Consider the following 228,432-nt stretch of genomic DNA (forward strand, 5'->3'; position numbering starts at 1 on the left):
TACCTCGTTTTTTTAATAAAGGAAGGTTATGAGCGTTTGGCGTACCAGCGGCGCTTTTATTGTTAAATGAGAGTGCTGTTCAATGAGCCGCCTTGAATTAAAACTAAGCTATTGATTAGGTATGCCACCAGTGCAATGTTTAGAATTTATCATTGCCGTTTTGGCAATCCTTATGGTGGAGGGGGATACGATGAACCCACGGGTGCTGCAAGAAACGGCGCTGCGCTATTTTTTAGAAGTGGTGCGCTGTGGCTCCATAAGCGAAGCCTCGGGGAAGCTTAATGTGGCCCCCTCGGCGATCAGTCGACAAATTGCACGGCTGGAGAGTGAACTAGATACGCTACTGTTTGAGCGACGCGCGAGAGGCATGGTGCCCAGTGCCGCGGGGGAGCTGTTGGCGGTGCATGCGCGGCATATGCAGCTTGAAGCCGACCGGATTGGCAGTGAAATGCTGGCACTGCGTGGCTTACAGCGGGGAAAGGTGCGTCTCGCCAGTTCAGAAGGCTTCGCAGTGGATTTTTTACCTGCGGCAATCGCAGCCTTTCGCGAGCGCTATAGCGGTATTCATTTTCACTTGACGGTGGGGCCGCCTGCGGAAGCGACGCGTCATGTGCGAGAGGGGGAAGCGGATATAGGCATAACCTTCAGCCTCAAACCAGAAGCCGATATCAATGTTGCGCTTAGACAGCCCGCACCGATCATGGCGCTTGTCGCTACTCACCATGAGTTAGCCACTAAGCAGTCTATTTCGCTAGCGCAATTACAGCGTTACCCATTGGCGTTACCTTCACCAGAGACAACGCTGCGTCAGCTGTTTGATATCTGCTGTAGCCGCCAAAATTTAGCGTTTGAATCCATTTTTAGCAGCGATTACACCGAGGCACTGATTAACTTTGCCATGCTGGGGGGAGGAGTGGCGCTTGCTGGTGAGATTTCCGTTCGTTATCGAATTCAGCAACAGCGTGTGGTCGCTATTCCTATCCGCGACCAGGGCATGGACTCGCGTTTTATCGAAGTCCAAACCCTGGCTAAACGCACTTTGCCGCGAGCCACCCAGGCGTTCTTGGCGTTTATCAAGGAGCATATCCCCACTGGGCAATTGCCGCTTTCTCCTGCTCCGCCCGCGTTACCTGCTGACCAAATGCCTTCTTAGCAAACGCTGGGGGTGAATAGCGTATTGTGCGGATGACATCTCACGGCCAAGCCGCGACAATAGCGCCCTGTTTAGATTGTTAGCTTTTACCCGGGAGCGTTATGACGCCACTCAATATCCTCTATCAGGATGAGCATCTGGTTGCGGTACACAAGCCAGCTGGGCTACTAGTACACCGCTCGCCGCTGGCCCGTGGCGAAACTGAGTTTCTGCTTCAGCGTTTGCGCGACCAGCTTGGTAAACGGATATACCCAGTTCATCGGCTGGATCGACCTACTTCTGGAGTGATCGTGTTTGCGCTCTCTTCAACGGTTGCCGGGTTGCTCAGCGAAGCCTTTAGCGAGCGTCACGTAGAAAAGCGTTATCTGGCGGTGGTGCGCGGTAAAGCGCCGGAGAGTGAACGATTGGATTACCCGCTGCGGGAAGAGGATGGCACGCGGCCTAAGGCGGAAATGCCCGCCATGCCAGCGATGACCGATATTCGCCGCCTGGATAGTGTGGAGCTGCCGGTGCAGGTCGACCGCTACCCGGTGGCGCGTTACTCATTGGTGGAGGCGCGGCCGCTAACCGGGCGGCGCCACCAGATTCGCCGCCACCTGTCCCGGCGTGGTTACCCGATTATTGGCGATGCAAAGCATGGTAAAAGTGTTCATAACCGCTTCTTTGCAGAGCAGATGGGGGCGCCGCGCTTACTGCTGGCCGCGACCTATTTGGCCTTTGACCATCCGCTGTTAGACAAGCGCGTGCAGTTGAGCTGCGCTTTGGATGAGACCATGATTGCGCTGTTTAATCAGCTTGGTTGGGCAGGACATTTGCCGATGGACAGCGTGCGTACCCCGCCCCAGAAAACGCCTTCAGCCCTCCAAGCGCTATAAGTGAGTCTGCTATGTCCTCAACTGTGTCATTGACCTCGTCATCTGCTGCCACTGCCGACACATCAAGTGACTATGAGTTTCGTTTTGGCGGTATTCGCCGCCTTTACGGCCAGCGTGCTGCCGATGCATTTCGTCATGCCCATGTGGTGGTGGTCGGTGTGGGCGGAGTGGGGAGCTGGACAGTGGAAGCGCTGGCGCGCTCGGGCATTGGTAAACTGACGCTAATCGATTTAGACGATGTCTGCGTTTCTAACGTCAATCGCCAGCTCCACGCTCTGGATGGCACTATTGGTCAGCCCAAGGTAGAAGTGCTTGCTGCGCGCTGCCGTTTGATTGCCCCAGAGATGGAGATCATCGCCGACAGCGCTTTCGTCACGCCCACCAACTTGGGCGAGCGGATTCCTGATGACGCCGACCATGTGGTGGATGCTATCGACAGCGTCATTGCCAAGGCCGCGCTAATCGCCTGGTGCAAGCGGCGCAAAATACCCATTACCGTCACCGGCGCGGCGGGTGGGCAGACCGACCCGACGCGTATTCAGGTTGCCGATCTCACCCGCACCGAGCACGACCCGCTGTTATCCAAGGTGCGCTCGCGGCTGCGCCGGGACTACGGCTTCTCCCGTAACCCCAAGCGGCGCTTCTCGGTAGAGTGCGTCTACTCCGATGAACAACTGATCTATCCCAGCGGTGATGGCGAAGTGTGCCTGCAAAAGCCCGGCAGCGGTGACGCCACGCGACTGGACTGCGCCTCTGGCTTTGGCGCCGCCACTTTTCTGACCGGCACCTTTGGCTTTGTGGCTGCCTCAAAAGTGCTGGAACGCCTGGCCAAGAGAGCCAACCAGCCTGCCGCCGCAAACGCCACTCAAGAGGAAACCGAATGACCGCGCCCGTTCCCGGTATTTACCGCCACTACAAAGGCAGCCTCTACGAAGTACTCGGCACTGCTCAGCACAGCGAAAGCGAAGAGCATGTAGTGGTCTATCGCGCCCTCTACGGCGAATATGGCCTATGGGTGCGCCCGCTCGACATGTTCGTTGAGACGGTCACTAAAGAGGGGCTCACTCAGCCGCGCTTTGCGCTTGAGAAGGCGTTTTAACCTGAGTTTCGTTAACACGGAGAGCTTATGACCCCTACATCAGCCCAGCAAACGCTGAAAGACGTATTCGGTTTTGACGACTTTCGTGGCGGCCAGCAGGCGGTGGTGACCAGGGTGTTGGATGGCCACTCCACGGCGGCAATTTTTGCCACTGGTGCGGGGAAGTCGCTTTGCTACCAGCTCCCGGCGCTGCATCTGCCGCATCTCACCCTGGTGGTGTCGCCGCTGCTGGCGCTGATGCAGGATCAGCTCTCTTTTCTAATCCGCCATGGCGTGGCTGCCGCCAGCATTGATTCCACTCAAGACCGCGAAACGACACGCGATGTCATGGAGCGCGCCAAAAGCGGTGAGCTGAAAATCCTGATGATCTCGGTGGAGCGGCTTAAGAACGAACGTTTTCGCCACTTTCTACGCCAGGTTCAGATATCGCTACTGGTAGTCGATGAAGCCCACTGCCTCTCCGAGTGGGGGCATAATTTCCGCCCCGATTACCTCAAGTTGCCGGACTACCAGCGCGACTTCGCTATTCCCCAGGTGCTGCTGCTTACCGCCACGGCAACGCCGACGGTGATTGCCGATATGGGTGAGAAGTTTGCTATCGCGCCCGAGAACGTTATCACTACCGGCTTTTACCGCCCCAATCTTGAGCTGCTGGTGGCGCCCGCCATGGAGGATCGCCAACAGCAGTTGATTGAGTGGCTGAAGCCGCAGATGCAGCCGGGGCGCGCAGCACCAACGATTATCTATGTCACCTTGCAGCAAACCGCCGAGCGAGTGGCGAAAGGGTTGGTGGCCCAGGGCATTGCGGCCCAGGCCTACCACGCCGGGTTAGATTCACAACGGCGGGATGAGATCCAGCGCCAGTTTATGGGCGGTGAGTCGCCCTGCATTGTGGCGACTATCGCCTTTGGGATGGGCATCGATAAGGGCGATATTCGCAACGTGGTGCACTATGACCTGCCCAAATCCATCGAGAACTACAGCCAGGAGATCGGACGGGCGGGTCGCGACGGCCTGCCTTCCACCTGCCTGACCATGGCCGGGCGGGATGGCCTGCGGGTGTTGGAAAACTTCGTTTACGGTGATACCCCCGAGTACGCAGGCATCTATCGCTTGCTGGGAGAGATCGCTGCGGCGGGCAATGCACCGGATCGCCAGTGGGAGGTGCTGCTCAACACGCTTTCCCGAGATACCAATATCCGCCCGCTGCCGCTGAAAACGCTGCTGGTGCGGCTGGAGATGCAGGGCATTATCGCCCCGCGCTTTGCGTTTCTCGCCGAGTATCGGCTGCGCTATCACATCGAACCAGAGGCCCTGGTGGATCGCTTTCAAGGCGAGCGGGCGGCCTTTGTGCGTTTGTTGGTCGATAACATTCCCATCGCCCGTACCTGGGGAACGGTGGACTTTGAGCGTTTGCACAGTGCGGGGCAGGCCCAGCAGATCGACGCTTCCCGTGCCCGAGTGATCACTGCCCTAGAGTACTTTCAGGACAAAGGCTGGCTGACCCTGGAAGGCAAGCGGATGACCGATGTTTACGAGGTGTGTTATGCCAGTTTTGCTATTGAAACGCTGGCGAGCCAGCTGTATGAAGACTGCCTAAAGCGTGAACGTGTTGAGATCGAGCGGCTTCAGGCCATGCTGGCGCTGTTTGAGTCGGAGAGCTGCCTAACACGGCGGCTGGCCGAGCACTTTGGCGATAGCACGTTTAATGCCCCCCTTCAGAGTGAGGAGGGCCGCTGTGGCCACTGCTCGGTATGTTACGGCCACCCGGTAAAACTACCGGATGCACCTCCACAACCCGAATTAACGGCGGCTGATTTTCAACGCTACGCAACGCCGCTGATTGAGCGCCACACCGAACAGTTTGGCCAGCCACCTAATGCACAGCGGCTGGCGCACTTCCTGTGCGGTTTAACCATGCCGATCTTCACCCCACTCAAAGCCCGCAGTCTTAATGGCTTCGCGGTCTTTGAGCAGCGCGCCTATCCTGAAGTGCGCCAGTGGGCGGAGGCAATGCTGTAGCGAGTAGCCCTAGGGCAATACTGCTGAACTGAGCTTCAAATGAAGCAGCTCAGCGGCACTTCTGCCCGCTACAGCCCCCAGCACCACAGCGCTCAGCAGCCCATTGCCCGAAAGGTAGCCGCTGTCGTTGGAGCCTGAAACACCGCGAGCAGCACCGCCTGCGGCGAATATGTTGGGCAGCGCCTGGCCTTGGGTATTGAGTACTCGTGCGGTGCGATTTACCTCTAAACCACCCTGGGTATGAAACAGCGCGCCGGTCACACGAATAGCGTAGTAGGGTGGCTTGAGTAGGTTCACCGCCTCAAAACGGCGGCCAAACGCATCCGCCGTTTGCTGTTCGGCATGCTGCTGCATCGTTGTGAAAGTAGCCTGCAGTGTGGCGAGTGGCAGGCTCAAGCCAGTCGCCATCTCTTCAAGGCTGGCAAAGCTTCGCACCGCGCCGCTCTCCTGGGCATTACGGTAATCCTCAAACGCCTGGGCTGACTCATGAATGCGGGCGTCATAAAGGTTCCAGGCAATTTGTTCTGGCTGGGCCAAGACCTTGGCCGCCTGTTCCGAGTAACCGCCATGCTCGTTGGAGAAGCGCTCGCCGTTTAGATTGACCTGAATGCCGCCCTGCATCATCAGCGCCCAGCTAATCAAAATCTGATGGGGCGTCGCCAGCGAGCCGTGGCCCTGGCAGGCGCCCAAGTCTTTGGTACTGGCGCCCATGGCTTGACCCCACAGCAGCGCATCACCTTGATTGCCTTCATGGCCGTAGTAGAGCGCGTGCTTGAGTGTGGGCAGGTAGCGCTCCACCAGGTCAACGTTACCGCCGTAGCCGTTGCAGGCCAGAATCAACGCATCGCAGCCGATGCTTTCGCGGCTGCCATCTGGGCGCTCCAGAGTGACACCTCTTACGCGCTGGGTGTTATCCACGTGCAAATCCACTACCCGTGCCTGGGTCAGAATATCAATGCCTGCCGCTTCGGCAGCATTGAGCAGCGCACCCATCAGCTCTTCGCCGGTGCGCCGTGGCGTGGCGTGCATGCGCAGATGGCGGTGGCCTGGGTAGAGAAAGCCTTCTACCAGCTCAAAGGGCACGCCGTGTTGATCCGCTAGCCACTCAATGGTTTGGCCAGATTGACTGGCGAGTAGCTCAACGATCGCCGGGTCTGCCTCATGCCCATTTTTCTTCTGGATATCTTCCGCCATAGCCTCAGCAGAGTCAGTGACACCTAGCGCATGCTGAAAACGTGTATTGGCAGCGGGAATAAAGCTTGAAGACATCGCGGTGCTGCCACGTGGGAGCGCGTCGCGCTCCAAAACGGCAAGTTCAACACCGGCTTCCTGGGCAGCCAGTGCGGCGACTAAGCCACAGGCGCCCGCGCCAATAATCAGCAGCGGTAGGTGGGCATCAAAGCTGTCGTTGTTATAGGGAAGTATCGCCATTACGCCTGCTCCGCTGCATGATGAAATGCATCAAGAATCTCGCCTGCCGGGGCCTGCCATACCTCAGAGTGGCCACTGATATGGGCCAGCACTTCTTCCAAACAGGCAATGCGGTGGGGCTGGCCCACCAGCCAGGGGTGCAGGTTTAGGGCAAACAGGCGGCCACCCTGTTCGCGGGACTCTTTGAGCAGAAAATCGAAGGCGTCTTTTACCTGGGTTACCCAGGAGTCTTCCGAGTGCAGGTTCTGGCCAATCACAAACTGGTCTTCGATCTCAGTGGCCAATGGCATCATGGATAGGCTGCCCTCCGTAGTGCTGCAAACATAGGGCATATCGTCGTTGACCCAGTCGGCGCAGTACTCAATGCCGTTTTCTGCTAGCAGGTCAGGGGTGTTGAAGCTCTGGTGTTTGGCCGGGCTTAGCCAGCCGCGAACAGGCTGGCCGGTAACGCGCCGCAGGGTCTCAACGGAGCGCTTGACCAGCTCGGCCTCCTCTTCAATCGGCTGGCCGCCGTAGTGTAGATGATCCATATTCCAGCCGTGGGCGATAAATTCACCGCCATGCTCTTTCAAGCGCTGCACCAAATAGGGCGTCTGCTCCGCCAACTGCGCGTTGATCGCGAAGGTGGGCGTGATGTTGTGCACCGCCAGCGCTTTGAGCACGCGATAGATTCCCACTCGGTTGCCGTAATCCCGCAGCGAGAAGTGGCGCAGGTCCGGGTAGGGCATGGTCATGCCGTTAGGCACTTTAAACGGCTTGCCGCGCTGGTTAAGCGGGTAGAACTGCAGCGAGATATTGATCCATACCGCCAGGGTTTTGCCCTCGGGCCAGGTGACCGGTGGGCGTTCGCTCAGCATCGACCACGCATAGCGCTCATGGTCGTAGCCGTGGCGGCGTAAAGGGTAGTCGAGATAGTCATCATTAAGCGCCATAGCGTTACCCCTGTTTGCCTGGAGTGGCGGCCTGGGCCGCGATACTGTCGAGTGCGGCGTCGTAATAGTTGGCCAGATAGTAGTCGGCAATCTCGCGGCCGGTGGCGACCCACACATCCGGATGGCCGGTAATGTACTCAAGCGCCTCTTCAAACGCCTTGATCCGGTGCGGACAGCTCACCTGATAGTTGTGAGTAGGGATGCACATGACGGTGCCGGACTCGGCGCCTTCGGCATATAGACGGTCAAAGTGGCGCTTGAGCATGGTGGCGTACTGGCGCGGCTCTACCTTGTTCACGGCGTAGACGATGGTGTCGTTCATCTCCAGCGAGTAGGGCATGGAGATAAACCGCTTGCCGGAGCGCACGCTGATTGGCGTAGGCTGGTCATCGTGGAATAGATCACAGGTGTAAATCCCGCCTTTGTCGCCGAATAACTCTTCACCTACCTCGGCAAACAGATCCAGGGTGCGCTCCGAGTGGGAGAGCGCAGGGGCCAGATAGCCCGCGCAGGTCTGGCCGGTGTGGCGGTGAATGGTTTCCATACTGTCACGGATCATCGCCCGCTCTTGGGCTTCGCTGAGGCCGTAGGTGTAGCGGGTGTTGTAGATGCCGTGGCTGAAGAACTCCCAGTCGCGCTCTTTGCACATCTGGATAATCTCGGGGTGGTGCTCGCAGAGCGCCACGGAAAGCGACACCGAGCCGCGAATGCCGTACTTCTCCAGCAGGGCCATTTGACGCTGGTGGCCAACCCGGTTGCCGTAATCGCGAATGCTGTAGCCGGGCACCGATGGGTGCGGATGCGGCCAGGGACTACGCTGTGGATTCTGCGGGGGATCAAGCTCGTAGTATTCGATATTGGGTGCGACCCAAAAGGCCACCTTGGCGCCCCCGGGCCACTCGATTTTGGGCCGCTGGTCGTAGGCCCAGTAGTCGTAAACGCCTAATGACTCTTTCATAACCGGCTCCTCTTAAGCTTAGCGGTGGTTTGTGATGTCTCAGGCGTTGCCATTCAGCCACGCGAGTACATCGGCAACCGGCAGCACGTCAGCATATTTAAGGTGCAGGTCGGTGAGGTTGGCGTAGTGGTAGCTCTCATGTTTATCCGCTACACACTCCATGGGCACGATAGTGCGGTAGCCCCGGGAGAGGCTCTCCACGGCGGTGGCGCGGATACAGCCAGAGGTGGAACCACCGGTAATAATCACCGTGTCGACCTGGTGCCACACCAGCAGCGACTGCAGCGGCGTTTCAAAAAATGCCGAGGGCATGCGCTTGGTGTAGATCACATCGCGGCCGTGGTCGATGTCGCAGCGCTCATCGAACTCGGCGCGCTCAGAGCCGTACTTGATGTTCTGCAGTGAATCCGGCGTATCGGTACGCGTACCCCACACTCCTGCGTCTTCGGCAGAGTCCAAAAAAGCCACATGAGTCCAGACCACCGGCCAGCCTTTTTCTCGAAAACCGCGGGCCAGTTGGTTGGTGTACTCCAACTGTTTGGGATCGGTTTCGTAGGCAGTTTTAAAGAGATCGGTACGGGTATAGGCCTTTTGCGGGTCAACGTTCACCAGCACCGCTTTATTGCCGAAGCCAAACGGCACCCGCTGGGGGTTGGCCATAACGTCGTTAAAAATCTCTTTCGCCGTTTTGTCGGTGGTCTGCATCGTCGTCTCCTGAAATTGCTTATTTATAAATCATCGGCACACGTTGAGAAGCGAGCGTTAGCGATTGTCGTACTGCTCGCCAAGCTCCAGCATCGCTTGAGTGCCTAAGTAGTCGTTAAGCTGTTTGAAATCGAGCATCTGGTCGCGAAAGGCGTCGGTGGTGCCGTCCTGCTTCAGGGTGGCAAAGAAGCGACTGGCCATATGAGTAATCGCCCGTACCAGCGCGCCGGGGAAAATCACCAGCGAGAAGCCAAGGTCTTCCAGGGCCTGGGCGTTCTGCAGCGGGGTATCGCCGCCTTCGACCATATTAGCCATGATGGGCACCTTGCCTTTGAACTGGGTCATGATTTTGCTGATATCTTCGTCGCTACGGATACCTTCGATAAACAGCATATCCACGCCCGCTTCATAATAGGCCTGGGCGCGCTCAATGGCGCTGTCGGTGCCTTCCACGCCAAGTGCATCAGTACGGCCAATAATCAGCGTGCTGTCGCTTTCACGGGCGTCCAGGGCGGCATGTAGCTTGCCCACCATTTCGCTTTTGGAGACCAGGGTTTTACCGCGCAGGTGACCGCAGCGCTTGGGATAGGTTTGATCTTCCAACTGAATGGCGTTGGCGCCCGAACGCTCCAGCAAGCGCACGCTGCGCATCACGTTCATGGCGTTGCCAAAGCCAGTATCACAATCCACCACCACGGATAAGTGGGTGCGTTCGCGAATATGTGACATCGCAGTGCAAATTTCGGTAATGCTGAGTAGGCCAATATCTGGCCGCCCCAGCTGGGTATAGGCCAGGCTGGCACCGGAAAGGTAGACCGTATCGAAGCCTGCCTGCTCGGCAAGTGAAGCGCCAAGGGCGTCAAACACGCCGGGGGCGACGACAATAGAGCTTTCCTGCAACTGCTGTTTAAGCTGGCTGCGCCGGTGTGAAACTTGCTGTGATGTCTGGCTGGAAACGCTGTGTTGGCGTGTCATAAAGATCTCGTCACTTTAGGAAAAAGGGGAGTAGGAAAACATGAGCAGTGGCTTCAGATGTTAGCGGTGACTGGCTGTTCTAACGCCAAGTCGTTCCACACATCCTGGCGGGTAATCAGGCCATCGGTGAGTTCAAAGCGGTCAATAAAGCGCACGCAGGTTGAGGTAGTGCCATCCAGCCACTCCACGGTGAGTTCGCCGTGGCAAAACACGACTATTACAGAACCAGCGCATTGGCTTGGGTAGTTGCACAGGTCTACTGCGTGAAGCGTTTTATTTACCCTGCGGTAGCGGTTTTGGGCCCACTCCACGACCTCACTTAACCGTTGCATGGGCGGCGAGCCGGGGAACTGCATCACGATACCTGCGGCGAGGTATTGCTCAGCGTTAGTCAGGTCGCGAGCTTCCATAGCGCTTAAAAAAGCGCGTACTAGCTCGACGCTGTGGTCTCTCTCATGGTGGTTTTCCGACATAGATAACGCTCTACTCTCTGGCTAATCGCTGCTCATCTGAAACCCCACCGCTAGCGATACTTCTGGGTGCTGGTTCTGTAATAATGGCTTTCAAAGGGCAGTAATTGTGTTATTAGTTGGCTGTCGATATGTATTATATGTAATACATTTTTATGTCTATTATTATCCCTGCGTCAAGCATGATATGAATTTTTCGAACAACATCCTGAGGAGAGGCGTGGATGAGTGAGGCACAATCCTCCGCGGTGGGGGGCACTAAATCACACCGCATCTACCTGCTGCTGAAAGACGCTATTTTGAGTGGACGGCTGCCTGCGGGCAGTAAATTACCCGGCGAAAACAGGCTGGCAGAGCAGCATGGCGTGTCGCGGGTAACCGTTCGTCGTGCCATGGAGGCGCTGCAGTCGTCAGGCATGGTGGAGCGTAAGGCCGGGGTGGGTACGGTGGTGTTGGAGCAACCGCTGGACGCCACGGTGATGACCGCCAGCGTGTCTAATCTGATGCCCAATATGGTCAAGATGAGCCAGGCCTCCCAGGTGCGTTTGCTGGAGTTTGCCTATGTGCTGCCGCCTGAAATGATCCGGGAGCGGCTGGGTATGGCACAGAGCGTAAAAGTTCAGCGCTCGGTGCGGGTGCGCATGGTCGACGATAAGCCATTTTCGCATCTGGTCACTCACGTGCCTGAATCGATTGCTCTGCACTACAACGAGATGGATTTAGCCAATACACCGCTGTTTGTGCTGCTAGAGCGCAGTGGGGTAAAGGTCGACCACGCTTCTCAATCGATTTCCGCGACTTTGGCTAGCCATGAAGTGGCGGAGGCGCTGGATGTGGCCGTGGGGTCGCCGCTGATCTCACTCACCCGTGTGGTGTTTGATGAGCAGGGCCGGGGGGTAGAACATCTGGATGCACTTTACCGTCCGGATCGTTATCGCTTCCAGATAGACCTGGAGCGTAACGGCGACGATAACTCCCGCTACTGGGAGCCCAAAGTGGGCGGAATGCCCACTAGCGGTAAGGATGGATAGAGATTTTGCTTATATTTTTAATGTATTAAATTTAATACAGATTTAAAATTATAAAAAATACATTTGACCTGTGTTGTGAAACTGCGCTAGTTGTATTGGGTGAGAATGATAAGTCCAACGAAGGCCGAGGCAACGAGCGACGACAATGAGTACCCCAACAACGCTGTTTGACAAAGTTTGGCGCACCCATGAGGTTCACCGCAGTGAAAGCGGACAGAGCCTTCTGTGGATTGATCGCCATTTTGTCCACGAGGGCTCCTTTCACGCCTTCAATAAACTGGCTGAGCGCGCGTTGCCCGTTGCACGACCCGATTTAACGTTTGGCATTGCTGATCACTACGTACCGACGCTAGCCCGTGATTTGGCTGGCGTTGCCGACCCCAAAGTGCGTTCGATGATTGAGCAGCTCTCCCGCAATACTCAGCTGCACGGGGTGACGCTGTTCGGCCTTGATGACCCGCGCCAGGGCATTGTGCATGTGTTAGGGCCCGAGCAGGGGCTTACCCAGCCCGGCATGATCATGGTGTGCGGCGATAGTCATACTGCTACCCACGGTGCCTTTGGCAGCATTGCCTTTGGCATTGGCGCCTCAGAAGTGGCCCATGTGCTGGCCACGCAAACCCTGTGGCAGAGCAAACCCAAGGTGATGCGGATTACCGTGGATGGCCAATTGGCCGAAGGCATCACTGCCAAGGATATCGCGCTGACCTGGATTTCACGTTTAGGCGCCGACGGCGCAAGGGGTTATGCCATTGAGTACGCTGGCGAGGCGATCCGCTCGCTCTCCATGGAAGCGCGGCTTACGCTGTGTAATCTCTCCATTGAGGGCGGCGGTCGCTGCGGCATGATTGCCCCAGACCAAACCACCTTCGACTATCTGCGTGACCGTCCCTGGATTCCGCAAGGGGAAGCTTTCAAACAAGCCTGCGCCTACTGGGCCACGCTTTACAGCGACCCAGGCGCCCGTTTTGATCTTGAAGTGACGCTGCATGCGGACGAAATCGCTCCCACGGTGACCTGGGGCGTCTCGCCCGAAGAGGCGCTGCCGATTGATCGCGCTGTGCCAGACCCAGAGCAACTGAGCGATCCCGCGAAAGCGCGCCAGGCTCGGGATAGCTTGGAGTATATGGGCTTAACGCCAGGCCAAAGACTCACCGACATAACAATTGACCGGGTTTTTATTGGCTCCTGCACTAACGCCCGGATTGAAGACTTGCGCGCCGCTGCCGCCGTGCTGGCAGGCCACAAAAGCCGCGTACCCGGCATGGTCTCACCCGGCTCGACCCTGGTAAAAAACCAAGCCGAAGCCGAGGGGTTAGATCGTATCTTTATCGATGCGGGGCTTGAGTGGCGCCACTCAGGCTGCTCCATGTGCGTAGGCATGAACGGTGATTTGCTCGCCAACGGTGAACGCTGCGCCTCCACCACCAACCGCAACTTTAAGGGCCGCCAAGGGCCTGGTGCGCGTACTCACTTGATGTCACCTGCCATGGTGGCGGCGGCGGCGGTCAATGGACGGCTGGTGGATGTACGGACGCTTCCAGTGGCCGCTGCTTCACCCGGTCAGCCTTCAGGAGCGCGCTAATGCAACCGATTACCGTATTGAACACCCTTGGGGTGGCGCTTGCCGCAGCGAACGTGGATACCGATCAGCTAATTCCTGCACGCTTTATGAAAGAGCCGCGCAGCGTAGGGTACGGCCAGTTTCTGCTTTACGACGTTCGCCACGACGAGCAGGGCATACCCAACCCAGAGTTTACACTGCATCGCCCCAACGCGGATAAGGCCGAGGTGATGGTCAGTCGGCGTAATTTTGGTGCGGGATCCTCTCGTGAGGCGGCGGTGTATGCGCTGGTCGATTACGGCTTTCGCTGCGTGGTGGCGCCGAGCTTTGGCGATATTTTTGCCTCAAACGCCGTCAATAACGGCTTGCTGCCTGCGGTCGTGGAAGAAGAGGAGGCCGAGCGTTTGCTGGCAGCCCTTGGTGATGCGCCAGCCGCAATTTATGTGGATTTGGAGAAGCAACTCATTCGAGTCGCTGAGGTAGAGGTGAATTTTTCCATCAGCCCTGTATGGCGCACCAAATTGCTTAATGGCTGGGACGATATCGATATGACCCGCCAACATACCGAAACCATTACCGAGTTCGCAGCCCGCTACGAAGCGCAGTCCCCCTGGACAGCGGCGCAGCCACCAAAGAGCGCCATTATCGGTAAAGGGTAGCGGCAGTGACGCTATATCAGGAGTGAATTTCCATAAAAACAGTACGCACGCTTACAGCAGACGTTTAGAAAAACAGCTTATAAGAAAGAAGCAGAAACAATAAACGCTATAACGCAGACTACCTTGTGCAGGAGACTAACGAATGAAAAAAGTAACGCTTACCCTGGGCGTGTTAACAGCCCTGGCGTCCACTCAGACCCTAGCATTGGATCAAATTAACGCGGTGCATGCGTTCCCTCCCTCGCTAATCTATACCCAGAGCTTTTTAGAGTTCGTCGATAAGGTCAACGAGCGCGGTGAAGGCGTGGTGCAAATTAACGTGCGCGGCGGCCCTGAAGTGATTGGTCTTTCCGAGCAGCCCGACGCAGTGCGCAACGGCGTGGTGGATATGGCCTACACCGCCGCGAGCTTCTACGCCGGTACCGTGCCTGAGCGCGATGCCATGGTGGCCTCCAATACCAATGCTATTTTCGCCCGTGAAAATGGCGGCATCGATCTGCTGAATGAAATTCATCAGGAGAAAATGGGCACCTACTACTTGGGCTGGTTCGACAGTGGGGTCAGCTACAACTTCTACACCATTGATGAGCCCACCATTGATGACGAAGGTAATCTAAACGTTTCGGGCCTACGCTTACGCAGTAACCCGGTGTATGACGCCTTCTTCCAGGACTACCTGGGCGCGCAGCCAATCAGCCTGCCGACCACCGATGTTTATGCGGCCCTGGAGCGAGGCGTAGTGAACGCGACCGGCTGGACGCAGATTGGCCTGAAAGACCTCAACTGGGATCGTTTCCTTAACTACCGGGTTGACCCTGCCTTCTTCTCTACCGATATGGGGGTGATCGTTAACCTGGATAAGTGGAACCAGCTCAGCGAAGAGTCGCAGCAAATTCTTCAGGAAGTCGCCATTGAGCATGAGCGCGACAGCGCCGAACAACTGGCTGAATTAGCCAAAGAGCAGCAAGCCGAGCTTGAGGCTGATGGCATGCAGGTCATCACCCTGGAAGGCGAAGCAGCACAGCGCTTCTCAGACGCTGCCCGGGATGCCACCTGGGAGCGTATGCGCGGCCAGATGGAGCGCCACCCCATGGGGCTTGAGCATTACGATACGCTGATCGAAAAATTCAACGATCTATAGAAACGTAGGGGCGCCGAGCGATTGAGCGCCCTATTTGTGTGGCTTATTTTCTAGGGTTTTTTATGCGCTACGCACAACGCGGCTATCTGCTGCTGCTTAACGGCATGGCACTGCTGGCCGCCATCATGCTGGTCTGGCTGATGGTGGCCGTGGTGCTTTCGGTGGTGATTCGTAACTTAGGCCTTCAGCCTTCTGCGTGGTTTTTCCTCTCCACCGAATACGCCATGTTCTACCTCACCTTACTCGGAGCTCCCTGGCTGGTGCGCCAAAAAGGGCATGTGCATATCGAGCTGCTGACCTCGGTGTTGCCACCTGCAGCGCTGAATATCCTCAGCCGTGGGGTGTCGCTGCTCTGTGTCGTGGTGTGCGGTGTGCTGGCGTGGAAGGGGCTTGATCTGGTGCTGCTCAATATGGAGCGCACTGACTATGACGTACGGGCTTTCTTTGTGCCGAAATGGATACTAACCATCGTCTTCCCCATCAGCTTTTCCCTGATGGCGATCGAATTTGGCCGCTTTGTGGTGGGCCATGAAATTCTTCACAGCGGCGAAGCGGGGATTAAAGAATAATGGAATGGTACTTTGCGCTCGCTTTCCTACTCTCGCTGATTCTCCTGTTCATGGCCATTGGCACCCCCATTGCTTTGGCGTTTTTGGCCGCCAACGTGATTGGCGCTTGGCACTTTATGGGTGGCCAAACCGGCATCTTACAGATGCTCAACAACGGTTTCGGTGCACTCTCCAGCTTTAACTTGGTGCCCATTCCGCTGTTTTTATTGATGGGTGAACTGTTTTTCCGCACCGGGCTGGGCATGAAAATGTTCAACGCTGTGGATCAGCTAATGGGCAAGGTGCCGGGGCGTTTATCTTACGTCACAGTGGTGGGGGGGACGGCGTTCTCAACGCTGAGCGGCTCCTCCATGGGTTCTACGGCATTAATGGGTTCGCTACTGGTGCCGGAAATGGAGCGACGGGGCTATAAAAAGAAAATGGCGATTGGCCCGATTCTGGGCACTGGCGGTCTGGCGATTATTATTCCGCCCTCCGCGCTGGCAGTGCTGTTAGCAACCTTGGCGAAAGTGGATATTGGCGCACTGCTTATCGCCGGTATTCTGCCAGGGCTAACGCTGGCGGGGTTCTATATCGCGACCATCTTTATTCAAACCAAGCTGGATCCTTTGGCCGCCCCGAATTATGAGCTTGAGCCGGTGCCGCTGAGCGCGAAGCTCAAACTGATCGTGACCGATATTCTACCCATGCTCAGCGTGATGGTGATTATCGTCACGCTGATGCTGATTGGGTTTGCCACGCCGTCAGAAGCCGCAGCCTTTGGTGCGCTAGGCGTGATTATCCTGGCGTTTATTTTCCGCTGCATGACCTGGGAGGCGTTTAAGCTTTCGGTCACCGGGGCACTTAAAGTCACGCTGATGGCCTACCTGATCGTGTTTGGCTCGGCTACCTTCAGTCAGCTGCTCGGCTTCTCTGGCGCTTCGGGTGGCTTGATCGGCTGGGCGACCAGTTTTGATCTGTCGCCGATTCTGATGCTCCTGGCGATGTTTGCGGTGCTACTGGTGCTGGGCACCTTTATGGAGCAGATCTCTATTATGATGCTGACCGTGCCGATCTTCTTTCCGCTGGCCCAGGCGCTGGGGTTTGATCTAGTGTGGTTCGGGATCGTTGTTTTATTGGCTCTCGAAATCAGTTTCTCAACGCCACCGTTAGGGCTGCTGCTTTTTGTGATGAAAGGTGTCGCGCCTGCGGGTACTACCATGAGTGAAATATACTCGGCGGCGATTCCCTACATCCTCTGTTCGATGCTGCTGGTCGCGGTACTTATTGTGTTCCCGGGTCTGGCGACTTGGTTGCCCAGCATGTTGCAGTAATTAACCCGTCAACGTCGTGAATAACCTCCCAGGCTAACATTAGCCTGGGAGGTTTTTTTTATTTTCAGATCCTTGACTACGCTTAAGCTCTTTCAAGAGCATCAAAGCAGGGAGCAGCAATGTTAAGTGGAACTGGGGCGGCCATTGTTATTACGGCGATAGCGGTACTGGCCAGTGTGGTGGTGCATTTTGAAGTGGCCATTCGGGTGAGCCGCAAACTTGAGTACTGGCCGTTAACGCTAAGACGGCGTTTTCTAGTCCTAATGTTCTCGTTGTTTGGAGCGCATGTGGCCGAAATTTGTCTGTTTGCTCTTGCGTTGGTAGGTCTGCAATACCTACCGGAAACGGGGCAGCTTTCCGGCAGTGAAACGGTAGCACTGTGGGATTATCTCTATGTATCGGCAACGAGCTATACCACCCTCGGTTTTGGTGATCTAACCCCCGAGGGTAGTATCCGCCTGCTTCTCAGCACCGAAGGCCTGATCGGGTTCATGCTGATTACCTGGTCGGCGTCGCTTACCTTCCTACAAATGCAGCAGCACTGGGCAGTGGGGGCTGAGTAGCCAGCCAGGTTACTCCCAGGCAGGGAAGGGGTCGGGTAGCTTCTTCCACGCTTGCATGCCTTCCAGCAGCTCGGCTTCGCTCAATAGACAGGCGTCCAGTGCTTCGCGCATTTTGGCTTGATCCAGGTTCTGGCCGATAAACACCAGCTCCTGGCGCATATCGCCGAACGGCTCCTGCCACTTCTCCATAATAAACTGACGCGTTTCGGGGTCGGTTGGCCAGCGCTCTTCAGGGATTGCCTTCCAGAATACCCCGGCTGGGCCGTGGTGGGCGATGCCGCCTGCCTGGCTCCACTGACCGGCGGCTTGAGGACGAGTGGCCAGCCAGAAAAAGCCTTTCGAGCGCAGCAGGCCCTTACCAAACCACTCCTGGTTCAACAGATCGTGGAATTTCTGCGGATGAAAGGGGCGACGGGCATGATAAGCAAAGCTGCCAATCCCGTACTCTTCGGTCTCTGGTACATGCTCGCCGCGCATCTCTTTTAGCCAGCCTGGTGCCAACTGGGCACGCTCGAAATTGAACTTGCCGGTATCCAGTACTTTATCGAGCGGCACGCCGCCTTGAGTGATGGGTACCATCTCCGCGTCGGGGTTCAGCGAGTGCAGGATAGCCTTCAGCGCTGCTATCTCTTTCTCACTGATCAGGTCAGTCTTGCTGATCAACAGCACATCGCAAAACTCGATTTGATCGACCAGCAGGTCGGCGACATTGCGCTCGTCGTCTTCGCCTAAGCTTTCCCCCGCTTCAGCGAGGCTTTGTGCTTCGCGGTACTGTTCAAGAAAGTTAGCGCCATCCACTACGGTCACTAGCGTATCCAGCCGGGCGACGTGGGAGAGGCTCTGGCCGCTTTCATCTTCAAAGGTGAAGGTTTCCGCCACGGGCAGCGGCTCGGAAATCCCAGTGGACTCAATGACCAGGTAATCGAACTTGCCTTCCCGGGCCAACTGGCTGACTTCCTCTAGCAGGTCTTCGCGCAGGGTACAGCAGATGCAGCCGTTGCTCATTTCTACCAGCCGTTCCTCACTGCGATTAAGTGCCACGTCGCCGTCCAACGTCGACTCGCCAGATCCGCCGCGCACCAGTGCGCCATCGATATTTACCTCGCTCATATCGTTAACGATCACGGCGACACGGCGACCTTCGCGGTTGGCCAGAATATGATTGAGCACGGTGGTTTTACCGGCACCCAAAAAACCCGAGAGCACTGTCACGGGCAAGGGAGTAAATGCGGTCATTGCTAAGTCGCCTCTAAACGGGTTTTATGTTATGTGATAATATAACAATTAAGCCGCTTAGAGGAAGGCTTCTTTTGTAGCAGACGCGGTCATTTTTATAGGTGCTAGTTGATTATTGTTTGTACTGTGTCGGGCAATAGCCCCTTACAACACCCGGCGAGCGCAGGGCTTGGTGCTTGGTCGTACGGCCAGTGACACGTTTGCGCCATAGGCGAAACGAAGCGGGTTTGAGTTGGTGGCGCATCACCTCGATGACATCCGGCTCGGCAAGGCCAAACAGTGTTTCGATGGCTTCAAATGGCGTGCGGTCTTCCCAGGCCATTTCAATGATGCGCGACTGCTTGTCATCGGGTAAGCGGCGAAAGCGCTTAACGGGGGCTTTGGGCATCGTTCACCTCATGGTATTCGAATGGCGTGCATTTAGCGTGCGGGCAGGATACCGCTTTTTAATACTCCAGCGCAGCGCATCGATCACCACAAAAATCGCTAGGCTGGCGCCCAAGACAGGCAGCGCCAGGCCCACTGCAATAGCGCCTGCCAGCAGGCCTATTTTGGCCGAGAGCGGCAATTGCCAAAACGGCTCAGCCACCGTCGGAAAGCGCTGACCGCTTGCTGAGCGTAACCGCCGCCAGGCCATCAAATAACCCCATACGATCAATGTCACAAGCCCGGCGGCGATAAACGCCAGTACGACTTGATTCGCAATACCAAACAGTACCCCCATATGCAGATCAATCCCCCAGCGGGTGAGTTTGGCGGCCCATGGAAAAGTGGCAAAGTCGGTTTGATCGGTCACTGCCATTGAGTGTGGATGCAGCGCCACTTGATCTACCTGAGTGGGCCATTGGCGGTCAATTTCCGCTATCCGCCATGCCTGCTGGGGAGTGCTTGGGGGCGTTAATTGAATGCGCGCTGCGCTGAGTCCCGCCTGACGAGCAGCATTCAGTGCCCGATCGAAATCTTCTGGCGTAATAGACGTGGCCACCATGGACATATGGCCGTGATGCTCGGCATGTTCGTCAACGACTTGGCTATCGGTATCGTTCAACGCCGTCGAAGCACTTGGCGTGCCCCAGCCCCAGGCATGACGAAGCTCCGCAATATTACCCCCCGCCCACTGTGACCACGTAAGACCGGTGGCTGAAAAGAACAGTAACCCCAGCGAGAGTATCAGCCCAAGCATCGCGTGGCGTCGGCGAGCCCTGTGAGGAGCCACGAGCGCTTTAAGCGAGTGGCGCTGACGAATCCACAGCAGCACGCCGCCTAGCGCAGCCACCCATAGCCATGAGGCGGCCAGTTCACTATAAAGACGACCTGCGTTACCCATTAACAACTGACGGTGAAAGTGATCAATCGCGGTGCGTAGTGGCAAGATGCCACTGGTACCGTAAACCGTTGTGTCACCAGTCACTTTCAGCGAAATGGGGTCAACGAATACAGCACGGTGTTCAGATGGGCCCAGGCTTGGCTCGCTATACATCAGTCGGGTCGTGCTGCCGAGTTCTGGGGCCGGGCGGACTGCGCTTGGCAAAGTGGCGTTGCCCAGATAGCGTTGTGCCGCAGCAATTTGCTCGGCAAGTGGTTGACCCTCTCCCTGGTTAACCCCATACAGAGTGTCGTGGTAAAACCACTCTTCAAGCGGAGGGCTGAGTAAGTAAGCGATGCCGGAGAGGGCCGCAATCAGTATAAAAGGGCCGACGAAGAGGCCGATATAGAGGTGCAGGCGACTAATCAGGGCAAAAAGCAGTTTGCCAGTGCGAGTAGAAGAGCGGGGCGGGGCTGTCATTCGCTGGATCCGAGTGGCATCGGTAAAAGAGAGAGACAGCTTAGATAGTTTACATAGCAACCGCTAGCCTACACACAGCGGTAAAAAGTCACACGCTTAACGGTTAGGTGGCGTGGGCTTCGCGGCTAAGAGTGCACGAAATAGGCCATTCATTAGCACCGGTTCGTCGTGGCGTATCTGGAATCCAGCGTCGGTGAGCAGAGGCTGCGCTTGTCGGGTAATGTCGGTTGCAAGGGCTGATGTTAGTAGGTTCAAGAGGCGCCGCCCTGGCCCTGCAGGTTGTGAATCCGGCTGAAACTTATCCATTACGCACAGTTGTCCGTCGGTTTTAAGCACTCGGTGCGCTTCGGCAAGACCTTGTCGTGGGTTCGGCATCACCGCCAGAATCAAGTGCATAACGACTACATCAAAGTGCTCCTCGGGATAACTGAGTGCTTCGGCATCCATCACACCGCACTCCACATCTCTATTAAGTGCTGCGGCCCGTTTAGCCGTTCGCTTGACCATGGCAGGAGCTATATCAGTGGCGTGTAATTCGATGTCCTGGGGCAGGAAAGGCAGATCCAACCCTGTCCCTGCGCCTACCAGCAGAACGCGCATACCGGGCTCCCAGTCCACCTGGCCAAGCGCAATGCGCCGCGGCCTGCGAAACACGCGTGCCGCGGCCTGATCGTAAAAAGGTGCGTAAACCGTATAGCGCAGTCGGTTCCAGGCAGTGGTGTTGAGCATAGCGCCTCTTTGCAGCGCAGCGCTGCGATGGCTGAACGGTGGTGACGGGTTACCTATAGCATAAACGCCGTTATTCAACCAATAGTGCACTGACAGTGTGGTGCTCGTTTATAAGGTTGGTATTACACAGTGGGGTTTTTGGTTATATTGAACCCGAGTTGTTGAGTTTGAAAAAAAGTTGATTTTTATAATAATAGTTAATCGTTATTAGCCGCTTTATAGCTAATGGTTGAGTACTTGCTATTATATATTTTACCCCTTTTGAAGGCGTGTCGTTAAGTTTTCAACAATATCGATCACTAGCTTTCGATCATTTTGGTTTAAAGGGGCTAAAAGTTGCATCATTCTGCTTGACTGGTCATCAATATGAAAGCTTGCTTGACCAAGCAACTCCGCGGCTTCGCAGTTGAAAATTTCAGCTAACTCGATTAAGCGCACGATATTGGGAATCACCCGCCCGCGCTCAATCCGCGAAACGGCTTCATTGCCAACACCTAAGCGCTCGGCAACCTCTTCTTGGGTCAATTGACTGCGAACCCGCTGTTTTGCAATGGCTCGGCCAATACTGCCCGCTAGCCGTTTCTGTTCTGTTTTATTCACGATGCCCTCCATTAGACCTAGATGGTTGAGGAACGACCTATTGACATGAAGGACTGTTTAGGTTGAATATCATCTTCTAAGGTTGATTTGGATGCTGATTGTTACTTTTTGTTTCATTTTCTTACTCGCTGAAATGTATGATTTGGCTGATGGGAATTTAATCGAATATCCAAAAAACATAGATGGGTAAATGAAAAACCACAGCTATGGAGTGCACGGCTGAAGGTGTTTCGAGAGGTAACAGATGAATAGGTTGAGTATTTTTATTTGAGTTGAGTTTGTTTTTAAAATTGGCACTAATGTTTTAAAAGAAATGTAGTTAGGGTTGAATGGGAATTTTTTTATAAGTTGTAGCGTTTGAAAAGGCTTTCGAAAAACGTTTGTGCGGCACGCAGATGTGTTTTTCAAATAGAGTGTTCAAGAAAAACGGGATAGAAGCTTGATGTTTAAATCTGAAGGCGCTTAATAGCATGCCCCCTACTTCTGCACCAGAGATTTTTCGACAGTTGGTGGATAAATTGTCCTACGCCAGTGAAGAGGGTTTTTTTCATCACCTCGTGAGATCCTTGGCGGATATTCTCGGGGTTGATCATGCTGCTGTTGAGCATGTTGATAGCCACCAGCGTACTTCGACAACGCTGGCGGCCTGGTCTCAAGGTGAATTCATTGAGATGGCCCCCTATTCGCTCCAAGACACACCATGTCAGCAAGTCGCCCTCCACTCACGTCTGTTTGTCGCTTCTCAGATTTGCGAGCAGTTTCCGAAGGATCAACGCCTGGCGGCTCTGAAAGCAGAAGGGTATCTGGGCATCTCTATTGCGGCGCCTGGCGGTGGCTTCTTGGGCGCTATTGTGCTGATGCACTCCTCTACTCTGGGGCTCCCTCCCTATGCCGAAGAAGTTTTACGTATCGCTGCGGCGTTGGCAGGCGCCGAATTGGCGCGCCAGTTAGCGGAGAGCCAAACACGCGAACGTCTGTTGCATAAAAAGCTAGCGCTGCAGCGCATTGGTCAATACAACGAAGATTTGATTAACACCCTTCATGAGCAGCAACGTTTCCAACACGCTGTTGTTAGCGTGGCCACTGCCGTATCAGCGGAAAATGGCGAAGCGTTTCTGCATCAACTAACCGCCCATATGGCTGAGGCGTTATCTGCCGAAGTGGGGTTTATAGCGTTGCTGGATGAGCAGGATTCCGATATTGCTCATACTTTAACGCTATATATCAATGGCCAGTGCCAGGATAATTTTGCTTATTATCTTCCCGGCGTGCCTTGCCACAAGGTCATGATAGAGCAGGAGTGTATCGTGCACGAGGGCGCCGCCATTATGCTGCCTGCCGAGACTAATGGAGCGCTTTCATGGGTAAACGGCTACGTTGGGCGGCGGTTGGATGATAGCCATGGCCAGCCCATGGGGCTTGTTGGCGTTATGTTTAAAAAGCCGCTGGACGATGTGGAAGTCGTACGCAATGTACTGCAGATATTCGCCGCGCGGGCAGCTTCAGAGCTAGAGCGCCAGCAAGACGAAGTACGCATTCGCCAATTGGCTTTTTGTGATTCTGGCACCCAATTGCCCAATCGGGCGGCCTTTATGCGCCACTTAGAAAGCGTGGTTGCTGATCCAAAAACTACTGAACTGGCGCTATTGCTGCTGGATCTTAATCATTTCAAAGAGATTAATGATACCGCTGGCCACGACCTGGGCGATTTAGTGCTCAAGGCCGTGGCTGAACGCTTTGCGGCGTCGCTAACGGAGGGGCAGTACCTGGCCCGTTTAGGTGGCGATGAGTTTGTGGTGGTATGCCCAGGTGTCCAGGCAAACAGCGCGTTAGCGACGGCTCAGCGTCTGTGTGACAGCATCGCATTGCCCTTTATGGTTGAGCAACACTCTTTCGAACTTTCCGTGGGCATTGGCCTCGCGCTTTATCCCCAGGATGCGTCAACACCATTAGAGTTGCTGAAACACGCCGACATTGCCATGTACCAAGCGAAACGGCAAAAGCTTCCCGTATGCGTGTTTGAGCCCTGGATGGAGCGCATTGTGGCGGAACAGCTGCATATCGCTAAACGCTTAGCGTTAGCCATTGCAGAAAAACAGCTGAGTCTGCATTTTCAGCCTCAGGTAGATTTACACAGCGGCCGGTTAATTGGCGCCGAGGCGCTGTGCCGGTGGCACGATGAGGAGCTGGGCCAGGTTTCACCGGGCAAATTTATCCCCATTGCCGAAGAGCGCGGCATGATCGTTGCGCTTGGCAACTGGGTCATTGAAGAAGCCTGCAGGCAGCTTGCCGCATGGCGAGAGCAGGGGCGCTCTATGCCTGGGCAGTTGGCGATTAATATTACTGCCCAGCAGTTTGAAGAGGATGACTTGGTCGCCAGTGTGCTCAATCGCTGTTCCCAGTTCGCCGTTGGAGCGTCACAGCTGAGTCTGGAAATTACCGAAAGCGGCATCATGGAGAACCCTGAAAAGGCAATTGCAATTACTGAAGTGTTAAAGAGCAAGGGGTTAGGGCTTTCCATTGATGATTTTGGCACCGGGTACTCGTCGCTTGCTTACCTGAAGCGCTTTGCCGCCGATAAAATCAAAATCGATATCTCCTTCGTCCGCGATATGCTCACCAGCGACAATGACCGTGTCATTGTGGCTACGATTATTGCCATGGCGAATACGCTGGGTCTAGAGACCATTGCGGAAGGGATTGAAAACCAAAACCAGATTAACGCATTGCTCGCAATGGGCTGTGCCCAGGGGCAAGGCTACTACTTTGATCGGCCATTGGCAGCTGCACAGTTTGCCCAGCGTTGGCTCAGTTAGCCTAGGCAGCTAGGTCATGAAAGATTATGCATGCCAGTATGGCTACTGCGGCTTACAATAGTTTTCAGAAAAAAGGCTTAAGTCTGTAGACGACCACCTTACTATAGCGCCTAATCACACTTGCTCAACATATTGAGCAAGTTCTAATTTTTTCTTCAGTCCTTTCAAAAAGCCCGGCCAGTCAGGGTGCCAAGTAGTCTAGACTCATGCTATACCTAAGCTGTAATCTCAACTTCATATGCGCTCACGGTGTGTGCTTTAGCGATGGTGAGCAATAGCAAAAGGACGCATTTAGCTGATCGAAAGGACTCTATCGTATGTCGGTTCGGCAAATAAGCGAATTTGAATTCAGTCAAAGGATTGTACAGGAGCATTACGCTAAATGAGTGGATCGACCCTGCGAAATATACTTTCACGCCGAAAAGGCTTTTTTTCAGTAGCCGTACTAGGCGGGTTACTGGTTGGAAGCCTCCCTGCTGAGGCTTTGGCGTTTGGCTTCGATGATGTCGCCAGAAGAGCAGAGGAGCTCGCCCAGCAGGGCTACCGTGCCCCAGAAACGTCCTTGCCGGATCAGTTGCGTGAACTCAGCTATACCGAGTATTCGCAAATACAGTTCAAACGTGATCGCGACGTATGGAGCGGTAAAGGCGCACCTTTCACGCTGAGCTTTATCCCTGAAGGAATGCATTATGACAGTGCTATCCAATTAAACAGTATTGATCAGGCGGGCGAGGTTCACGCCTTTGCTTACAACCCCGACGATTTTACCTACGGTGATTTAGACATCTCCGACGATGTTAAGCAGAGCGATGGCGTGGGTATCGCTGGCGTCAGAATCAATCACTCACCCAACGGTGTTGATAGTAATGAGGTGATGGTATTTCTGGGCGCAAGCTATTTTCGCGCGGTGGGAAGTGGTCAGGTTTACGGTCTTTCAGGACGAGGGTTGGCCGTTGACACAGGATTATCTTCGGGCGAAGAGTTCCCCCGCTTTAGCGAAATTTGGATTGTCGAACCAAGCCCAGAAAGTCAGTACTTGACGATTTTCGCCCTGCTGGACTCGCCTAGCGTTACCGGTGCCTACCGCTTCGTCCTACGTCCCGGAGAAGATACTTTAGTCGACGTACAGTCGCGGCTATATCTGCGTCGGGCAGTTGAGAAGCTGGGGATTGCACCGCTAACCAGTATGTATCTCTACGGCCCGGAGCAGCCTTCCTCGACACAACACTATATCCCGGCCATGCATGACTCGAATGGGCTCTTAATCAGTGATGCGCAGAATGGCTGGCTCTGGCGCCCGCTAGCCAATCCGGCCAGATTGATGATGAATAGGCATGCAGCACCTCAGTTACGCGGTTATGGCTTGATGCAGCGCGGCCATAATTTTAGCGATTATCAGGATATTGATGCACGTTATGATTTGCGCCCAAGCGCCTGGATTGAGCCACGCAACGCGTGGGGAGCCGGTAGCGTTGAGCTGATTCAGATTCCGACAGACAACGAGACCAACGACAACATCGTCTCGATGTGGCTGTCTGATGAACCCCATGAGCCAGGCGCACCGCTGGCATTCGATTACCGTATTACGTTCACTGCAAGTGAAAGCCGCCACCTTGATCCTGAGCTTGCCTGGGTTGCAGAGACGCGTCGCTCACGGGGGGAGGTGATTCGCGATGACCTGGTGCGTGAGCCCGACGGGACACTCGCCTTCGTTCTCGACTTTGTCGGGCCCTCGCTTGAAGGTATCGGCAACGGTGCCAATCTAAGCGTTGAAGCCAGCGTCGGCGAGAGTGGCGAATTGGCTAATAGCCGCGTTGTGCATAATCCGGCCACTAACGGTTGGCGCGTGTTTGTCAACGTGAAGCGCAATAACGGTAATCAGCCTTTGGATATCAGGGCCAAGCTAATGCTTGATGGCAAGCCACTATCTGAGACTTGGTACTATAGGTTGCCCGCCAATGGCTGAAACAATGTCTTCTTTGCAGGCAACGCCAACGGATATCTATTTAGAGCGGTTGGCGTTGGAGACCCAGGATCGTGAGGAGCGCTACAAGTTACTGGTCGGTGATCTTGATAAACACGAAATGGCTTCGCTGCATGCGGCGTTGGGTGGAGAGAGAGATTGGCAGAGTAAAGAGAGTGATGACCCGGCAGCACTGTCAGTGGGTAGGCGCTTGGCGCTTGCCTATGCAGAGCCGCCACTAGCGCCACCGGAAGTGCTGTCAACGGACACGTCGGGCATTACACGACTCCGCACTGCGCCAGCGATGAAGCGAACGCCGCTGGCCCCCCAGCAGTGGTCGACTAATCCTTTTGTGAATATCGGCCGACGTTTCAAGCGCTGGGCTAACGGAGATTTCCGTCGGCGCAGAAGAGCGTCACCCTCCGCGTCTTGGAAGTGGGTCGCCTCAAGGCGTCGCTGGATTTTGCTGGTGCTGATTTTTGGTCAAAGTATCATCGCCGCCAATCAGATGCGTACCGTACTCCCCGGCCAAGGCCTACAGTGGCTTGAGATCACTATCCTATCGTTGTTTGTGCTGCTATTCGCCTGGGTATCCGCAGGGTTTTGGACGGCCTTGATGGGGTTTTTCCAGCTATTACGACGCCATGACCGCTACGCCATTGATAGCGAGGTGGGTGACGAGCCGATTGATGATGAGGCACGTACAGCGTTGCTGGTGCCCATCTGCAACGAGGACGTTGCCAGGGTATTTGCCGGGGTGCGCGCCACCCTGGAGTCTTTGCGCAGCACGGGTAATGATCGGCATTTTGATATCTTCATCCTCAGCGATACGTCCGATCCCGATACTGCCATTCAAGAAACCTATGCCTGGTTGGTGTTGTGCCGCGATCTAGAGGCCTTCGGACAGGTCTTCTATCGCCGTCGACAGCGTCGTGTGAAACGTAAGAGCGGTAACCTTGACGATTTTTGCCGACGCTGGGGAGCACTCTATCGCTATATGCTGGTATTGGATGCCGATAGCGTCATGAGTGGCCAATGCCTTACCCGGCTGGTGCAAATGATGGAGGTGCACGCCAATGTGGGTATTATCCAAACGGCGCCACGTGCTTCCGGACGTCTCAATTTATACGCTCGCATGCAGCAGTTTGCGACGCGGGTTTACGGGCCGCTGTTTACCGCCGGGCTGCATTTTTGGCAGTTAGGTGAGTCGCACTATTGGGGCCATAACGCGATCATTCGCCTAGCCCCGTTTATGCAGCACTGCATCCTGGCGCCACTGCCCGGTAAAGGCTCCATGTCGGGCGAGATTTTATCCCATGATTTTGTCGAGGCAGCGCTGATGCGCCGCGCCGGTTGGGGGGTATGGATTGCCTACCAACTGGAGGGCAGCTATGAGGAAATGCCACCTAATCTGCTCGATGAGCTCAATCGCGACCGACGCTGGTGCCACGGCAATTTGATGAACTTCCGGCTGTTTTTTTCGCAAGGCATTCACCCCGTGCATCGTGCCGTTTTCCTGACCGGTTTAATGTCTTATCTTTCAGCGCCGCTATGGTGTCTTTTCTTAGTTCTCTCTACCGCACTTTTAGCCGTGCATACGTTTAGTACCCCCGACTACTTTCCTGAGCCGGGGATGCTGTTTCCTGTTTGGCCGCAGTGGAACCCCACCTTAGCGGTGGGGTTGTTTGGTGTGACGGCAATACTGCTGTTCTTGCCTAAACTGCTCAGCGTATTGCTGGTGTGGATACAGGGTAGCCGTCAATTTGGCGGGCCACTCAAGGTGTTGGCAAGCATGGTGCTTGAGTCGCTATTCTCGATGCTATTGGCGCCAGTCAGGATGCTGTTTCACACTCGCTTTGTGCTCACGTCATTAATGGGGTGGGCGGTTCAGTGGCGCTCACCATCACGGGAAAATAGCGACACGACCTGGGGGGATGCCTTCCGCGCTCATTGGAGTCAAACCCTAATAGGAGCTGTGTGGGCCGCGGGTGTTTACGTTATGGAGCCGACATTTCTTTGGTGGCTCTCGCCCATCGTCGTCGCATTGATGCTTTCGATCCCGGTATCGGCGCTGTCGAGCCGTGTCTCGTTAGGGCGGTTCTGCTTCCAAAGGCGGCTGTTCCGGATTCCCGACGAAACGCAACCGCCACGGGTACTGCGGCGCATGGTGAGCTTGCTCTCTCGCATGAACACAGGAATGGCGGCGCCCTCCTTTGCCCAAGTGGTGGTAGACCCCGTACCCAATGCATTGGCCACTGCCTTAGCTACATCACGGCATACCGATGTCGAACCCATACGTCGACGTCGAGCCGAGCGGGTGGCACGCGGAGTAAGGATGGGGCCAGCGGCGATGAGTCGGTTGGAGCGTTTGGATTTTCTAGATGACCCGGTGATGCTGTCGCAGCTGCACTATCATATTTGGGACGACAGCAAGGCGCACCACAGTTGGTTTGATTGTGGTCTGCCAGGGCGTGAATCCAAGCACCTGCCAACCTTTAATTAAACAAAATGGCGCGCGTTTAATAACTACCGCCCTCAATCAGGCCAGCTGAGAGGCTGGCTTGTCTTGCCTAGCCGCTATTGGCTCAAAATGCTCTCCCATTAAGCGTTTGCGAAGGCGACTCGCCAAACTGCTGCTTGTAGTCATGGGCAAATTGCCCCAGATGCCAGAAGCCCCAATAGGTGGCTATGTCGGTTACCGACTGCTCCGACGATGCTGCCCGCAGTGCCCTGCGTACGCGATTCAGTCGTGTCAGGCGTAAAAACTGTAGTGGGCTAATGCCTAAAATGGTCGTAAAGCTGTATTGCAGCGTGCGGCGACTAACATGGGTTAGCTGGCAAAGCTCCTCCATGGTCACTGGGCCATCCAAGTGCTCGTCAACATAGCGCTTAACGCGGTCAACCACTTCCTTGCGGTGAGCATAGCTGGGTGGCAGCTCAGCGCTAGGCTGCTCGGCTTGCAGCAGTTCCAGCAGCGCCATAAGCAGAATATCTTGATGAATATGGCTGGCGATCGTCAGCGTCTGGCTGGTGAGTAAACGTTCGATAAGAAACGATACGGCATTCAGTGTTTCCTTGGGCGCAGGCCGACGCGGTCTCTCCTGCCAGTGCTTATCCAAGCTCACGCCCTGCCGTTGGGCGGCCTCTGCTAGTGCTGGCAGTTGAATCACTAGTCCATAGATATCGAAGGTTTCGGGGGTTACCAGTTCAAAGTCCCTCCCGCCAGGGCGGCACATCACCTCGCCCGCGCTAAGCGGTTGACCATTGATACGCGTACCTTGGCGAGTGGTAGGAATCCCGATCCACAGCGAGTTTGGCCACACCCGGCAATCCTGACGTAGCGCCTGCCCGGTGTACTCCTTAAACACCTGCATGGTTTCAAGTGCCACTTCATCCAGGCGACCATAGAAGCTGCCAGGACTAAGCTGGTCGTACTCCTGCTGCCAGCGCGTCAGGTTTTGCGCGTGCTCATCGGCATCAAACGCTTCCTGAATGCATCTTTTTGGTGCAAATGCGCTGCAGAGTGTGGTCATGGGGAGCTCCTCAGGGCGTTATACGTACTCAAAACTGTCTGGTGAACGCCTTAACTTTCTGTATTTGTTTACATTTATAAAATAATACCGGGTTTGCCAAAACTCGATACTCGCTATCTATTGATAACGCTATGGTAGAAACAAGCAAGTTTTCTACCTCAACGCGCTGTCAGCGCGATGACAAAGCAGACGTCATATAAAAAAGGAAAACTCCATGGCGCAGACCTATCACACCACGGTGGGGAGCCGCAGCTACCGCTTCGCAAGCCTAACCGAGCTGATGGCCAAAGCTACGCCGCCTCGTTCCGGTGACCGTTTGGCCGGTGTCATGGCGGAGAGTGCCGAAGAGCGTGTGGTCGCCCAAATGGTATTGGCCGAACTGCCGCTCACTACTTTTTTAAACGAAGCGTTGATTCCTTATGAAGAGGATGAGATCACCCGGCTGATTATGGATGATCATGATGCCGCCGCCTTCGCTTCCATCAGCCACCTCACCGTGGGCGACTTTCGTAACTGGCTGCTCTCCGACTACGCCACCAGTGAGGTACTAACGCAAGTCCGTGCGGGTATTACTCCTGAAATGGCCGCCGCCGTCAGTAAGCTGATGCGCAATCAGGATCTGATTCTGGTGGCCAAAAAGTGCCGGGTCACCACGGCGTTTCGTAACACCATTGGCCTGGCGGGCAGGCTCTCGACCCGGCTCCAGCCGAATCACCCCACCGATGATGTCACCGGCATTGCCGCCAGTATTCTCGATGGGCTTCTCTATGGCAGCGGTGACGCGGTAATCGGCATCAATCCCGCCACCGATAACGTCGCCCAGAGCGTCAAGCTGATGCGCCTGATGGATGAGGTGATTCAGAAGTATCAAATCCCCACCCAATCCTGCGTGCTTACCCATGTGACGAACACGCTGGAAGCGATCGAGCAAGGCGCCCCGGTCGATCTGGTGTTTCAATCCATTGGCGGCACCGAGGCCACTAACCGCAGCTTTGGTTTTGACTTGAGCACCCTGGCGGAAGCCGAAGCGGCGGCGCAGTCGCTGAACCGCGGCACGGTGGGGCGCAACGTGATGTATTTCGAAACCGGTCAGGGCAGTTCGCTCTCCGCCGATGCCCATCACGGGCTCGACCAGCAAACCTGTGAAGCCCGCGCCTACGCGGTGGCGCGCAAGTTTAATCCACTGCTGGTGAATACCGTGGTGGGCTTTATCGGCCCTGAGTACCTGTTCGATGGCAAAGAGATCACCCGCGCAGGGCTTGAAGACCACTTCTGCGGCAAGCTGCTGGGCGTACCTATGGGCTGCGACGTTTGCTATACCAACCACGCCGAGGCTGATCAGAATGATATGGATAACCTGCTCACGCTGCTTGGCGTGGCGGGCTGCAACTTCATTATGGGCATCCCCGGCTCTGACGACATTATGCTCAATTACCAGACCACCTCCTTTCACGACGCACTCTACGCCCGGCGAGTACTGGGGTTGAAGGCAGCACCGGAATTTGAGCGCTGGCTCGAAGAGATGCAGATCTTCCAGGATATCAGCACCCATCGGCTCAACGACCAGTTGCCCGCCGCCTTTGCCAACAGCTTGCGCCACCTGCCCAAGGAGCCAAGCCATGGCAGTTAAACCTTCATCCCCCATCGTGGTGGAAAACCCCTGGGAGCGGCTGAACGCCTTTACCGATGCGCGGATTGGCTTGGGGCGTGCGGGGGTTAGCCTGCCCACCAACAAGCTGTTGGCGTTTCAACTCGCCCACGCCCAGGCCCAGGACGCCGTTCATACCCCACTGGATGTTGACGCGCTGGCCAGCGAGTTAACAGAGGCGCTTGAGGTATCAGAGGCCCCCATACGCTTACATAGCCATGCCCAGGATCGCGCCATGTATCTGCAGCGGCCCGACTATGGCCGACGCCTCAATAACGAAACACGTGAACAGTTGCAGCAAGCCGCTGCCTCTCAGCAGCGCTATGACCTTGCGGTGGTGATTGTCGATGGGCTCTCTGCGCTGGCCGTTCAGCAGAACAGTGCGCCGTTTCTTAGCGCGCTTTATCAACTGCTTGATAAAGATGGCGCTGATTGGCAGCTAGCGCCGTTAACCATTGTGGAGCAGGGGCGGGTGGCCATAGGTGATGAGGTTGGTGCACTGCTTAATGCCGATGCCGTGCTGGTGATGATCGGCGAACGGCCAGGGCTAAGCTCACCGGATAGTCTGGGGCTGTATATGACCTGGGCACCGGAGCCGGGGCTAAAAGATGATCGGCGCAACTGTATCTCCAACGTACGCCCGGCAGGTCTACAAGTGGAGGAGGCTGCTCGACGCTTCTTTCTACTGTTAAAAGAGGCCCGTCAGCTCAAAGTATCCGGGGTTAAGTTAAAAGACCGCAGTGAGGACGATGTGCTGGAAGGTGATGCCTCATCCGGTTCAACACGCAATTTCTTGGTCGCTGATTAACGACCTTGGCCTACGGCAAAATCCGTATAACAGCAGGCGTATAACAACGAACGTTTAACAATCAGGACGTAACAATTCTCCAATAACAATATGGAACGCAGTAAGCAGCCTATAGCAAAGCACGCCGCTGACGACACTTTCGTTCCACACCATGAGGGTAAAAAGATGACACAACCATCTGTTGATGAAGCGTATCTGGCCAAGCGCCAACTGCGCAAAGGTACCGCTGGCTGGATGCTGCTGGCGGGGCTAGGGGTTTCCTATGTGATTTCCGGTGACTTCGCTGGCTGGAACTTTGGCATCGCCGAAGCGGGTTGGGGCGGCTTTGCTATTGCTGCTTGCTTGATGGCACTGATGTATTTGGCGCTGGTGCTTTCACTGGCGGAAATGTCCGCAGCAATTCCCGCCGCGGGGGGCGGCTACAGCTTTGCCCGCCAGGCGATGGGACCTGCCGGTGGCTACCTGACCGGCCTGGCGGTACTCATTGAGTACGCTTTAGCCCCGGCGGCCATTGTGATTTTTATCGGAGCCGCCGTTGAAGCCCTGCTGGGGATTAATGGCCCGCTGGTGTATCTGCTGTTTTACGCCATTTTTATCGGCATCCACTTGGCGGGCGTGGGGGAAGCGCTAAAGGTCATGATGGTGATTAGTGGCTTGGCAGTGTTCGCCATTCTGGCCACCGCCGTCGCACTGATCGGTGATTTTGATGCCGCCAACCTGTTCGATATCGCGCCCACTGATGCCGCGGGGTCGAGCACCTTTATGCCGTTTGGCTGGTACGGAGTTTGGGCGGCGCTGCCGTTCGGTATGTGGCTGTTTCTGGCGGTGGAAGGCGTACCGCTTGCCGCGGAAGAGGCCAAAGACCCCGCCCGGGATATGCCCAAAGGGATTATCGGTGCGATGCTGTTCTTGCTGTTTACCGCCTTGTTAGTGGTGGTGTTGCTGGCCGGTGCTGCGGGTGCTGAAATGATCGGTCAAAGCGGCGTGCCGCTGGTGGATGCGCTGAATGCCGCGGGGAATCCTACCCTGGCTACGCTGGTCAATGTGCTGGGCTTAGCCGGGCTCATTGCCTCCTTCTTCTCGATCATTTATGGCTACAGCCGGTTGGTGTTTGCGCTCTCACGGGCGGGCTACCTGCCTAAGCAACTATCACTAACCAGCGGGCGCAAAGTGCCCTATTTGGCACTGATCGTGCCGGGCATATTTGGCTTTTTGGTGTCACTCAGCGGCGAAGGTGATCTGATGTTAGGGATGGCCGTGGTCGGTGCTACCATCTCCTATGCGCTGATGGCGCTGAGCCATATTATGCTGCGGGTAAAACAACCCGACCTTCCGCGCCCCTATAAAACCCCTGGCGGCGTGGTGACGTCCGGCATTGCGCTGGTGCTGTCACTGGTGGCGCTAACCGGTGTCTATGCTTTTGATCCCCGCGCCTTTAACTACACCATCGTACTGTTTATTGCTGGTGCGGCTTACTACTTCCTATATAGCAAACACCATCTGGTGGCGAAAACCGCTGAAGAAGAGTTTGCCCTGGTGGTGGCATCTCCCGAAGACCTGGATGATGCAGATGCTGCCCCGGTGGCCGCGACGACCAAGCTTTAATGTGTCGTGCTAATCACCTAGTCTGACGATGTCACGTCTATGGAGCCTCTGTGCCTCACGGTGCAGAGGCTTTTTTTTAAACTGAAATTAAGGAGCCAACATGGCGCTGATATTTGATGATCCTAACGAACAGCAGCGCTGGTATGCTGTGGATGATGGCGTCATGGGCGGTGTTTCCCAGAGCACCTTCAGTGTTGTCGATGGTGAAGGGCGTTTTCACGGTGAGGTCTCGTTTGAAAACGGCGGTGGCTTTGCCTCCGTTCGCCGCGAGCCCAACGGCTTCGAACCCACGCTAGCGGGTGCCCCGGGCATCGCGCTGACCGTGCGGGGCGACGGACGTACCTATCAACTACGTCTGAAAAGCACCGCCCTGGGCAGTGCTTCTGCCTATCGGGTGAAATTTACGCCTGCTCAAGATGCCTGGGAGACGCTGCACTTTTCATGGGATGCTTTTGAAGCAGTGCGGCGGGGAACGGTATTGAGTGACGCCCCAGCAGTAACGCCAAGTGATATTCACCAACTCGGCTTTTTGATTGCTGACCGCACGTCTGGCGCCTTCTGCTTACAGGTCAAACATATAGAACTCTTGCCCTAAATGAGCACGGGGGGCCCACCAAGGTCTTCCCGCATGTAGTTTTCCGCTAGGCAACGCTGGTGCAAATCAACAGGAGTTCAACCCGTGAAGCACTCACCTGCATACCGACTCGCGACGACGATCTTGCATGGTTTTGACGAGTACCGCGCGCGCTTTAAGGAGATCACCTGTGACGCCAGCCGACGCTTTCGAGATGCCGCATGGCGTGAAGCCCAGCAGGCGTCGGCAGAACGCATCAATCTCTATAAGGAAAAAATCGACGTCACCCTGGGGCGCTTAAAGCGTACTTTTGACCCGGAGGTGGTGGCTCACTGTGAGTGCTGGCGGGAAGCGCGTAACCACTACGCCGAACTGATCAGCCATCGGCTCGACTATGAGTTAGCGGAGACGTTCTTTAACTCGCTGTTCTGCGCGATCTTCCACCACCGCCATATTCGCAACGACTGGATGTTTGTGTATAGCTCACGGGAGGATGCTGCTCACCACTCAGGGATAGAGTTATGCCGTCGACAAAGGGTTAACGGCGACTGGCAGGCGGCGCTTAAATGGGCCCTGGAAGGCGCGATGTTGGAGAATCGCTTTGCAGATATCGACCGTGATACCCAGCTAGGCGCAACGTTTTTACAGCAGCACTTGCCAGCGGCGATTTTGAGCGCTGATAACACTGAAATCGAACTGCTCAATAGCGTCTTCTATCGCAATAAAGGCGCCTACCTGGTCGGGCGAATCCTGGGCGGCGGCGAGCAGGTGCCGCTGGTGCTGCCGGTACTCCACGGGGAAGGATTTGGTGAGCAGCAGGGGGGCGACTCCAGTCTGCACCTGGATACGGTATTGATCGAAACCGATGAGGTGTCGATCATCTTCTCCTTCACCCGCGCCTATTTTCAGGTTGAGGTGGCGGTACCCAGAGAGTTTGTCGACTACCTGCAGCAGTTAATGCCGCACAAGCCTGAAGGCGAGCTCTACGCTGCCATCGGTTTCTTCAAGCATGGTAAAACCGAGTTTTTCCGGGCCTTGAACCGTCAGGTCGCCAAGCGCGAAGATCAGTTTATTATTGCGCCGGGGGTACGCGGCATGGTCATGGCGGTGTTTGTGCTGCCCAGCTTTCGCACCGTGTTTAAGATCATCAAAGATAAATTCGACCCGGCCAAAGAGGTGACCCATGCCGTGGTGCGCGAGAAGTATCGGCTGGTAAAGCGCCATGACCGGGTAGGGCGCATGGCCGATACCCAGGAGTTTTCAAACTTTATTGTTCGTCAGGATCACTTTGCCCCCGAGTGTTTGGAGCATCTGCTGGAAGTGGCGCCTTCAACGGTGGTGCTACGAGATGACAAAGTCATCATCAAGCACTGCTATACCGAGCGGATGATGACACCGCTCAATATCTACCTGGAGCAGTGCAACGACAAAGAGAAGGAGATGGTGCTCAAGGATTACGGCAACGCCATTAAGCAGATGGCGGCAGCAAATATTTTCCCAGGCGATATGCTGCTGAAAAATTTTGGTGTGACGCGCCATGGCCGGGTGATCTTCTACGACTACGATGAGGTCTGCTACCTCACCGAATGCCGTTTCCGACATATCCCTAAATCCCACGGCAATGACTTTCAGGGAGGCGAAACGCTCTCCATCGGCCCCAACGATATCTTTCCAGAGGAGTTTGGGCCTTTTATGTTTGCCAATAAAGCGCTGCGCGATATGTTCATGCACCAGCATCCTGAACTCTTTGACCCGGATTACTGGCTGGAACTGCAACAGGCCATTATCGATGGTCGCGTCATTGATGTTTACCCTTATCGCAATAAGCAGCGCTTTGCAGGCAGTATTGGCCAGCTAGTATATTAGATGGCTATTGAAGGCGCAGTGAATCATAAACGACGAGGTAGTCATGGCAGCAAGCCCGCATTTGGTGGTGTTTACCGGCTCGGGGATTAGCGCCGAGAGCGGGATTAAAACCTTTCGTGCCAGCGATGGCCTGTGGGAGAACCATCCGGTTGAGGATGTGGCTACCCCCGAAGCGTGGCAGCGTAATCCACAGCAGGTGTTGGATTTCTATAATCAGCGCCGTGAGCAGATTCGTCGCGCTAAGCCCAACGCCGCCCATAGAGCGTTGGCTGGTCTTGAGCAAGACGGTTTTAGCGTCAGTATCATTACCCAGAATATTGATGACTTGCACGAGCGGGCAGGCTCCCGTCAGGTGCTTCACTTACATGGTGAAATCTTAAAAGCGCGCTCCTCCATCGACGAACGCATGCGCTACCCTCTGCTTAAGGGGGGAATTGAGCTGGGTCAAGTCTGCGATAAAGGCAGCCAGCTACGTCCCGATGTGGTTTGGTTTGGCGAGTCAGTGCCGCTGTTTGCCGATGCCTGTGAGCTTGTTAGTCAGGCTGACTTTTTGCTGGTCGTCGGTACGTCGCTGGCGGTTATGCCCGCCGCTTCGCTTCTTTCGTACATTGACTACGACACCCCCTGCGCACTGGTCGACCCAGCAGCGGATAGCCTTAGCCCGCCGGGCGTGCTGGCGATTAACACCACCGCCGGTGAGGGCGTTCCAGCGCTAGTCAATCGCTGGAAGCAGCAGGGTAATCTACTGCTTTCCTGAGCTGTTTATTGATCCAGAAACCACGCCTTCATCACGTCGGTAATCTTCGTCATTTCTGCTTCAGAGGTGATGTACGCGGGCATGGTATAGAGCCAGCGGCCAATGGGGCGCAGCCAGACACCCCGCTCCCGGGCGAAGTCGCCTACGCCGTTTAGTGCCTCGGCGGAGTGCGCTTCAATCACCGCGGTGGCGCCCAAAACCCGCACGTCGGCAACGGCGGTATGAGCGTTGAGCGCACGCTCTTCCAGCAGTTCGCGGCGCAGTAAGCGGTTAAGCGTCGCAATCTTGCCCAGATAGTTCTCATCCTCGAAGACGCGCAGGCTTTCCAGCGCCACGCGGCAGGCCAGCGGGTTGCCCATAAAGGTCGGGCCGTGCATAAAGGCGTGGCGGGGAGTGTCGCCGATAAAGGCGTTATGGACGCGATCCGTCGCCAAGGTGGCGGCGTGGCCTAAATAACCGCCGGTCAAGCCTTTGGAGAGCACCATGATATCTGGCGTAACGCCCGCGTGGTCAGCGGCAAACAGCTTGCCGGTGCGACCAAATCCGGTGGCGACTTCGTCAAAGATCAGCAGCACATTAAACTCATCGCACAGTGCCCTGGCGCCAGCAACATAGGCGGGGGAGGTCATATTGAGGCCGCCCGCCGCTTGTAAAAGCGGTTCCATCAGCAGCGCGGCAATCTCATGATGGTGGCGCTCCAATACGCTACGCAGGGCGCTAAGATCGTGTTCGATCTGCACATCGGTGGCATCAAAAGGGGCTGTGGGCGCCGGGGCGAAGTGGTGCTGGGGCAGCAGACTGGCAAACAGGCTGTGCATGCCTTCTTCAGGATCGCACACCGCCATGCAGCCGGTGGTGTCGCCGTGGTACGCCTTCATCAACGAGAGCATCTTTTGCTTGCCTGGGTGGCCGGTAAGCACCTGGTACTGTAGCGCCATTTTCATCGCCACTTCCATGCCCACCGAGCCGCTGTCTGAATAGAAGACGTGATTTAACCCGGTGGGGGTAATGCGCACCAGCTCGCGGGCCAACTGGTCGGCGGGGTCATGGGTTAAGCCGCCGAGCATCACATGGCACAGCTGGCCTGCCTGCTCGCGAATGGCCGTCACCAAGCGTGGGTGACCGTAGCCATGAATCATGCACCACCAGGAGCAGGTGGCATCCAGCAGACGTTCGCCGCTTTCAAGCACAAAGTGAGCGCCGTCACCGCTCACTACCTTGGGGGCAGGCTTCTGGGTTTTTAGGTGTGCATAAGGATGCCAAACCGGCGTGTTCATAACGGCTCCAGGGAGAGGTAGGAGTGGGCAGTAGCGGCACTGGGGGTATCAAGATGCGGAATAATGCCTAAGCAGGGGGCCGCGAGTTTGGCGTTTAGGTGCGCGATGTTGGCCTCAAAGCGTGCCGTGTTGGCCGCAAAGGCGGGATCCACCACGCTGCCCGCCCAACCGGCGAGTGCCAAACCGTCGGCACGAATGGCTTCCGCCGTTAAGCGAGCATGATTTAAGCAGCCTAGCTTTAAGCCGACGACCAGGATCACCGGCAACTCAAGGGCTATCGCCAAGTCGGCAAAATCTTCCTGGTCGTTTAACGGCACGCGCCAGCCACCGGCGCCTTCAATCAAGGTGAAGTCTCTGGGTGTTTGATTAATCGTTTCGCGTAGTGAGCTCACGATAGCGCTAACCTCAAGCGGCTGGCCCGCCTCCTTCGCGGCGAGATGAGGTGCAATGGCGGGGGCAAAGGCGATGGGGTTCACCGTGGCATAGTCGACCGGCGGCACACTCTGTTGCTGTAACGCCACTGCATCATCGTTACGCAGACCTTCGCTAGTCTGCTCGCTGCCTGAAGCCACCGGCTTAAGGCCCAGCGTGCTCAACTGCTGTTGGCGGGCGGCGTGCAGTAAGCCGCTCGTCACTAATGTTTTTCCCGCATCGGTATCGGTGCCCGTTACAAACCAGACGTTCATGGCGATTTTTCCAATTGCAGTGTTAAGCAGCGGTAGCTCACCGGCAGGCCCTCCGGCTGGCGCAGTTGCTCATAGCGTGCTTTTGCAGCGGCGATGTCCGCCCGGGTAAGGCAGGTGTTTGATCGGGGAAGCTGGGCGCCAACGCCTTTAATGGAGGCCATAACGGCTTGCAGGTCAGCATAGTAGAAGCGCTCAACGGTGGCCGCTTGCCAGGCAATGGCTAGGTCACTTTTACCAATAGCCCGTACGATGCTGGCGAGGTTAGGGGGTTGCAGCAGCGCCTCGGGGCGCTGCCAGGCAAAGGCGATCTCTTCCAGGGTGCCTGGCAGCAGCGTGGTGATATGTGCCTGCCCACCGGGGCGAAGCACGCGACAAAGTTCCGCCATCACCGCGTCGATATCGCGACACCACTGGAGTGCCAAGTTGGAAAATGCCAGATCAAAGGCATGGGCACCAAACGGCAGCGCCGCCGCGTCGCCTTGCTGCCAGTTGATACCGCCACCATAGCGCTGGCGAGCCTGGGCGAGCATGCCGGGGGCTAAATCTAACCCGGTTATCTGAGTGTGGGGGTAACGTTCAGCCAGTTGCTGTGTCCAGTAACCGGTGCCGCAGCCCACATCGAGGACTTTATAGGCGTTGCGGGGTAGCGAACCCCACAGCCGTTGACCTATTTGCCGCTGTGCGCTGGCAAGCGCATCGTAGCGGGGCGCGGCCCGGGAGAAAGCGTGGGCGACCTGCGCCTGCCAGCGGCCATCGCTGCTCACCGTTAAAACGCTCATAAAACCGCCATATTGGCGTTAGCCATCTGGGTGGCATGGTGGGTAATCGCAGCAGCCAGCGTCTGGGGCTGGGAGAGCATGGGACAGTGGCCAACACCGCTTAAACGCTCGCTGGTACTGCGCTGAACAGGGCTGATTAATGGATCGTGTTCGCCAGTGAGCCGTACCACCGGGCAAGGGGGCGTCGCTAGGCGCTGGCGATTATCAATCGACGCCAGCCAGTCCAGTCCGGTAGCGAGCGTGGCGTTGTCGGCGGGTAGTGTGTCGCCCAGCAATTCATGTAACTGCCGATAAGCCTGCCGAGGGCTGGGCTCGCCTTGCGCCTGCCAGCGCAAAAAGTGTTGCCAGGTCGCGGTGGGGTCGCGCTGAAAGGCACGTCGAAAGGCGCTTAGCTCGACAGAAGTGACACCGTCGGTAGCGCAGAAGGTGTTACCGGCACCGAGTAGAATTACCCCGCGTGGCGGGGGCAGCTCCTCAAGGAGTGCCGCAGCCAGTAACCCACCCAATGACCAACCGATCCATACCGCATCGCTGGCTAGTGGCCCGGCCATCTCCTTCGCGAGCTCTGCCAGCGTGGCGTTAGTCCCTAGCGCAGGGGTATCGCCATAGCCAGGCCAGTCGACTGCTTGTATCGTCAGGTGAGCAGCCAAGTGGTTGGGCCAGTGCGCCTCCAGTGGCTGCCAGATACGCTGGTCGACTCCCCAGCCGGAGAGCAGTATTAAACGCAGGGGTTGCATAACGCCTCTTGGTGCTGGCACTGGTCGAGCGCCGCTAACAGCTGGTCAATATCGCCCTCCTGGTGGCGAGCGCTCAGGGTGATGCGCAGCCGGGCCTCCCCCTTTGGCACCGTTGGCGGGCGAATGGCGCCCACGTGAATGCCTGACGTTTGCAACTGCCCCGCCCAGCGTAAAATGCGAGTTTCATCTGCCAAGATCAGCGGCTGAATAGGGGTGGCAGAGCTGCTTAGTGGTAGCCCTAGATTCAGCGCCTCGCGGCGGAAGTAAGCGATATTGGCGTTGAGCTGGGCACGGTGTTCGGGTTCATCCTGAACGATCTCCAGCGCTTTGAGGGTGGCGGCGGCAATCGCCGGGGGTTGAGCGGTGGTGTAGATATAGCTGCGTGAAAATTGAACCAGGTGGTCGATTAACGCGGCATCCCCGGCCACAAAAGCGCCAGCGGTGCCCAATGCTTTACCCAAGGTGCCAACCAAAATCGGCACCTCGGTGCTATCCCAGGCACTACCCACGCAGCCGCTGCCATTTTCACCCAGCACGCCCACGCCGTGTGCGTCGTCCACCATTAGCCATGCACTGTGGCGTTGGCTGACGGTGACCAAACTGGCGATGTCAGCCACATCGCCATCCATGCTAAACACGCCATCGCTAACCACGAGTGTATGTGCGCACTCACTGCGCCCCAGAAGGTTTTCCAGATCGCTTGTGTCACGGTGATGGTAGCGCCGTGAGCGGGCTCCGCTTAAGGCGGCACCATCGATGAGCGATGCGTGATTGAGGCGGTCTTGGAAGATGGCGGTGTTACGGTCGGCCAGCGCTTGCAGCACGCCCAGGTTGGCCATATAGCCGGTAGAGAACAGCAGCGCACGTTCGCGTCCTGTCCAGCGTGCCAGAGCCTCTTCCAGGGCGTCGTGAACTGCCATGTGGCCGCTGACCAGATGCGATGCACCGGCGCCCGCGCCGTAAAGGCGTGCGCCTTCCGTTTGGGCCTCGCTGACTCGTGGGTCTTGAGCCAAACCCAGGTAGTCGTTACCGGCAAAGTCGAGCGCACCCACTGCCATGACCCGGCGGGTTCGCCAGCGATTAGTCTGCTGGCGGCCTAAGCGGGCATCGGCTAGTCGCTGTTGCCACGCTTTAGACACTGGCATCGACGGCTAGCTCGGCAACGCGTTCGGCGTGTACCTGCTGTAGCGCCTGTTGGGCGAGGCGTGCCGCTTGAGTATCTTCGCTCTCGCAGGTTTCGCGCTTTTCCGGGTGCAGGCCCAGCTTGGCAAATAGGGTGCGGTCGCGATCTACCTGGGGGTTGCCGGTGGTCAGCAGCTTATCACCGTAGAAGATCGAGTTAGCGCCCGCTAAAAACGCCAGCGCTTGGGTCGATTCGCTCATCTGTTCACGGCCAGCGGAGAGGCGCACATGGCTCTGGGGCATCATAATGCGGGCGACGGCAATGGCGCGGATAAATTCGATGGGGTCTAGATCTTCGACATTTTCCAGCGGTGTTCCAGGGACTTTCACTAGCATATTGATGGGTACGGATTCCGGATGCGGGCTAAGCTTGGCCAGCTGTTGCAGCAGGGCGCTACGATCCTGGGCATCTTCTCCCATGCCGAGAATGCCGCCGGAGCAGACCTTCATGCCCGCATCGCGCACGTTGGAGAGTGTTTCCAGTCGGTCGCTGTAGGTGCGGGTGGTGATGATTTCGCCGTAGAACTCCGGCGAGGTATCCAGGTTATGGTTGTAGTAATCGAGCCCGGCGGTGGCCAGTCGGCTGGCCTGCTCGCCGTCCACCATGCCCAGCGTCATGCAGGTCTCCAGGCCCACGGCTTTCACCTGACGCACCATCTCTTCGACCAGCAGTAAGTCTTTGTCCCGGGGGCTACGCCACGCCGCGCCCATACAAAAACGGCTGGCACCGGCTTCTTTGGCCGCCTTGGCTTGTTCGACGACTTTTTCGATTTCCAGCAGTTTCTCTTTCTCCAGCTGAGTATTGTAGTGGCCGGATTGCGGGCAGTATTTGCAGTCCTCTGGGCAGGCGCCGGTTTTAATCGAGAGAAGAGTTGAGACCTGCACCGCGTTAGCATCGAAGTGGGCACGGTGCACCTGCTGGGCTTGAAACAGCAGGTCTTTGAACGGTAGCGCAAACAGCGCGTTGATCTCGTCGAGCGTCCAGTCGTGGCGCTGCGGATAGCTTTGCTCTTGGGGCTGCTGGTGAGATAGCTCATGGGGCACGGTCATGGGTGTAAACCTTTTTACCTTTAATAGTTGACGAGACTTTAGCGGCGTTGCGCTTTGGGTGTCAACGTTAAGAGGTTTTTAGGTTTACGGTGATGTGGTGGAAACATTCGTCAAAATATGGCGCGTTCATTTATACTCCACGCCCTTTTAACTGTTAGTTGTTTCCCTCTTCTGGAGCGCGGATGTCTGCTTTTGAAAGCGCTGTGAATGATCGCTCTGTCGTTGGTTCTGAAGATGTTCCCATCAGTGAATATCCGCGTCCGCCCAGGCGTGAGTTTAAAGCGCGCGGCAGTTTTGTTACTCGCTGCGAAGGCTGCAATTTGCCGGTACTCAATTGCTTGTGTCCGTATAAAGTGAAGGCGGAGAGCGTGGCTCAGGTGTGGCTGTTAACGCACCCCTTGGAGCACTTTAAACCGACCAATACCGGGCGTTTGATCGGCGATGTGATTACCACGACCCAGGTATTTACCTGGTACCGTACGGCGCCGGATGCCCAGCTAGCCGCGCTGCTAAAAGACCCCCGCTACGCGCCCTTTGTGATTTTCCCCGATGACCAGCCTGACTATGCCGACCGTGTTGTGGGGATAGAAACTGTGCATGGGGCGAAAACACAGGCGCGCATCCCGGTATTTATTATTCTGGATGGCACCTGGCGTCAGGCGCGGCGTATGTTCCGCAAAAGCCCTTACCTGGATGGTTTGCCTGTGCTGCCGTTGAAAACCGAACGCGAGACGCGCTATCGGCTGCGCAAACCGGCGTCAAAAACGCATTTATGTACTGCGGAAGTGGCAATTGAGCTGCTGCGCCAGGGGGGCGATACAGCGGCAGCGGACGTGCTGGATGACTACTTTGAGGTGTTTAACGATAGCTACGCGGCGAGCCGATTGCATCACAAAATCGACCCGCCGACTGCTGCGATGCGGCGCCTAGCCGCCAAATAGGGCGCCGGCGATTCTGAACCCGGCTACCCAAGTGCCCACTGCGGAGCCTAGCGTAGCGAGAATAAACACCAGCAGGGTGCGCGATACGCGGTTTTGCCACCAGCCTTTCAACTGGGTGACATCGTGGCGCAGCGATGAAAAATCACGCACTTTGGGTTTGCGCATATAGAGCTCAACCCCCGCTGCCACAAAGCCTGCACCTATAGTGGGATTCAGCGAAGTTAGCGGGGCGGCAAAGAACGTCGCAGTCACGGTCACTGGGTGTGCCAGGGCGATAATTGTCGCACCGCCGGAGAGAATGCCGTTAATCAGGAACCACTCAACCACCAACTGCCAGCCCAGATCGGTATTGCGGGAAAAACCAATCGCAAAACCGGTCAGCACCAACGCGGTAATCAGCCACGGTAGCGCTTTCCAAATCTTGGATGGCGGCGGGGTGGCTTCCAGGCTTTCGCGCTCGATTTTTGGCTCGGCGGGCAGTGGGGCTTCAAGGTGCTCGCCGGTGCCTTTGAGGTGACCTGCGCCGAGCACTACTAACACATGCTGATAGCGCCCTGGCGGCGCGTCCTCGGCTAACCGCAGCGCCATATAGCGGTCGCGTTCACGAATCAGCGGGGTATAGAGCGCTTCGGATTCGGCGGCAAACTCGCTGAAGGTGGCCTCCAGCATATCGCCCTCTTTGAGCTTTTCGATATCCTCTTTGGAGATATCCTGACGGGATAACACGCTGCCCAGCAGGCCTGAGAAGAGCGAGAAGCGTTGCCACCAAGGCACATTGCTGTAAATGCGCTTCAGCGTTATACCAACATCACGATCGACCAGCAGCAGTGGTAGCTGGCGGCGGCTGGCTTCCTCAACGGCGGCGCGCATTTCGGCACCCGGCTGAATGCCGGATTGATCGGCAATCCGCTGTTGAAAGGCGCCCAGCGCCAGGCTCGCGGCCACCATGCCCGCTTTACCTTGTTTAAAGACTTGAAATAGATCCTGCTCACCCATGGCATCCGGGTTGGCCATGCTGTGGTGGCGGGCGTCGCAGAGTTCAATGGCGACGGCGTCAAACACGTCGCTATCCAGCAGGGCGCGAACATCGTCGGCGCTTTCCGCCGACACGTGAGCGGTGCCCAGCAGCGTGTAGCGGGTTTCGCCAATGGTGAACGTTTTTAGCGGTCCACTGGTGGCAGGAAGCGAGGTTGATGTTGCAGGCATTGGCCTCGTTTCTGTGTTGGGGGTTTCTTGGTGAGATGTATCATCGTGGTTCATTAACAGCTCTCAATTCGATCAAATAAGTGGGTCTGGCTGGAGGGTTAACGCCGCCAGAAAGCGGGCGTAAACAGCACCAGTACCGTAAAAATTTCCAGGCGGCCGAGCAGCATGGCCATGACCAGTATCCATTTGGCCAAGCTGGGCATGTCGCCGTAGTGAGTGTGGGACTCTCCCAGCGCCGGGCCGAGGTTGTTGAGGGCCGAGCCCACTGTCGACCAGGCGGTTACTTGGTCAACCCCGGTCGCCATCACTCCCACCAGCATCAAAAAGAACAGCAGAACGTATACCGAAAAGAACCCCCAAACCGCTTGGGCAATGCTGTCGGGAACGCTGACCTTGCCCACTTTGACCGCAATCACCGCGTTGGGGTGGATCAGGCGCATAATCTCGCGCATGCCCTGTTTGATGATCAAAATAATCCGGATCACTTTCATGCCACCGCCGGTAGAGCCTGAGCAGCCACCTACGAAGGCTGCCACAAACAGCAGAAAGGGCAGGGCACCGGGCCACATGGAGAAGTCGGCAACGCTAAAGCCCGCGGTCGTAGCAACAGAAACAACCTGGAAAACGCCGTGGCGAAGCCCGCGTACGGTGTCGTAGGTGTCGGTTAACCACAGGGAGAGCACCGTGACTATGGCCAGGGCGAGCAGGAAAAGCATCAAAAAGCGCGCTTCGGGGTCGTGAAAATAGTGCATCAGGCTTTTTTCACGCCAAGCGATAAAGTGCAGGCTAAAGCTGAATGCCGAAATCAACATAAAGCCCACGCATATCATTTCTATGGCGGCGCTATCGAAGTAGCCGATGCTGGCGTCGTAGGTGGAAAAACCACCGATAGCAACCGTCGAAAAGCTATGGCTCAAGGCATCGAACCAGCTCATTCCCGCTAGCATATAGGCAATCATGCAAGCTAACGTCAGCGTGGCATAGATGTACCACAGCGCCTTGGCGGTTTCGGTAATCCGGGGGGTGAGCTTGGAGTCTTTTAGCGGTCCCGGAATCTCGGTGCGGTACAGGGCCATACCACCGACCCCCAGGGTCGGCAAAATGGCAACGGCCAGAACGACGATACCCATGCCGCCCAGCCACTGAAGCTGCTGGCGGTAGTAGAGAATTGATTCGGGTAAAAAATCAATACCGGTGATCACCGTAGCGCCAGTGGTGGTTAAGCCGGAAAAGGATTCGAACACCGCATCAGTAATACTGAGCGAGCCTTCGCCAAATAGCATCAGCGGCAGCGAGCCGAACAGTGCCAACACCGTCCAGAACATCGCGGCGATAATAAACCCATCGCGGATGCGCAGCTCTTTTTGCGAGCGCCGGTTGGGCAGATAGAGCAGTAGCCCGGTGGAGACTGAGATCGCAATACCGCTAATAAAGGCACTCCATACGCCGTCACGAAACCAGAGTGACATCAGCGTAGGGGGGAGCATGGTCAGGCTGAACAGCATGAGTAGCAGCCCCAAAATGCGCAAAATAACCCGCAGACTCATGGTTGTCGCATGCTCCTGTTATTAGCCGCCAGTGGCAGTGATTCGAGGGTTATCAAAAGAACGTTAAACCGACTTGGAACAGGCGCTCCACATCGCGAATACGGCGCTTGTCGATCACGAATAGGATCACGTGGTCGCCACTCTCTACTCTCACATCGCCATGGGCGATGATGACCTCTTTGCCGCGCACAATCGCGCCGATAGTGGTGCCGTCGGGCAGGTCGATCTCGCGAATGGTGCGGCCCACCACTTTCGATGACTGCTGGTCGCCGTGGGCGATGGCCTCGATGGCCTCGGCGGCGCCGCGACGCAGCGAGTGAACGTTGACGATGTCGCCCCGGCGCACGTGAGTGAGCAGGCTGCCGATGGTCGCCTGCTGGGGGGAGATGGCGATATCGATCTCGCCGCCCTGTACCAAATCCACATAGGCAGCGTTATTGATCAGCGTGAGTACTTTCTTGGCACCTAAACGCTTGGCGAGCAGCGACGACATGATATTGACCTCGTCGTCGTTGGTTAGCGCGCAGAAGATATCGCACTCTTCGATGTTCTCTTCTTCCAACAAACGCTTGCTGGTGGCGCTGCCGTGGAGCACCACGGTGCGATCCAGCCGCTCAGAGAGGATGGTGCAGCGCTCCAGGCTGTGTTCGATGATTTTGACCTGGTGGCTATGCTCCAGATGCTCCGCCAGTCGCTCGCCGATATTGCCGCCCCCGGCAATCACGACGCGGCGGAAGTCCCGCTCGACCCGGCGCAGCTCGCTCATCACCGCGCGAATATCCCGGCGGGCGGCGAGGAAGAACACCTCGTCGTCGGCTTCGATGACCGTATCGCCACGCGGGATAATCGGCCGGTTACGGCGGTAGACCGCCGCCACCCGGGTATCCACGTTGGGCATATGGTGGCGCAGAAAGGCCAAATCCTGGCCTACCAACGGGCCGCCGTAGAACGCTTTTACCGCCACCAACTGCACCAGGCCGCCGGCAAACTCCAAGACCTGCAAGGCGCCTGGGTGTTCGATCAGACGGCGTACATGGTCGGTCACCACCTGCTCTGGGCTGATGAGTACATCAATGGGAATCGCTTCGTGGGCGAAGAGCCCTTTACGGGTCAAGTAGGCGGTGGCGCGTACACGGGCAATCTTGGTCGGGGTGCGAAATAGCGTATGGGCGACCTGGCAGGCGATCATATTGATCTCATCGCTGTTGGTCACAGCGATCAACATATCAGCGTCTTCGCAGCCTGCCTGACGCAGCACAATGGGGTAGGAGCCCGCCCCGGTAACGGTGCGGATATCGAGTTTGGTATGCAGCTCACGAAGTTTTTTGGCGTCAGTGTCAACGACAGTGATGTCGTTCTCCTCGCGGGCGAGGTGTTCTGCCAGTGTGCCGCCGACCTGGCCGGCGCCGAGAATGATGATTTTCATTGCTGAGCATCGGTTCCATTAAAAGCGCCAGCGCAATATCGTTAAGACCAGGAGACGGTCTTAGGACTCAGTCCTGACGTTGAAGACGTAAATGGTCGTTCAGGTACGTCTATCATGCGCTGCAATAAAGACGGCGGCCAGTGTAAACCAGCCGCCGCCGAAAAGCAGGTGGGGATTACTCTAGCGTAAAGCCGACTTTAACCGTTACCTGCCAGTGGGCCACCTGGCCATCTTCAATATGACCACGGGTGTCAGTCACTTCCAGCCAACGCATGTGCTTAATCGTCTCTGATGCCTTGGCTAACGCATTCTGTACCGCTTCCTCAATGCCCTTCTCGGAAGAGCCGGTCAGTTCAACGTGCTTGTAGGTGTGATGACTCATAGTGTCTCCTTCCTTGTCAAAATTCACTGCCCGTTATCAGCGAATGCTTAGGCAGTGCGCTTCTCTAGTCTGGCATAAAAAAAGCCATCGTGACTGCTCTGGGCCGGAAACAGTTGGCGACCCGCACCACTGACACTGCCCCAGGCAACGTCGCTAGGCGTTGTGACATGGGCATCTGGGGTGCGGGCGAGAAACGCCTCAATCTGCTCACTGTTCTCTTCCGGCAAAACCGAGCAGGTGGCGTAGAGCAGGGTGCCGCCTTCGCGTAGCATCGGCCAGAGGTTATCTAATAGCTGGCGCTGAAGCTTGGCCAACGGGCGGATATCGTCTTTGCGCCGCAGCTTTTTGATATCGGGGTGGCGGCGGATGACACCGGTACCCGAACAGGGGGCGTCGAGCAGAATGGCATCAAACGGCGTGCCGCTCCACCAGTCGCGCTCGGTGGCATCGGCGTGTTCAAGTGCCGCCTCAACGCCTAAACGGTTGAGTGTGTCTTCCACCCGCGCCAAGCGCTGGTTATCGCTATCGATCGCCGTCAAGGCAATATCAAACTGCTCTAGCAAATGGGCCGTTTTACCGCCGGGCGCGCAGCAGGCATCCAGTACCCGAGCACCCGGTCGGGGCGCCAGCGCGGGGCCCAGCAGTGCCGCTGAGAGCTGGGCGGCCTCATCCTGAACGCTAACATGGCCCTCTTCAAAGCCGGGTAGCGCGGTGACATCGCAGGGTGTTTCCAGGGTGATGCCGTCCGGGGCGTGCAGGCATAAGTGGCCATTTAACCCCTGTTCAATAAGCATGCCCAAATAGGCTTCACGGTCGTTGTAGCGTTGGTTCACCCTCAGTGTCATCGGGCCAGGATGATTATTGGCGTCAATAATCTCGCGCCACTGCTCTGGCCACGCCTGGCGCAGCGCGTTGAGTAGCCAGGGGGGATGCTCCAGGGCAACATGCTCATCCCGGTCTACCTGGGCTTGAAGCGCCTCGGATTCGCGTTGCAGGCGGCGCAGGCAGCCATTTAAAACGCGGGTGGCCCACTCCTTCTTTAATAAGCGCGCAGCGCCAGCTGTTTCGCCTACCGCTGCGTGGGCAGGAATGCGCATATACAGCAGCTGGTAAATACCCAGCAGCAGCAGCGCTTGAACATCGCTGTCGCGTTTTTTAAACGGCTGCTTCAGCAGCACACCGGCAAGGGCTTCCAAGCGTGGTAAGCGGCGGCAGGTGCCGAAGCAGAGCTCTTTGAGCAACCCACGGTCGCGGGCTACCACGCTGTGTTCATCCAGACCCGCCAGTGAGCCTTGGTCGCTGAGTACCGGGGCCAGCGCGCGGGCGGCAGCGGCGCGCACTTCCTGGCCGCTGCCGCCTTGGGGGGAGCGCTTCTGGCTCATGGTGCTTCTCCTTCGCTGGCCTGAGCTGCTGGTTTACGAGTGTCAAGATGAGCGCCAAGGCGTGTGCCGGTAGCCAGGCGCGCGTGGCGCGCATTCAGTAAGTCACGCACGGCCATGGCTTTACCGCCCGGCAGTTGCGCGCTGGTCACGCATAATACCTCGCGGCCCTCTTGCCCGCAGGCAATGCGCAGATGGTCATCGCCGTGATCCAGTAGCGTGCCGGGTGCGCTGGGCGGGTATTCACCTTCCTCTACGCTGGCCATTAACAGGCGTAGGCGATCATCGCCAAGCCCGCACCAGGCAACCGGCCAGGGGTTGAAGGCGCGAATCTTGCTGGCGAGCAGATGAGCGGGTTGGTTAAAGTCGAGCTCGGCTTCCGCTTTGCTCAGCTTGGCGGCATAGGTAACGCCCTCTTCTGGCTGAGGCGTGGCGTGAGCGGTGCCGTTCGCCAGATCATCCAGTGTGTTGATCAGCGCATTGGCGCCTTGAATGGCGAGGCGGTCATGCAAATCGCCGCCGGTGGTGCGCTCCGTAATAGGCGTACGCACTTCCGTGAGCATCGCGCCGGTATCCAGGCCAGCATCCATCTGCATAATGGTTACGCCGGATACCTTGTCGCCTGCTTCAATCGCCCGCTGAATCGGCGCCGCGCCGCGCCATCGGGGCAGCAGTGAAGCGTGAACGTTAACGCAGCCGAGTCGCGGTATGTCCAGCACGGCCTGGGGTAGCAGCAGCCCATAGGCAACGACGACCATAATGTCTGCCTCAAGCGCAGCAAGCTCGGCTTGAGCCTCGGGCGCTTTTAACGTTTGGGGTTGATAGACAGGCAGGCTGTGTTCCAGAGCCAGCTGTTTGACCGGGCTGGGCGTTAGCTTGCGGCCGCGACCAGCGGGACGGTCGGGTTGGGTATACACCGCCACCACCTCGTGCTGGCTTTCCAGCAGCGCGGCAAGGCTAGAAGCAGCGAATTCAGGCGTGCCGGCAAAAACAACGCGCAATCTTGACATAGAGAGAGGGCTACCTGGCTTAGCTGAAATGTAAGTAGGAAAAAGGCTTAGGCGTCCTGCATCTGCTTGTGGCGTTTCTGCATTTTTTTGCGGATACGGTCACGCTTAAGCGGCGACAGGTAGTCCACAAACAGCACGCCCTCAAGATGGTCGTACTCGTGCTGAATACAGTGCGCCAGCAGGCCTTCCGCTTCGAGTTCGTAGGCGTCGCCATTGCGATCCAGCGCGTTGAGTTGCACTTTCAGGTAGCGCGGCACTTCGGCGTAATGCTCGGGAATCGACAGGCAGCCTTCCGATAGCAGCTCTTTCTCGTCGCCAATGGGGGTATAGCGCGGGTTGATAAGCACCAGCGGCTGGGAGTTATCGTCGCTGACATCCATGACGACGATACGGCGATGGACATCGATCTGGGTCGCGGCTAGACCGATACCCCGGGCGTCATACATGGTCTCCAGCATATCGTCGACGAGCTGGCGTACCTCATCATCGACGCTTTCCACCGCAGCGGCCTTGGTGCGCAGGCGCTCATCGGGGAATTCAAGAATAGGAAGTTTGGCCATGGCGTTACAATCACCGTTATGCTGAGTCTAAATTAAGTCAAGCTAGGCCGTGACGAGAGTCGCTTAGCCCAGTTACTTTATGATGGGTCACTATATCATGCTGTCAACGTTTCTGGGCATAGGCGCATAGCGGCTTGTCACTCACATAATAATCAGACTATTCACCTTTTAAGGGGGCGCAGGATGGCGGCAAAACAGCACGCCTACTGGGGTGGGATCAGTGGTTTGCTACTGAGTGCGGTGATACTGGTGAGTAGCGAAGCCGCTGCATGGGAGCGTGATCAGCCGGTGATTAAACTCTCGCCGCAGGTGCGCACCTTGCCACATCGTGAGGCGGTCGCGCCGATGGCTTTGGAGGAGGTGCAGGCCTTTCTGCGCCAACATCGCGTTGTGGAGGATGCCGCGGTGCTGCAGGAACTGGCCTACGTAGTGGCGGGAGTTGATCGCCGCTTGATCAGCGGTGCGGGAGATAGGTTATACGTGCGTGGCGATGTACCGCGCCATGGCCAGGTGGGCATTTATCGGCAGTCGGAACCCTACCTCGCCATGGACGGCACGCCACTTGGCTTGGAGCTGATTAACGTAGGCGTCGCCCGCCATGTCAGCAGTGAAGACGATATTACCCTGCTTGAAGTGATTAGTTCCCATCAGGAAGTGCGTGTTAACGACATCGTCCTGCCGTTGGAAGGGCGCGAGTTGAGCAGCGAACTTGTGCCCCGCGCGCCGCTCACTCCTATCGAAGGGCATATTATTGCCGTTCCCGGCGGGGTGCGCTTTATTGGCCGCTTGCAGGTCGTTACGCTGGATCGCGGCACCCTGGATGGCTTGCAGGCAGGGCATGTGCTGCGGGTTAATCAGCAGGGGGAGTTAATTAACGACTCGCGTAGCCAGGAGTCGGTTCAACTACCGAGCACCGAGGCAGGCAGTGTGATGGTATTTAAGCCCTATGACCGTGTCAGCTACGCCTTGGTGATGCAGGCATCTCGTGTGCTAGAGGTGGGCGATCAAGTTGAATCGCCGGCCGATTAGCAGGCGGCATAAAACGTATTGATAAGGAGGGAGTATGGACGCCCAGGCGTGGCTGGTGGTCAATGCGTTGCCGGGTATGGGGGCGCTGCGGATAGCGCAATTATTAGCTCGTCAGCCCCAGTGGCCAGAAGGCTGGCTGGCAGCGCTGCCCAGTCGAGCTGCCAGCGAGTTGCGCCTGTGGCTGGATCACCCATCCCGCAGCCCGCTACAAAAGGTGATTTATGAAACCCTGGCGTGGCAGCGAAGCGGCCACAGTCGCCACGTGCTGCATCGCGACCACCCCGCTTGGCCTGCACTGTTGAATGAGTTGCCCGACCCGCCGGTGGTGCTCTGGGCCCAGGGGGATCTTAGCGCCCTGGAGGGGCCCAAACTTGCCATGGTAGGCACCCGACGCCCCACCAGCGAAGGCACCCATAATGCCCAAACCTTCGCTCGCGATCTAGCTCGCCGCGGCTGGTGTGTGGTCAGCGGTATGGCGTTAGGAGTGGATGGCGTTGCCCAGCGCGCAGCCCTGAATGCGGGAGGCCGCACGATCGGAGTCCTTGGCTGCGGCGTGGATGTGATCTATCCCGCCTCGAACCGTGATCTTCATGAGCAGCTTGGTCGTCAGCCCGGCGGGCTGCTATTGTCCGAGCACCCCCCAGGCACGTTGGCGCGCCCGGCATTTTTCCCACGCCGTAATAGAGTTGTGACCGGCCTCTCGCTCGGCACGCTAGTGGTCGAAGCGACCGAAAAAAGTGGTTCGCTGGTCAGTGCACGGCTCACCATTGAGCAAAATCGGGAACTGTTTGTGCTGCCCGGTTCACTGCACAACGTTCAGGCCCGCGGCTGCTTGACACTGCTACGCCAGGGGAGTGCCCACTTGGCCTGCAGCGTCGACGATATTATCGCCGATCTTGGCCACTGGGCAGAGACGTTTATCCCGCCCGATAACGCTACTCAGCCAGCTTCACCCGAGCAAGCAGAAAAACCACCCGAGCAAACGCCGCTGCCCGAAGCCCTGCCTGACCCTTTGTTATTGTCACTCTCGGCAACGCCCACGCCGATTGATCTGCTAGTGCACGCCACCGGTATGGCGGTCAGCGACTGCCAGCAGCGCTTGCTAATGCTGGAGCTAGAGGGTTGGGTAACCCAGCAGGCGGGAGGCTGGGTGCGGCTGCCAAGGCCATGATAGGATAAAACCCTTAAAGGCATGTTAGCCGTGAGGAGAGAGCATGAGTTTGGCGACCGATCTAGCCCCTGCGATTAGCGCGTTACGTGCCGGTGAGGTGATTGCCTGCCCCACTGAAGCGGTTTGGGGGCTGAGCTGCGACCCCGAAAACGATGCAGCCTTAGCCCATCTAATGCGCATGAAAGAGCGCGACCCCGCCAAGGGCGTCATTCTTGTTGCTGCCAATATGGGCCAGTTCCAACCCTGGTTGAGCCAGCTGCCGCTCGCGTTGCATGCGCCTCTTGCGGCAAGCTGGCCGGGGCCCAATACCTGGTTAGTGCCTGATTATGGACGCAGCCATGGGCTGGTGCGCGGTGCCCACGACCGCGTAGCGCTGCGGGTGACCGACCACCCGGTAATGAAAGCTCTGTGCGAAGCCTTTGGGGGGCCGCTGGTGTCCACCTCGGCCAATCGTTCGGGGGAGCCGCCAGCCATGAGCGCCGCTGAGATCACAGAGATATTTGGGGACGAAGTGGCCCATGTGGTGCAAGGCGAGCTAGGCGGCAATGCCAAACCTAGCACCATCAGAGATTTAGCCACCGGTAAAATCATGCGCTCTTAACCGGCTCTCCAACGACTTACTATTCTCCATTCACGATTCATCCATTACCACTCACCAATGCCCCAGGAGTTACCGTGGCCCACGAGCACCTTGATGACGTTAAACGCTACCTTCTTGATCTGCAGGATCGGCTCTGCGCCGGTTTGGCGAAAGCCGATGGTGCTGCACAGTTCCAGGAAGATAGTTGGGAGCGTGCAGAGGGGGGCGGCGGTCGATCAAGGGTGATGACTCATGGCGGCGTGTTTGAAAAGGGTGGCGTCAACTTCTCCCATGTTTATGGCACCCAGTTGCCGCCTTCGGCCACCGCCGCGCGCCCTGAACTGACCGGACGCAGCTTTCATGCGGTAGGCGTGTCCTGGGTGCTGCACCCGGAAAACCCCCATGTGCCCACCAGTCATGGCAACGTGCGCTTCTTTATTGCCGAAAAAGTTGGCGAGCCGCCGGTATGGTGGTTTGGCGGCGGCTTTGACTTAACGCCGTTTTATCCCGTGATGGAAGACGTGGTGCACTGGCATCGGGTGGCCAAAGCCGCCTGCGACCCCTTTGGGGACGATGTATATGCGCGCTATAAGGCCTGGTGTGACGAGTACTTCTATCTTAAGCACCGCGACGAAACCCGCGGCGTAGGCGGACTGTTTTTCGATGACCTGAACGAAGGTGAATTTGCCGACTGTTTTGCCCTTCAACGTGCTGTGGGCGACAGCTTTTTAGCCGCTTATCTACCCATTGTCGAGCGGCGTAAAAATGACGCCTGGGGCGAGCGGGAGCGCGACTTCCAGCTTTACCGCCGTGGCCGCTATGTGGAGTTCAACCTGGTGTGGGATCGCGGCACGCTGTTTGGCTTACAGAGCGGCGGGCGCACTGAGTCGATTTTAATGTCGATGCCACCATTGGCGCGCTGGGAGTACGCTTTTGAACCAGAGCCGGGTAGTGCCGAAGCGCGTTTGCAGGCGTTCTTGCAACCCCGTGACTGGCTCGGTGAGTTTGCTGGGGATGTCGTCCCAACCCATAGCGGAGAGCCATCATGACCGATCGCTACTGTGTGTTTGGCAACCCGGTCAAGCACTCGAAATCCCCGCAGATCCACGCGGAGTTTGCCTATCAAACCCAGCAGGCGCTTGAGTACAGCGCTGAAGAGGCGCCGGTGGATGGCTTTGCCAGTGCCTGGCGCGCCTTTATCGATGCGGGTGGGCGTGGTGCCAACGTGACCGTGCCGTTCAAAGAGGATGCCTTCGCGCTGTGCGACACCTTGAGTCACCGCGCCCGTCGTGCGGGGGCAGTGAATACGCTGATTCTGGGCGGCAATGGCCGTACCTACGGCGATACCACTGATGGCATTGGCTTAGTACGCGACTTGGCCTATCACCGCGTGGCGTTAGCGGGAAAGCGTATATTGGTGATTGGGGCCGGTGGCGCTGTGCGGGGCATTCTGGAGCCACTGCTTGCCGAGCAGCCCAGCGAAATCGTTGTGGTTAATCGCACCGCCGCCAAAGCCGAGCAATTGGCCAGCGATTTTGCCGATCTAGGGTCTATCCACGGTGGTGGTTTTGAGACCGTGAACGGTACGTTTGATGTAGTGATTAACGGCACCAGTGCCAGCCTCACCGGTGATTTACCGCCGCTGCCGGATACGTTGTTTAATGCTAACGCCTGGGCCTACGACATGATGTACGGATCCGAGCCGACGGTATTTTTACAGTGGGCGGGGCCGCGGGGGGCGAAACTGCTCGACGGATTGGGCATGTTGGTCGAACAGGCCGCCGAGTCGTTTTTCCTGTGGCGCAATGTGCGTCCAGAGACGGCATCGGTACGCGAAATGCTGCGTCAGTCGCTGGAGTTTGACGCCTTTTAATGATGAAAGACGTTAGAGAGGCACTCAAAGGGACGCAATATATGCCTCCACATCTGCATGTAGATTGCCAACTAAAGCAACTTCCCTCATGAACAACTGAGTGGCTGGCGATAAGCTAGCCCCTTTTCGGGTGACTAATTCGTAGGGTTCGCTACGCGAGTGCAGTTGGATAGGTAGCCGATACATCATGCCCGCATCAACAAAAGGTTTTGAGGCATCGACGGACATGAGTGCGACTGATTCGCGGTCATGACCAAGCATTGAGATGCTCGTGAAAGCGGATGCCGTTTCGATAGGGTAGAGCGGAAACGGGATCTTGGCCTCGTGAAACTCGCGTTCCAGCAGTAGCCGCATCGGCATATTGGCAGGATACACAATCCACGAGGTATCCGATAAATCGGCGAGTGTCAGCGCTGAATGGCGAGTGAGCGGATTGTCAGGATGGCAAATGACCGCCAGCTCCTCCTCGTGGATGTCCAGACTGGTGTACAGATGCGGCCGTTGGTTCACTCGCGACCGGCAAATAGCGGCATCGAGGCGACCACGGTCAAGTAAGTTGAGCAGGCGCGCGCTGGTGTCTTCGACTACCTCTATGGAGATCGCCGGCTGCAGGCTGCGAACCCGCGACAACGCCGCCGAAATCAGTGGCACAGCCCCCATAATCAATCCCACCGCAAGTCGGCCACCGCGGCCTTGCTGCATGCTTTCCAGCTCTTCATGGAAGTGGGCCAGATCCGTGTTGATCAGGCGTGCATAGCGCACCGCACAGAGCCCCATGTCCGTCGTTTCCAACCCCTTATGGGTACGCTGAAATAGCTGTACGCCCAGCATGGCTTCGATTTCATTGAGTGCCTTGGTGGCCCCTGGCTGGGTCAGCGCCACGGACTCGGCCGCTTTTTGCACCGTGCCATGCTCATGCAAGGCAATCAGCAGGCGTAGGTGCCGCATGCGCAGGCGGGAAATGATGGAGGTCAGTGTAGACATGAATTTTTGTTATGCCGCTATCAGAGGTTGTCATTATCCAGCGTTGGTTCACGTGAATATAGTCAATGCAGCAAGTCACTCTATTTCCGAATAATTAACAAAGACGAAAACACGCTATGGCACTCATCAACTACGTGACCCAAGTACAGTTTGGCGACGGCAGCGTCGACCTGCTGCAAGACGAATGTATCCGCCTGGGTATCCATCGCCCACTGATTGTAACAGATGAAGGTATTCAACAGGCGGGACTACTGGAGCGGATACAGCGTGTCCTGGATCACCCCGCTGCTGTCTTTACGCGTACGCCGCCCAACCCGAATGAGGGCGCGGTACGGGAGGCGGTGGCGTTTTATCAGTCGCAGCAGTGCGATGGCGTAATCGCGCTGGGCGGTGGCTCGCCCATTGACCTCGCCAAGGGCGTGGCGGTGTGTGTGGCGCACCCCGGGCCGCTGCGCCAGTTTGCCGTGATCGAAGGCGGCATGTCGCGCATTACGGCAGCGACGGCCCCGGTGATTGCTATTCCGACAACGGCAGGTACTGGCAGCGAAGTCGGCCGTGGGGCCATTTTGATCCTCGACGATGGCCGCAAGGTGGGGGTGCTGTCGCCTCATGTCGTCCCCAAACTGGCAATCTGCGATCCTGAGCTGACACTTGGCTTGCCCGCCCGCATGACCGCAGCAACGGGCATCGATGCCATCGCACACTGCTTGGAAACATTCATGGCACCCTCTTTCAATCCCCCAGCGGATGGCATTGCCCTGGATGGTTTGCGGCGCGCCTGGGCGCATATCGAAACCGCGGTCAACGAGCCGAGCAACCGTGAGGCACGCACGAACATGATGAGTGCCTCTATGCAGGGGGCGCTGGCTTTTCAGAAAGGGCTTGGCTGCGTGCACAGCCTGAGCCACTCGCTGGGCGGGCTCAACCCCTCGCTGCACCACGGCACCCTGAACGCCATTCTGCTGCCCGCGGTGATCCGCTTCAACGCCCAGGCCGAGACGATGATCAAGGACGACAAGCTGGCCCGGATGGCCCAAGCGATGAATTTGCCGGCGGGCCAGGACGTGGCGGACGCCATGCAGGCACTGACGAAGCGTCTGAACCTCCCCACGGGCTTGGGCGAGCTAGGCATCACATCGGCCATGTTCGACGACATCATCAAAGGGGCGCTGGCGGATCACAGCCACAAGACTAACCCCGTCGATGCCAGCGCCGACGACTACCGCCACCTTCTCGAATGTTCGCTGTAAAACCCCTGCGAGCGATTCCTCTGAACCATCGGGAGAGCCAAGTATGAGTACCACGTTGACCGGCCAGCAGTTCATCGGGGGCCAGCGCAGCGGCCAGGGCCAGGCCTCGCTCGCCAGCGTCGCTGCCGCGGATGGCAGTCGCCATGACCTGGCCTACTTTCAGGCGACCGCAGAAGAGGTCGAGCAGGCGGTAGCGGCCGCCGCTGCCGCTTATCCGGCCTTTCGTCAGCACTCACCAGATGCGCGTGCGCTGTTTCTGGAGGCGATTGCCGACGAGCTCGATGCGCTGGGTGATGACTTTATCAATGACGTCGTGCGTGAGACGGCGCTACCTGCCGCCCGCATCAACGGTGAGCGGGGGCGTACCAGCGGGCAGTTACGACTGTTTGCCGAGGTGTTGCGCCGAGGCGATTTTTTAGGGGCGCGCATCGATCTGGCTCTGCCTGAGCGCTCTCCTCTGCCGCGTGCTGATTTACGCCAGGTCAAGATGGGCCTTGGCCCCGTGGCAGTCTTCGGGGCCAGTAACTTTCCGCTGGCGTTTTCCGTGGCGGGGGGCGATACCGCCTCAGCGTTGGCTGCCGGTTGCCCTGTGGTGGTTAAAGCCCACTCCAGCCATATGATTACCGCCGAGTGGGTTGGGCAGGCCATCGAGCGGGCGGCACTTAACACCGCGATGCCCCCGGGCGTGTTCAATATGATCTATGGCAGTGGGGTCGGTAAAGACCTGGTACAGGCACCGGGTATCAAAGCGGTGGGCTTTACAGGCTCGCTTTCGGGCGGGCGCTTTGCGATCTGGCAGCTAAACGGCCGGAGCCTATTCCGGTGTTTGCCGAGATGTCGAGCATCAATCCGGTTTGGTTGATGCCTGCGGCGCTGCGGGAAAGAGGCGAGCGCATCGCCACCGATCTAGCGGCGTCGGTCACCCTGGGGTGCGGCCAGTTTTGCACCAACCCGGGGCTGGTGTTGGCGGTGGACTCCCCGGAAACGGAGCAGTTCATTGCCGCGTTGGGCGACGCCCTGGCGAGTGCCGATGAGCAGGTGATGCTCAACCGTCAGACCCTGGAGCACTATCAACAAGGCGTTGCGCGGCTCGCCGAGTTGCCCGAGGTCACCCAACTGACCGGGGGTAGCGCTGAGCCGGGCAAAGCGCGAGCACACCTGTTCCGTGCGACGCCCGACTGTCTATTCAGGTCGGATCGCCCGCTGGAGGACGAGGTCTTTGGGCCGACCACCATCGTCGTGACGGTGCCGGATACCCAGACGCTGGCGCGCTATTTCAACGTTATGCAGGGGCAGTTGACCGTCACCCTGCACGCCGAGCCGGAAGACCTCTCGGCCCACGCGGAGATGATGACGCAGTTGGAGCATCGCGCCGGGCGGCTGCTGCTCAATGGCTACCCCACGGGCGTGGAAGTGTGCGATGCGATGGTTCACGGCGGGCCTTATCCAGCGACCTCCGATGCACGGGGAACTTCGGTCGGCACGCTGGCGATCGAGCGCTATCTTCGCCCTGTATGCTTTCAGAACTACCCCGATGCCTTCCTACCGAGCGCCCTCCAAAACGCCAATCCGTTAGGGCTGATGCGCTTGGTCAACGGGCAACTCACCCGGGACGCGTTCGGCTAGCGCGACGGTTCATTCGCACTCCATCACCACAATAAAACAACATAGGTGTTATAAAATGATGTTCAAAACGCCAACGCTAAAAACCTTCGTTATTCCAGCGGTAGCATGCATCAATTCTAATAATAATTTAGGAGCTAATCATATGACTTACTTTCGATACGACAAGATCGCCGCGATAGTGGGAGCGCTAGCACTCTCGATGAGCTGGGGGGTATCAACGGCATTGGGTCAGACCGTTTTGACCGTTACTCACTCTTCACCCGCCGACAGCCACTTCGGTGAGGCGGCCATCGCGTTCGAGCAGAGTCTCGAAGCGCAAACCGATGGCGCCATCGACGTCGTCATTCAGCGTTTGGACAATGAGCGCGAGGCGCTGGAGAGCGTCCAGTTCGGAACGCAGGAGTGCACCATCGTATCGGCGGGCCCGCTAGGCAACTTTGTCCCCGAAACGCGCGTTTTGGACGTACCCTTCCTGTTCGATGGCTACGACCATGCGCGTGGAGTGCTGGATGGCGAGACCGGACAGGAACTGTTGGCGCTGTTTCCCCGCTATGGCCTCGAAGGCGTGGCGTGGATGGAAAATGGTTTTCGCAACCTGACCACGGGAACTAAGAGCATAGCCTCGCCGGACGACCTAGTGGGCATGAAGATCCGCACCATGGAGAACCCTATCCATATTGAGGCTTGGAAGGCGGCTGGCGTGTTACCAACACCGATGGCGTTCTCTGAGCTTCCGCCCGCCCTGCAGCAGGGCACGGTGGATGGCCAGGAGAACCCGATTCCGGTCATTCTGGCGAATAACCTCGACATGATGCAGCAGCATCTCTATCTAACGCGCCACGTCTACTCCCCCGGTATTTTTGCCTGTAACCCTGATTTCGTTGCGGGGCTTGACGAGCAGCAACAAGCGGCCCTCAAAGCGGCCGGGGCGTTCGCTGCTGCCGCGAACCGAGCACGGGTCGAAAAGGATGAGTTAGTCGGCATCGAGACGCTACGCGACCGCGGTATCGATATCGTGGAGATCGATGATATCGAGGCGTATCGCGATGCCATGGCCAGTGCCTATGCCGGTTTTGAAGCCGAGTTCGGCGCTGAGAGGCTGCAAGCCATCCGGGACTGGAGTGCCGAATGAGAGCGGCTGTAACGATGATTCAACGTATTGATCGAGGGATCGCAATGGGGGTGGCACTAGCCGCCTCCTGCGCCTTGGCGATCGCCGTAGGGGCCAGCTTCTGGCAGGTGCTGGGCCGCTTCGTCTTCCAAGCTCCGTCTGTCTGGTCCGAAGCACTGACCCGTCTGGCGCTGGTCTGGATGGTGCTGTTGGGCTGTTCGGTGGCGATGCGGCGCGGTGCGTTTGTGGCCATCGATTTAGCCAAAGTGCTCACCTCGGGCCGAGTGCGTCGGTCGATCGAGCTGGTCACGCTACTGTCCTGCCTGACGCTGTTTGCCACGCTGTTTTGGTTTGGCTGGGAGGTGGCGTCCCGCGTTCGCTTTCAGCAGATGGCGGGGTTGGATATTTCGATGAGCTGGGGATACGCCGCCCTCCCTGTGGGGGCGGTGTTCGCCATGTTGGGCTGCATTGTGCACTTTCTCGAGGCAGGTAGAGGAGAGGCACCATGACCAGTGCGCTGATCACCTCCATGCTGATCCTGTTCGCGATATCGGTGCCTATCGCGATTGCCATCGGTTTGGCCTCGATGGTCGGCTTGGTGGGCTTTACCAGCCTGCCACTGCTCGTGGTGCCGCAGCAGATATTTATCGCGCTGGATAAATTCCCGCTGGCGGCCATTCCGTTCTTTATTCTTGCAGGCAATTTGATGGAAGTAGGCGGGCTGTCGCGCAGGCTAGTCGAGTTTGCACGCGCCTTTACCGGCCAGCTGCAGGGCGGCCTGGCCATCACCTGTGTACTGACCTGCATGATGTTTTCGGCCATTTCGGGGTCGAGTGTCGCCACCACCTTTGCCGTGGGGGCGATACTCATCCCTGCCATGCGCGATTACGGCTATCCCATTGGTTTCGCGGCGGCCCTCATGGCCGTATCGGCGGAGCTTGGCGTGATTCTGCCCCCTTCGATCCCCATGATTCTGTACGGTGTCGCCACGCAGACCTCCATTCCGGATCTGTTCCTCGCCGGGGTGCTACCCGGCGTGTTGATTGCCGGTAGCCTGATGGCCACCATCTTTATCTGGTGCCGGATCAAGGGGTGGGGCAAGCGCGATGGCGACGGCAGGCTCTCTCGCCTCGACGCGACACGGCGAGCGGTCTGGTCGCTGGTGATGCCCATGCTGATCATGGGCGGCATTTATGGCGGTGTGACCACGCCCACCGAGGCCAGCGTCATTGCCGTGGTCTATGCGCTGGTGGTTGGGCTTTTCCTGCACCGTGAAATGAGCCTCAAAGACCTTGCTCTGGCATTTCGCAAATCGGTGGTCACCTCCGCGGTGATCATGTTCATCATCGGTGCGGCCAGTTTGATGGGCTACTTGCTGAATCGGCAGGGGGTGCCCGATGCAGCGGCACTCTGGTTGACCAGCACCTTCGATGGCCCAACCTCGCTGATGCTGGCCATCAACTTCATGCTGTTCGTGGTGGGCATGTTCATTGAGACAGGCGCCAGTATTGTGGTGCTCGCGCCGATCCTTCAGGACGCCGCACTGCGCGTGGGCATCGAGCCGGTGCACTTTGGCACCGTCATGGTGGTGAACCTTGCGCTGGGGATGATTACCCCTCCGCTGGGCGTCAACCTGTTTGCTGCGGCGCAAATTGCAGGCTGCTCGATAACAGCCATGTTAAGGCCTTTGCTGGTGTTTCTAGCCGTCATCATCGTCTGTCTGATGATCATTACCTTTGTTCCTCAGCTCTCGCTGTTCTTGCCGGGCACGATGGCACGTTAACACAGCAGTCAAAGCGTGCGGAGGGCGCTTTCCCGACATAGGGGCAGCGCCTTCTGCTCACCATGAACATTGATGGGTATTTATAGATGGCCAGTTCGCTGATTGCTCAGCTCCAAAGCGTCACGGGCAAGCGCTATGTACATGTCGGCACCCGCGCCACCCACCGCTTCCGTAAAGGCTACCGTTATGGCGACGGTGAGGTGATGGCTGCCGTCGAGCCGGGCACGCTTTGGGAGCAGTGGCAGGTCTTGCAAGCCTGTGTGGATGCCGATGTCGCCATTATCATGCAGGCCGCCAATACCGGACTGACCGGCGGCTCTACCCCTTTCGGGATGGGCTATGACCGGCCCATCATCATCGTCAATACCTTGCGGATCGACCGGGTCGACTTGATCGACGAGGGGCGTCAGGCCATTTGCCTTCCCGGGGCCACGCTGGATCAGTTGGAGCGTGCGCTGCGTCCTATGGGTCGTGAGCCTCACTCCGTGATTGGTTCGAGTTGCATTGGCGCCTCGGTGACCGGCGGTATTTGCAACAACTCGGGCGGCTCGCTGGTACAGCGTGGGCCAGCGTATACGCAGCTCTCTCTCTTCGCTCAGGTGACCCCGGAGCGCAAGCTGGTGCTGGTAAATCACCTGGGCATCGAGCTGGGGAACTCGCCAGAAGAGGTGCTGACCCGGTTGGACAGTGGCCACTACTCTACAAGCGATATCCAGATGAGCGAGACCGCCTGGGCATCCGATCGAGAGTACAAAACGCATGTTCGCGATATCTCGGCCTCGACGCCAGCGCGCTTCAACGCCGATCCGCGCCGCCATTATGAAGTATCCGGCTCTGCGGGGAAGCTGGCCGTGTTTGCGGTACGAATGGACACGTTTCCCGCTGCGTCCAACGAGCGCGTCTTCTATATAGGCAGCAACGATCCCGCCCAGTTACAACAGATCAGAAGAGACCTGCTCGGCCAGTTCCAGCATCTGCCCATCGCGGGCGAATATATGCATAAAGATGCCTTTGATATGGCGCACGTCTATGGCAAGGATCTTTTTCTCTTCATCCGCCGGTTCGGCACCCTGAATGTGCCGAAAGCCTTTGCCGCGAAAAGCTGGTTCGATGGTGTCACCGAGTCGCTGCGCCTGGGCCGCCATCTGTCTGATCGGTTACTTCAGGCCGCGTCCCGGCTGTTCCCCGAACATTTGCCACAACGCTTGCTCGATTACCGTAATCGCTACACACACCATCTGATGCTTCGCACAGGGGGAGAGTGCATCGGTGAAATGCGCGCCTATCTGGCGGAGCGTTTCCCGGCCGAGCACGGTGATTTTTTCGAGTGCACCGATGAGGAGGGCAGTGCCGCGTTTCTCAATCGCTTTGCCTCAGGGGGGGCCGTGGTGCGCTACCGAGCCGTTCATCCGCGCACGGTCGAAGATATCGTGGCACTTGACGTGGCGCTGCCGAGGGATGCCCTCGATTGGTTCGAGATCCTGCCGCCTGAGATCGAGGCACGGATCGAGCGCAAGTTCTATGTAGGGCACTTTCTGTGCCATGTTCTGCATCAGGAGTATCTGGTGAAAAAAGGCGAGGATTGTCACGCCTTGGAGCGGGAGATTTGTGCGCTGCTCGATGCCCGGGGAGCCGAGTACCCTGCCGAGCACAATGTGGGGCATCTCTATCACGCCAAGCCAGCGCTACGCGACTTTTATCGGAAGCTCGACCCCACCAACCATTTCAATCCTGGGATCGGTAAAACATCAAAACAGCGTGATTGGCAGTAAAACGAGCCTGCAAAAAGAGCATCGTGTCGATGGTTCTCGGCCTTAGGGGATGTCGCTAAAATGAGGCGTTAGCTATTTATATAGCTGACGCTTATGATCATGGAAACATAAAAATAATACTTAGGAGTTGTCATGAAACATCTTCCACAAATAGCAGTAATGACATTAGCGGTGGCTGGAGGGATGGGGTTAGCACCTGATACTCAAGCCAGAGTCACTGGGTTTGAAATTGGCAACACGGTCGATGATTATGAAGGTGAACGCTTTGGAGAGGCTGGTGCTTACGAGAGAATTGAGGCCGTGGCCAGCTTTGCTATTGACCCTACGAGTTCTAGAGCCAGTAACATTGCAGATTTAGAGAAAGCGCCTGTTAATGATCAAGGTGAAGTGGTCTTTAGTACGGAAGTGGTTATTCTACGACCTACTGAGCAAGCCTCAGGAGTGCTGTTCTACGAAGTCCCTAACCGTGGCCGCAACTTGAGTTTTCCGTTACTTAATCTAACGAGTATCTCGGGAGACTTTACAGTAGATGAGTCAGGTGATGGTTTTTTAATGCGCCAGGGTCACACCGTGGTATGGAGTGGCTGGCAGACCGGTTTGAGCGATAGTTTGATCGAGATTGATTTGCCGGTTATTGAGGGGGGAACGGGGGAATCTCGTGAGGAGTTCGTTTTCGATAACCATGACTCGGTAAGCGTTGCTTCCCTTACATACCCTGCTGCAGACCTAAACCCCGAACATGCCTCTCTGACCGTTAGGCCTACGCCGGATGCACCTCGTCAAATGGTGGAGGGTTTGTCGTTTCGTTATTTGGATGAAAATCGTATAGAGATTCAGCGGCCCGATAGTATGGATGGCGGCGCTATATACGAGTTTATTTATACCGCCAAGAATGCAGTGCCCGCCGGGTTAGGGATGCTCGCGACGAGCGACCTGGTCGCCTTTCTTAGAGGTGCGCAGGGACATGATGTTGAAACACCACTGAACAATATTGAGCATACCGTGGCAATGGGGATTTCTCAGTCAGGGCGCTTCCTGCGCGATTTAATATATCAAGGATACAATGCTGATAGTCAGGGCAACCGAGTATTTGATGGCGCTATGGCTCATATTGCCGGATCACGAAAGACGTTCACCAACTACCCTTTTGCTCAGCCTGGTCGCTTCTCCCGGCAGCATGAAGATCACGATGCGGTAGGTGACCAGTTCCCCTTCAGTTATGTAGAAACGTTAGATCCGCTGACGGATAACCGAGACAGTATTTTGGCCGCCTGCCGTGAAAACGATACGTGCCCGAAACTTATGCACACCGATACCTCATCAGAATTTTGGCAGGCGCGTGCGTCGTTGGTTGCTACATCCCCCCTAGGGGATCCCCTCACTATGCCTGATGATGTGCGGTTATACTTTTTCGCTGGGGCGCCGCATTTTAATGCGTGGGGAGGATCCTCTTCTGACAGTGACGTGTGTAAATATCCCAGCAATCCCATTAGTGTGGCGCCTAGCATGCGCGCGCTTGTGAGCGCGATGGCGTCCTGGGTCGTCGATGATATAGCGCCGCCAGCAAGCCGTTATCCCGGCTTGAATGGTGACGGGCTGGTTGCGAATGGGGAGTTGAATTTGCCGCCCTTACAGGGAGAAGTGCCTAAGCCTCCTATCAACGAGCTGTATGCCAGAAACCATACTGTGGCGCCACCTGAAGAGGGTGAACAATATTCGGTGAAGGTGCCAGAAGTGGATGAAGATGGCATTGCCTTGGGAGGCATTCGCCAACCCTATGTGGCTGCGCCACTAGGTACTTATTTAGGCTGGAATTTGCGCGATCAAGGGTATGCAGAAGGCCAGTTGTGTAACTTGTCCGGTAGTTTTATCCCTTTTGAAAGTAGTAATGATGATGGTAGGCAGTCAGTATCAAGCCGATACCCAAACCCAGAGTCATACCAAGCGTCTCTGGATGAAGCTATAGATGAACTGGTAGAGACTGGTTTTATGCTTGAGCAAGACCGCCAATGGGTAATGGAGGGTGCTCCAGAACTATAAAGCACATGCTGAAATAGTCGTAAATGCGGCCTCTTTGTTCTCGCGAGCATGTACGCTCATTGAGCAACAACACTCTAAGAAAGCGGGGGCGGATACAGTATCCGCCCCCGTTGTTTAGTGACACTGCTAAATACGCTTCACTTAGCGCGCTTAACGTACAACCCCACCGTGCACATCGCCAGCCCCACTACTGAAAGCAGCATGCCGCCATTGACTAACAGCGGCGAGCGCTGAAGCCAGGAGACAAACGGCTGTGGCGTGTCGCGACAGACCCCCTCAAGATAGTCCCAATGGCCGCCATCAAGCTGGCACGCACGGACGTCGTTGAGCTCCCAAAAGTAGACGCCCATCAGCACAAACAGCGGCAGCACCAGCAGCAGTAAACCTAACTTGATCATTTAAACCTCAAGCGCCGTTAAGGACGCGGGCAGTTGGGGGTGCGACCACTGCTGCGCGCCTGTTCATAGCGGGCCAGGGCACGATCCATATTGGCTTGCAGGCCTTCAATACGCTGGCCCTGTCCTGGGTGGGTCGACATCCAGGGAGGCGGTGACGCGCCGCCCGAAACCGACTGCATATTTTCCCACAGGGTAACGCTTTCACGTGGATCAAAACCTGCCTGCGCCATTAGATCCAGGCCGATGACATCCGCCTCGCTCTCATGGGTTCGGGAGAACGGCAGTACGATGCCGTACTGCGCGCCCATGCCCAACACGCCCATTAGCTGCTGGCCACCGGCGGACTGCATACCCGAGGTGCTGGAAATAACCGACAGGCCTAACGACGTAGCGCTTTCGGTAGAGGCGCGTTCATTGGCATGATTGGCCAGTACGTGACCAATTTCGTGGCCGACGACCGAGGCCAACTGGTCTTGGTTAGTGGCAATATCCAGCATGCCGGTATTCACGCCCATATAGCCGCCGGGTAGCGCGAAGGCGTTGGGCTGCTCCGATTCAAACACGCGGATTTGCCAATCTAGCTGTTGCTGCTGGGCGGGGAGTTCCGCCACGATGGCATCGGCAATACACTGGACATAGCGATGACTGGCTTGGCCAGCGGTAGGAAGTTCCTGCTGATATTGAGTGAACGCTTGGCGGCCCATCTCGTTTAGTTCGCTATCGGAGAGCAACAGCAGTTGAGAACGGCCGGTAGGCGAGGTAGAGCAAGCGGCGATAGACGCGCATAGCGCGGTAATAGCAAGGGGGCGAAGCCAGCGCATAAGACGGTTTCCTTCTAGATGGATAGGTTTCTTGGACACAAGATAACCGCTGATAGCAGTAAATCAATCCCCCATCATAACCCACCTAGAGGGTGAGGATGGATGCTGAATTGGGTTGTCTCCGAACCAAGTCTAGTCTGCAGATGATTGGTTAAAAGCTCCAAGGCATAACCACTCATCGCTGGGGGACTAATTGCCCATCGGCGCCTACGTTCAGGCGAATGGTGGGCGTCAGCAAACCAGCAGGAAGCCGCATGCCTAAACCACGTAGATCCCCAGGTGTGATGGCCAACTGACTGCCCGCCGGGAGCTCGCCTTGGGAGGCCAGCTGGCTGGCAAGTTCCAGCATGGGGGCCATGCTTTGGGTGTCGGTAGCGAGGACATCAAAGGCGACCGGTAGGCGCAAATTAGCATCGTCGCCAGATGTCAGCGTGACGTCCTGTTCATAGTTACCCTCCACGGGATCAACGCCAGGCATGTCGAGCATCCAGCGAAAGCCCGACATCTCCACTGGGGGCATGCCCGCGGGTAAGCCCAGACCCATGGCAATGGTGGCCTGAACGGGCAGGCTACCGGCGCCAAGGCTAGACGCAATCAGGCTGGTTAGATCACTTGTATCTAGCCCCGCATTGATACTGTAAGGGCCGATACGCACATCCTCGACCCCCAAAGAGGTCACCGCCAAACGGAACGCAAACAGACCGGTTTGGGGCAGGGCGAGACAGCCCGTGAGCAGACTGGCAACGCCAAACAGGGTTAGCCAACGCCAGTAGCGAGCAATATAAAGCATAAGACTCCCCTTCAGTAGGGCGTAAGGTAGTGGGATATTACGATGCCAAGAGTAAGGTATTGATACGAACTGACTAGGTTTGGGCTAAATAAGCGCGGCTATTTGAGGGCTGCAGTCATTTTCTGTCAAGAGAATTTGCGCGCTCAGGCGCTTATTTAAGGCTAGAACCAAAACGCCCGCTTGACGATACAAGCGGGCGAATTCAAATAGCAATAAGCTAGACGTTTAACGACGGCTTTTGCGCGCCTCTTTGGTGCGGTTAAGCTCGCGCTTTTTGGCTTTCTCTTTGTCGCTGGCGCCCGCCATATCATCGAACGGGTTGCTGCCCGAGCGAAACTCGAAGCGAATTGGCGTGCCGCGCACCTTGAGCACCTTTCGGAAGGTGTTGGTCAGGTAGCGGCGGTAGGCTTCGGGTAGCGACTCGGTTTGATTGCCGTGGACGACGATAATCGGCGGGTTGCTGCCGCCCTGGTGAGCCATGCGCAGTTTAATGCGCCGCCCGTGCACCATCGGCGGTGGGTTTTGGCTGACCGCGTCCTGGAGCAGGGTGGTAAGGCGGTTGGTCGACCAGTGGGCATTAGCGGCGTCAAAGGCGCGATCAATGGAGGGGTAGAGATCCCCCACCGCCGTGCCGTGCAGGGCAGAGATAAAGTGCAGCTCGGCGTAGTCGGCAAAGCCCAGGCGGCGCTTCACCTCGGTGCGCATTTTATCCTTGGCTTCGGTTTCCAGGCCGTCCCACTTATTCACCGCCAGTACCAGCGCACGACCGGTGGTCAATACGTAGTCGAGCAGGTGCAGGTCTTGTTCCACCAGACCGCTGGAACCATCCAGTACCATGATCACCACATGGGACTCTTTGATCGCATCCAGTGTCTTGATGATGGAAAATTTCTCGGCGATTTCGCGCACGTTCTTGCGCCGCCGAATACCCGCGGTATCGATCAGTACATAGGGCTTGCCGCGGCGCTCAAAAGGAATCTCGATGGCATCGCGGGTAGTGCCCGCCTCATCAAATACGACGACCCGATCTTCGCCCAGCAGGCGATTGACCAGGGTCGATTTGCCCACGTTGGGGCGACCAATGACGCCAATGCGAATGCCTTTGCTTCCAGTGTCCGCAGGAATGCTGGCATCACGCTCGGGAAACGGTTCGAGTACCACATCAATCAGGGTGGAAACGTTGCGCCCATGGGCGGCCGCAATGGGCCAGGGGTCGCCAAGGCCGAGCGACCAGAAGTCGCCCATGGCCGAATGCTCTTCCAGCCCGTCGGTTTTATTCACCACCAGCCAGGTTTTTTTCTGGTTAACCCGCAGGTGGTTGGCAATCGCCTGATCCGCGGCGATAAGGCCGGCGCGGGCGTCGACCATAAATAGCACAATATCGGCTTCATCAATGGCGGCGAGGGACTGCTCGGCCATGGCGGCGTCGATACCCTCTTCGTCACCGCTGATACCGCCAGTGTCGATAACCGTATAGACCTTATCGCCCAGCATGCCATTGCCGTACTTGCGGTCGCGGGTGAGGCCGGGAAAGTCGGCCACCAGTGCATCACGCGAGCGCGTTAGGCGGTTAAACAGCGTCGATTTACCCACATTGGGGCGACCGACTAAAGCAATGACGGGTGTCATGGAGTTACTTCCAGGGTTTCCAGGCGACCGTTGTTGGCCTGGACATGAATGGTGCTGCCTTCCGTGACCGGACGAACGCTAATGCCCGAGCTGTGCACCCGAGTGCGGCCAACGATGTTGCCTTCACGTGCATCGATCAGGTGGAGATAGCCTTCAAAATCACCAAAGACCAAGCGTCCATCGGCGAAGGCCGGGGCAGTCAGCCAACGATCTTCTAAATCGTCGTTGCGCCAGATTTCGCGGCCGCTGTTAGCATCGAGGGCGACTACTTGGCTGTCGTCGGTGACCACAAACAGGAAGTCGCCGACCAGAATGGGGGTATGGCGGCTGGAGAGATCTGCTTCCCAAAGCACGTCGCCTTGGGTTGCTTCCAGCGCCACCACACGGCCGTTATAGCTGGTTACAAACAGGCGGCCATCGGGGCTGATGATCGGCTGGCCGGAAAGATCGACTAGGCGTTCCACTTCGCTCCGTCCGCGTGGAGTCGCAATCTGCATCTCCCATAGCGGCTGGCCGCTGCGGTTATCCAGCGTGGCCAGGCGGCCATTGGCCAGGCCAACGAAACTGACCGGATCAATGACCATCGGCGTACCGGTGCCGCGCAGGGTGAGTGACGGCTGTGAACTGGTGTATACCCAGCGCTCTGAACCCGTGGCGCGATCCAAAGCAGTCACTTGACCATCGACACTTTGTACGACTAGCAACTGCTGGTTGGCTTGGGGCGCGGCCAGGACTTCGCTGGAGACCCGTGAGCGCCACTCTTCGCTGCCGTCACGTTGATCCAACGCAATTACTTCGCCGTTACCGCTGGCCAGGTAAACCTGACCGGCAATCGCCGTTAACGCGCTGGAAATAGGCGTGTCCAGGTCGATGCTCCACTCGACGTCGCCGCTATCGGCGTTCATCGCCATCACCACACCCTCGGCATCTGCCGCAAACACGGTGTCGCCTTCACGGGAAGGGGCGATGGGATAACGGGCATGGCCCAGGCCATCGCCCACATTGCGCCGCCACTGCGTCTCTAACGAGGAAGTTTCGTCGAAACTGCGCAACTCTTTAGGCGTATAAGCAGGCTCGCCTTTGCTCGCGCAACCGACCAGCAGGGCTAGCGACAGCGCGCCCAAGCTTGCGCGTACTAGCTGTTTCGTTGGGTTACCAAACGTCATTGTGTCGCCTCCTCAGCGCCGAGATCATCAAGCTTGAACTGCACGCCGTAAAGCGGCTGGTCTTGAGTTTGTGCCAGTTGCAGAGCGGTCTCCCATGCCTCGCGGGCCGCCTCGGTATCGCCCTGGGCGAAAAAGGCATCGCCGCGCACGTTGGCGCGTTGGGCCGCTAGCGCGTCGCTAATCGGCTCGTCTAGCAGCGCCAGCGCCTGGGTCGGATTGCCGTCAGCGAGCTCGACTCGGGCCAGCCGCAGCCATGCAAGGCTCTGCACATAGCGGCGTGAGGAGTTGGCGGCGCTTTCCAGCGCGGTTCGCGCGCCTTCCAAATTGCCTTGTTGAACCGCCAAGCGTGCATCAAGCAGCAGAGCGAGTTCGGCGTAGAGCGTCTTGCCATGTTCGTCGGTCAGTTCGCTGACCATTTCCCGGGCGCTTGCCAACTGCTCTTCGTCAAGCTCGTTGCCAGCGGTCATATTGACCAGCTGTTGGTAGCGCATGGAGGCTGCTTCGGCTTGGCCCTGTTGATAGTTTTGCCAGGCGTTCCAGCCGAATACCCCCGCCGCCGCCAGGACAGCGCCTGCAATCAACGACATGCCGTTCTCTTTCCACCAGCGCTTGACGGCGTCTAGCTGCTCTTCTTCGCTTCTCAGCTCCACCACGGGCGGGCTCCTATTTCTAGATGTTCACATGCAAAATGTTCATATGTGCAAACAGTCGTGTTCGAGCAGGCTAGCCGCCTGCCAGGCTTATACGCGCGGCCTGGGCTTACGCGTCAGTGGTTAGTAGTTCGCGCAGCGTGTGGCCCAATGCTGCTTGGGAGACGCTTTGCTGTTCGCGGTCGTCACGCAGAAACTTAACGGTGGCCGACTGCTGGGTGATTTCATCTTCGCCGAGCAGGATAGCTATTGAGGCACTACTCTTATCGGCTTTTTTAATTCGGCTTTTAAAACTGCCGCCACCACAGTGAAGCTGCAGGCGCAGTTCAGGCAGTTCACCACGCAGTTGCTCTGCCAGGGTGATGGCTGACGTGGTGGCGCTATCATCCATGGGAAGCAAGTAGACATCGCAGCCGCCCAGGGCGTCCGCAGGAATCAGCTCAAGGGTGTCGAGTAGCAGGATCAGCCGCTCAATGCCCATGGCAAAGCCCACTGCCGGGGTCGGCTTGCCGCCCAGCTGTTCGACCAGGCCATCGTAACGCCCGCCAGCGCAGACGGTACCCTGGCTGCCCAGTGCCGTCGTCGTCCACTCGAAGACGGTGCGGCAGTAGTAGTCGAGCCCACGCACCAGGCGTGGATTAATCACATAATGTATTCCCGCCGCTTCGAGCATCTTGGTGAGCTGCTCAAAGTGTTCCCGGGAGTCGTCATCCAGGTGATCCATCAGCTGTGGCGCGGCGTCGAGCATTTCCGCCATGGCCGGGTTCTTGGAGTCAAGAATACGCAGTGGATTACTGGTTAAACGGCGCTTGGAGTCTTCATCGAGGATGTCTAGGTGCTGCTCGAAGTAGGTGACCAGCGTATCCCGATAAGCCGCCCGCGCCTCAGATGAACCCAACGAGTTAAGCTCCAGGGTGACATGTTCCATCAGCCCCAGTTCTTGCCACAGGCGCGCCGAAAGCAGAATCACCTCGGCATCGATATCCGGGCCATCAAAACCGAAGGTTTCGACGCCAATCTGGTGGAACTGGCGGTAGCGGCCTTTTTGCGGGCGCTCATAGCGGAACATCGGCCCCTGGTACCACAACCGCTGGGTCTGGTTGTATAGCAGGCCGTGCTCCATGGCCGCGCGAACGCAGCTGGCGGTGCCTTCGGGGCGCAGGGTCAAACTCTCACTATTGCGATCGTCGAAGGTGTACATCTCTTTCTCGACGATATCGGTGACTTCACCGATCGAGCGCGCAAACAGCGCAGTCTGCTCAACAATAGGCGTGCGAATTTCATTAAAGCCATAACGCAGCATCAACTGACGTACTTTGGCTTCAAAAAATTGCCAGCGTGGGCTATCGCTGGGCAGTAGGTCGTTCATACCACGAATGGCTTGAATCTTTTTAACGGCGGACTTGCTCAATGAAAACTCCTCAGTACTGCCAAGATAGCTCTGCCATCAGGCGTGGTTCACCCAGGCTGACAGCCAGCCCCAGCGGTTAAACGCTGCGGGCAATCATCGCGTCTTGCTGCTGCTGTTTTTCGCGCACTTTTTCGCGAATCAACTTTTCAAGATCATCTACCAAGTGGTCGTTGCGCAGTTTGCTGGCGGGCTTGCCGTCGATATACACCAGGTTGGCGGGGCTGCCGCCGGTCAGGCCGATATCGGTCTCTTTGGCTTCGCCGGGGCCATTGACCACGCAGCCGATCACCGAGACGTTGAGCGGCGTCATTACGTCTTCCAACCGCTCTTCGAGCTGGTTCATGGTGCTGATAACGTCAAAATTCTGCCGCGAGCAGCTGGGGCAGGCGATAAAGTTGATGCCTTTAGAGCGCAGCTTGAGGCTGCGCAGCATATCAAAGCCGACCTTGATCTCTTCCACCGGGTCTGCCGCCAGCGAGACACGGATCGTGTCGCCGATGCCATCCATCAGCAGCATGCCCAGGCCAATCGATGACTTAACTGTTCCCGAGCGCAGGCCCCCGGCTTCGGTAATACCTAAGTGCAGCGGTTGTTCGATGCGTGAGGCAAGGTCACGATAGGCGGCCACCGCCATAAACACATCCGAGGCCTTAACGCTGACTTTGAAGTCAGGGAAATCCAGGCGATCCAGGTAATCAATATGGCGCATGGCGGACTCCACCAGCGCCGCTGGGGTAGGCTCGCCATACTTCTTCTGCAGGTCTTTTTCCAACGACCCTGCGTTGACGCCGATCCGGATCGGAATGCCATGGTCGCGGGCGGCGCTAACTACTGCGCGTACCCGGTCTTCACGGCCAATATTGCCGGGGTTGATGCGCAGGCAGTCGACGCCGAGTTCTGCGACCCGTAGGGCAATTTTGTAATCAAAATGGATATCGGCAACGAGCGGTACATTGACCAGCTTTTTGATCTGACCAAAGGTTTCGGCGGCATCCATATCGGGCACTGAGACGCGCACGATATCCGCACCGGCGTTTTCCAACTGCTGGATCTGGGCCACGGTCGCGGCGACATCCAGTGTGTTGGTATTGGTCATGCTTTGGACGGCAATGGGGGCATCACCGCCCACCGCAACGTTTCCAACCTGAATTTGGCGGGAATGGCGGCGTTTTATCGGAGAAGGGGCGTGCATAAGACGGGTCACTCTCCCAAGGTGAATCGGGCAACATTGTTGGCGCCTGCGCGGGCGGGAAGGTCAACTTCCTCGCCCTGGTAGCGCAGCTCAACGCCGGTGGCATTACCTACGGTTAAGCGAAACGGGGGCTCACCTTCGACGGTTGTCGAGGTGCCAGGCGTTTGTAGGCCAACGAAAACGCGCTGGTTGGTGGCATCAAAAATTTCCGTCCACGACTGCTCGTTAAACGTTAGCTCAAGAACGTTGGCATTGGCGGTTTGCTCGGCGGCAGCGGTTTGCTCATCCTCGGCGCTGTCCTGCTCGGTAGCGCTCTGCTCACCTTCACTCTGGCCAGTGCTGCTCAGTTCATCGCTTTCGGCGCCAGCGCCGCTGTCGCTATCCAGAATGGACTCGTCGAGCCCTGCAATGGCATCAGCGTCATCCTGCGCACTGGGAGCTTGATCTTGCTCAGCCGTCGGTGACGGCGTGACGCTGGTGGCATTACTGGGCAGCGTCGTCGCGCTTTCGTCGCCACTGGTGAAGCTTGAACCGGCGCTCTCTTCTGTTTCAGCTGCTTCACTGGCAGGTTCTGCCGGTGCAGTAGCGGTCTCTTCCGGGGTAGTGGAGCCAAAGCCCGGCGGCTCGTTACCCCCCCGGCTCTGCCACCACATAACGGTGACAGCGATAAGCCCCACAATGACCAGCAGGGTCACCAGCTTAAACAGCCAGGCGCCAATGCGGGAGGGTGGCCTCGCCGTAGAGACGGGGGTTACTTTGCGTTCGGTGTCGGTGCCGCCGCTACGGGCTTGATAAGCCTCAAGCACCAGTCGGTCATCCATGCCCAGGTATTTGGCGTAAGAGCGCAGGTAGCCGCGGCGATAAGTAGCGACAGGAATCTCTTGGTAGTCGTCCTGCTCAAGCCCTGCCACCACGGCGGGGCGCAAGTTGAGCGCCCGTGCCGCGTCGGTCAGCGGAATGCCAAGTTGCTCGCGCTGACGTGCAAGTAGTTCACCAGGAGAGGCGCTATTGGGTGTGCCGTGAGTGCTTGGGCTATCAATGACGTTTTCTTGTGACTGTGTATCGCTCATGGCTGAGCATCCTTCATTAAATAAGCGGTGATCAGGGCGTCTATCAGTCAGTCGTTGCCAAGCAGGCGCTGGTATTCGGCGGCGACGCTATGCTCGCCGCGTGAATGAGCGATATCAACCGCCATTCTTAGCGCTGCTTGGTCGGGCTCGGCAAGCTGTAAATAGGTTTGCAGCGGTGCCCAGGCCTGAGAGTAATTGCCCTGCGAATATTCGAGTTCAGCTAACATTAAATAGCCGCGTGAGTTACGCGGATCAATACTTTGCGCGCGCTCCAGTCGAGCACGCGCTTTGTCATATTCTTCCAGCGCCAGGTAGCACTGCCCGAGGTTAGTAAATAGTTGGGCACGGTTGGCGTACTGGGCATCCTGTGATGCGGTTTCTAACTGCTCACAGGCGGCATTGAACTGGCCCTGACCGTACAAGAACGCCGCATAGTTGTTACGGGCGCGAGTGAAGTCAGGTTCGGCGTTCACCGCCTGTTGAAAATAGTCGTTGGCAAGTGCGCTTTCACCCTGGCGCTGGTAAACCAGGGCCAGTGCCTGCAGTGCTTCGGCATGGCGTGGGGCAATTTCAAGCGCTCGATCCAGTGCGTTGAGAGCGCGGGGAAGATTATCGCGCTCTAAATAGGCAACGCCAAGCTGGGTATAGGCCTCTGCCGCCGCGGGGTTGGCTTGCGGTGTAAGGTTGTTGGACGAGGCACAGCCGGCTAGCCACAAGCTACCGATAAGCACGGTAAGCATGGGCACCCGTGATGGGTATTGGCGCCTGCGGTGAGCGATCATGTAAATCCTCGTGTGGTGAACGTCCAACGGCTCGTAAGGCAATACAAACAAACAGCAGTGCTCATCTAAATAAAAACCGTGACCATCAAAGCGCCGTGCCAAGCGGAAGTCAAGACAAGCCCGGTTTTCTACCCTTTACCCTAGTCCGCATCAAGCTGCACTGACTGGATATAGCGTGCGCTGCGTTTGGTGCGATCTTTCACGCGACCAACCAACTGACCGCAAGCGGCATCAATATCTTCACCTCGGGTCGTTCTTACCGTCGCGTTGTAGCCTAAATCATATAACCACTGCTGGAAGCGCATCACCTGATTGCGCGACGGTTTTTCGTATCCAGAGTTGGGAAACGGGTTAAATGGAATCAGATTGACCTTACACGGTAGCTCTTTCAGCAGCGCGGCAAGCTGCTCGGCGTGCTCCTGCTGATCATTGACGTCTTTAATCAGCGTGTACTCAATGGTGATCTGACGGTTATCCGGGCATTTGGAAAGATAGCGGTGGCAAGCATCCAGCAATGCGCGAATATTGTACTTGCGGTTAATGGGCACCAGCTCGTTGCGTAATTCGTCAGTCGACGCATGCAGCGAAATCGCCAAGCTAACGTCCATTTCGTCACCGAGTTTATCGATCATCGGCACCACGCCAGAGGTCGACAGCGTGACGCGGCGCTTGGACAGGCCGTAGCCGTTGTCATCGAGCATCAGCTTCATGGCGGGCACAACGTTATCGAAGTTGAGCAGCGGTTCACCCATGCCCATCATTACCACGTTGGTCACCGGACGGTTTGCCGTATCCCGACGCGGGCCAACGCTGCGCTGAGCCACCCAGACCTGACCGATAATTTCAGCAGCGGTTAAGTTGCGCTGAAAGCCCTGTTTGCCGGTAGAGCAGAAGCTGCAGTCCAGCGAGCAACCGACCTGGGATGAGACGCATAGCGTGCGACGTTTACCGTTCTCCGCTGGGATCAGCACCGTTTCTACATAGCTGCCGTCCTCCACTTCCAACACCCACTTACGGGTGCCGTCGCTGGAGGTGCCTTCATAGACAACCCCAGGGCCACGTATCTCTGCCAACCTGGCCAGTTTTTCACGCAGCGCTTTGGAGAGATTCGTCATGGCAGCAAAGTCATCGCTGCCTTCCTGGTGAATCCACTTCATTAGCTGCGCAGCACGGAACTTCTTTTCGCCAATCGAGAGAAAGAAGGCTTCCATCTGCTCGCGAGACATCCCAAGCAGGTTTTGGCGCTCCGGGGTCGCGTTTGCAGCAGGCGTGCTGGCGGCATCTGAGCTATTGGCGTCAGTCGGTGGGGCGGGCGTATGTTGGGCTACAGTGGTGGTCATGGCGGTCAGCGTTATAGAAAGGGGCGGGGGACTAGCCCCCGCAAAATGGCCGGCAACGAAAGTTGATTCGGCGGCGCTACCTTAAAGGCTTAGCGCGGGCAGATTTCGTCGTTGCCAAAGAAGTAGCTAATTTCGCGCTCAGCGCTTTCTGGAGAATCAGAACCATGGACAGCGTTGGCGTCGATTGTTTCCGCAAAGTCAGCACGAATAGTGCCTGGTGCTGCTTCTTTCGGGTTGGTGGCTCCCATCAGATCGCGGTTTTTAGCGATAGCGCTTTCACCTTCAAGCACTTGAACAACCACCGGGCCAGAGGTCATGAAGCCAACCAGATCTTTAAAGAACGGACGCTCTTTGTGCTCGGCGTAGAAACCGCCAGCCTTCTCTTCGGAGAGATGAACCATTTTGGCTGCGACGACGTTTAGACCAGCTTTTTCAAAGCGGGCAATGATCTCACCGATGGCATTTTTGGCAACGGCGTCAGGCTTGATAATAGAAAGAGTACGTTCAGTAGCCATGTAAATGGTCTCCTTGAAAAAGGCTTAAGCAAAAAGTGCCGCCCTAGAAGGCCAGGGCGGCCCAGAAATGAGTCAGTTAATAGCGCTTCGGCAGCTAGCGTTTTTAAGCAGTAATGCATTGAAAAAGCATGCGGGTGTAACCCGCCTACCGGAGCCTGTGTATCCAGGGCCGCGATTATAGCGCTTAAGCCGCGTGATGAATACCGGCGATGAAGCTGGCGGGGCAAAGCTCAGACGGTAAAGCTTTCACCGCAGCCGCACTCATCTTTGACGTTGGGGTTGTTGAAGCGGAAAAAGCGGTTTAGCCCTTCGCTAACATAGTCCACTTCGCTGCCGTTGAGCATCTCCACCGCATCGGGGGCGACATAAACGCTGGCACCATGGGCTTCAAAATGGACTTCGTCATCGTTGACGGCGTCGGCAAAATCAAGCACATAGCTATAGCCAGAGCAGCCGCTTGGCTTGACCGAGACACGTAGGCCAAGGCCTTGGCCGCGCTCGTCGAGCACATGGCGAATCTGTTGTGCGGCAGCCGGGGTAATATTGAGTGTTGCCATGAGGCGTCCTCCTTAAAATAGTCAGCTAGTCAGCCGCTTGACGGGGCGGTGTACGTAAACCGCTCACCGCATGGCGTATGAGTGTTAGCGCATGGTCAATGTCGGCTTCAGTGGTAAAGCGCCCGAAGCTAAAGCGCAGCGATGAGAGTGCCAGCGCGCGCGGCGTGCCGATGCCGAGCAGCACGTAGGATGGGTCGACGCTGGCCGAGTTGCACGCCGAACCGGTCGAAACCGCAACATCGCGCAGCGCCATTAGCAGCGACTCGCCATCAACGCCTTCAAACGCCAGGTTGAGAATGTTGGGAATAGCGCGGTCGAGTGGGGTATTGGCAAAAATGCCCTCGACGCCTTCCAAGCCGTCCAGAAAGCGCTGTTGCAAGTGCGTAATATGGGCGTTGTCATCGTCGTACTGCTGCTGCATCAGCGCAAAGGCTTCACCCATGCCGGCAATTTGGTGTGTCGGCAGGGTGCCGGAACGCATACCGCGTTCATGGCCACCGCCATGTATCAGCGCCTCAACGCGAATATCCGGGTGGCGTTTCACATACAGCGCCCCAACGCCTTTGGGGCCGTAGGTCTTATGCCCAGACAGCGACATCAGGTCAATCTGCTGGGCGACCACGTCCAGAGGGATTCGGCCAACCGCCTGGGCGGCATCGGTATGAAACGCTGCGCCAAACTCGTGGGCAACTGCCGACAGAGCGGCAATATCGTTAATGCTGCCCAGCTCGTTGTTTACCGCCATCAGCGAGACCAGCGCGGTGTCATCGCGCATCGCGGCGCGCAACTGTTCGGGTTGAATACAGCCATCCCGGCCCGGCGTTAGCCAAGTGACCTCAAAGCCCTCTTTTTCCAGCGCATGGGCAGTATCCATCACCGCTTTGTGCTCAATGGTCGAGGTGACTAAGTGCAGGCCGCGCTCGCGGTTAGCTCGCATAAAGCCAATCAGCGCCAGGTTGTCTGCTTCGGTTGCGCCGCTGGTCCAGACGATCTCTCTCGGGTCGGCGCCAATGGCGTCGGCCACCTGGCGGCGCGCCTGCTCAATCACCTGCTCTGCCTGCCAGCCTAACATATGGCTGCGCGAAGCCGGGTTGGCAAATAGCTGGTCAACCGTTAGGTAGCGTTGCATAACCTCAACCACGCGGGCATCCGCCGGCGCGGTGGCGGCGTAATCCAGGTAAATGGGCAGCGTGGGTGTGGTCATCGTTACGTTCCAGCGGTTGATCGTTTTGGGTAATCGGGTCTGTACTGTAGTGTCAGGGTGAAGAGGCGAGAATACCTGCCTCAGCACGCTGTTTTTGTCGCGACGCAATACGTATGACATCAGGGCGTAGCATCAGTTGTGCAAAGGTCATATCGTCAAGGAAATGGCGTATCTGCACGGAGAGCTCACACCACAAATGGTGGGTCAAGCAGGTGTCTCCCTGCTGGCAGTCGGAAAGCCCCTGGCAACGGGTGGCATCGACGCTTTCGTTTACCGCATCAATCACCTTTGAAACACTAATCGCTTCCGCCGGCTGTGAAAGCAGGTAGCCGCCACCTGGGCCGCGCACGCTATTGACCAAGCCTGCTCGACGCAGGCGAGCAAAAAGCTGCTCTAAATAGGAGAGCGATATCTCCTGGCGCTGGGAGATATCGCTTAAGCTGGTCGGGCCGTTGTGGGCATGCAAGGCTAAATCGAGCATGGCAGTAACGGCGTAACGGCCTTTGGTGGTCAAGCGCATGGCAAGCCCCTCGACGCTGAATGCTCAGCGCACTAACGGCAAATGTGCTGCCATTATGGGAAAACCTGAGTGCTTTGGTCAACCATTACGCGGCGGCAGCGTTTCTTGCTCACTGGCCGACGTTTCTGCCGATTGCTTGCCAAGACCAGAGCAGCCGGTATCGCTTTCGTCCAGGATGTCGGCAAAATCTTCATCACGTAGCGCCGGTAGCTGGCCGTCGCGGTAGTTGTCATCCAGCTTGCGCAGAGTCGAGCACATGCGCTCGATACGCTCATCCACGGCGTGCATATGGTCGAGCATCGCCTGCATGGAGCGGGCCACCGGGTCGGGCATGTCCTGGCTGACGCCGTAGGCATCAAAGCCAAACTTCTGGCAGATCGCTTCGCGGCGTGCCGGATCCACATCCAGCGCCTCTTCTACATCGGGGTCGGCGCGTTTAACGATTTTGCCGGGTATGCCCACCACCGTGGCGCCCGGCGGTACTTCCTTGGTGACCACGGCATTAGAGCCAATTTTTGCCCCGGCACCGACCGTAAAGGGTCCCAGTATTTTGGCCCCCGCCCCTACAATCACACCATCTCCCAGAGTGGGGTGGCGCTTGCCTTTGTTCCAGCTGGTGCCGCCCAGGGTGACCCCTTGATAGAGCGTAACGTTATCGCCCACTAATGCTGTTTCGCCAATCACCACGCCCATGCCGTGATCAATAAAAAACCGCCGACCAATCGTGGCGCCTGGGTGAATTTCAATACCGGTGAGCCAGCGTGAAAATGTCGATAGCGTCCGTGCCAGCCACTTGAGGTTCTTTTTCCACAGCCAGTGGCCGCAGCGATGCAGCAATAGGGCGTGCAGGCCCGGGTAATTGGTCAGCACCTCAAGAAAGTTACGTGCGGCCGGGTCGCGGTCAAATACGCTGTTGATGTCTTCACGTAGACGTTGAAACATGAGGTGTTCCTTGGCGTTAAAGGGCGGCGTCTGGCTATTGAAATATCACCATGGGTGCTTGGAGTATCAATAGTGGAATCACGTTAAGAGTAGCGAAGTTGGGGCACGCAGCGTCAACTTCAAGTTTAACGCTGCGGCTCTCACTGTTTACGGCTTGGGTGGCTTGATGTTCGCCGCCTTCTCGGTGGCCGACAGAATCCCACGCAGAATATTCATCTCCATACGCTCCGGGCGTGCACGCAGGTAGAGGCGGCGCAGTCTCGCCATTAGCTGCCGTGGCTGATCCGGGTCGTGAAAATCGATGCCAATCAGCGTGCGCTCCAAGTGTTCAAAGTAGCGCTCAAGCTCTGCGTGGGTGGCCAAGTCATCGCTATCGCTGGGCACTGTTGCAGGCGCATCCGCTTGGTCATCTGCTTGATTTAACCAGGCCATGCGACACTCATAGGCGAGTACTTGCACCGCGGCAGCCAGATTGAGCGAGCTAAAGTCGGCATTGGTGGGTATATGCACATGGGCGTGACAGCGCTGTAGCTCGGCGTTGGTCAGGCCGCTGTCTTCGCGGCCAAACACCAGTGCCACACGAGCATCAGTAGCCTGGCACTCGGTAGGCAGGCGGTCAGCTAACTCTCTGGGCGACAGCATTGGCCAGGGCAGGGTGCGCGAGCGAGCGCTGGCACCCACGGCCAGGGTGCAATCAGCAACCGCTTCTTCCAGCGTGGCGTGAACCCTGGCTTGGTGCAGCAGGTGATCCGCACCGGAAGCACGAGAAATACTGTCCTGGGTGATCACTTCACAGCGAGGAGCGACCAGGGCCAAATCGGCCAACCCCATATTGTGCATGGCGCGGGCGACGCCGCCGATGTTGCCGGGATGGCTGGTGCCGATAAGAACAATGCGAATGCGCTCAAGCATGATAAGGCTCGGTGAATAAATAAGGTGATTATTATCGCGTAAAGCTCGCAGTCTAGCATGAGTCGATGGCATGCCCGAGAGCGGTCTGCTAGAATTGCGCGCCAAAGGCGGCCCCTGCGCCTACTTATGCTCTATGCTTAGCATCACGTTCTTTAACATCACTGTCACAAGGCCCGATCATGAATCCGATGGTCCAATTTACGTTGCGTGCTGCACGCGGCGCCGTTGAACACTTCCTACGCGTACGCGAACGTATTGAAAACGCGCACGATGAATTTAACCTTGACCGCCTACTCGACGAGACGGCGCGCAAGGCCGAAGCGACGATTGTTCAGCAGTTGGAGCGCGGTTATCCCCAGCACGGTGTTACCGGCCGCTTCACCCCGCATCGCGCGGGCGAAGGCGAAGGCGCAGATATCGTCTGGAAAATTGAACCAATGCACGGCTACTCCAATTTAGCCGTTGCCGGTAAGGGCTTTGCACTCTCAGTGGTGTGTCTTATCAAAGGTCGTCCCGAGCACGCAGTGATTATCTGCCCGTTCGCCGACGATGAGTATATCGCCAGCCGCGGTCGCGGCGCCCAGCACAACGACAAGCGCATGCGCGTTAGCAAGCCGACCGCCATCAGCGGTACGCGCATGGCCATGAGCCTGCCGGAAGTTTGGCTGCGCCCGCGTAATTTACCTGCCTATTTAACCGTTTCACAGCAGCTTGCCCCGCAGATAGAAAATCTGCTGGCCACGGGCTGTGGGCTGCTGGATTTGTGTGAGCTGGCCACCGGACGGGTGGATAGTGCTTTTGTGCTTGGCTTGGAAGAGCAGGATATGTTGGTCGGCACGCTGTTCCTGAAAGAGGCAGGCGCCTTAATGGGAACGCCGGACGGCCAGCCCACGGTGAAAGTGGAAGGGCAGCTAATGGCCGCTGGACCGCGCCTCTACAAGGCGCTGATCAAGCAGCTAACGCCGCACTTCTAGTCAGCGCGGCTAAGTTTTAAAAACGTAAGCCTTTAAAAGAGTAAGCCTTTAGGGGCGGCAGTTTTAAATCAAAAGCGTCAAAGATGAAAAAAACGCCCCTGCTGGGTTTCCCAGCAGGGGCGTTTTTATAGGCTAGATTAGAGCAGTCGGGAGAGGTGCCGTTAAGGCAGCTCTTCCTCTTCCTCGTCGAGCTCTTTCTTGGTGGGAATCAAATCTTCCCGCGACAGTTTGAGCGGTAGCAGTAGCGCCGCAGCAATATAGATCGATGAGAACGTACCCACCACGATACCGACCAGTAGCGCAATGGCGAAGTTCTCGATCATATCCCCGCCCAACAGTAGCAGCGCGAGCAGCACCAGTACGGTGGTGCCCGAGGTTGCCAGTGTGCGCGAGAGCGTGGCGTTAATCGCCTCATTGAAGATCTGCGGCATGTCGTCGATCCGCGAGGTGCGGATGGCTTCGCGGACGCGATCGTAAACCACGATGGTATCGTTCAACGAGTAGCCGATAACCGCCAGGATCGCCGCCAACACGGTAAGGTCGAAATCGAGCTGAAACAGCGCAAAAACGCCGACCACAATCACTACATCGTGCAGTAGCGCCAGCAGGGCGCCGATCGCAAACTTGTACTGAAAGCGGAAGGCGACGTAGAGCATTACCACGCCGAGGGCGACCAGCATACCCAGCCCACTCTGGTCGCGCAGTTGGTCACCCACCTGGGAGCCAACAAATTCAGAGCGCACAAGATCCACGCTATCGCCACTGGAGCGCAGCAGATTAACGACCTCACCGCCTACGTCGGCATCAAACGCCTGCTGGAGGCGAATCAGTACTTCAGTTGAGGCTCCAAAGGTTTGCACTGAGACATCTTGGAAGCCGCTATCTTCAAGCAGTACCCGGATGGCGTCTAATGAAGGGGCTGCGCCGTAGCGCACCTCAATTAGCGTGCCGCCGGTAAAGTCCAGCCCGAAGTTGAGCTGTAGAATAATGATGGCAGCAATCGACGCGATTAACATGGCAGCCGAGACGATGTACGCAAACTTGCGCCGCCCCATAAAGTCGATTTGCAGATGTGATAGGGGTTTCATTACCACCTCTTAAGTTCTGGGCTAAGCACGTGGACTAAATCCACAGCTTTTTGACGGGTTTGCTGCCATAAACCAAGTTGACCATGGCGCGGGTCACCATTAGAGCGGTGAACAGCGACGTCAAAATGCCGATAGAGAGCGTAACCGCAAACCCTTTGACGGGGCCGGTACCAATTGAAAACAGGATAACGGCTACCAGCAGCGTAGTGATGTTAGCGTCGACGATTGATGAAAAGGCACGTTCGTAGCCAGCTTGGATGGCCTGCTGAACGGACATACCGTTACGCAGCTCTTCGCGTATTCGCTCAAAAATCAGTACGTTAGCATCTACTGCCATGCCCAGTGTCAGCACGATACCGGCAATGCCCGGCAGCGTTAGCGTGGCGCCCAGCATCGACATCACCGCGACCAGCAGCGTTAAGTTCAGTGCCAGGGCGATGTTGGCAAACACACCAAAAACCTTGTAGCGCACCAGCATAAACAGCACGACCAGGAGCAGACCAATCTGCACTGAAAGCAGTCCACGCTCGATATTTTCAGCGCCCAGGCTTGGCCCGATCGTACGCTCTTGCACAAAGTAGATGGGGGCTGCCAGGGAGCCAGAGCGCAGCAGCAAGGCCAGTTCCGCAGCTTCCGTTGGCGAGTCTAACCCGGTGATCCGGAAGCTGTTGCCCAGGGCACTCTGAATCGTCGCCAGGCTAATCAGGCCACGCTCAACATAGGGCTCGCGCTCAATGCTCTCTTCGCCCGTTTCCGGGTCGACCACGACGGTGTCTTCACTCTTATGCTCAATGAACAGCACCGCCATATTGCGACCGATATTGGTGCGCGTGGCGCGATTCATCAGCGTGCCACCGGTGCCATCCAGGTTGATGTTGACCTGGGGGCGGCCATTTTCATCGAAGCTGTTGCTGGCGCTGGAAACGCTATCGCCGGTAATAATCACATCGCGCATTAGCTCTGCTGAGCGCGCAGGGTCGTTACGGAAGTTAAACGTTTCGGTTTCGTTATCCGGTGTATTGTTGCGCGCTTCCAAGCGGAATTCCAGGTTGGCCGTCGCACCGACAATGCGCTTGGCCGCCACCGTGTCTTGAACACCGGGCAGTTCTACAACGATTTGGTTGGGGCCTTGGCGCTGCACCATGGGCTCCGCAACCCCCAGCTCGTTGACCCGGTTGCGCAGGGTGGTCAAGTTCTGGTTGATCGCGTAATCCTGAATTTCGCTGACCGATTGATCGCTAAGCGTCATGACGAGCGTCGAGGAACGACCATCGCCTTCGCTGCTGTATTCAAAGTCAGGGAAATCACGGCTGATCAGGCGCCTCGCTGTATCGCGGTCTTCGCTGCTGGCAAAATCGATCGACAGCGTGCGCTCTTCGACATCGGTATTGCGATAGCGAATACGCTCACTGCGTAGCAGCTCACGCATGGCGCTGGCGTTAACCTCCAGGCGCTGGGTAAGCGCGGCATCCATATCCACTTCGAGCAGGAAGTGCACACCGCCGCGTAAATCAAGGCCCAGTGTCATGGGCGAGGCGGAGAATGCCTGAAGCCATTCGGGGGTGGCTTCGGCGAGGTTCAGCGCTACCGTTGCATCATCGCCTAACAGGTCAGAGACAATGTCGCGCGCGTTGAGTTGATCATCGTCATGGCGCAAACGAATGAGCCACTGCCCGTTCTCTTCTTCCAGGCCTTTGATCTCAATGTCGTTTTCGCTAAGCGCGGTTTCAACGCGGTCTATCTGGCGCGCATCCAGCGAGTCGCCTTGGGCGCTGCTGATTTGGATGGCGGGGTCTTCGGGGAATAGATTGGGAAGCGAGTAGATAAGGCCAACCACCAGGACGACCAGTATCAGTAGATACTTCCACAGGGGGTAACGGTTGAGCATGCAAGCCCTGCCTTCAATTACAAACGGAATGCTGTGCACGGACAAGCCGTGCACAGCAAAGTTCACCATCATTCATACCATGTCACCCCTGCCGGGGTGGCTGGCACTTAATCGGCAGGGGGCGTTACACGGCTTAGATGGACTTGATGGTGCCTTTAGGCAGTACGGCGGCAACGGCGTTCTTCTGCACGTTAACTTCGGTGCCTTCAGAGATCTCGATGGTGAGGAATTCGTCGCTCACCTTAGTGATACGACCCACCAAACCGCCGCCAATGACGATTTCGTCGCCTTTATCCAAGTTCGACACCAGCTGTTTGTGCTGCTTCGCACGCTTGGCCTGGGGGCGCCACAACAGGAAATAGAAAATCAGCACGAAGCCGACCAGCATGACGATTTGCGCAATACCACCGCCAGCAGCGGCTTCTTGGGCATGAGCTGGTGAGATGAAGAAATCCAGCATTGCAGAGAACTCCTGAGTTAGAAAAGCTTAGGTTTTTAGTTGCTTGGTTTTTTTAAACATGGCCAAACAGTTTAAACCACCCGCCAAGGCGCGTGGCGATTAATTCGTCAGGGCTGGCTTAGCGGAGGCACTGGTAAGCCGCGCCGTGCATAGAAGCCTTCCACAAAGGTCGTCAATGTACCCGCTTCAATTGCCGCGCGCAAATCAGCCATTACACGCTGGTAGTAGCGTAAGTTGTGGATGGTATTGAGCATCGAACCGAGCATTTCATTACAGCGATCCAAATGGTGCAAATAGCCCCGCGAGAAATTCTGGCAGGTATGGCAATCGCACTCTTCATCAAGCGGACGGGTGTCAAAACGGTGCTTGGCGTTACGAATTTTGACCGTGCCTTCCGAGGTGAACAGGTGGCCGTTGCGGGCGTTGCGCGTGGGCATTACGCAATCGAACATATCCACACCCCGGCGCACGCCTTCCACCAGGTCTTCAGGTTTGCCGACGCCCATTAAGTAGCGCGGCTTCTCATCAGGCATCCAGGTGGGCAGGTAGTCGAGCACCTTGATCATCTCTTCTTTAGGCTCGCCCACCGAGAGGCCGCCAATCGCCAAACCATCAAAGCCGATCTCCAGCAGCCCTTTAAGCGAGCGCTCGCGCAGCTCTGGGTGCATGCCGCCCTGAATGATACCGAACAGCGCAGAAGGCGAATCGCCGTGGGCGTCCCGCGAACGTTTGGCCCAGCGCAGCGATAGCTCCATGGATTTCTCGGCTTCCTCAAAGGTGGCCGGGTAGGGCGTGCACTCGTCAAAGATCATTACCACATCGGAGCCCAGCGAGCGCTGAACCGCCATGGACTCTTCCGGCCCCATAAAGACTTTGCTGCCATCCACCGGCGAGCGGAAATGCACGCCCTGCTCGGTAATCTTGCGCGTCTCGCCTAGCGAAAAGACCTGGAAGCCGCCGGAGTCGGTGAGAATGGGTTTATCCCACTGGGCAAAGTCATGGAGATCACCGTGGGCTTCGATGACCTCTGTGCCGGGGCGTAACCATAGGTGAAAAGTGTTGCCCAGGATGATTTCAGCGCCGATCTCTTTGACGGAATCTGGCGTCATGCCTTTGACCGTGCCGTAGGTGCCCACCGGCATAAACGCTGGGGTCTCTACTGTGCCGCGGGGGAAGTGGAGGCGGCCACGGCGGGCGCGGCCATCGTCGGCCAGGCGCTCAAAGCGCATAAAGCATTCGTTTCGCATATAAATTAACTCGTTAATCTCGTTCGTTTGGCGCGACGGGGCAGGGTTGGGTCGGCCGCTAGCGGGTCAGCAGCATGGCATCGCCATAGCTAAAAAATGCATAGCGCTCGGCCACTGCCCGTTGGTAGGCGTGCATGGTGGTGTCATAGCCCACAAAGGCGGAGACCAGCATCAGCAGCGTCGATTCAGGCAAATGGAAATTGGTAATTAAAGCATCCACACAGCGCCACTGGTAACCGGGGTAGATAAAAATGTCGGTGTCACCACTATAGGGCGCGATCTGCCCATCGCTGCTTTTCATGCAGGCGCTTTCCAGGCAGCGCACGCTGGTGGTGCCGACCGCCACTACGCGCTTACCTGCTGCCAGGGTCTCGCGCACTTGCTGGCAGGTCTCTTCGCTAACCTCGATCCACTCGCTGTGCATATGGTGTTCAAGAATATTGTCCACCCGCACCGGCTGAAAGGTGCCCGCGCCCACATGCAGGGTAACAAAGGCGCGGTTAATACCTTTATCCGCCAGGGCATCCAGCAGCGGCTGATCAAAATGCAATCCTGCGGTCGGCGCAGCGACGGCACCATCACGCCGAGCGTACACGGTCTGGTAGCGCTCACGGTCACTGAGCTCATCTTCCCGGGTAATATAGGGCGGCAGCGGCATATGGCCGTGCTTTTCCAGCAGCGCAATCAGCGGCGTATCGCCTAGAAAACGCAGCTCGAACAGCGCGTCGCGGCGGCCTTCCACAATGGCATGAACATCGCCTTCGAAAATCAGCTCGGTACCGGGTTTCGGCGATTTACTTGAGCGAATATGCGCCAAGCCACGGTGGGCATCCAGCGGGCGCTCCAGCAGCATCTCCACCTTACCGCCGCTGGCCTTATGGCCATGCAGGCGCGCCGGAATCACTCGGGTGTCGTTAAACACCAGCAGGTCGCCGGGCTCCAGAAGCTCAAGCAAATCAGGAAAACGGCGGTGTTCCAGCGCACCGCTCTGGCCATCCACGCACAGCAAACGGCAGTCGCTACGCTGCTCAGAAGGGTAGCGAGCAATTAATTCGTCGGGTAGCTCGTAATGAAAATCCGCGCGCTGCATGGCGTATAACTCTTAGCGTTGATCAAACAGGCGGCATAGGATAGCGCTTTGGCTGGATAAAGTCAGTCAATGTGATTGACCTAACTAGAAAATTACGTATACTACGCACGCATTGCCGGTATGGCGGAATTGGTAGACGCAGCGGATTCAAAATCCGCCGCCTTTACGGGTGTGCCAGTTCGAGTCTGGCTACCGGCACCAAATTTAAAATCAGGCGCTTAGGCGCCTTTTTTTGTGTCTGTCATTTGTGCTTTTCACTCCGAAATGTCTGAATGTGTCCACAAAGTGTCAACGGCGATTCCGGCACTTACTTCCTCGCATCAGCCAAACGCTCAGCCGCAAGCCTTCGATAAAGCCTCACGAGTTCCGCGCTTTTGACGTCTTCGTGCCAGCTAGCAGCGTAGGTTTGGGCGCGTTCGGCGAGCTGTTGACGCAGGGTCTCATCGCTGAGTAGACGACTGACCTTAGCGGCGAAGTCGTCATGATTCTCCTCGGCGATCAGGCAGCCTGCTCCTTCTTTCAATACATCCAACGTACCCATCATGGCGGTGGAGACCACCGGCGTGCCGAGTGCCATTGCTTCCAGCAGTACCAGTCCCTGAGTTTCCGTGCGCGATGCAAACACAAAAACGTCGGCGGCGCGGTAGGCGGCTTGCAGTGGGCCGTGGCGGTCGAGATAACCGAGAAACAGCACTGCGTCTGCCACACCCACTTCCTGGGCGCGCTGAACAAGCGAGCCATGGGCCGGGCCTTCGCCGGTAATAATCAGCCGGGTGGTGGGGTGTTCGGCTAATACCTTAGGCAGCATGTCGATCAGAAAGTCTATGTTCTTCTCAAATGCGGCGCGGCCTACATAAAGCAGCAGTCGCGCTTCCTGGGGCAGGCCGTAGTGGCATCGAAAGTCGTTGTCATGCTGAGCTCCCTGTGTTTGGCAGAACGACTCCAGCGAAAGGCCGGTGGGAATCACCTTGGTTGGCGTGGTTACACCGTAAAGAGTGAGCGCTTGCTGCATTGCTTGGGAGGGCGCTACTAAGGCGTCGAGCTGCTGGCACTGGTGTACCGAAAGCCGACGTGCGGCAAGGCGCAGCCAGCGTCGTGGAAGCCAGTGGATATAGTGGTGAATATACTCCTCAAACAGGGTGTGGTAGGTCGCAACCACCGGAAGCCCGAGCCGACGACCCAGGGCAATACCGGCATAGTGGGCGGTAAAGGGCGTGTGGACATGAATAAGGTCAAACGTCACATCTGCAAGCTGCGGTGTCAGGGCGAGCAGATCACGATAGCGCATCATACGATCTTCCGGATCGCCGGGTATCCGGCGCGAACGGATGCGCATCACGCCTGGTTCGTCCACTTTGCCCAACGGGTAGTCGGGGCAGATCAGCGTGACCGAGTGGCCCAGGCGTTCAAGGGCGCCACGAAAGCTGGCGATAGACGTAGACACGCCGTTGACGCGTGGGAAGTAGACATCCGAGATCATCAATATTTTCATGCTTCCCGGCTGCGCTTCAGCCGGTGACGCCGTTGCGTGAAGCAGCGCCAACGCAGATGCCTGCCGCGTCTGGCGGTCAGCTTCACGCTGCCGGTGCAGCGCATTGCCGTTGGCTAACTGGGTGAGAGCCGCGACTTCCTGGTCACTGAGAGAAGCGCTTAGAGGAGTGCGTCGACGCTGTGGCATGTTGTTTGAACTCTAATGGCCGCTTATTTCCACCCTAACCCGAGCCCATGACTGGCAGATGACAGCTTTTCATCCGCATGACGCCACTCCGGGAGAGCGTTTGCCCACAGTTGGCTACCCCCTCGCTTTTTGCTGCTTAGCCGTTTTATAGTGAATAACTCGCATTCGATGAAAGATGGTATTTCACCATGGCCCTTTTTGAGCTGCATAGCCGTAACTTAGCCCAAGAGCAGGTGGCCCATACTCACGACTTTCACCAGCTGATTTTGGCCACCTGTGGCGTCACAGAGCTCTCCATGGAAGGGCACGGAGAAAGGGTGACCGCCCGCCGTGGCTGTCTGATTCCCTCGTCGCGTCATCACGAGTTTCAAGGTGATGGCAGCAACCGTACCTTGGTGCTGGATATCCCGGTTGCGCACTTGGCCACGCTTGAAAAAGGCAGCGAGATTGAGCGCCTGTTCGATAAGCCGCGCTTTTTTAGCGTGCCTCCGGCGTTAAATCAGCTTACTCACGCCCTGGCCAATCAGCTTGAACAGTGCCCGGCGCTACAGAATGAAATTGCGATTCTGCTGCTGCGCGCGCTTTATATGTATTTGCAGGATGCGACGCCCACCGCCGCTGGACAGCTGGGGCAGCACTGTATTAGTGAACGCCTAGACCTAGCCCGTTTGGATGCCTGGCTGGATCAACACCTGGCCGACGAGATCCGTGTAGAGCAGCTCGCCGCGCTGTGTGCCTTGAGCCCAGGTCATTTTCATAGCTGTTTTCGTGAGCTGACCGGCGTCACGCCGCTGGCCTATGTGCAGCGCAGGCGCTTAGAGCATGCCCGCACCTTGGTTCGCCACAGCACACTCAGCTTGGGGCATATCGCTATGCTGGTCGGCTTTCGCGACCAGGGCAGTTTCTCCCGCGCTTATCGGCGCTACTTTGAGATCTCCCCTTCCACAGACCGTTAGTGCCCTCCCTCCCGTTCGGTTCTCCCTGAAAGCTGCCTGCATGACTTACGGGCAAATCTACCTCAGTGTCGGGCAAGTAATTTGTTGCCGTGCGCTTTAATCTTTGAAGAAGCCTTATATCAGAAAAGCTTTTTTCAAGGAGAAGCACCATGGGCGTTACCTATCAAGACAGCAATGCACGCATGAGCCAAGTGGCAGTTCACAACGGCACCGTTTACCTCGCAGGCCAAGTGCCTGCAGATGCCACGGCGGATATGCGTGGTCAAACCGAGCAAGTGCTGGCGCGTATTGATCAACTGCTAGCCCAAGCGGGCACCTCGAAAGAGCATCTGATTTCAGCGCAAATCTGGGTCACCAGCATGGCGGAGTTCGACCAGATGAACGCTGCTTGGGACGCTTGGGTCGTACCTGGTCGCCCGCCCGTACGTGCAGCGCTGGAAGCCCAGCTCGCCAAGCCCGAATGGAAAGTGGAAATCATGGTGGTAGCCGCGCTGCTGGAGGCCTGATATGCGGGTTGTTTCTGCCCAAGAGGTCGCTCGCCATCTGACGTGGGAGGGCTTGATCAAGCGGCTACACACCACCTTCGTGAATGGCGTGGAGTCGCCGCCGCGTCATCATCACGCCATGCACCGGCCGGATGGCGAAGCCACCATGCTATTAATGCCCGCCTGGGAAGCGGCGGGCTATATCGGCGTGAAAATGGTCAACGTATTCCCGCAAAACGCCGACCACGGTATTCCAGCAATCTCCGGGCTATACCTACTCAGCGAGGGCAAGCACGGCCAGCCGCTAGCCTGTATCGATGGCAGCGAGTTAACCCGGCGTCGTACGGCGGCAGCCTCCGCGCTGGCCGCCCAAGCCTTGGCGAATGAGAACGCAGAAACGCTGCTGGTCGTGGGCACGGGCAAGCTGGCGCCCATGGTGATCGAAGCCCACGCCAGCGTGCGACCTATCAAACGGGTGCTAATTTGGGGGCGTAACCCCAGCAAAGCGGCGGCGATTGCCGATGAGTACGCCGAGCGCTTTGAGACCCAGGTGGTGGAAGAGCTCGCAGATGCGGTAGCCGAGGCGGACATCATCAGCTGCGTCACGCTCTCCACCCAGCCGCTAATAAAGGGTGAGTGGCTGACACCCGGCACTCACCTGGATTTGATCGGTGCTTTTCGTCCGCAGATGCGCGAAACCGATGCCTTATGCCTACGCCGCGCGGAGGTGTTTGTGGACACCTACGCCGGTGCCAAAGGCGAAGCGGGCGATATTCTGCAAGCCATCGATGAAGGTGAGTTCCAGTTCGAGCAGATCCAGTCAGAGCTTGCCGAGGTGCTCACCAGGGCCAAGCCGGGCCGCTCTAAACCGGAAGCGATCACGCTTTTCAAATCAGTAGGCGCTTCACTTGAAGACTTAGCGGCGGCGATAGAAGTATGGGAGTCACTGCCCGCACAACCATAACAAGACCGACATCGCTACCGAGTAGCACCGCCAGTCATAACGAAGACCGACCAATAATCAAAACGAGGTGTGTTATGAACGCTAAAAAAACCGTATTTATCGCCGCGCTGGCGGCACTGCCGCTGGCCATCGCCAGCACCAATGCCCAGGCACAATCCTATGAAATGGTGATCGCCACGCAGCTGCCGGAAGACATGAGCAATAACGAGATCTATCCGGCGCTGGTGCACTTCAAAAACCTGGTGGAAGCACGCACCGACGGCGACTTGGAAGTCACTATCTTCGGCGGTGGCCAGTTAGGTTCCGAGGTGGAGAACGGCTCGGAAGTGCAGGGCGGTCGAACGCTGCAGTCGACGATTATGTCCGCCGGGGCGATGTCCTCCTTCTACGAAGATTATCAGGCCGTCACAGCACCGTTCCTGTTTACCAACTGGCGCCAGGCGTGGAGCTTCTTTGATAGCGAATGGTTTGCTGACTTTATGTCTGGCACCGTCGACGCCGCCGATATGCGCTATTTGGGCACCTTCGACGATGGCGGCGGTTTTGTCGCCTTTACCAATAACGTGCGCTTGATTGAGACCGTCGAAGACTTGGAAGGGCTCAATATTCGTACCGAAGAGAACCCTGCCCACGTGGCGATTATGCGCTCGCTGGGCGCCTCCGCTACACCGCTACCTTGGGGCGAGCTGATCACCGCGCTGGAAACCGGTCTTGCCGATGGTCAGTTCAATGCGCCTGTGCTTAACACCACCTTTAACTTCGATGCAGTCACTGACTACACCACCCTCACCGGACATGTGTACAACAGTGCGCCCTGGGTGGTCAGCGAGTCGTGGTACCAGTCGCTGCCGGAAGAGCATCAGCAGGCGGTGATCAGCTCCGCTCGGGAAGCGATTCAACTGAGCCACGGCATGTCTGGCGCACTGGCGACCGCGAGTTGGGTGGAGTCCTGCGAGCGTTTTGAAGAGTGCTACCTGATGCCTGACGCCGAGCGTGAGCGGATGGCGGAAATTGCCCGCCCTGCCTGGCAAGAGTGGATCGTCGATGACTTCGGCATGGACGAAACCCGCGTACAGGGATTGCTGGACGAAGTCGAGCGCGTTGGTCAGCAACTGGCAGAAGACGACTACCGCACTTATGGTCAATAAATGCAGGGCCAATAAAACCAGGGCCAATAAAGCTGGTGTCAAAAAACAGGGTCGATAACGGTAAGTGATAGATAAATGCTGGGGCTATACCAATGCCCCAGCGTGAGGAAAAGCCATGGATGTTTTAACTCCTTTGCGCCGCTTGAGCGACTTGGTCAATCAGGTGGCCATCGTGGTGTGTGTGGGCTGTATCCTGGCGATGCTGGGAATTTCTTTTACCGCCTTTCTCTACAAACTGATAACAGGCAGTACGCTGAGCTGGACTTACTCGCTGGCGCGGCTGTTTCTGCCCTGGATCGGTTTTCTCTCCATGACCATTTCGCTGCGCTATGGCGAGCACGTCGCTATGACGCTGCTGGTTCGCAGTTTGCCCCGCGTGATGGTGCAAGTGGCTGCTGGGCTCTGTTTGGCGGTCATCGGACTGTTTGCACTAATGCTCACCTGGTACGGCTGGGGCTATTTCACCAGCGCCACCCAGGTCTACATGGTTTCCGACCAAATCCGCATCCCTAGTAAGTTCACCGCAATTGTGGTGCCCATCAGCGGCGTCATGATGCTGCTACACCTTGTGCAAGGTTTTGCTCTGCTGGAACACTTTATTGATGAGCAGGACGTGATTGGCGAACTCATCGACACCAATGACCGGGAGCATCAAGCATGACGCCTGCGATTATTGCTTTTGTGCTGCTGTTGTTTATCGGCGCGCCGGTAGCCGTGGTAATGGCCATGTCAGGGCTGGCAGGTGGGTTTGCCATGGGGGGAGAGCGTATGCTCGGCATCATTGCCGATCGCATGTTCTCCGGTGTATCGGGGTTTCTGCTGATCGCCGTGCCCTACTTTATTTTCACCGCTGAGCTGATGAACCAGGGTGGATTGACCCAAAAGTTAATCGCGTTTAACAATGCGCTGTTCGGCCGGGTACGCGGCTCCCTCTCCCATGTGAATATCTCGGTCTCGGTGTTCTTTGCCGGCCTCACCGGCGCGGCGGTCACTGACACCGTGGCGATTGGCAAAATCATGATCCCTGAAATGAAAAGGCAGGGCTACGACGCCGAGTACGCCGCCGCGGTCACCGCCTGCTCTTCAATCATTGGGCCGATTATTCCGCCCAGCGTGGTGATGGTGGTCTACGCTACTCTGCTGCGGGATATCTCGGTAATTGACCTGTTCGCGGGCGGTATTATCCCCGGCTTGTTAATGGCGCTGGCGCTGCTGGGCGTTAGCTTTTTTCTGGCCTGGAAACGCAACTATCCCAAGCAAGCACCCACACCCTTCAAAGCGGCGATCGTCGCCTTTCTAGTCGCGCTGCCCGCCATGGTAGTGCCGCTGATTATTCTTGGTGGGATACTCTCGGGGCTCACCACGATTACCGAAGCCTCGGGGTTTGCGGCGGTTTACGCCATCGTCATTGGCGTGGTGTTCTACCGTAATCTTACCTGGCGCAAAATCTGGGATGCGCTGGTGACCACGGTACGTTTTTCCGGCGTGGTATTTTTTCTCCTGGCAACCTCGGCGGTATTGGGCTGGTTCGTTACCCGCTCAGGGATAGCCCGGGATGCGGCCAGCATGATCACCACCTTTAGCGATGCAGCCTTTGTGCAGCTGATGCTGGTGTGTCTGCTACTCTTGTTGATTGGCACGGTGATGGATGTGCTGCCCGCGTTGGTGGTCATTGCGCCGGTGCTGGTGCCAGCGATGATCCAGCTGGGCTTTGACCCGCTCCACTTCGCGATCCTTATGATCGTGGTGCTCAATATCTCCAACGTGACACCGCCAGTGGGGATGACACTGATGACCGCCGCGCGAATAGCCGAGGTGCCTTATGAACGGGCAATCGTGGCATCGCTGCCGTTCTACGTGTCGTTTCTGGTGGTGATTGTGTTGCTGGCGGCGTTTCCAGCGCTCTCTACCTGGATTCCGTCACTGCTGTAATTTAGCTAAGGACTGCGACCCATGAAGTGTTTTTATCACCCTGACCAGGCGTTGCATGCGCCGCCGACGTTTCTGCTGCGCGGCCAGCCTGCGCCCTCTCCGGAAGGGCCGCTGCGCGCCGAGCTGCTGAGCCAAGGGTTGGCGGGCGCGGGGCTAACGCTAACCACGCCCAGCGAGGCGGATTCACCCAAGCTACGTAAGCGCTTAGAGCAAATCCATACGCCGCGTTACCTGAGGTTTCTGGATACGATTTACGCTCGTTGGCAGGCGCTCCCCAACGCGGCGGAGGTGGTGGCGCCCAATATCCACCCCTGCGGCGGCGGACACCACTACCCGCGCCACCCGATTGGGCAGGCGGGGTGGCACCTTCACGATATGGCCTGCCCGCTAAGCGCGACCAGCTTTCAAGGCGCGCTGGCCTCGGCCGCTAGCGCCGAAGCGGCGGCAGAAGAGGTGCTTAATGGCGCACCAACGGCCTACGCACTGTGCCGACCGCCGGGTCATCATGCCGGGCCTGAGCGCGCCGGGGGGTTTTGCCTATTGAACAATTCAGCGCTGGCCGCCACGGTGCTGCGCGAGCGCTTTGCTAAAGTGGCGATCATTGACGTGGACTTGCACCATGGCAACGGCACCCAGGATATTTTTTATAAACGCAGCGATGTGTGGACAGGTTCGCTGCACGCTGACCCTAGCGATTTTTATCCCTTCTTTTGGGGCGGCGCTGATGAAGAGGGCTGCGAGGAGGGCGTAGGCGCTAACGTTAATCTGCCCTTGCCGGTAGGCGGCGATGGAGACGTTTATCTTGATGCCCTGGCGATTCTGATTGATCACCTACAGCGCTACGAGCCAGAGGCCGTGGTCGTCGCATTAGGCTTAGACGCCCACAAGGATGACCCGCTGGCAGGGCTCAGCGTGGAAACAGAAGCCTTTGTCGAGCTTGGTAAACGTTTGGCTGCGCTGGCGCTGCCCACCGTTGTGGTGCAAGAAGGCGGCTACCCCACCGAACACCTAAGCGCCAACCTGGCTGCTTTTATGCAGGGTTTTACAGCATGAGCAGCACCGGTTTTTACTGGCACGAACGCTGCTTTTGGCATGACTTGGGCGCCATTGGCGTGTTCTCCGCACCCGGCGAGTTCCTGCAGCCCCAGGCCGCTTCGGAAAGCCCCGAGAGCAAACGACGGCTGAAAAATATTCTTGAAGTTAGCGGGTTAATTGACGAACTCCACGTGGGGAAACCGACGGCCGCGACGCTGGACGATCTGCTGCGCTTTCATACCCCGCGTTATTTAGATCAGCTACAGGCGGGGGATAAAGCCCGAGGCGGCAACGGCGGCGACTGTGCACCTTATATGCCGGGCAGTTGGGCAGCAGCAACACACTCCGCAGGGCTAGCTGTCGCTGCTGTTGAAGCCGTGGCGCTGGGGGAGGTGGGTAATGCCTACGCCCTTTGTCGCCCGCCGGGCCACCATGCAGAAGCCGATCAAGGCCGTGGATTCTGCCTACTGGGTAATATCCCCGTGGCGGTAATGCGCGCCCGCGCCTTGGGGCAGGTTAACCGCGTGGCGATACTCGATTGGGATGTTCACCACGGTAACGGCCAACAGGCGGCGTTTTATAGCGAGCCCGACGTGCTGACCCTCTCAATCCATCAAGCCGCAAACTACCCGCTGGAAACCGGCAGCTTTGACGAACAGGGCGAAGGCGCAAGCCTGGGTGCCAATCTCAATCTGCCGCTGCCCCCTGGCTGTGGACTAGGTGCCTATGCTTACGCCATGGAAAAGCTGGTGCTGCCCGCACTGGAAGCCTTTAAGCCCGAACTCATCGTGGTGGCCTGCGGTTACGATGCTTGCGCCAAAGATCCCTTAGGCAAGATGCTGCTCAACAGCCAAGCGTTCGCCACCATGACCGGTCAGCTAAAGGCGTTAGCCGAGCGCTGCTGTGAAGGCAAGCTGGTGTTTATTCACGAAGGTGGCTACTCCGAAGGCTATGTGCCGCTGTGCGGCCACGCGGTGATCCAAACCCTGGCGGGTAGTGCGATTAGCGTGCCCGACCCGCAAAACGATGAAATTGCCGCTTGGGGCTATCAGGCCCTACAACCGCACCAGCAAACCTTAATTGATAGCTGGCGCCAACAGTGGGAGCAAGCAAACCAATGACACCGCTTTATGACCGCGATGGCTGGATTTGGCAGGATGGCGAATGGCGCGCGTGGCGCGACGCCAAGGTGCATGTGTTGTCTCATACACTGCACTACGGCATGGGCTGTTTCGAGGGCGTACGCGCTTATGCTGGCCCCAACGGAACGCATCTTTTCAGAGCCGCTGAACATACCCGCCGTTTGGCAGAGAGCGCTCATTCGCTGGATATGCCGCTGCCGTTTAGCGAAACGGAACTGATAGAAGCCCAGCGCCAGTGCCTGGCGAAAAACAACCTGCGCAGCGCCTACCTTAAGCCCACGGTGTTTTTCGGCGCGGAAGGTATGGGATTGCGTGCTAAAGGATTAACCACCCACGTCATGGTGGCCGCCTGGGATTTAGGCCCCTACATTTCGCCTCAGGCCGCGACCCACGGCTTGCGCGCACTGACCTCCTCCTGGGCGCGTCACCACGTCAATATCAGCCTCTGCCGAGCGAAAACCAACGGTCACTACGTTAACTCGATACTGGCACTCAATACCGCGATCAAAGCCGGGTTTGATGAAACCATTATGCTTGACCCGGAGGGCTATGTGGCTGAGGCCTCGTCGTCTAACGTCTTCTTGCTTCGCGATGGCGTGCTGCACACCCCAGAAGTGACTTCCTGCCTGCAAGGCATCACTCGGGATAGCGTGATTCAACTGGCGCAAAAAGTGCTGGGCATTGAAGTGCGCGAGCGTCGGATCACCCGTGATGAGCTCTACACCGCCGACGAGGCATTCCTAACCGGCACCGCCGCTGAGATACTGCCGCTTCGCGAGCTGGATGGTCGCCGCATTGGTGGACGTGCTGGCGCACCACCCGTTAACGAACCCATCAGCCAAGACAGCGTGACGGCACAACTGCAGGGCTTATATCGCCAAGCGGTGCGCGGAGAGCTGGATGAGTTCAGGCATTGGTTAACGCTGGCTTAAGCCTTAATCGCCTGTTCGAGAGCCGCCAATCTTCCCGGCTCCAACGCTGCTTGTACCGCGGTAATACGAATCACATTGGCAAGCTCTGGATGCGCCAAGCGAGCAACGAGCACGCCTTCGGCGAGTAGCTGCTGGTGCACCTCTGCGGCGAGCTCAGCGCTGGGCAGGCGAATGCCGATAAAGTTGGTGGCGCTGGGCAGCACGTCGGCACCGAGGGCGTGAAAGTGCTCCGCCAACTGCTCACGACGCGCCTTCACATCGGCGACGTGTTGATGCACTTCGTCAGGATGATCAAGCACCACTTCGGCGGCGGCCAGGGTCAGTGACGATACCGCGTAGTGAATACGCACCTTCATCATCATCGCCAACACGTTAGGGTCGGCGATAGCGTAGCCGATGCGCAGCCCCGCCAGGCCGTGGGCCTTGGAAAGCGTGCGTAGACGAATCACTCCTGGGATTGCTTTGCCAGCGAACTCGCTGTTGGCATCGTCGCGGAAGTCCCCGTAGGCTTCGTCCAGCAGCAGCCAGCAGGTATCGGGCAGCGCCTCGCGCAGCTCGAGGATGGCGCTGTCGCTGTGTAAGTGGCCGCTGGGGTTATCCGGATTGGCCAGATAAACCAAGCGGGCGTTTTCCTGATGGGCAGCGGCGGCCAGGGCTTCCAGATCGGGCGCCAGGACGCCGGGCGCTTCATAATAGCTGGGCTCAACCAAGTGGCACCCCTGGCCTTTGGCGAAATAGCCAAAGGTGGGGTAGGTACCTGCGGTGCCCACCACGCTTTCACCCGGTTCGCAGGTAGTGCGCAGCGCCAGGGCGATCAGACTGTCAGCACCCGCATCCACCAGTAGCGTTTCCAGCGGGATACCTTGCTGAGCGCTCAAACGTTGGCGTACGCCCAGGGCTTCTGAATCGCCGTAGCAGTAAACGTGTTCGACCAGGGCATCGCCAAAGTGCTTGCGCAGGGCGCGGTGGGGCATATCCAGACCTTCGTTAGAGCCCAGCCGATGGGGGATTTCCTTGCCAAGTCGGCGTTCTAACACCTTAATGCCCGGAAACGGATTAACAGGGCCTTCACTGTATAAGTGGTTGGGGTAGCGGGGCATGTTGATATCCTAAAAAAACAATAATTAGCTCAATACTTTACCGCGATTGAGAAGGCAGAGTGGGTCTAGCGACTGCTTGAGCGTATGCATCAACTCAATCTCGGCACTGGAGCGGCAGGTGCCTAGCCAGGGCCGCTTCTCCAGGCCGATGCCGTGTTCGGCGGAGACCGAACCGCCTAGCGTTGCCAGCGGCTGGTAAACCATGGCTTCAACTTCTCGCCGCACTTCGATCTCAGCGCTCCCCACGCTAACGGAAATATGCAGGTTGCCATCGCCGAGATGGCCAAATACCACCAGCTTCGCCTCTGCCCAGCGCTGGGTTAGCTGCGCTTCCAAAGCACCGGTATAGCGCTGCATATCGGCAATGGGCAGGCTAACGTCAAAGGTGAGCACTGGCGCCAAGCCCTTGACCAGCCCTTCGATATCCTCGCGTATCGCCCATAGGCCATCGCGCTGGGTGCTGGATTGGGCAATCACCGCATCGACAATCAGCTCGCGCTCTAACGCGCTTTCCAATGCTTCGCTGAACTGAGTGGCATTGCGCTCGGCGTCGCTGCCCAGGGAATCAATGATCACATAAAAGGGGTGTTCAGTGGCAATCGGCGGGGTGTGGCGGCCCAGGGTTTCAGTGAGCAGCCGGTAGTGGTTTTGCCACATCACCTCAAAAGCACCCAGGCCTCCGCCAAGCGCTCTGCCCATATGGCTGAGCAGCCCGGTGAGCGCCTCAAACGAGGGGCAGGCCACCATCGCCGTTTGCTCGCTTGGGGTAGGTGGCTGCAGGCGTAGCACCGCACGGGTCACAATGCCCAGAGTGCCTTCGCTACCGATAAACAGCTGCTTTAAATCGAAACCGGCATTGTTTTTCAGCATGCGATTCATCGAGCTGACCACCCGGCCATCGGCCATCACCGCTTCCAGGCCGAGCACCTGCTGGCGCATCATGCCGTAGCGGATGACCCGAACACCGCCAGCGTTGGTGGCGATATTGCCGCCAATGGTGCAACTGCCTCGGGCGCCCAGATCCAGTGGGAACTGCAGGCCGACCTCTTTAGCCGCTTCCTGAACCCGTTGCAGCGGTGCGCCCGCCTGTACGGTGAGGGTGCCCCCCACCTGATCAATCTCTTCAATGGAGCTCATGCGTTCAAGAGAGATCACCAGTTCATCGGGGCTGGCTTCCGCGCCGTGTACCAAGCCCGTTAAGCCGCCGTGGGTGACAACCGGCTGCTGTGCGGTGTGGCAAGCCCGCATCAACGCGGCGACCTGTTCGGTATCCGCCGGGCGAGCAATGGCGCCTGCCTGGCAGGGCGCGCCGGTCATCCAATCGACGCTACGGCTACTGACATCATCTCCGGTTAACACGTGGGTCGGGCCGACAATGGCGCGCAGCGTCTCCAGGGTTATTTGCATGGGTGTTCCTTAGCTTATTTTGTCTATCCGGTAACTTACGCTGTTGCGGCCACGGGCGCTTCGCGGCCGGGAATCGCCTTGAGCAGGTCTTGGGTATACGTCTCACGCGGGGCGAGGAAAATCTGCTCGGCGCTGCCTTGCTCCACAATCCGGCCGTGCTGCATCACCACAATGCGGTCGCAAATCTGCGCGGCGACCCGGAGGTCGTGAGTAATAAACAGCAGCGAGAGTGAGAGGCGCTGTTTTAGCTCCTCCAGCAGCTCCAGCACCTGGGCCTGAATCGACACATCCAATGCTGATACGGCTTCATCCGCCACAATCAGCTCGGGGTTGAGCGCCAGCGCCCTGGCAATGCCGATACGCTGGCGCTGGCCCCCGGAAAACTCGTGAGGAAAGCGTTCCACGGCGCTGGCGCCCAAGCCCACCATATCGAGCAGCTCACCCGCCTGTTTAAGTGCTGCGGCTTTGGATGTGCCGTTGGCAATCGGCCCCTGGGCTATCGCCATGCCCACCTTGGTGCGTGGGTTGAGCGAGGCGTAGGGGTCTTGGAAGATCATCTGCACCCGGTGGCGCTCTCGGCGCAGCGCGTCGCCTTTAAGCTGGGAAAGGTTCACGCCATCCAGCAGCAGTTCGCCGCTGTCAGGGTGCTCCAAACGCACCACGCAGCGCCCAAGGGTGGATTTCCCTGAACCGGATTCTCCCACAATTCCCACCGTTTCGCCGCGGGCGAGGGTAAGCGAGACATCTTCCAGGGCGCGCACTTCCCGGGCAGGTTTAAGCCAACCGCCTCGTGAGCGGAACACCTTATTGAGCTGTTTGATCTCCAGTAGCGGAGCAACCTGGCTGGTCTCCCGGTGGGGTGGCACCGCATTGCTGGGAATCGCCGCGATCAGTGCTTGAGTGTAGGGATCTTGCGGGTTTTGCAGCACCGGTTTCGCGTCCCCAAGTTCAACAATCTTGCCGTGGCGCATCACGCAGACGCGATTGGCGATTTCGGCCACCACGCCAAAGTCGTGGGTGATAAACATCACCGACATGCCGCGACGCTGCTGAAGGTCGCGGATCAGTTCCAGAATCTGCGCCTGGGTGGTCACATCCAGCGCCGTGGTAGGCTCGTCGGCAATCAGCAGAATGGGTTCCAGCGCCAGTGCCATGGCGATCATCACCCGCTGGCGCTGGCCGCCGGAAAGCTCGAACGGGTAGGCACGAATGGCCTTTTCCGGCTGGGGAATACCCACTTCGATCAGCAGTTCCAGCGCGCGGGCCTGGCGCTCTTTGGGGGTGAGCTGGCCGTGGGCCTCGAACACTTCAGCAATTTGCGCGCCTACCCGCATCAGTGGATTCAGTGCGGTCATCGGCTCCTGGAAGATCATGCCGATTTTTAGCCCGCGCAGGGCGCGGTGCTGCTTCTCGGTCAGGGCGAGCAGATCTTGGCCCTCGAACAGTATTTCGCCCTGGGTGGCGTTCACGCCTTTGGGCAGCAGCCCCATGACGGCGTTGGCGGCCATCGACTTACCGGAGCCGGATTCGCCCACCACGCACATGATCTCACCCCGCTTCACGTCGTAGCTAACGTCCTCCACCGCCAGGGCGCGATCCGCCCCTTTGGGGAGCGCAATGTTCAGATCGCGAATGCTGAGGACGGTGTCAGCCGATTGATTCTCTGTAATAGGCATATAAAGTCCTTAGCGCTCGCGTGATAGTTTGGGGTTCAAAGCGTCGTCTAACCCTTCACCCACCAGGTTTAACGCCAGCACAGTGAGCAGAATCGCCACTCCGGGGAAGAAGCTTAGCCACCAGGCCTGGCGAATCACTGTGCGCGCCGCGCCGATCATATAGCCCCAGGACATTACGTTAGGGTCGCCCAACCCCAGGAACGACAGCGCCGACTCCAGCAGAATGGCGGTCGCCACCATCAAGGAGGCCAGCACGATAATTGGCGACAGCGTATTGGGCAGAATCTGGCGCAGAATAATCGTGCTGTTGGACTGGCCGACCAGGCGCGCGGCCTCGACATACTCGCGGTTGCGCAGCGACATAAATTCGGCGCGCACCAAGCGCGCTACCGGCGGCCAACTGACAATCGCAATGGCCAACACAATCGAAGTGATGCTGGGTTGCATGATGGCCACCAGCACTATCGCCAGGGCGAAGTTGGGAATGGTCTGGAAGAACTCGGTAAAGCGCATCAATACGTCGTCAATGATGCCGCCGTAGTAGCCGGCAATAGCGCCCAATGGAACGCCAATCAGCAGTGCCACGCTGGTGGATACCAGCCCAATCAATAGCGATACCCAGGCGCCGTGCATCAGGCCCGAGGCTACGTTGCGGCCCATGGTATCGGTGCCCAGGGGAAAACCATCCTGTGAGAGCGGTGGCAAAAAGGGCCGCTGCACCATGCGCCAGGGTGATTCAGGGAACAGCAGCGGCGCCAGTATCGCCATGGCGATAATCAGCAGCAGAATGATCAGCCCCACCAGGGCGCCACGGTTTTGCGCGAAGCGTGCGAAAAAGCTCATGCGGCCCCCTTCTTGATGCGTGGATCAGCCAGGCTGTAAACCAAATCGGTGATGATATTGAAGACAATCACCAGCGCCGCCGAGAAGAAGAAAATGCCCAGCAGCAGGTTGTAGTCGCGCTGCTCAAGGGCTTCGAACATCAAGCGCCCGATGCCGGGCCAGGCAAACACGGTTTCGGTCAGAATCGCGCCGCCGACCATCTGCCCCGCCTGCAGGCCAGCCAGGGTGATAATGGGTAGTAGCGCGTTACGCAGCACATGGCGGCGCTGAATAATGCTTGGCTTTAAGCCTTTGGCACGGGCGGTTTTGACGTAATCCTGCTGGGCGGCATCGAGCATGGACGTGCGCGTCATGCGGGTGTAAATCGCCATAAAGAACAGCGCTAGGGTGGTCGCCGGTAGTACTAAGTGCTTGGCAACATCGAGCACCAGGGCAAACCCCGTGTGACCGGCCCCCACGGTGTAAAGGCCGTAGGCGGGCAGCCAACCCAGGTAAACCGAAAACACCACCACTGACATCAGCGCGACCCAGAACAGCGGGGTGGCGTAGAAGATCAGCGCCAGCGCCATGATGATCGAACCTGAAGGTTTTTTGACCCGTGCGGCGGCCATGGAGCCCGCCACAATGCCCAGCACTAACGAAAGCACAAAGGCGGTGCCGGTGAGCAGCAGGGTGGCGGGTAAACGATCCATGATCAGATCAAACACCGGAACGCCCAGCCGGTAGGAGTAGCCAAAATCAAGCATGGCGATCCCCGACACATAGCGCCACAGCTGCACGTACATTGGTTGATCAAGACCAAATCGCTCGCGCAGCTGGTTCAGGAACTCCTGATCGGCAGCGCCAGCTTGCCCAGCCAAAATAGCCGCCGGGTCTCCAGGGGCCATTTGAATCAGCAGGAAATTAAAAATAACGATTAAAAACAGTACAATAACGGCTTTAAATAGCCGCATAAGAATGAGGCGAGCGTAAACCATAAGTAGTTTCCTGACGGATACCTTCAAGACATGGCTGGAAAACCCAGGCAGCTCGCGCTACCTGGGTATAGTCGGACTTAGCGGTCTAGCCAAGCATCCTTAAAGCCGTCGTTAACCCCCACGCCGGAGGTGACCAGGTTCTGCACATCACAGCGGTAGAGGGTCGGGAAACCCAGCTCCATCAGCCAGCCAACGGGTACATCTTCATGCAGGATCTCTTGCACTTCGCGGTAAAGCTTTTCGCGCTCTTCGTCGGGGTAGGCAGTAGCGGCCTCGTTAAACAGCTCGTCAACGCGTTCGTTTTCGTAGCCTTCGACGTTATTCCAGGGCGAGCCCTTAGCGATATTGTCGGAAAGGTAGGTGCGTGAAATGCCCAGCGCCGGGTCGCCGTACTGGTAGAGGTAGGTAAAGGCGAGGTCGTAATTCCAATCACCCAGGCGCTGGTTCCAGCCGCCCACATCGGTGGCTTGGGTTTCTACGTTAATACCTACCTCGCGCAGGTTCTGCTGCACGGCTTCGGCCCAGCGCGTCCAGGTTTCCCCATAGGGCAGCGGCAGAATGGTGATCTCTTCGCCGTCGTAGCCCATTTCATCCAGCAGTTCCCGGGCACGTTCTGGATCGTGGTCGTAGGGCGCCAGGTCTTCATTCTGGAAACGCGCATTAGAGCCAAAGGCAGAAAGAGGCACATTGCCCAGGCCATTCCACAGCACATCTTTGGCAAATTCGCGATCCATGGCGTACATCACTGCCTGGCGGAAACGCTTGTCGGCGGTAGGGCCTTCGCGGTTGTTCATCCACAGCATGGCGAAGGGGCTGAAATACTCGTGGCCCTCTTCGGTCATGCAGACGTTATCCATTGCCGCTAAGCGGGGGATATCGAAGTTCTCGACCGTACCGCTGGGCAGCACGTCGATGGTCTCATTCTCGAAAGCCACCGCACGGGAGGCGCCATCGGGGATGATGTGCCAGTTAACGCCGTCCAGGTAGGGCAGGCCCTCTTCGTAATAGTCGTCATTTTTGACTAGCTCGATGACCGTGCCGCGCTCCCAGTTGGAGAACTTGAACGGACCGGTGCCAATCGGGTGATCATTGTTCTCGTTATTGCGGAAATCAGTGCCCGCGTAGAGGTGCTCGGGCACCATGGTAAAAGTGCCCGCTTCAAAGGAGAGCAGGAAGGGGCCGAAGGGCTGGGTTAGGGTAAATACCACGGTGTGGTCGTCGGTCGCTTCAATGCTTTCTACATGCTGCAGTACTGCCCGGGCGCTGGGGTTTAGCTCGCGATGAAAAACGTCGGCGGAGAACACTACGTCTTCAGCAGTAAAGGCTTCGCCATCGTGCCAGGTCACATCGTCACGTAGGTGGAAGGTGTAGGTGCGGCCATCGTCGCTGACCTCCCAGGACTCTGCTAGCTGCGGCATGGGTTCAAGGTCGGTGGTGTAGCGCAGCAGCCCTTCGTAGATATTGCCCGATACAGTGCGCGTGGGCGCATTTTGGATCATGCCCAGCACCAAGCCTGGTGGTTCGGGTTGTATGATGGTGTTAACCGTTCCGCCCGACTTGGGGTCATCGGCCAAAGCGGCGGAGGTAAAGGCAAGTGCTGCAGCGGAAATAGCCAACGCTAAGGGTTTTTTCATGTTTCCAGCTCCTCGGTTTATTAGAACGTAAGGGGGTTACGTCGTCGTTAGGCGAGCGAGGCGTGTCTGTTAGGCCCAGTTGTGATGGTTATTAAGAGCCTATTTTGACCATAGCAGTCACTGGTAAAACTGTCGACAGTCGGCAATCGTTCGTCGACAGGTGTGTATTTTTCGTCATACTGGAAAGTACGCACCATGCCCTATGAGTAAATTTTATGGCTTCATCAACGGTGGCTCCCAGGGCCTTTATCCAGCAGCAGAACCTGGTCGAGCAGGTGGCTGACTATTTGACCCAAGCGATTATTAGCCAACACTTTTTACCCGGCGAACGGCTCTCTGAAGTGCAGCTCTCCAGGGACTTGGGCGTTAGCCGGGCGCCGGTTCGCGAGGCTGCCCGGCTGCTCGAAAGCCGTGGCTTATTGATCTCAAAACCCCGGCGTGGCTTCTTTGTTCGCGCGTTGAATGCCGTTGAACTCGAAGATGTGTTTGATCTGCGGCTGTGTCTTGAACGCCATGCCATTCACCGCTTGGTAGAGCGCTATACGCCTGAGGCCAAGCGTGCGCTGGCGCAGCAGGTGGAGGTGCTGTGTGAGGCAGCGGAAAGCAACGATGGCACCCGGCGCATTGAGGAGGATTTGCAGTTTCACCGGCTGATGCTGCACTACGGGGGGAACGAGCGGCTGCTGCGTGCCTTTGATGATCTGACCCATGAGCTGCGCCTGTGCATCACCCTAATCACCAAAACCCACGAAGCCCCCGAGACCATCGCCACCAGCCACTTCCAACTTCTGGAAGCGCTGGATAGCGGCCGCCCTGACGCTTGCCGCGAAGCGATCGACTACCACATAGGCGTTGCCCGTAAATTTGTGGTCAAGGGAGTGGGTGAAACCGGAGAGCATGTCAATGAAGACATTCTTTCACGCTGATCAGTTACTTCATCGGCCGCAAACCTACTTCTCCCGTGGCAAAATGCGCACGCCCCAGGAAGTACCTGAACGCGTCACGCACTTATTAGCGGCCGCCAGGCAGCTTGGATTCGATGTTCAAACGCCCGAAGATTATGGCGTGGCGCCGTTGAGAGCGGTGCATTCGCTGGCCTATCTACGCTTTCTCGAAAGCGCCCATCGGCGCTGGCATGCCCTTGACGAAGACTGGGGAGAGGAAGTGATCTCCAACATCTTCGTGCGTTCGCCCAACGCATTACGCGGTATATTGGCAGAAGCCGGGCGCTATATGGCCGACGGCAGCGCCCCGGTGGGGCAACATACCTGGCAATCGGCATACTGGTCAGCGCAAAGCGCGGTGGCAGGTGCCGAGGCCCTGCTGGCCGGTGATCGATTCGCCTATGCGCTATCACGCCCGCCGGGCCACCACGCGGGCATCGACTCAGCCGGTGGCTTCTGTTTCCTCAACAATGCCGCCATTGCTGCCCAGCATCTTAAAACCCGCTACCCGCGCATCGCGGTGTTAGACCCTGATATGCATCACGGGCAGGGCATTCAGGAGATTTTCTACCAGCGCGACGATGTTATGTATATCTCCATCCACGGCGATACCACCAACTTCTACCCGGCGGTGACGGGCTTTGAAGACGAGCGCGGGCAGGGTGATGGGTTGGGCTATAACATCAACCTACCGATGCCCCATGGCTCACCGGAGTCGGTATTTTTCGACCGCCTGGAACAAGCCTGCCAGGCCATTCGCCTGTTCGAGCCGGACGCCATTGTGCTGGCGCTAGGGTTTGATATCTACGAACTCGACCCGCAGGCCAAGGTCGCCGTTTCCACAGAGGGGTTTGGTGAGCTTGGCCGCACGGTGGCTGGCCTGAACGTGCCCACGCTAGTGGTACAGGAAGGCGGTTACTACCTGGAAGGGCTGGAAGCCAATGCGGTGAGTTTTTTTGAGGGGTTGTTGGGCAAGGCGTAATGAGTAAGACAAGCCATCAAGGTGTCTGGCAAAATGGCTGCTTTCAGCGATCAGCAAACGATCCGGATCGCCCTTGAAATTGTCATTGAAAGGACACGGCATGGCCCACCTGCTACGCATCGTGATGATTCACGGCCACCTGGAAGGGGTGGTGGAACTGAGTGTGGACGGCCACACCAATATTTGCGGCACCAACGCCTCCGGTAAAACCACGCTGCAGAGGCTGGTGCCGGTGTTTTACGGCGAGCTACCCAATAAGGTAGTGCCCAAAACCCGCATGAAGTTTGATGCGTTTTACCTGCCCAACCGCAACAGCTACCTGGTGTACGAATACCGCCGCGAAGCGGGCAATATCTGCCAGGCGGTGCTAACCCGCAAAGCAGAAGGCGGGGTGGAGTACCGCTTTGTCGGCGCGCCTTACCAGCCGGAAGATTACCTGGTGGAGAGCGAAGCGGGCGTGGCGGCGCTGGACTACACCCAGTGGGCCAGCGGCCTGCGCCGCAGCGGCACGCCGGTGTCGCCCAAGCTGGGCGCGACCTCTGAATTTCGCTCGGTGATCCAGAACGACTTTACCCAGCTGCACGGCAACAGCCGCGACGGCCTCAAGCTGCGCCAGATCGCCGCGCAGTTCAGCCTGGTCAATCCCGAGCGGCGTATCCGCCATATCGAAAAGCTGGTCTCGGCGGTACACGCCAAAGAGGGCAAGATGGATACCCTCAAAACCATGCTGGCGGCGATTTTCGAAGAGGATGGCGTCGAGCTGCCGGTGACCCGGATTCGCAACACCAAAGCCCGAGAGTGGATCGCCCAGATGCGCCAATCCATGCGTCTGGAACCGCTGCAGGCATCGCTGGCCCGGCTTGGAGGGATCGACCGCGAACTAGCCGATCTGGATGCCACACTCTGGCAACTGAAACCCCAGCTCGAAGATGACCGCCAGCGGGCCGAGCGGCAAATGGCCGATCTGGATGCCGAGCTGGCCCGCCATCAGCGCGAATTCCAACAGCGGGAGAGCGACTATAGCGAGGCGCGGGACGCGCTAAACGACCGCCACAGCGAAGTGGTTAGCGATCTGCAGCAGACCCAGCGCCGCTTGAACGACCTGCAAACCCAGTACGAGCGCTATGCCGAGGCGGATATGCCCGCCCTGGAGCGGGATATCAATGCGCTGCCCCAATGGCGCGAACAGCGCGACCAACTGCAAAAGCACCTGAACGTGATGCAGGACGCGGTGAAGGAGAGCCAGGCGCGCCTCGATGGTCGCCTGCGCGAACTCTCTGAAGCGCTGGCCCGCCAGACCGGTGAGGCCCAGGAACTGATCGACGCCCTAGTCGAAGAGAAAGCCCTACGGCGGGAGCAGCAGTGGGAGGCCGAGCAGCAGCTCAACGAGCGCTACCAGCAGGAGCGCCAACGCCTGGAGGGCGAGTACCAGGCGCAGCTGGAGCTCGGCGTCGAGCAGCTAGCCGAACTCAAAGCGCAGCTCTCGCTTTCCACCCAAACCGCCGAAGAGGCCAACGAGGCAGAACTTGCCCAGGCGCGCCTGGATCAAGCCCAGCAAGAGCGCAACGCCTCGGCCGCGACCTTGGATGGCCTACGCCGCGAGTTTGAGAGCTGTCGCCGTGCCCGGGACGACGCCGAGCAGCAGCTGGTGCAACTTCGCCAACAGCTTGAGCGCGCCGAGCAGCGCTGCTACGCGCTCTATCAGCAGCGCGACCCAGAGCAGGGCAGTCTGCGCCACTTCCTGCGCTATCACCGCCCCGGCTGGGAGCAGCAGCTAGGTAAGGTGATTGCCCCGGAGCTGCTGGAGCGCCGCGATCTCGCCCCCCAACTGGCCGAAGGCGCCAGCGACGATCTGTTTGGGCTGGCGCTGGATCTATCCGCCATCGCTCTGCCGGACTACGCCCAGGACGAAGCCACCCTGCTGGCCGCCATCGAAGAAGCGGATGGCGCCAAACGTCGCGTGCAGTCAGAGTGCCAGGCCGCCGAGAAAGCGCTCAAGCAATATAACGAGCAGGTGCAACAGGCGGATGAAGCCCAGGATCAGGGCCGCATGGCCCACAAGCGCGCCGAGCAGGAAGTCGAGTTTGCTACCGAGGCGCGCCGCCAGCAGCAGGAGCGTCACACCAAGCGCCAGCAGGAGCGCCGCGCCGCCCACCAGGCCGCGTTAGCCAGCCAGGAGCAGGCGCAGAAAGAGCTGCGCGAAGAGAAGCAGCAGGCCCTGGCAGCACTTAGCGAGACCCATCAAAGCCAATTATTAGAGCTAAAAGCCGACGGCCAGAGCCAAGTGGATAGCCTGGATGCCCAACTGCGCCAGTATAAGCAGCAGCTAAGCGACGCCAACGCCGAGCACCAGCGTCAGAGGGAAGAACTGGAGGAAGCCTTTAGTCAGGAACTGGCCGAGCAGGGCGTCGACCCCGCCAAACTCAAAGAGACCAAGCAGCGCTTGGCGAGCCAGGACGAACGCATCCGCGTGACCGCCGCCCGCCAGGATGAACTCACCGAATACACCCGCTTTATGCGCGTGGAGTGGGGCCAGCATAAACCGCAGCTGGTCGCCCAAGAGGCCGAACTGGAGCAGGCGGAACAGAAGCTACAGCGTGATAAAGAGCATCTGAAAAACGACTTCCAGGCGGCGCGCAAAGCCCATCAAAGCACGGTCAGCACGCTGAAAAACCAGCGGGAGAGTGAATACGCCTGCCTGGAAGCCTTAAAGCCGCTACTCACCCAGCTGGAAACGCTGGCCATAGAACCCGACGGCCAAGCCCCCAGCGCGCCTCTGGGCGATGTTGACGAGCGCATCGAGCGTGCCCGCCAGGCCCTGGGCAATCGCCACCAGCAGATCGAGCAATTGCGCCGTGGCTGCCTGGAGGTGGAGAGCCAACTGATCAAGGACGCCAGCAGCGGCTTCGCCGAAGCGCTGGAGAGCGAACGAAGCAAGCTACAAAGTGACAACCCGCGCCTACAGCTGCCGCTACTGCGCGACATGCTCAAACTGCTCGAAGACCAACAGCAACAGCTGATTCAGGAGGGCCGCAACCTGAGCGACGACCTGGATAAATTCTTTACCGTGTTCCGCGATTTGAACCGCCGCATCAGCGCCCAGAGCCGCAGGCTCTCTGAAGAAGTCGCCGATGACCTGCGTTTGGAAGGCATCACCAAGGCCGAAGTGCGTATCCAGTCCACCATCGATGAGTTGGGCTTCTGGGAGCCGTTGAAGCTATTCGCCCAACGCTACAAGGAGTGGCGGGAATCCGGCCAAACGCTACCCAGCGATGACTACTTAAACACCCTGGCGGACGTGGTCGATTTGCTGCGCAGCGACCAGCAGTACAGCTTCGAAAGCCTGCTGCGCCTGGAGCTGCACCTCAACGAAGGCGGCACCGATCTGGTGATCAAAAACGACCGCCAACTGCTGGAATCCTCCAGCCACGGCATGGCGTATCTGATTCTGTGCAAGTTCCTACTCGCCTTTACCCGCCTGCTGCGCGGCGATGCGGACATCGCCATCCACTGGCCCATCGATGAGATCGGCACCCTGGCCTACCACAACGTCGAAAAACTGTTCGATGCCTGCGACAGCAACCGCATCCATATCGTCGGCGCGTTTCCCAACCCGGAATCCGACGTACTGCTGCTGTTCGCCAACCGCTACTTGATCGACCGCGATGACGCCAACCCCAACAAGCGGGTATTAAAACGCATCGAGCCGCGGCTAAGCCGCCTGGCCGAGCGGCTCCAGGAACGTCAGCAGGAGGTGACAGCATGATCGAACACGGCCCACTGCTTGAACGCCTGCTGGCGGGGGAGTTTATCTGCCCAGTCAGCGATGAGAGCGGCTATCGTCATTTAAGTAACGAAGAGACCCGCGAGGAGATCGATACCTACCTGCGGCCGCTTAACCGCCGGCTGGCCAGCAACGAAGATGGCAGCGTCTATTTTCTGGCTTGGCGTCAGCTCAATGACAGCGCCCGGGATCAGCTCTCGCGGCAGTTGGGTGAGACACTTAATAGCCTGCTGCCGCTGCTGGAGTGGCTGCAGCTGGTTCAAGAAGCGCTGGGCCGCGACACCCTGGCCGCCCCCGGCGACGTGCTCAAGCCCGCCGAGTTCAGCGCCAAGTGCGAGGATAACCAAAGCCTACGCGAGCGCCTGGAGCGCTTGGCCACCGACAGCTTTTTTGGCTCGCAAAGTGACCAGCTCGATGCCCAGGTAAAGCAGGTCTTCAAGCGCCTGAAAGAGCATGGCTACCTGCTCCAACCGCACTCCGAGCGGCAGGTGTTTGTGGTCACCGGCAAGATCGACTATCTGGTGGACTTGGTGCGCTTTATCCGCGATGAAGAGAACCTGCCCATCGACGCCGACAAAGAGGAGGGCTCCGGCGCCCAGGAGGCCCTCTTGTGAGTAACAGTGGGAATGAGCTGGAAAGCCGCTTGCTAAAAACCGGCAGCGAACGGCTGGCGCTGCTGGGTAAGCATTCTGAAGCGCTGATGCAGGCCTACACCCGCGATGAAGTGCCGCTGGAATCGCTCAGCGACAGCGCGCTGCGCAAGCTGTTGGCGGCGCGCATTCTATGGCGCCCGGATGAGCAGAGCGGCGTGAAGCTGGCGCCCAAGGTGCGCGAACTGATCGCCGAGATGCTCGCCGACGAGACCCGCCGCCATGTGAATGCCGATGTAGCGGAAACCCTGGAACTGATTCGTGCCCTGGTACACAGCTACCGGGAGGCGCGCAGCCGCGGCGAACACTGGAAGCTGGAGCAGCAGTTGATGCGCCTGCGCCAGGAGGTCGACGACCTGAATGGGCGCTTCGCCGATGCCATCGACAGCCTATGGCAGCGGCTGAATAGCGATTTTGGTTTCGTCAGCCAGCTCAACGACAAGATCCGCGAAAACGACCGCGCCCAGAAGCAGATCGCGCGGCTACTGGATGGGCTGGCGCTGATCGACTTCGACGAGCTGATTGAGCTAGTGGGTAGCGACGGCGGCTTGCGCAAGCTGTTGATCAGTCAGCTTCAGCAGCAGCTAAGCCACCATTACACCAGCCTGCGCGAAGTGCAGCGGCGCTTGATCGAACTGATGGCGCGCTTTCGTAAGCAGCAGGCGCGCAGCCGCCTGATCAGTGGCATGGCCGCCTTTATGCGCGAACACCCTGGCTTTGTGCCGGGCAACTATGCAAGGCGCAGCGAGGTGCCAGGGCTGGTCAATCAAGCCGCCCCGCTAAGCGCGGCGGCCGCCCCGGCGCTGGATCGCAACTTGGATAGCCGGTTGCTCGCCGAGCTGCTGCACCAGCTACCCCAGCCGCGCCACACCACGCAAACGGTTGAAGCCGCGGCCCCTGCCCAGGCGCAGGAGAGCAGCCTCGCAGCCGCCCGCCAGCAGGCGCTCAAGCAGGATGTGGAACACTTCTATTTAAGCGTGATCGACCAGCCCCAGGCGGAGCCGGTCAGCGCCCTTGAGTACCTGCGTGACAGCCCGCTGGAGTGGCCGGATGAAATCTGGCTCTTCCAGGTAATTTCCGAATACCAGGGCCTGCCGCGAAGCGATCAGAAGGCATTTCGACTCAAACAGCAGGAGAGCCAGGCGAGCCAATTCAATCACCTGCGCCTGATCCACGATGTAGAACTGCAGCTGGCCGTATGAACCTACCCAGCCGCGCACGCAATGGCCTTAACGGCGTCGCCCGAGAACTTCTCCGCCAGCCCGCGGTGGAGAAGCCGCGCCGCCAGTGGGTAGACGACGTAGTGGCCTGGTGCCACCAGCACGACATTGACCTGGCCACCCGAATCAACAGTAAAACGCTACGTTTTGACGCCACCTTGCTGGCCCAGATCAATGACGTACTAGAGAGCGCCCGCATAGCGCCGTTAGGCCGCTCACTCAGCGGCCTGACCAGCAGCGCCCAGGCGAAGGAGGGGGTAGAGGAAGACAAAGCAACCCGCGAAAGCCCCCGTGCACGGCGGGTACTCGTCAGCTTTCCGCCCCAGCCAATAGCCGGGCTCGCCAACGAGCCACGCACGATTCGCGATGTAGATGTATTGGGGCTAAAACTGAGCGCCTTTAGCGCCCTGATTCAGGTCGAAAACCTCGACAGCTTCTATGAGTTTTCGCCGGAACAACCAGCGCTAAGCGGCTACGCAAACCCACTAATCGTCTACCGCGGTGACAGCCACTACGGCGGCGGCTTTGCGTTACTGGCTGATGCTTGGCACAAAACCCGCCGAACACACATCTACGCCGGTGACTTCGATGTAAAGGGCGTTACGCTCGCGCTCGACAGCAACGCCACTCACTTGCTCCTGCCCAGCATCAAATGGCTTGCCCAAAATGCCACGCCGCTGCATGTGCCTGCTGATCAGTTTCCTTACCAACGCAGGCTGCGTAAGCACCTGGTTGCGCTGCCATCTGCTCATCCATTGCGTGAGTACCTGACGTTGTTGTTGGAAAAGCAGCGGGGGCTTAAGCAGCAGTGGTTTGGTGGGGAGATGGGGTGTTTGATGCTTATCTAGGAGCAATCTTATCTGGACTGCCATTCAAATCACCTATCCCTCGCTGTGACTTGGATCTGCACTTCCTTGCCCTCCAGTGTTAAAGGCCTGCTTTTAAGAGCTGAGTAGTGATTTTCTAGGCAGTATCATTGGACTTAGAAAATGAGCTGACACGCGATATTTGGATATACTGCCAAAATTTGCTTTGCTCTCAAGGTGTTTAGTGGGGTAAATTAAAATTTAACACCTACGTATTCTCAATGATTCTGTCACGCTTTTGAGGTTACCCTAGCTTGCATGCGATATATGTTATAAAAACACTTTTTATGAATTTAATGAGAATTTAAAATGAAAAAATTAAGTAAGAAAGTTAAGAAAGTTAATCGTGTTGGGAAAACAGGTAGAGTTAATAAAGCTTCTTTAGCAAGTGATGCTTTTATTTTGCCAGATTATTATCAATTGGTTTTTTCAGAAATACATGATGAGCATCATGAGGCAATACACCAAAAATATGTCGTTGAACCTCTGGAAGTTAGACGTTCTTTTTTATTAAATATTAGAGATTTTTTTAATGACCAAGATGAGGATAAGCAATATGAATTATTGATGAATGTTTTAAGTAAGCTTGAGTGTGAGCTGAAGAGTGTAATTGAAAAGCATACCGTTTTTTATTGGATTCATTTGTATAGAAGGCTTGCACCGTGTCTTAGTAGTGATCTAGGTGGTAATACTAACGATACTACTGTTTATAATGTCCGAAATCATGTGGAGCAATCGATATTTAAGTACGGAGATTTATCAGGTAATAAAGATTTTGCTCTGTCAAGTGAAATTGAATTTGATAATATTTTGGGTGGGATGTTAGGTAGATCTCTGAGAAAGAATTTTCCTGAAAAAATATTAAATATGTATATTTTAAGTCTCAAAAAACACAACCCGCAGTGGGTTCTTACTGATTTTAGTGAAGAGAATATAATCGATATTTATAATATTGAAGGCTTGGGTTATCAATACTGGTATGTGTCAGCAAAGATGAGGGCTTTGGGTAAAGGAATAGCTTTAAATATAACTGAAACTTATGATGTTTTTGAAGACAGAACTTCTGAACAAGAATCCTTAATAAGATCTTTTGATAATCGTAATGAAGAGAGTTCCCTGAAAGTCGGGTGGGCTAGTAATGTAGGTACATTTATTCCATCAAAAGTTGAGAATGTTAACGAAACTATATTTTGTGCAGCTTTGAATCCGTCGCGTTGTAAGCTAAAAGATTTGGGTATTGAAAGTGTGGATAAAGATTTTTCTCCAAACTATATACCATGCTATGTCAATGCTTCTGAATACTATTCTGCCCATAAGTATCTTGAAGATTTTTTTGAAGATAAATTTAAATTCGGACTGTTGGAATTTTGTCAGTTTGCCATCGTATTTTCTCACATCGCAATTGGAGGAAATGTTGGGCCATCACTTAAGAGCTTGGATATAGATAGCAAAAAATTAGTAAATTTTTATATGAAATACCAGCGGGCTTACAGTTTGTATGAACCCAAAATAATAGATATTAAGGAGGGGATAATAAATCATTTTGAGACATTGCGTAAGCAAAACGCTATTGGCCCGTCAAGGTTAGAGGAGCAACTCGATAAAATTTTAAAATTCATTACTTTAGATGAAAATAACCAAAGTAGTTTAGGTGTTTGGTCAAATGGCCCTAAGCCAGTTTTGGTAGAGGCTGATGGTTTATATATATGCGATTATTCTTCTTGGCTGCCGTTATTGAAAAATGTATTTTTTGGCCTGAGAAATTATGATCCGCAAAGTAAAAAAGGCGTAGAGTTTGAATGCGCATTTTCTGCGGCTGTTACAGCAGCAGGGTTTGAAGTTGTTCTTAAATCTACTGAGATTAAGTTTGATAAAACTAAACGTGAGGTCGATGTTGCCGTTAGAATAAAAGATAATCTATATTTATTTGAATGTAGGGCTTCAGAGCGTCCTTTAGATTTTGTAATCGGTAAGCCAAAAACTATTAGAACTCGATGTGATAATTTTGAGGAGAAATTAAACCAAGTTAGCACTCTTGGTGATTTTATTAAGACTAATAGGAAGGGGGGTAATTATAACTTCGAATGGGCAAGAGAAATACACAGCTTCGTAGTTTCTCCATATACAGAATGGGTTTGGTCTACAGCCTCCTGTTATTGGACTGAATGTAAAAAGTACCCAAGAATAATGTCTGTATATGAAGCTATTGAATACTTAAAGGCTGAATGTGAGAAAAATGTCTAATATGAAGTGCAAACTGAGAAATTTACTAACTAGCGCTTCTTGATTTCCGTAGTACGCGATGCCAAAAGCTAAATGAGCTAATGGCTTAACCCCGAATGATGTAAAAAAATTGGGTGAATTTAGTAGATTTTAACTGATTTAATGTATTTTTAAGCATGATAAAAAAGCATGATTGCTCGCATTTAGCTGGTTGGCAGACCTCCGCCTTGTACTCAAAGTGAGATCACAAACAAGCTATGAATTTACAGTTTCTCGGCACCTCTGCAGGCGTGCCCACCAAGCAAAGAAACGTCTCCGGCATCGCCTTGCGCGAAAGTAAAGGCAAAGGCTGGTACCTGATTGATTGTGGTGAGGGCACCCAGCATCAGGTTTTGCACACAAAGCTGTCGTTCCATTCATTGAAAGCCATCTTGATTACCCACGTACATGGCGACCACTGCTACGGGCTGCCGGGCATACTGGCGAGTGCGGGAATGGGTGGCCGGAAAGCGCCGCTGACCATTGTGGCCCCAGCAGGCATCAAAGTGTGGTTGGAGGCCACCTGCGAGGCCACGCAGCTTTGCTTACCCTTTGCCCTGGAGTTTATCGACTCGGACGAGCTGCCCAGCGTTGCGTTTGAAAGCATCGCGGTGACCACTCATAAGCTTTCACACCGTGCGCCGTCCTATGCTTATGCATTTACGGAGACAAAAGTCGACGCTGCCTTGAACGTGGATAAGCTAGCGCAAAAAGGGATTCCGAGAGGGCCGTTGTGGGGGCAGTTGAAGCAAGGGGTTGATGTTGTGTTTGAGGGTGAGCTTTTAAAAAGCCATGACTACTTAATCTTCAAACATAAGCCGAGGAAAATAGTGATCGCTGGGGACAATGACCAGCCTGACTTGTTGTTTGAGGCGTGCGCGGGGGCGCAGGTGCTGGTGCATGAAGCCACCTATACCGAAGAGATGGCGCAGAAGGCTGGTGATGTCGGGCATAGCTACGCCAAGCTTGTTGCCGCATTTGCCGAAACGGTACAGCTGCCCAACCTGGTGCTGACGCACTTTAGCCCCCGTTACCAGCTTAACCCCCATGCGTCGCCATCCATTGAGGACATCCGCAAGGAGGCCTTGCGCGTCTACTCGGGCTCGCTTTACCTGGCGCGGGATTTTGGCGAATACACGCTGGATAAAAAACGGGCCACTTTTCTGAAATGGCGTGCGAATAGGTTGGCCGTGTTTCGACCATCCTTGCGAATACACGGCTACTGAAAATGGGGTGACGTCATTCTCGTACATAGTTGTTAGAAGAGAGAACCAGTGCTTATTGGAGTAACTCCTCGCCCTTGGTTGTTAAACTCTGTTCGTATTCGGCCAAGTGCAGTACAACAGCGTCATACAGTTGGCTGCATATGTGATCACTGCTTTTTTGGGGGCTTGCTAAATTTACGTTTAAAGAGGGCAGCCGTGGGAGACAATGCTGACTATCAAGGCGCCTGAGGGTGGGCGGTATTGTTGATTTGGGCAGTGCCGAAACGACTGCTCCGCTTTCCACTGCTGCCACAAGCCCTCCATAGCTGTAGGTTTCGAACTCAACTCTATACTCACGGTCTGCGCCTTTGAGTGCATTTAGGATGAATTCTCTGTCAGGGCAGCCGTACTCGAATAAAGCGACGGGTAGCGTACTCTGTTTCCAAACGAGCGAACTTCTGGCGCAGACCCACTCCAATGGTTCAACTCGGATAGGCTCTGCATCAATGTCAGAAGGACAATGCTGGGCCAGAGCAATATCGAATTCCCCGTTTTTATAACGCTTCCAGATATCAGTGCTGAAGCTGCAATCCAATGTCACTTGGACATTGGGAAACTGGCATTTCCAAAGCTCAAGTAGGCTTGGCAACAGACAAGTTGCGTAGCAATCTGTGGTGGCGAATCGAATGATCTGACGATCAGCAAAACTCTGCGCCAACCATCGCTCAGCCTCATCGTTTGCGTTAATGACTTTTTGTGCCCTTAGATAGAAGGCATGGCCTTTTTCGGTAAGGGTAACGCCTTTTGGAGTGCGGTAGAGCAGTGGAACGCCAATCTGGCGTTCAAGCTGCTGAACTTGCCAACTGACAGTAGATTGGGCCAGAAAGAGTCGCTCTCCCGCCCGTGAAAAACCGCCCAAATCTGCAACATAGATAAATGTGCGCAGCTGATCCAAGCTCCATTTCATTGTGGTAACTCCTACCGTCGGTTCGTCTTATTCGCCGAGCATGCTGAGTAATTGAAGTGGCGATCGGGTGATGTAAAAGGGACTCTGATCCAGTATCGAATTAATTGATGCCCCTCAGCAAATATTTCCGTTTCCAATTATCCCATGTCGCTTTGTACGCTCAGACCACTTGTTTTGAAAACAAACACGTGGATACAAATATGACAGAGACGATTAGTTCCTTACACACTAGAGTTGAGGGTGGGTGCGATAAAACAAACCTCTCAAAAATGCTCCGCCCTGAATGCTATATCGATGAGCATTGGTTTGAACGAGAACTACAAACCATTCATTTTCCAGCTTGGCATTTTGCCTGTCTGTCGACTTCTCTCCCTAACGTTGGAAGTTTTGTAAGCCGTCGGTTTTTGGAACGCAGTGTCATCGTTGTTCGTAGTGAAGACGGTATTATCAGAGCCTTTCTAAACACCTGTAGACATCGTGGGGCTCCTTTAACGAGCGAAAGCTGCGGAAAGAATGCGTACTTTAGATGCCCTTTTCACAAGTGGTCTTACGACACATTCGGAAATTTGACGAGCGCTCCCGGTTTAGGTGGGAGCGTGAAAAGAAGCGATCTTAAGAAGTTAGATTTAAATCTGGTTCCAATTCAATGTGAAGCTGTAGCTGGTTTGGTATTCATCAATCTTAATAAAGAAAACGAGATGCCGCTTGAGGTCTATCTAGGCAACTATATCGATAAGGTAGCTCTACCACACCAAACTCAGAGAATGCATTGTGTTCAAGAAAAGTCCTATGCATTAACGACCAATTGGAAGCTATACATTGAAGTAGATATGGAGACTCTCCATACCAACTTCGTTCACAGTCGCTCGATTGGTAGCCAACCAGTTAAACCGGTAGAACATGATCGCAACTGGTTTGGTGTTTATCATCAGAACTCTCTTTCTCCAGCATTATTTCCTGAAAAACGTAACCTCGCCTTTCCAACTCCCCGTGACGTTATCGGCGAAGCAGCAGAAGGCACCCATTTCAGCGTCATTCTGCCAGGTTTTTTCATTGTAACTGCACCCGAAGTTATGTGGTGGATTCAGAAGACGCCAATCTCAGCTACTCGCACAAGCGTCAATGTTGGTTACGCATTTCATGATGAAACCCTGGCGAGGCATGACTTTAACGAGATCGCACCACACTATTTCGAAAGACTCGATCAAGTAATTCTTGAGGATGACCAGATTTGTGAATACCAACTAGAAGGGTTGAGCAATCGTGTGCGAGGGCATTTCACACCAGTTGAGCCGGTGGCCGCCTACTTTTCGGAGCTAATCGAAACAAGGCTCCTGGAGGCGGGGTATGAATAGCGCAAGTACCGTTATGGGGGGGCGCCTTCGGATTCCAATAACCTGGCTCAAATGGGGAGGCTGGTGCTTGCTCATTAGTATCTTCATGAGTGGATTTTTTTTCCGCTTCGCCCCTTCGACCCTTTCAGGGAGTATGCAGCAAGAACTCAGTTTAACGGCCACTACGCTCGGCATTGTGGCATCAATGCATTTCTGGATTTATACGCTGATGCAGGTACCCGCTGGCATTTTTACTGACTCGGTGGGGATACGGAAGGGTGGCTTTATCGGCGGTACAGTAACGGCGATAGGTGCTTTTTCCTTTGGTTTTGCGCCCAATCTTGTCGTTTTGCTTGTGGGGTCAGCGTTATTGGGGCTGGGCCTATCAGCTGTATTTGTCGCCCTGATGAGTTACAACGCTACTTGGTTTTCCCCAGAGCGCCATTCCCTTGTTATGGGTACAACCATGCTCCTGGCTGCGCTCGGAAGCGTAATAGCGCAGACCCCAACAGCGTATTTGTTGCATTGGTTCAACTGGAGAGAGGTCGTCCTTTTCTTCGCAGGCTTAACCTTACTGGCCACTGCATGCCTGCTTATTTTCTGTAAAGACGACCCAGCACCAAAACGGATACGTGACTCGAAAGCCAAGACGACTGTGTATCCAATACTGCGCGGAAATCGATATGTCCTTAGAGAGCGCCAGGTATGGTTACTGTTTGTTTGTGTCGCGGCCACCAACGGAACCTTGTATGCGTTTTTAGGACTGTGGGCGGTACCGCTATTGACCGATGGTTTCAGCATCCAACCAGCGCAAGCGGCACAATATGCCACCGTTGCGTTGACGATGTATGGTTTGAGTTCTCTCTTTTGGGGATGGATCGCTGACCGGATTGGGGCGAAGAAACCCATTATTGTTGTGACGGCTATGTTATCCGTCGCTGTATGGGCGCTGATGGCGTTTGCAGAGTGGGAGCCTGGTGGAGTGGCAATGGCACTGTTTGTACTTTTAGGACTCTCTGGCGGGCCGGTCGGGGTCATTTTTGCGGCTACCAAAGAGTCAGTCGCCTTGGCGAATGTTGGCTTTGCGACTGCTCTCGTTAATATGGGTGCGTTCCTGACCGCTGCTTTGGTTCAATCAGGTTTTGGGATCATTCTTGATACCGTCTCGGCTGCTGACCCCGAAACTGTTCCAAGCCTTCAGAGCTATCAACTCGCGTTGATTCTACCCTTAACTATAAGCGGCTTGGGAGTAGTGGCATCCTTGCTGTTGAAAGAACGGAGCCTGGCGAATGAGATGCTAAATGAGTGACGAGATAGTGTGTTCCGATGCCGCTATAGGGCGATGTACTTCACCGGTGATGGTGCTTCTCAAAATACAGTGAGGCTATTTAGCCCAGTTTGCTCTTGGTTGGGTATATGCCTTGGGTGAAGGTGGATTGGCATCTTGTTATGGAGTCTTTGGCTCAGAGCCGGATAATTCAAACGTTATAAATCTGGTTGTTGCTTGGTGCGCATCGCGCTACAATATCCTCATGATTAAGTCATTCCGGCACAAAGGGCTGAAACGGTTCTACGCGACTGGCAGCACCGCTGGCATACAGCCGGATCATGCCAAGAAGCTACGTATGCAGCTTCTTGCTCTGGATACCGCTACTTCAGTCGAAGACATGGACATCCCTGGCTTTAGGCTTCACCCATTGAAAGGGAAAGACAAAGGGCGATGGTCGATTTGGATCAACGGAAATTGGCGCATGACGTTCGAATTTCGGGATGGCAACGCCTACATTCTTGATTATGAGGGTTATCACTGATGACAATGCATAACCCACCGCATCCCGGCGAATTTATTCGGGAGGTTTACCTAGCACCCTTTGGTATCAGCTCCCGTCAGCTTGCTTCCAGTTTGGGCGTCTCACCCTCTACGCTGTCGCGGTTACTTAAAGGGGATAGCGGTATCAGCCCAGAAATGTCTCTGCGTTTGTCGAAGGTTCTCGGACGTACCCCGGAGAGCTGGCTGGCCATGCAAGATATGTATGACCTATGGATGGCCCGCAGCTCCATTAATTTGGACGACCTTCAGCCATTGGATTTTGAAGCCGCTTAGCAATAGCTACTGTTGTCGTTGGCCATCCTGTCGTAAAAAAGCTGAGCACCCAAACGTATTGGAAATCTGTATGCCGCCAGCCTAGGTTCAGGTTTCTAAAAAGAAAGCACGGACGCGATATGAATTTACTCTTCCTAGGCACCTCAGCCGGTGTACCCACCAAAACAAGAAACGTCTCCGGCGTCGCTTTGCGAGAGAGCAAGGGGAAGGGCTGGTACCTGATTGATTGTGGTGAGGGCACCCAGCATCAGGTTTTGCATACCAAGCTGTCGTTCCATTCTTTGAAAGCCATCTTGATTACCCACGTACACGGCGACCACTGTTATGGGCTGCCGGGCATACTGGCGAGTGCGGGAATGGGTGGCCGGAAAGCGCCGCTTACCATTGTGGCACCCGCAGGTATCAAGGCGTGGTTGGAGGCTACCTGTGAGGCCACGCAGCTATGCTTGCCATTTGCCCTGGAGTTTATCGACTCGGACGAAGTGCCCAGCGTTGCGTTTGAAAGCATCGCGGTGACCACTCACAGGCTTTCACACCGAGCGCCTTCCTATGCTTATGGGTTTACGGAGACAAAGGTCGACGCTGATTTAAACATTGAAAAGCTGACCCAAAAGGGCATTCCGAGAGGGCCGTTGTGGGGGCAGTTGAAGCAAGGGTTTGATGTTGAGTTTGCAGGCGTGCAGTTAAAAAGCCATGACTACCTGATCTTCAAATACAAGCCGCGAAAAGTGGTGATCGCTGGGGACAATGACCAGCCTGATTTGTTGTTTGATGCCTGCGCGGGGGCCCAGGTGCTGGTGCATGAAGCCACCTACACCGAAGAGATGGCCCAGAAGGCCGGTGATGTGGGGCATAGCTACGCCAAGCTTGTCGCCGCGTTTGCCGAATCGGTACAGCTTCCCAATCTGGTGCTGACGCACTTTAGCCCTCGTTACCAGCTCAACCCCAATGCGTCACCCTCAATCGAAGATATCCGCAAAGAAGCCGAGAACGCCTATTCAGGCTCGCTTTATTTGGCGCGGGATTTTGGCGAATACACCCTGGATAAAGCAGGCCACTTTTCTGAACTGGCGGTCGAATAGCCGATTTCATCCCGCCGTTCCTTGAGTGCTTGCCGCGCAGGTCAGTCGCGCAGGTCAGTCGCGCAGGTCAGTCGCGCAGGTCAGTCGCGGCAATAGCCTTCACCTGTTGCGACTATTAAGCAATCTTCCTTTTCCAATAGCCACTTCATGCCGGTGGCTTCGCCGTCGCCAGCGCGAAGCAGGTGTTGACCGTCCTCGCGGCTGAAGCTAATGCCCTCGGTTGTGGCTTGGCCTTCGAATGTCCCACTTTGATCGGCATCCAGGCCGTACTGCATTTCAAGCAGATAGTGGCCGGGGCCTGCAGACTCGTCCTTGCTGATTTCAAGGAATAACCCTTCTACGCCGATCCATCGGCCAACCCATTGATCGGTTATCTGGTGGTGGGGCTCGCTTTGCTCGGTTGACGCACCTGAGTCGGCCGCGCCTGCTGATGAGGGATTGCTGTCGTGAGCACACCCGCTGATAAGTAATAGGGTACTTAACGCTAATGCTGTTTTTTCCATGGCTGTCTCCTTATCACTACTGCCGTTACTGACTATATACACGTAACATGCTTTCTTTAGTTTGATCGAATTTTGGGATATGTCGAAGGGGTAAACAAAATGCAAAAGGTAAGAATCGACCTGGTATCCGATGTCGCCTGCCCGTGGTGCGCGATCGGCTATCGTCGCCTGGAGCAAGCGTTAGAGATAGTGAATGGCGAGATCGACGTTGAGCTGGTCTGGCAACCTTTTGAGCTGAACCGGGATATGCCGCCCGAGGGCGAGCCGATCCTTGAGCACTTGTGCCGCAAGTACGGCAAGGATGCTGCCAGCATGGCGCAGTCTCAGCGCGAGATTATGGCGGTGGCCGAGGAGCTTGGACTAAATTTCCAAGGAGCCCTGGAGCGCCGGGCGAACAATACTTTCGCTGCCCATCGCGTGCTGGCGTGGGCCGGAACGCAAAACCTTGAAACGCCCCTGCAGTTGGCCCTGTTTGATGCCTACTTCGGCGAAGCGAAAAATCCTGCCGACCCAGCGGTTCTGCGCGAGAAGGCCATTAAGGTGGGGCTGGACGGCGATACTGCCGAGGCCATCGCCCGCTCTGATCAATATGCAGATGAAGTACGTGAGGCAGAACAGCGCTTTATGGACGCAGGGGTAAGCGCCGTGCCAGCCATAATCCTAGATGGTCGCTACCTGATTTCTGGCGCACAGCCCGCCAATGTGCTGGTCGATGCGCTTCGTCAGGTGGCTGAGGAAAATGCTAAACGTTAGTGCTACAGGCACAGACCTGAATGGCGCTCCTCCGTGGCAGCTTATCCAGGGCAATATGTGCTTTCGGAGAAAAAAGTGAAAAAGTGTTTATTCATCGTGCTTGCTAGCGTGTCGTTAACTGCCGTTGCTGAAGAAGAGGCGGTTGATTGCAATAACATAAGGAACACACTCGATACCAATCAGTGCGCGAATATCGAGTTAGAGGCCGCAGAGGATGTACTTACCCACTATCTGGAAACGAGCATTGAACATAACGCGGTTGACCCGGTGTTAGTCGAGGCTATCAAGGTGGCTCAAACGCAGTGGCAGGCGTATGCCTCTGCCCATTGCGGCTCTGTCTATACGCAATGGCGCGACGGAACTATTCGAGGCGTCATGGGCATTACGTGCAGTACCCGGTTAACGAAACAAAGAACGCATGATATTTGGGAAGACTTCCTGACCTATATGGACAGTACGCCGCCGGTGTTACCGGAACCAGATGTTGAGTAACGCCTTCACCCTTGTACTTGTAGCCGATGGGGGTGTTCGTTTTGGCATGTGCGCCGCTTGGCTGCGGTTGCTTTTAAACACCGCTGATTTTACCGTAGCTGCCTCCTCGTCGGTACTGCCGTTACTCGCTATATACGCGTAACTTGCCAGATTTAGTGTGATCGAATTTTGGGATATGTCGAAGGGGTGTACAAAATGCAGAAGGTAAGAATTGACCTAGTATCCGATGTCGTCTGCCCGTGGTGCGCTATCGGCGCCTAGAGCAAGCGCTGGAAACCTAGAATGGCGAGATCGGCGTCGAGCTGTTCTGGCAGCCTATTGAGATGAACTGCGATATGTCCCCGAGGGCGAACCGATTCTTGAGCATCTGTGCCGCAAGGATGGTATGGACGCGGCCAGCATGGAACAGTCCCAGCGCGAGCTTATGCAGGTGGCCGAAGAACTGTGATTGAATTTCCGTGGCGCTTTGGAGCGCGGCGCGAACATTACCTTCGCGGCCCACCGCGTACTGGCGTGGGTCGCAACGCAAAACCAGGAGTCAGCCCTGCAACTGGCATTGTTCGAGTTTTATTTTGGTGAAGCGATAAAAACCACCGATCCAGAGGTACTTGGTGAGAAGGCCATTGAGATGGGGTTGGACGGCGACACCGCTGGGGCCATCGCACGCTCTGATCAGTGTCGGATGAAGTTCGAGCGGCAGAGCAACACTTCGATGAGGGAGGAGTGAGCGCCGTGCCAGCCATAATCCTAGATGGCCGCTACCTGGTTTCTGGTGCCCAGCCCGCCGATGTGCTGGTCGATGCGCTTCGTCAGGTGGCTGAGGAAAACGCGAACGGCTAACGTCACGCCTTAGTGGTCACCGAGCCTACTGATTTCAATTCAACTGTGAAAAATGCCCATGACGACATCACTTCATCGCCTTTACTCTTTTCGTCGCTGTCCCTATGCCATGCGTGCCCGTCTCGGCACGTTGTTTGCTGAGTTAAAGGTGGAGCTGCGGGAGGTCATATTGAAAAACAAACCGGCCCAGATGCTAGCGATTAGCCCGAAAGGTACTGTGCCTGTTTTACAGCTTTTTGATGGTACCGTGATCGAAGAGAGCCGAGAAATAATGGTGTGGTCGCTTGAGCAACAAGATCCGCAGGGGCTGTTAGATGCGAAGGTTAGGGATCAGGCCAATGCCCTGATCGAGCAAAACGATAATGAATTTAAACATTGGCTGGATCGTTATAAATATGCCGACCGACATCTCGAGATGACTCAGGCAGAATATCGGCAACGGGGTGAGACTTTTTTACAGGTTTTAGAGGAGCATCTGACTCAAAAGCCTTATCTTCTGGGGGATAACGCGACCATTGCTGATATTGGCATCATGCCTTTTATCCGCCAATTCGCCCATGTAGATCGCGATGTTTTTTATAGCCTACCTTACCCGCACCTGCAGCGGTGGTTAGATGACTGGTTGGAGCACGCCTTCTTTCTGCAGGCCATGACCAAGTTTCAGCCATGGCAGGAGGGGGATGACGTGGTGGTTTTCCCTTCGTAAACATAGCGCTACCTATTACTTTCTAGTCGGGTTTCTTCCTTTCTGCATAAACGCCCGCAGCGTATCACTCGCTTGGTCGATGGGTAGCACTCCATCCCAGTGTCCGCGATTGCCTTACCTGTTTTGGGCATAAGCTGCATTAAGCTGTTTTATAATTCTCTTTGCGGGATGCCCGGCTTGTAGCCCTGTGGCCAAAATGCTTGACCCTTCGGCTTGAAAGTCCATGTAGCCGTTGTGGCGTGGCCGCACCCAGGCTCCTTCAAGCGTCGCTAATGTATTACGATAAAAGCCATATACCGGTTTAACCGCTTCATCTTCCCATTTTGGTGAAGCGAAAAAACCGGCCGACCCAGAAGTGCTTCGCGAGAAGGCCACTGAGGTGGGGCTGGACGGCGAAACTGCCGAGGCCATCGCCCGGTCGGATCAGTATGCGGAAGAAGTTCGAGCAGCAGAACAGCGGTTCATGGAGGCAGGGGTAAACGCTGTACCGGCATTTATTCTCGACGGCCGCTACCTGATTTCTGGCGCCCAGCCCGCCAATGTGCTGGTCGATGCGCTTCGTCAGGTGTTTGTGGAAAATGCCAACCGCTAGTTCTATAAGCGCCGATCTTAAATGAGGTTGGCGCTAGCTGTTCAGAACCCAGCCTCGCAGCGGGTGCACGATCTCCGTTTCATACCGGTTTGTGACCGGTGATGGCAGGCGCTATAAGTATCTATAGCACCTGAGGGTGCCAAACTGTAAACAGTTTTTCTCAAAATAGATAAAATCAAAAGTTACTCAACAGGCCCATTAAGTCTCGGTTAAATGGCTGATTAGTAACGACACTCTGCTCTAAATCAAAGTTGTCGAAAAAGCTTGGTAAGGAAAGCGCACCTATAACGGTTGCTGAAAAATAGGGCGCTGACGCTTGTGCGGAAGCTAAGACACTTTGTGCCCCACTTTGGCCAGGGGAGGTAGAGAGCATAAGAACGGGTTTATTTTGAAATACTTTCATATCTATTCGTGATGTCCAGTCAAATAGATTTTTATAGGCTGACGTATAGGATCCGTTGTGTTCCGCGAATGACATGACAATGACATCTGCCTCACCGATAGCATTATAAAAAGCATGCGCCAATTCAGGGATGCCAGACTCCTTTTCTCTGTCTTGACTAAATATTGGCATTTCAAAATCGTTAAGGTCGATTAACGAAATATCTGCGTTGTTGATCTGTTGCGCTGCATAAAGAGCCAGCTTTTTGTTAATGGAGTTTTTGCTGTTGCTAGCGCCGAAGGCAAGTACTTTCATTTTAAAATCCTCTGGATTGATTTTTTCATGGGCGTTGGTTTGGTTTTAGTTACACGCTTATAATAAAAATGTTATCTGAAGCGATAAGCTTGGGTTGGCTTTGACGTAGGGCTATTCTGAAACCTCAACTTAGGTTGAGGTCAAGAGGGGCGTGAAAAATAAACTGATAGGCATTTTATTTGAGCTTGAAGAGCTCCCTAACCATACCCGCGTCATGTTTGTTGATTGAGGCAAATTGGGCTTTAGGCTCTGTCTGAAAACTAGCTGCGCTCGCCGACTTTTCAGACAAAGACTAGGACTATGAACGTAAAAGCGTTGGACCATCGGCGGCGAAAGGAAAGCTCGCTCCGCGCTACGATGGGTGTGCTTGAAGCGAATCCTCAGGCACTTCGCGCCGGTCGTTCATCCCGTAGTCTCGGATAACGGTGGCGACGCGGAGCCGGTAGTCGGCAAAGATCGTCTGCCGACCTGCTTTCTGGGCAGATCGGTGAGGTTCGAGTGTCCGCCACTCTCTTATGGCTTCTTCATCCTGCCAGAAAGAGAGCGAAAGAATTTTTCCAGGATGCGTAAGGCTCTCGAAGCGCTCTATCGATATAAAACCGTCGATCTCTTCCAGGTGGCGGCGCAAAGCGTTAGCGGCATCCAGGTAGTCTTGTTTTCGATCCGTATTGGGAAGTACCTCAAATATCACGGCGATCATAAAGCACCCTCCTTATTGATGGGTTCAATGCCCAGCGTGCCGTCCACCACTTCGACGAAGCTGCGCTCTTCCTTGAGGATAAACCTGCGCTCTTGAGCCATAGTGAAGTTCGCGTGGCCCTCATCGTCACTCTTCAGTCGCACTCGGTAGGCTTCGTAGGCAGCCAGGCTCTCAAATGCAATTAGGCCCCAGGCAACATTGTTTGTACCCTCATGAGGAAGAAAGTAGCCGATGAGGTGGCCACCGCAGCGCGGTATGATTTTCCCCCAGTTCTCGGCGTACTGCTTGAAGGTGCTGAGCTGGAAGGGATCGATCTCGTAGCGGATGACGCAGGTTATACTCATGTGGTTATCTCCTTGGAAGGTTAATGCGAAAAGCTAATATGGAAGATAAGGAATTACCGCCCTGGGTGGTTCGACGAGGATCGAATGATGAGTGAAAGCCCTAACATCGTGCGTGTCGCCGCACTTATCGCCGATAACGCTCGGGCGGAGGTGCTTTGCGCCTTAATGTCCGGTCGTGCGCTGACCGCAACTGAACTGGCCAATATGGCCGGTGTTACCAAGCAGACCATGAGTTTTCATCTGGGCAAGCTGCTAGACGAAGCGCTTGTGACTGTAGAACAGCAGGGCCGCCACCGCTATTTCAGGCTTGCAGGCCCGCATGTGGCTGAACTCCTGGAGACGCTAATGGGCCTCGCTGTCAGAGGCGAAGGTGTCAATTTTGTTACCGGGCCGCGTGACCCCGCCCTTCGTAAGGCCCGTGTCTGTTACGACCACCTTGCTGGAGAGTTGGGTGTATGGGTATATGAGCAGATGCTTCAGGCCGGTATTTTTCAACTGCACTCGGGAGGGTTGCAGCTCAACGAGTATGGGCGCGTTTGGTTTCAGCAATTAGGCATCGACACCGATGAAGTTGCGTCTTCAAAGCGCTCATTTTGTAGGGGATGTCTCGATTGGAGTGAGCGCAAAGACCATCTGGCGGGAGCCCTCGGCGCTGCACTGCTAAGCCGTATAGAGGCGCTTGGCTGGACAACGCGAGCAAAGAACTCCCGGGTCATTGTGTTCAGCGCCAAGGGTGAGAAAGCAATATGGGCACTCTTCACAACGCCAAGTGTGCTACCGGCCCGCACTCAACCACCTGCTGCCACCGGTACGGCTACGCAGTTAAGCTAGACAATATTCATCCACTGGATTGAGGATGTAGTTTTGCATATCTCGGTTGGCGGTATTCTGAACACGTTCGAGCATCCTATTGAGTGAGCGCGCTGGCTCCCAGGGAGGCCAGCGCTTCCCCCTCCTTACTGCAAAAATGCCCGCAACGTATCACTCGCTTGGTCGATAGAGACAACGCCATCCAAATGGCCTCGGTTGCCATCCAGTGTTTCAAGCGTCACTTCGGTGCCGTCAGCCTCAATCAACTCCCCAGTGCGGCGCACGCCTTCAGGGGCGAAGACGAGATCGTTTTCGCTGTAGAGCATTAGCGTGGGCGCCTCGATAGCCGCAAGTCCTTCCTCTAACGAATCACCGTGGCCTGCGATAAAGGTTTGGTTGGCGCGCACCAGATAGAGCAGATGGTTGGCATCAGAGGTGGCGGCGCGTGCGGCGGCGACATCATCCAGCGTTTGCTCGATCGCGTAGTGGGCGTTGATATCCTGAGCTGGGTCGCGCTCTTCATCGGCCCAATCGCGGTTAAAGGTTTCGTTGGCCCACTGCCAATGGTTGGCGTTGAGTGTCACCAGCTTTAGCGCTTCTTTTAGCCCCTCGGTGGGGGGCTCGCCGTCGTAGTAGTTTCCCTCGCTCCAGTTGGCATCCAGTCTAATCGGCGCTGCCCAGGCGCTTAGCGTTGCCAGCAGCCAGGGGGCGGCAACGCCGCCGCCGATCACGGAGATAAGACGCTCAACTCTGTCAGGGTAGGCGCTGGCCCACTCAATCGCCTGTAGCGCGCCCATGGAGGCCCCCATCACTGCATGCAGCGAGTCAATACCTTGGCTTTCAAGTAGCTCGCGCTGTACCTCGACAAAGTCACGAATGGTGACGACCGGGAAATCCATCCCCCAGGGTTCGCCGGTGTCAGGGTTGATTGAGGCGGGGCCGGTGGTGGTGACGTTGGGGTCGTTAGCACCGAGGTTCACCAAGGTGTCCGAAGAGATAATGTAGTACTCATCGGTATCCAGTGGTTTTCCGGGGCCAATAATCGCGTCCCAGTAGCCGGTCGGCTCGCCATCTGCTTCATAGCGGCCTGCCGCATGGCTGGTGCCTGAGAAAAAATGGGTGATTAAAATAACGTTGTCGCGGGCGTCGTTGAGTTCGCCGTAGGCTTCCCAACCCACTGTCACGTTGGGAATTGTCTCGCCGCCCTGAGTAGTGAAGCTCTCCATTTCAAAGGTTTGCTTCTCGACGATGCCATCCCAAGCCCAAAGAGGAGAGGCCAAGAGCAGGCCAAGGCTGGAACATAGCGTTACCGTGATCACCGTGTGTCGTGTGAAGGTCATAGGGTTGCCTTATACGAGGGTTAATTGTGCTTGTTATTGGCCACCAGCAGTGGTCATCCCTCTTAGCATAGTCAGTGGAAGCGCTTGGGTAGTTAACGTCGTAGCAACTATGTCGTTTTTTTCCTAGCCCGATGGGCTGCCGCTTTCATTCTGTTTCCGCAGGAGGCCATGCTACACCAGCGGCGCCGGTGCGATTTCGTTTGATCGTGGAACAGTAGAACGCAGTCTGAGGCTTCGCACTCTTTCACCAGCTGTAGATCTTCCTCGGTAAGCAATTGGACTAACGCGGAAACGACTGGCTGCAATAGGCTCTCGCTTTCCATGTTGCGCTGATAGGTTTTTTTCTGGAACGCGGACACCGTTGGCTGCCATTCGATTTTCTCTAAGGGATAACCCCGTTCCAGTACGTGATTCACCACTGAGGGATCCGCGGCCCGCCCTTGCTGTGCGGAGATCAGGAGATCCCGCATGTTGTCGCGCAGTTCCCGCGCAAGATGGACTATTCCAGCTGGGGGGCTTTCACACTCCTCCGATAACACGTCCGCCTGTTGGAGCCACGCAATGACACTGCGGTCGTCCTCCAGGCACTCTTGCCGCTCCTCCCCTACGCCAAACTGCGTGTTGATGAAATCGATGGCGAGATTGCTAGCGATAAACGGAGGCGTAATTTTTGATGCCATATTGAGTAACCCTTAATTCGATATTTGACAGGTTACTATTATTCTTTGTAACCTTCAAAAATTGATATTAACGGTTACTAAGGAGTATATTCATGACATCTAAAAATACCTCGGTCTTTGCGACTACCCAGCAAGCACCGGCGACCAGCGCTGAGCACTCCTCTGGCTTGGCAGCTGGGCAGGTTCATTATCGATTCGAGAAAGTCGGCGATGTGGAGGTTTTCTATCGTGAAGCGGGGGATCCGGCGGCGCCGACTCTGCTGCTGCTCCACGGGTTTGCTGCCTCCTCTTATATGTGGCGGGATGTGATTGAGGCACTTGCCGATAGCTATCACGTCGTGGCGCCGGATTTGCCAGCGTTTGGCTTTACCCAGTCACCGGCACGCGGTGAGTATGAGTACACCTTTGCCAACCTGACGAAGACGATTGATCAGTTTACTGAGCAGTTGAAGCTCGAGCGTTATGCCATCGCCGTTCACGACTATGGTGCCCCTGTTGGTTGGCGTTTGGCGGTGGCTCACCCATCAAAAATCACCGCTATCATTTCGCAAAACGGCAATGCCTATAAGGAGGGGCTTTCAAAAGGGTGGGAGCCCATTCAAACGTATTGGAATACACCTTCGCAGGCGAATCGTGAGGCCCTGAGCGACTTTCCGACACCGGCGTCGATCAAGTGGCAGTACGTGGAGGGCGTAAGCGATACCAGTGTCGTAGCGCCGGACGCCTATACGCTGGAAGGGGCTAAGATATCGCAACCTGGCATGGCTGATATCCAGCTCGACTTACTGCTGGATTACGCAACCAACGTTGCGAAGTATCCCGAATTCCAGGCCTACTTTCGGGAGCAGCAACCGCCGCTGCTCGCGGTGTGGGGGAAGCATGATCCGTTCTTTCTTCCGCCGGGGGCGGAAGCCTGGAAGCGAGATCTACCGCAGGCGGACATTCGCTTTTACGACACCGGGCATTTTGCCCTGGAAACCCATGGAGATGTCATTATCCCGCTGATGCGTGAGTTTCTGGATAAACACCTGAAAGCATAAACACCCGAAAACCTAAACACCCGGAAACCTAATCGGCTGAAACACACTCACGCCCCTATGCAGCGGCGGCCACGATGGCCGCCGCTGCATGTTTGGCTTCTCCATTTGCGGGAATAGGAGGTGGTTATCAACGTCTAGAGCATCTTAAACGGATTCAACCCATTGGCTTGCTGCATCATCATGCGCTTGGCGAACGGAAAGCGCTCGGCGAGCTGCAGGCTTAAATCGCCTAACTGGCGAAGCGGTTTGGCACCGGTAAACAGGTGGTGGAAGCTGTCGGTGGCGGCTATCATCGCCTGGTTAGCCGCCCGGCGCTGGCACTCAAAGCGCAGCAGGTTGAGGTAGTCGCCGGGGTCGCGGCCTTGGATAATAATCTCGGCAAGAGTGTCGGCGTCGTGCAGGCCAATATTTAACCCTTGGCCTGCCAGCGGGTGAACCACGTGGGCCGCATCACCTATTAGCGCTAAACGCTTTCCGATATAGCGCTTGGCGTGCTGGCGCTTAATCGGGAAGCTGGCGCGCGCGACCACGCGGGTGATATTGCCTAGGCGACGGGGGTAGGCGCCCTCAATAGCGGTTTTTAGCGTCTCGTTATCCATCGCCTCCCGGGCGCGGGTAGCGTCTTCATGGTCGTACCACACCAGCGATGCGCGGTGGCCGGGTAGCGGCAGCATGGCAATTGGGCCGGTTGGCGTAAAAACTTGCCAACTAACGTCTTGCTGGGGCAGCTCTGTTTCGACGTTAATGATCATGGCGCGCTGGTGGTAGTCGTAGCTCTCCACGGAAATCTGGGCTAGCTCGCGTAGGGTCGAGCGGGCGCCGTCAGCCCCAACCACCAGGGGCGCGCTCAGTGTCTGGCCGTTATCCAGTTCAAGCTGGCGGGCAGAGGTGGCCGCGATGGTGCTCAGTGGCGCACAGTGGGTGTAACAGGTAACGCTGGGCAACTGCGCCAAGCGCTGCCACAGGGCGTACTGCAGAGCGCGGTTTTCAATAAAGATGCCGAAGTCATCCATGCCGCTATCGGCGGCGGAGAACAGCGCGTGGCCGGTGCCGTCCTGGTTGGCGACATCGATATGCCGGAACGGGCAACTGCGCTCTTCAGGGAGCGCTGTGCCGCTGGCCTTCACAAAAGCTAGTGAACGCGCGTTTAGTGACGAGATCCGCAGATCATAGTCGCCGCAGGGCTCGCTTGGCTCGCCGCCTTTCTCTACCAGCCCAACAGAGAAACCTGCATGACCCACGCGCGCGGCCAGCGCCGCGCCCACCATGCCGCCACCGACAATAATAATGTCATGATCGTGCTGCATAAGAGACTCTCCTGGGTGCACAATAACCGTTGAAGGGGGCGTTGCATGGCCCGCTGTTGCACTACAGTATCGTTGAGTTTGAACCACATTGCCTAGAGGTGAACGATTGACGCAGGCCGTGGAAATTGCAGAAAGCACTGTTCAGGCTGGAGAGGAGCTGGCTGATTTTATTCAGCAGCACCCCAAGCTGTGGGTGATTACCGGTGCGGGTGTTAGCACCGACAGCGGTATTCCCGATTATCGCGATGCGGATGGCCAATGGAAGCGGCCACCCCCGGTGCAGCATGGCGACTTTATGAGCTCTCACCACGTTCGCCAGCGCTATTGGGCGCGGGCATTGATCGGCTTTAGCGCCATGCGCGAAGCCCAGGCGAGTGGGGCTCACCGTGCGCTGGCCGCGCTGGAGTCGCAGGGTTATATCCAGCAACTGGTGACCCAAAACGTTGATCGCTTGCATCAACGTGCTGGTTCACGCCGGGTGATCGACCTGCATGGCCGGGCAGACATGGTGAAGTGCATGGTGTGTGACTATCAAATGATGCGCCACGCCATGCATGCCGAAATGGCGCGCATGAATCCTAGCTTTGCAGGTTTGCAGGCCGGTCACGCCCCAGACGGCGACGCTGATCTGGAAACCGACTTTAGTACCTTTCGCATTTTCGACTGTCCGCGCTGCAGCGGTATTTTAAAACCCGATGTAGTGTTCTACGGCGATGTAGTGCCCGCCGAACGGCGGCTGGCAGCACAGGTAGCACTGGCCGAGTCGGATGCAGTGCTGGCCGTGGGAACGTCATTAATGGTGTTTTCCGGCTACCGCTTCTGCCGCACCGCCCATGATCGGGGAATACCGCTGGCGTCGCTCTCCCTCGGCGTGACTCGGGCGGATGCACTATTGACCCACCAGTGGCGGGCGCCGCTAACGCCGGTACTTGAGCAGGCTGTTCGTAGCTTAAAGGGCGCTTAGCCAATTCTTACGCGCTAGCGGGCTTTGGATACCCACGGATTATCTTCTAGCCAGAGTCGCCATGGCGCGTCGCGGTGCTCTGGCTGGGCGTAATCGATACCCACGCGTGGGCCTCTGGCGATCTTGGCGTCGTGCGTTGCTGCGCTAATCCACAGCTTGTCGGCCTGGGTCATATCATGGCCATACAGCGCTTTATCAATGGTTAAAGCTCGCGTGAGCTTGCCGGGGCCATTGCTGAGTTGTTTACCCGCGGCTTGACGGGTGGCACGCATGGCGGCTTCGTTCGCGGTGGGCTCAACCGCACGAATCAGCACCGCGCAGGGCGAATCCTCTGGCTCGGTGACTACGTTCAAGAGCCAGTGCATGCCGTAAACGAGATAGACATAGGCGTGGCCCGCAGGCCCGAACATGGCTTCTGTTCGCGGAGAGCGGCGGCGGTGGGCATGGCAAGCGGAGTCTTCAGCGCCGCAATAGGCCTCTGTCTCAACAATCCTTGCCGCCATCTGCTCGCCGTTATGTTCGCGCACCAGCCAGCAGCCGAGCATGTCGCTCGCTACCTCAAGGGTGTCGCGATTATAAAAATCCCGTGAGAGGGGAGGTAGCATGCTGTCTTTAACATTTGGCATGTTTGGTAACATCGCCTCGGCGTTTAGTTGAGTAGAATGCTAGGGTATTAGATAGTCATTGCCACTAAAAGCGGAGCCTATCGTGCTGCAATTTGAACATCTCTACTCCACCTTGCCGGAGCCCCTTTGGGTCGCTACCCAAGCAACGCCCGTGACCCAGCCTGAGCTGATTGCTTTTAATGCCTCGCTTGCTGAAGCGCTGGGCGCAAAAGAGATTCCTGACTCAGCAACGCTTACACAATGGTTCAGCGGCAATCAGCCCATTCCAAATGCTAAGCCGGGCGCACTGGGTTACGCAGGCCATCAGTTCGGTAACTTTGTGCCGCAGTTGGGCGATGGCCGGGCGCTGCTGCTGGGCGAAGTGATCGACCAGAACGGTGTGCGCCGCGATGTGCAGCTAAAGGGCAGCGGCCGCACGCCGTTCTCCCGCGGTGGCGATGGCCGCTCGCCACTTGGGCCGGTGCTGCGTGAATATTTGGTCAGCGAGTTTATGGCCGCCATGAACATTCCCACTACCCGCGCTCTGGCAGCGGTGACTAGCGGCGAGCGAGTGGTACGCCAAATGGCAGAACCTGGCGCAGTGTTTACCCGCGTGGCTAGCAGCCATATCCGCGTTGGCACGTTCCAGTTCGCCGCCGCGCGCCGAGATGAGGCACTGCTAAAAGCGCTGACGGATCATGTCATTGAGCGCCACTACCCGGAGGCCGCCAACGCCGAAGATCCTTACTTAGCCCTGCTGGAAGCGGTAGTGGCCCGCCAAGCGGTGCTGATTGCCCGCTGGATGAGCATTGGCTTTATCCACGGCGTGATGAATACCGATAACTGCAGCATTGCCGGGGAAACCATCGATTACGGCCCCTGTGCCATTATGGAGCAGTTTGATCCCCAGAAGGTGTACAGCTCCATCGACCAGGGCAAGCGCTACGCGTTTGATAACCAACCGGCGATAGCCCAGTGGAACCTGGCGCGCTTTGCCGAAACGTTGCTGCCGTTAATGAATAAAGAGGGAGAGGCGTTGGTGGAGCAGGCCACCGATGTCATTCGCCGCTTTGAGCCATTGTTCAGCGCCGAACAGCGTCGCCTGCACGGCGATAAACTCGGCCTTGCAACAGAAAGTGACCAGGCCGTGCCACTGATGGAAGGGTTGGAAAGCCAGATGCATCAGGGGCGGATGGACATGACCGCGACCTTTGATGCGCTCACCCAATACGCCTCGTCGCTGAGTGATGAGCATCGGGAGGCGCTGCTGGCGCTGACGACGCAGCCCGATGAATTATCAACCTGGCTGGATACCTGGCAGCAAGAGCAAGTGGCCAATCAAGATGGCGAACGGTTCACTGCCATGCGTCACGCCAACCCAGTAATTATTCCCCGCAACCATCGGGTTCAAGAAGTCATTGACGCCGCTTACGACGGTGATTTTGCGCCTTTCCATACGTTATTGGCAGTAGTGACCAAGCCGTTCGATGAATCGGTTGAAGCGCGCCGTTTGGCAGCACCTGCGACGGAAAATGAGCAGGTGCTAAGAACCTTCTGTGGTACATAGCGCCTATGCTAGACTGTGTTTTTTTACAGTTAGGCGGGTAGCTGGTGCGCAAAATCATTCACTGCGACTGTGACTGCTTTTATGCAGCCGTGGAAATGCGCGATAACCCCGCGTTGCGAGATATACCGATTGCCATTGGCGGTAGCGTCGAGCAGCGCGGGGTGGTCGCCACCTGTAACTATCCTGCCCGCGAGTTTGGCATCCATTCGGCGATGCCCATGGGCCAAGCGCTCAAGCGCTGCCCACACCTCACCGTGATTCGCGGTGAGATGGCCAAATACAAAGAGGTCGCCCGCCAGGTCTTTGCCATTTATCGTGATGTGACTGAGCTGATTGAACCGCTCTCCCTGGATGAAGCCTTTTTGGATGTTTCTGAGGTGACGCTGCATCACGGCAGCGCCACGCTGATGGCCGAAGCGATCCGTGAGCGGGTGAGTCGCGAAGTGGGGATTACCGTTTCAGCAGGCGTGGCACCCAATAAGTTTCTGGCCAAGATCGCCAGCGACTGGAATAAACCTGATGGCCTCTGCGTCATTACCCCGGACAAGGTCGACAGCTTCGTGCAGCAACTGCCAGTGAAAAAAATCCATGGCGTTGGCCCCCGCACCGCGGAAAAGCTGGCGGGGTTGGATATCCACACCTGCACTGACCTGCGTAGCCGCACCTTGACGGAACTGGTGGAACACTTTGGCCGTTTTGGACGTCGGTTGCATGAGCTAAGCTGGGGGCGGGATGAGCGCCCGGTGAAAACCCATCGGGAGCGTAAGTCGGTCAGCACCGAACAGACCTACGCCCAGGATTTGCCCAATCTTGAAGCCTGCCATCGTGAATTGCCCGCACTGATTGAGGATTTAGAGCGCCGCTACGCCCGGATTGACCCCCCGCTGGCGGTACGCGGGTTGATCGTCAAAGTGAAATTTAATGACTTCACCCAAACCACCGTCGAACACGCCGACCCAGCGCCCAACCTTGAACAGTTTGAAAGCCTGCTGAAGGTTGGCTGGGCCAGAGGCGAACGGCCCGTGCGTCTGCTGGGTGTGGGCTACCGGCTGGCGGAAAACAGCCAAGAGCATCAGCTGTCGCTGTTTTAATTAGCCTGTTAACACTTCTGGTCATTGACGCTCATACAGGAGCGCGTTAAAACAGATGTATGATAGGCGGCGTAAATAAATAAGTTTCACATGAGCCGTCTTCCTGCCTTTTTTAACGCGCGAGCCTTGCCATGTCTGCTAATGCTACCCAACGTCCCCGTTTAGTGTTTGCCCATGCCAATGGTTTTCCAGGGCTAAGCTATCGCAGCCTGCTGAATCCACTGGCTGAAACCTTTGACCTGCACCCTTTGGATCGCTTGGGTCACCATCCTGATTACCCGGTTAATCACAACTGGGGCAATCTGGTCGATGAGTTGCTGAGCTATCTACCCGAAAGCGATACGCCGCTGCTGGGGGTAGGGCATTCGCTGGGGGGCACCTTGATGGCGATGGCCGCCGATAAACACCCCGAACGCTTCTGCGGGGTGATCATGCTCGACCCGCCGTTGATGCTGGGTACCGATGCTTGGGCAATGAAAGCCGCCAAACGGTTTGGTTTTGTGGATCGCGTCACACCCGCAGGGAAAACCTTGGGGCGGCGTACTGTTTGGCCGAGCCGCGAGTCAATGGCGACCTCGCTGGGGAGACGGGGGTTGTTTCGTCGCTTTACCCCGGAAGCACTCAACGACTACATTGAAGCAGGAACGCGCTTGTTAGATGACGGCAGTGCTGAACTGACCTTTGATCCAGGTGTAGAGGTGGAAATTTTCCGTCATTTACCCGATCACCTCTCGCGTTTGCCTCAGAGGTTGGGCGTGCCCTTAGAACTAGTGGCAGGCAAAGAGTCTCATCTGCTGACCGCTTCGCGCATCAAGCGTTTGAAGCGAAAGGGCCTAACGGTAAGCGAAGTCCCGGGCACGCATATGTTCCCAATGGAGCATCCGGATGAGACCCGTGCCGCTATTTTGGCTGCCTGGCAGCGATTGTCTGCAGCTAACAGAGCATCAAACACAGCGTAAGGAGGCGTTATGTATCTTTCCGTACAGCTTAGCTACTACCCACTGGCCGATGACTTTAAGCCGGTGGTCAAAGAGGTGGTGAAACGTCTTGAGGCAACGGGATTGGAAGTACATCCCAACCGTATGAGCACTCAGGTATTTGGCGAGTTCGATGCCGTGATGGCAGCGCTAAGCGAGGTGATGAAGTGGTCGTTTGAGACCCATGGAAAAGCGGTATTTACGGCGAATTTCCTTGAAGGTGATCGTCGACCTCGTTAAATCAAAACGCCGCCCAAATTGGGCGGCGTTGTGTTCACGTCTGCACTAACGTCAGTTAGCTTGGCGTTACACCAGGGAATCCAGGCAGGACTCAATAATATCCAAGCCTTCATTGAGCACGTCATCTTGAATGGTGACAGGCATCAGGAAGCGGATGGTGTTGCCGTACATGCCGCAGGAGAGCAGGATCAAGCCCTCTTCGCGGGCTTTTTTGCACAGCGCGGCAGCGAGCTCAGGGTTAGGCGTGTGATCGGCCTTATTCGACACCAGCTCAAATGCTGCCATGGCGCCCATGTTGCGCACGTGGTCGATGCAATCAAACTTGTCGGCCCACAGATTGAAGCGCTTGGCCAGCTTGTCGCCCAGGGCCTGGCTCTTCTCCAGAATGTTCTCTTCTTCAAATACCTCCATGACCGCCAACGCTGCCGCACAAGCGGTGGGGCTGCCGGTGTAGGTGCCGCCCAGCGAGTTGGGGCCTGAAGCGTCCATCACCTTGTCAGTGCCTACGATGGCAGAGATCGGCATGCCGTCGGCCATACTTTTGGCCATGGTCATAATGTCCGGTTCAACGCCACTATGCTCAATGGCAAACATTTTGCCGGTACGGCCAAAGCCTGACTGCACTTCATCGATGATCATCAGCATGCCGTGCTCATCGCAGATTTCGCGCACCTTGGTCAGGAAGCTGGTAGAGGCTGGGTAGAAACCACCTTCACCAAGCACTGGCTCGAGTACGATAGCCGCGGTGTCTTTGGGGTTGGCATCGGTTTTCAGCGTCATTTTCAGGCCGCGAATGGCTTCGTCTTCACTCACGCCGTGGTAGGGCACTGGGTAGGGCGCACGGAACACGGTGCCCGGCATCGGGCCGAAGTCGCTTTGGTAAGGGGCTACCTTGCCATTCATCGCCATAGTGTAGAAGGTACGGCCGTGATAGCCGCCATCAAAGCAGATAACGTTGGAGCGGCCAGTGGCGGCGCGGGCGACCTTGACCGCATTTTCCAGCGCTTCCGCACCGGAGTTGGCCAGCATGACTTTGGCATGGCCACGAACTGGAACGATGTGACTGAGCTTTTCCGCGACCTTAACGTAGCCTTCATAAGGCATGACCGTTTGGCAGGTATGCATCAGCTTATCGAGCTGAGCTTTTACCGCCGCGACCACTTTAGGGTGACGGTGACCTACGTTGAGTACGCCAATGCCACCCGCGAAGTCGATAAAGCGGTTGCCGTCCGCGTCCCAGATTTCAGCGTTTTCAGCGTGGTCGGCGAAAGCCGTCGCGGGGCTAGCGGCGCCAGCAGCGACGTATTTATGTTTCAGCTCGTTCAATTCGGCATTGCTGCTCATGGCTTACTTCCTAATTGATGTGGAATGATCTTTCAGCATAGTACTTACAAGAGTAGTACCTACAAGAATCGTACTTACAAGCATAGTGCTTAATAGCTTTGATTACATTGATGACGAGGCAATGACAACACGATTGCGCCCCGTTTGTTTAGCTTGATACATAGCTTTATCGGCACGATCAAGTAGCCTTGAGCCCGAGCCATCAGCGTAGCTGGCGATCCCGGAGGAGAGCGTTACCGTTAATTGATGCTCGGTAAAGGTTGGTTGCGCCACGCTTTCACGAACGCGTTCCATACCCAGATAGGCCTCTTGGGCGTTTACGCCCGGCATAATGATCAAAAATTCTTCACCACCTAGACGAATATGCAAATCGGTGTCTCGCAGTATGTCGCTTACTAACGCGGTGATCTGCTGAAGAACGCTATCGCCCGCGCTATGCCCATAGGTATCGTTTAGGGTCTTAAAGTCATCCAGGTCATACATGGCGATACTGAAGGGCGTCCCATAACGTTTAAAGCGCTGAATTTCTTCATCCAGACGCTGCAAGCCGGCACGACGATTGAGCAGCTCGGTAAGTTCATCGTGATGGGCAAGATGATCTAGGCGTTCATTGGCCTGCTTCAGCCGCTCTTCGAGCTGCTTGCGCTGGGTAATGTCGATTATAAAAGTGACTTTACGCGGCTCTCCATCGTCAGCTTCGATGCGCGCAGCTTCGGCGATAACGGTGCGCCTCTCGCCGCTTTTAACGACTACGTCCCACTCTTGGCGCAGTTCCTGGCTCTCGTTGCCTCGCATGAATTCGTCATGCAGGGCCGATAAAATCGCCCGGTTCTCTTTTGGGACGACTTGGGTAAAGTGCTGGCCTAAAAGTTCTTCTTGCTGGTAGCCATAAAACTCACAATACGCGGGATTGACCATTTCAAAGTGGCCAGAAGGGGTCGTGATACAGATTCCAATCGGCGCCGCTTTGATAACGTTTTCGGTATTGCGCTTTGAGCGGTTAAACAACTTGTAAAGTTGGTCGGGGCTAATCTCTTTCATTCACCGCTCCTGAACTACTTTCTGCTTCACTTTTTAAGCCCACTAATAGGGGAGTGATGTCGGCGCCCAAGGAATTAATCGCGGGTTTGGCGAAATAGAATCCCTGCTGACGAACAATACCGGCGCGGGTCAGCCATAAAGCTTCAGCGCGGGTCTCCACACCTTCGGCAATCAACGTTGTACCCAGTTCTTGTGCCAGTAATATAATCGCGTTTAACAGCGCTTGGCGGCGACAATCGCTATCGCAGTTCATCACCAGTTCACGGTCGATTTTGAGCTTGTCCGGCGTTAAATCGGTGAGTAAGTCCAAATTCGCGTAGCCATTGCCAAAGTCGTCGAGCGCCGTTTTGAAGCCCATGGAGCGGTAAGCATCAATAATATTGCGTAGGTGCTGCCGGTCACGGACGCGTTCGGTTTCGGTAATCTCAAAAATAAGTCGACGGGTGGGCCAGCCCACGCGCTTGGAAACGTCTAACGTCGCCTGAATACAGGCTTCCGGCTCATAAACGGCGTTGGGTAAGAAGTTGATCGACAGGTCGGTTTGCATATCCAGTGCGCTGGCCATTTCGATCGCTTTCACTCGGCAGGCTTGGTCAAAGCGATACAGCAAATCATCCGTGACTTGTGAAATAACGCTCCAGGCGGATTCACCTTGTGGGCCACGCACCAGTGCTTCGTAGGCAACGATTTTCGCCAGCGTCAGATCCACAATGGGCTGAAAAGCCATGGTGAACTCGAAGGGCAAGTCGCCTTCACAGCGTTTGCAACGGTCATTAACGCGGGCACACTGGCTCATAGCTGCTCCTGGGTAGGGGATCGTATGTCGCTATTAATGTCATCATATGAGAAAGCATAATGCCTGAAGCCTAGATCGAAGCATTCAACGTTAAACAGCTTATATGTTGAGGTGTTTTTTGCACAGGTTTTGTATAGCTATTTGTTGTGACGTACCAACCAATTGCTCTTTGTCTACTGGCTCGCAACCCCGGCGGCACTTAACGGCATAAAAAAAGCGCCGGGTGAGGCGCTAAGGAGGGGAAAAGTAATTATTGGCGTTGCTAAATAATCCCAGCATCGCGAAGTGCTCTGCGCTGCTCGAGGGTAATGCCAAGTTCCTCTAGTACGCTTTCAGTGTGCTGGCCCAGATGGGGCGGTGCTGTGGTGGCACTCATCTGGGCGCCGTTAAAACGGATAGGGTTGGCGACCAGATCTACTTGACCCGCTTGATCGTGAGGCAGGGTCTGCTTAAGCCCCCGGGCTTTCACATGGGGGTCGTCAAACACCCGATCCAGCGTATTAATTGGCCCGCAGGGCACGCCAACGGCTTCAAAGGCGGCTAGCCACTCATCAGTGCTGCGCTGGGCTAATGCGGCTTCCAACTGCGGTACAAGAAGCGCGCGGTTATTAACTCTAGCGCCGTTGGTGGCAAAGCGGGGATCCTCGGCCAACGCCGGTAGCGAAAGCACAGCGCAAAAACGCTTGAACTGTTCGTCGTTGCCAACGGCCATAATCATATGGCCATCCTGGGTGGCAAACGCCTGGTAAGGCACGATATTCGGGTGGGCGTTACCCAGCCGTTGGGGGACATTGCCCGAGGTTAGGTAGTTGAGCGCCTGGTTGGCGAGTACCCCCACCTGAACATCCATTAATGCCATATCAATATGGCAGCCCTCACCGCTATCGCGGCGCTGATAAAGCGCTGCCAATACTGCATTGGCGGCATACAGGCCGGTGAAAATATCGGTAAAGGCGACGCCGCTTTTTATTGGGCCACCACCGGGCTCGCTATCGGGTTTACCGGTTAGGCTCATGATCCCGCCCATGGCTTGGATCATAAAGTCGTAACCAGCGCGATGAGCGTAGGGGCTCTCCTGGCCAAAACCGGTAATCGAGCAGTAGATCAGCCTGGGGTTAAGCGCCTTTAAGCTGGCGTAATCCAGACCGTAGCGTTTCAGGCCGCCGACCTTGAAGTTCTCTATCAACACATCTGATTGAGCGACCAACTGTTTAATCACCGCTTGGCCTTCGGGCTTGGCCATATCAACGGTTACCGAGCGTTTACCCCGATTAGCGCATAGGTAATAGGCCGACTCTTCGCTGCCCGCGAGCCACGGAGGCCCCCAGTGGCGAGTGTCATCGCCGCTACCGGGGCGCTCAACCTTAATTACGTCCGCCCCCATGTCCGCAAGCATTTGTCCGCACCAAGGCCCGGCCAGCACCCGGGAAATATCGAGTACTTTAATACCGGCCAGTGGTTTGGTTAGCTCGCTCATAGAGGCTCCGTTAATAAGTGACAAGTGGTCAAGCAAGATGCGGTGATTAAAAGAACGACTGAATGCCGGTCTGCGCGCGACCCAGAATCAGCGCGTGCACGTCGTGGGTGCCTTCGTAGGTATTCACCGACTCCAGGTTGACCATGTGGCGAATAACACCGTACTCATCAGAAACGCCGTTGCCGCCGTGCATATCCCGGGACTGGCGGGCGATATCCAGCGCTTTGCCACAGTTATTGCGCTTGATTAGCGAGACCATTTCCGGTGCCCAGTTGCCGCTATCCATCAAGCGACCTACCTGCAATGCGGCCTGCAGGCCCAGGGTGATCTCGGTCTGCATATCGGCGAGCTTTTTCTGAATCAGCTGGTTAGCAGCAAGCGGGCGGCCAAACTGCTTGCGGTCTAAGGTGTATTGACGCGCTGCGTGCCAGCAGAACTCCGCAGTGCCCATCACGCCCCAGGCGATGCCGTAACGCGCTTTGTTCAAACAGCCAAACGGGCCTTTAAGGCCGCTAACGTTGGGCAGCAGGTTCTCTTCGGGAACGAAGGCGTTATCCAGCACGATCTCACCGGTAATTGAGGCGCGTAGCGAAACTTTGCCTTCTATTTTGGGAGTGGTGAAGCCTTCGGTGCCGCGCTCGACGATGAAGCCTTTGATTTGGTTGTCGTGGGCCGCTGATTTCGCCCAGACCACGGCAATATCAGCAATCGGGCTGTTGGTGATCCACATTTTGGCGCCGGTCAGGCGGTAGCCGCCGTCGACTTTTTCCGCCCGAGTAATCATGTTGCCGGGGTCGGAGCCGTGATCGGGCTCGGTTAAACCAAAGCAGCCGACCATCTCGCCGCTGGCAAGCTTGGGCAGGAATTTCTGTTTCTGCTCTTCAGAACCGTAAGTCTCGATGGGGTACATCACCAGCGATGACTGCACGCTCATGGCGGAGCGATAGCCGGAGTCCACGCGCTCGACTTCACGGGCAATCAAACCGTAAGCGACATGGTTAACGCCTGCACCGCCATACTCGGGGGATACGGTGGCGCCGAGCAGACCAAGCTCGCCCATTTCGGTCATGATCTCGCGGTCGAAACGCTCTTCACGGAAGGCGGTCAGTACGCGGGGCTGCAGGTTTTCCTGGCAGTAGTCGTAGGCCGCATCACGAATCTGGCGCTCTTCATCGGTGAGCTGTTGTTCCAGAAGTAGCGGGTCGTCCCAGTTGAAATGCGTCATGGCGTGGATTCCTCGGAAAGTGGTTAGGAATAGAGGCAAAATAGCTTGCAGTCAATGTATCGCCGTTTTTTAAAAATATCTACATTTTTTTAAAACGAAGAATTTAACTGATGCCTCGTGCTTCGAGGACACGAGTGATAATCGGTACTGGGGTCATCAAATGATCGCGCATTAAGGTGTCAGCCTGCGCAGTGTCACGAGCCAGAATGACATCCACCAGGGCGGCATGCTCCTGGCGTTTAAGCTCTAACGCTTTAGACGACATCACCGTTTCCTGGAGCCACAGGTGGCGGTAGCGCTCCACCTGATCAAACAGAGTATTGCGCATTTGCAACAGGTGAGGGGAGTTGCAGCCGCTGGCAATGGCGGTATGGAACGCTTTGTGGCGCTGATCCCAGATATCTAGCAGGTCGTCGGGTGTGTTGATGTCGGTGACCTTGGCCAGCCGATGCGCGGTGGCCAGCACGGTGGCTTCCCAGTCATCGTCGCCGCGTTCGATAGCCAAGCGCAGGATCAGCCCTTCGAGCTGTGCGCGGGCGTCATAAATGTCGTTGAGCTCGGCCAGCGACATTGGCGCTACCCGGTAGCCGCGCTGACTAATGGCCACCACCAAGCGGTCAGCGACCAACTGTGAGAGTGCTTCCCGCAGTGGCCCGGTGCTGGCGCCGTACTGCTCTTTCAGACGGCTCATCAATAGCTTCTGTTCCGGCGCATAGCGGCCGCGAATAATGTCATGCTTAAGTTGACGGTAGGCGCTGATGGCGAGATTTTGCCGCGGCGCGTCTTTCTCCCGACTGGTTTCCGCTTTAAAACCGGGCTCCATAGCAGTGTGGCTCCTGTCCTGAATCAATAATAAAAGTGAGGCGGGGAATTGACGGTCATTATCAATAAATATTAACAATTTGGCACAGTGTAAGACATTTATGCAGCGTTTCATGATGTTAATACGTCGCTTTTTGACTCAACGGCTGGGCGGTCACGCCCCTGCAGCGCTGATAACCTCCTATTAGCATCTAACGCATTAGCCGTGCTAACTTCTCCTTCACCACTTCCGGTTGCCTGTTAGTGGCAAGCCGAAGCAGGGATTCAACACTTCCTTTATCGTCAACCATACCTATAAGTCCAAGCAGGACGGAGGAAACGCTCATGCGAACTCTACGCTCTCTATACACCACGGCAGCTGCCGCATCTGTGCTAGCGATCGCGCTTCCAGCAAGCGCTCAACAGCTCTCAATCGCGACGGGTGGTACCGGTGGCGTTTACTACCCTATCGGTGGTGGTTTTGCCGAAATGATCAACAACCATATCGAAGGCGCTCAGGCGACCGCTGAAGTGACCGGTGCCTCGGTTGAGAACATGGGCCTGATCATGCGCGGCGATGCGGACCTTGCCCTGGCACTGGCCGATACGGTCTATCAAGCCTACAACGGCACGGATGACTTTGAAGGACGCCAGGTTGAAAACATCCGTGCGCTCGCCTCGGTTTACCCCAACGCGGTACAGCTGGTCACGCTGGCCGAGTCGGATATCGAAACGATTGCTGATCTGGCAGGCAAGCGCGTCTCCGTCGGTGCGCCGGGTAGCGGTACCGAGCTAAACGCTCGTGCTTTGCTGGAAGCCAATGGCATCAGCTATGAGGACTTCACACCCCAGCGCCTTAACTTCAACGAAACCGCTGATGCCATTCGCGATGGCGATATCGACGCCGGTTTCTGGAGCGTTGGGCCGCCGACCAGCTCGATTCTTAACCTGGCAGCAACACGCGATATTCGTCTGATTAGCTTGTCTGATGAAGAAGTGGCTAATGCTCAGGCTGAAGAGGAAGTGTTCGCCCCCTACGAGCTTGCCGCCGGTATGTATGACGGTATGGATGAAGCCGTACAGACCATCGGTATCCCCAACGTGCTCGTCGTTAACTCTGAGATGGACGAAGAGCTGGCATACCAGTTGACCCAACTGCTGTTCGAAAATACTGACGAACTGATTGCGGTTCACCCGGCGGCGAACGACACCACCGTTAAGTTCACCATGGACTCTACCCCGGTGCCGTTACACCCAGGTGCGTTGCGCTATTTCGAAGAAGTGGGTGCCGAAATCCCGGATCGTCTGCGTCCGTAATCGTTAAAGTGCATTGAAGGATATTGCCATGCAGTGGCAGCAACGACTGGTGGCGCTACTCATTGCATGTTGTCCGTTCGCCGAAGTGGGGGCCTCCCCCGCTTCGGCGTCTGCGTTTATGCGCTTAGCCGTGGTGACTGAGCAGGGCGACACTCTGGTGGATGCAGCGGTGCCTGCTGGCGGTCGCTGGTGTATCAAGTGGCAGCACTCCGTTGAGCATTTCACGGTGTTGGACTGCTATCGTAATGCGGCGGGTGTCATGCAACTGGAGCGTAGCCATCAACCCGACTTTGCCGCAGGGCTTGGGCATATTTTTGGCCGCGGCGAGCAGGTCTCTGACGGTGAAGGCGGTTACTGGATTAATGCCATTAACGAGCCTGTCACCAATAACCGGTATGTGTTGAGGGTAGGGGCACCTGCTGTCAATCATCGCGTGGTATGGCCAAATGGTGAACATGCGCCAGTAAGCCTAAGTGAGCACGCTGCTGGCCAGCGAGTGACCATTCAACTGATAGATCCTCACGCATCCCCGCGTGAATAAAAACGACATTAGTTAACGCTTCCGAGGACTTCATGAGCGAATCCAATCAACCGTCGAGCGTGGTGCCGGGCGGTAATGCGATTCAACCCCGCATGGTGCTGTGGTCGATCACCATTGTGGCGGTGGGTCTTTCCCTGTTCCAACTCTATTCAGCTGGCATTCAGCCCTTAGGGCTTTTTTATCAGCGCAGTATTCACCTGGCATTGATCATGGTGCTGGCTTTTTTAATGTTTCCAGCCTTCGGCCCCACCCGCAAGCGTGGTGTATTAGGCTGGGGGCTTGATCTGCTGTTTTTTGCTGGGGCTATCCTCACCGGTGGTTACTTAGTACTCAACCTGGATGCGATTTTTAGCCGTGCGGGATTCTGGAATGACACCGATATCCTGGTTGCCTGTATTGCCACGGTAACCGTACTGGAAGCCAGCCGCCGCGCGGTGGGGTTTGGTATGACCGTGATTGGCTTACTAGCGATTATCTACGCCTTTGCTGGCCCTCGGGGCGAGCTGCCTTGGCTTGGCGAGTGGATGCCGGGCATTCTGGAGCACCGCGGCTACTCCATTGACCGGGTCGCCGGTCAGCTCTACCTGGGTCAAGAGGGCATCTTTGGCCTGCCGTTGGGGGTCGCGGCGACTTACATCTTTATCTTTGTGCTGTTTGGCGCTTTTTTGGAGTGCACTGGGGCGGGCAAGTTCTTTATCGATATGGCCTATGCGGCGACCGGTCGCCAGCGCGGCGGGCCAGCTAAAGCAGCGGTATTAGCCTCGGCGGGTATGGGGTCGATTTCTGGCAGTGCGATTGCCAACGTGGTCACCACCGGTGCCTTTACCATTCCGCTGATGAAGCGGCTAGGCTACAAGGCCAAGCAGGCAGGCGGTATCGAAGCTGCTGCCTCCACCGGCGGGCAGATTATGCCGCCGCTGATGGGGGCCGGGGCATTCTTGATCGCTGAGTACACCAATACGCCGTACCTGGATATCGTTAAGGTCAGTATCCTGCCGGCGATCATGTATTTCGCTACGGTCTATCTGTTTGTGCATATCATTGCGCTTAAGCAAGGCATGCAGGGGCTGCCCAAGGATGAGCTGCCTCAGATGCGCCAGGTCATGAAGGATGGCTGGCACTTCCTGCTGCCGCTGGCCGTGCTGGTCTGGCTACTGGCGATGAGCATGTCGCCCATGCGGGTAGGCTACTATGCGGTGGTGACCATCCTGGCAGTGGCGGTATTGCGCTATGTGCTGTGGTTCTTCTTTGTAGCGCCGCGGCAGGGGCAGCCGGTGACCGCGTCGGCCGTTAAAGATGTGGTGCGTACAGGTTTTGCCAAGCTGATCGAGGGCTTGGAGCTTGGTGCCCGTAACGCGGTAGCGGTTTCTATGGCCTGTGCGGTCGCCGGAATTATTGTCGGCGTAGTTGGGCTGACCGGATTAGGGCTTAAGTTCTCCTCCATGATGCTGGCGTTCTCCGGCGGCAACCTGGTGTTGGCGCTGGTGATGGTGCTGTTGGCCAGCCTGGTGCTGGGGATGGGACTGCCCGTTACCGCCAGCTATATCGTGCTTATTGTCCTCGTCGGGCCTGCATTGACTGCCGAGTTTGGTGTGCCGCTACTGGTCGCCCACTTGGTGGTGTTCTGGTACTCCCAGGACTCCAACGTGACGCCGCCCATCGCCTTGGCAGGCTTTGCCGGGGCGGCGATTGCGGGTAGTAAGCCGATGGAAACCAGCTTTCAGGCGTGGAAGTTTGCTAAAGGCCTCTACTTGATTCCGCTGTTTATGGTCTTCAATCCCGAAATCATTATTGGCGGCCCCGTGCCGGTGGTGGTCTGGAACGGGGTGATCGCCATTCTGGCGTTAGGCGCCTTTGCCGCGGCGTTGGAGGGTTATCTGTTTACCAAAATGTCGTGGCTACCGCGTATTGCGATTACCGCCGCCATTTTTGGGGTGTTCTATCCTAACCTGATGACCGAAATTGCCGGGGTGGTGGTCATGATCGTGGCCATTGGCGCTAACTGGCTGGCCAGCAAGCGCGAAGCGCCTGCGACCCCCGTTAGCGGTTAAACGTTAGGCGATCCTACATACCGACCAAAGGTAGCCAGTAAATAGAAAAGGCCCGGAGCGATAATCTCCGGGCCTTTTGCTTGGTGAGCCTTTTGTTTGGTGTGCTACGGGTTTTGGCTGGTTTAGAAGATCGACTCAGCGGTGCCTGAACCCTGAGAGCCACTGGCCTCTTCCAGCTCGCGACTAATGCGGCGCTGCTGATAATCCGGCAGGTGATCCTGATGGAACAGCTCGGTAATCCCGCCAGACTGGCCGTCCGCTAAGCGTTGGCCAGTGTCCGGATCCACACGGGCGGTAACAATCGTCGCGGGGCGTTCAGGCACGGCATTCGGGGTTCCTTCCAAGGCATCGCCCATGAACTCTACCCATATGGGGAGGGCGGCCTGAGCGCCATACTCAGAGATGGTTTCGTTGCTGTCTTTACCGACCCAGACCGTGGTCACTAGGTTGCTATTAAAGCCCGCAAACCAAGCGTCGCGCTGGCTGTTAGTGGTACCGGTTTTGCCGACGATATCTTCACGGTTAAGGCTCAGTGCGCCGCGGCCAGTACCCGAGGTGATTACGTCACGCAGCATATCACGCAGGATATACACAGCCGCCGGGTCGGCTACCCGTTTGGCAATTGGGTATTCGCGGCCATCGATTTCTACCGTTTCCTGATCTTCGGCACAGCTGGGACAAGCCACCTGCGGTGTGGCTTCGTCAATTACTTCTTTGTCATCGTCACGGGTTACCCGCTCAATGAACCAGGGTGATACCTGAAAACCACCATTGGCGAGTACCGCGTAAGCGTTGGTCATCTCCATGGGCGTTAAGCTTGCGCTGCCCAGCGCCAGGGATAAGCCACGAGGGAGCTGGCTGGGAGAGAAGCCGAAGCCTTCCAAAAAGTTAATTGTGTAATCCAGCCCCATGGTTTGCAGAACGCGAATAGTGACCAGGTTGCGCGAACGGGCAAGGGCCGGGCGTAAGCGCATGGGGCCTTGGAAGTCACGGCTGGAGTTGACCGGCCGCCACAGCGAGTTACTACCGTCGTCGAGTACCACGGGGGAATCGTTAACCACGCTGGCGGCGTTCATCTCACCCTCTGCAAGGGCCGCTAAGTAAATAAACGGTTTAAAGATTGAGCCCGATTGACGCCTTGCCTGTACTGCACGGTTGAATTTGCTGGCGTTAAAGTCGAAACCGCCCTGGAGTGCCAGGATAGCACCGGTTTGCGGGTCTTGAGCGACCAGCGAGCCTTCCGCATCCGGCTGCTGAGAGAGGCGTAGCGACCCGTCTTCATTCTCGACGACGCGGATCATATCGCCCCGTACGGCAATCTCCTCCGCCGAATTGGGCGCAGCTCCGCGGCTTCGCGGGCTTAGGTAAGGGCGAGCCCAGTTTAGACCTTCCCAGCCGATTGTCTGTAGACCATTGTCGCGAGTGAGTACCTGCATTTCGCGGCCGCTGCTCTCTACCACGATGGCGGGCTGGAGCAGGCCATAGTTGGGCGTGCGCTCAAGCACCTGCACCCAGTTACTGACGTCGCCATCGATGCCTTCGACTTCGGTCTGACTGCGCTGGGCGGCTTGGCGTGCGGTCTGACGAATCTCGGGTGACTCGGCAAGCTCCTCTTCAAGGCCTTGGGTGGCGGTTTGCTCTTGGGCTTCTACAAGGCTTGCAGCAATCTCACGCTGCTCCGGCCCGCGCCAGCCATGGCGCAGGTCGTAGGCCGTTAGCCCGTTGGCTAGCGCTTGGCGGGCAAAGGGCTGCAGCTCGCTATCAATAGTGGTGTAAATACGATAGCCGCCGGTGTAAGCCTCATCGCCGAAGCGCTCCACTGCATACTGACGCGCCATCTCGGAGATATAGGCGGCATCGACCTCTGCTTGGGTGTAGTGACGACGAGCCGTGACGGGTTCCTGAACGGCCGCTTGGTAGGTGGCGTCATCAATATGCCCCAGCTCGCGCATGCGGAAGAGGATCCAGTTGCGACGAATCAGCGAACGCTCTGAATTAGCCAGCGGGTTAAAGGCCGACGGTGCCTTAGGTAAACCGGCAATCATGGCCGTTTGTGCCAGGCTAAGCTCAGCAAGCGGTTTGTCGTAGTAGGTTTCAGCGGCGGCGGCGATACCGTAGGCGCGATTGCCCAGGAAAATCTTGTTCACGTAAAGCTCGAAGATTTGCTCTTTATCGAGTATCTGCTCCATTTGCAGCGCTAGCAGGATTTCGCGAATTTTGCGTGTAAACGTCTGATCGAGCGTCAACATATAGTTACGCGCAACCTGCATGGTAATCGTCGAGCCGCCGGATTGAATGTCGCCACTCATCGCCAGTTGAACCACGGCCCGCGCCAAGCCACGCGGGTCTACCCCAGCGTGGTCGAAGTAGCTGGCATCTTCGGCCGCGGTCAATGCGTCGATCATATCTTGTGGGATTTCGTCAAAGTTGATCGCCATACGGCGCTCTTCACCGAATTCGCCAATCAGCTTACCGTCCTGGGTAAAAATACGCAGCGGCGTGTGCAGCTCAAAGTCCTGCAGTTGGCGTACGTCTGGCAGGCCCGGCGCAAAGTAAATGGCGGCTCCCACTACGGCTAACACACTGGCACCGACCAACGACACGATGAGAAAAAACAGCGACACAATAAGGTTTCGAAGAAACGTCATGTACGGAGAGCACCCTGGGAAGAATGAAAAGATCGGCATCTAAACGGCCGTATCATGCAATTGGCAGCCATTATAGGAACCTGAGGCGGCGGCCACCAGTGTTGATATGCGCTAAGTTGCTTCACGTGTGACGTCACTAAAAATCATGTAACCTCAAACCACATGTGAAAACGGGTGAAAAGCAGGCGGAGCCAGACCCAGTATGCGCTTTCTAAAACCGGGTAAAGGGTTGATCGGCGTCGATATTACCTCGGCAAACGTCAAGCTGCTTGAGCTTAAACAGTGCCACGATAATTACCAAGTAGAAAGCTATGCCGTACGGCCACTGCGTGAAGGGGCGGTCGTGGAGCGCCGTATCCGCGATATTGATGACGTGGCCAGTGTGCTTAGCCGCGCCGTGGAGCACGCCAAACCCTCTACCCGTAAAGCGGCGGTGGCTGTTCCCGCCAGTGCCGCGATTACCAAAACGCTGAGCTTCCCCATCGGGTTAAGTGAAGAGGAGATTGAAGAACATATCGTGGCCGAGTCTGACCGCCATATTCCGTTTCCGTTCAATGAAGTGGTATTTGATTTTGAGTGCCTTGGCCCCGCCCCCTTTGACGATGAGCAGCAGCAGGTGGTGCTGGTCGCCTGTCGACAGCAGGATGTCACGCTGCTTACTGACACGCTCGAGCGAGCGGGCTTGGAACCCGTGGCAGTGGACGTGGAGACCTTTGCCATGGAGCGTTCGCTCGCCGAGCTGCGTCGCCAGCTAAACGTAGAGAAGGATTCCTCCGCCTGCGTTGGGTTGGTGGACATTGGTGCCAATATGAATGCCTTCCACGTCGTCCGTGATGGGCACATCGTTTATACCCGCGACACGGTGTTTGGCGGCCGCCAGCTCACCGATGCGATTCGCGACCATTATGACTTAAGCATGGAGGAGGCGGGCTTCGCCAAAAAGCGCGGCGGACTACCCGACGATTACCATGAGCGTGTACTTACCCCTTTTCTGGAAACCGTGGTGCAGCAGGTGGGGCGCTCCCTGCAGCTTTACTACACCGCCGGGCGTCAGCAAGAGGTGAAGCACATTGTACTGGCGGGTGGATCGAGCGTGATTCCCGGGCTTGCCGAGCGCATTGCTGAAGATAGCGGTATGTCGGTGACCATTGCCAACCCCTTCCAGCGCATGCGGGTGAATAAGCGCTTAAATCTTCAGGCGTTAACCAACGATGCCCCGGCGATGCTCACCGCGGGTGGCTTGGCGATGAGGGTGAGTCAATGAGGCTGAGCAATGAGAGTTAGCCAATGAGAGTTAACCAATGAGCATGACGATTAACCTGCTGCCCTGGCGGGAAGCGCAGCGTGAACGGCGCACCCGCAAATTCTACGCCGTGGTGGCGGGCATGCTGGTGCTTGGCGTCGTTTTGGGGTTGCTTGTCTCGTATGTGTATCAGCTCAAGCTGGCCGCCCAACAGCAGCGTAATGCCACTATTAGTGACCATATCGAGCGTCTTAATGCCGATATTGATGATGTCTCACACTTCGTTAGCGCTGCGCAACGGCTAGGTGAGCAGATCGCCGTTTTTCAGGCGCTGCAGGCTGAACGAACGAATACGGTGCAGCTATTTAACGATGTGGCGGAGAGTGTGGCCAATGGCGTCATTTATCAACGCTTAGCGAAAAATGGTAGTAGCGTGAGCGTCACCGCGGTGGCGGGCAGCGATCGCCAGGTTTCCGAACAGCTGCGCCGGATTGCCGCGCTGCCGGGTTTAGGCGTGCCCTCGCTCTCAGCAGTAGAGAGTGAGCAAAATGGTTCAGGCCGGGTATTTAGTTTTGAAGTAGAGCAACTCATCACTCCGTTGCCGCAAAGTGTCGAGGAGGCGCTTCCATGACGCTTAACCGCGCGCAGTGGGCTATCGAGTGGCAGCGCCTGCGCGATGTTGACTGGCGGGATCTAGACATCAAAGAGGCCGGCAGCTGGCCGTGGCTATTAAAGGTGTTGAGCTGCTGTCTGGCGCTGCTGGCCGCACTGAGTGTCATGATGTGGTTAGTGGTGAGCGAACAGCGCGAAGCTTTGATGGCCGCCCAGCGCCAAGAAGTAAGGCTATTGAGCGAATACCGCAGTAAAGCCTCTCAAGCGGCCTTGCTGCCGGAAATGCGCGAGCAACTGGCGACCCTGGAGGGGCAGGCGGGGCGTTTGCGTACCATGCTGCCTACCGATGCAGAAATCCCCTCGCTACTGGATAGCATTAGCGATGCCGCGGTTGATAACCGCCTCACCATTGAAACGATTCGGCTACGCCCAACGCAAACCCAGCCCCACTATGTCGAGCAGCCGCTGGATATAGAGGTGCGCGGTGGCTACCACCAACTGGCGCGCTTTAGTGCCGACATTGCCTCGCTGCCTCGTATGGTGACCCAGCACGATTTTACCTTGGAGCCCGTTGACGGTCGTGGGGACACGCTGCGGCTTTTGCTACTCGCGCGTACCTACCGCTATGTAGAGGAGAGCAAAGCCCCCTCCGGTGAGGGGGCGGATACGCCATGACCGCTAAACAAAAAACAGCGCCACCTCTAGTAAGGGCCGTCTCGGCTATCGCCCTGGTGTTGTCAGCGGCAGTGCTAACGGGCTGTGTAGATGCCGATTTAGCACAGCTAGAAGATACGTTGGCGGCCATTCGTCACTCCCCAGGGGAGCAACCGCCGGTTATGGCTGTGGCGCTGACCGAAAGCCAGGAGTTGAGCTACTTGTATAGCGACGGGCGTAGCCCCTTTTTGCCGCCAGAGGCGGTGACGCAGGTGGGCGCTAGTCGTCATGAGGGCGTTTTAGCACCTAACCCGCAGCGTACGCCAGAGCCGCTGGAGCGCTTCTCACTGCATGAGCTGCGATTGGTCGGTACCATACGTATGGGAGGGCGGCAGGTGGCATTGATTGCTTCTCCAGACGGCAACGTGACCAGCGTTAAAGAGGGCAGCTATCTGGGCACCGACTATGGGCGTATCGCCCAGATCAGTGCGCAGGAAATACGCGTTACCGAGCGGGTGTTTACCCCTCGTGAAGGGTGGCAGGAGCGACAAGTGTCGCTAGTCATTAACGAAAACAGCGAGTAAGCGGATATTAGCTCATGGCAGTTACAGCTTGGCGAATGACGTTCTACATGGCCATGGCCGCACTATTTTCACTATTGCCCTCATGGGCGGCTGCCTCGGTACTGACCGATATTGACGTTCAACCCGCCGAGAACGGTGGCACCCATCTTGATCTGCGCTTTACCGGCAGCGTTCCGGAACTGCGCAGCTACCGCTTGGACTCTCCACCCCGGGTGTCGCTGGATTTGGCGGCAACCCAGAGCGGGCTTGCTGATCGGCGCATCAAGGTTAATCGTCACGGTATCGAGCAAATTACCGCGCTGGAAGGTAATGGCCGTACGCGTTTGGTGATCAATCTCAGCGAGTCCCAGACGTTCACGTCACGCGTGCTGGGGGATCGTCTACGCATTACCTTTGCTGCCGACGCCAGCCGCTCGGCTAATGCTTCTCCCCTTATCGCTTCTGCGGGGCTTGAAATGGACGAAGGACCGCAGATTGAAAATATTGATTTTCGTCGCGGCCCGGATGGCGCCGGACGGTTGATCGTCACTTTTGATCGCGAAGGCGTCGAGGCCAACGTGCGGGAAAGCGGGCCTGATCAAGTGGTGGTGGAGCTGCTCGATGTGGCGATTCCAGACTCGCTAAACCAGGTCTACGATGTCACCGATTTCGCTACCCCCATCACACGGATTACGCCTCAAGCTAGCCAGGATGCCACCCTGCTAGCAATTGCTACCCAGGGTGCTTATGCGATGATCTCCTCGCAAAATGGTCGCATTCTGAGCGTAGAAGTGCAGCCGGCCAATCAGGAGGTACAATCCTCCCAGGCGACCGGCGAGCGCTTCACCGGCGAGCGCCTGAGCCTTAATTTTCAGGATATCGAAGTGCGCTCGGTGCTAGCGACGCTGGCTGAATTTACTGGGCTAAACTTGGTCGCCAGCGACAGCGTAACGGGGCGTGTAACGCTCAACTTAAATGATGTTCCCTGGGATCAAGCGCTGGCACTCATTCTGCAAAGTCAGCAGTTATCAAGCCGTGAACAGGGCAATGTGATTGTAGTGGCCCCCGCCAACGAGCTGGCCGAGCTGGAACGCCAGGAGCTAGAGGCGCGTAACCAGCGTGAAACGCTCTCACCGCTGGTCACCGAGTTTATCCAGATCAAGTACGCCCGGGCCGAAGATTTATCCCAGCTGCTGCGCGGGGACGACGGCTTTGGGCTACTGACTGAGCGCGGTCGGGTGAGCGTTGATAAACGCACTAATACACTGTTGGTGCAGGATACGGCTGACCAGGTGCGCGATATCATCCGCATCATAGACCGCCTGGACGTGGCCGTCCGTCAGGTGCAAATAGAGGCGCGCATTGTCATCGCCCGGGACACCGCTTCCCGCGAACTGGGAGTTAACTGGGGTGTGTCGAGCACCCGCGGCTTCCAAGAGGGGCAAGACGGTACCTTCAGGCGGCGCGATATCAACCCGGATGGTATTAACCGAGCGCAGGGAGGCTTGGCGGTGGATCTAGGCGCCGCCAAGGGTCCGGGCACCGGCTTTAGCTTTGGCTATTTATCCGGCGATATCCTGCTGGATCTGGAGCTGCGTGCACTGGAGAGCGAAGGGAAAAGCCAGACCATTTCACAGCCTAGAATTATCACTGCCAATCAACGTACCGCCAAAATTAGCCAGGGTGAAGAGCGCGCCTTCCAGAGTGTCGATGGCAACGACAATCCAGATACCGAGTTCAAAGAGGCCGTACTTTCGTTGGAAGTCACCCCGCAGATTACCCCGGATAACCGTATTATCATGGATCTGGTGATCAAAAATGATAGTTTCCGTGAATCGGAGTTTGGCGGTGAACCGCCGATTGACACCAATACAATTGAAACCCAAGTGCTGGTAGATAACGGCCAAACGGTGGTGTTAGGCGGAATTTTGACCACCGAAGAGCTGCGCCAAATCGCCAAAACACCGCTGTTGGGTGATATTCCTTTGCTCGGTAGACTGTTTCGCTATACCGAAGAGAGCAATGAAAAGGTAGAGTTGTTAGTCTTTATTACTCCACGACTCCTAGACGATGGCTTAACGGTTCGCTGATGCAGGATTTACCCAATTTATTTCTCATTGGCCCCATGGGGGCTGGCAAAAGCACTATTGGTCGCCTGTTGGCGGCCGAGCTTTCGCGCCCGTTTTACGACAGTGACCACGCCATCCAAGATCGCTGCGGGGCAGATATCCCGTGGATTTTTGATGTCGAGGGGGAGCAGGGCTTTCGCCTGCGGGAAATTCATATGATTGATGAGTTAACCCAGCTCTCTCCGGTGGTGGTCGCCACCGGCGGCGGTGCGGTGCTGCGCGAAGAGAATCGCCGCGCTCTGCGCGAGCGGGGCTCCGTGGTCTACCTGTTGACCACCGTCGACCAGCAGCTCAAACGGACGGCGAAAGATCGCAACCGGCCACTACTGCAGTGCGCCAATCGCGAGCAGGTGCTCAACGATATGTTTGCCCAGCGCGATCCGCTCTACCGCGCTACCTCGGATATTGCCGTGCGCACCGACCGGCGCAGCCCTCGGGCAGTGGTCAATGAAATCCTACGCCGGGTACAACGGCTGGTGGATCCCCTGGAGCCCTCATCCCCGTCGGCTGGAACGCTTAACCATAAGGTATCGCCATGATCTCGACAGCCAGTGCACAACGCACCCTTCACGTTGCTTTAGGCGAGCGCAGCTACCCTATCCATATTGGCACCGAGCTGATTGGCCGTGCCGAGATGCTAACGCCTTATCTGGCAGGCCAGCAGGTGATGGTGGTGACCAACGAGACCATCGCACCGCTCTACCTGGAAAAGCTCTGCGCCAGCTTGCCGGAGCATCTGGAAGTGCGCACGGTAGTGCTCCCCGATGGCGAACAGTATAAAACCATCGAGCAGGTCAACCGTATTTGGGATGCCCTGCTGGAGGCCGGTTTTAACCGGCGCTGCACGCTGGTCGCCCTGGGGGGCGGGGTAATTGGTGATATGGTTGGCTACGCTGCCGCTTCCTATCAGCGCGGTGTGGCGTTTATTCAGGTGCCCACTACGCTGCTTTCCCAGGTGGATTCGTCGGTGGGGGGAAAAACCGGCGTTAACCATCCGCTGGGTAAAAATATGATCGGCGCCTTCTGGCAGCCCAAAGCCGTATTGGTGGATATTGATACGCTGAAGAGTCTGCCGCGACGTGAACTCTCCGCTGGCCTCGCCGAAGTCATTAAGTACGGCTTGATTCGCGATGAAGCGTTTTTAAGCTGGTTGGAAGCCAATATGCCAGCGCTGCTTGATGTTGAACCCGACATAGTGGCAGAGGCGATTGCCCGCAGTTGCCAAATCAAAGCAGACATTGTTGCCGAAGATGAAACTGAGCAGGGCGTCCGCGCGCTGCTCAACCTGGGGCACACCTTTGGCCATGCCATTGAGGCCCACCAGGGCTACGGCAACTGGCTACACGGGGAAGCCGTGGGCGCAGGCATGGCCATGGCGGCAACGCTTTCCCGACGCTTGGGCTGGCTCACCGATGCAGCGCTAGCACGCAGCCTAGCGGTGATAGAGAGTGCCGAGCTACCGTTAGTGGCCCCGGCAAATATGACCAGCGATGACTTTTTAACCCGCATGCGCCTGGATAAGAAAAATATCGATACGCGGCTGCGCCTGGTACTGCTTAACGCATTAGGTGATGCCTGCATCAGCGATGCCACGCCCGTTAATATCCTTCGCACGCTGCTCGATGATTACCCGCGCCGCCAAGTGGCAAAGTAATCCTTTCACCAGCTAGTTATTTCAAAACTTACTCGTTTCAAAACTGGCCATTTCAAAACCTAGTCAGCTATATCCTACCCGCCCAATGGAGTACTCCTTGTAGAGAGGTTTCCATAGGGCGGTTTTTTTATTTGCTCGACGACTATCGTGAGCCTCTTTGTCGAACGCTGTTTCTATATAATCCGTATGCCTTATGCGCTATCGGCATGGGCGTGTGGGCGCTATTTAGACTAAAGTTTAATGGAAAATATAAAGCGTTAAAATAGCGTTTTATGTGATTACAAGTGTTTGAAGTATATGTATTTTTTCTTTGAATGAGAATGCAAATACAGGATTTGAAAAGAGTTTCTCTAACGATGTAGGCGCCAAGAGATTGCGCAAAGCCTGTGCCAATCGCTATGCTGACCGGCCATTTTGTTGCGGCAGCGAACGTGGGAAACACCCCATGCTGGCTAGGTTATAAGCACCATAAAAAAAGCAAAACCTACCTTTATACCACAAGCACGCTGCTAAAAAAATACGCTGACTAGTAGAGGCACGCCCATGAATAGAGGTCTTCACCAGCCTGGCGAGTTTCGCGATAACTGTGGTTTTGGCCTGATTGCCCATATGGAAGGCCAGGCTAGCCACGACTTGCTGAAAACTGCCATTGAATCCCTGACCTGCATGACCCACCGGGGCGGTATTGCTGCCGACGGCAAAACAGGCGACGGCTGCGGTCTGCTGCTTAAAATGCCTACTCCTTTTATGCAGGCGTTGGCCAAAGAGGCATTTGATGCCGAGCTGGGCGACCGCTTTGCCGTGGGCGTGGTATTTCTACCCAACGATGACGCCCGGGAAACACATGCTCGTGACACTCTGGCTCGCGAGCTGGAAGCGCGCGGCCTTAACGTGCTGGGCTGGCGCGATGTGCCGACTGATTCCAGTGTATGTGGCCCCATGGCGTTGGACTGTCTGCCGCGTATTCGTCAGCTATTTGTGCAGCCGGGCCAGGGCGAGCACTTCGACGTTGACCTCTTTATGGCCCGCCGCCGTGCCGAGCAGGCGCTGCGCGATGAAGAGGACTTCTACGTCGCTTCGCTGTCGTCAGAAGTGGTCTCCTATAAAGGCCTGGTAATGCCGGAAGACCTACCGGCGTTCTATCAGGACTTGAACGACCCGCGTCTGGAAACCGCTATCTGCGTTTTCCACCAGCGCTTCTCCACCAATACCGCACCGCGCTGGCCGCTGGCCCAGCCGTTCCGTCTGCTGGCCCACAATGGCGAGATCAACACCATTGAAGCCAACCGTGGCTGGGCAAACTCCCGCAAAGCCAACTTTGTTAACGACCGTCTGCCGGATATTGCCGAGCTGGACGAGATCGTTAACACCACCGGCTCTGACTCCTCCAGCATGGATAACATGCTGGAAGTGCTGCTCACCGGCGGCATGGAGCTACACCGCGCGGTACGCATGATGGTGCCGCCCGCCTGGCAGAACGTAGAGACCATGGACGCCGAACTGCGTGCCTTCTACGAATATAACTCTATGCATATGGAGCCATGGGATGGCCCCGCGGGTGTGGTGATGACCGACGGCCGCCAAGCGGTCTGTATGCTCGACCGTAACGGCCTGCGCCCGGCGCGCTGGGTAATTACCAAAAATGGCTATATCACCCTGGCCTCGGAAACGGGCACCTACGGCTATAAGCCGGAAGACGTCGTCGCCAAGGGGCGCGTTGGCCCTGGGCAAATGCTCGCTGTGGATACCCAGACTGGCGAAGTACTGCACACCTCCGATATCGATGAGCGGTTGAAATCTGCTTATCCCTATAAGCGTTGGTTGAAGCAGGAAGCCAACTATCTGGAGTCGGCGCTGACCGAACTGGCGCGTTTCCAAACCATGGATACCGATGCGCTCAACGTCCAGCAGAAGATGTTCCAGATTAGTTTTGAAGAGCGCGATCAGGTGCTGCGCCCGCTGGCGGAGAGCGGCCAGGAGGCCGTGGGCTCAATGGGTGACGATACGCCTATGGCGGTGCTGTCGAGCCGTCCGCGGCTGCTGACGGATTTCTTCCGTCAGAAATTTGCCCAGGTCACCAACCCGCCCATCGACCCGCTGCGCGAAGCGATCGTGATGTCGCTGGAAACCTGCTGTGGCGCGGAGCTTAACGTCTTCAAAGCGACACCGGAGCACGCGCACCGTTTGATTTTGACCACCCCAGTGCTGTCGCCACGCAAATTCACTGCGCTGGTCAGTCAGGATGATCCCGCCTTTGCCAGCTATACGCTGTCGTTGGGGTATGACCCCGAAGAGCAGAGCTTGCATCAGGCATTAAAGGCTTTATGTGAAGAGGCCGAAGCCCAAGTCCGCGCCGGTAAAGTTATTCTGGTGCTAACGGATGCGGAGTTGGCGAAAGGGCTGATTCCTATTCAAGCCGCCTTGGCGGTGGGCGCAGTTCACACGCATTTGGGCCGTTTGGCGCTACGCCCCAACGCCAATATCGTGGTAGAGACCGGCTACGCTCGCGATGCCCACCAGATGGCGGTGCTGTTTGGCGTGGGCGCTACGGCGGTGTATCCCTGGCTCGCCTATCAGGTCATGGCGGATATGCACCGCACCGGCGAACTGACCGGTAACCCGGCGGATGGTCGCGAAAACTACCGTAAAGGGCTGCAGAAAGGTCTCTTCAAGATCCTCTCGAAAATGGGTATCTCGACGCTGGCCTCCTACCGTGGCTCGATGCTGTTTGAAGCAGTGGGTTTGTCAGACGAAGTCATGGATCTATGTTTCGTAGGCATGGCGTCGCGCATTCAAGGGGCTGGCTTTGCCGAGCTTCAATTGCAGCAAACGCTGGTCGCTAAAGACGCCTGGATTCCCCGCAAGGGCATATCCCAGGGCGGCATGTTCAAGTATGTCCATGGCTATGAGTATCACGCCTATAACCCTGATGTGGTGATGTCACTACAGGCAGCGGTTCAGGAAGGCAGCTACACCAAGTGGAAGAAATTCGCCCAGTTGGTGAACGAGCGGCCGGTGGCCACGATTCGCGACCTGCTCAAGCTCAAACTGGCTGAAACGCCCATTGCGCTGGAGGAAGTAGAGCCGGTTGAAGATCTGCTGCCGCGCTTTGATAGCGCCGGTATGTCGCTGGGCGCGCTCTCGCCGGAAGCCCACGAAGCCCTGGCACAGGCCATGAACGAAGCGGGTGGTCGCTCCAACTCCGGTGAAGGTGGCGAAGACCCAGCCCGTTACGGCACGATTCGTAGCTCGAAAATCAAACAGATCGCCTCCGGTCGCTTTGGCGTTACCCCGGCGTACCTGGTCAATGCAGAAGTGCTGCAGATCAAAGTTGCCCAGGGAGCCAAGCCCGGCGAGGGTGGTCAGTTGCCCGGTGGTAAAGTGAATGAGCTGATTGCCCGGCTGCGCTATGCGGTGCCCGGCGTGACGCTGATTTCACCGCCGCCCCACCACGATATTTACTCTATCGAGGATTTGGCCCAGCTGATCTTTGACCTTAAACAGGTCAATCCGGATGCCCAGGTATCGGTGAAGCTGGTTTCTGAACCGGGGATCGGTACGATCGCCACCGGCGTGGCCAAAGCCTACGCCGACTTGATTACCGTCTCTGGCTACGACGGTGGTACGGCAGCCAGCCCGCTGACCTCAATCAAGCACGCCGGGTCGCCCTGGGAACTGGGGCTGCCAGAAGTGCACCAGGCGCTACGTATCAACGGCCTGCGTGACAAAATTCGCCTACAGACCGACGGCGGCCTGAAAACCGGCCTGGATGTAGTGAAAGCGGCGATTTTAGGCGCTGAGAGCTTCGGCTTTGGCACCGCGCCGATGGTGGCGCTGGGTTGTAAGTACCTGCGCATCTGTCACCTCAACAACTGCGCCACCGGTGTCGCCACTCAAGACGACTTCCTGCGTGGCGAGCACTTCCGCGGCACCGTGGATATGGTCAAAAACTACTTCCGCTTTATCGCCGAAGAAGTGCGCGAGCTGATGGCGGCGCTAGGCGTGCGCCAGCTCACCGACCTGATTGGGCGTACTGATCTGCTGGAAGTGTTGGAAGGTAATACGGCTTCACAGCGTAAGCTCGATCTAACGCCGCTGCTGGCCAATGATTTTGTACCCAAGGATGCGCCACAGTTCTGCAGGGTTAGCCGCAACGTGCCCCACGATCCGGGCGCTAAAAACCAGGAAGTCCTGGCGGCGCTAAAAGATGCCATCGAAAGCCAGTCAGGCGGTGAATTTAACTTCACCATCACCAACTGCGACCGCAGTGTGGGTGCGTTAACCTCTGGTGCGATCGCCAAGCGCTATGGTGAAGAGGGACTGGAAGCAGCGCCGGTCACCGCCAATTTTGTCGGTGTGGCAGGGCAGAGCTTTGGGGTGTGGAACGCCCGCGGCTTAAACCTCTACCTGGAAGGCGACGCCAACGACTACGTTGGTAAAGGTATGAACGGCGGCAGCATCGTGATTGTGCCGCCCAAAGTCAGTCAGTTTGAGAGCCATAAAACCGCCATTATCGGCAACACCTGCCTCTATGGCGCCACCGGCGGTACGCTATTTGCGGCCGGTACGGCGGGCGAGCGTTTTGGGGTGCGTAACTCTGGTGCATCAGCGGTCATTGAAGGCGCGGGTGACCACTGCTGCGAATATATGACCGGTGGTTTGGTCTGCGTACTCGGTGAAACAGGCGTGAACTTCGGTGCGGGCATGACCGGTGGGTTTGCCTATGTGTTGGATGAAGAGCGCACCTTCGTGGACAAGTACAACCACGAATTGGTCGAAATTCACCGCGTTAACACTGAAGCGATGGAGGCGTATCGTCGCCACCTGCGTGAAATGATCGAAGCCTACGTGGCAGCGACGGGTTCCGCGCGTGGGGCGGCTATTTTGGAAGACTTCAGCGACTATGCGCGCCACTTCTGGCTGGTGAAGCCAAAAGCGGCCAGCCTGGGTAGTTTGCTGGATCAGTCTCGGCGTCAGCCGCAATAACCCGCTTATGCCCCTCACGCTGACAGGAGAGAGATCATGGCTAACCGTTTAAATAACGATTTTCAGTTTGTCGATGTGGGTCGCCAAGACCCACAGAAGAAAGATGCCCGCGCCCGTGCTAAAGAGTTTGCGGAAATTTACGAACCGTTCAAACCCACTGATGCGGCCAGTCAGGCGCACCGCTGCCTGCACTGCGGTAATCCGTACTGTGAGTGGAAGTGCCCGGTGCACAACTACATTCCTAACTGGCTACAGCTGGTGGTGGAAGGCAACATCATTGAAGCTGCGGAGCTTTCCCACAAAACCAACTCGCTGCCCGAAGTGTGTGGCCGGGTGTGCCCGCAGGATCGCTTGTGTGAAGGCGACTGCACGCTAAATGACGGCTTTGGTGCGGTAACCATTGGCTCGGTGGAGAAGTACATTACCGATACCGCGTTTGCCATGGGCTGGCGACCGGATATGTCCAAGGTGGTATGGAGTGATAAAAAAGTCGCCATCATTGGCGCAGGCCCGGCGGGCCTCGGCTGTGCGGATATTTTGGCCCGTAACGGCGTGAAGCCAGTGGTATTTGATAAGTACCCGGAAATTGGTGGCCTGCTGACCTTTGGTATCCCCGAGTTCAAGCTGGAAAAGAGCGTGATGGAGCGCCGCCGGGCGGTATTTGAGGAGATGGGCGTCGAGTTCCGCCTGAATACCGAAATCGGCACCGATATCGAGTTTGAGACCCTAATGCAGGAGTACGACGCGGTCTTCCTGGGCATGGGGACTTACAAGTACATGGAGGGCGGCTTCCCAGGTGAAGATCTGCCGGGCGTGTACAAGGCCCTGGATTTCCTGATTGCCAACGTTAACCGCTGCCTGGGCTTTGAAAAAGATCCCAACGATTACATCTCCATGGAGGGTAAGCGTGTGGTAGTGCTGGGCGGCGGCGATACGGCGATGGACTGTAACCGTACCTCGATTCGTCAAAGCGCCACTAGCGTGACCTGTGCGTACCGTCGTGACGAGGGCAATATGCCCGGTTCACGCCGCGAAGTGGCCAATGCCCGTGAAGAGGGCGTGGAGTTTCTGTTCAACCGTCAGCCAGTCGCGGTTGTCGGTGAAGAGAAGGTCGAGGGCGTTAAGGTTGTGCGCACCCGCCTGGGTGAGCCGGACGAAAACGGCCGTCAGCGGCCTGAAGTAGTGCCCGGCTCTGAAGAGATTATTGCGGCAGACGCCGTGATCATCGCCTTCGGTTTCCAGGCCAGCCCAGCGCCGTGGTTCGATAGCGCCAACATCCAGGTCGATGATCGCGATCGCGTTACCGCGCCAGAGCACGGCCAGTACGCGTTCCAAACCAGCAACGAAAAAATCTTTGCCGGTGGCGATATGGTGCGCGGCTCTGACTTGGTGGTCACGGCGATTTACGAAGGCCGCCAGGCGGCGGAAGGTATTCTGGATTACCTGGGCGTGTAGCTCGCGTCTGAGGCATTGAGCAGCACCAGGGATAGGTCGTAGCGAGGGTCTTTTGTCATGGCCGGAAAATGTTCCCAACAATTCCGGCATTTCCTCCATCCATGGCGGTCAGATGACAAAAGTAGCGCCCAGGGATGGGTTCACAGCGCCCTCGCGGAGACCTATCGCTGGTGCGGATGCACAAGTGTGACTGAGCTGAGTAGTTTTGGCTGCTCAGTTCAAATTGAGCCTTAGGTCGTAATCTGCTAGTCTGTCGACCCATCCTGGCGTGGCTTTCTGCCGTGCCTTCTGATCACGTTTCGACAGGTTATCCATGACACGATATATCTTCGTGACCGGCGGCGTTGTGTCCTCTCTTGGCAAGGGCATCGCCTCCGCCTCGCTTGCGGCGATTTTAGAGGCCCGCGGCCTTAAGGTCACCATGCTCAAGCTCGACCCGTACATCAACGTGGATCCGGGCACCATGAGCCCCTTCCAGCACGGTGAGGTGTTCGTCACCGAAGATGGCGCCGAAACCGACCTTGATCTCGGCCATTACGAACGCTTTATCCGTACCAAAATGACCCAGCGCAACAACTTTACGACCGGTCGTGTCTACGAACACGTACTGCGTAAAGAGCGCCGTGGCGACTACCTAGGCGGCACCGTTCAGGTGATCCCGCATATCACTGATGAGATCAAGCAGCGCGTGTACGCGGGCGGCGAAGGCTTTGATGTAGCGCTGGTAGAAATTGGCGGTACCGTCGGTGATATCGAATCGCTACCCTTCCTGGAGTCGATTCGCCAAATTCGTAGCGAGCAGGGCGCCAACCGCGCGCTGTTTATGCACCTGACCCTGGTGCCCTACATCAAAACGGCGGGTGAGACCAAAACCAAACCGACCCAGCACAGCGTCAAAGAGCTGCGCTCTATCGGTATCCAGCCGGATATTCTGATTTGCCGCAGCGAAGTAGAGCTCGAAGAGAGCGAGCGGCGCAAAATCGCCCTGTTCACCAACGTCGAAGAGCGTGCCGTGGTACCGCTTCAGGATGCCGATACGATTTATCGCATTCCATTGATGCTCCACGAACACGGCCTGGACGAGATCGTTTGCGACAAGCTGCGCCTTGAAGCCCCGGAAGCGGATTTGTCCGAGTGGGTGAAGGTGCTGGATGCCAAGCTCAACCCGCTCAAATCGGTCAGCATTGCCATGGTCGGTAAGTACATGGAGCTGCTGGATGCCTACAAGTCGCTCAACGAAGCGCTGATTCACGCCGGTATCCAGGGCCGTATCAAGGTCAACGTCGACTATATTGACTCTGAAGATATCGAGCGCCACGGCACCGAGCGACTGGCGGGTAAAGACGCCATTCTGGTGCCCGGTGGCTTTGGCGAGCGCGGCGTAGAAGGCAAGATTATGACCGCTCAATTCGCCCGCGAAAACAACGTGCCCTATTTAGGCATTTGCCTGGGCATGCAGGTAGCGGTGATTGAGTTCGCCCGTAACGTAGCAGGCTGGAAGGATGCCAACTCTACTGAGTTCACCCACGACACCCAGCATCCGGTTGTCGGCTTGATTACTGAGTGGCTGAGCCCGGAAGGCAAAATCGAGCTGCGCGATGCGGCGTCCGATTTAGGTGGCACCATGCGTTTAGGTGGCCAGGTTTGCCACTTGGCATCGGGTTCTAAAGCACGCGAGGCCTATGGCTCCGAAGAGATTGTGGAGCGCCATCGCCACCGCTTTGAGGTTAATAACCAGTTTATCGATGAGCTTGAAAAAGCCGGGCTGGTTATCTCGGGTAAGAGCGTTGATCAGTCGCTGGTGGAAATGGTCGAGTTGGCGGATCACCCCTGGTACGTGGCCTGTCAGTTCCATCCAGAGTTCACGTCGACGCCCCGTGATGGACACCCACTGTTCTCGGGCTTTGTTAACGCCGCCCTGGATCACAAAACAGCGCGTAGTCGTGCCCATGCGAATGCGCAGGAATAAGAGGGCAAAAGCATGGCTTCTCAAGACCGTTCTCAAGAGCCGTCTCAAGATGGATCGCAAGAGCGTCATATTAACGTTGCCGGCTTAACCGCCGGCAATTCCTTGCCGCTAATGTTGTTGGGCGGTATGAACGTGCTGGAGTCTGCGGATCTTGCCGACGAAGTCGCCCAAGCCTACGTTACGGTGACCCAGAAGCTAGGGTTGCCCTATGTTTTCAAGGCTAGCTTCGATAAAGCCAACCGCAGCTCCATCCACTCCTACCGTGGCCCAGGTATCGAGAAAGGGCTGCAGATTCTTGCCGATATCAAAGCCCGCCACAACGTGCCGATCATTACCGATGTGCACGAACCCTGGCAGGCGCAAGCAGCCGCTGAAGTGGCTGATATTATCCAACTGCCGGCTTTTTTGGCTCGCCAAACCGATTTGGTGGTTGCCATGGCCAAAACCGGCGCCGTCATCAATATCAAAAAGCCGCAGTTTTTGGCGCCCCATGAAATGCGCCATATCCTCAGCAAGTTCCAGGAAGCGGGTAACGACCAACTGATGCTCTGCGAGCGTGGCTCAAGCTTTGGTTATAACAACCTGGTTGTGGATATGCTCGGCTTTGGTGATATGAAGCAGACCGGCTATCCGGTATTTTTTGATGTGACCCATGCGCTGCAACGTCCCGGTGGGCGGGCCGACAGTGCAGACGGGCGCCGCGCGCAGGTGGCGGAGTTAGCGCGTGCAGGTGTGGCTGTCGGCCTTGCCGGGCTGTTTTTAGAGGCCCACCCTGACCCAGACAACGCCAAGTGCGATGGCCCCTGTGCACTACCGCTGGATCAACTAGAGCCGTTTTTAACTCAGCTTGTGCAGCTTGATGCGCTGGTCAAAGGGTTTGAACCACTAACAATTCGCTAAGCTGTTTTTGCTAATCAGAGCGTCGTTGAGTAGGGCGTTATATTAATAACTTTATCTAACTAACAGGAAAGGACACTGCCATGACCAAAATTGTTGCTATCAGTGCGTTGGAAGTGCTGGATTCACGCGGTAACCCCACCGTGCAGGCGCATGTGCGCCTTGCCAGTGGTGCTGTCGGCGAAGCCTGTGCACCCAGTGGTGCCTCGACCGGCTCCCGAGAAGCGTTAGAGCTGCGCGACGGCGATAAGTCACGCTACCTGGGAAAGGGCGTGCTGAAAGCAGTTGATGCGGTCAATGGCAAAATTCGTGATGCGCTGCTGGGTATGGATGCGCGCGATCAGCGCGGCCTGGACGATGCCATGCTGGCGCTGGACGGCACCGAGAACAAAGCGAATCTGGGTGCGAATGCGATTCTAGCGGTTTCCCTGGCCGCTGCTAAAGCCGCCGCTAACGCCAAAGGCGTGCCGCTGTATGCCCATATTGCCGAGCTTTATGGTCAGCCGGGCCAATACAGCATGCCGGTACCAATGATGAATATCATCAACGGCGGTGAGCACGCCGATAATAACGTCGATATTCAGGAGTTTATGGTGCAGCCAGTGGGCGCACCTAACTTCCGCGAAGGGCTTCGCATGGGGGCAGAAATTTTCCACGCGCTGAAAAAAGTGCTCTCGGCGAAAGGCCTCTCCACCTCCGTCGGTGACGAGGGCGGCTTTGCGCCTAACCTGGCGTCAAACGCTGATGCGCTGGCGGTGATTAAACAGGCCGTGGCAGATGCAGGTTACGTACTGGGTAAGGACGTTACCCTGGCGCTGGATTGTGCTTCCTCCGAATTCTATAAAGATGGCCAGTACAACCTTTCCGGTGAAGGTAAAAGCTACGACGCTCAAGGCTTTACCGATTACCTGGCAGGCCTGTGTGCGGACTATCCCATTGTCTCTATTGAAGACGGCATGGATGAGTCGGACTGGGCGGGTTGGAAAGCGCTGACGGATAAGCTGGGTGACAAAGTACAGCTCGTGGGCGATGACCTCTTCGTCACCAACACCAAGATTCTCAAGCGCGGTATTGATGAGCAGATTGGTAACTCTATCTTGATCAAGTTTAACCAGATCGGCTCGCTCTCCGAGACGCTGGATGCCATCAAGATGGCTCAGGATGCGGGTTTTACGGCGGTTATTTCCCACCGCTCCGGCGAAACCGAAGATACCACCATTGCCGATTTGGCAGTGGGTACCTGTGCCGGGCAGATCAAAACAGGTTCTCTGTGCCGCTCCGACCGGGTTGCCAAGTACAACCGTTTGCTGGTGATTGAAGCGGAGCTTGGAGACGTAACCTACCCAGGTTTGAAGGCAATTAAGGGGCAGTAAAAACCAATTGCGAGCGAATTTTTAGAGGCACTTGTAAGAGATGTCTCAAAATTTTGTAAGAGATATCTTACAAATGCCGACGAAATTCGCTCGTTTTGGGTAAGAAATTGCCTAATTTTTCACTAATTTAACTTTAAGTAATTGTTTTTATTGCATTTTATAAAATAAGGCGAGCCGCAAAGGCTCGCCTTTTTGCATTTTGGCTTTGTTGAGAAGCCGCTGTGATATGCCACAATACATTCAGGACTAGGGGAGGCAAGGACGCTTCAGTCAGGATGCAGCGGGATGTAGGTCAGATGCGCCGGGTGATACAGTGAGGTAAGTCCCGGCAAGGATGTCATCTGAGGAGGTTGATCCAGGGAGTGGTCAGAGGAAGTGCTTGGAGCGGGCGGCCTACGGGCCGCCTTTTTTTGTCTGGGGGTTGGGACAACACACTTTTGACGACCCACTGTCGGCAACACAATAAAAAAACCAGCGTGGTCGCTGGTTTTAAAGAGAAGTGCTGATGAATGAACCGCCAGCCTTAGCGCTCTAATTTCTCAAGCTTACCTGGCTTGCCATCCCACTCTTCGGCGTCCGGCAGTGGATCTTTTCTTTCGGCAATGTTCGGCCACACTTCGGCCATTTCAGCGTTAATCTCGATAAAGGCCTCTTGCCCATCCGGCAACTCATCCTCGGAGAATATCGCCTCGGCGGGGCACTCGGGCTCACACAGCGCGCAGTCGATACACTCGTCCGGATGAATGACCAGGAAGTTCGGGCCCTCGTAGAAACAGTCGACCGGGCAGACTTCCACACAGTCGGTGTATTTGCACTGGATGCAGTTCTCGGTAACGACAAACGTCATCTTGCTATCCCTCTTGCAGGGCCGGGGTGCTCCCAGCCATGGTCAATCGTGAATGGTTATAAATCAGCCGTTTTTTATAAGCTAAAAGTTTGAGCGACATTCTAGAGGTGCGCTTACCCCGCGGCAAGCGCCATATGATTCCTGAGCTATCTCTGTGGGTAGCAATGCCAGTACAGGTTTCCGCGAGGGCGCTGTGACCCCGTCCGTGGGCGCTACTTTCGACGGTTCTGTCGAAAGACCCTCGCTCCAACCTGCAATGGCAATAGAAGCTCACTTATGGCCTTCCAAGTTTATGAGTACTATTAGATCAGGTCTCGCCACTGATACAACAGTGACAATGCTTCCCGCGGTGTTAAATCATCTATATCGACGTTTTCCAACGCCTCGACCACCGGATGCGGCGCGGCGGCGAACAGATCGTTTTGCTGGGGAGCGGTTCTTGGCGCCTGCGCCGTGTTATCTACATCGCGCTGTTCCAGGGTCATCAGCTTTTCACGGGCGCGTTTGATCACGTGACCAGGAACCCCCGCTAACTGCGCCACCTGTAAGCCGTAACTTTGGCTTGCCGGGCCTGCCTCTATGCGGTGCATAAACACAATGCTATCGCCATGCTCGGTGGCCGTGAGGTGAATATTGGCCACGCCTTCCATATGCTCAGGCAGCGCCGTCATTTCAAAGTAGTGGGTCGCGAATAGGGTTAGCGCACGCCCCTTGGCGAGATGCTCCGCACTTGCCCAGGCCAGGGATAAACCGTCAAAGGTGCTGGTGCCACGGCCAATCTCATCCATCAGGATCAAACTTTGCTGGGTGGCGTTGTGCAGAATATTGGCGGTTTCAGTCATCTCCACCATAAAGGTAGAGCGTCCGCCCGCCAAGTCATCCGATGAGCCAATGCGGGTAAATATTCGATCCAGTGGGCCGATCTCTGCGGCATCTGCGGGCACGAAGCTACCGCAGTGGGCCAGTAGGGCGATGAGCGCCGTCTGACGCATATAGGTCGATTTACCGCCCATATTGGGGCCAGTAATAATTAACATATGCTGGTCAGGATTGAGTGCCACGTCGTTAGGCACAAAGGGCGTCTCGCTCACCTGCTCGACCACCGGGTGACGCCCCGCGTTGATTTGAATGCCGGTGGTTTCCGTGAGTGTCGGGCGCACCCAATTTAGCGCCTCGGCGCGTTCGGCAAAGGCGCACAGAACGTCCAGCTCCGCCAGGGCTTGGGAGGTGCTCTGTAGCGCGTGAAGAGTATTGTTGAGATCGCCCAGTAGGCGGTCATAGAGCCATTTTTCACGGGTGAGCGCTCGTGACTTGGCCGACAGCGCCTTATCTTCAAACTCTTTGAGCTCGGGAATAATAAACCGCTCAGCGTTTTTTAGCGTTTGACGGCGGATATAGTCGGCAGGCGCCTGCTGAGCCTGGGAGCGCGGCAGCTCGATAAAGTAGCCGTGTACCCGGTTGTAGCCCACTTTGAGGTTGGCAAGGCCCGTGCGCTCGCGCTCGCGAAGCTCTAGCTGAATAAGGTAGTCACCAGCGTTCTCGGCCATGCCACGATGCTCATCGAGCTCAGCATCAAAACCGTCGGCAATCACACCGCCATCACGGATCACCACCGGCGGGTTTTCCACCAGCGCGCGGCTGAGCATATCGGCCATTTCCGGGTAGGGGCGAATATGCGGGCGCAGGTTGTCCAAAGCGCTGCCGCTCTCTACCTCGCTGAGCTGCTGCTCCAGTTCCGGCAGCGTTACCAAGGCATCGCGCAGGCGCGCCAAATCTCGTGGGCGAGCGCTATACAAGGCTACGCGAGCGAGAATGCGCTCCACGTCGCCCACCGCGCTTAACGTTTCGCGCAGTGGCATATAGGCGGCATCCAGGCTTAACAGCGCCACACCTGCATGGCGCCCCTGCACGATGTCGCGTTGGCGTAGCGGGCGGTTGAGCCAGCGCTTGAGCAGCCGCGAACCCATGGCGGTGGTGCAGGTATCCAGCACGCTGGCCAGGGTGTTATCGCTGCTGCCGCCCAGGTTGATATCGATTTCCAGATTACGGCGGCTGGCAGCGTCGATCACCACCGCATCATCGCGGTTCTCAACGCTGATGGCGGTCACGTGGGGCAGGCGCGAGCGCTGGGTATCCCGGGCATAGTCGATCAGTACCCCCGCAGCAATCAGCGCCGTGGTTAAGTGCGCGCAGCCAAAGCCGCGTAAATCCTGCACTTCAAACTGGTCGCAGAGGCTGCGAGTAGCGCTCTCCAAGTCAAACAGCCACTCCCCCTGGCGGCGCAGGCTGCGCTTTTGCGACCAGGCATCGGGTAGCGTCAGACTTTCGGGCACCAGCAGTTCGGCGGGGGAGAGGCGTGTGAGCTCTGCCAGCATCTCCGCTTCGCTCTCCACTTCCAGCACGTTAAAACGCCCGCTGGAGAGCTCCAGCCAAGCAAGGCCCCAGCGCTCTTTTCCTGGGGCAACGGAGACCAAGACGTTGTCACGACGTGCATCGAGCAGCGCTTCATCGTGGAGCGTACCGGGGGTGACGATACGCACCACCTGGCGCTCGACGGGGCCTTTGCTGGTGGCGGGATCGCCAATCTGTTCACAAATAGCCACCGACTCGCCGCCAGCGACCAGGCGCGCGAGATAACCCTCAGCGCTATGGTAGGGTACGCCCGCCATGGGAATCGGTTTGCCGCCCGACTGGCCGCGCTGGGTAAGGGTAATATCCAGCAGTGCGGCGGCGCGCTTGGCATCGTCGAAAAACAGTTCGTAAAAATCCCCCATGCGGTAGAACAGCAGTACCTCGGGGTGCTCGCGTTTGATCTTTAAATACTGGGTGATCATTGGCGTGTTGGGGGGAATGGCCTGTGACATGGGCGTCCTGGTTGAGCGTGGCGCAAGCCATCTCGGCTTACGGCATGGGCAATTTCTTTAAGCAAGCTAAACGCAGTATTCTACGCTGAACAGACGACACACTTGAAGGAGCGACGATAGTGCCCAGCGAAACTAGCCTGAAAAATCTTGATTTAACCCTGTTGGCTCAGCGGCTAGGGCGGCTGTGTAAGCAGTTGGATGTGGAAGTGACCGCCGCGGAGTCATGCACAGGGGGCGGCATTGCCAGCGCTATCACCTCCACTGCGGGAAGCTCTGCTTACTTTACGACCGGCTATGTGACCTATTCGAATGCGGCTAAAACACGCTTGTTAGGCGTGCCTGACGCCACGCTGGCCGAGCACGGTGCGGTAAGCGAAGAAGTGGTTAATGCCATGGTCGCAGGGGCCTGCCGTGAAAGTGGTGCAGGATTGGCCGTTGCCGTTAGCGGCGTGGCTGGCCCGGATGGCGGCAGCGATGCGAAGCCAGTGGGGACGGTTTGGCTGGCCTGGGGAGATAGTGCTGCCCAGGAGGCTGAGTGTTTTCACTTCCCTGGCGATCGCCAGGCTGTTCGAGAGCAGGCGGTACGTCAGGCCTTGGTAGGGCTGGTGGCGCGCCTGAATGAGCGGGAAAAGGCGAGCAAGACGCACTAGTGGTAAGGAAAAGTCGCTTATCCAGAAAGGCGCATAAGAAAATAGATGAGAGAAAGCGTGATCAAGGATTTGTTTACGGCGTAATCTTTGGCATACTACTGGCTAATTATACAGCTTGTTATGAGGAATCACTGCATGGCTCAGGATGACAACCGCACTAAAGCGCTAAACGCTGCACTCACCCAAATCGACCGTCAGTTTGGCAAGGGCACCGTCATGCGTCTCGGCGACGCGCCGCGTGTCGTCATGCCGTCGGTTTCCACCGGTTCATTGGGTCTGGATATCGCCCTTGGTATCGGCGGCCTGCCGTTTGGCCGCGTGTGCGAAATCTTTGGCCCGGAGTCGTCGGGTAAAACCACCCTGACCCTCTCGGTGATTGCTCAGGCGCAAAAACAAGGCAAAGTGTGTGCCTTCGTGGACGCCGAGCATGCCCTTGACCCCAGCTACGCCGAAAAGCTGGGCGTTAACCTGGATGACCTGTTGGTTTCCCAGCCGGACACCGGCGAGCAGGCGCTTGAAATTACCGACATGCTGGTTCGCTCCGGCGGTGTTGATGTAATTGTTATCGACTCGGTCGCGGCGTTGACGCCGCGTGCTGAAATAGAAGGCGAAATGGGTGACTCCCACGTCGGCCTGCAAGCGCGTTTGATGTCTCAGGCGCTGCGTAAAATCACTGGTAATATCAAGAACGCCAACTGCCTGGTGATCTTCATCAACCAGATCCGCATGAAAATTGGTGTCATGTTTGGTAGTCCTGAAACCACCACGGGGGGGAACGCGCTTAAGTTCTACTCCAGCGTGCGTTTGGATATCCGCCGCACCGGCTCGGTGAAAGTGGGTGATGAAGTCACTGGTAACGAAACCCGCGTGAAAGTAGTCAAAAACAAGGTGGCGCCGCCGTTCCGTCAGGCTGAGTTCCAGATTCTATACGGCAAGGGGATCTATCACGCCGGTGAGGTCATTGATCTGGGCGTGCAGTGCAACCTCGTCGACAAAGCCGGTGCCTGGTACAGCTATAAAGGTAAGAAAATCGGTCAGGGTAAAGCCAATTCAGCGCTCTACCTGGAAGAGCACCCCGAAATTATGCTCGAAATCGAAACGCAGATTCGTGAGCAGCTCTTGGCCAAGCCTGATCCTAAAAAGGAGAAGGAAGATGCGCCTGCCGAAGCAGCAGCAGAATTGGATGCGGGCGATGACGATCTGCTCTAAGACGATGCTAGCGAAGCCGATATTAGCGAAGAGCATCTGATGGCCTTTAGCTCCCAGCGCGATGCCACACCCCGTGACATCGCCATTGGCTTACTGGCTCGGCGCGAATACTCCCGCGCCGAGCTTGCCCAGCGGTTGAAGAAAAAAGCCTTCGACGATGCGGCTATCGATGAGTGCTTGGACTCCTTGGTTGAGCAGGGACTGCAGTCTGACGCGCGCTTTGCGGCTAGTTTCGTACGCACGCGTATTCTGCGTGGCCAAGGCGTTATTCGTATTAAAGGCGAGTTGCGCCAGCGCGGCGTTGACCAGGAGACCCTTACCACCGCTTTTGAAGAGGTGGAGGAGGGCGAGCAGGTCGACTGGTTTGAGCTAGCCCGGGAAACCCTGGCGCGGCGTTTTGATAGCCCTGGTGATTCCCCAAAAGAGCGCGCTAGACGCGAGCGCTTTCTCGCCAACCGCGGCTTCGATTTTGAGCAAATTCGCTACGCGCTCTCCTGCCTCTAATACGTTTTCTACAGCCCGTAACCCTTCCCCTCTTACATTTCTAATAGCGCTCTAATACGCTTGTTCATCTGGCTGTCCACACAGCTGTTTGCCATTCTGCCACTAAGTCCGGCTTTAGTCGTTTGACAACTGCGCTATAATGGCTGCTTTGCGACCCCTGAGGGTAGCGGTGACAGCGCCCTGGGACATCACGCTTTCTTGTTACGGATACCCTATGAAGAGCGCAGAACTCAGACAGGCCTTTCTTGAATACTTTGCAGAGCAGGGGCACACCATCGTGCCAACAGGGTCATTGGTGCCTGGCAACGATGCCACCCTACTGTTCACGAATGCAGGTATGGTGCCTTTTAAAGACGTCTTTTTAGGCCGCGACCCGCGCCCCTATGTGCGGGCGACTTCCGCCCAGCGCTGCGTGCGAGCCGGTGGTAAACATAATGATTTAGACAACGTGGGCTATACCGCGCGCCACCATACCTTTTTTGAAATGCTGGGCAACTTCAGCTTCGGTGATTACTTCAAGCACGACGCCATTCGTTTCGCTTGGCAGTTTCTCACTGAGCGGCTTGGGCTGCCTGCAGACAAACTATGGGTTACCGTCTTTACGGAAGATGACGAGGCCTACAACATTTGGGCTGACGATATTGGCGTGCCTCACGAGCGCATTGCGCGTATCGGAGCAAAGGATAATTTCTGGCAGATGGGTGATACCGGTCCTTGCGGCCCCTGTTCGGAGATCTTTTTTGATCACGGCCCTGAAGTGTGGGGTGGCCCGCCGGGAACGCCGGAAGAGGACGGTGATCGTTTTATAGAAATCTGGAACCTGGTCTTCATGCAGTTTGATCGTGATGCCCAGGGCACGCTCAACCCGCTGCCGAAACCCTCTATCGATACCGGTATGGGCTTGGAGCGTGTCGCCGCTGTCATGCAAGGCGTGCACTCCAACTACGAGATAGACCTGTTCCAGAATCTGTTGAAAGCCGCTGCCAAAGCGACCGGGCACCCGGACACCTCGACACCTTCGCTGCGCGTCATTGCCGACCATATCCGCTCCTGCGCCTTTCTGATTGCCGATGGCGTACTGCCTTCCAACGAAGGGCGTGGCTATGTGCTGCGTCGGATCATTCGCCGTGCGATTCGTCACGGCCATAAGTTGGGTGCGGTAGAACCGTTCTTTCATAAGTTGGTGGCAGCGCTGGACGCTGAGATGGGCGATGCCTATCCGGAACTGCGTGAAGCGAGCGATCAAATCGCCCGCGTGCTGCTAAAAGAAGAGGAGCAGTTCGCACGCACCTTGGATCATGGTATGGGGCTTTTGAATGCGGCCTTGGCTGAGTTGGACGGCAAGGTGCTGCCGGGTGAGACCGTCTTCAAGCTTTACGATACCTATGGTTTTCCGTTCGACCTCACCGCCGATGTGTGCCGAGAGCGTGGCGTTACCCTGGACGAAGAGGGCTTTCAGCAGGCTTTAGAGGCCCAGCGTGAGCGTGCACGGGCGGCCAGCCAGTTTGGAGCCGACTATAGCGCCTCTATCGAGTTGGAGGGTGAGACGGCCTTTACCGGCTACGACCGTTTGGAAGACCAGGCCAAGGTTACCGCGCTGGTCGACAGCGAAGGCAACGCCCTGGCCACTCTGGAGGCGGGGCAGAAGGGCATCGTGGTACTGGATCGCACGCCATTTTATGGCGAGTCTGGTGGGCAGGTGGGCGATACGGGCTACCTGTATGTCGATGGTGGTCGTTTCCAGGTTACCGATACCCAAAAGAGTAGTGGTCATCATCTGCACCAGGGCATGATGGTCGAAGGCTCGCTAAGCATTGGTGCCAGCGTGCGCGGTGAAGTAGACGCCAGTCTCCGCACTGCCACCCTCCGCAATCACTCGGCCACCCACCTGCTGCATCAAGCGCTGCGCATGGTGCTGGGTGACCACGTGCAGCAGAAAGGCTCGTTGGTCAACGCCGAGCGGCTGCGTTTCGACTTTAGCCACTTCGAGCCGATGACTCCCGAACAACTGGAAGAAGTCGAGCGTCTGGTCAACGAGCAGATACTGGCTAACGCGCCCACCAAGGTCGAGCAGATGAGCCTCGATCAAGCCAAGGCCAAGGGGGCGGCAGCGCTGTTTGAGGCCAAGTACGCCGAGAATGTGCGTGTGCTGACCATTGGTGCCGACGACTTCTCTATCGAGTTGTGCGGTGGTACCCACGTGGCGCGCAGTGGCGATATTGGCTGCTGTCATGTGATGAGCGAGGTAGGTATTGCTTCCGGCGTGCGCCGTATTGAAGCGATCACCGGCGAAAATGCGCTGGCCTACTTCCGCGAGCAGGAAGCCCGCCTTGAACGCTTAGGCGAGCGTTTGAAGACCAAGCCTGAGCAGGTTGAAGCCCGGGTAGAGTCACTGGTTGAGCGTAACCGCAGCCTGGAAAAAGAGCTTGAGCAGCTCAAAGCCAAGCTGGCCAGCGCCGCGGGTAGCGACATGCTCAGCCAGGTACAAGAGATCAACGGCGTTAAGCTGCTGGCGACACAGTTGGATGGCGTGTCGGGCAAAGATCTACGTGGCATCCTTGATCAGCTTAAAAACAAGCTAAGCTCCGGAGTGATTATCCTCGGCGTTGCTGACCAGGCGGCGGGCAAAGTAAGCCTGATCGCTGGGGTAACCCAAGACCTGACCGGTCGAGTGAAAGCCGGTGAGCTGGTGAACCATGTTGCCTCGCAGGTGGGAGGAAAGGGCGGAGGCCGCCCCGATATGGCTCAAGCGGGAGGTAGTCAACCCGACGCCTTGCCGGATGCGTTGAAGAGCGTACCGGTATGGTTGGAAAACGTACTTAGCTAAACCTCTGGGCCGGTGGCATTATTGTCACCGGCCTTATTTATTTAAATACAACTTCACCCTCCATTCCCGAACGCATAGGAAAAACGGCATATGGCACTATACGTACAGAAGTTCGGCGGCACTTCGGTGGGCTCTGTCGAGCGTATCAAGGCCGTAGCGGAAAAGGTTAAGGGTTTCCGCGACCAGGGGCATCAGGTAGTCGTCGTGGTCTCCGCCATGAGCGGCGAAACTAACCGCCTTACCGATATGGCGCAAGCGCTGAATGAAGATCCCGCGCCGCGTGAGATGGATATGCTGCTGTCCACTGGTGAACAGGTGACTATTTCACTGCTTGCCATGGCGCTTCAACAGATCGGCGTGCCAGCCACTTCGCACACTGGCGCTCAGGTAGGTATTCATACCGATAGTGCCTATACCAAGGCACGTATCCAGCGTATTGAAACCGAAGACCTGAAGGCCGATCTGGACGCTGGACAGGTCGTGGTTGTGGCCGGGTTCCAAGGGGTCGATGAAGACGGCAATATTACCACCCTGGGCCGCGGTGGTTCCGACACCACTGGGGTGGCGTTAGCCGCCGCACTAGGCGCCGATGAGTGCCAAATTTACACCGATGTTGATGGGGTTTACACCACCGACCCCCGTGTATGCTCCAAAGCCCAGCGCCTAACGAGTATCACCGTCGAAGAGATGCTGGAGTTGGCCAGTCTCGGCTCTAAAGTGCTGCAGATCCGTGCGGTAGAGTTTGCCGGTAAATACAACGTACCCCTACGGGTGCTGTCTAGCTTTGAAGATGGCCCCGGTACCCTAATTGTCGCAGAAGCAGACCAAGACGAGGACGCTATGGAAGAACCACTGATCTCCGGTATCGCCTTTACCAAAAATGAAGCAAAATTAACCCTGCTTAATACCCCGGACGTGCCAGGCGTTGCATCACGTATCCTGGGCCCGATTGCAGATGCCAATATCGAAGTTGATATGATCGTGCAGAACGTGGCGCCGGCCGGTGACTATACCGACTTTACCTTTACGGTTGCTAAAGGCGATTACAAGGCCACTAAAAAGCTGCTCGAAGAGACGGTGATTCCTGATTTAGGCGGCGGTGAACTGCGTGGCGATGATAATATTGCTAAGGTTTCTTTAGTGGGTGTGGGTATGCGTTCTCATGCGGGTGTCGCATCGAAAATGTTCCGCGTACTCGCCGACGAAAACGTCAATATCCGTATGGTCTCTACTTCTGAGATTAAAATCTCGGTTGTTATTGATGAGAAGCATATGGAACTTGCCGTTAACGCGTTACACAAAGCTTTTGGTTTAGATAAGGCAGATATCGAATCTGAATAACATTTATGCCTTAAACCTTCTACGCTGAAGGGGTACTTACTGCCGTGTGGTGGTGAGCTTTCTTTCAACGGGAGGTATAAGGTGTCATGGAGCCGGAGTCATTGGTGACAGGCAGCACTATGCCGCATAATGGCAGGGTGTTGCCTCCGGCTGACATATCCCGTTGCATAAAACGTCTGAAAAGGAGATCAGCCATGCTCATCCTAACTCGCCGTGTTGGCGAAACCCTGATGATCGGTGATGAAATCACCGTCACCGTGCTAGGTGTGAAAGGCAATCAAGTACGTATTGGTGTTAATGCGCCGAAAGATGTGGCAGTTCACCGTGAAGAGATTTACCAGCGTATTCAGCGTGAAAGAAATAGCGAAGACGAAGTGGAATAAGACTCGCGGGCTCGCAAAATGAACCGATGCTTAAAGCGTAAGCTTATATGTAAGATATGGCCGGTGCGAAAAAAATCCGTAGAAGACTAGACACAAGAAGGCTAAATCGGTAATATTCGCGCCGTGCCGTTAAGGAGAGGTGGCCGAGTGGCTGAAGGCGCTCCCCTGCTAAGGGAGTATAGGGTTTATAGCCCTATCGAGGGTTCGAATCCCTCTCTCTCCGCCAACTGCACGTTAGAAGGTATGCGCCCGTAGCTCAGCTGGATAGAGTACCTGACTACGAATCAGGGGGTCGGAGGTTCGAATCCTCCCGGGCGCGCCACCTTGCTAAAGAAAAGATGTTCGATGAAAGCAGATGGTAGCCATCTGTAAGTTAAAGCGCTTAAGAATGTAAGTGCCAAAAACGTTAGATGTAACATTACGCGCCCGTAGCTCAGCTGGATAGAGTACCTGACTACGAATCAGGGGGTCGGAGGTTCGAATCCTCCCGGGCGCGCCAGATTCCAAAACCCGCTCTCTTCATTGAGGGCGGGTTTTCTGTTTCCAGTCTGAACGCCTATTTCTTACTTTATCGCCTGTTTCCAGCCTGACCGGCTAAGGCTCGCACCCCGGTCTTGCGATCGTGTGTAGCGCCCCCGCTTTGCGGTAGGGCGCTTTTTTTTGCCTGTTGGCTGGTGGGAGGGTCGAAGGTGGTTATGCCAATACGGCGTGCTGTTCGTCGACAATCAGGCTGTCGAGCAGTTGATCCAGTTCAGTGAGCCGCTTCACACGCTGAAAATTCTGTTCAGCTTCACTACTGCCCTGGCGCATTTGGGCGAGCCACTGCTTTACCAGGGAGACCACGACGCGGTCTGGTAGCTGTTGGCGCTGAAGTGCGGCGTACTCTTTGAGCACATTGGCGCGCATTGCCCAGCTGCTTTCTGGCAGTCGCTCGCCGGTTTGCAGCCAGTGGCGGATGCGTGGTGCCAGCCAAGGGTCGGCCAGGGCACTCCGTCCCAGCATTACGTCGCGGCACCCTGACAGAGTGCGGGCTTTCCAGTAATCTTCCAGCGTCCAAATATCGCCGTTGGCGACCACGGGAATGCTCACCTGGCGGCGAATTTTGCCGATCCATTCCCAGTGTGCCGGTGGGCGGTAGCCCTCGTCTCGAGTGCGTGCATGCACCACCAGCTGGGCGGCACCTCCTGCCTCGGTGGCCTGGGCGCAGGTAACCGCCAGGCGGCGGTTCGCGAAGCCCAGGCGAATTTTGGCAGTCACAGGGATTTCCCCCTCTAAAGCGTCATGAACAGCTTTGACCGCTTGATAGACGCGCTCAGGCTGGCGTAGCAGCGAAGCACCGCCGTCGTGACGATTGACCAGCTTGGCGGGGCAGCCAAAATTGAGATCGACGCTCACCGCGCCCAGGCTAAGTGCCTGTCGCGCATTGGCCGCCAGGGCTGCTGGGTCAGAGCCCAGCAGCTGTAAGTGCACGGGAATGCCACTTGGCGTTGCCACAGACGGTTGCGCAAGCTCCGGGCAGTGCTTATAAAACACTCTGGGTGGCAGACGGGTATCAACAACGCGGACAAACTCCGTGACGGTCCAGTCGAATCCCGCATGGCGGGTCAACAGATCGCGGGTCAATGCGTCGATGACACCTTCCATAGGGGCTAGGCCGATTCTGCCGTTATGTAGTAAATTAACAACCATGACTTCCACTATCGCGCCATTGCATTCTATTCTGGGTGTGGCAGGTTAGTGTATTCCTCTTACTGCGCCAAGCGCCTTTCACCGTATTGGCGTAATGATGTGCGTAACAGTGGTGATTGAGCTGTGCTTCAAGACACCTAGCTTCAAGGAGAGCGCCTTATGCAGGATCTGGAACTATTGCAAGATGGATTAACGTTAATGGCGCTCGGAATGGGCGTAGTCTTTGTTTTCCTTACGATTTTGGTCATTAGCGTTACGCTGATGTCGAAGCTTATTGGGCGTTTTCAACCCGTTCCCGCTGCGGTTGATACGAGTAAGAAAGCGTCGCCCTCATCGCCCCCCGCAGCGCAAAATGACGAGGTTATGGCTGTGATCAGTGCTGCAGTGCACCGTTATCGTTCAGCTCGGCGTCGCTAACTTTCTCAATTTTTTTCATTTCAGCCCTCTTTTGGCTATTTTTTTGTTATTTTTACTACAAACTTACAACTCTACTACGGTGAGCCAAGACCATGAATGAACAAAAACGCCCACTAGGCATTACTGATGTCGTGCTGCGCGATGCCCATCAATCGCTGTTTGCCACGCGTATGCGCCTGGACGATATGCTGCCGATCGCCGAAAAGCTGGATCGCGTTGGCTACTGGTCGCTGGAAACCTGGGGGGGAGCCACCTATGACGCCTGTATCCGCTATTTGGGTGAAGACCCATGGGAGCGCATTCGTGCTTTGAAAGAGGCTATGCCTAACACGCCTCAGGCTATGCTGTTGCGTGGCCAGAACCTGCTGGGCTACCGTCACTACGCGGACGACGTTGTCGATAAGTTTGTCGAGCGGGCGAAAACCAATGGCGTTGACGTCTTCCGCGTTTTCGATGCCATGAACGATCCGCGTAATCTTGAGCGCGCTATCCAGGCGGTGCGTAACGTGGAAGGCCACGCCCAGGGCACCATCTCTTACACCGTGAGCCCGGTACATACCCTGGATAGCTGGGTTGATCTCGCTAAAACCATTGCCGGTTTGGGCGCAGATTCATTGGCTATCAAGGATATGGCGGGGCTATTGACGCCCTATACGGCGTTTGATCTGGTCACCCGGCTCAAGAAAGAGCTGTCGATTCCAGTACACCTGCATTGCCATGCTACTACCGGCCTCTCAACGTCGACTATTTTGAAGGCGGTAGAAGCGGGCATCGATAACGTCGATACCTCGATCTCGTCCATGTCGATGACCTATGGTCACAGTCCCACCGAGTCCGTGGTGGCAATGCTGAAGGACACTGGCCGGGATACCGGTCTGGATCTTGAACTGCTGGAGGATATCGCCGGCTACTTCCGTGAAGTGCGTAAAAAGTACGCCGCCTTTGAAGGCTCGCTACGCGGTATTGACTCGCGCATTCTGATTGCTCAGGTGCCGGGTGGCATGCTGACCAATATGGAAGGCCAGCTCAAAGAGCAGGGCGCGGGCGACAAGCTGGACGACGTGTTGAACGAGATCCCCCGCGTGCGCGAAGACCTTGGCTTTATTCCGTTGGTGACACCCACCTCGCAAATCGTCGGCACCCAGGCGGTGATGAACGTGATGATGGGCGAGCGCTACAAGTCGATCTCCAAAGAAGTGCAGGCGCTGCTCAAAGGTGAGTACGGTGCCGCGCCAGCACCCTTTAATGCCGAGCTGCAAAAGCGCGTGCTGGAAGGCGGGGAACCGATAACCTGTCGCCCGGCGGATAACCTGTCGCCGGAAATGGATAGATTGGCCAGTGAGCTCAAAGAGAAGGTCAGCGCTGAGGGAATCCGCTTGGCCGAAGGTAAGCGCGAAGTGGATGACGTCCTGACTTACGCGCTCTTCCCGCAGATTGGCTTGAAGTTCCTGAAAAACCGCGACAATCCAGACGCTTTTGAGCCTGCTCCCCAAGTGGCTGAAGCCAGCGCAGAGAAGGCGCCCGTCAAGGCGGAAAGCAAAGCGCCGGTCGCAAGCCAAGGCCCGGAAACCTATACCGTTAAGCTCAACGGCAAAGCCTTCGTGGTGGAAGTTTCTGAAGGCGGTGAGCTGGGCGAAGTGCAGGAGCAAACTGCATCTGGCACAGCGTCGGCACAGCCATCCTCTAGCGAAGCGCCTGCGCCGAGCGGTGGCGGTAGTGGAGAAAGCATCGATGCGCCGCTGGCAGGCAATATCTTCAAGGTTAATGTTCGCCCTGGCGACAGCGTCGCAGAAGGTGACGTGGTGATCATCCTGGAAGCGATGAAAATGGAAACCGAAGTGCGCGCCAGCAGTGCGGGCACTGTGTCTAAGGTTAACGTCAGCGAAGGCGATAGCGTTGCCGTAGGCGACACGCTGATCGAGCTCTAAGGGCCCCCGGTAATGGATAAAAAGTAATGGATAAATTAGTAACGTTATGGGAAGGCTCGGGGCTCTACAACCTGGAGCTTGGCCAAGCGGTCATGATGATAGTGGGGTTACTGCTGCTCTACCTGGCCATCTATAAGAAGTTTGAGCCACTGCTGCTGGTGCCGATTGGCTTTGGCGGTATTCTAGCCAATATCCCCGAAGCGGGGCTGGCGATTTCAGCGCTCGACCAAGCGATTGAGGTGGCGAAACCTGCCGTGCTACAGCAAATGGCGGCAGCGCTAGGCGCGACGCTGGATCCACTAGCCAATGCGGAAGCTTGGCGGGAATCGTTAAAAGCGATTGCCCACGATGGTGTCGCACCGGATCAAGTGCGCGCCGCCCGGGATATTGCCGTGGGCGTTGGGTATAGCGATGGCATGCTCTACAGCTTCTATAAAGTCGCGATTGGCTCAGGTATTGCCCCGCTGATTATCTTTATGGGTGTGGGCGCCATGACGGACTTCGGCCCGCTGCTGGCCAACCCGCGCACGCTGTTTTTAGGCGCGGCGGCTCAGTTTGGCATTTTTGCCACCCTGTTTGGCGCTGTAGCGCTAAGCTCGATGGGGGTCATGGATTTCTCGCTTAACCAGGCCGCCGCCATTGGTATTATTGGCGGTGCTGATGGCCCGACCTCTATCTATGTCTCCAGCGTGCTGGCACCGGAGTTGCTGGGGGCTATCGCCGTGGCTGCCTATGCCTATATGGCGTTAGTGCCGCTGATTCAGCCGCCCATTATGCGTCTACTGACCAGTGATAAAGAGCGTCAAATCAAGATGACGCAGCTGCGGCCGGTCTCAAAATTGGAAAAGATTGTCTTTCCGCTGGTGCTGTTGATTTTGGTGGCGCTGTTTCTGCCCGATGCAGCTCCGCTGCTGGGTATGTTCTGCTTCGGTAATTTAATGCGCGAATGCGGCGTAGTCGAACGCTTGTCAGATACCGCGCAAAACGCCCTGATCAATATCGTCACCATAATCCTTGGTCTGTCAGTGGGCTCCAAGCTGATGGCCGAGAGTTTTCTCTCGTTTGAGACGCTGGGGATATTAGGCCTTGGCATTGTCGCCTTTGGCATCGGTACGGCCGCTGGGGTACTGATGGCCAAGCTGATGAACCTGGTGAGCAAAATGCCCATCAACCCCTTGATCGGTGCTGCGGGCGTTTCCGCCGTACCTATGGCGGCGCGAGTGGCGAACAAGGTGGGGCTGGAGTCCAATCCGCATAACTTCCTGCTGATGCACGCGATGGGCCCCAACGTGGCGGGGGTTATTGGGTCAGCAGTGGCGGCCGGGGTAATGATTAAATACCTGGGTTAATGTTGAACGAGTGAATAAATAAGCGCGGTGTACTGACACTTGCAGTATGTCGCGTTTTTTTTGATGGGCTATTCCGACGGGCTATCTAGTTAGTGAGAATACCGATAGCGCTCTTCAAGCGGTTTTCTAACGGGGCAAGATCAAGCGGGCAGTCCCTTGGCCAGCCAATGGTTAGACGCACGCCATCAGCATCGTAGTCGGCTTGTTCAATAGGGACATCGCGCTCTTCGCACCAGGTGCGGGCAATTGCTTCATTGGCAAAGGTGAGGCGCAGAGTGTAACTATCGCGCTCAACGACTTCCCGGGTAGGCAGCGTCTCAAGGGCATGGCTAACCGCCTGAGCGTAAGCGCGGGCTAAGCCGCCGGTGCCCAGCTTGGTGCCACCAAAATAACGAATGACCACACAGCCGATCTGGCCTAGTTGGCTGCCCTGGAGAACCTGATACATGGGTCGGCCAGCGGTGCCGCCAGGCTCGCCATCATCGGAAAAGCCAATCAGGTTTTGCTCGCCGGGTGGCCCGGCAATGTAAGCAGTGCAGTGGTGGCTGGCAGTAGGGTGCGCATTTTTCGCCGCAGTCAGCAGGTTGGTGAATGCATCGATATCAGGGGCGTGGCACATCCAGGTGATAAACTGGCTTTTTTCGACTTCGATGTCAGCCGTATGCCATGACCCAATGGGTAGCTCGGGAACCCGATAGCGCATTAATGCTCCGTGAAGGTAGTCTCACTTTTCACACCCATTACCATGCCGAGTACCTGAATATCCCGGTTATGCAAAAATAGCGCTGGCTGCAACGTATCCTCTGGCCATAACTCTACGCCAAAGCGGCTGATAGAGAGCTGCCTCAAGGCAATTGTTTGCTGGTTAATTTCGGCAACGGCGGTTTCTGTCTGGGTATCGTGTTGATAGCGCCGGATAATAATGACATCGCCATCGAACAAGTTGCAATCACACAGTGCGTTGCCGCGCACTTTGAGTGCATAGGTGTTGCGTCGAGTAACGCTAGGTGCAGTCGCGTAAGGGCGCAGTGCCGGTTGTCTGTGGCCGAACGTAGCGGTAGGTGCTGCCATCGATAGGGTCATTAGGAAATCTCCATTGCATGTTCTTTCATACAGTGTTTCTCATTGTAGACCTGTTTTTGCATACAGTGCTAGAGATAATTGGTCTTACGACATATTGATGGAGATCACGCTGCGACCCAGCGCCGCATTGTGTGAGTGGCGAGAAAGGGGCTTTACGTGTAGAGTTCGACGCGAAATCAATATGCCAGGAGAGACGCTTGAGCCTGTGTCTACAAGCCCGACAGCTTGGCTGTGAACGCGACGACCGCTGGCTGTTTCAAGAGTTGGATCTGGAGGTTCGCAGCGGTGAAATAGTGCGAATTGAAGGGCCCAATGGCAGTGGCAAAACCAGCCTGCTAAAAATTCTCTCCGGGCAGCTCAGTGACTACCAGGGCGAACTGTTCTGGAATGGCGCTGCGATGAACCAGGCGCGTGAACATTTTCTCGCGAATTTGCTCTATTTAGGGCATGCACCAGGCATTAAGTCAGGACTTTCCGCGTTAGAAAATTTAGTCTGGTATCAGGCATTAAGCGGGGAAAGTGGCCATGAAGAGCAGCGCTTAGAAGCCCTTGAACGGGTTGGGTTGGCAGGCTTTGAAGATGTGCCCGCAGGGCAGCTCTCGGCAGGCCAACAGCGCCGCGTAGCGCTGGCGCGCTTAACGTTAACGCCGCGCGCCCTATGGGTACTGGATGAACCTTTTACCGCGATTGATCGCCACGGCGTCGCGGATCTAGAGAAACAGCTTGTTGCCCACGCTCAGGCGGGGGGCTGCGTGTTAGTAACAACGCATCACGAGTTAACCGCTTCACCGTTGCTCAGACGGATATCCCTAGGGTAAAGGAGAAAGGGTTGCACAGCTCTTTACATGGCGTTTCAAATAGCTCTTCACACGGCTCTTCACAAAGCTCGGAGAGTACCCAGCAGCTTTCAGCAGTTCCACTGCGTGAGCATAAGGGTGGGTTAATGACCGCAGTGAAGGCCACGCTCGTGCGTGACTTAACGCTATTGCTCAGACGCCGTGGCGAAGTGCTGAACCCGCTGGTGTTTTTTGCCCTGGTGATCACGCTGTTCCCGATCGCCATTTCGCCCGACCCTGAGCTTTTAGCGGTGATTGCGCCGGGGTTGCTGTGGGTCGCAGCGCTGTTAGCCGCGCTGCTGTCATTAGATAGCCTGTTTCGTAGTGATTATGACGACGGCAGTCTGGAGCAACTATTACTGGCGCCCCAGCCGTTAGTCGCGCTGAGTTTGGCCAAAGTGGCCGTGCACTGGCTGCTGACCGGACTACCGTTGGCCCTGATGGCGCCAATATTAGGTATCATGCTGGCGCTGCCAGCGGGTAGTTACGCCGTGCTGGCCCTGTCGCTGGCGCTGGGTACGGCAAGCTTGAGCTTGATTGGCGCCATCGGTGCGGCGCTAACTGTCGGTCTGGCGCGGGGCGGTGTGCTGCTCTCGCTGCTGGTGCTACCGCTGTATATTCCGGTGCTCATTTTTGGCGCAGGTGCGGTGCAAGCGGCCATTCTCGGCGACGGTGTCTCTGCACATCTGGCGATCCTGGGCGCGCTACTCGCTGCCTCTCTCATGTTGGCGCCGTGGGCGATTGCCGCATCGCTGCGTATCAGTATTAACGGTTAAGGACAGGACACGCTATGTGGGCCTTTATACACAAGCTGGGATCACCTAAATGGTTTTATGCCATTAGTGCCAAATTACAGCCCTGGTTCTGGGTCGCGGCGGCGCTGTTGATCGTTACTGGCACCCTATGGGGGCTCGCGTTTGCGCCGGCGGATTACCAGCAGGGTAATAGCTTCCGGATTATTTACGTGCATGTGCCGGCGGCCTTTTTGGCTCAGTCAATTTTTATCGCCATGGCGGTTTCCGGTCTGGTGTTTATGGTCTGGAAAATCAAAGTCGCCGATATGGCAGCGGCAGTGATGGCGCCTCTTGGCGCGGCGATGACCTTTGTGGCGCTATTTTCCGGCGCCGTATGGGGCGTGCCCACCTGGGGAACCTGGTGGATGTGGGATGCCCGGCTAACCTCCATGCTGATTCTGCTGTTTTTGTATCTAGGCGTGATTGCCCTGCGTGGGGCGTTTACCAGCCGCGATAGCGCCTCACGGGCAGCCTCGGTGCTGGCCATGGTGGGGGTAATCAATATCCCTATCATCAAATACTCAGTGGATTGGTGGTATACCCTGCACCAACCTGCCTCCTTTACTCTGACCTCGCGCCCGGCAATGCCCACCGAAATGTGGCTGCCGTTAGTCATTATGGTGCTGGGTTTTTACAGTTTTTTTATTGCCTTAACGCTGATGCGTACGCGCAGCGAGATTCTTCGCCGCGAAGCTAACAAGCGCTGGGTACAAGATCTGGTCAAAGATCAGGTCGAGGAGGCTCGCTAATGGCATTTGACTCATTTGCCGAATTCCTCGCCATGGGTGGCCACGCACCTTATGTCTGGTCTGCCTGGGGGGTAACTGCGCTACTGCTGCTCGCCACCATCTGGCATGCACGTGCTGAACAGCGCCAACTGCTCAAAGGCTTGAAACGCCGCGCAAGACGCACAAAAAGCGCAAGGGGGAACGCCCAATGACACCGAAACGTAAACAGAAACTATTCGTTATTCTGGGGCTTGTGTCGCTAGCCGCGATTGCCGTGGGGCTGACCCTGTACGCGCTGCGTGCCAACATCAATCTGTTTTTTAGCCCGGTGCAGATCGCCCAGGGTGACGCACCCCTGGAGCGGCAGATTCGCGCTGGTGGCATGGTGAAGGAGGGCTCGGTTTCCCGTGATCCTGAGAGCCTGGACGTCGAATTTGTCGTTACCGACTACGTCGATGACCTGGAGGTTTACTACAGCGGGATCCTGCCCGACCTGTTCCGTGAAGGCCAAGGCGTGGTGGTGGTCGGTGAGCTTCAGACCGACGGTCGTTTGTACGCCGACAAAGTCCTCGCGCGCCACGACGAGAACTATATGCCCCCGGAAGTGGCGCAAGCCTTGGAAGAGGCAGGCTATTCGCCAGCTGACTACCAGGCCAAAGCCGCCGAGGTGGGTAAACGCCTGGATGAAGAAGGCGTACCCCAAGCAAGCGAATACTAGTTCCCGTTCCTCAGGGTTGGCAACAAAGCCGGAGCACACATGCTTATCAAACTGATTCCTGAAATTGGCCATTTTGCCCTCATTATCGCGCTGCTGATGGCGGTGGTGCAGGCGGTGATGCCGTTGGCTGGTGCGGCGACTCGGCGCCCGCTGTGGATGGCCTATGGTCAGCCCATGGCCGTAGGGCAGTTTGTGTTTATTGCCATTGCCTACGCCTGTTTGACCGCCAGCTATATGCTGGACGATTTTAGCGTGGCAAACGTGGCCAATAACTCCAACTCGCTGCTGCCCTGGTACTACAAGTTCAGCGCGGTGTGGGGTAACCACGAAGGGTCGGTACTGCTGTGGAGCTTTATGCTCGCGGGCTGGGGCTTTGCAGCCAGCCTGTTCACCGGCAACCTGCCGCGGGATATGGTCGCCCGAGTCATGGGCGTGATGGGCATGGTCTGCGTCGGCTTCTTGCTGTTTATTTTGATCACATCGAACCCCTTCGAGCGGCTGCTGCCCGATATGCCCCGCGACGGCGCCGACCTTAACCCGCTGTTGCAAGACTTCGGGTTGATCGTGCATCCGCCGATGCTCTACATGGGCTATGTAGGATTTTCCGTGGTGTTTGCGTTTGCCATCGCGGCGCTCATGGGCGGGCGTTTAGACGCCGCCTGGACGCGCTGGGCACGGCCTTGGACGAACCTGGCCTGGGCGTTTCTGACCGTGGGCATTGCGCTGGGCAGCTGGTGGGCCTATTACGAGCTTGGCTGGGGCGGCTGGTGGTTCTGGGATCCGGTCGAGAACGCTTCACTGCTGCCTTGGCTTACTGGTACCGCGCTGGTTCACTCACTGGCGGTCACCGAGAAGCGCGGCTCGTTTAAAAGCTGGACCGTGCTGCTGGCGATCTCGACCTTCTCGCTATCACTGATGGGCACTTTCCTGGTGCGCTCTGGGGTGCTGACATCGGTGCATGCATTTGCCAACGACCCTGCGCGTGGTTTCTTTATCCTCATGTTGCTGGCCATTACGGTAACGCTTTCACTGCTGGTGTTTGCGCTACGCGCCCCGCGGGTGAGTCATAAAGTCGGCTTTAACTGGCTCTCCCGGGATGCGCTGCTGCTGGTCAATAATATCTTTCTGGTGATTATGACCGTCACCGTGCTGCTGGGAACCGTCTATCCGCTGATTCTGGATTCGCTGGGGTTGGGCAAAATCAGCGTGGGCCCGCCTTACTTTAATGCCCTGTTTGTCCCGCTTACCGTGGTGATGTGTATCTTTATGGGGCTCGGCTCGGTAACGCGTTGGAAGAGCATGGCGGCAGGGGATCTGACCCGTAAATTGTGGTTAGCAGGCGTTGCCGCGCTGCTGATAGGCCTATTAATGCCGCTGTTGTACCGCGGTGAATGGAACCTGTTTGTCTCCCTGGGCATTATCTCCGCGCTCTGGATTGTACTGCCGATGGTGCGCGATGTGTTTGATAAAACCCGCCACGCCAGTTCGTTTGTCGCCGGGGTGCGTAAACTCTCTCTGGCTTATTGGGGCATGGTGCTGGGGCATATCGGCGTTGCCGTGACTATCGTTGGCGTGACGGTCGTCTCCAACTACAACATCGAGCGCAATGTGCGCATGTCGCCGGGCACTACGGTGGAAGTTGCGGGCTATCAGTTCACCATGACCGAGCTAACCGAACGGCGCGGGGCCAACTTCCTGGCGGATACCGCCATGCTTCAGGTTCAGCGAGGCGACTCAGGCCGCAGCTTTACCATGCGGCCTGAAAAGCGTCTTTACCTGGCCACCGGTATGCCGATGACCCAAGTGGCCCTGCGCCCAGGGCTGTTCCGCGACCTCTATGTGGCCATGGGTGAAGACCTTGGCGATGGCAGTTGGGCGATGCGGGTACAGTACAAGCCGTTCGTCCGCTGGCTCTGGCTGGGTGGCCTGCTGATGGCGTTCGGCGGCGTGCTGGCAGTGCTCGACAAACGCTATCGTCGCAACGTGGTCACCCGTGAAGCGCCGAAAGTGGTCAGTGAAGGCAGTCGCGCGCGGGAGGCCACGGTATGAAGCGACGGCTACTGCTACTGCTGCTGCCGGTGGGGTTTTTAGGCTTGGCGCTGTTCTTTTATCAAGGCCTCTCGCTGGATCCCTCCCAGCGTGACTCAGCGCTGATGGCGCGGGAGTTTCCGAGTTTTGAAGCTACCACCCTGCGTGATGAAAATCGCCGCGTTGACCAAACGCTATTAGAAGGCGAAGTGACCCTGGTGAATGTTTGGGGCGAGTGGTGCCCTGCCTGTAAGCAGGAGATGCCGCAACTGCTGGAACTGGCTGACCGCGGCATTCGCATGGTAGGGGTCAACTACCGCGATACTCGCGAGAAAGGCATGCAGTTTCTCAGCGAATTTGGCGACCCGTTTGAGGTTAATATTTTTGACCCAGAAGGCGAGCTAGGTTTTGATCTTGGCGTCTACGGTGCCCCGGAGACGTTCCTGGTCGATGCCGACGGCATCATTCGCTATCACCATAAAGGCTATGTATCACCCCAAGACGTGCGCGAACGTATTCTGCCGGAGGTGGAGAAATGGCGCTAATGCGAACCATGGCAGCGTTACTACTGTTGTTCATAGCGTTTGGTGCAGCGGCAGGCGGTATTGAGCTGCGCGAATTTGACGACCCGGTGATGGAGAAGCGTTACCGCGACTTAACCGCCTCTATGCGCTGCCCGCTGTGTGAAAACCAGGCGATTGACGACTCGGACGCGCCTATCTCGGCTGATATGCGCGAGCGTGTTTATCAACTGTTGCAAGATGGCCAGTCGGATATCGAAATTATCAATCACATGGTGCAGCGATTTGGCGAATATATTCTCTATAACCCCCGTTTAGAGAGCCGTACCTATCTGCTTTGGGGCCTGCCCATTGGTCTGGTATTGCTGGGGGCAATGGTAGTCGTACTGATGATTCGTGCCCGCCGTAACGCCTCTGCTAAAGCGTTGAGCCCTGAAGAGCGCCAACGTATAGAAGCGCTGACTAACCGTAAGAGGTCTTCATGACGCTGCTCTGGATTGCGATTGCCGTTTTACTGGTTCCCGCGCTGTGGCTACTGGTTTCGCCGCTCAGAAAGGCGCGTGCACTGTATGACCAGCAGCGCGATTTTGAAGCCAACGACACCTCCGCCGAGCAGAACGTGGCGATTTTCAAGCGCCGTTTGGCGTCATTGGAAGCAGCGCGTGAGCGAGGCGATATCGATACTGCTCGCTTTGAGGAGGATCGTCTGGAGCTTGAGCGCAGCCTGCTGGAAGATACTGCTTTCCGCGAGCGTCGGCCATTAAAAGCAGCCAGCGCCGGTCGTATCGTCGTACCCCTGGTCATGGTCGCTGTGGTAGCCATTAGCGTCATTTGGTATCAGCAAAAGGGCGCCGAGGGCGACCTGGTACTACTGGCCGTGCAGCAGGAAGTGCGCAACGACCCTGAGGGGTCGCTCGCCATGTATATCGAGCGCATGGAGGAGCAGGCCGAGCGTCAGCCGGATAATCCCAATGTGTGGAGCACACTGTTTCCGCTCTACCGCGAAACCGGGCAAATGCCCGAGGCCGTGGACGCCCTGGAGCGCCTGATCGAGATTGAAGGGCGCATTCCACCGCTGCTTGCACAGCTGGCGCAAATTCGTTTCTTTATGGCCGAACGCGAGCTGACCGACGAAGTGCAGGCACTGGTCGATGAGACGCTGGAACAGGATCCCCGCCAGCCCACGGTATTAGGCCTACTGGGCATTAACGCTTTTGACAACGGTGATTACCCACAGGCCATCGACCACTGGCGCCGGGCCATCGCCAATATCGAAGACCCCAATACCGTCTCTTCACTGCGCGACGGTATTCGCGTGGCTCAGGAGCGCATGGGCGTTGAACCTGAAGAGGCCGTTGCCGAGGGCAATGGTATTCGGGTTCGCGTTGCGTTAGACAGCGAACTCGCTGGGCGCGTTGACGATAATGACAGCGTGTTTATTACCGCCCGCGATCGTGAGGGTGAGTTACCACCCCTGGCCGTGGTGCGCGCCCAGGTATCGGAGCTGCCCATGACGGTGACGCTAGATGACAGCGCAGCTATGTCGCCCCAGGCGCAGATCTCCCAGGTGCGTGAAGCGCGCTTGGTGGTGCGTGTTTCTCCCTCCGGCCAAGCAACGCCCCAGCCGGGGGATCTGTTTGGCGACCTTGAGAGCGTCAGCGTCGGGCCTATTGATGATGCGGAGGCGGTTGAAGTGGTGATTAATCGTGTCTTTGAATAATCGCAACGGGAACGCCGCTTCGGTATGCGCTTAACGTCGATTCGCTTAGTCGGGTTCAAGTCCTTTGTGGATCCTGTCACGGTGCCCTTCGATGGCAATATGACCGCCATCGTGGGCCCCAACGGCTGTGGTAAGTCCAATATTATTGATGCCGTTCGCTGGGTAATGGGGGAGTCCTCCGCCAAAACCCTGCGCGGTGAATCCATGGCTGACGTTATCTTTAACGGCTCCACCGGTCGTAAACCGATCAGCCAAGCCTCCATAGAGCTCAAGTTCGACAACCGCGACGGCGGCATGGGGGGCGTTTACGCTCAGTATGCGGAAATTGCCGTTAAGCGTTTGGTCACCCGGGATGGGCAATCCAACTACTTCTTTAACGGTCAGAAGTGCCGTCGACGCGATATCGCCGATCTGTTTATGGGTACCGGCCTGGGCCCGCGCTCCTACGCGATTATCGGCCAGGGCATGATCTCGCGGCTGATCGAAGCCCGCCCCGACGACCTGCGCTCGACCCTGGAAGAGGCCGCTGGGATCTCCAAGTACAAAGAGCGCCGCAGGGAAACCGAAAACCGCATGCGGCGCACCCAGGAGAACCTGGAGCGTTTGGACGATATCCGTGAAGAGCTGGATAAACAGCTGGAGCGCCTCAAGCGTCAGGCCGAAGCCGCCAAGCGCTATCAAGACTTAAAGGAGCAGGAGTATCGACTCAAGGGGGAGCTGGCGCTTTTGCGTGGGCGTGCCTTGCGGGCGGAGCAGTCTCATCAGGAGAGCCGCGTCCGCGAGTTGGAAATAGCGGTCGAAAAAGATGTTTTCGGCGTTCGCCAGTGTGAAACCCGCCTGGAGCAGGCGCGGGAGCAGCATGACCAACTCTCAGAGGTGCTTGATCGCCACCAACAACAGTTCTATGAAACCACCACGCGTATCGCGCGTTTAGAACAGGATCAGGCTCACCGACGCAGCCGTGAAACCCAGCTGGCCAATGATATCGCCACCGCCCGGCGTGAGCTGGATGAGCAGCGACGGGTTAGTGAGGGGGATCAGGAGCGTTTAGCCGCGATTGACGAGCGCTTTGACGATCTGCTCCCCGAGCACGAAGCGCTGGAAGAGCAGCTCGAAAGCCTGGAGCAGGCGTTGGCCGACGCTTCCCCCGCACTTGAATCCGCCGAACAGCAGTGGGCCGATGCCGAAACCCGCTGGCGAGACGCTAGCCGCGACGCGGATCGCAGCCAGGATCAGTTGCGCGATCTAGAGCAGCGTATCCAGCGTTTGCAGGCGGAAAATCAGCGCCGCCGTCAGCAGCGCAGCGAGGTAGCCGATCTCACTGCGCTGCGCGAAGAGCATGCGGTGTATCAGGCCCAGTTAACCGAAGCAGAGGAGCTGGCGGACGGTTTTCAAACCCAGCGCGATGAGTGGCAGCAGCGCTATAGCGACGCCAAGGCGGCCTACCAGCAGGCCACTCAGGCGCGGGACACCCAGCGCGCTGAACTCAGCCAGCGACAGGGTGAGTTGGCCTCACTTCAAGCACTCATCGACGCCGCCTTGGTGGATCACGATCCTGTCATTGGTACCACCTTAGAAGCGCATGGCTTGGCGGATGCCCCGCAACTGGGGGAAGTGCTGCAGGTGGAGCCCGGTTGGGAAACGCTGGTTTCCTGGCTGCTGGCCCCCTGGCTCAATGCCCGCATGGTGAACCGCCACCAACTGACCGCTCTGCCCGAGGCCTTAGCCACGGAGTGGCGGCTAATTGATCAGACGCCGTTAGCGGCCTCAACGTCTGGCCAGAGACTAGACAGTTTGGTCAACGGCGCTGGTGCGTTGGGCGAGTGGTTAGCAAGTATTCACTATACTCAAACAGCCGAAGAGGCTGAGCAGCAGGTAGTGCACCTGGCACCTGGTGAAAGTGTGGTAAGCCAGGATGGTGTATGGCTGGGCCGCGGGTGGGTGAACCAGCAGGCCAACGGCGAAGGCATTGATGGGCTGCTATTAACCCGCCGCCGCTACGCTGAACTGACCGCCCAGCGCGAAAGTGAAGAGGAGGCGGTGGCGCTGGCGGAAGAGCAGTGTGAAGCAGCCAGTGAGATGATCGAAACCCTGGAGCAGGCCCGTGAGCAGCAGGCCGAAAAAGAGCGCGCCCACGCCGCGACTCTGCAGCAGTTGGCGGTAAAAGAGCGTAGCCTGGCCCAGCGCCTGGAGCATCTGGAGAGCCGCGCCACTGAGCTTGATGAAGAGCTTGCCCAGCTACAAGAGGATGAAGCTGAGTTAGCGCTTACCCTCGACGAGCAGCGCGCCCGCTGGCATGTGGCGATGGAGCAGTTAGAGAGCGCGGCGCAAGCACGGGAAACCAGCGCCGAGCAGCGCAACCGGCAGCGTGAAGCGCGTGATCAGTTAACCCAACAGCTCGCTCCGCTCAAAGCGCAGCAGCAGGCGCTGGCACTTGAGCGGGAACGTTTAAGTGCCGAGCGCGACAGTCTGCGTTCCCAGCAGGCGCGCTCCAGTGACTCTGAAGAGCGCCTCTCGCTACGTATTGTCGAGTTGGAAGAGTCGCGGGAAATGCTGCTCGAGCCCGACGAACTGGCGGGAGAAGAGCTTGAAGAGCTGCTGCACCAGCGCGAGCAGCAGGAGGGGCGCTTAAATGCCACTAAACAGCAGGCTCAGGGGCTGGCAGAGCAGTTACGCAATGATGAACTTGCCCGCCAACAGCACGAGCGCAACCTGGAACAGAGCCGCGAGCAACTCCAGCAGCGGCGAATGGATGCCCAGGCGCTGGCACTCAAAGCTGCGACTCAGGACGAGCAGCTAGCGGAATTAGGTCATAACGTCGAAACCCTGACCGAGCAACTGCCTCAGGAGGCCACTGAAACACGTTGGCAGGAGCGTCTGGAAAGCACCACGGACAAGATTCGCCGCCTGGGGGCGATCAACCTTGCTGCTATTGAAGAGTACGACCAGCAGGCCGAACGGCGTAACTATCTGGAAGCGCAGCACGCCGAGTTGACCGAAGCGCTGGAAACCCTCGAACGGGCAATTAAGCGCATCGATCAGGAGACCCGCGTGCGTTTCCGGGAAACCTTTGATCAGGTGAATACCGGCTTACAAACCCTGTTCCCGCGGGTATTCGGCGGCGGTGCCGCCTGGTTAACGCTAACCGGTGATGACCTGTTGGAAACCGGCGTGGCGATTATGGCCCGCCCGCCGGGTAAGAAAAACAGCACCATTCATCTGCTCTCGGGCGGCGAGAAGGCGCTGACCGCGCTGTCGCTGGTATTTGCAATCTTTCAGCTTAATCCGGCGCCGTTCTGTATGCTGGATGAGGTGGATGCCCCCTTGGATGATGCCAACGTGGGCCGTTACGCCAAACTGGTCAAAGAGATGTCTGAAAACGTTCAGTTTATCTATATCACCCACAACAAGATTGCCATGGAAGCCGCCGAGCGCCTGATGGGGGTCACCATGCAGGAGCCCGGCGTCTCGCGGTTAGTCTCGGTAGGTATTGACGAGGCAGCAGCGTTGGTTGATTAGGCCCTTCGTCTTTAACCTTCACCAAGCTCGCGCATTACCGCATAAAGCGCCGATTTCGCTTCAAAGCCCACGCCGGGTATATCAGGCAGCCCCACATAGCCATTCTCCACCTGAATACCATCCGCAAAGCCGCCAAAGGGTTGGAAAACGTCCGGATAGGATTCGTTGCCGCCTAACTGTAAACCTGCGGCAATATTCAGCGACATCTGGTGGCCGCCATGGGGAACCACGCGGCGCGATGACCAGCCAAGCTCATCCATCACTTTTAGGGTACGCATATACTCCACTAAGCCGTATGAGAGTGCGCAATCAAACTGCACATAGTCGCGGTCGGCACGCATACCGCCGTGGCGGAGCAAGTTGCGCGCATCCTGGTGTGAGAACAGGTTCTCACCGGTGGCCATAGGCAGCTCGTAGTGGTTGGCAAGCTCTGCTTGAAGGGCATAGTCGAGTGGGTCGCCAGCCTCTTCGTACCAGAACAGCTTGTAGGGCTTTAGCGCTTCGGCGTAGGCGATAGCGGTGGCTTGATCAAAACGACCATTGGCGTCCACGGCTAAGCGACTACCATCACCAACGACCTTGATGACCGCTTCGATTCGGCGTAGATCCTCTGCTAACGATGCAGCACCGATTTTCATTTTGACCACGCTATAGCCACGATCCAGGTAACTGCGCATTTCATCCTGTAGTTTGCTGTGATCCTTGCCAGGGTAGTAGTAGCCGCCTGCCGCATAGACCCACACTTTGTCGTCTGTCTGGCCATTACGGTAACGATCAGCCAGCAGCCGGTAGAGTGGCTTACCTTCTATTTTGGCCACCGCATCCCAAACAGCCATGTCGATTGTGCCTACCGCTACGGAGCGCTCACCGTGGCCACCGGGCTTTTCATTGGTCATTAAGGTTTTCCAGATCGCAAAGGGATCAAGATTGTTATGCGCTTGATCAATAAGGCTTTCAGGATCGGCTTCGCTAATACGGTCAAAAAAACGCTCGCGCATCAGCGCACCCTGCCCATAGCGGCCGTTAGAATTAAACCCGTAGCCAATCACAGGCTTACCGTCACGGATCACATCCGTGACCACGGCAACTAGCGAGCAGGTCATTTTGGAAAAATCGATATAGGCATTGGCAATAGGCGAAGCGATAGAAACGGTTTTCTCGCGAATTTCAACGATGCGCATGGTGTGCTCCTGTGTGGTGAACAGCCCCACATTAAGCGTGACAATACAGCGCGACCAATGCTATTACTGCGCTACCCCATGCTGAAACGGCATTGCTCATGGAACTTGTTTGGCTCGAAGATTTTATCGCCCTGGCAGAACACGGCAGTTTCGTGCGGGCAGCAGAAGCGCGTCACATCACCCAGCCGGCGTTTAGCCGTCGCATTCGCTCGTTAGAGCAGTGGATGGGTGTCAGCCTGTTTATACGCACGCCACAAGGCACCACGCTTACCGAAGCTGGTAGTCATATTCAAGCCAGAGCGTTTGAAGCGACAAATCGCCTGTATCGACTGCGCGAAGAGGCGCAAGAGGTGGCCGGTAAAGCGGCAAAGACTCTTCAGTTCGCCGCCACTCACTCGCTCTCTTTTACCTTTTTTCCGCGCTGGATTCGCCAAACCGAGAATGGCGCGCCGATTGAAGCGATCCAACTTCACTCAGACAGCATGCAGGGCTGCGAGCAACTCTTGGTGCGTGGCGAGGTACCATTTTTGCTCTGTCATCGCCATCCCGAGGTGCCTTCGCCATTGACCCAGGAGCACTTTGTGAGCCAAAACGTGGGCGACGACATCCTGATAGCACTAGTAGCCCGCTCATTACTGGAGAGCAACCCTGGCAACCAATTGCCTTATTTGGCCTATACGGAAGCGTCGGGTCTTGGGCGCATTGTGGCTCACCGTTTATACGACAATAGCGAGGTGTTAGCGCTTAAAGCACAGTTTAGTAGTCACCTGGCCGCCGTATTGATGTCGATGGCATTAGAGGGGAAAGGAGTAGCTTGGTTGCCAAAAAGCCTTGCAGAGCAAGAGATTAGCGATGGCCGATTGGTACGGGCGTTTGATGAAAGCTGGGATATCGCGTTGCAAATCCATCTCGTGAGGCCAGTAGCCCCCTTAAGCGTTGCGGCCGAAAACTTCTGGGCGCGAGTAACAGATCAGCGTGAACGCGATTAACATTGGGAGAGTGATGCTAGGCTAAAAGCGTAAAAAAATATGCCAAAGCCTCCAACTTAACTATATTACCCTTAGTAATAGAGCGCTGGGGATGGTTAAACGGCTTATAGAGAAAATATGCACTGGCAGGTGAGTTGGTTGTCAAAACGGCTTTTCTTGCTTCCAGGATTCCTTTATAAAGCTATTTATAGATGTTAGATCAAATGATCGTGGCACTTTTGTTTGAAGTTAAGGTCGAAATTTCTCGCCTTAAAGCGTCTCAAAATTTTGCCAAGCCGTGAAAATCGCGTTAAATGCAGCAAAAATTGGCCATTTTCACCATAATCGCGCTATGCTTGGTGGCAAGCACTTATTAAATAGCAGTTACAGTTATCAAATTCAGGCATGCCTTTTTAGACCCTGTGCCTTAGCAAACGGCAAGACGACCATGGAACGTTCGACATGGAACTAAGAGAGTGGCTAATCATATTAGGGCTGGCGTTGGTATCGCTCATCGTTATTGACGGTGCGCGAAGGCTTCAACGTCAGCGACGTGTACCCCGTCTAGATCAGGCGGAGAAAGATCTTTCCGGCAGTTCGCTAGATGATCCCGATGAAGCTGCTAAAGCCGCGGAGATCAATTGGGAACTTCCTAATGGCGGTGCTCGAGTTGTTAAACCCGCAGACTATAGTGGCTTAGGTAATAAACCAAAGTTAGAACGTCAAGAGCATCCTGGGCCCTCTAGGGTGCTTTCTGAGTTTAGACGTTCGGCCTCTGCTAAAGCGGCAAAACGCAAAGCAGATAAGGCAGAGAAACGGGATAGAGCAGCACCAGTTGCAAAACCAGCACCAAGTGTTGCCATTAATAGCACTGCTGCTAAGACAGCCGATAAGCCGGAGGTTAAGGCAGAGCAGCCAGTGACTTCTGCATCGGCTACTTCTACTGCGTCGCCGACTGAACATGATCGTCGCGAACCCAGTATCTCAATGACGGGCTCTTTACAGACCGACTCCTTGCAAAGTGAGTCTTTGCAAACTGAAACGTTGCAAACCAAGGCGGCTATATCTTCGCAGCCGAATCCGTCTTCACAACCGGATTCATTTTCACAACCGGATTCATTTTCACAATCGAATTCAACTTCCCAATCGGAACCCTATACCGAGCAGCCTGCTGCCGCTGCCACGGTTACTCCTTCAGTGACAGAAGCGGATGCTGAAGCGCCTCAAGCTGTCGCTGCTGAGACGTCACCGCTTACCGCTCACGAAACCGCTGACAGTGAAACAGCCGCCAGTGAAGCAAATAGTGAAATGGTGCCGCCACTTTCAGAGCAAGAACCTGTACTACGAGCGGAGCCGGAAGACGCGGTATTTGCCAAACATGCCAATCAGCACTCAGCTAAACGGCGTCAACTGCGCTCAGATACAGTGGGCGAATATGACGAGTTGGACGATGATGAAGTTGATGAGTATCGCCTGGTCGACTTTGAAGGCATGGGGCGCTCGCTAAAGCGTCGTTTGATTGCGCGGCGTAAAGAAAAGCAGCGTAAGAAAGCTGAGAAAGCGGTGCGTGATCAAGCCTTGGCCAAGCAGAAGGCCGAACGCAAAGCGCTGGAAGCAGAGCAGAAGCGTGAAGCCAAAGAGGCCGCTGAAGCAGAGCGGGCCCGCCTCGCTCAAGAGCAGGCCCTAGCTCGTGAAGAACGAATCCGTGAAGAAGCAGCGGCCAGTGCGGCTGCTGCAGATAGGCTCGCTGCCCAGCAGCGTGCTGTCGACGAAGAAGCGCTTCGCTATGAAGATAGTGAGTATGCCGCCCACGAAGAGGAGCTCGAAGAGCGCTTTGGTGTTGATGACCGCCACGCTGAAAGCGAGCTTGGGGCGAATGAGAGCGTCCGTATACATCCAACGTTGGAAAAAGCCCTACGTCATGATGTGAACGGTGAACACGCCAAGGAAACACTCTCCAGTGCTGAAGAAGTCGTGGTCATTAGCGTTCTCTCTAGAGACCCAGAGGGCTTCGACGGTACCAAACTGCTGGAACTGATGATGGTCTGCGGATTGCGCTACAGTAGTGCAATGGGTGTTTTCCACCGCTTTGAGACAGAGAGTGACGATAGCGAACTGCAGTTCTCCATGGTCAACGTGGTTAAACCAGGTACTTTCCCCATTGAAGAGATGGGCGAATTTATGACCCCCGGTATCACGCTGTTGATGCCGCTGCCTGGTGCCATCGATAGCGCTGCTGCCTTTGAAGCGATGGTAGAAACCGCCATGGTGGTGGTTCGCCATATGGGCGGCGAGCTTAAAGACGAAAACCGTAGTGTGATGACCGCACAAACAATCGAATTCGCCCGCCAGCGAGTGCGTGAGTTTGAGCGTCGGCACCGCCTGCATCGTCAACTCCAAGCCCGCTAATCGTCGTTCGCTGACGTCGTAGCAGCGCTGCTGTAAAACACCCGCCTTCTTGCCAGAAGGCGGGTGTTTCTGTTCAATACGCTGTCGTTTTGTGATTTTCAAGTTGTGACGTTTAGCTTTTGTGCTTTCGCTGTTGTTTTAGCTGGTACTGGAAACCATTTTAATGAAGAAGTCTGATTCTCAACCGCTGGAAGAGATTACCCAACTGCGCGCTGCCCTCGACGAGGCCAACTACCGTTACTACGTGCTCGATGAGCCGACACTGACGGATGCCGACTACGATCGTAAATTTCAGCGCTTACAGCAATTGGAGACCGACCATCCAGAACTGGTTACCCCCGATTCGCCCACCCAGCGTGTTGGCGCCGCCCCTGCGGATGGCTTTCCCACGGTGGCCCATGCGATCCCCATGCTATCGCTGGATAACGCCTTTAGCCGTGACGATATACACGCCTTCGCCGAGCGGGTGGCCGAGCGTCTTGAGTGTGCCGCAGACGATGTTGAGTTTACCTGCGAGCCGAAACTGGATGGCGCCGCCGTCTCGCTAGTTTACGAGCAGGGCGTACTGGTCAGCGGAGCAACACGAGGCGATGGCCGTACCGGTGAAGGCATTACCTCTAACCTGCGCACGCTGCGTTCGGTGCCGCTAAAGCTGATGGGTAAAAATGTGCCCGCCCTATTGGAAGTGCGTGGCGAGGTGATTATGCGCCACGCGGGATTTGAAGCGTTGAACGAGCGCGCCCGGGAAGAGGGCAGCAAGGTCTTTGCCAACCCCCGCAACGCCGCGGCGGGTAGCCTGCGTCAGTTGGATCCCCGCATTACGGCTAAACGGCCGTTGGAGTTTCACGCCTACCAAGTTGCCCGTATCAATATGGCTAATTTGGATGACAGCGTAATTTCTACGCATAGTCGTCAGATGGAAAGGCTCAAAGATTGGGGCTTTCGTTCAAGCAGTGAGCTTAAAGTCGTCAAAGGCCCCCAGGCCGTTGCTGACTACTGCGAGCAGTTGGGTGAGAAGCGCGACGGCTTAGGTTTTGATATCGATGGCGTGGTGATCAAGGTGAACGCCCTACGCCACCAGCGCGAGCTTGGCTTTGTGGCCCGTGCACCGCGCTGGGCGGTGGCATTTAAGTATCCCGCTCAGGAAGAGGTCACCACGCTTAACGATGTAGAGTTCCAGGTCGGTCGTACCGGGGCGATTACCCCCGTGGCGCGCTTGGAACCGGTCACTGTCGCCGGTGTGACGGTGTCTAACGCGACACTGCACAACGCCGATGAGATCAAACGTTTGGATGTAATGATTGGCGATACGGTCTCGATTCGTCGGGCCGGTGATGTGATCCCCCAAGTAGTGAGCGTGCATACCGAGCTGCGGCCAACGGATGCCAGGGCGATCGTTTTTCCTGAACACTGCCCGGTGTGCGGTTCCGATATCGAGCGTCTTGAAGGCGAAGCGGTGGCGCGCTGCTCCGGTGGCCTGTACTGCGCGGCGCAGCGCAAAGAGGCGCTTAAGCACTTTGCCAGTCGTAAAGCGCTGGATATTGACGGCCTGGGTGAGAAGTTGATCGTGCAGTTGGTTGATTTGGATTGGGTAGAAACACCGGCAGCGCTGTTTCACTTAACCGTCGAGCAGTTGCAAAGCCTGCCGCGTATGGGCGAAAAGTCGGCTACTAACTTGGTCAACGCGCTTGAAACCGCTAAGGCGACCACCTTGGCGCGGTTTATTTACGCCTTAGGTATTCGTGAAGTAGGCGAGGCCACGGCGGCGAATCTTGCCAACCACTTTGGTACCCTAGACGCCATTCAAGCCGCTGAGTTGGAAGCGCTGGAAGCGGTCAATGATGTCGGCCCGATAGTCGCCGCCCATGTACACACTTTCTTTCGCCAGCCGCACAACCAGGAAACCATTGCCGCGCTGATTGAAGCGGGCATTACCTGGCAGGAGGCGGAAGTCACCCAAGGCCCCACGCCGCTGGAAGGCCAGACCTGGGTGCTCACCGGCTCGATGGAGAGCATGACCCGGGATGAAGGCAAGGCGCGTTTGCAGGCGCTGGGTGCCAAGGTGGCGGGCAGCGTCTCGAAAAAGACCACCTGCCTGGTCGCTGGCGAAGCGGCGGGCAGCAAACTCACCAAAGCCGAGCAGATGGGCGTAGACGTCATCGACGAAGCCACCTTTATTGAACGTTTGGCAGAGTGGGAGCAGCGCTAATGAGCCGTTTTATTGAAGTTCCCGCCAGAATGCTGCCGCCGGATACCCTTAATGCCCTGCTAGAGGCGTTTGTGACCCGTCAGGGCTACGACACCACCGATACCACGGGCGAGGGCATGCACGGCTGGGTAGCCGAGTTGAAACAGCAGCTAGAGCGCAATGAGCTGATCATCGCCCATGATCTAGAGCTGGAGATGACCGAAGTGATGACGCTGGCGCGGTGGCGTTCGTTTGGCCGCGATATCGCCGACGACGAGGAGGAGGGCGATATCTAAGCCCTCCCGCTAAGCGTTCCCTCCACGAATAATCGCGCTAATAATCCGCCGCCCTGGGTGGAGATGATCCACCAGCGGCGCTTCTAGCGGCATTGGCTCATCGCATATGCGTGAGGTGATCACCTCTGCACAGAGCGGCGCACTGGCTAACCCTCGCGAGCCGTGGGCGGCGGATATCCACAGGCCTGGATAGTGTTGGCCAGGTATCTCTGCCACGCGTGTGGCATCTTTACTCAGCAGCGCGTAGTCCGACCGCCACGCCGCTGCCACCGGCACAGGCCCTGCGTAAGGGGTTTTGTCCGGGCTTGCTGCACGCACGGCGGCACGACCCTTAAGGTGCTCAGGGCTCAACTCAATCCCTGCCTGTTCCAACGCGTCTACCAAGGCGGGCAGCGTCTGGCGCAGCTCATCGATATTGCGCTGATGGTCATCAGCGGTGACATCGGCTGTGGCGTTATTGGGGACGAAGCTAGCGCCGAAGGTCAGGACGCCATCCAACGCAGGTGCCACATAGCCGCCAGCACACACTACACGCTTAGGGCCTGCTACTTCATCGGGTAGCCGTAATTCACTAATCTGACCGCGAACCGATTGCAGCGGTAATTCCGCCGTTTGCGCAAAGCGGTTAGCCAAGTGGGCGCTGGCAATCACCACCTGATCCGCCTCCAGCGTGCTGCCATCGGCCAAGTTAAGCTGCCAGCCGGCCTCACGCTGGGTAAGGGAGCTAACCTCGCCTTGCCGCAAGCTAATGCCTGGCTGGCTAAGCAAGTGCTCACACAGCGCCTTAGGCCTTACCCATCCCGCTTGTGAGTAATAGAGCCCTTGGGAAGCGTCAATGTTGATCTCTGCTGTCTCGGTTAGCGCCGGGTTCTCCATTGGGGTGACGACCTCGCCGGGCAGCGGGTGCTGCTCAATAAAACGCTGCTGGCGGCGGGCCTCTCTATCGCTGCTGGCCAACTGCACCACGCCGCAGGGCTGCCACAGGCGTTGGTTAGCGTGGTGCTGCGCAAGCCAACGCTGGCTAAACAGCAGCCCGGCAAGATAAAACCGGCTCTGGTGATTGGTTTCTGCGGCCAGTTTTACATACAGTGCGCCCTGTCGATTGCCCGAGCCGCCCGCGCCGGGGGCTTCGCGCTCGACGACGGTTATTTTCACTCCCCGCCGTGCCAGCGCCGCCGCCACGCTGCTGCCCGCAAGCCCCGCGCCGACGACGACAACGCGCTTGACTGAGGCCACCTGCGGTGGGGTAAACCAGGGCGTTGCCAGGCGGCGGTGATCCGCAGGCGGCGACTCAATACTGCCTGCCAGCATTTCCCGTTTGCGGCCATAGCCGGGCACTTTCTTCCAGTTAAAGCCCGCCGCTTTCAGCCCCCGCTTAACGATACCCGCGCAGGTAAACGTGGCGAACGTAGCGCCAGGGCGCGAGCGGGCGGCCATGGCGTTAAACAGCTCAGGCTGCCACATATCGGGGTTCTTAGAAGGCGCAAAACCGTCTAAAAACCAGGCATCGACTTGTCCATCCAACTGCTCCAGGCGCTCAGTGGTATCGCCAAAATGCAGATCCAGGGTGACGCGCTCGGTTAAGTGCAGGCGGTGAATTCCGCTAACCGCGGCGGGCCACTGGGCGCAAAGCGTCTGTGCATAAGTGGCAAGCGAGGGCCAACTCGCTAAGGCTTGTTCAAGGGCGCCAAGCGCAAGGGGAAACTTCTCTGTGGATAACAGATGCAGTCGTGCCCTGGATGGCGCATGTTGCTCAAAACAGGCCCAAGCGCAGAGCATATTGAGTCCGGTGCCAAAGCCAGTTTCGCCAATCACAAAGGGCCGCGTGGCTCCCCAGGCGGCAAAGCGTTCGGGAAGTTGGTTGGCGCCCAGAAATACATGCTCGGTCTCTGCGCGGCCATCGCCACGAGTGAAATAGATGTCATCAAAGGCGGTTGCGTGGGGGGCGCCCTCGTTCCAGGTAAGCGCGGGCGTCGTTAATGCCGCCAGCGGAGGCAAGGCGTTTGAACGTTGGGTCACACGGATATCCGTATTGAGGTAGAGGTGGTTAAAAAATGATCAATTTGTCAGCGCTGGCGTAATCTCTGGCTTAGCGAAAAGCGTCCGCCGGGTTTGCACAGAGTTTTCCACAGGCTCTGTGAAAAAGCCGACGAACCCTCCACACTCGCCTATTGGCGTCAAGGCATAACTTTCTTGAACGGCTTAACAATTACCTTGGCATAGACCCCTGCAATCATGTAAGGGTCGGCATCAGCCCAGGCCTTGGCGTCTTCCAGAGTGTCGAACTCTGCCACTACCAAGCTGCCGGAAAAGCCTGCATCGCCTGGGTTTTCAGCATCGATGGCAGGGTGGGGGCCTGCCAGCACCACGCGGCCTTCATCGCGCAACGCTTCCAGGCGCGCTAAATGGTCGGGCCGAGCTGCTAAGCGACGCTCTAAGCTATTGGGCACATCTTCACTCATAATGGCATATAGCATTTGGGGATAACTCCTTGATTAAATGAGGATGCAAAGTGACCGTTAATTGACCGCACTGGCATAAGCGCGCACCATATCTTACCCATTGCGAAGACTTTATACACAGCTGAAAAGCGCATTCTGACAAACTGGCCACACGGCGTCATGCTTATGCCTCGACTTCCCTATACCTTTGATGCCGATCAGCGCTACCCGGTTGATTTGCACATGCACTCGACCGCGTCTGATGGTGCGTTAACGCCCACCGAGCTGGTCACCCTGTGTGCCGAACGCGGGCTGACGCATATGTCGCTTACTGACCACGATACCATGGACGGCATTGAAGAAGCGGGCCGCGCGTCGGAGCAAGCAGGGCTGTGCCTTATCCCCGGCTGCGAGTTATCCACACGCTGGCAGGGCGTCAATATCCATGTGGTGGCGTTGCTGCCGGGTGGCTTGCAGGGGCCGATGGTGGATGGCCTGATTCAGCAGCGTGAAGCGCGGATTCAGCGTGCTGAAGTCATCGCTGAAAGGCTGGAAAAAGTCGGTTTGCCTAATGCCCTGGAAAAAGCGCGCCTGCACGCTGGCAGCGACCGCCCCTTGGGCCGCCCGGACTTTGCCCGCGCGCTGGTCGCAGAAGGCGTAGTGCCCGACTGGGCCAGCGCCTTCAAGCGCTATCTGGGTAGTGGCAAGAAGGGCGATGTTAAAGCCCACTGGCCGGAAATCAGCGAAGCGGTGGGCTGGATTGTCGGTTCTGGTGGCGTCGCCGTGATTGCTCATCCACTGCGCCACGGTCTAACCCGGCGCAAGCGGGGCCTGTTAATGGATACTTTTCAGGCGGCGGGCGGCCAGGCAGTTGAGCTGGTCAGCGGTCAGCAGAATCCGGACAGCACCCGCGACCTGGCGCGGCAGCTAGTGGAGCGCGACCTTTACGCCTCCATGGGCAGCGATTTTCACTTTCCCGGCAGCCACGCGGCTCCCGGCAGTATGAGTTTAGTGCCGCGCACCGCAGCGCCGCCCATATGGCAGCACCCGCGGCTAGTGCACCTGCGCGATGCGTCGCCCGGGCTGCTGGCGGTCGGTTAAATCACTGCTCGGTCATTTCACAGCGCGGCCAGTGCAAAAATAAGTCAGCTATGCTGTATATGCAGGGCCTACGGACAGGAGATACCCATGAGCCAATATTTTCAGATTCACCCGGAAAACCCGCAGAAACGCTTGATTGATCAGGCCATTGCGATCATTCGTAAAGGCGGCGTGGTCGCCTATCCCACTGACTCGGGCTACGCTCTTGGCTGCCACCTGGGTGAAAAAAAAGCCATCGAGAAGATCAAATGGCTGCGTTCGCTGGATGATAAACACAACTTCACCCTGGTGTGCTCCGACCTATCGGAAATCGGCACCTACGCCAAGGTGGATAACGATGTGTTCCGGTTGCTGAAAGCCCATACCCCAGGGCCTTACACCTATATTCTGGATGCTACCTCCGAAGTGCCGCGGCTATTACTGCACCCCAAGCGCCGCTCCATTGGTGTGCGTGTGCCGGATCACCGTATTACCCACGCGCTGCTGGCCGCCCTGGGCGAGCCATTGATGAGCGTCACGCTGATTCCGGTAGGCGATGATCTGCCCATGAACGACCCGGAAGAGATTCGCGAGCGTTTTGGTGCCCACCTGGACGCCATAATCGACGGCGGCGCCTGCCACTTGGATCCCACAAGCGTTATTGACCTGCGTGAGCTGCCGCCGAAAATCATTCGCGAAGGACGTGGTGATATTTCTCCTTTCGTCGGCTAACAGCACTCTGTAAAGCAAATCCCTGGCGCTTAGGCGTATCGCGCAGGGATTTGCTCTATTTTTATCGTTGTTTGAATGTTCAATAAAAATAAAATATGATCCTAATGGTTATTTTCGATAATAAATCGTGATCCTTTAAGGCGAGGAGTCGCCCCGCCTTTTTGAGATCGCCTATCCCAGGAGATCATTCAATGACGATGCCTTTCCCTTCTCGCCTCTGCACCCTTGCCGCTTTAGTCAGTCTTAGCGCTTTTCCGCTGGCTAGCCACGCGGATAGCGATGACGCAGAACTGTGTGCCCAGGAAGCCTATACAATGGGCCTGCGCTATCAACAGCAGTCTGCCGAAGCAGCTGCGTTACAACGTCAGGGTTTTGCCCTCGCCACCTATCGGCTTGAGGATCAGATTGAGGCGCATGGTAGCAGCGACGGCTTGGCGATCATTACCGACCTGGATGAAACGGTACTGGACAACAGCGAGCTGTTGGTTCGCGATATGCAGGCGTGCCACGACTACACCACCTGGGATACATGGAAGCATTGGGAGCGTGAAGGCGAGCCGCGTCTAATACCGGGGGCCAAAGACTTCCTGGATTACGCGGACGAGGAGGGCGTGGCCATTTTTTACGTCTCTGACCGCTACCAGGAGAACGAGGCCGATACCATCGCCACCCTGGAAGCGTTAGATCTGCCCCAAGTCTCTGAGCAGAGCGTGATGTTGCTGGGGCCTGCTAAGGCGGAGCGCCGCGCAGAAGTGGTGGATAACTACACGCTGGTGATGCAGCTAGGGGATTCTCTTCACGATTTCGCAGGAGACTTCGCGGGCGCCGACCTTGAACAGCAGCATGCGCTTGTTGAGGAGAATGCCGAACGTTTCGGCAATGACTGGATAGTCTTCCCCAACGCTACCTACGGCGCCTGGAGCGAGGCTGAGTTAGACGCCTGGGAAGCCCCGCATGAAGTGGAGTGATCGGTTAAATAATCACTCCCTCCCGCACTGAATAAACGCTGCGCGCCCCCGGTTTGGCTATCTGGTTTAGCTGTCCTGGGGCGCGTTTTTGTCTGCGTCCCCATCGTGGCTATTGTGTTGAGCTTCGGCTTTTTTGTCGTCGTCTTTCTGGCGCGGATCTTCGCTGTCTTCGTCTAGCCAGGTGCCGCAACGCAGGCAGTAACGGGCGCGTTTTTCATGGCGTTCGTGTCCGCAGCCGGGGCAGGCTTCTTCGGAGTAACGCTCTTCACGAATCGAGCGAATCACCTGAGCGGAGAAGACCCCGGTCGGCACGGCAATGATTGAGTAGCCCAGCAGCATCAGAATCACTGTAATGGATTTCCCCAATGAGGTTGCGGGCACAATGTCGCCGTAGCCGACGGTAGTCATGCTGACAATAGCCCAGTACATCGACATGGGAATGCTGGTAAAGCCCGATTCGGGTGACTCAATGGTGTACATAAGCGCCGCGAAAAGCGTGATGACCATCAAAATGGCGCTAAAAAACAGCAGAATTTGATGCAGACTCCGCTTGAGTGCATCCATCAGCAGTCGTGCTTCGCCGACAAACTCCATCAGACGCAGAATGCGGAAAATACGCAGCACGCGCAGTAAGCGAACAATGACCAGCCCATGAGCGCCTGGAACAAGCAATACTAGCCAAGTGGGTAGCACGGCGATCAAGTCGACGATCCCGTAAAAGCTTCTTAAATAGAGCGTCGGCTTTTCCAGGCAGTAAATGCGCAAAATCAGCTCAATGCTGAACAGTAGCGTGAAGGTCCACTCCAGATAGAAGAATAGATTGCCGTACCGCTCGGCATAGGTCTCGATACTCCCCAGCATGATGATCGCGACACTCATCAGGATCGCCACGATCAAGGCGATATCAAAGGCTTTTGCCCCCGGCGTGTCAGACTCAAAAATGATATGAAACAGGCGGGTGCGCAGGCCTTCCGCGCCGGGGGTTAGGTGAAAAGTCATCGCATCATCCTGAAGTGAGCCTCAATACCGTTCTCGATAGAGCGTTGCCCCCTAGCGTAGCGCGGTTTGGTACGCCAAGCGATGGGCGAGTGCCAACGCCGCTTGACCGTAGGCTGTGTTGGGCTGGCCGAACTCATCGAGCCCGTCGGAAAGCGACTGCGCATAGCCGCGGGCAGTGTCATCAAGATCGGAGTGGCCAGCGAGGGTACTCAACGCCTGCCGGGCATCGCTAAGAAAGCTGGCCTGGTGGCTATCATGGTAGGCGTCTAGCGCCAGCGTGGCACGGTGCAGCCACTCCGCCGGCGAGTGCGCTTCGGGGAGCGGCCAGTGTTGGGTGCTAAGGGCATTGCCACGGGATGCCTTGCTGCTGTCCGAAGGCCGCAGCGGCACCTGCTCAGCAAGGGTTAACGCTAACTCCCAGAGTGCTTCCGGCTCGCCGCCTTTTAATTCCAGCTCTGCTTCGCAAATCGGCGTCCGGTACTCTCCGCTAATAATCTCGCCCTCATCCAACACCAGCTCGATATGGCTCTCCTGGCCGTGCGCGTGCTCTTTTAGCTGCCAGCTGCGCCGTGTGAAATCGGTGCTGAGCTGGGGAACGAGGTCATCTAACACACCGCTAAGCTCACCCTGAAAAGGAGGTAGCTCGGCAAGCGAGGCGAGATCCAACTCGGGGCCTGCCACCTGCCACTCCCACTCCTGGCGTTGCGAGAGACCGCCACCCCCTTGCCCCGCGGTTTTCACTGTTTGCAGCACCTGGCCATCTACCTGGCGCAGGCGCAGCGCAATGCGTGCCTTGGCCAAATCGCCCTGGGGGGTATCAAAATAGGTGTTGGTCAGCGACTGCTTACGCGCGGTGTGAGAAGCGAGATGGGGGTGTTGTACAAGCGCCGCAGGCCCTTGAGGAGCAAGGGCAAGTTTCAGTTCCACTTCCATGGGAGTTAGTTGTTTCATGACGCTAGCCACCTCGTTATCGTGACATTTAAATGAATATTTGATTACATTTGTGAACTTTTCATGACGGCGGCGAGCGCACTCTTTATACTGGCGCCGCCATTTCCCGGCTCCCCGAAAATAGGCTAAAAGGCATTATGGTTACCTCCAATCCTTTTTCTTCGATGTTTGGCCGCTCGCCATTCCAGCCGCTATTGGCCCATATCGTCAAGGCGAATGAGTGCGCAGATCAGCTGTTGCCGTTTTTTGAAGCAACCCTCGCCAACGACTGGGACACAGCGGCTAAGCTGCGTGAAAACGTCACCCGTTTAGAGCATGACGCCGATACGCTGAAAACAGAGCTGCGGTTGAATCTGCCCAACACCATGTTTTTGCCCGTCTCCCGTTCTGACCTACTCGATCTGATTAGCGTACAGGACAAAATCGCCAATAAAGTGCGCGACATTACCGGCATTATGCTGGGGCGTAAAATGCGCGTGCCGGATGAGTTGGCCGAGCCAATGCGCAACTACATCAGCACCAGCGTTGCCTGTGTGGCGCAAGCGCGCCAAGCGCTGGAAGAGCTCAAGGATCTGCTGGAATCCGGCTTTGGCAAAAACGTCTCTGACGTGATGCAGAAGATGATCCGTGAACTGCACACCCTCGAACATCAAGCCGATGACCAACAGGTGACGATTCGTCGCCAGCTGTTTGCGCTTGAGAGCCAGCTACCGCCGGTGGATGTGATCTTTCTTTACAAGATCATCGAATGGGTTGGCGAACTATCCGATCGCGCTGAGCGAGTGGGTAGCCGTCTGCAGATCCTGACTGCCCGCTAAGGGGACTCTCATGCTGATTATTGCCCAGCACGGTGAAATTTTTATCATCCTGGCCTGCTTGTTTGGCTTCTTTATGGCCTGGGGCGTTGGTGCGAACGACGTAGCCAATGCCATGGGAACCTCGGTGGGGTCGAAAGCGATCACCATCAAACAAGCGATTCTAATCGCGGTTATCTTTGAATTCCTTGGTGCTTGGTTGGCGGGTGGCGAAGTGACCGCGACTATTCGCGGCGGTATGCTGGATCCCGTATTGTTGGAAGACAATCCTCAGTTACTGGTTTACGGCATGCTTTCCGCGCTACTCGCGGCTGCCATCTGGTTGCTGGTTGCTTCAGCGCGAGGCTGGCCGGTTTCTACTACCCACTCCATCGTTGGTGCTATCGTCGGTTTTGGTGCCGTGGGGTTAGGGGTTGAAGCTGTTGCTTGGGGCAAGGTGGGCCAAATTGCCTCCAGTTGGTTAATATCGCCGCTACTCGCCGGTACTATTGGCTTTGTACTGTTTAAATCGGTTCACCACCTGATATTTGAAAACAACGATCCTTTTGCTGCCGCCAAACGCTATGTGCCTGGTTATGTCTTCCTGGTTGGCTTTATTGTTTCGATGGTCACGCTGACCAAAGGCTTGTCCCATGTCGGTCTGGATCTCAGCTTTGGTCAGAGCCTGCTGCTCTCCATCGTCATCGGTATTGGGATCATGGGGTTAGGCATAGTGATGCAGCGGCGTATCCGGTTTGAGCAAAACGCCAGCGACCATTTTGGCTATGCCAACGTCGAACGAGTGTTCGGCGTATTGATGATCTTTACCGCCTGTGCCATGGCGTTTGCCCACGGTTCCAACGACGTAGCCAATGCGGTGGGCCCGCTGGCCGCCGTTATCAGCGTTGTGCGTAGTGACGGCGTTATCGATAGCGCCGCCCTTGTGCCCTGGTGGGTGCTGGTGCTGGGCGGTGGTGGTATCGTGGTTGGACTCGTTACCTACGGCCACAAAGTCATTGCTACGGTGGGTACCGGTATTACTGAATTGACGCCTAGCCGTGGTTTCGCCGCCACGCTGGCGGCTGCCACCACGGTCGTTCTGGCCTCGGGTACCGGCTTGCCCATTTCGACCACGCATACCCTGGTCGGTGCAGTGCTGGGGGTTGGTTTAGCGCGCGGTATGGCGGCCCTTAACCTGCGGGTTATTGGCACCATTGCGATGTCGTGGCTGATCACCTTACCGGCAGGCGCGGGCCTTGCGATTCTGTTCTTCTTTATGTTCAAGGGTATGTTTGGCTAAAAACAGGCTCAAATGCGCTTAGAAGTAGCCAAGCGATACCATCACAGCGGCATCTTCATGTTTATCTGCATTAGATTGAGCAGATTTGCATTAGAAGGTGCCGCTGTTTTTTGTGCTCTGGTAAAGTAACCCGGTTGGCTATGTAAAACGTCGGGTTTTTCTTTCACCTGCTGCCGGAGAGCGGCCCTTGGATACGCGCTTCCCCTTTGTTGATTGGTTCCGTAACGCTTCCCCCTACATTAATGCCCACCGGGGGCGAACCTTTGTCATCTTAATTGAAGGCGAAGCGATGGCGTCTGGCCGAGGGGAGCAGCTGATTCAGGATTTAGCGCTGCTGCATACCCTGGGTGTTCGTCTGGTCGTCGTGTTCGGCATTCGCCCCCAGGTGCATGAAGCGCTAACGACCGCAGGCGTAGAGCCCACGCGTATCGATGGCCGCTGGGTCGCCGACCGTGCGGTGATGGCCCATGTGGAGCAGGTCGCCGCCCACCAGCGGCTTTGGCTGGAAGCGCGGCTTTCGCTGGGCCTGCCCAGCACGCCGCTGCACGGGGTTGAGCTAAGCGTTATCTCCGGTAACCTGGTCACCGCCAAACCCCTTGGCGTGCGCGAAGGGGTGGATTTCGACCACAGCGGTGAAGTGCGCCGGGTGCGCGCCAGTGCTATTGAAGGCCTGCTGGAAAAAGGCTCGCTGGTGCTGCTGCCGCCGCTAGGTTTCTCCAGCACCGGTGAGGTGTTCGATTTAGACGCCTCCGAAGTCGCGCAACACGCCGCCGTGGCGCTGAAAGCCGACAAGCTGATTTTGCTCGGCGAATCCGAAGGTTTGGAAGATGAGCAGGGCGCGCTGCTGCGCCAGCTCTCTCCAGCGGAAGCCGAGCCGCGTTTAACCCACGCTGTTCCAGGCAGCGAGTTAGCCCGCCATTTACAGGCCGCCTGCACCGCCGCTAGGGAAGGCGTGGCACGCACGCACCTGCTCTCATGGCGCAACCACGATGCCCTGCTGGGGGAGTTGTTCACCCGGGACGGCGTGGGCACCATGATTACTCAGCACCGCTATGAACAGCTACGCCCGGCCACGCTTAACGATGTGGCGGGTTTGTTGGAGCTGCTGGAGCCGCTGGAGCGGAGAGGGATGCTAGTGGCGCGCTCCCGAGAGCGCCTGGAGCACGAAATTGATGACTACATGGTGATCGAGCGCGACGGTATGGTGATTGGCTGCGCCGCGCTGCATGTGTTTACCGACACCAGCATTGCCGAACTCGCCTGCGTGGCGGTACACGACAACTACCGCGGCGGCGAGCGGGGCGAGCGCCTGGTGGAGGCCATGGAGCGCCGCGCCCGCCAGCGCGGCTTAACGGAAATATTCGTACTGACCACCCACACCGCCCACTGGTTTGTGGAGCACGGCTTCCGCGCTGCCAGCCTGGAAGACCTACCCCCGCTAAAACGCGAAACCTACAACCACGCCCGTAAATCGAAGGTGCTGGTTAAGCAATTGGCGTAATGCGCTTTTAAAGGGGGGAGCCGGTAGCACAGCTGCTTTATGAGCTGGCCCTCGGCGCTATTGAAAATAGCGCTGGCGCTTCCTGCCCCTGTTGCTGAATAGTGTCGTCGATTGGTGTGTCGTAGGTTTTCAGCAGATAGCCCAGCACCGAATAGAAACCCACCATGGCGATCAGGTCGATCACTGCCGTGCGCCCGATCGCCTCGGCAAGTTCTGCTTCCTGCTCCTGGGCCAGCATGCGCTTATCGAATAGTGCATCCACGGCACTTACGATCAGACCGTCAACGCCTTCGGGAGTACCGCGAATGGCATTGATCCGCTGTGCGGAGAATCCCAGGGCGAGTGCACGACTCACATGATGCGCCCACTCGTAGGCTGAGCCCATGCGCAGGCCCGCGCGTAAAATCACCACTTCGGTCAGCTCAGCGCCTAACGCATTCTCTTTAACAACGTGTTGGCGCAAGGGTGCCCATGCTTCGAGCAAGGCCGGGTGGTGGGCCATGGTGCGATACACATTGAGCGCGCCCGCGAAGCCCTCGCGTAAATCAGCGATCTCCTCAGGCCAATCGGCGTCGGAAATAGGCGGGCAGGGGGATGGTGTCATGGGTGGGCTCCAGTCAGATCGTCGTTTGAGATCGTTGTTTGATTACTCTGCGATAGCCGCGACGATGGCCTCGGCAATACGCTCAATCATCAGATCGACTTCATCAGGCGCAATGATATAGGGCGGCGCCAGCAAGATATGGTCACCGTGAATGCCATCAATAGTGCCGCCCATGGGGTAGCTGATCAGGCCGCGCGCCATGGCCTGCCGCTTGATCTTGGCGTAAATCTTTCTAGCCGGGTCGAAAGGCGTTTTGCTCTCCCTATCCGCCACCAGCTCGATACCGCGAAACAAGCCTCTGCCGCGAATATCGCCCACATGGAGCGATCCGCCGAGCGCCGCTTCCAGGCCGCTTTGCAGTCTCGTGCCCATGGCGTTTACGTTAGCCAGCGTCTCTGGCCGTGCAATAATCTCAACCACTTTATTGGCGGCCGCGGCGGCGACAGGGTGGCCAAGATAGGTATGGCCATGTTGAAACAGCCCAGACCCATTGGCAAAACTGGCGTAGATGTTGGCCGATAGCATCACCGCACCGATTGGCTGATAGCCGCCTCCCAGCCCTTTGGCGATGGTGACGATATCCGGTGTAACCTCATCCTGTTCACAGGCGAAGACGGTGCCGGTTCTGCCCATGCCGCACATCACTTCATCAAGTATCAGCAGTACGCCATATTTATCGCAAATGGCACGCACGCGTTTGAAGTAATCCGCTTCAGAAGCGACCGCTCCTAAGGTGGCCCCAACGACGGGCTCGGCAACAAAGGCCATCACCTCGTCGGCACCAAGCGCCACAATTTTTGCCTCAAGCTCCTCGGCAAGCCGTGCAGCGTAGGCCTCGGGCGTCTCATCGGTACCCTTGTCGCGGTAGGCATAGCAGGGCGATACGTGGTGGGTTTCGGGCAGGATGGGCTGAAACTGCTGGCGCCGCATGGCATTGCCACCGGTGGCCAAGGCGCCGATGGTATTGCCGTGGTAGCTTTGGCGTCTGGCAATGATGTGCCGCCGCTGGGGTTCTCCTTTCTCGACAAAGTACTGTCGGGCCATTTTCAGTGCCGCTTCAACGGCCTCCGACCCACCCGACACCAAGTAGACGTAATCCAGCCCTGCGGGCGCTAAAGCCACCAGTTTTTCGGCAAGCGCCTCGGCGGCATCGGTAGTGAAGAAGGATGTGTGGGCGTAACAGAGGCTATCGATCTGTGCGCGCATGGCGGCCAGCACTTCCGGGTGGGCGTGCCCGACGCTGGTGACCGCAGCGCCGCCCGATCCATCCAGATAGCGACGCCCCGTGGTATCGGTGATATAGACGCCCTGTGCCGACGCTGCATGGGGCAGTGCCCCGCCGATACCGCGGTGAAGAATACGCGTCATAGCCCCTGACCCTCATTATCAAACGTGAGAAATTCACATAGCAAGAAGATTGGCACACTCACAAAGATGATTGCAACAAATAAATCATTTAAATATAGTGTGAAACATTTAGATCATGTATCGAAGCCCAACCAACTATTTCTTCAAAGAGCCAACAACTATGCCACCGAGCGATACATTGAGAGAGCAGATTATTGCTCAGTACGCTGCCATGTCCCCGCAGCTGCAACAGGCCGCTCGCTACGTGCTTGAGCATCCGGAGGAAGTGGCGCTGGTGTCCATGCGCGAGGTGGCGCGCCTAGCAGGCGTTCAACCCGCCACCATGACCCGGTTGGCCAAGTTTTTGGGGTTAGCAGGGTACGACGATATCCGGGCGCAGCATGCGGCGGTGCTGCGTCAGGGGAGCGATGGCTTTGCGGCGAAGGTTCGCCAGCGGGCCGATGAAGGCAGTGAAAGGGGAGCAAGCGATACGGCATCGCTTATGCTTCAAGGGCTGAGTGCCCAGCTTGCCAAGCTCTGCGAGCCCGATTCGCTCCGACGCCTGGAAGTCACAGCCGATAGGTTGAGATCTGCAAGAAAAGTGTACGTGCTGGGTTTACGTTCCAGTCATGCCATTGCCTGGCACTTCCATTACGTGATGACCCTACTGGGAGAGCGTTCGGTTCACCTGGATGGGCCAGGGGGAACCGGCGGAGATGGGCTAATTCGTGCCACATCTGAGGATGTATTGCTCGTTATCTCCATCAATCCTTATGCAGCAGGAGCGCTGGAACTGGCCCAACTGGCCAAAGAGAAGGGGGTGGGCATTGTTTCGATCACCGATAGTGAAGTGTCGCCGCTGGTAGCGCTGTCAGAGCAGGCTGTTTTTTGCCCCACCGAAAGCGATAGCTTTTTCCATACGCTAACTCCCGCCTTAGCGGTCTCGGAAGTGCTGTGCAGTTTATTGGCGGAATTCGACCGGCCTAAGACGCTAGACGCTTTGCAGCAGGCGGATGAACACCTCTTGCATCTCAATACCTATTCGGCAGCTATCCCCCGACGGCAGTGAGAAGCGAGGCTTGTTAACCCAACATGACTGACGGGTAAATCCTCGATTATTACCGAGCGGTAATATTCAGTCGTCTCTGCGCCTTATTAGGTTTAAATATTCCCGAGCGGGAATATTCTGGAGCAAACGCATTCTGGCAAAAAGGCGGCCCAAGGCCGCCCCGTTAAAGTGCACTGTATCTTAATAACAAATGCTTAAGTATTTAAGATAACGCCACCATTCAGGTGCAGCGTTTGGCCACTCATATAGGAGGACTCCTCGCTGGCCAAGTAGACATACGCAGGCCCCATTTCGCTGGGCTGGCCAGCGCGCTTCATGGGCACCTGGCCGCCGAATGACGCCACCTTCTCATCCTCAAAGCTGGCCGGAATCAGCGGTGTCCACACCGGCCCTGGCGCTACGGCGTTAACGCGAATGCCCCGATCCATCAGCGACATCGCCAGCGAGCGTACCAAGCCCTGAATAGCGCCTTTGGTGGCGGTGTAATCGATTAGCGTATCGTTGCCTTTGAAGGCATTGATCGAAGAGGTGGCAATAATGGTGTCGCCTTCGCTGAGATGCGGCAGGGCAGATTTGGTGAGATAGAAGTGGCTAAAGATATTGGTCTGGAAGGTGCGCAGCAGTTGATCATCGGGGATCTCGGTAATGTCATCCCAGTCATACTGCTCGGCGGCATTATTGATGACGATATTGATTTTGCCGAAATGGTCGAGGGTGCGCTTAACGATCTCACGGCAAAACGCTGGCGCTGCCACATCGCCTTTCAACACCAAACAGCGCCGGCCTTCGGCTTCCACCAGCCGTTTGGTCTCTTCCGCATCTTTGGTTTCTTTAAGATGGACGATCACACTGTCGGCGCCTTCACGGGCATAGTGCACGGCCACTGAACGGCCTATGCCGCTGTCGCCACCGGTAATAATCGCCACTTTATCCAACAGCTTCTCGGTACCGCGGTAGCTGTCACGGATATATTCAGGCTCAGGGCGCATGGCGTATTCATCGCCCGGCTGTTTATCTTGGTGCTGGGGTGGTTGGTGTTGATCACTCATGTGCGGTCACTCCATTGTTGGCACAGAATTGTTGGCACAGAAAAAGTTGTTCGCCATCTAACGCCTACCCACTCCTCGGGCGAGCGTCCCCCTAAACGTAGACCAAAGGCGAAGGAACTAGCAAACCCAACGCAAAGGGGTAACTTTCTCAGCTGTTTAACTTAATGGTTATAGCTAACGTTATTTTATTTATTGAAGGTTGGTTTAATAACCTATGTTAATAAAATAAATGTTTGTAGAGAATTAATTATCTATAAATTGACAATAGTAGAATGGCCGCTATGTTTTGAAGGTGGCGCATCTGTTAAATAAGTCAGTGTAATTGGTTAAGTATTAGTGCTTGTTTTCTTTAAGTACATAATTGTACTAATTAATTGCACCTTGTGGATGTGCACTGACGTTGATTTTGTTTCACCACGGATGCTGACAAGTGAGACGACAAGGAGGAAGTGACAGATGATCGATCAAGGAAATCAGCCTAGCCCCAGCGCCCCCAGGCAGACAAGCCCCTCAGCTGAGTCACTCAAGCAGCAAGGGCGCGACACCGCCCACGATGTAGGCGAGGCGGCCCAACACCAAGCAGAAGGCTATTTTAATCAACAGCGTGATAACGCTGCGGAACAGTCTCATAAACTAACGGGCGTTCTGCAAAAAATGGCCGATGAGTTTGATAGCCAGCAGCAGCCCTTTTTCTCAAAACAAGCAAGAAAGTTTGCTGATACTACCGAGCGTTTTTCGCATAACTTGCGTGATAAAGACTTACGCAACGTTTGTGATGAAGCGAAAAGCTTTAGTCGCCGCGAGCCCGCGCTGTTTATAGGGGGTGTAATAACTGCCGGTTTTTTAGCAGCCCGTTTCCTTCGTAGTTCAGACCAGCATTCGCGCGATTCGAACTCACGTTATTCAAGTATGGCGGATGAACGTTCTGCGGGTCTCCCGATGCAGGAAAATGTACCCGCCGGGCAGGCATCACCGGCTAGCCAGGCATCAAGCCTTTCAGGCAGCCCCGTTCCGAGTAATGGGGCAATAGGTTCAGCGGGTCGAGAAAATGGAATGCCCTAACCAGGGGCCGGGAGGCAAAGAATGGATTCGGAAAACAAACCTACGTCGCAAGGCTCTTCTGTAGGATCGCTACTCTCCACGGTGATGCACGAGATTAGCTCCCTGGTACGCAACGAAGCTGAGCTTGCCAAGACTGAGATGTCAGAGAAAACCCACCAGGCCATGGCGGGCATTGCTTCAATCGCCATTGCCGGTGCGGTGCTGCTAGGCGGTTTTTTAACCCTGCTGGCCGCCGCGGTATTTCTGCTCAATGAAATACTGCCACCTGACACTACGCCCTGGCTGTCGGCACTGATTGTGGGTGGGGTGGTGACGGTGATTGGCATCATCATGCTCAAAGCGGGCCAAAAGAAGCTGCAGGCGCGCAGTTTAATGCCTACTCGGACGATGAGTAGTTTGCATAGTGACAAGGCGGTTGCCCAGAAGCATCAGCACAACGTCAAGGAGGAGTTGAAATGACGGATCATGATAAACAGCGCAATGCCGAAGAGATTGAAAAGGATATCAATCAATCGCGCGAGCGGCTCGATTCCACGTTAAACGAGATTGAAGAGCGCTTCTCTCCACAGCAGTTACTGAATACTTCCTACGACTATTTGCGCCATGGCGGCGCCAACGAATTCGTAGCTAATTTGGGCACCACTATTAAGCAGAACCCGCTGCCTTTCCTGGTGACGACAGCAGGGCTGGGTTGGATGATGCTGTCACAGCGTCAGCCGCATCAAGGCCAGCATCGCTATGGGCACAGCGGTACCTACGGTGCACCGGGTATTCCCGTGCATGAGGGCACCCATCCGAATGCCGCTATGCATGCTCAATCAACAGGCGATACCGGTGGAACGGAGCACACCAGTAATGGGCAAGGCCGTATGAGTGAAATGACCCATAAAGCCAAAGACTCTGCTCACCACCTAGGCCAGAAAGCCAAGCAAACGGCGCAACAGTGGGGCGATAAGGCGCACCACATGGGGGATAACATGCGCGATTCCACGTCTCACCTACAGCATGGCGCTCACGATAACCTGCACGACATGGGGCAGCGTGCTCGTCGTGCCGAGAGCCAGGCTTCCGATTTTATTCAGGAGCATCCGCTGGTGGTTGGCGCGCTAGGCTTTGCGCTGGGCGCTGCCTTGGGCGGTATTTTCCCCGCCACCAAGAAAGAGGACGAGTATATGGGCGAGTATCGTGACCGCGTGCTTCATAAGGCGGCTGACACGGGGCAGGCGCAGGCGGATAAAGCTCAACACGCCATTCACGAGAAGGCCGAGTCGTTTAAAGGCGGATCGCAGCCCTCAAGTGCTCACGCACACGATACGAGTACCAGTGACGCAAATACCCGTGACGCAAACATTAATGCGCCGCAGAATCGGGCGACGGGCCTACCCAGCGACCCTACCCCTTTTGCTGAGCGCCCCGGGGCAGAGCGGCTGGATGCCGAGAAAAACCGTTCTGAGCAAAACAGCCCTGAAAGACACAGCCCGGGCCTGGCGGGTTCGAGTACACCCTCTGGCAACACGCAAGGGTCGGGCACTAACCGCACGCCTTAAGTCGCCTATTTGGCTGTGAAGGCCAAGGGTTTGAAGTAACCAAGACCACGTAAGGTAAGGAGTAAGCGATGAGTCAGCTACCCGAACAAGACAAGAAAGCCCCTAAAGAGAAGGGTGACCACCACGATGAGGCTAATCCGATGCCGGATACCCATCATGTGAACCCGGAATCCGATGACGATAAAAAGTCAGGCAGTGATTCCAAACGATAAGCTAAACAACAAAGGCGCTACTTCCGGTAGCGCCTTCTCTATTCCCGCTAAACCTCTATGTTGATTGAGGGCGTTGATACGGAAACGTCACCCAGCGAGGTAGGCAGCAACTGCCCCAAGGAAGAGTAGAGGGCGTCAGAGGTGGATGCCGCAACCGCGTGATCCGTCTTTTCCATGATCTCTTCTGCTTTCTTTAGCTCACGACGGGCTTCTTTATCTTCTTCGTTCAGCCTAATCTTGAGCATGTTAACGGCTTCGCGTAGCTCTTTTTGCGCGTCAGTCAGTACGCCGCGTAGTGCGTGTTCACTAGCGCTGGGGCCATTGGATTTCGAGCGGTTGTCTGCATTCTGAACGAGAGTGGGCAGGCTAGGTAATACGCCGAGCTCGGTGGCTTCATCGCCTTCAGGCTCGCCCGCTGCTTTCTCGGCCTCTTGCTCAGCCTTTTCCTCAGCACTCCTCTCTGCATCTTCCTCGGCTGTTTGTGCACTGGTTTCGGCTTGCTGCGCGTCACTTGACACAGGTGCCTGGGAACTCTCATCACCACTCGCCTGAGCCGCGGCTGATTCAGTTCCGCTGGGTTGCGCTACCGCTGTTGGAGCTGCTGCCGATGCAACTGCTGGCGTCGAAACCACTGAGGGGATAGCGGTCATGCCGGCACCACCGCCCCCCTGGCTGTTCAACAGCTTCGCCGCACCGGCCAGCTCACGGGCAATGCTCTTGAGCTCCTTGGCCATGTTTTTAAGCTGTTCAGGGGAGGCGAAGGCCATCATGGCTTTCAGCATTTCAATCCGCTGGCGCAAAAAGCCTACTTTACTGCTGGCCTGCTGCTGGGAGGCTTCTTTGGGAGTCGGGAGCGACGCCAAACTCTCCAACGCCTCCTGCTGCTTTTTAAGGCGCTTAGTGAACGGGTCGTCTTCCGCAGGCGCGGCTGCAGGCTCTCTCTTCTGCGGTTCAACCCGGGTAGAGGCTAAAAACTGCGGCTTATCCTGGCGCTGATTAATAAACGTGAATGATGAAAATCCAATCTTCATGGCGGTATCCTCTCCTCATTGTTAGAAGATATCGGCCATTTAGCCTAGGTCTTTAACGCACGGCCTTTAACCCACGGCCTTTAACCCCCGGACTTTAGACGCCGCTTAACTTCCACGCTTAGCCTGCCTTCACCCAGCTTCAGTTTCAGCTTCTGGCCGGGCTGGGTATCTTCCGCGCGGCGAATGACCTGCCCCTGCTCATCCTGGGCAATCGCATAGCCGCGCCCCAGCACCGCCAGCGGGCTGACCGCGTTTAACTCCCGCGCGGCGGCTTTCAAGCGTGCCTGTCGGCTCTCCAGCTGGCGCTGCATGGCACTGCCCAAACGGCGTTGTAGCTGGCCCACACGTTCGCTCTCCACGCGATGCAGCCGGGCCATATCCTGGCTGGCTAGCCGTCTACTCAGTTGCGTTACCTGGGCTTTCTGCTGGGTGAGCGTAAGCTGCATAGCGCGATTCAAGCGCTGATTGAGGGCGGTTAAGTGCTGGCGCTGGCGGTTGAGTTGTTCGCCGGGGTGGCGCAGCTTGGCGCGCAGCGTATCCAGCCGCTGGCTGTCGCGCTCTAACCGTGCCTGCATGGCCCGCTGCAGGCGGCTGTGCTGATGCTCCAGCTGGCGCTTGAGGGTGTTTTGATCCGGCACCAAACGTTCGGCGGCGGCTGAAGGAGTGGGGGCGCGCATATCGGCGGCAAAATCTGCCAGGGTGACATCCACCTCGTGGCCCACCGCCGACATCACCGGTAGCCGGGAGTGAAAAATCGCCCGTGCCAAGTGTTCGTTGTTAAACGCCCAGAGGTCTTCCAGGCTACCGCCACCGCGGGTAATCAGAATCACATCCCGCTCAGGGTCTAGCCGCGCCTGACGGTTAAGCAGGCCCAAGGCGGAGATCATCGCCGGGGCCGCTTCTGCACCCTGCACCGGCACCGGAATCAGCGTCACATCCGCCAGCGGCCAGCGCGCTTCCAGCACCGCCAGCACATCGCGAATGGCGGCGCCGGTGGCCGAGCTTAAAATCAGCAGCTTGCGCGGCGGAAAGGGCAGCGGCCGGGCGTTGGCAAATACGCCTTCGCCTTCCAACTGCGCTTTCAAGCGCTCAAAGGCCGCCAGCAGCTCGCCCAGGCCTGCCGCCTGAACGGCATCAGCAATTAGCTGGTAATCACCGCGGGGCTCAAACAGTGACACCCGCCCACGCAGCTTGACCTGATCGCCATCGCGCATGGGTGCCGAAACAAACCGTGCCCGCTGACGAAACAGCGCGCAGCGGATCTGCGCCCGGTCATCCTTCAGCGTGAAATAGACATGCCCGGACGCAGGGCGGGAAACGTTAGAGAGCTCGCCCTCCACCCACACCTCGCCCACATCGCGCTCAAGGGTTTGCTTGGCGCGCTGGTTGAGTTGGCTGACGGTGAGGGCCTGGGGAGTAGTGGAGGCCATAGAATTACCCGCGCTCGATCAGAAAACGTTTGAGAGCGTCAGGGTCAGGCACGCCCTGAATCATTTCGCCATCGATGACCAAGGTAGGCACCGACTGAATAAGTGCCTCTTCCACCGCATGCCGCTGGGCCATCTGGTGCTGCTCGCGGTAGCTGCCCTGGGCTAGGGCATCGAGTACCGCCTGGCGCTCAAGGCCCACCGACTCACCAATATCCGCCAGCACTTCCGGGTCGCCGATATCGCGCTCCTGCTGGAAGAACGCTTTCAGCGCGGCCATGGAGTAGGCGTGGCCCAAGCCCTGCTCTTCGGCCATGGCGAACACTTCAAAGGCTTTGTCGGTGCGCGGCTGGGGGGAAATATTGGGCAGCGTAATGGGCACGCCGAGCTTTTTGGCTATGGGGTAAACCGAATCCTGCCATATCTTAGGCAAGTAAGGATCCTCCACCTTCAGCGTGGGCACCGGGGCAGGGCGCAGCTCAAAGGGCCGCCAGCGGATTTCCACGTCTAGGCCTTCGGTCGCCTGGGCAATCGCCTCTTCCGCCAGCAGGCAGAAGGGGCAAACGTAATCGGTGTAAACAATAATTTGTTGAGACAAAAAGCCTCCTTGAACAGAAAAAATCGCCAGCTATCAGCCTAACAGCATACGTCATTAGCATTTGGTATAAGCACAACAGCCTGACTGCATTGCTGGAAAGGCCCTCAAAACGCTATAATAGGCGATTAACCTTTCACGCCCCACTTCCTCTCAATCAGGGTGTTGCCGCTATGCTACGTATGGCCCAAGAAGCACTAACGTTCGATGACGTTCTCCTCGTTCCCGGCTTCTCCGATGTCCTACCCAAGGATGTCAGCCTTAAAACCCGCCTGACCCGCAATCTTTCGCTCAATATTCCGCTCCTCTCTGCTGCGATGGACACCGTTACCGAAGCGCGTCTAGCGATTGCGATGGCCCAGGAAGGCGGCATCGGCATCATCCATAAGAGCATGGCCATGACCCAGCAAGCGGCTGAGGTGCGCAAGGTCAAAAAGCACGAAAGCGTGATTGTAAAAGACCCTGTCACCGTTAGCCCCAAAGCCAAGCTCGAAGACCTGCTCACCATGGCGCGTGAATACGGCTTCTCCGGTTTCCCGGTGGTAGAAGGCGAAACCCTGGTGGGTATCGTGACCGAACGCGATATGCGCTTCCAGCCTAACCACGGCGACAGCGTTGAAGCGATCATGACCCCCCGCGACCGGCTGATCACCGTGCCGGAAGGCACCGAGCTTGAAGTCAGTAAAGCCAAAATGCGCGAACACCGCATCGAGAAAATGCTGATCGTTGATGACGAGTTCCACCTGCGTGGCCTAGTCACCTTCCAGGATATCGAAAAAGCCCGCACTTACCCAATGGCCGCCAAAGACAGCGATGGCCGTTTGTTAGTCGGCGCAGCGGTAGGCACCGGCCCGGAAACCCCGGATCGCGTGGCCGCCCTGGCTGAAGCAGGGGTTGACGTGATCATTGTCGATACCGCTCACGGCCACTCCCAAGGCGTTCTTGACCGTGTTCGCTGGATCAAAGAGCACTTTCCGCAGATTCA

204 protein-coding genes, 4 tRNA genes and 2 pseudogenes (1 of these 210 only partly in view) are annotated in these 228,432 nt (G+C 56.6%); 123 read left to right on the forward strand and 87 right to left on the reverse strand.

Annotated features, from left to right (window positions below; genetic code table 11):
• Window positions 1-190: 190 nt before the first annotated feature.
• The 5 genes from ACFIOZ_RS02880 to ACFIOZ_RS02900 all read left to right on the forward strand — a co-directional run bounded on the left by ACFIOZ_RS02880 (window position 191) and on the right by ACFIOZ_RS02900 (window position 5,149).
• Window positions 191-1,153, forward strand: coding sequence for a LysR family transcriptional regulator (locus tag ACFIOZ_RS02880; protein WP_386082135.1), 963 nt, complete (start codon window positions 191-193; stop codon window positions 1,151-1,153).
• A 101-nt stretch (window positions 1,154-1,254) separates the two neighbouring features.
• On the forward strand, window positions 1,255-2,028 hold the full coding sequence (locus ACFIOZ_RS02885; RefSeq protein WP_386082137.1) for a pseudouridine synthase: 774 nt from the start codon (window positions 1,255-1,257) through the stop codon (window positions 2,026-2,028).
• Between the two features lie 11 nt (window positions 2,029-2,039).
• Entirely contained in the window at window positions 2,040-2,912 is an 873-nt protein-coding gene (gene tcdA / locus ACFIOZ_RS02890) for a tRNA cyclic N6-threonylcarbamoyladenosine(37) synthase TcdA (RefSeq protein ID WP_386082139.1), read from the forward strand.
• Window positions 2,909-3,127, forward strand: coding sequence for a DUF1653 domain-containing protein (locus ACFIOZ_RS02895; RefSeq protein ID WP_386082140.1), 219 nt, complete (start codon window positions 2,909-2,911; stop codon window positions 3,125-3,127). Before tcdA ends, ACFIOZ_RS02895 begins: the two co-directional genes overlap by 4 nt.
• Before the next feature lie 27 nt (window positions 3,128-3,154).
• Window positions 3,155-5,149 (forward strand): RecQ family ATP-dependent DNA helicase, encoded by a 1,995-nt coding sequence (locus tag ACFIOZ_RS02900; RefSeq protein ID WP_386082141.1) that lies wholly within the window; start codon window positions 3,155-3,157, stop codon window positions 5,147-5,149.
• Window positions 5,150-5,158: 9 nt separating this feature from the next.
• On the opposite strand, the gene ACFIOZ_RS02905 is transcribed toward ACFIOZ_RS02900, so the two are convergent.
• The 6 genes from ACFIOZ_RS02905 to ACFIOZ_RS02930 are packed head-to-tail and all read right to left on the reverse strand — an operon-like array spanning window position 5,159 to window position 10,623.
• Window positions 5,159-6,580 carry an FAD-dependent oxidoreductase gene (locus ACFIOZ_RS02905; RefSeq protein WP_386082143.1) on the reverse strand — a complete coding sequence of 474 codons (1,422 nt, stop codon included), beginning with the start codon at window positions 6,578-6,580 and terminating at the stop codon, window positions 5,159-5,161.
• The gene (locus ACFIOZ_RS02910) at window positions 6,580-7,512 is read right to left on the reverse strand and encodes a polysaccharide deacetylase family protein (RefSeq protein WP_386082144.1); all 933 of its coding nucleotides are present in this window, start codon (window positions 7,510-7,512) and stop codon (window positions 6,580-6,582) included. Before ACFIOZ_RS02910 ends, ACFIOZ_RS02905 begins: the two co-directional genes overlap by 1 nt.
• Before the next feature lie 4 nt (window positions 7,513-7,516).
• Complete coding sequence (locus ACFIOZ_RS02915) at window positions 7,517-8,470, reverse strand: polysaccharide deacetylase family protein (protein ID WP_386082145.1); 954 nt, start codon at window positions 8,468-8,470, stop codon at window positions 7,517-7,519.
• Window positions 8,471-8,509: 39 nt separating this feature from the next.
• Window positions 8,510-9,175: an isochorismatase family protein gene (locus tag ACFIOZ_RS02920; protein WP_386082146.1), complete on the reverse strand. Its 666-nt coding sequence runs from the start codon at window positions 9,173-9,175 to the stop codon at window positions 8,510-8,512.
• Window positions 9,176-9,232: 57 nt separating this feature from the next.
• Window positions 9,233-10,150 carry an isocitrate lyase/PEP mutase family protein gene (locus ACFIOZ_RS02925; RefSeq protein WP_386082148.1) on the reverse strand — a complete coding sequence of 306 codons (918 nt, stop codon included), beginning with the start codon at window positions 10,148-10,150 and terminating at the stop codon, window positions 9,233-9,235.
• A 53-nt stretch (window positions 10,151-10,203) separates the two neighbouring features.
• Window positions 10,204-10,623, reverse strand: a complete 420-nt coding sequence (locus ACFIOZ_RS02930) for a nuclear transport factor 2 family protein (protein WP_386082150.1) — start codon at window positions 10,621-10,623, stop codon at window positions 10,204-10,206.
• A 221-nt stretch (window positions 10,624-10,844) separates the two neighbouring features.
• On the opposite strand from ACFIOZ_RS02930, the gene ACFIOZ_RS02935 reads away from it, so the two are divergent.
• From ACFIOZ_RS02935 to ACFIOZ_RS02965, 7 genes are all read left to right on the forward strand, one after another.
• The gene (locus ACFIOZ_RS02935; RefSeq protein ID WP_386082152.1) at window positions 10,845-11,651 is read left to right on the forward strand and encodes a GntR family transcriptional regulator; all 807 of its coding nucleotides are present in this window, start codon (window positions 10,845-10,847) and stop codon (window positions 11,649-11,651) included.
• 145 nt (window positions 11,652-11,796) lie between these two features.
• Entirely contained in the window at window positions 11,797-13,236 is a 1,440-nt protein-coding gene (leuC, locus tag ACFIOZ_RS02940) for a 3-isopropylmalate dehydratase large subunit (protein ID WP_386082153.1), read from the forward strand.
• Entirely contained in the window at window positions 13,236-13,874 is a 639-nt protein-coding gene (gene leuD / locus ACFIOZ_RS02945; RefSeq protein ID WP_386082155.1) for a 3-isopropylmalate dehydratase small subunit, read from the forward strand. The genes leuC and leuD overlap by 1 nt, the downstream gene beginning before the upstream one ends.
• Window positions 13,875-14,016: 142 nt before the next feature.
• A complete protein-coding gene (dctP, locus tag ACFIOZ_RS02950; RefSeq protein WP_211596220.1) occupies window positions 14,017-15,015 on the forward strand; it encodes a TRAP transporter substrate-binding protein DctP in 999 nt (332 codons plus the stop codon).
• A gap of 62 nt (window positions 15,016-15,077) precedes the next feature.
• On the forward strand, window positions 15,078-15,584 hold the full coding sequence (locus ACFIOZ_RS02955; RefSeq protein WP_386082157.1) for a TRAP transporter small permease: 507 nt from the start codon (window positions 15,078-15,080) through the stop codon (window positions 15,582-15,584).
• Window positions 15,584-16,897, forward strand: a complete 1,314-nt coding sequence (locus ACFIOZ_RS02960) for a TRAP transporter large permease (protein WP_088698368.1) — start codon at window positions 15,584-15,586, stop codon at window positions 16,895-16,897. The genes ACFIOZ_RS02955 and ACFIOZ_RS02960 overlap by 1 nt, the downstream gene beginning before the upstream one ends.
• 119 nt (window positions 16,898-17,016) lie before the next feature.
• Complete coding sequence (locus ACFIOZ_RS02965; protein WP_386082160.1) at window positions 17,017-17,460, forward strand: ion channel; 444 nt, start codon at window positions 17,017-17,019, stop codon at window positions 17,458-17,460.
• 9 nt (window positions 17,461-17,469) lie between these two features.
• Here ACFIOZ_RS02965 and zigA read toward each other — a convergent pair whose 3' ends face one another.
• The 5 genes from zigA to ACFIOZ_RS02990 all read right to left on the reverse strand — a co-directional run bounded on the left by zigA (window position 17,470) and on the right by ACFIOZ_RS02990 (window position 21,811).
• Window positions 17,470-18,696, reverse strand: coding sequence for a zinc metallochaperone GTPase ZigA (gene zigA, locus ACFIOZ_RS02970; protein ID WP_386082162.1), 1,227 nt, complete (start codon window positions 18,694-18,696; stop codon window positions 17,470-17,472).
• 112 nt (window positions 18,697-18,808) lie between these two features.
• On the reverse strand, window positions 18,809-19,084 hold the full coding sequence (locus ACFIOZ_RS02975) for a TIGR03643 family protein (RefSeq protein ID WP_386082164.1): 276 nt from the start codon (window positions 19,082-19,084) through the stop codon (window positions 18,809-18,811).
• A 3-nt stretch (window positions 19,085-19,087) separates the two neighbouring features.
• Window positions 19,088-20,482 carry a PepSY-associated TM helix domain-containing protein gene (locus tag ACFIOZ_RS02980; protein WP_386082166.1) on the reverse strand — a complete coding sequence of 465 codons (1,395 nt, stop codon included), beginning with the start codon at window positions 20,480-20,482 and terminating at the stop codon, window positions 19,088-19,090.
• A gap of 96 nt (window positions 20,483-20,578) precedes the next feature.
• Window positions 20,579-21,211, reverse strand: a complete 633-nt coding sequence (locus ACFIOZ_RS02985; RefSeq protein ID WP_386082168.1) for a class I SAM-dependent methyltransferase — start codon at window positions 21,209-21,211, stop codon at window positions 20,579-20,581.
• Between the two features lie 252 nt (window positions 21,212-21,463).
• Window positions 21,464-21,811 (reverse strand): helix-turn-helix domain-containing protein, encoded by a 348-nt coding sequence (locus tag ACFIOZ_RS02990; RefSeq protein ID WP_386082170.1) that lies wholly within the window; start codon window positions 21,809-21,811, stop codon window positions 21,464-21,466.
• Between the two features lie 470 nt (window positions 21,812-22,281).
• Here ACFIOZ_RS02990 and ACFIOZ_RS02995 point away from each other — a divergent pair, with 470 nt between their 5' ends.
• The 3 genes from ACFIOZ_RS02995 (at window position 22,282) to mdoH (ending at window position 29,093) form a co-directional block, all read left to right on the forward strand.
• The gene (locus ACFIOZ_RS02995; protein ID WP_386082172.1) at window positions 22,282-24,627 is read left to right on the forward strand and encodes a putative bifunctional diguanylate cyclase/phosphodiesterase; all 2,346 of its coding nucleotides are present in this window, start codon (window positions 22,282-22,284) and stop codon (window positions 24,625-24,627) included.
• A 382-nt stretch (window positions 24,628-25,009) separates the two neighbouring features.
• Window positions 25,010-26,593 (forward strand): glucan biosynthesis protein G, encoded by a 1,584-nt coding sequence (locus tag ACFIOZ_RS03000; RefSeq protein ID WP_386082174.1) that lies wholly within the window; start codon window positions 25,010-25,012, stop codon window positions 26,591-26,593.
• Window positions 26,586-29,093: a glucans biosynthesis glucosyltransferase MdoH gene (gene mdoH / locus ACFIOZ_RS03005; RefSeq protein WP_386082176.1), complete on the forward strand. Its 2,508-nt coding sequence runs from the start codon at window positions 26,586-26,588 to the stop codon at window positions 29,091-29,093. The genes ACFIOZ_RS03000 and mdoH overlap by 8 nt, the downstream gene beginning before the upstream one ends.
• An 82-nt stretch (window positions 29,094-29,175) precedes the next feature.
• Here the strand turns inward: mdoH and ACFIOZ_RS03010 are convergent, their stop codons facing one another.
• On the reverse strand, window positions 29,176-30,123 hold the full coding sequence (locus ACFIOZ_RS03010) for a helix-turn-helix domain-containing protein (RefSeq protein ID WP_386082178.1): 948 nt from the start codon (window positions 30,121-30,123) through the stop codon (window positions 29,176-29,178).
• Between the two features lie 214 nt (window positions 30,124-30,337).
• Between ACFIOZ_RS03010 and ACFIOZ_RS03015 the strand changes: the two genes are divergently transcribed.
• From ACFIOZ_RS03015 to ACFIOZ_RS03040, 6 genes are all read left to right on the forward strand, one after another.
• Window positions 30,338-31,753 carry an ethanolamine ammonia-lyase subunit EutB gene (locus ACFIOZ_RS03015; protein WP_386082180.1) on the forward strand — a complete coding sequence of 472 codons (1,416 nt, stop codon included), beginning with the start codon at window positions 30,338-30,340 and terminating at the stop codon, window positions 31,751-31,753.
• Window positions 31,743-32,579 carry an ethanolamine ammonia-lyase subunit EutC gene (gene eutC / locus ACFIOZ_RS03020; RefSeq protein WP_386082182.1) on the forward strand — a complete coding sequence of 279 codons (837 nt, stop codon included), beginning with the start codon at window positions 31,743-31,745 and terminating at the stop codon, window positions 32,577-32,579. Before ACFIOZ_RS03015 ends, eutC begins: the two co-directional genes overlap by 11 nt.
• A gap of 165 nt (window positions 32,580-32,744) precedes the next feature.
• Complete coding sequence (gene eat / locus ACFIOZ_RS03025; RefSeq protein WP_386082183.1) at window positions 32,745-34,184, forward strand: ethanolamine permease; 1,440 nt, start codon at window positions 32,745-32,747, stop codon at window positions 34,182-34,184.
• A 100-nt stretch (window positions 34,185-34,284) separates the two neighbouring features.
• Complete coding sequence (locus ACFIOZ_RS03030; RefSeq protein ID WP_386082184.1) at window positions 34,285-34,779, forward strand: CIA30 family protein; 495 nt, start codon at window positions 34,285-34,287, stop codon at window positions 34,777-34,779.
• Between the two features lie 84 nt (window positions 34,780-34,863).
• A complete protein-coding gene (aceK, locus tag ACFIOZ_RS03035; protein WP_386082186.1) occupies window positions 34,864-36,624 on the forward strand; it encodes a bifunctional isocitrate dehydrogenase kinase/phosphatase in 1,761 nt (586 codons plus the stop codon).
• Window positions 36,625-36,667: 43 nt separating this feature from the next.
• Complete coding sequence (locus ACFIOZ_RS03040; protein ID WP_386082187.1) at window positions 36,668-37,381, forward strand: SIR2 family NAD-dependent protein deacylase; 714 nt, start codon at window positions 36,668-36,670, stop codon at window positions 37,379-37,381.
• A gap of 5 nt (window positions 37,382-37,386) precedes the next feature.
• Here the strand turns inward: ACFIOZ_RS03040 and bioA are convergent, their stop codons facing one another.
• Genes bioA through bioB form a run of 6 tightly spaced genes read right to left on the reverse strand, consistent with a single transcriptional unit; the run spans window position 37,387 to window position 43,092 of the window.
• Window positions 37,387-38,658, reverse strand: a complete 1,272-nt coding sequence (gene bioA, locus ACFIOZ_RS03045; protein WP_386082189.1) for an adenosylmethionine--8-amino-7-oxononanoate transaminase — start codon at window positions 38,656-38,658, stop codon at window positions 37,387-37,389.
• Complete coding sequence (gene bioD, locus ACFIOZ_RS03050; RefSeq protein ID WP_386082192.1) at window positions 38,655-39,344, reverse strand: dethiobiotin synthase; 690 nt, start codon at window positions 39,342-39,344, stop codon at window positions 38,655-38,657. The genes bioA and bioD overlap by 4 nt, the downstream gene beginning before the upstream one ends.
• Window positions 39,341-40,123: a malonyl-ACP O-methyltransferase BioC gene (gene bioC / locus ACFIOZ_RS03055; protein ID WP_386082194.1), complete on the reverse strand. Its 783-nt coding sequence runs from the start codon at window positions 40,121-40,123 to the stop codon at window positions 39,341-39,343. Before bioC ends, bioD begins: the two co-directional genes overlap by 4 nt.
• Window positions 40,120-40,860 carry an alpha/beta fold hydrolase gene (locus ACFIOZ_RS03060; protein WP_386082195.1) on the reverse strand — a complete coding sequence of 247 codons (741 nt, stop codon included), beginning with the start codon at window positions 40,858-40,860 and terminating at the stop codon, window positions 40,120-40,122. Before ACFIOZ_RS03060 ends, bioC begins: the two co-directional genes overlap by 4 nt.
• A complete protein-coding gene (gene bioF, locus ACFIOZ_RS03065; protein ID WP_386082197.1) occupies window positions 40,842-42,005 on the reverse strand; it encodes an 8-amino-7-oxononanoate synthase in 1,164 nt (387 codons plus the stop codon). Before bioF ends, ACFIOZ_RS03060 begins: the two co-directional genes overlap by 19 nt.
• Window positions 41,992-43,092 carry a biotin synthase BioB gene (gene bioB / locus ACFIOZ_RS03070; RefSeq protein WP_386082198.1) on the reverse strand — a complete coding sequence of 367 codons (1,101 nt, stop codon included), beginning with the start codon at window positions 43,090-43,092 and terminating at the stop codon, window positions 41,992-41,994. The genes bioF and bioB overlap by 14 nt, the downstream gene beginning before the upstream one ends.
• A 182-nt stretch (window positions 43,093-43,274) precedes the next feature.
• On the opposite strand from bioB, the gene ACFIOZ_RS03075 reads away from it, so the two are divergent.
• Complete coding sequence (locus ACFIOZ_RS03075) at window positions 43,275-44,033, forward strand: tRNA-uridine aminocarboxypropyltransferase (RefSeq protein WP_386082200.1); 759 nt, start codon at window positions 43,275-43,277, stop codon at window positions 44,031-44,033.
• Here the strand turns inward: ACFIOZ_RS03075 and ACFIOZ_RS03080 are convergent.
• The 7 genes from ACFIOZ_RS03080 to def all read right to left on the reverse strand — a co-directional run bounded on the left by ACFIOZ_RS03080 (window position 44,019) and on the right by def (window position 51,543).
• The gene (locus ACFIOZ_RS03080) at window positions 44,019-45,293 is read right to left on the reverse strand and encodes a TraB/GumN family protein (protein ID WP_386082201.1); all 1,275 of its coding nucleotides are present in this window, start codon (window positions 45,291-45,293) and stop codon (window positions 44,019-44,021) included. The two genes, ACFIOZ_RS03075 and ACFIOZ_RS03080, sit on opposite strands and share 15 nt — an antisense overlap.
• 44 nt (window positions 45,294-45,337) lie before the next feature.
• The gene (locus tag ACFIOZ_RS03085) at window positions 45,338-46,786 is read right to left on the reverse strand and encodes a TrkH family potassium uptake protein (protein WP_386082203.1); all 1,449 of its coding nucleotides are present in this window, start codon (window positions 46,784-46,786) and stop codon (window positions 45,338-45,340) included.
• A 52-nt stretch (window positions 46,787-46,838) separates the two neighbouring features.
• Complete coding sequence (trkA, locus tag ACFIOZ_RS03090; protein WP_386082205.1) at window positions 46,839-48,212, reverse strand: Trk system potassium transporter TrkA; 1,374 nt, start codon at window positions 48,210-48,212, stop codon at window positions 46,839-46,841.
• Window positions 48,213-48,387: 175 nt separating this feature from the next.
• Entirely contained in the window at window positions 48,388-48,594 is a 207-nt protein-coding gene (locus ACFIOZ_RS03095) for a dodecin (RefSeq protein ID WP_386082207.1), read from the reverse strand.
• Window positions 48,595-48,641: 47 nt separating this feature from the next.
• Entirely contained in the window at window positions 48,642-49,976 is a 1,335-nt protein-coding gene (gene rsmB / locus ACFIOZ_RS03100; protein ID WP_386082209.1) for a 16S rRNA (cytosine(967)-C(5))-methyltransferase RsmB, read from the reverse strand.
• Window positions 49,973-50,983, reverse strand: a complete 1,011-nt coding sequence (gene fmt / locus ACFIOZ_RS03105) for a methionyl-tRNA formyltransferase (protein WP_386082210.1) — start codon at window positions 50,981-50,983, stop codon at window positions 49,973-49,975. Before fmt ends, rsmB begins: the two co-directional genes overlap by 4 nt.
• Window positions 50,984-51,030: 47 nt before the next feature.
• Entirely contained in the window at window positions 51,031-51,543 is a 513-nt protein-coding gene (gene def / locus ACFIOZ_RS03110) for a peptide deformylase (RefSeq protein ID WP_386082212.1), read from the reverse strand.
• 183 nt (window positions 51,544-51,726) lie between these two features.
• Here def and ACFIOZ_RS03115 point away from each other — a divergent pair, with 183 nt between their 5' ends.
• From ACFIOZ_RS03115 to aroE, 5 genes are all read left to right on the forward strand, one after another.
• Entirely contained in the window at window positions 51,727-52,572 is an 846-nt protein-coding gene (locus tag ACFIOZ_RS03115; protein WP_386082214.1) for a peptidoglycan-binding protein, read from the forward strand.
• 34 nt (window positions 52,573-52,606) lie between these two features.
• Window positions 52,607-53,743 (forward strand): DNA-processing protein DprA, encoded by a 1,137-nt coding sequence (dprA, locus tag ACFIOZ_RS03120; RefSeq protein ID WP_386082216.1) that lies wholly within the window; start codon window positions 52,607-52,609, stop codon window positions 53,741-53,743.
• 43 nt (window positions 53,744-53,786) lie between these two features.
• Window positions 53,787-54,344, forward strand: coding sequence for an L-threonylcarbamoyladenylate synthase (locus tag ACFIOZ_RS03125; RefSeq protein WP_386082219.1), 558 nt, complete (start codon window positions 53,787-53,789; stop codon window positions 54,342-54,344).
• Window positions 54,345-54,418: 74 nt separating this feature from the next.
• Window positions 54,419-55,372, forward strand: a complete 954-nt coding sequence (hemF, locus tag ACFIOZ_RS03130) for an oxygen-dependent coproporphyrinogen oxidase (protein ID WP_386082221.1) — start codon at window positions 54,419-54,421, stop codon at window positions 55,370-55,372.
• A complete protein-coding gene (gene aroE / locus ACFIOZ_RS03135) occupies window positions 55,369-56,196 on the forward strand; it encodes a shikimate dehydrogenase (RefSeq protein ID WP_386082223.1) in 828 nt (275 codons plus the stop codon). The genes hemF and aroE overlap by 4 nt, the downstream gene beginning before the upstream one ends.
• A 24-nt stretch (window positions 56,197-56,220) precedes the next feature.
• On the opposite strand, the gene ACFIOZ_RS03140 is transcribed toward aroE, so the two are convergent.
• Window positions 56,221-57,180, reverse strand: coding sequence for a LysR family transcriptional regulator (locus ACFIOZ_RS03140; RefSeq protein ID WP_386082224.1), 960 nt, complete (start codon window positions 57,178-57,180; stop codon window positions 56,221-56,223).
• 116 nt (window positions 57,181-57,296) lie between these two features.
• Between ACFIOZ_RS03140 and ACFIOZ_RS03145 the strand changes: the two genes are divergently transcribed.
• From ACFIOZ_RS03145 to ACFIOZ_RS03180, 7 genes and pseudogenes are all read left to right on the forward strand, one after another.
• Window positions 57,297-58,430 carry an iron-containing alcohol dehydrogenase gene (locus ACFIOZ_RS03145; RefSeq protein ID WP_386082226.1) on the forward strand — a complete coding sequence of 378 codons (1,134 nt, stop codon included), beginning with the start codon at window positions 57,297-57,299 and terminating at the stop codon, window positions 58,428-58,430.
• Between the two features lie 43 nt (window positions 58,431-58,473).
• Window positions 58,474-60,056 (forward strand): annotated as a pseudogene (locus ACFIOZ_RS22155) (aldehyde dehydrogenase (NADP(+))).
• Window positions 60,057-60,198: 142 nt separating this feature from the next.
• Window positions 60,199-61,188 (forward strand): TRAP transporter substrate-binding protein DctP, encoded by a 990-nt coding sequence (gene dctP / locus ACFIOZ_RS03160; RefSeq protein WP_386082230.1) that lies wholly within the window; start codon window positions 60,199-60,201, stop codon window positions 61,186-61,188.
• A complete protein-coding gene (locus ACFIOZ_RS03165) occupies window positions 61,185-61,676 on the forward strand; it encodes a TRAP transporter small permease (protein WP_386082231.1) in 492 nt (163 codons plus the stop codon). Before dctP (ACFIOZ_RS03160) ends, ACFIOZ_RS03165 begins: the two co-directional genes overlap by 4 nt.
• Complete coding sequence (locus ACFIOZ_RS03170) at window positions 61,673-62,950, forward strand: TRAP transporter large permease (protein ID WP_386082232.1); 1,278 nt, start codon at window positions 61,673-61,675, stop codon at window positions 62,948-62,950. Before ACFIOZ_RS03165 ends, ACFIOZ_RS03170 begins: the two co-directional genes overlap by 4 nt.
• A gap of 86 nt (window positions 62,951-63,036) precedes the next feature.
• Window positions 63,037-64,722: a D-lactate dehydrogenase gene (gene dld / locus ACFIOZ_RS03175; RefSeq protein ID WP_386082234.1), complete on the forward strand. Its 1,686-nt coding sequence runs from the start codon at window positions 63,037-63,039 to the stop codon at window positions 64,720-64,722.
• Between the two features lie 132 nt (window positions 64,723-64,854).
• A complete protein-coding gene (locus ACFIOZ_RS03180) occupies window positions 64,855-66,762 on the forward strand; it encodes an alpha/beta hydrolase domain-containing protein (RefSeq protein ID WP_386082236.1) in 1,908 nt (635 codons plus the stop codon).
• A gap of 137 nt (window positions 66,763-66,899) precedes the next feature.
• On the opposite strand, the gene ACFIOZ_RS03185 is transcribed toward ACFIOZ_RS03180, so the two are convergent.
• The 17 genes from ACFIOZ_RS03185 to ACFIOZ_RS03265 all read right to left on the reverse strand — a co-directional run bounded on the left by ACFIOZ_RS03185 (window position 66,900) and on the right by ACFIOZ_RS03265 (window position 82,661).
• Complete coding sequence (locus ACFIOZ_RS03185; RefSeq protein ID WP_295713146.1) at window positions 66,900-67,160, reverse strand: hypothetical protein; 261 nt, start codon at window positions 67,158-67,160, stop codon at window positions 66,900-66,902.
• 17 nt (window positions 67,161-67,177) lie between these two features.
• The gene (locus ACFIOZ_RS03190) at window positions 67,178-67,981 is read right to left on the reverse strand and encodes a M48 family metallopeptidase (RefSeq protein ID WP_386082238.1); all 804 of its coding nucleotides are present in this window, start codon (window positions 67,979-67,981) and stop codon (window positions 67,178-67,180) included.
• A gap of 175 nt (window positions 67,982-68,156) precedes the next feature.
• Window positions 68,157-68,771: a hypothetical protein gene (locus ACFIOZ_RS03195; RefSeq protein WP_386082240.1), complete on the reverse strand. Its 615-nt coding sequence runs from the start codon at window positions 68,769-68,771 to the stop codon at window positions 68,157-68,159.
• 225 nt (window positions 68,772-68,996) lie between these two features.
• Entirely contained in the window at window positions 68,997-70,400 is a 1,404-nt protein-coding gene (gene der, locus ACFIOZ_RS03200; protein WP_386082242.1) for a ribosome biogenesis GTPase Der, read from the reverse strand.
• Window positions 70,397-71,566 carry an outer membrane protein assembly factor BamB gene (bamB, locus tag ACFIOZ_RS03205; protein WP_386082244.1) on the reverse strand — a complete coding sequence of 390 codons (1,170 nt, stop codon included), beginning with the start codon at window positions 71,564-71,566 and terminating at the stop codon, window positions 70,397-70,399. The genes der and bamB overlap by 4 nt, the downstream gene beginning before the upstream one ends.
• Window positions 71,563-72,219, reverse strand: a complete 657-nt coding sequence (locus ACFIOZ_RS03210) for a YfgM family protein (RefSeq protein WP_386082247.1) — start codon at window positions 72,217-72,219, stop codon at window positions 71,563-71,565. The genes bamB and ACFIOZ_RS03210 overlap by 4 nt, the downstream gene beginning before the upstream one ends.
• A gap of 106 nt (window positions 72,220-72,325) precedes the next feature.
• Window positions 72,326-73,627, reverse strand: coding sequence for a histidine--tRNA ligase (gene hisS / locus ACFIOZ_RS03215; protein ID WP_386082248.1), 1,302 nt, complete (start codon window positions 73,625-73,627; stop codon window positions 72,326-72,328).
• Window positions 73,628-73,703: 76 nt separating this feature from the next.
• The gene (gene ispG, locus ACFIOZ_RS03220) at window positions 73,704-74,819 is read right to left on the reverse strand and encodes a flavodoxin-dependent (E)-4-hydroxy-3-methylbut-2-enyl-diphosphate synthase (protein ID WP_386082250.1); all 1,116 of its coding nucleotides are present in this window, start codon (window positions 74,817-74,819) and stop codon (window positions 73,704-73,706) included.
• Between the two features lie 8 nt (window positions 74,820-74,827).
• Window positions 74,828-75,889, reverse strand: coding sequence for a RodZ domain-containing protein (locus ACFIOZ_RS03225; protein WP_386082252.1), 1,062 nt, complete (start codon window positions 75,887-75,889; stop codon window positions 74,828-74,830).
• A gap of 47 nt (window positions 75,890-75,936) precedes the next feature.
• The gene (pilW, locus tag ACFIOZ_RS03230; protein ID WP_386082253.1) at window positions 75,937-76,671 is read right to left on the reverse strand and encodes a type IV pilus biogenesis/stability protein PilW; all 735 of its coding nucleotides are present in this window, start codon (window positions 76,669-76,671) and stop codon (window positions 75,937-75,939) included.
• Between the two features lie 140 nt (window positions 76,672-76,811).
• A complete protein-coding gene (gene rlmN / locus ACFIOZ_RS03235; protein WP_386082254.1) occupies window positions 76,812-78,011 on the reverse strand; it encodes a 23S rRNA (adenine(2503)-C(2))-methyltransferase RlmN in 1,200 nt (399 codons plus the stop codon).
• 89 nt (window positions 78,012-78,100) lie between these two features.
• Window positions 78,101-78,526, reverse strand: coding sequence for a nucleoside-diphosphate kinase (gene ndk, locus ACFIOZ_RS03240; RefSeq protein WP_386082255.1), 426 nt, complete (start codon window positions 78,524-78,526; stop codon window positions 78,101-78,103).
• 230 nt (window positions 78,527-78,756) lie between these two features.
• Window positions 78,757-79,083 carry a HesB/IscA family protein gene (locus ACFIOZ_RS03245; RefSeq protein ID WP_386082257.1) on the reverse strand — a complete coding sequence of 109 codons (327 nt, stop codon included), beginning with the start codon at window positions 79,081-79,083 and terminating at the stop codon, window positions 78,757-78,759.
• 25 nt (window positions 79,084-79,108) lie between these two features.
• Window positions 79,109-80,287 carry an aminotransferase class V-fold PLP-dependent enzyme gene (locus ACFIOZ_RS03250; RefSeq protein ID WP_386082260.1) on the reverse strand — a complete coding sequence of 393 codons (1,179 nt, stop codon included), beginning with the start codon at window positions 80,285-80,287 and terminating at the stop codon, window positions 79,109-79,111.
• A gap of 52 nt (window positions 80,288-80,339) precedes the next feature.
• Window positions 80,340-80,807 (reverse strand): Fe-S cluster assembly transcriptional regulator IscR, encoded by a 468-nt coding sequence (gene iscR, locus ACFIOZ_RS03255; RefSeq protein ID WP_386082262.1) that lies wholly within the window; start codon window positions 80,805-80,807, stop codon window positions 80,340-80,342.
• Between the two features lie 78 nt (window positions 80,808-80,885).
• Window positions 80,886-81,749: a serine O-acetyltransferase gene (gene cysE, locus ACFIOZ_RS03260; protein WP_386082263.1), complete on the reverse strand. Its 864-nt coding sequence runs from the start codon at window positions 81,747-81,749 to the stop codon at window positions 80,886-80,888.
• Between the two features lie 147 nt (window positions 81,750-81,896).
• On the reverse strand, window positions 81,897-82,661 hold the full coding sequence (locus tag ACFIOZ_RS03265) for an RNA methyltransferase (RefSeq protein WP_386082265.1): 765 nt from the start codon (window positions 82,659-82,661) through the stop codon (window positions 81,897-81,899).
• Window positions 82,662-82,840: 179 nt separating this feature from the next.
• On the opposite strand from ACFIOZ_RS03265, the gene ACFIOZ_RS03270 reads away from it, so the two are divergent.
• Window positions 82,841-83,635, forward strand: coding sequence for an inositol monophosphatase family protein (locus ACFIOZ_RS03270; protein WP_280105683.1), 795 nt, complete (start codon window positions 82,841-82,843; stop codon window positions 83,633-83,635).
• Window positions 83,636-83,796: 161 nt separating this feature from the next.
• On the opposite strand, the gene secF is transcribed toward ACFIOZ_RS03270, so the two are convergent.
• From secF to queA, 5 genes are all read right to left on the reverse strand, one after another.
• Entirely contained in the window at window positions 83,797-84,723 is a 927-nt protein-coding gene (gene secF / locus ACFIOZ_RS03275; protein ID WP_211595753.1) for a protein translocase subunit SecF, read from the reverse strand.
• Window positions 84,724-84,757: 34 nt separating this feature from the next.
• The gene (gene secD, locus ACFIOZ_RS03280) at window positions 84,758-86,611 is read right to left on the reverse strand and encodes a protein translocase subunit SecD (protein ID WP_386082267.1); all 1,854 of its coding nucleotides are present in this window, start codon (window positions 86,609-86,611) and stop codon (window positions 84,758-84,760) included.
• Between the two features lie 133 nt (window positions 86,612-86,744).
• The gene (gene yajC, locus ACFIOZ_RS03285; RefSeq protein ID WP_071695382.1) at window positions 86,745-87,071 is read right to left on the reverse strand and encodes a preprotein translocase subunit YajC; all 327 of its coding nucleotides are present in this window, start codon (window positions 87,069-87,071) and stop codon (window positions 86,745-86,747) included.
• A gap of 107 nt (window positions 87,072-87,178) precedes the next feature.
• Window positions 87,179-88,318: a tRNA guanosine(34) transglycosylase Tgt gene (gene tgt, locus ACFIOZ_RS03290; protein ID WP_170938552.1), complete on the reverse strand. Its 1,140-nt coding sequence runs from the start codon at window positions 88,316-88,318 to the stop codon at window positions 87,179-87,181.
• 58 nt (window positions 88,319-88,376) lie between these two features.
• Complete coding sequence (gene queA / locus ACFIOZ_RS03295) at window positions 88,377-89,408, reverse strand: tRNA preQ1(34) S-adenosylmethionine ribosyltransferase-isomerase QueA (protein ID WP_386082270.1); 1,032 nt, start codon at window positions 89,406-89,408, stop codon at window positions 88,377-88,379.
• Between the two features lie 114 nt (window positions 89,409-89,522).
• On the opposite strand from queA, the gene ACFIOZ_RS03300 reads away from it, so the two are divergent.
• A tRNA-Leu gene (locus ACFIOZ_RS03300) sits at window positions 89,523-89,609 on the forward strand.
• A 106-nt stretch (window positions 89,610-89,715) separates the two neighbouring features.
• On the opposite strand, the gene ACFIOZ_RS03305 is transcribed toward ACFIOZ_RS03300, so the two are convergent.
• A complete protein-coding gene (locus ACFIOZ_RS03305; protein ID WP_386082272.1) occupies window positions 89,716-91,086 on the reverse strand; it encodes a glycosyltransferase in 1,371 nt (456 codons plus the stop codon).
• Between the two features lie 188 nt (window positions 91,087-91,274).
• Here ACFIOZ_RS03305 and ACFIOZ_RS03310 point away from each other — a divergent pair, with 188 nt between their 5' ends.
• The 9 genes from ACFIOZ_RS03310 (at window position 91,275) to ACFIOZ_RS03350 (ending at window position 99,680) form a co-directional block, all read left to right on the forward strand.
• Window positions 91,275-92,042, forward strand: coding sequence for a helix-turn-helix transcriptional regulator (locus tag ACFIOZ_RS03310; protein ID WP_386082274.1), 768 nt, complete (start codon window positions 91,275-91,277; stop codon window positions 92,040-92,042).
• Between the two features lie 149 nt (window positions 92,043-92,191).
• Complete coding sequence (locus tag ACFIOZ_RS03315) at window positions 92,192-92,548, forward strand: RidA family protein (RefSeq protein ID WP_386082276.1); 357 nt, start codon at window positions 92,192-92,194, stop codon at window positions 92,546-92,548.
• 1 nt (window position 92,549) lies between these two features.
• Window positions 92,550-93,491, forward strand: coding sequence for an ornithine cyclodeaminase family protein (locus ACFIOZ_RS03320; RefSeq protein ID WP_386082277.1), 942 nt, complete (start codon window positions 92,550-92,552; stop codon window positions 93,489-93,491).
• 74 nt (window positions 93,492-93,565) lie between these two features.
• The gene (gene dctP, locus ACFIOZ_RS03325) at window positions 93,566-94,639 is read left to right on the forward strand and encodes a TRAP transporter substrate-binding protein DctP (RefSeq protein WP_386082278.1); all 1,074 of its coding nucleotides are present in this window, start codon (window positions 93,566-93,568) and stop codon (window positions 94,637-94,639) included.
• Between the two features lie 115 nt (window positions 94,640-94,754).
• Window positions 94,755-95,300, forward strand: coding sequence for a TRAP transporter small permease (locus ACFIOZ_RS03330; RefSeq protein WP_386082279.1), 546 nt, complete (start codon window positions 94,755-94,757; stop codon window positions 95,298-95,300).
• Window positions 95,297-96,571, forward strand: a complete 1,275-nt coding sequence (locus ACFIOZ_RS03335; RefSeq protein ID WP_386082281.1) for a TRAP transporter large permease — start codon at window positions 95,297-95,299, stop codon at window positions 96,569-96,571. Before ACFIOZ_RS03330 ends, ACFIOZ_RS03335 begins: the two co-directional genes overlap by 4 nt.
• 21 nt (window positions 96,572-96,592) lie before the next feature.
• The gene (locus ACFIOZ_RS03340) at window positions 96,593-97,624 is read left to right on the forward strand and encodes a histone deacetylase family protein (protein ID WP_386082283.1); all 1,032 of its coding nucleotides are present in this window, start codon (window positions 96,593-96,595) and stop codon (window positions 97,622-97,624) included.
• Complete coding sequence (locus tag ACFIOZ_RS03345; protein ID WP_386082284.1) at window positions 97,621-98,727, forward strand: class II histone deacetylase; 1,107 nt, start codon at window positions 97,621-97,623, stop codon at window positions 98,725-98,727. The genes ACFIOZ_RS03340 and ACFIOZ_RS03345 overlap by 4 nt, the downstream gene beginning before the upstream one ends.
• Entirely contained in the window at window positions 98,724-99,680 is a 957-nt protein-coding gene (locus ACFIOZ_RS03350; protein WP_386082286.1) for a branched-chain amino acid transaminase, read from the forward strand. Before ACFIOZ_RS03345 ends, ACFIOZ_RS03350 begins: the two co-directional genes overlap by 4 nt.
• Here the strand turns inward: ACFIOZ_RS03350 and ACFIOZ_RS03355 are convergent.
• The 6 genes from ACFIOZ_RS03355 to ACFIOZ_RS03380 all read right to left on the reverse strand — a co-directional run bounded on the left by ACFIOZ_RS03355 (window position 99,677) and on the right by ACFIOZ_RS03380 (window position 107,317).
• A complete protein-coding gene (locus tag ACFIOZ_RS03355) occupies window positions 99,677-100,780 on the reverse strand; it encodes a pyridoxal phosphate-dependent aminotransferase (protein WP_386082288.1) in 1,104 nt (367 codons plus the stop codon). The genes ACFIOZ_RS03350 and ACFIOZ_RS03355 overlap by 4 nt on opposite strands.
• A 24-nt stretch (window positions 100,781-100,804) precedes the next feature.
• Window positions 100,805-102,187 (reverse strand): FAD-binding oxidoreductase, encoded by a 1,383-nt coding sequence (locus ACFIOZ_RS03360; protein WP_386082291.1) that lies wholly within the window; start codon window positions 102,185-102,187, stop codon window positions 100,805-100,807.
• Between the two features lie 35 nt (window positions 102,188-102,222).
• On the reverse strand, window positions 102,223-103,863 hold the full coding sequence (locus tag ACFIOZ_RS03365) for an ABC transporter ATP-binding protein (protein ID WP_386082293.1): 1,641 nt from the start codon (window positions 103,861-103,863) through the stop codon (window positions 102,223-102,225).
• Between the two features lie 9 nt (window positions 103,864-103,872).
• Complete coding sequence (locus ACFIOZ_RS03370; RefSeq protein WP_071695396.1) at window positions 103,873-104,706, reverse strand: ABC transporter permease; 834 nt, start codon at window positions 104,704-104,706, stop codon at window positions 103,873-103,875.
• Window positions 104,703-105,683, reverse strand: a complete 981-nt coding sequence (locus ACFIOZ_RS03375) for an ABC transporter permease (protein WP_088700590.1) — start codon at window positions 105,681-105,683, stop codon at window positions 104,703-104,705. Before ACFIOZ_RS03375 ends, ACFIOZ_RS03370 begins: the two co-directional genes overlap by 4 nt.
• Window positions 105,684-105,760: 77 nt before the next feature.
• Window positions 105,761-107,317: an ABC transporter substrate-binding protein gene (locus ACFIOZ_RS03380; protein ID WP_386082295.1), complete on the reverse strand. Its 1,557-nt coding sequence runs from the start codon at window positions 107,315-107,317 to the stop codon at window positions 105,761-105,763.
• Between the two features lie 215 nt (window positions 107,318-107,532).
• On the opposite strand from ACFIOZ_RS03380, the gene ACFIOZ_RS03385 reads away from it, so the two are divergent.
• From ACFIOZ_RS03385 to ACFIOZ_RS03420, 8 genes are all read left to right on the forward strand, one after another.
• Window positions 107,533-108,243 carry a GntR family transcriptional regulator gene (locus tag ACFIOZ_RS03385; protein ID WP_386082297.1) on the forward strand — a complete coding sequence of 237 codons (711 nt, stop codon included), beginning with the start codon at window positions 107,533-107,535 and terminating at the stop codon, window positions 108,241-108,243.
• Window positions 108,221-109,243, forward strand: a complete 1,023-nt coding sequence (locus ACFIOZ_RS03390; protein ID WP_386082299.1) for a histone deacetylase family protein — start codon at window positions 108,221-108,223, stop codon at window positions 109,241-109,243. The genes ACFIOZ_RS03385 and ACFIOZ_RS03390 overlap by 23 nt, the downstream gene beginning before the upstream one ends.
• A 100-nt stretch (window positions 109,244-109,343) precedes the next feature.
• Window positions 109,344-113,009 (forward strand): ATP-binding protein, encoded by a 3,666-nt coding sequence (locus ACFIOZ_RS03395; RefSeq protein WP_386082300.1) that lies wholly within the window; start codon window positions 109,344-109,346, stop codon window positions 113,007-113,009.
• Complete coding sequence (locus ACFIOZ_RS03400; protein ID WP_386082301.1) at window positions 113,006-113,641, forward strand: condensin complex protein MksE; 636 nt, start codon at window positions 113,006-113,008, stop codon at window positions 113,639-113,641. Before ACFIOZ_RS03395 ends, ACFIOZ_RS03400 begins: the two co-directional genes overlap by 4 nt.
• On the forward strand, window positions 113,638-114,879 hold the full coding sequence (locus ACFIOZ_RS03405; protein ID WP_386082302.1) for a hypothetical protein: 1,242 nt from the start codon (window positions 113,638-113,640) through the stop codon (window positions 114,877-114,879). Before ACFIOZ_RS03400 ends, ACFIOZ_RS03405 begins: the two co-directional genes overlap by 4 nt.
• Window positions 114,876-115,745: a DUF7281 domain-containing protein gene (locus tag ACFIOZ_RS03410; RefSeq protein ID WP_386082303.1), complete on the forward strand. Its 870-nt coding sequence runs from the start codon at window positions 114,876-114,878 to the stop codon at window positions 115,743-115,745. Before ACFIOZ_RS03405 ends, ACFIOZ_RS03410 begins: the two co-directional genes overlap by 4 nt.
• A 327-nt stretch (window positions 115,746-116,072) precedes the next feature.
• The gene (locus tag ACFIOZ_RS03415; protein WP_386082304.1) at window positions 116,073-118,007 is read left to right on the forward strand and encodes a hypothetical protein; all 1,935 of its coding nucleotides are present in this window, start codon (window positions 116,073-116,075) and stop codon (window positions 118,005-118,007) included.
• 236 nt (window positions 118,008-118,243) lie between these two features.
• On the forward strand, window positions 118,244-119,251 hold the full coding sequence (locus ACFIOZ_RS03420) for a ribonuclease Z (protein ID WP_386082305.1): 1,008 nt from the start codon (window positions 118,244-118,246) through the stop codon (window positions 119,249-119,251).
• Between the two features lie 52 nt (window positions 119,252-119,303).
• Here the strand turns inward: ACFIOZ_RS03420 and ACFIOZ_RS03425 are convergent, their stop codons facing one another.
• Complete coding sequence (locus tag ACFIOZ_RS03425; protein ID WP_386082307.1) at window positions 119,304-120,197, reverse strand: LysR family transcriptional regulator; 894 nt, start codon at window positions 120,195-120,197, stop codon at window positions 119,304-119,306.
• 200 nt (window positions 120,198-120,397) lie between these two features.
• On the opposite strand from ACFIOZ_RS03425, the gene ACFIOZ_RS03430 reads away from it, so the two are divergent.
• From ACFIOZ_RS03430 to ACFIOZ_RS03450, 5 genes are all read left to right on the forward strand, one after another.
• On the forward strand, window positions 120,398-121,552 hold the full coding sequence (locus ACFIOZ_RS03430; RefSeq protein WP_386082308.1) for an aromatic ring-hydroxylating oxygenase subunit alpha: 1,155 nt from the start codon (window positions 120,398-120,400) through the stop codon (window positions 121,550-121,552).
• A gap of 67 nt (window positions 121,553-121,619) precedes the next feature.
• A complete protein-coding gene (locus tag ACFIOZ_RS03435; RefSeq protein WP_386082309.1) occupies window positions 121,620-122,840 on the forward strand; it encodes an MFS transporter in 1,221 nt (406 codons plus the stop codon).
• 112 nt (window positions 122,841-122,952) lie between these two features.
• The gene (locus ACFIOZ_RS03440) at window positions 122,953-123,342 is read left to right on the forward strand and encodes a type II toxin-antitoxin system RelE/ParE family toxin (protein WP_386082310.1); all 390 of its coding nucleotides are present in this window, start codon (window positions 122,953-122,955) and stop codon (window positions 123,340-123,342) included.
• A complete protein-coding gene (locus ACFIOZ_RS03445) occupies window positions 123,342-123,635 on the forward strand; it encodes a HigA family addiction module antitoxin (RefSeq protein ID WP_386082311.1) in 294 nt (97 codons plus the stop codon). Before ACFIOZ_RS03440 ends, ACFIOZ_RS03445 begins: the two co-directional genes overlap by 1 nt.
• Window positions 123,636-123,754: 119 nt before the next feature.
• Window positions 123,755-124,717 carry a ribonuclease Z gene (locus tag ACFIOZ_RS03450; RefSeq protein ID WP_386082312.1) on the forward strand — a complete coding sequence of 321 codons (963 nt, stop codon included), beginning with the start codon at window positions 123,755-123,757 and terminating at the stop codon, window positions 124,715-124,717.
• Between the two features lie 80 nt (window positions 124,718-124,797).
• On the opposite strand, the gene ACFIOZ_RS03455 is transcribed toward ACFIOZ_RS03450, so the two are convergent.
• Window positions 124,798-125,220, reverse strand: a complete 423-nt coding sequence (locus ACFIOZ_RS03455; protein ID WP_386082313.1) for a hypothetical protein — start codon at window positions 125,218-125,220, stop codon at window positions 124,798-124,800.
• Window positions 125,221-125,319: 99 nt separating this feature from the next.
• On the opposite strand from ACFIOZ_RS03455, the gene ACFIOZ_RS03460 reads away from it, so the two are divergent.
• From ACFIOZ_RS03460 to ACFIOZ_RS03480, 5 genes and pseudogenes are all read left to right on the forward strand, one after another.
• Window positions 125,320-125,973, forward strand: coding sequence for a DsbA family oxidoreductase (locus ACFIOZ_RS03460; protein ID WP_386082314.1), 654 nt, complete (start codon window positions 125,320-125,322; stop codon window positions 125,971-125,973).
• A gap of 33 nt (window positions 125,974-126,006) precedes the next feature.
• Window positions 126,007-126,465 (forward strand): lysozyme inhibitor LprI family protein, encoded by a 459-nt coding sequence (locus tag ACFIOZ_RS03465; protein ID WP_386082315.1) that lies wholly within the window; start codon window positions 126,007-126,009, stop codon window positions 126,463-126,465.
• Window positions 126,466-126,913: 448 nt separating this feature from the next.
• Entirely contained in the window at window positions 126,914-127,192 is a 279-nt protein-coding gene (locus ACFIOZ_RS03470; RefSeq protein ID WP_386082316.1) for a DsbA family protein, read from the forward strand.
• Between the two features lie 171 nt (window positions 127,193-127,363).
• Window positions 127,364-128,011: a glutathione S-transferase gene (locus ACFIOZ_RS03475; RefSeq protein ID WP_386082317.1), complete on the forward strand. Its 648-nt coding sequence runs from the start codon at window positions 127,364-127,366 to the stop codon at window positions 128,009-128,011.
• 319 nt (window positions 128,012-128,330) lie between these two features.
• A pseudogene (locus ACFIOZ_RS03480) lies at window positions 128,331-128,603 on the forward strand (DsbA family protein); the annotation flags it as partial.
• Between the two features lie 175 nt (window positions 128,604-128,778).
• Here ACFIOZ_RS03480 and ACFIOZ_RS03485 read toward each other — a convergent pair.
• The 3 genes from ACFIOZ_RS03485 to ACFIOZ_RS03495 all read right to left on the reverse strand — a co-directional run bounded on the left by ACFIOZ_RS03485 (window position 128,779) and on the right by ACFIOZ_RS03495 (window position 130,344).
• Entirely contained in the window at window positions 128,779-129,300 is a 522-nt protein-coding gene (locus tag ACFIOZ_RS03485) for an NADPH-dependent FMN reductase (protein WP_386082318.1), read from the reverse strand.
• Window positions 129,301-129,652: 352 nt separating this feature from the next.
• Window positions 129,653-130,000: an antibiotic biosynthesis monooxygenase family protein gene (locus ACFIOZ_RS03490; RefSeq protein WP_386082319.1), complete on the reverse strand. Its 348-nt coding sequence runs from the start codon at window positions 129,998-130,000 to the stop codon at window positions 129,653-129,655.
• Window positions 129,997-130,344, reverse strand: a complete 348-nt coding sequence (locus ACFIOZ_RS03495) for an NIPSNAP family protein (RefSeq protein WP_386082320.1) — start codon at window positions 130,342-130,344, stop codon at window positions 129,997-129,999. The genes ACFIOZ_RS03490 and ACFIOZ_RS03495 overlap by 4 nt, the downstream gene beginning before the upstream one ends.
• An 87-nt stretch (window positions 130,345-130,431) precedes the next feature.
• On the opposite strand from ACFIOZ_RS03495, the gene ACFIOZ_RS03500 reads away from it, so the two are divergent.
• Complete coding sequence (locus ACFIOZ_RS03500; RefSeq protein ID WP_386082321.1) at window positions 130,432-131,175, forward strand: ArsR/SmtB family transcription factor; 744 nt, start codon at window positions 130,432-130,434, stop codon at window positions 131,173-131,175.
• 125 nt (window positions 131,176-131,300) lie between these two features.
• Here ACFIOZ_RS03500 and ACFIOZ_RS03505 read toward each other — a convergent pair whose 3' ends face one another.
• Window positions 131,301-132,494 (reverse strand): E22 family MetX-like putative esterase, encoded by a 1,194-nt coding sequence (locus ACFIOZ_RS03505; protein WP_386082322.1) that lies wholly within the window; start codon window positions 132,492-132,494, stop codon window positions 131,301-131,303.
• 107 nt (window positions 132,495-132,601) lie between these two features.
• Window positions 132,602-133,174 carry a CGNR zinc finger domain-containing protein gene (locus ACFIOZ_RS03510; RefSeq protein WP_386082323.1) on the reverse strand — a complete coding sequence of 191 codons (573 nt, stop codon included), beginning with the start codon at window positions 133,172-133,174 and terminating at the stop codon, window positions 132,602-132,604.
• A gap of 92 nt (window positions 133,175-133,266) precedes the next feature.
• On the opposite strand from ACFIOZ_RS03510, the gene ACFIOZ_RS03515 reads away from it, so the two are divergent.
• Window positions 133,267-134,214 (forward strand): alpha/beta fold hydrolase, encoded by a 948-nt coding sequence (locus ACFIOZ_RS03515; protein ID WP_386082324.1) that lies wholly within the window; start codon window positions 133,267-133,269, stop codon window positions 134,212-134,214.
• A 134-nt stretch (window positions 134,215-134,348) separates the two neighbouring features.
• On the opposite strand, the gene ACFIOZ_RS03520 is transcribed toward ACFIOZ_RS03515, so the two are convergent.
• Complete coding sequence (locus ACFIOZ_RS03520) at window positions 134,349-135,521, reverse strand: UbiH/UbiF/VisC/COQ6 family ubiquinone biosynthesis hydroxylase (RefSeq protein ID WP_386082325.1); 1,173 nt, start codon at window positions 135,519-135,521, stop codon at window positions 134,349-134,351.
• A 106-nt stretch (window positions 135,522-135,627) separates the two neighbouring features.
• On the opposite strand from ACFIOZ_RS03520, the gene ACFIOZ_RS03525 reads away from it, so the two are divergent.
• Window positions 135,628-136,485 (forward strand): NAD-dependent protein deacetylase, encoded by an 858-nt coding sequence (locus ACFIOZ_RS03525; protein ID WP_386082326.1) that lies wholly within the window; start codon window positions 135,628-135,630, stop codon window positions 136,483-136,485.
• 14 nt (window positions 136,486-136,499) lie between these two features.
• Here ACFIOZ_RS03525 and ACFIOZ_RS03530 read toward each other — a convergent pair whose 3' ends face one another.
• The gene (locus tag ACFIOZ_RS03530; RefSeq protein WP_386082327.1) at window positions 136,500-137,111 is read right to left on the reverse strand and encodes a DNA-3-methyladenine glycosylase; all 612 of its coding nucleotides are present in this window, start codon (window positions 137,109-137,111) and stop codon (window positions 136,500-136,502) included.
• A gap of 82 nt (window positions 137,112-137,193) precedes the next feature.
• Between ACFIOZ_RS03530 and ACFIOZ_RS03535 the strand changes: the two genes are divergently transcribed.
• The 4 genes from ACFIOZ_RS03535 to ACFIOZ_RS03550 all read left to right on the forward strand — a co-directional run bounded on the left by ACFIOZ_RS03535 (window position 137,194) and on the right by ACFIOZ_RS03550 (window position 140,965).
• Window positions 137,194-138,657: a protein adenylyltransferase SelO gene (locus ACFIOZ_RS03535; RefSeq protein ID WP_386082328.1), complete on the forward strand. Its 1,464-nt coding sequence runs from the start codon at window positions 137,194-137,196 to the stop codon at window positions 138,655-138,657.
• 44 nt (window positions 138,658-138,701) lie between these two features.
• Complete coding sequence (gene dinB / locus ACFIOZ_RS03540; protein ID WP_386082329.1) at window positions 138,702-139,748, forward strand: DNA polymerase IV; 1,047 nt, start codon at window positions 138,702-138,704, stop codon at window positions 139,746-139,748.
• Between the two features lie 131 nt (window positions 139,749-139,879).
• Window positions 139,880-140,707, forward strand: a complete 828-nt coding sequence (locus tag ACFIOZ_RS03545) for an alpha/beta fold hydrolase (protein ID WP_386082330.1) — start codon at window positions 139,880-139,882, stop codon at window positions 140,705-140,707.
• A 9-nt stretch (window positions 140,708-140,716) separates the two neighbouring features.
• Window positions 140,717-140,965 (forward strand): YkoF family thiamine/hydroxymethylpyrimidine-binding protein, encoded by a 249-nt coding sequence (locus ACFIOZ_RS03550; RefSeq protein ID WP_113268657.1) that lies wholly within the window; start codon window positions 140,717-140,719, stop codon window positions 140,963-140,965.
• 66 nt (window positions 140,966-141,031) lie between these two features.
• Here ACFIOZ_RS03550 and gabT read toward each other — a convergent pair whose 3' ends face one another.
• From gabT to csiR, 6 genes are all read right to left on the reverse strand, one after another.
• Complete coding sequence (gabT, locus tag ACFIOZ_RS03555; RefSeq protein ID WP_386082331.1) at window positions 141,032-142,309, reverse strand: 4-aminobutyrate--2-oxoglutarate transaminase; 1,278 nt, start codon at window positions 142,307-142,309, stop codon at window positions 141,032-141,034.
• Between the two features lie 102 nt (window positions 142,310-142,411).
• A complete protein-coding gene (locus tag ACFIOZ_RS03560) occupies window positions 142,412-143,350 on the reverse strand; it encodes a sensor domain-containing diguanylate cyclase (protein WP_386082332.1) in 939 nt (312 codons plus the stop codon).
• On the reverse strand, window positions 143,337-144,146 hold the full coding sequence (locus tag ACFIOZ_RS03565; RefSeq protein WP_386082333.1) for an EAL domain-containing protein: 810 nt from the start codon (window positions 144,144-144,146) through the stop codon (window positions 143,337-143,339). Before ACFIOZ_RS03565 ends, ACFIOZ_RS03560 begins: the two co-directional genes overlap by 14 nt.
• A gap of 262 nt (window positions 144,147-144,408) precedes the next feature.
• Window positions 144,409-145,623: a CaiB/BaiF CoA transferase family protein gene (locus tag ACFIOZ_RS03570; protein ID WP_386082334.1), complete on the reverse strand. Its 1,215-nt coding sequence runs from the start codon at window positions 145,621-145,623 to the stop codon at window positions 144,409-144,411.
• 46 nt (window positions 145,624-145,669) lie between these two features.
• Entirely contained in the window at window positions 145,670-146,848 is a 1,179-nt protein-coding gene (locus ACFIOZ_RS03575; protein WP_035576748.1) for an acyl-CoA dehydrogenase, read from the reverse strand.
• A gap of 103 nt (window positions 146,849-146,951) precedes the next feature.
• Entirely contained in the window at window positions 146,952-147,671 is a 720-nt protein-coding gene (gene csiR, locus ACFIOZ_RS03580) for a DNA-binding transcriptional regulator CsiR (protein WP_386082335.1), read from the reverse strand.
• A 323-nt stretch (window positions 147,672-147,994) separates the two neighbouring features.
• Between csiR and ACFIOZ_RS03585 the strand changes: the two genes are divergently transcribed.
• The 3 genes from ACFIOZ_RS03585 to ACFIOZ_RS03595 are packed head-to-tail and all read left to right on the forward strand — an operon-like array spanning window position 147,995 to window position 151,558.
• Window positions 147,995-148,966, forward strand: a complete 972-nt coding sequence (locus ACFIOZ_RS03585) for a TAXI family TRAP transporter solute-binding subunit (protein ID WP_386082336.1) — start codon at window positions 147,995-147,997, stop codon at window positions 148,964-148,966.
• A 28-nt stretch (window positions 148,967-148,994) separates the two neighbouring features.
• Complete coding sequence (locus ACFIOZ_RS03590; protein ID WP_386082337.1) at window positions 148,995-149,507, forward strand: DUF1850 domain-containing protein; 513 nt, start codon at window positions 148,995-148,997, stop codon at window positions 149,505-149,507.
• Window positions 149,508-149,539: 32 nt separating this feature from the next.
• The gene (locus ACFIOZ_RS03595; RefSeq protein ID WP_386082338.1) at window positions 149,540-151,558 is read left to right on the forward strand and encodes a TRAP transporter permease; all 2,019 of its coding nucleotides are present in this window, start codon (window positions 149,540-149,542) and stop codon (window positions 151,556-151,558) included.
• A gap of 122 nt (window positions 151,559-151,680) precedes the next feature.
• Here the strand turns inward: ACFIOZ_RS03595 and ACFIOZ_RS03600 are convergent, their stop codons facing one another.
• Complete coding sequence (locus tag ACFIOZ_RS03600; protein ID WP_386082339.1) at window positions 151,681-154,206, reverse strand: penicillin-binding protein 1A; 2,526 nt, start codon at window positions 154,204-154,206, stop codon at window positions 151,681-151,683.
• Between the two features lie 202 nt (window positions 154,207-154,408).
• Here ACFIOZ_RS03600 and pilM point away from each other — a divergent pair, with 202 nt between their 5' ends.
• From pilM to eno, 12 genes are all read left to right on the forward strand, one after another.
• The gene (gene pilM / locus ACFIOZ_RS03605; protein ID WP_386082340.1) at window positions 154,409-155,470 is read left to right on the forward strand and encodes a type IV pilus assembly protein PilM; all 1,062 of its coding nucleotides are present in this window, start codon (window positions 154,409-154,411) and stop codon (window positions 155,468-155,470) included.
• 37 nt (window positions 155,471-155,507) lie between these two features.
• On the forward strand, window positions 155,508-156,080 hold the full coding sequence (locus ACFIOZ_RS03610; RefSeq protein ID WP_386082342.1) for a PilN domain-containing protein: 573 nt from the start codon (window positions 155,508-155,510) through the stop codon (window positions 156,078-156,080).
• Window positions 156,077-156,736 carry a type 4a pilus biogenesis protein PilO gene (locus ACFIOZ_RS03615; protein WP_386082343.1) on the forward strand — a complete coding sequence of 220 codons (660 nt, stop codon included), beginning with the start codon at window positions 156,077-156,079 and terminating at the stop codon, window positions 156,734-156,736. The genes ACFIOZ_RS03610 and ACFIOZ_RS03615 overlap by 4 nt, the downstream gene beginning before the upstream one ends.
• Entirely contained in the window at window positions 156,733-157,299 is a 567-nt protein-coding gene (locus ACFIOZ_RS03620; protein ID WP_386082344.1) for a pilus assembly protein PilP, read from the forward strand. The genes ACFIOZ_RS03615 and ACFIOZ_RS03620 overlap by 4 nt, the downstream gene beginning before the upstream one ends.
• A gap of 14 nt (window positions 157,300-157,313) precedes the next feature.
• Window positions 157,314-159,368, forward strand: a complete 2,055-nt coding sequence (gene pilQ / locus ACFIOZ_RS03625) for a type IV pilus secretin PilQ (protein ID WP_386082345.1) — start codon at window positions 157,314-157,316, stop codon at window positions 159,366-159,368.
• Window positions 159,368-159,946 (forward strand): shikimate kinase AroK, encoded by a 579-nt coding sequence (gene aroK / locus ACFIOZ_RS03630; RefSeq protein WP_386082346.1) that lies wholly within the window; start codon window positions 159,368-159,370, stop codon window positions 159,944-159,946. Before pilQ ends, aroK begins: the two co-directional genes overlap by 1 nt.
• The gene (gene aroB, locus ACFIOZ_RS03635) at window positions 159,943-161,061 is read left to right on the forward strand and encodes a 3-dehydroquinate synthase (RefSeq protein WP_386082348.1); all 1,119 of its coding nucleotides are present in this window, start codon (window positions 159,943-159,945) and stop codon (window positions 161,059-161,061) included. The genes aroK and aroB overlap by 4 nt, the downstream gene beginning before the upstream one ends.
• Window positions 161,062-161,604: 543 nt before the next feature.
• The gene (gltB, locus tag ACFIOZ_RS03640; RefSeq protein ID WP_386082349.1) at window positions 161,605-166,047 is read left to right on the forward strand and encodes a glutamate synthase large subunit; all 4,443 of its coding nucleotides are present in this window, start codon (window positions 161,605-161,607) and stop codon (window positions 166,045-166,047) included.
• Between the two features lie 36 nt (window positions 166,048-166,083).
• Complete coding sequence (locus ACFIOZ_RS03645) at window positions 166,084-167,502, forward strand: FAD-dependent oxidoreductase (RefSeq protein WP_386082350.1); 1,419 nt, start codon at window positions 166,084-166,086, stop codon at window positions 167,500-167,502.
• Window positions 167,503-167,815: 313 nt separating this feature from the next.
• Window positions 167,816-169,471: a CTP synthase gene (locus tag ACFIOZ_RS03650; protein ID WP_088700641.1), complete on the forward strand. Its 1,656-nt coding sequence runs from the start codon at window positions 167,816-167,818 to the stop codon at window positions 169,469-169,471.
• 12 nt (window positions 169,472-169,483) lie between these two features.
• Window positions 169,484-170,371 (forward strand): 3-deoxy-8-phosphooctulonate synthase, encoded by an 888-nt coding sequence (kdsA, locus tag ACFIOZ_RS03655; protein ID WP_386082351.1) that lies wholly within the window; start codon window positions 169,484-169,486, stop codon window positions 170,369-170,371.
• An 80-nt stretch (window positions 170,372-170,451) separates the two neighbouring features.
• Window positions 170,452-171,741, forward strand: coding sequence for a phosphopyruvate hydratase (eno, locus tag ACFIOZ_RS03660; RefSeq protein ID WP_386082352.1), 1,290 nt, complete (start codon window positions 170,452-170,454; stop codon window positions 171,739-171,741).
• Between the two features lie 523 nt (window positions 171,742-172,264).
• Here the strand turns inward: eno and fdxA are convergent.
• Complete coding sequence (gene fdxA, locus ACFIOZ_RS03665) at window positions 172,265-172,588, reverse strand: ferredoxin FdxA (RefSeq protein WP_007111508.1); 324 nt, start codon at window positions 172,586-172,588, stop codon at window positions 172,265-172,267.
• 302 nt (window positions 172,589-172,890) lie between these two features.
• Window positions 172,891-175,452, reverse strand: a complete 2,562-nt coding sequence (mutS, locus tag ACFIOZ_RS03670) for a DNA mismatch repair protein MutS (protein ID WP_386082354.1) — start codon at window positions 175,450-175,452, stop codon at window positions 172,891-172,893.
• 116 nt (window positions 175,453-175,568) lie between these two features.
• On the opposite strand from mutS, the gene ACFIOZ_RS03675 reads away from it, so the two are divergent.
• The 9 genes from ACFIOZ_RS03675 to ACFIOZ_RS03715 all read left to right on the forward strand — a co-directional run bounded on the left by ACFIOZ_RS03675 (window position 175,569) and on the right by ACFIOZ_RS03715 (window position 182,865).
• On the forward strand, window positions 175,569-176,102 hold the full coding sequence (locus ACFIOZ_RS03675; RefSeq protein WP_386083983.1) for a CinA family protein: 534 nt from the start codon (window positions 175,569-175,571) through the stop codon (window positions 176,100-176,102).
• A 135-nt stretch (window positions 176,103-176,237) separates the two neighbouring features.
• Window positions 176,238-177,311: a recombinase RecA gene (gene recA / locus ACFIOZ_RS03680; protein ID WP_386082355.1), complete on the forward strand. Its 1,074-nt coding sequence runs from the start codon at window positions 176,238-176,240 to the stop codon at window positions 177,309-177,311.
• A gap of 39 nt (window positions 177,312-177,350) precedes the next feature.
• Window positions 177,351-177,815, forward strand: coding sequence for a regulatory protein RecX (locus ACFIOZ_RS03685; RefSeq protein WP_386082357.1), 465 nt, complete (start codon window positions 177,351-177,353; stop codon window positions 177,813-177,815).
• Window positions 177,816-178,029: 214 nt separating this feature from the next.
• Window positions 178,030-180,642, forward strand: a complete 2,613-nt coding sequence (gene alaS, locus ACFIOZ_RS03690) for an alanine--tRNA ligase (protein WP_386082358.1) — start codon at window positions 178,030-178,032, stop codon at window positions 180,640-180,642.
• A 90-nt stretch (window positions 180,643-180,732) separates the two neighbouring features.
• On the forward strand, window positions 180,733-181,983 hold the full coding sequence (locus ACFIOZ_RS03695; protein WP_386082359.1) for an aspartate kinase: 1,251 nt from the start codon (window positions 180,733-180,735) through the stop codon (window positions 181,981-181,983).
• 194 nt (window positions 181,984-182,177) lie between these two features.
• On the forward strand, window positions 182,178-182,366 hold the full coding sequence (gene csrA / locus ACFIOZ_RS03700; protein WP_088700650.1) for a carbon storage regulator CsrA: 189 nt from the start codon (window positions 182,178-182,180) through the stop codon (window positions 182,364-182,366).
• 133 nt (window positions 182,367-182,499) lie between these two features.
• A tRNA-Ser gene (locus ACFIOZ_RS03705) sits at window positions 182,500-182,592 on the forward strand.
• 19 nt (window positions 182,593-182,611) lie between these two features.
• Window positions 182,612-182,688: transfer RNA gene (locus ACFIOZ_RS03710), tRNA-Arg, on the forward strand.
• Window positions 182,689-182,788: 100 nt separating this feature from the next.
• Window positions 182,789-182,865: transfer RNA gene (locus ACFIOZ_RS03715), tRNA-Arg, on the forward strand.
• 194 nt (window positions 182,866-183,059) lie between these two features.
• Here ACFIOZ_RS03715 and ACFIOZ_RS03720 read toward each other — a convergent pair.
• Complete coding sequence (locus ACFIOZ_RS03720; protein ID WP_386082360.1) at window positions 183,060-184,055, reverse strand: tRNA dihydrouridine synthase; 996 nt, start codon at window positions 184,053-184,055, stop codon at window positions 183,060-183,062.
• A 159-nt stretch (window positions 184,056-184,214) separates the two neighbouring features.
• On the opposite strand from ACFIOZ_RS03720, the gene ACFIOZ_RS03725 reads away from it, so the two are divergent.
• From ACFIOZ_RS03725 to ACFIOZ_RS03735, 3 genes are all read left to right on the forward strand, one after another.
• The gene (locus ACFIOZ_RS03725) at window positions 184,215-184,472 is read left to right on the forward strand and encodes an OadG family protein (protein WP_386082361.1); all 258 of its coding nucleotides are present in this window, start codon (window positions 184,215-184,217) and stop codon (window positions 184,470-184,472) included.
• A gap of 92 nt (window positions 184,473-184,564) precedes the next feature.
• Window positions 184,565-186,400 carry a sodium-extruding oxaloacetate decarboxylase subunit alpha gene (gene oadA / locus ACFIOZ_RS03730; protein WP_386082362.1) on the forward strand — a complete coding sequence of 612 codons (1,836 nt, stop codon included), beginning with the start codon at window positions 184,565-184,567 and terminating at the stop codon, window positions 186,398-186,400.
• Window positions 186,401-186,426: 26 nt separating this feature from the next.
• Window positions 186,427-187,749, forward strand: coding sequence for a sodium ion-translocating decarboxylase subunit beta (locus ACFIOZ_RS03735; protein WP_386082363.1), 1,323 nt, complete (start codon window positions 186,427-186,429; stop codon window positions 187,747-187,749).
• Between the two features lie 85 nt (window positions 187,750-187,834).
• Here the strand turns inward: ACFIOZ_RS03735 and ACFIOZ_RS03740 are convergent, their stop codons facing one another.
• Window positions 187,835-188,452: an IMPACT family protein gene (locus tag ACFIOZ_RS03740; protein ID WP_386082364.1), complete on the reverse strand. Its 618-nt coding sequence runs from the start codon at window positions 188,450-188,452 to the stop codon at window positions 187,835-187,837.
• Window positions 188,452-188,832 (reverse strand): LexA family protein, encoded by a 381-nt coding sequence (locus ACFIOZ_RS03745; RefSeq protein WP_386082365.1) that lies wholly within the window; start codon window positions 188,830-188,832, stop codon window positions 188,452-188,454. Before ACFIOZ_RS03745 ends, ACFIOZ_RS03740 begins: the two co-directional genes overlap by 1 nt.
• A 197-nt stretch (window positions 188,833-189,029) precedes the next feature.
• Between ACFIOZ_RS03745 and ccmA the strand changes: the two genes are divergently transcribed.
• The 10 genes from ccmA to smc all read left to right on the forward strand — a co-directional run bounded on the left by ccmA (window position 189,030) and on the right by smc (window position 199,696).
• The gene (ccmA, locus tag ACFIOZ_RS03750) at window positions 189,030-189,650 is read left to right on the forward strand and encodes a cytochrome c biogenesis heme-transporting ATPase CcmA (protein WP_386082366.1); all 621 of its coding nucleotides are present in this window, start codon (window positions 189,030-189,032) and stop codon (window positions 189,648-189,650) included.
• Window positions 189,651-189,775: 125 nt separating this feature from the next.
• Window positions 189,776-190,444: a heme exporter protein CcmB gene (ccmB, locus tag ACFIOZ_RS03755; RefSeq protein WP_386083985.1), complete on the forward strand. Its 669-nt coding sequence runs from the start codon at window positions 189,776-189,778 to the stop codon at window positions 190,442-190,444.
• A gap of 14 nt (window positions 190,445-190,458) precedes the next feature.
• Window positions 190,459-191,211 carry a heme ABC transporter permease gene (locus tag ACFIOZ_RS03760; RefSeq protein WP_386082367.1) on the forward strand — a complete coding sequence of 251 codons (753 nt, stop codon included), beginning with the start codon at window positions 190,459-190,461 and terminating at the stop codon, window positions 191,209-191,211.
• A complete protein-coding gene (gene ccmD / locus ACFIOZ_RS03765; RefSeq protein WP_386082368.1) occupies window positions 191,211-191,402 on the forward strand; it encodes a heme exporter protein CcmD in 192 nt (63 codons plus the stop codon). Before ACFIOZ_RS03760 ends, ccmD begins: the two co-directional genes overlap by 1 nt.
• On the forward strand, window positions 191,399-191,908 hold the full coding sequence (gene ccmE / locus ACFIOZ_RS03770; protein WP_386082369.1) for a cytochrome c maturation protein CcmE: 510 nt from the start codon (window positions 191,399-191,401) through the stop codon (window positions 191,906-191,908). Before ccmD ends, ccmE begins: the two co-directional genes overlap by 4 nt.
• Window positions 191,909-191,947: 39 nt before the next feature.
• On the forward strand, window positions 191,948-193,957 hold the full coding sequence (locus ACFIOZ_RS03775) for a heme lyase CcmF/NrfE family subunit (protein WP_386082370.1): 2,010 nt from the start codon (window positions 191,948-191,950) through the stop codon (window positions 193,955-193,957).
• Window positions 193,954-194,481, forward strand: coding sequence for a DsbE family thiol:disulfide interchange protein (locus ACFIOZ_RS03780; protein ID WP_226250407.1), 528 nt, complete (start codon window positions 193,954-193,956; stop codon window positions 194,479-194,481). The genes ACFIOZ_RS03775 and ACFIOZ_RS03780 overlap by 4 nt, the downstream gene beginning before the upstream one ends.
• On the forward strand, window positions 194,472-194,942 hold the full coding sequence (locus ACFIOZ_RS03785) for a cytochrome c-type biogenesis protein (protein WP_386082371.1): 471 nt from the start codon (window positions 194,472-194,474) through the stop codon (window positions 194,940-194,942). The genes ACFIOZ_RS03780 and ACFIOZ_RS03785 overlap by 10 nt, the downstream gene beginning before the upstream one ends.
• Entirely contained in the window at window positions 194,939-196,177 is a 1,239-nt protein-coding gene (gene ccmI, locus ACFIOZ_RS03790; RefSeq protein WP_386082372.1) for a c-type cytochrome biogenesis protein CcmI, read from the forward strand. Before ACFIOZ_RS03785 ends, ccmI begins: the two co-directional genes overlap by 4 nt.
• Before the next feature lie 24 nt (window positions 196,178-196,201).
• Window positions 196,202-199,696, forward strand: a complete 3,495-nt coding sequence (smc, locus tag ACFIOZ_RS03795) for a chromosome segregation protein SMC (protein WP_386082373.1) — start codon at window positions 196,202-196,204, stop codon at window positions 199,694-199,696.
• A gap of 11 nt (window positions 199,697-199,707) precedes the next feature.
• Here smc and ACFIOZ_RS03800 read toward each other — a convergent pair whose 3' ends face one another.
• Window positions 199,708-200,877, reverse strand: coding sequence for a mandelate racemase/muconate lactonizing enzyme family protein (locus ACFIOZ_RS03800; protein WP_386082374.1), 1,170 nt, complete (start codon window positions 200,875-200,877; stop codon window positions 199,708-199,710).
• 98 nt (window positions 200,878-200,975) lie between these two features.
• On the opposite strand from ACFIOZ_RS03800, the gene ACFIOZ_RS03805 reads away from it, so the two are divergent.
• From ACFIOZ_RS03805 to ACFIOZ_RS03820, 4 genes are all read left to right on the forward strand, one after another.
• Complete coding sequence (locus ACFIOZ_RS03805; protein ID WP_386082375.1) at window positions 200,976-201,866, forward strand: LysR family transcriptional regulator; 891 nt, start codon at window positions 200,976-200,978, stop codon at window positions 201,864-201,866.
• 441 nt (window positions 201,867-202,307) lie between these two features.
• Entirely contained in the window at window positions 202,308-204,254 is a 1,947-nt protein-coding gene (gene zipA / locus ACFIOZ_RS03810) for a cell division protein ZipA (RefSeq protein WP_386082376.1), read from the forward strand.
• A 163-nt stretch (window positions 204,255-204,417) separates the two neighbouring features.
• Window positions 204,418-206,463 (forward strand): NAD-dependent DNA ligase LigA, encoded by a 2,046-nt coding sequence (gene ligA / locus ACFIOZ_RS03815; RefSeq protein ID WP_386082377.1) that lies wholly within the window; start codon window positions 204,418-204,420, stop codon window positions 206,461-206,463.
• Window positions 206,463-206,738: a YheU family protein gene (locus ACFIOZ_RS03820; RefSeq protein ID WP_064235814.1), complete on the forward strand. Its 276-nt coding sequence runs from the start codon at window positions 206,463-206,465 to the stop codon at window positions 206,736-206,738. Before ligA ends, ACFIOZ_RS03820 begins: the two co-directional genes overlap by 1 nt.
• Window positions 206,739-206,747: 9 nt before the next feature.
• On the opposite strand, the gene mnmC is transcribed toward ACFIOZ_RS03820, so the two are convergent.
• Window positions 206,748-208,757 (reverse strand): bifunctional tRNA (5-methylaminomethyl-2-thiouridine)(34)-methyltransferase MnmD/FAD-dependent 5-carboxymethylaminomethyl-2-thiouridine(34) oxidoreductase MnmC, encoded by a 2,010-nt coding sequence (gene mnmC, locus ACFIOZ_RS03825; RefSeq protein WP_386082378.1) that lies wholly within the window; start codon window positions 208,755-208,757, stop codon window positions 206,748-206,750.
• 158 nt (window positions 208,758-208,915) lie between these two features.
• Window positions 208,916-209,215, reverse strand: a complete 300-nt coding sequence (locus ACFIOZ_RS03830; protein ID WP_386082379.1) for a YciI family protein — start codon at window positions 209,213-209,215, stop codon at window positions 208,916-208,918.
• Between the two features lie 144 nt (window positions 209,216-209,359).
• Between ACFIOZ_RS03830 and ACFIOZ_RS03835 the strand changes: the two genes are divergently transcribed.
• From ACFIOZ_RS03835 to ACFIOZ_RS03845, 3 genes are all read left to right on the forward strand, one after another.
• Entirely contained in the window at window positions 209,360-210,280 is a 921-nt protein-coding gene (locus tag ACFIOZ_RS03835) for a PHP domain-containing protein (RefSeq protein WP_386082380.1), read from the forward strand.
• Window positions 210,281-210,367: 87 nt separating this feature from the next.
• Window positions 210,368-210,991 carry an L-threonylcarbamoyladenylate synthase gene (locus ACFIOZ_RS03840; protein ID WP_007111478.1) on the forward strand — a complete coding sequence of 208 codons (624 nt, stop codon included), beginning with the start codon at window positions 210,368-210,370 and terminating at the stop codon, window positions 210,989-210,991.
• Between the two features lie 191 nt (window positions 210,992-211,182).
• Complete coding sequence (locus ACFIOZ_RS03845) at window positions 211,183-211,959, forward strand: 5'-nucleotidase, lipoprotein e(P4) family (RefSeq protein WP_386082381.1); 777 nt, start codon at window positions 211,183-211,185, stop codon at window positions 211,957-211,959.
• Between the two features lie 66 nt (window positions 211,960-212,025).
• On the opposite strand, the gene ACFIOZ_RS03850 is transcribed toward ACFIOZ_RS03845, so the two are convergent.
• Window positions 212,026-212,958, reverse strand: coding sequence for an ion transporter (locus ACFIOZ_RS03850; protein WP_386082382.1), 933 nt, complete (start codon window positions 212,956-212,958; stop codon window positions 212,026-212,028).
• 51 nt (window positions 212,959-213,009) lie between these two features.
• A complete protein-coding gene (locus tag ACFIOZ_RS03855; protein ID WP_386082383.1) occupies window positions 213,010-213,909 on the reverse strand; it encodes a CYTH domain-containing protein in 900 nt (299 codons plus the stop codon).
• Between the two features lie 137 nt (window positions 213,910-214,046).
• Between ACFIOZ_RS03855 and ACFIOZ_RS03860 the strand changes: the two genes are divergently transcribed.
• The 3 genes from ACFIOZ_RS03860 to argA all read left to right on the forward strand — a co-directional run bounded on the left by ACFIOZ_RS03860 (window position 214,047) and on the right by argA (window position 217,504).
• Window positions 214,047-214,727 carry a TIGR00153 family protein gene (locus ACFIOZ_RS03860; protein ID WP_386082384.1) on the forward strand — a complete coding sequence of 227 codons (681 nt, stop codon included), beginning with the start codon at window positions 214,047-214,049 and terminating at the stop codon, window positions 214,725-214,727.
• A gap of 10 nt (window positions 214,728-214,737) precedes the next feature.
• Complete coding sequence (locus ACFIOZ_RS03865; protein ID WP_386082385.1) at window positions 214,738-216,003, forward strand: inorganic phosphate transporter; 1,266 nt, start codon at window positions 214,738-214,740, stop codon at window positions 216,001-216,003.
• Window positions 216,004-216,190: 187 nt separating this feature from the next.
• Window positions 216,191-217,504, forward strand: coding sequence for an amino-acid N-acetyltransferase (argA, locus tag ACFIOZ_RS03870; RefSeq protein ID WP_386082386.1), 1,314 nt, complete (start codon window positions 216,191-216,193; stop codon window positions 217,502-217,504).
• A 37-nt stretch (window positions 217,505-217,541) separates the two neighbouring features.
• Here argA and ACFIOZ_RS03875 read toward each other — a convergent pair whose 3' ends face one another.
• Window positions 217,542-218,108 carry a carboxymuconolactone decarboxylase family protein gene (locus ACFIOZ_RS03875; RefSeq protein WP_386082387.1) on the reverse strand — a complete coding sequence of 189 codons (567 nt, stop codon included), beginning with the start codon at window positions 218,106-218,108 and terminating at the stop codon, window positions 217,542-217,544.
• Window positions 218,109-218,150: 42 nt separating this feature from the next.
• Window positions 218,151-219,476 carry an aspartate aminotransferase family protein gene (locus tag ACFIOZ_RS03880; RefSeq protein ID WP_386082388.1) on the reverse strand — a complete coding sequence of 442 codons (1,326 nt, stop codon included), beginning with the start codon at window positions 219,474-219,476 and terminating at the stop codon, window positions 218,151-218,153.
• A 160-nt stretch (window positions 219,477-219,636) separates the two neighbouring features.
• Between ACFIOZ_RS03880 and ACFIOZ_RS03885 the strand changes: the two genes are divergently transcribed.
• Window positions 219,637-220,524 carry a MurR/RpiR family transcriptional regulator gene (locus ACFIOZ_RS03885; RefSeq protein ID WP_386082389.1) on the forward strand — a complete coding sequence of 296 codons (888 nt, stop codon included), beginning with the start codon at window positions 219,637-219,639 and terminating at the stop codon, window positions 220,522-220,524.
• A 194-nt stretch (window positions 220,525-220,718) separates the two neighbouring features.
• On the opposite strand, the gene ACFIOZ_RS03890 is transcribed toward ACFIOZ_RS03885, so the two are convergent.
• On the reverse strand, window positions 220,719-221,573 hold the full coding sequence (locus ACFIOZ_RS03890; RefSeq protein ID WP_386082390.1) for an SDR family oxidoreductase: 855 nt from the start codon (window positions 221,571-221,573) through the stop codon (window positions 220,719-220,721).
• 456 nt (window positions 221,574-222,029) lie between these two features.
• On the opposite strand from ACFIOZ_RS03890, the gene ACFIOZ_RS03895 reads away from it, so the two are divergent.
• The 4 genes from ACFIOZ_RS03895 (at window position 222,030) to ACFIOZ_RS03910 (ending at window position 224,394) form a co-directional block, all read left to right on the forward strand.
• Complete coding sequence (locus ACFIOZ_RS03895) at window positions 222,030-222,635, forward strand: hypothetical protein (RefSeq protein ID WP_386082391.1); 606 nt, start codon at window positions 222,030-222,032, stop codon at window positions 222,633-222,635.
• Window positions 222,636-222,656: 21 nt separating this feature from the next.
• Window positions 222,657-223,094 (forward strand): phage holin family protein, encoded by a 438-nt coding sequence (locus ACFIOZ_RS03900; protein WP_386082392.1) that lies wholly within the window; start codon window positions 222,657-222,659, stop codon window positions 223,092-223,094.
• Window positions 223,091-224,182: a DUF3618 domain-containing protein gene (locus tag ACFIOZ_RS03905; protein WP_386082393.1), complete on the forward strand. Its 1,092-nt coding sequence runs from the start codon at window positions 223,091-223,093 to the stop codon at window positions 224,180-224,182. The genes ACFIOZ_RS03900 and ACFIOZ_RS03905 overlap by 4 nt, the downstream gene beginning before the upstream one ends.
• A gap of 68 nt (window positions 224,183-224,250) precedes the next feature.
• Window positions 224,251-224,394, forward strand: a complete 144-nt coding sequence (locus ACFIOZ_RS03910; protein WP_386082394.1) for a hypothetical protein — start codon at window positions 224,251-224,253, stop codon at window positions 224,392-224,394.
• A 47-nt stretch (window positions 224,395-224,441) separates the two neighbouring features.
• On the opposite strand, the gene ACFIOZ_RS03915 is transcribed toward ACFIOZ_RS03910, so the two are convergent.
• The 3 genes from ACFIOZ_RS03915 to ACFIOZ_RS03925 form a co-directional block, all read right to left on the reverse strand.
• Complete coding sequence (locus tag ACFIOZ_RS03915; protein ID WP_386082395.1) at window positions 224,442-225,425, reverse strand: hypothetical protein; 984 nt, start codon at window positions 225,423-225,425, stop codon at window positions 224,442-224,444.
• Between the two features lie 80 nt (window positions 225,426-225,505).
• Window positions 225,506-226,855, reverse strand: a complete 1,350-nt coding sequence (gene xseA / locus ACFIOZ_RS03920; RefSeq protein WP_386082396.1) for an exodeoxyribonuclease VII large subunit — start codon at window positions 226,853-226,855, stop codon at window positions 225,506-225,508.
• A gap of 4 nt (window positions 226,856-226,859) precedes the next feature.
• Entirely contained in the window at window positions 226,860-227,450 is a 591-nt protein-coding gene (locus ACFIOZ_RS03925) for a DsbA family oxidoreductase (RefSeq protein WP_386082397.1), read from the reverse strand.
• A gap of 170 nt (window positions 227,451-227,620) precedes the next feature.
• Here ACFIOZ_RS03925 and guaB point away from each other — a divergent pair, with 170 nt between their 5' ends.
• Window positions 227,621-228,432, forward strand: partial view of an IMP dehydrogenase gene (guaB, locus tag ACFIOZ_RS03930; protein ID WP_226250377.1) — the 5' portion only. 658 nt of this gene lie beyond the right edge of the window; 812 of the gene's 1,470 nt are visible here — the first part of the coding sequence; the start codon lies at window positions 227,621-227,623; the stop codon falls past the right edge of the window.

Source organism: Vreelandella sp. F11 (genome assembly GCF_042466685.1).
Classification (GTDB): domain Bacteria; phylum Pseudomonadota; class Gammaproteobacteria; order Pseudomonadales; family Halomonadaceae; genus Vreelandella.

Coding starts and splice junctions, on each gene's coding strand:
- ACFIOZ_RS02880 (WP_386082135.1), top strand. CDS start 191: ATGAACCCACGGGTGCTGCAAGAAACGGCGCTGCGCTATTTTTTAGAA.
- ACFIOZ_RS02885 (WP_386082137.1), top strand. CDS start 1,255: ATGACGCCACTCAATATCCTCTATCAGGATGAGCATCTGGTTGCGGTA.
- tcdA (WP_386082139.1), top strand. CDS start 2,040: ATGTCCTCAACTGTGTCATTGACCTCGTCATCTGCTGCCACTGCCGAC.
- ACFIOZ_RS02895 (WP_386082140.1), top strand. CDS start 2,909: ATGACCGCGCCCGTTCCCGGTATTTACCGCCACTACAAAGGCAGCCTC.
- ACFIOZ_RS02900 (WP_386082141.1), top strand. CDS start 3,155: ATGACCCCTACATCAGCCCAGCAAACGCTGAAAGACGTATTCGGTTTT.
- ACFIOZ_RS02905 (WP_386082143.1), bottom strand. CDS start 6,580: ATGGCGATACTTCCCTATAACAACGACAGCTTTGATGCCCACCTACCG.
- ACFIOZ_RS02910 (WP_386082144.1), bottom strand. CDS start 7,512: ATGGCGCTTAATGATGACTATCTCGACTACCCTTTACGCCGCCACGGC.
- ACFIOZ_RS02915 (WP_386082145.1), bottom strand. CDS start 8,470: ATGAAAGAGTCATTAGGCGTTTACGACTACTGGGCCTACGACCAGCGG.
- ACFIOZ_RS02920 (WP_386082146.1), bottom strand. CDS start 9,175: ATGCAGACCACCGACAAAACGGCGAAAGAGATTTTTAACGACGTTATG.
- ACFIOZ_RS02925 (WP_386082148.1), bottom strand. CDS start 10,150: ATGACACGCCAACACAGCGTTTCCAGCCAGACATCACAGCAAGTTTCA.
- ACFIOZ_RS02930 (WP_386082150.1), bottom strand. CDS start 10,623: ATGTCGGAAAACCACCATGAGAGAGACCACAGCGTCGAGCTAGTACGC.
- ACFIOZ_RS02935 (WP_386082152.1), top strand. CDS start 10,845: ATGAGTGAGGCACAATCCTCCGCGGTGGGGGGCACTAAATCACACCGC.
- leuC (WP_386082153.1), top strand. CDS start 11,797: ATGAGTACCCCAACAACGCTGTTTGACAAAGTTTGGCGCACCCATGAG.
- leuD (WP_386082155.1), top strand. CDS start 13,236: ATGCAACCGATTACCGTATTGAACACCCTTGGGGTGGCGCTTGCCGCA.
- dctP (WP_211596220.1), top strand. CDS start 14,017: ATGAAAAAAGTAACGCTTACCCTGGGCGTGTTAACAGCCCTGGCGTCC.
- ACFIOZ_RS02955 (WP_386082157.1), top strand. CDS start 15,078: ATGCGCTACGCACAACGCGGCTATCTGCTGCTGCTTAACGGCATGGCA.
- ACFIOZ_RS02960 (WP_088698368.1), top strand. CDS start 15,584: ATGGAATGGTACTTTGCGCTCGCTTTCCTACTCTCGCTGATTCTCCTG.
- ACFIOZ_RS02965 (WP_386082160.1), top strand. CDS start 17,017: ATGTTAAGTGGAACTGGGGCGGCCATTGTTATTACGGCGATAGCGGTA.
- zigA (WP_386082162.1), bottom strand. CDS start 18,696: ATGACCGCATTTACTCCCTTGCCCGTGACAGTGCTCTCGGGTTTTTTG.
- ACFIOZ_RS02975 (WP_386082164.1), bottom strand. CDS start 19,084: ATGCCCAAAGCCCCCGTTAAGCGCTTTCGCCGCTTACCCGATGACAAG.
- ACFIOZ_RS02980 (WP_386082166.1), bottom strand. CDS start 20,482: ATGACAGCCCCGCCCCGCTCTTCTACTCGCACTGGCAAACTGCTTTTT.
- ACFIOZ_RS02985 (WP_386082168.1), bottom strand. CDS start 21,211: ATGCTCAACACCACTGCCTGGAACCGACTGCGCTATACGGTTTACGCA.
- ACFIOZ_RS02995 (WP_386082172.1), top strand. CDS start 22,282: ATGCCCCCTACTTCTGCACCAGAGATTTTTCGACAGTTGGTGGATAAA.
- ACFIOZ_RS03000 (WP_386082174.1), top strand. CDS start 25,010: ATGAGTGGATCGACCCTGCGAAATATACTTTCACGCCGAAAAGGCTTT.
- mdoH (WP_386082176.1), top strand. CDS start 26,586: ATGGCTGAAACAATGTCTTCTTTGCAGGCAACGCCAACGGATATCTAT.
- ACFIOZ_RS03010 (WP_386082178.1), bottom strand. CDS start 30,123: ATGACCACACTCTGCAGCGCATTTGCACCAAAAAGATGCATTCAGGAA.
- ACFIOZ_RS03015 (WP_386082180.1), top strand. CDS start 30,338: ATGGCGCAGACCTATCACACCACGGTGGGGAGCCGCAGCTACCGCTTC.
- eutC (WP_386082182.1), top strand. CDS start 31,743: ATGGCAGTTAAACCTTCATCCCCCATCGTGGTGGAAAACCCCTGGGAG.
- eat (WP_386082183.1), top strand. CDS start 32,745: ATGACACAACCATCTGTTGATGAAGCGTATCTGGCCAAGCGCCAACTG.
- ACFIOZ_RS03030 (WP_386082184.1), top strand. CDS start 34,285: ATGGCGCTGATATTTGATGATCCTAACGAACAGCAGCGCTGGTATGCT.
- ACFIOZ_RS03040 (WP_386082187.1), top strand. CDS start 36,668: ATGGCAGCAAGCCCGCATTTGGTGGTGTTTACCGGCTCGGGGATTAGC.
- bioA (WP_386082189.1), bottom strand. CDS start 38,658: ATGAACACGCCGGTTTGGCATCCTTATGCACACCTAAAAACCCAGAAG.
- bioD (WP_386082192.1), bottom strand. CDS start 39,344: ATGAACGTCTGGTTTGTAACGGGCACCGATACCGATGCGGGAAAAACA.
- bioC (WP_386082194.1), bottom strand. CDS start 40,123: ATGAGCGTTTTAACGGTGAGCAGCGATGGCCGCTGGCAGGCGCAGGTC.
- ACFIOZ_RS03060 (WP_386082195.1), bottom strand. CDS start 40,860: ATGCAACCCCTGCGTTTAATACTGCTCTCCGGCTGGGGAGTCGACCAG.
- bioF (WP_386082197.1), bottom strand. CDS start 42,005: ATGCCAGTGTCTAAAGCGTGGCAACAGCGACTAGCCGATGCCCGCTTA.
- bioB (WP_386082198.1), bottom strand. CDS start 43,092: ATGACCGTGCCCCATGAGCTATCTCACCAGCAGCCCCAAGAGCAAAGC.
- ACFIOZ_RS03075 (WP_386082200.1), top strand. CDS start 43,275: ATGTCTGCTTTTGAAAGCGCTGTGAATGATCGCTCTGTCGTTGGTTCT.
- ACFIOZ_RS03080 (WP_386082201.1), bottom strand. CDS start 45,293: ATGAACCACGATGATACATCTCACCAAGAAACCCCCAACACAGAAACG.
- ACFIOZ_RS03085 (WP_386082203.1), bottom strand. CDS start 46,786: ATGAGTCTGCGGGTTATTTTGCGCATTTTGGGGCTGCTACTCATGCTG.
- trkA (WP_386082205.1), bottom strand. CDS start 48,212: ATGAAAATCATCATTCTCGGCGCCGGCCAGGTCGGCGGCACACTGGCA.
- ACFIOZ_RS03095 (WP_386082207.1), bottom strand. CDS start 48,594: ATGAGTCATCACACCTACAAGCACGTTGAACTGACCGGCTCTTCCGAG.
- rsmB (WP_386082209.1), bottom strand. CDS start 49,976: ATGAGCCAGAAGCGCTCCCCCCAAGGCGGCAGCGGCCAGGAAGTGCGC.
- fmt (WP_386082210.1), bottom strand. CDS start 50,983: ATGTCAAGATTGCGCGTTGTTTTTGCCGGCACGCCTGAATTCGCTGCT.
- def (WP_386082212.1), bottom strand. CDS start 51,543: ATGGCCAAACTTCCTATTCTTGAATTCCCCGATGAGCGCCTGCGCACC.
- ACFIOZ_RS03115 (WP_386082214.1), top strand. CDS start 51,727: ATGGCGGCAAAACAGCACGCCTACTGGGGTGGGATCAGTGGTTTGCTA.
- dprA (WP_386082216.1), top strand. CDS start 52,607: ATGGACGCCCAGGCGTGGCTGGTGGTCAATGCGTTGCCGGGTATGGGG.
- ACFIOZ_RS03125 (WP_386082219.1), top strand. CDS start 53,787: ATGAGTTTGGCGACCGATCTAGCCCCTGCGATTAGCGCGTTACGTGCC.
- aroE (WP_386082223.1), top strand. CDS start 55,369: ATGACCGATCGCTACTGTGTGTTTGGCAACCCGGTCAAGCACTCGAAA.
- ACFIOZ_RS03140 (WP_386082224.1), bottom strand. CDS start 57,180: ATGTCTACACTGACCTCCATCATTTCCCGCCTGCGCATGCGGCACCTA.
- ACFIOZ_RS03145 (WP_386082226.1), top strand. CDS start 57,297: ATGGCACTCATCAACTACGTGACCCAAGTACAGTTTGGCGACGGCAGC.
- dctP (WP_386082230.1), top strand. CDS start 60,199: ATGACTTACTTTCGATACGACAAGATCGCCGCGATAGTGGGAGCGCTA.
- ACFIOZ_RS03165 (WP_386082231.1), top strand. CDS start 61,185: ATGAGAGCGGCTGTAACGATGATTCAACGTATTGATCGAGGGATCGCA.
- ACFIOZ_RS03170 (WP_386082232.1), top strand. CDS start 61,673: ATGACCAGTGCGCTGATCACCTCCATGCTGATCCTGTTCGCGATATCG.
- dld (WP_386082234.1), top strand. CDS start 63,037: ATGGCCAGTTCGCTGATTGCTCAGCTCCAAAGCGTCACGGGCAAGCGC.
- ACFIOZ_RS03180 (WP_386082236.1), top strand. CDS start 64,855: ATGAAACATCTTCCACAAATAGCAGTAATGACATTAGCGGTGGCTGGA.
- ACFIOZ_RS03185 (WP_295713146.1), bottom strand. CDS start 67,160: ATGATCAAGTTAGGTTTACTGCTGCTGGTGCTGCCGCTGTTTGTGCTG.
- ACFIOZ_RS03190 (WP_386082238.1), bottom strand. CDS start 67,981: ATGCGCTGGCTTCGCCCCCTTGCTATTACCGCGCTATGCGCGTCTATC.
- ACFIOZ_RS03195 (WP_386082240.1), bottom strand. CDS start 68,771: ATGCTTTATATTGCTCGCTACTGGCGTTGGCTAACCCTGTTTGGCGTT.
- der (WP_386082242.1), bottom strand. CDS start 70,400: ATGACACCCGTCATTGCTTTAGTCGGTCGCCCCAATGTGGGTAAATCG.
- bamB (WP_386082244.1), bottom strand. CDS start 71,566: ATGACGTTTGGTAACCCAACGAAACAGCTAGTACGCGCAAGCTTGGGC.
- ispG (WP_386082250.1), bottom strand. CDS start 74,819: ATGCACGCCCCTTCTCCGATAAAACGCCGCCATTCCCGCCAAATTCAG.
- ACFIOZ_RS03225 (WP_386082252.1), bottom strand. CDS start 75,889: ATGAGCGATACACAGTCACAAGAAAACGTCATTGATAGCCCAAGCACT.
- pilW (WP_386082253.1), bottom strand. CDS start 76,671: ATGATCGCTCACCGCAGGCGCCAATACCCATCACGGGTGCCCATGCTT.
- rlmN (WP_386082254.1), bottom strand. CDS start 78,011: ATGACCACCACTGTAGCCCAACATACGCCCGCCCCACCGACTGACGCC.
- ndk (WP_386082255.1), bottom strand. CDS start 78,526: ATGGCTACTGAACGTACTCTTTCTATTATCAAGCCTGACGCCGTTGCC.
- ACFIOZ_RS03245 (WP_386082257.1), bottom strand. CDS start 79,083: ATGGCAACACTCAATATTACCCCGGCTGCCGCACAACAGATTCGCCAT.
- ACFIOZ_RS03250 (WP_386082260.1), bottom strand. CDS start 80,287: ATGACCACACCCACGCTGCCCATTTACCTGGATTACGCCGCCACCGCG.
- iscR (WP_386082262.1), bottom strand. CDS start 80,807: ATGCGCTTGACCACCAAAGGCCGTTACGCCGTTACTGCCATGCTCGAT.
- cysE (WP_386082263.1), bottom strand. CDS start 81,749: ATGTTTCAACGTCTACGTGAAGACATCAACAGCGTATTTGACCGCGAC.
- ACFIOZ_RS03265 (WP_386082265.1), bottom strand. CDS start 82,661: ATGCTTGAGCGCATTCGCATTGTTCTTATCGGCACCAGCCATCCCGGC.
- ACFIOZ_RS03270 (WP_280105683.1), top strand. CDS start 82,841: ATGAATCCGATGGTCCAATTTACGTTGCGTGCTGCACGCGGCGCCGTT.
- secF (WP_211595753.1), bottom strand. CDS start 84,723: ATGAAACCCCTATCACATCTGCAAATCGACTTTATGGGGCGGCGCAAG.
- secD (WP_386082267.1), bottom strand. CDS start 86,611: ATGCTCAACCGTTACCCCCTGTGGAAGTATCTACTGATACTGGTCGTC.
- yajC (WP_071695382.1), bottom strand. CDS start 87,071: ATGCTGGATTTCTTCATCTCACCAGCTCATGCCCAAGAAGCCGCTGCT.
- tgt (WP_170938552.1), bottom strand. CDS start 88,318: ATGCGAAACGAATGCTTTATGCGCTTTGAGCGCCTGGCCGACGATGGC.
- queA (WP_386082270.1), bottom strand. CDS start 89,408: ATGCAGCGCGCGGATTTTCATTACGAGCTACCCGACGAATTAATTGCT.
- ACFIOZ_RS03305 (WP_386082272.1), bottom strand. CDS start 91,086: ATGCCACAGCGTCGACGCACTCCTCTAAGCGCTTCTCTCAGTGACCAG.
- ACFIOZ_RS03310 (WP_386082274.1), top strand. CDS start 91,275: ATGGCCCTTTTTGAGCTGCATAGCCGTAACTTAGCCCAAGAGCAGGTG.
- ACFIOZ_RS03315 (WP_386082276.1), top strand. CDS start 92,192: ATGGGCGTTACCTATCAAGACAGCAATGCACGCATGAGCCAAGTGGCA.
- ACFIOZ_RS03320 (WP_386082277.1), top strand. CDS start 92,550: ATGCGGGTTGTTTCTGCCCAAGAGGTCGCTCGCCATCTGACGTGGGAG.
- dctP (WP_386082278.1), top strand. CDS start 93,566: ATGAACGCTAAAAAAACCGTATTTATCGCCGCGCTGGCGGCACTGCCG.
- ACFIOZ_RS03330 (WP_386082279.1), top strand. CDS start 94,755: ATGGATGTTTTAACTCCTTTGCGCCGCTTGAGCGACTTGGTCAATCAG.
- ACFIOZ_RS03335 (WP_386082281.1), top strand. CDS start 95,297: ATGACGCCTGCGATTATTGCTTTTGTGCTGCTGTTGTTTATCGGCGCG.
- ACFIOZ_RS03340 (WP_386082283.1), top strand. CDS start 96,593: ATGAAGTGTTTTTATCACCCTGACCAGGCGTTGCATGCGCCGCCGACG.
- ACFIOZ_RS03345 (WP_386082284.1), top strand. CDS start 97,621: ATGAGCAGCACCGGTTTTTACTGGCACGAACGCTGCTTTTGGCATGAC.
- ACFIOZ_RS03350 (WP_386082286.1), top strand. CDS start 98,724: ATGACACCGCTTTATGACCGCGATGGCTGGATTTGGCAGGATGGCGAA.
- ACFIOZ_RS03355 (WP_386082288.1), bottom strand. CDS start 100,780: ATGCCCCGCTACCCCAACCACTTATACAGTGAAGGCCCTGTTAATCCG.
- ACFIOZ_RS03360 (WP_386082291.1), bottom strand. CDS start 102,187: ATGCAAATAACCCTGGAGACGCTGCGCGCCATTGTCGGCCCGACCCAC.
- ACFIOZ_RS03365 (WP_386082293.1), bottom strand. CDS start 103,863: ATGCCTATTACAGAGAATCAATCGGCTGACACCGTCCTCAGCATTCGC.
- ACFIOZ_RS03370 (WP_071695396.1), bottom strand. CDS start 104,706: ATGAGCTTTTTCGCACGCTTCGCGCAAAACCGTGGCGCCCTGGTGGGG.
- ACFIOZ_RS03375 (WP_088700590.1), bottom strand. CDS start 105,683: ATGGTTTACGCTCGCCTCATTCTTATGCGGCTATTTAAAGCCGTTATT.
- ACFIOZ_RS03380 (WP_386082295.1), bottom strand. CDS start 107,317: ATGAAAAAACCCTTAGCGTTGGCTATTTCCGCTGCAGCACTTGCCTTT.
- ACFIOZ_RS03385 (WP_386082297.1), top strand. CDS start 107,533: ATGGCTTCATCAACGGTGGCTCCCAGGGCCTTTATCCAGCAGCAGAAC.
- ACFIOZ_RS03390 (WP_386082299.1), top strand. CDS start 108,221: ATGAAGACATTCTTTCACGCTGATCAGTTACTTCATCGGCCGCAAACC.
- ACFIOZ_RS03395 (WP_386082300.1), top strand. CDS start 109,344: ATGGCCCACCTGCTACGCATCGTGATGATTCACGGCCACCTGGAAGGG.
- ACFIOZ_RS03400 (WP_386082301.1), top strand. CDS start 113,006: ATGATCGAACACGGCCCACTGCTTGAACGCCTGCTGGCGGGGGAGTTT.
- ACFIOZ_RS03410 (WP_386082303.1), top strand. CDS start 114,876: ATGAACCTACCCAGCCGCGCACGCAATGGCCTTAACGGCGTCGCCCGA.
- ACFIOZ_RS03415 (WP_386082304.1), top strand. CDS start 116,073: ATGAAAAAATTAAGTAAGAAAGTTAAGAAAGTTAATCGTGTTGGGAAA.
- ACFIOZ_RS03420 (WP_386082305.1), top strand. CDS start 118,244: ATGAATTTACAGTTTCTCGGCACCTCTGCAGGCGTGCCCACCAAGCAA.
- ACFIOZ_RS03425 (WP_386082307.1), bottom strand. CDS start 120,197: ATGAAATGGAGCTTGGATCAGCTGCGCACATTTATCTATGTTGCAGAT.
- ACFIOZ_RS03430 (WP_386082308.1), top strand. CDS start 120,398: ATGACAGAGACGATTAGTTCCTTACACACTAGAGTTGAGGGTGGGTGC.
- ACFIOZ_RS03445 (WP_386082311.1), top strand. CDS start 123,342: ATGACAATGCATAACCCACCGCATCCCGGCGAATTTATTCGGGAGGTT.
- ACFIOZ_RS03450 (WP_386082312.1), top strand. CDS start 123,755: ATGAATTTACTCTTCCTAGGCACCTCAGCCGGTGTACCCACCAAAACA.
- ACFIOZ_RS03455 (WP_386082313.1), bottom strand. CDS start 125,220: ATGGAAAAAACAGCATTAGCGTTAAGTACCCTATTACTTATCAGCGGG.
- ACFIOZ_RS03460 (WP_386082314.1), top strand. CDS start 125,320: ATGCAAAAGGTAAGAATCGACCTGGTATCCGATGTCGCCTGCCCGTGG.
- ACFIOZ_RS03475 (WP_386082317.1), top strand. CDS start 127,364: ATGACGACATCACTTCATCGCCTTTACTCTTTTCGTCGCTGTCCCTAT.
- ACFIOZ_RS03485 (WP_386082318.1), bottom strand. CDS start 129,300: ATGAAAGTACTTGCCTTCGGCGCTAGCAACAGCAAAAACTCCATTAAC.
- ACFIOZ_RS03490 (WP_386082319.1), bottom strand. CDS start 130,000: ATGATCGCCGTGATATTTGAGGTACTTCCCAATACGGATCGAAAACAA.
- ACFIOZ_RS03495 (WP_386082320.1), bottom strand. CDS start 130,344: ATGAGTATAACCTGCGTCATCCGCTACGAGATCGATCCCTTCCAGCTC.
- ACFIOZ_RS03500 (WP_386082321.1), top strand. CDS start 130,432: ATGAGTGAAAGCCCTAACATCGTGCGTGTCGCCGCACTTATCGCCGAT.
- ACFIOZ_RS03505 (WP_386082322.1), bottom strand. CDS start 132,494: ATGACCTTCACACGACACACGGTGATCACGGTAACGCTATGTTCCAGC.
- ACFIOZ_RS03510 (WP_386082323.1), bottom strand. CDS start 133,174: ATGGCATCAAAAATTACGCCTCCGTTTATCGCTAGCAATCTCGCCATC.
- ACFIOZ_RS03515 (WP_386082324.1), top strand. CDS start 133,267: ATGACATCTAAAAATACCTCGGTCTTTGCGACTACCCAGCAAGCACCG.
- ACFIOZ_RS03520 (WP_386082325.1), bottom strand. CDS start 135,521: ATGCAGCACGATCATGACATTATTATTGTCGGTGGCGGCATGGTGGGC.
- ACFIOZ_RS03530 (WP_386082327.1), bottom strand. CDS start 137,111: ATGCCAAATGTTAAAGACAGCATGCTACCTCCCCTCTCACGGGATTTT.
- ACFIOZ_RS03545 (WP_386082330.1), top strand. CDS start 139,880: ATGTCTGCTAATGCTACCCAACGTCCCCGTTTAGTGTTTGCCCATGCC.
- ACFIOZ_RS03550 (WP_113268657.1), top strand. CDS start 140,717: ATGTATCTTTCCGTACAGCTTAGCTACTACCCACTGGCCGATGACTTT.
- gabT (WP_386082331.1), bottom strand. CDS start 142,309: ATGAGCAGCAATGCCGAATTGAACGAGCTGAAACATAAATACGTCGCT.
- ACFIOZ_RS03560 (WP_386082332.1), bottom strand. CDS start 143,350: ATGAAAGAGATTAGCCCCGACCAACTTTACAAGTTGTTTAACCGCTCA.
- ACFIOZ_RS03565 (WP_386082333.1), bottom strand. CDS start 144,146: ATGAGCCAGTGTGCCCGCGTTAATGACCGTTGCAAACGCTGTGAAGGC.
- ACFIOZ_RS03570 (WP_386082334.1), bottom strand. CDS start 145,623: ATGAGCGAGCTAACCAAACCACTGGCCGGTATTAAAGTACTCGATATT.
- ACFIOZ_RS03575 (WP_035576748.1), bottom strand. CDS start 146,848: ATGACGCATTTCAACTGGGACGACCCGCTACTTCTGGAACAACAGCTC.
- csiR (WP_386082335.1), bottom strand. CDS start 147,671: ATGGAGCCCGGTTTTAAAGCGGAAACCAGTCGGGAGAAAGACGCGCCG.
- ACFIOZ_RS03585 (WP_386082336.1), top strand. CDS start 147,995: ATGCGAACTCTACGCTCTCTATACACCACGGCAGCTGCCGCATCTGTG.
- ACFIOZ_RS03590 (WP_386082337.1), top strand. CDS start 148,995: ATGCAGTGGCAGCAACGACTGGTGGCGCTACTCATTGCATGTTGTCCG.
- ACFIOZ_RS03595 (WP_386082338.1), top strand. CDS start 149,540: ATGAGCGAATCCAATCAACCGTCGAGCGTGGTGCCGGGCGGTAATGCG.
- ACFIOZ_RS03600 (WP_386082339.1), bottom strand. CDS start 154,206: ATGACGTTTCTTCGAAACCTTATTGTGTCGCTGTTTTTTCTCATCGTG.
- pilM (WP_386082340.1), top strand. CDS start 154,409: ATGCGCTTTCTAAAACCGGGTAAAGGGTTGATCGGCGTCGATATTACC.
- ACFIOZ_RS03610 (WP_386082342.1), top strand. CDS start 155,508: ATGAGCATGACGATTAACCTGCTGCCCTGGCGGGAAGCGCAGCGTGAA.
- ACFIOZ_RS03615 (WP_386082343.1), top strand. CDS start 156,077: ATGACGCTTAACCGCGCGCAGTGGGCTATCGAGTGGCAGCGCCTGCGC.
- ACFIOZ_RS03620 (WP_386082344.1), top strand. CDS start 156,733: ATGACCGCTAAACAAAAAACAGCGCCACCTCTAGTAAGGGCCGTCTCG.
- pilQ (WP_386082345.1), top strand. CDS start 157,314: ATGGCAGTTACAGCTTGGCGAATGACGTTCTACATGGCCATGGCCGCA.
- aroK (WP_386082346.1), top strand. CDS start 159,368: ATGCAGGATTTACCCAATTTATTTCTCATTGGCCCCATGGGGGCTGGC.
- aroB (WP_386082348.1), top strand. CDS start 159,943: ATGATCTCGACAGCCAGTGCACAACGCACCCTTCACGTTGCTTTAGGC.
- gltB (WP_386082349.1), top strand. CDS start 161,605: ATGAATAGAGGTCTTCACCAGCCTGGCGAGTTTCGCGATAACTGTGGT.
- ACFIOZ_RS03645 (WP_386082350.1), top strand. CDS start 166,084: ATGGCTAACCGTTTAAATAACGATTTTCAGTTTGTCGATGTGGGTCGC.
- ACFIOZ_RS03650 (WP_088700641.1), top strand. CDS start 167,816: ATGACACGATATATCTTCGTGACCGGCGGCGTTGTGTCCTCTCTTGGC.
- kdsA (WP_386082351.1), top strand. CDS start 169,484: ATGGCTTCTCAAGACCGTTCTCAAGAGCCGTCTCAAGATGGATCGCAA.
- eno (WP_386082352.1), top strand. CDS start 170,452: ATGACCAAAATTGTTGCTATCAGTGCGTTGGAAGTGCTGGATTCACGC.
- fdxA (WP_007111508.1), bottom strand. CDS start 172,588: ATGACGTTTGTCGTTACCGAGAACTGCATCCAGTGCAAATACACCGAC.
- mutS (WP_386082354.1), bottom strand. CDS start 175,452: ATGTCACAGGCCATTCCCCCCAACACGCCAATGATCACCCAGTATTTA.
- recA (WP_386082355.1), top strand. CDS start 176,238: ATGGCTCAGGATGACAACCGCACTAAAGCGCTAAACGCTGCACTCACC.
- ACFIOZ_RS03685 (WP_386082357.1), top strand. CDS start 177,351: ATGGCCTTTAGCTCCCAGCGCGATGCCACACCCCGTGACATCGCCATT.
- alaS (WP_386082358.1), top strand. CDS start 178,030: ATGAAGAGCGCAGAACTCAGACAGGCCTTTCTTGAATACTTTGCAGAG.
- ACFIOZ_RS03695 (WP_386082359.1), top strand. CDS start 180,733: ATGGCACTATACGTACAGAAGTTCGGCGGCACTTCGGTGGGCTCTGTC.
- csrA (WP_088700650.1), top strand. CDS start 182,178: ATGCTCATCCTAACTCGCCGTGTTGGCGAAACCCTGATGATCGGTGAT.
- ACFIOZ_RS03720 (WP_386082360.1), bottom strand. CDS start 184,055: ATGGTTGTTAATTTACTACATAACGGCAGAATCGGCCTAGCCCCTATG.
- ACFIOZ_RS03725 (WP_386082361.1), top strand. CDS start 184,215: ATGCAGGATCTGGAACTATTGCAAGATGGATTAACGTTAATGGCGCTC.
- oadA (WP_386082362.1), top strand. CDS start 184,565: ATGAATGAACAAAAACGCCCACTAGGCATTACTGATGTCGTGCTGCGC.
- ACFIOZ_RS03735 (WP_386082363.1), top strand. CDS start 186,427: ATGGATAAATTAGTAACGTTATGGGAAGGCTCGGGGCTCTACAACCTG.
- ACFIOZ_RS03740 (WP_386082364.1), bottom strand. CDS start 188,452: ATGCGCTATCGGGTTCCCGAGCTACCCATTGGGTCATGGCATACGGCT.
- ACFIOZ_RS03745 (WP_386082365.1), bottom strand. CDS start 188,832: ATGACCCTATCGATGGCAGCACCTACCGCTACGTTCGGCCACAGACAA.
- ccmB (WP_386083985.1), top strand. CDS start 189,776: ATGACCGCAGTGAAGGCCACGCTCGTGCGTGACTTAACGCTATTGCTC.
- ACFIOZ_RS03760 (WP_386082367.1), top strand. CDS start 190,459: ATGTGGGCCTTTATACACAAGCTGGGATCACCTAAATGGTTTTATGCC.
- ccmD (WP_386082368.1), top strand. CDS start 191,211: ATGGCATTTGACTCATTTGCCGAATTCCTCGCCATGGGTGGCCACGCA.
- ccmE (WP_386082369.1), top strand. CDS start 191,399: ATGACACCGAAACGTAAACAGAAACTATTCGTTATTCTGGGGCTTGTG.
- ACFIOZ_RS03775 (WP_386082370.1), top strand. CDS start 191,948: ATGCTTATCAAACTGATTCCTGAAATTGGCCATTTTGCCCTCATTATC.
- ACFIOZ_RS03780 (WP_226250407.1), top strand. CDS start 193,954: ATGAAGCGACGGCTACTGCTACTGCTGCTGCCGGTGGGGTTTTTAGGC.
- ACFIOZ_RS03785 (WP_386082371.1), top strand. CDS start 194,472: ATGGCGCTAATGCGAACCATGGCAGCGTTACTACTGTTGTTCATAGCG.
- ccmI (WP_386082372.1), top strand. CDS start 194,939: ATGACGCTGCTCTGGATTGCGATTGCCGTTTTACTGGTTCCCGCGCTG.
- smc (WP_386082373.1), top strand. CDS start 196,202: ATGCGCTTAACGTCGATTCGCTTAGTCGGGTTCAAGTCCTTTGTGGAT.
- ACFIOZ_RS03800 (WP_386082374.1), bottom strand. CDS start 200,877: ATGCGCATCGTTGAAATTCGCGAGAAAACCGTTTCTATCGCTTCGCCT.
- ACFIOZ_RS03805 (WP_386082375.1), top strand. CDS start 200,976: ATGGAACTTGTTTGGCTCGAAGATTTTATCGCCCTGGCAGAACACGGC.
- zipA (WP_386082376.1), top strand. CDS start 202,308: ATGGAACTAAGAGAGTGGCTAATCATATTAGGGCTGGCGTTGGTATCG.
- ligA (WP_386082377.1), top strand. CDS start 204,418: ATGAAGAAGTCTGATTCTCAACCGCTGGAAGAGATTACCCAACTGCGC.
- ACFIOZ_RS03820 (WP_064235814.1), top strand. CDS start 206,463: ATGAGCCGTTTTATTGAAGTTCCCGCCAGAATGCTGCCGCCGGATACC.
- ACFIOZ_RS03830 (WP_386082379.1), bottom strand. CDS start 209,215: ATGCTATATGCCATTATGAGTGAAGATGTGCCCAATAGCTTAGAGCGT.
- ACFIOZ_RS03835 (WP_386082380.1), top strand. CDS start 209,360: ATGCTTATGCCTCGACTTCCCTATACCTTTGATGCCGATCAGCGCTAC.
- ACFIOZ_RS03840 (WP_007111478.1), top strand. CDS start 210,368: ATGAGCCAATATTTTCAGATTCACCCGGAAAACCCGCAGAAACGCTTG.
- ACFIOZ_RS03845 (WP_386082381.1), top strand. CDS start 211,183: ATGACGATGCCTTTCCCTTCTCGCCTCTGCACCCTTGCCGCTTTAGTC.
- ACFIOZ_RS03850 (WP_386082382.1), bottom strand. CDS start 212,958: ATGACTTTTCACCTAACCCCCGGCGCGGAAGGCCTGCGCACCCGCCTG.
- ACFIOZ_RS03855 (WP_386082383.1), bottom strand. CDS start 213,909: ATGAAACAACTAACTCCCATGGAAGTGGAACTGAAACTTGCCCTTGCT.
- ACFIOZ_RS03860 (WP_386082384.1), top strand. CDS start 214,047: ATGGTTACCTCCAATCCTTTTTCTTCGATGTTTGGCCGCTCGCCATTC.
- ACFIOZ_RS03865 (WP_386082385.1), top strand. CDS start 214,738: ATGCTGATTATTGCCCAGCACGGTGAAATTTTTATCATCCTGGCCTGC.
- ACFIOZ_RS03875 (WP_386082387.1), bottom strand. CDS start 218,108: ATGACACCATCCCCCTGCCCGCCTATTTCCGACGCCGATTGGCCTGAG.
- ACFIOZ_RS03880 (WP_386082388.1), bottom strand. CDS start 219,476: ATGACGCGTATTCTTCACCGCGGTATCGGCGGGGCACTGCCCCATGCA.
- ACFIOZ_RS03885 (WP_386082389.1), top strand. CDS start 219,637: ATGCCACCGAGCGATACATTGAGAGAGCAGATTATTGCTCAGTACGCT.
- ACFIOZ_RS03890 (WP_386082390.1), bottom strand. CDS start 221,573: ATGAGTGATCAACACCAACCACCCCAGCACCAAGATAAACAGCCGGGC.
- ACFIOZ_RS03895 (WP_386082391.1), top strand. CDS start 222,030: ATGATCGATCAAGGAAATCAGCCTAGCCCCAGCGCCCCCAGGCAGACA.
- ACFIOZ_RS03900 (WP_386082392.1), top strand. CDS start 222,657: ATGGATTCGGAAAACAAACCTACGTCGCAAGGCTCTTCTGTAGGATCG.
- ACFIOZ_RS03905 (WP_386082393.1), top strand. CDS start 223,091: ATGACGGATCATGATAAACAGCGCAATGCCGAAGAGATTGAAAAGGAT.
- ACFIOZ_RS03910 (WP_386082394.1), top strand. CDS start 224,251: ATGAGTCAGCTACCCGAACAAGACAAGAAAGCCCCTAAAGAGAAGGGT.
- ACFIOZ_RS03915 (WP_386082395.1), bottom strand. CDS start 225,425: ATGAAGATTGGATTTTCATCATTCACGTTTATTAATCAGCGCCAGGAT.
- xseA (WP_386082396.1), bottom strand. CDS start 226,855: ATGGCCTCCACTACTCCCCAGGCCCTCACCGTCAGCCAACTCAACCAG.